The sequence below is a fragment of the Leifsonia lichenia genome (genome assembly GCF_054780215.1).
Map to the genome: position 1 here is coordinate 1 of NZ_BAAGWT010000001.1, position 227,521 is coordinate 227,521.

Genomic DNA, 227,521 nt, shown 5'->3' on the forward strand with positions numbered 1-227,521 from the left:
ATCGCTTGGGGGCGGGCGGGCGGGGGTGGGGTCAGGGGGTGGCGCGGAAGGCGTCGAGGGCCGCGCGAGTGGGGTAGGAGGACTGCGCGCCGTGGCCGGTGGCGGCGAAGGCGCCGACGGCGGCGGCGAAGGCCGCTGCCGCCGTGAGCGACTCGCCCGCAGCCAGGCGCAGCGCGAGCGCCCCCATGAACGCGTCGCCGCATCCCGTGGTGTCGACCGCCGTGACCGGGACGGCCGGAACCGTCGCGCGCTCCCCGTCGTCGAAGACGAGCGCGCCCTCCGACCCGCGCGTGACGACAGCGCGCCGGATGCCGCGACCGGCGAGCCGGGATGCGACCTCCGCCGCATCCACCGACTCCACGTCCACGCCGAGCAGCGTGGACGCCTCGTGCTCGTTGACGAGCAGCACGTCCGTCGCTGCCAGCAGTTCCTCCGGCACCTCCGCGTACGGCGACAGGTTGAGCAGCACGGTCGCGCCCTCCGCGGCGGCGCGCTGCGCGGCGGCCAGCACCACGGACGTGTCGATCTCCAGGCACAGCCCGAGCACGCCGCGTCCGGAGAACGCGCCGCTGGTGCTCACATCGTCGGCCGTCAGCCGGTCGTTCGCGCCCGGGCTGACGACGATCGTGTTCTCGCCGTCCGCGTTCACCGTGATCATCGCCGTGCCGGTGGCGACCCCGTCGAGCCGGCGCACGCCGTCGACGTCCGCGCCGGCGCGGCGCAGCGAGCCGGTCAGCAGCTCGCCGTGCGCGTCGGCGCCGACGGCCCCGAGCATCCGGACGTCGCCGCCGAGCAGCGCGGCCGCCGCGGCCTGGTTCGCCCCCTTGCCTCCCGGCAGGGTCACCAGCTCGGAGCCGCGCACGGTCTCCCCCGGTCCGGGGAAGCGGTCGGTGCGCACGACGAGATCGGCGTTCAGCGAGCCGACGATCAGGATGCCGGAGTCAGTCATGCCACAACCCTCTCATCTTCCTCTGGTCACGCCTCGGCCGTCACGGGCTTCGGGATGAGGAACGACACCGCGAGCGCGACGACCGTGATCGCGGCCCCCACGAGCATCCCGGCGCTGTAGCCGACCGTGGAGCTGCTCCCCGCTGGGCTCAGGACCACCTGCAGCACGGGCAGCAGCGCGAAGCTGAGCCCGGCGCCGAGGTTGAACGCCCCGGCGTTGAGGCCGGGCAGGAAGCCGGGGTTGTCTGCGGGCGACAGCACGATGCCGAGGCCGTTGAGCATGATGTTCGCGATGCCCGCGTAGCAGACGCCGATCAGCACGGTCGCGATGATCAGCACCGGCATCGAGTGCACGCCGACGAACGCCATGATGAGCGTCGCGACGATGCTGCCGACGAGGCCGACGCGCAGCACGGTGCGGTAGCCGAGTGTCGGAGCGAGGCGTCCGGCGAACGGCCCGACGATCCAGCCGACGATCGCGTACGGGGTGAGGAACGCCAGGGAGGCGAGGTCTGCCTGCATCCCGAACCCCGCGTCGCCGTTCTGAGCGAGCGACGTGACGAGTCCGTTGACGACGGCGAAGACGCCGGTCATCGTCAGCAGCGTGGTCACCAAGAGTGCCCAGGTGCTGCGCTGGCGCAGGTACTTCGGCGGCACCAGCGGCTCCCGGATGCGCTTCTCCACGAACCAGAACACCACGAACGCCACGAGCGACAGCACGATCCCGCCGATGACGAGCGCCCAGTTCGCCGCAGCGAGCTTGCCTGCCTCATTGAGGGCCATGAGCAGCGCGCCGATCGAGACGACCAGCGGGATGACGCCCCACCAGTCCATCCGCGTTCCTGCGGAGGGCTTCGACTCGACACCCCAGATCATGACCAGCGCGACGGCGATCACCGAGACGACCGCGATCACCCAGAAGACCGAGCGGAAACCGAGGGTGGTGGCGAGCCAGCCGCCCGCGATGGCGTCGATTCCGGCGATGCCGCCGTTCACCGCGGTGAGCAGGCCCATCGCAGCGCCGTACTTCTTCGGGTCGGAGATCTCGGCGCGCAGCATCAGCAGACACACCGGCACCACAGGACCGGACACGCCCTGGATGGCGCGGCCGACGTACAGCATCGGCAGGTTGACGGCGAGGGCGGCGACGATGCTTCCGAGCATCATCACCACGAGCATCCCGATCAGGATGCGCTTGCGGCCGACGATGTCGCTCAGTCGCGGCAGGAACAGCGAGAACAGCGCCGCGAGCGTGAAGAACATCGTCTGCGAGAGGCCGACCGATGCGTCGTCGGTCTTCAGCTCGTGCGCGATGGTGACGAGCACGGGGCTCAACATGCTCGCGTTGAGCTGGAAGGCGACGCAGGCGGCGAGCAGCGCCGCGGTGAGCGCGGCGAGGCTCTTGCCGCCGCTGGTGAGGCCGGTGCGGCCCGTGGATGCGCCTGGCCCGGTGGATGCGCCTGGCCCGGTGGATGCAGTCAGGTTGCTCATGCCTGCACCTCGCCGATGCGCTCGAGGGCGTCCACGACGAGCGCCCAGAAGCGCTCGTGGTCGAGTTCGGTCGCGGCCCAGGTGCTGCAGTCGTCCGGCGCAGGTGCGCGGAAGTCCGCCACGGTCATCCCGAGGGTGAGCGTGCCGGTCAGCTCGATGTCGATCGGCACCTTGACGGTGCGGACGACGCTGGGGTCGATCACGTACGCCACGGCGCACGGGTCGTGGACGGGCGGGGCGTCGAAGCCCTGCGACTCCTTGTACGTGTGGCCGAAGAACTCGAGCAGCTCGACGACGAACTGCGACGGTTTCGTGCCGACCGCTGCGATGGCCTCGACGACCTCGGGCGTCGCGAGCGCCTGGTGGGTGAGGTCGAGGCCGACCATGACCACCGGCCAGCTCTCGTTGAAGACGATGTGCGCGGCCTCGGGGTCGATCTTGATGTTGAACTCGGCGACGGCGCTCCAGTTGCCGATGTGGTAGCCGCCGCCCATGAGCACGACCTCCTTGACCCGCTCCGCGATGCGCGGCTCCTTGCGGACGGCGAGGGCGATGTTGGTGAGGCCGCCGGTCGGGACCAGGGTGACCGTGCCGGGCTCGTGCGCCATGACCGTGTCGATGATGAGGTCGACCGCGTGACGCGCATCCACCTGCATCGTCGGCTCGGGGAGGACGGGGCCGTCCATGCCGGAGTCGCCGTGGATCTCCGGCGCGTTCTCGATGGTGCGCACGAGCGGGCGGGTGGCGCCCGCGGCGATCGGGACACCGATCATGCCGGCGATCTCGGCGACGGCGAGCGCGTTGCGGGTGACTTTCGGCAGGGTCTGGTTGCCGACCACGGTCGTGACGGCGAGCAGGTCGATGTCGGGGTTGCCGTGCGCCAGCAGCATCGCGATGGCGTCGTCGTGCCCTGGGTCGCAGTCGAGGATGATTTTCTTGCCCGTATCGGTCACGGGGGCTCCACTTCGTCGGGGGATGAGTTAAGCGCTTAATGCTTATCACGTTAAGCGCTTGACGTTAAATCGGGCGCGGATACCATCGAGGTATGCCCCGACCATCCCGAGTCACAGCAGCGCAGGTGGCCGACCACGCCGGGCTGTCCATCGCGACCGTGTCGCTGGTGCTCAACGGCAAGACGGACGGGCGGGTCTCCCCCGCGAACATCGAGCGGGTTCGCGCGGCCGTGGCGGAGCTCGGCTACGTGGTCGACCAGGGCGCCAGCGCGCTCGCCCGCGGACGCTCCGACCTCGTCGTGCTGGTCGCGCCCGACCTCTCCAACCCGTTCTTCGGCTCCGTGATCCAGGGCATCGAGCAGGAGCTCGGCCCGCGCTTCCAGCTCGTGCTGTCTGTGACGGAGAGCGGAGTGCAGCCGTCGGCCTCCGATGTGCGCCGCTTCGCAGGACTGCGACCTGCTGGCTACCTGGTGGATGCGCCGTCCGACGAGTTCCTCGACGAACTGGGCGACGACGTGCCGCTCGTGGTGCTGGATGCGCCGGAGCTGCGCACCGACGTCGCCGCGGTCAACTACGACATGCGCGACGCGATCGACGAGCTGGCCGCACACCTCGCATCCCGTGGGCACCGTGCGCTCGGCTACCTGGACAGCATCACCGGCACCCGCACGTTCCAGCTCCGCAGGGAGCAGCTCACCGAGGCCGCCTCGCGCAACGGCATGACCGTGCGTGCGCCGGATGCGGCCCGCAGCATCATCGAGCTGGGTGCGGCGGCCGCGGCGTTCGCGTCGGCGTGGCCGCAGTGGCGCGCCGATGGCGTGACGGCGGTGGTGTGCGCGACCGACACGCACGCGTACGGAGTGCTGGAGGCGGCGCGCGAATCCGGGCTGTCGGTGCCGGGCGACGTGGCGGTGACGGGGTTCGACGACCTCCCGTACTCACGCGTGACGGCGCCGCCGCTGACGACGGTGCGCCTGCCGGGCGAGCCGCTCGGGCGTGCGGCGGCGCGCCGCCTCACCGCGCAGATCGACGCGCCGGTCGCCGCAGCGGCTCCCGCCGCCCCCGCCGCCTCCGCGGCTCCCGCCGCCGCCGCTCCCGCGGCTCCCGCCGACCTCGTCGCCACCTTCATCCCCCGAGGCTCCACCGCCGCCACATAATCGAGCCGGAGGTTGTGCACGCGACACGCCGAGTGGAGACGGCGTGTCGCGTGCACAAGTCCCGACTCGATGGCTACCCGAGCAGGCGTTCGAGGAGGTGCGCGTCGAGGGGGCGGTCGGTGTCGAGGACGACGCGGATGTGCGCGCCCGGCTGATCGACGGGGCCGAGGCGCTGGCCTCGGAGGTCGCAGATGGTCTGGCCGCGCGCGGGGCCGGGCGTCGCATCCACCACCACGTCGACCTGCGGCGCATTGGTCGGCAGGATCTGGCCGACCGCGATGGCGGCGGCGAGCGGGTCGTGCAGGGCGCTGGCGCGGCGGCCGTACAGGTCGACGTAGAAGTCGAAGTAGTAGCCGAGCATCGCGCCGACCGCGCGAGCCAGCGGCTTCTCGGCGGCGAGGAGGCCGGCGAGGTGCTCCTCTTCGAATGTGTTCTCCACGGTCACGTCCAGCGGCACCAGCGTGACCGGCCACGGAGCGGACAGCATGACGGCCGCCGCTTCCGGGTCGTTCCAGATGTTCGCCTCCGCAACCGGCGTGACGTTCCCGGACGCGAAGGCCGCTCCGCCCATCGCGGTCACGGCGGCGACGCGGCCTGGCAGCTCCTGGTCGAGCCGCAGCGCGAGGGCGATGTTGGTCACCGGCCCGATCGTGATGACCTCGAGGCGTCCGGCGTGCTCCTCGGCGAGCCGGATGAGGAACTCGGGAGCCGTCTCGGCGATCGGGGTCAGATCGGTGTCCGGCAGCTCGACGCCGCCGATCCCATTGCCGCCGTGCACGTGCACCGCTCCCCCGTCGAACGCGCGGGCGAGGGCGTCGTGCGAGCCGACCGCGACCGGGATGTCCCCTCGCCCTGCGAGCGCCAGGATCCGCAGCGTGTTGTCCGCGGCCTGGGCGGCGCTGACGTTGCCGCTGACCGTGCCGATCCCGACAAGCTCGATCTCGGGCGAGGCCAGCAGGTAGGCGATGGCGAGCGCGTCGTCGATGCCCGTGTCGCAGTCGAGGTAGACGGGACGGCGGCTGGTGGTGTCGGTCATGTGCACTCCGGGCTCAGTGGATGGGCGAACGTCGGCCGAACACGAGGCTACCGCGCACGCGCCCCGCGCTGGCGACGAGATGCCAGTAACTGTCGCGAAACGGCGCAGATCGACGCAGTTGCTGGCATCTCGTGGCCGAGCAGAGCTCGCCTGTGGAGAGCCGGGCGGCACGTCGGCGCACGTCAGTCGCGCGCCGCGCACGTCAGTCCCGCGTCTCGCCCCGGCGTTCCGCGGCACGGCGCGCCCGCCGTTCGCGCCACGTTAGCGTCACGTCTTCCGCCTCGCGACGTTCCCGCTCCGCCTGCGCCGCCTGGATGCGCGCGTCGCGCCGGTCCCGCCAGCGCGCGACGTCCGCATCCACGTCTCTGGTGGCTGTGACGACGGGCGGGCCGCCCTGCAACTGCCTGCGCGCCTCGACGACGCGCTTGTTGAAGTCGTGCAGGATCTCGCGGACGCGCGCCTCCGAGCCCGTCGCATCCAGTTTCGCTTCGAGCTGCTCGTTCTCGGTGCGGAGGGTGAGGGCGGGAGGGCCGAGGCCGGTGAGGCGTTCGCGCTCGATCTTGCGCCGGATCCACCAGTCGGGGTCGTGCGTGCCTGTCAGGTTCTCCAGCGGTTTTCCGGCGCCGGGGAGGTTGTCGAACTCTCCGCGGCGGATGGCCTGCTGGATGGCGTTCTCGACGACGTGGGCACGCTGATCCATCGTCGGCGCCCCCGCGTTGCTTGGCTCGGCCTCCCGTGGTTGCTCGCCCGCCTGCGCCCCCGCCCGCGCCCCCGCCCGCTCCCCCGCCTGCCGACGCTCCTCGTCGACCAGCCGGTCGACCAGATAGCGAGCGGCCTCCACGCGGGAGTCGCTGTGCTCCTCCCCTTTCGCCATGCTTCCAGCGTACGACGGAGCGGCCTCGCCGAGCTCAGCGGTCCACGATGTCGTACGTCAGGTGGGTCGCCCGAGGCGACACGACCACCTCCCGTTGCACCAGCGCAGCGGACCCGGCGACGGCGAACAGCCGCGTCCCCGACCCCACCAGCAGCGGAGACAGGTGGATGCGCAGCTCGTCGGCCAGCCCGGCCGCGATGCACTGGTCGACCACGTTCGCGCCGCCCATCACCACCACGTCCTTCTCCCCCGCCGCCTCTCTCGCCTGCCGGACGGCGTCCTCCACCCCGCCTGTCGCGAACCGGAACCGGGAGACCAGCCGCACGCGCTCAGGCACCGTGTGGGTGACGACGAAGCACGGCGGCGCGACCGCCTGGTCCTGGTCGTGGCCGTAGCCGATGTCGTCGCTCCAGCCGTCCGGTCCGTCCACGATGTCGAACAGCCGACGGCCGAGCACCACGGCGCCCGTCTCCGCGTAGCTGCGCGCCAGCACCTCCTCGTCGACCGTCGAGCGCGGCTCCTCCAGCACCCAGGCGTGGATGCCCTCCCCGCCGATGCCGAGGCCGTGCGCCAGGTCGACGTCCGGTCCGGTCACATACCCGTCGAGCGACATCGAGATGTCTGCGATCACTCTGCTCACGATGGTCCTCCGATCACTTTCCATTGGACAGGTACAGCACTGCCGGCCCGGACGGGAACGGCGAGGAGAACCCGACCGACCCCGGCGCATCGACGACCACCGGTTCGCCGGACGTCGTCTCCCTGTTGCTCACATCGAACCACTCCACGGCGTACACGCCAGCGGGAAGGTCGACCGTGAACGGGCCGTCCTCCGGTTGCAGCACCAGGTGCTCGACGCCGGGGTTCACCAGCGCGTATCCTGTGGATGCGGTCTCCCCGCCGGGCAGCGCGTCGATCAGCCCCATGCGTTCGGCGTACCGTCTGGTGTCCCCCATCGCCCACCTCGCCGCTTCGTACGCCTCGAACGGCGGCACGCCCGTGTCTGCGGGGTCGGCGTCCGTCGGCTCGAGGCCGCCGATCAGCCCGAAGTCCATCAGGATGGGGTGGCCTCCGCGCAGGAACGTCTTCCACGCCCACAGGGCGTCGCCCTGGCCGGGTGCGTAGTGGTCGGTGTCGCTGACGATCACTTTCGCGCCGTCTGCCGCGGGCGGGTCGGCGTACCAGTGCGACGGCGGCGCGCCTGGGGCCATCGGGTGGCCTCCGTCCGCGAAGATCTCGTCGTCGTAGCCGGGCGAGATCCATTCGGCGCGGCTGGCGAGCAGAGGGTCGTTGACCGCGGTCTGCGTCGCGACGGGGAACTGCATGGTCATCCCGATGGGATGCGGCGCATACCCCTGCGCCGCCTCGTGCGACTTGACCGTGTCGATCACCCGGTACTGCCACGCTGTCGAGTCTCCCCAGTGCGGTGCGGTGCTGAGGCCGATGAACCCGGCGAACTCGTCGGTGACGGAACCGCCGCCCGACGATTCGTTGGCGACCTCCCACAGCACGGTGGGGAGATCGTGGAGCGTGTCGACGACGCGGCGGATGTACGCATCCTGAATCGCCTGCACGCGAGGATCGAGCGGCAGCACCTGCAGGTCGTCGATGGATGCGGCGGAGATGCCGTTCACGTTGTTGGCGGCGTGGAACGGGTGACCTTCGATGTGGTCGGGGGCCGGGCTCAGGTGCAGCGCCCAGCCGTCGAACAGCATCACGCCCACGTAGATGCCCGCGCTCGCCGCCGCGACCACCCTGTCGCGGAGCCGCTGGAAGTACGCGTCGTCCTGCTGGTCGAGGTCGAAGCGCGGCTTGCCGTCCTTGGCTGTGCCGCCGCCCGTGCGCAGCCACGGCTGCGGGCTCATGTTCAGGTGGTAGTTGCCGCCCGCCGCCTGGGAACGGACCTGCTCCCAGCGCCACAGCCGGATGAAGTTGTGGCCGCGCTCGCTGAGGAAGCTCAGGTATGCGTCGAAGTCCATCCGCTCCGGCTCGGCCGGGCTGCCGGGGCTCTGGCTGTCGGGGCTCTGGCTGTCGGGGCTCTGGCTGTCGGGGCCTGGGCCCATCCCGTCGTGGAAGTTGTTCCAGATGTGCGACCCGGTGAGGTAGACCGCCCGCCCGGCGTCCGGGCCGGATGCGGGGGTGAAGTACCGCGGGTTCTTCGGCGAGACGATCAGCGGTCCCGTCGCCTCAGGTGTGGATGTCATACGCGCCTCTCCATTCGTGGTGGTCTCGCTGACTCCGAGTCTCCTGCGCTGTCCCGTCGGGAACATCGGCCAGGTGGCCGATACTCCGAGGGCGGCGTGGCCGACAGGGTCGACCGCCCCCGCCTGCCCGTGGTCACGCGGCGTGGCCCGTGGCAGGGTGGAGCCATGACCACGCGCGAGGGGCACGCGGAGCGCACGCCGACCTGGCGGGCGGACGGTCCGGCTGTCCCGTTGACCAGCTTCGTCGGGCGCGCAAGCGAGATCAGAACCGCCGACGAGCTCGTGAACGGCTCGCGCCTCGTGACGCTGACCGGCCCGGGCGGTGCAGGCAAGACCCGGCTCGCAGCGGAGGTGGCGCGCGGCCGTGCCGACCGGCATCCGGATGGCGTGCGCTGGGTCGACCTGTCCACGCTGACCGAGGGAGCAGAGGTCGCCGCCGCTGTGGCGACGGCTGTCGGCGCGGCCGTCGGCGCGCCCGTCGTCGGCGACCAGCTCAGGACGGTCTGCGCCCACCTGTCCGCGCGGCGTGTGCTGCTCTGCGTCGACAACGCCGAACATCTTCTCGACGGTGTCAGCGAGACCGTGACCGCGGTGCTGCAGAGCTGCCCCGGCGTCACGGTGCTCGTCACGAGCAGGGAACCGCTCGGGATCGCGGGAGAGGCCGTGCTCGGCGTGCCTCCCCTGTCCGACGACGACGCGGTCGCCCTGTTCGTGGATCGTGCGCGCCTGGCGCGGCACGGCTTCGCTCTGGACGATCAGTCGGAACCGGCGGTCCGCTCGATCGCCGCCCACCTCGACGGGATCCCGCTCGCCATCGAACTCGCCGCCGCGTGGATGCGCACACTCACCCCCCGCCAGGTGGAAGAGGGACTGGACGATCGCTTCGCCATGCTCGTCCGCGGCCCTCGCGGAGCTCAGCGCCGTCAGGCGACGCTCGCCGGGTCGATCCAGTGGAGCCACGACCTGCTGGACGAGGTGGACCGCGTGGTGTTCCGCCGCCTCTCCGTGTTCTCCGGGACCTTCGGGATGCGGGCGGCTCAAGCGCTCTGCGCCGGCGGGGCGGGGTCGGCGGTGCTGCCGGCCGACGTGCTGTCCTCCCTCGGCCGCCTCGTCGACAAGTCCCTCATCGTGGTGACCGAGCACGACGGCGACGCACGGTACCGGCTGCTGGAGACCATCCGCGCCTACGCCACGGCCCGCGCCGTCGACGCGAAGGAGCGCGACGACCTCCGCTCCCGTCACCTGGCGTGGTGCGTGGACCTCGCCGAATCCGCCGAGCGAGCCAGGGAGAACGACGACGACCGGTGGCGGGATGCTCTTCTGACCGACTACGACAACCTGGCCGCCGCACTGGACAGCGGCCTCGCCGCGGACGATCCGGACGCCGCCCGCAGGCTCGCCGCGTCCCTCGCCTGGTTCTGGCATTTCGACCGCAGGGGCAGGGATGGTCTGGACCTCCTGCGCAGGGCGGTCGAACGCTCCCCCGACGACCGCTCCCTGCTTCAGGCCCGGCTGCTGACCGGCTTCGCCCTCGTGGCCGACACGGCCGGACCGCTGGACGTGGAGTACGAGGCCGCCTCCCGCGCCGCGGAGCTCGCCGCGGAGGTCGGCGACGACGGGCTGCTCGCGCTGTGCCTGAACCTGCTCGCCGTCGGGGCGTTCTACACGGACTTCGACGAGGCGTGGGCGCTGTGCGATCGGGCCGCCGCAGCGGCCGAGTCGAGCGGCAGCGTCGTCGTCCGGGGCGGGGCGCGGGCGCTGCAGGCGATGATCCTGCACCTGCAAGACCGGCACGAGGAGGCGCGGACGCTCGCCGACGAGTCCGTGATGGATGCGCTGCAGCACCACCACGGCATCCTCTCCACCCTGCTCGTCTACCAGGCGGACGGCGCATACGCCTGCGGCGATCCCGCACGCGCACAACTGCTGGCGGAGGAGGCCCTGCGGATGGCTGAGCCGCTTGGCGACTACCTCCGCCTGGGCTTCGCCCGCTCGATGCTCGCGCAGCTCGTCGCGCTCCGAGGCGACCCGGCCGGAGCCGCGGAGGTGCTGGAGCCGATCATCCGGTTCGCCGGCAGGGCGGAGGTCTTCGTGCCCGGACTCGACCGCGCCGCCGCGGAAGTCTCGATGCTCTCCGGGGATGCGGTGTCGGCCATCGAGCGCCTGCGCCCGTCCGCGTCCTCCACCGAACGCGGAGCGCCCACCTGGATGACCGGCCGAGCGCTCCCGCGCCTCGGAGCCGCCCTCGCCGCCGCCGGCCGCACGGACGACGCTGCCGCCGTGCTCGACCGCGCGGTGGATGTCTGCCGCCGACTGGGCCTTCCCGGGGCGCTCGCGGAGGCGCTCTTCGCGCAGGCGGAGCTGGCCGCCGGGGGCGCCGGCGCTGGCGCTGGCCCTCGCCCTCGCCCTCGCCCTGGCCCTGGCCCTGGCCCTGATGCGGTCCGCGGCGCCCGCGCCCGCACCGGCCACGGCGGCCTTGAGCGCGCGGCCGAGCTCCACCACGCCGCACTGACGATCCGGGTCGAGCACGGTCTGAGGACGGCACAGCTCGATAGCCTGGACGCGCTGGCCAGGATCGACGCGGCGGCCAGGATCGACGCGGCGGCCAGGATCGACGCGGCGGAGAAGCCGCTGCCCGATGTCGTGCGCATCCTGTCCGCAGCATCGAGCGCGCGTTCGCGCCTCGGGCTTCCGCGCTCGGCGGCCCAGCACGCTGCGCACGACGCCGTCATCGCCGCCCTGCGCGACGCGCTCGGCGACGCTGTCGTCGACGCCGCCGAGGCGGAGGGCGCACGCCTCGCCCTCGATCAGGCCGTGAGTTCCGTCCGCCGCGCTCGCGGACCGCGCGGCAGACCGGCGAGCGGCTGGGCGAGCCTCACCCCCACCGAGCGCGAGGTCGCCTGCGTCGTCGCCGAAGGCCTCAGCAACCCCCAGATCGGCACCAGGCTCTTCATGAGCCGCGGCACCGTGAAGACCCACCTCTCGCACATCTACGCGAAGCTCGGCATCGCGGGCAGGACGGAGCTCGCTGCCGTGGCGGTCGCTCAGTCGGCGGGGGCGGACTCCGCGGACTCCGCGGGCTCCGAGGGCTCCGCGGGCTCGGCGGGCTCCGCGGGCTCTTCGGGCTCCGAGGGCTCGGCGGGCTCCGCGGGCTCCTCCAGCCGCCTCTGACGCAGGCTCGGGATGCGCGACCCGGCCCACCCCGCACCCACAGCCTGACGCGACCCGCCCATCGCGCCCGCCTCGGTCACGCGCCGATCGCGTCCAACTGCTGAACCGCATCCACCGGAAGCTCCAGCCCCGCCCCCGCGACGTTCTCCCGCAGGTGCGCCCGTGTCGACGTGCCAGGGATCAGCAGCATGTTCGGCGAGCGCTGCAGCAGCCACGCCAGCGCGACCGCCATCGGCGTCGCGCCGAGCTGCGCGGCCACGTCGGCGAGCGCGTCCGACTGCAGCGGGGTGAACCCGCCGAGCGGAAAGTACGGCACGTATGCGATGCCCTGGCGCGCCGTCTCCTCGACCATCGCGTCGTCGTCCCTGTGGGCGATGTTGTAGAAGTTCTGCACTTCCACGACGGGTGCGATCGTCTGCGCCTCCGCGAGCTGTTCGACGCTGACCGTGCTGAGCCCGATGTGCCGGATGTGCCCCTGCTGCCGCAGTTCGGCGAGCGCCTCCACCTGGGGAGCGATGCTGCCTGGCTCCGGCTCCCCGAAGCCGCCCATCCGCAGGTTGACGACGTCGAGCGCGTCCAACCCCAGCGAGCGCAGGTTGTCGTGGACCGCGGCGCGCAGCTCGTCCGGGGTGCGGGCGTCCGGCCAGCCGCCTTTCTCGTCCCGCCGGGCGCCGACCTTCGTGACGATGTGCAGATCGTGCGGGTACGGCGCGATCGCTTCCCTGATGATCTCGTTGGTGACGTGCGGCCCGTAGTACTCGGCCGTGTCGATGTGCGTGATGCCGAGCTCGACGGCCTCGCGGAGCACGGCGACGGCCTCTGCGCGGTCGGCGGGCGGACCGAAAACGCCCGGTCCAGCGAGCTGCATCGCGCCGTAGCCGACGCGGGTGAATTCGAGATCGCCGACGGTGTACGTGCCGCCGGGGAGGATCGAGGATGCCATGGTTCCTTCCCGCCGCGCGGCCTCGTGCCGGGCGACGGTTCCTACGATGCTCCTCTTTCGTGTGCGCTGGCAGTGCTGCGGCAATGAGCGTTTCGGATCGGTTGGATGCGGTCTCTGGCGCACATCCACCGATCGGTGCTATATTCACCCACATGGGTGAATATCAAGCGGCAACACTGGACCGGGTGTTCGGGGCGATCTCCGACCCGACCCGCAGGGAGATCCTGAACAGGCTCGCCGGCGGCGACGAACGCGTGACCGAGGTGGCGAGCAACTTCACCATCTCCCTCAACTCGGTCTCCAAACACGTCCGCGTGCTCGAACAGGCCGGGCTGGTGACCCGCACCATCCAGGGCCGCAACCACGTGCTATCCCTCAACGCCGACCCGATGTCGCAGGCCGCCGAATGGATCGACCACTACCGGGCGTTCTGGACCGACCGCCTGGCGGCGCTGGACCGCTTCGTGACCGGGGCCGGGTCCGTGACCGGGGCGGATGCGGCATCCATCGCGGATGCCGCGCCCACCTCACGCACCGCATCCACCGACTCCTCCCCCACGAAAGGCGACCGTTGACCTCCACCGTCCCCACCACCCCGCTGGTCGTCTCCCGACTGATCGCCGCCGCCCCTGAGCCCCTCTTCGACGCCTGGCTGAACCCCGACGCCCTCGCCGTCTGGATGCGCCCCGGCAACGCCACCCACACCGACGTCACCGCGGACCCGACTGTCGGCGGCGAGTTCCGCATCGTCATGCACAACCTGGATGCGCCCATCGTCCACCGCGGAACCTACCTGACGATCGACCGGGCCACCCGCCTCGCGTTCACCTGGCGCTCGCCGGTCACCGAGGACGAGGAGACGCTGGTCACCGTCGACTTCGAGCCCCGCGCATCCGGAACAGAGGTCATCGTCACCCACGAACGCCTGCCGCACCAGGCAGCAGTGGATGCGCACTCCGACGGCTGGACCGACTGCCTCACCGGCCTCGCCGTGTACACCACGACAACCGCAACGAAAGGACACTACTGAGATGGTCGACATCCTGCACCAAGTGGGCGTCAAGGACGCCTCCCCCGATGACGCCTACCGCGCCATCACCACCCTCGACGGGCTGTCGGGCTGGTGGACGGAGAACACGACGGGGGATCCCGCGATCGACGGCGTGATCCGGTTCCGGTTCGAGCCGGGCGACATCGACATGAAGGTGGTCGAGCTGCACCCCGGCTCTCGCGTGCGCTGGGAGGTCGTCGACGGCCCGGCCGAGTGGATCGGCACCCACGTGAATTTCGCGCTGGAACAGGACGGCGATTACACACTGATCCGGTTCATCCACGAGGGCTGGGCAGAGCCGGTTCCGTTCATGCACCACTGCTCCACGAAGTGGGGCGTCTTCATGCTGAGCCTGAAGTCGCTGCTGGAGACGGGCGAGGGCGCCCCGGCGCCGCGAGACCAGAAGATCGACGCGTGGAACTGACGCTCAGCAGACCGGAGCGATGATCGAGTCGGCTCGACGGCCCTAGGAGCGGGTGCGACGTTCAGTCTCGCCAGCGGTCGCGGGGGCGGTGTCCCGTCGATCGTCGGAGGACGGGACGCCGTCGATCGCCCTGTCCTCCGGCGGCGCGTCACCGGACGGCGCGTCACCTGGCGCCGCGTCACCGGAGGGCGCCTCATCGGGCCGCGTGTCACCGGACGGCGCGTCGTCTTGCAGAGCCTGTCTGATGATCTGACGAGGGTTGTACTGGCGGGGGTCGAGCTTCTTCCAGTCCACGTCGTCGAAGTCGGGACCGAGCTCCTCGCGCATCCGGTCTCGTGCACCGTCGGCCATGCGCCGCAGAGCGGTCACGAGCGCGGCGAGTTTGCTCGCGTAGGCCGGGAGCCGCGCCGGACCGACGAGCGCGATCGCGATGACAGCGATCACGATGAGCTTCTCGAACGAGAATCCGAACATGGGAACTCCGGTCGTCAGGTGCCGAGTGCGGCACTGAGGGCGGCGGCAGATCGCGCGACCCGCCGGTCGTGGAGCCACGCGACCCCGGCTGCGGCGAGATAGAGGACGACCATCGGGATCGCCAGCAGGAACATCGAAACGATGTCAGCCGACGGTGTTGCAATAGCGGTGAACAGCACGATGGAGATCAGCGCGACACGCCACGAACGTAGGATCGTCCGCGCGCTGAGCACCCCGACGACGTTGAGCAGCACGAGGAACACGGGCAGCACGAAGGCGATACCGATCGCGAGCACGAGCTTCAGAATGAAGTCGAAGTAGTCGGATGCCTGGATGAACGAACTGGATCCGTCGGGCGCGAAGCTCGTGAGCAACTGGACGATGTGAGGCACGACGAGTGCTCCCGAGGCGCATCCAGCCAGGAACAACGGCACAGCGGAGAGGAAGAAGCCCAGGCCGTAGCGCAGTTCCTTGCGGGTGAGAGCCGGCACCAGGAACGCCCAGACTTGATAGAGCCAGATCGGGCTCGACAGCACGACCCCGATCGTGACCGCGATCTGGATGCGCAGGTCGAACGCCCCGGTGATGTTGTCGTAGTTGAGTTCGGCGAGGCGATGCTGCTCCTCGGCCAACGCGACGATGGGTGCGCGCATCGCATCCAGGACGAGGCCGGAGAGGAACCATCCGGCAATGGATGCGAGGAGCACGGCGCCGGCAGCCCAGACGATGCGATGGCGGAACTCGCGCAGGTGCTGCGCCAACGTCATCCGGGACTGGCGGCGCGTGCGCGTCCGTGCGGTCGCAGATGACATGGCGGTCACGGCTGGCGCGGCACGTCGGTCGGCGGGAGCGGCCGCGGGGCGGCGGGAGCGGGTGCGGGTGCGGGCGTCGTCGCCGGGTCCACGCTGTCCGTCGTGTCCGCCTTGGCGACCGCGTCCGTATCCGGCTTCGCCACCTTCAACTCCGATTTCAGAATGCGCGCCGACTGGCCCATCGCCTTGGCGAGCCCGGGGAGTTTGGAGGCGCCGAAGACGAGGAGGACGACGGCGAGGATGATCAGCAGGTGCCATCCGGTGAGATTGCCCAACATGGGAAAGTTCCTTTCACTCATCGAGCGAAGAGCTCGTGCGGTGACGGTGACGGTGTCAATGACCGTGAAGAATTCGCGGACGCGCCCGCCCGCGCGCTGTATCGGGTCAGCGCGCGGGCGATCGTGCCACCCCGGCCAGCGCGCCACGGCGACCGGGGTGTGGAGGCGCGCACCATTGCGCGCATCCGGTCTCAGGCGCTGGTGTTGATCGAACCGTTCACGCCGGCGGGGAAGAATCCGCCGGAGCGTACCGCGCCGGGGTTGAGGTAGACGATGTTCAGCACCTGCCCGGTGGTGCGGCTGTATGCCAGCGAGTTGGCGTCGGTCGGCACCAGGTTCGCCATGGCGGGGGTGCCGATGCCCTGGTCGTCGTCGGTCGGTCCGTCGAGGCTGTCGCGGGCATCCGAGATCTTCTGCACATCCGTGTAGACGACGGGAGCGATGACCCCTTCGGCGTACAGCGTCGTGCGGATGATCCCGGCGTGGTACGCCTCGACGGCCAACAAGCCCGCCGCCGCATCCAGGTAGGTCTTGTTCTGGATGAACGGCGCAGCGCCCTTGTACGCCGTGACGCCGACATCCTCGAAGATGAACGCAGCGAACAGGAAGTTCAGTTCGTTCGCGTACGGGTCGAAGGTCTGCCCCTTCTTGATCAGGCCCGCCGCTGTCGCCGCCGCCGTGAAGCTCGCGTCAAGCGAGATGGCGGGCCGCGAGACCGCTGCCGCCCCGAGGGCGCTCCGCAGGAACGCGACGTGGTTCCTTTCATCCGCCGCGATCTCCTGCGCGTATTTGCGGATGATCCGCGTCTTGAAGGGCACTTGGCGGCCACCCTGCACCCGGCCACGGGTTCCCGTGCCGGTCGTCAGCTCACGTGGCAAGCCCTCCCCGGTGACAGCGCGCAGGTAGAACTCGGCCTCCAGGTACTCCAGGTTCAGCGCGAAATTCAGGATCGAACCGTCACTCGGCGTGCCTGGAGCGGGCGGCGGCGTGCTCGGCCCGGGTGTCGGCGTCGGTGCGGGCGTGCCGGTGGTGGCCAGCGCGGGGTCCGCGGCCACGAGGACGGATGCGGCGCTGACACCGGCGATACCGGCCATCGTGAGGAGCCGACGCCGGTCGAGCGCGGTCTCCCCACTGCGCTTGATGGCGTTGGTGATGAATTTGTCGTCGAACATGCTCGTGCTCCAGTCATTGTCATCCAATGACGGGGACGTTGCCTGCCCGACAATCCTCGTCGACGCGGACGTTCTCCGCGTACGAGGTGAGAATAGCTCACGATGTGCAGGTCTCGGTAGCCCCTTGACTTCATCGCGGGTCTGCGCGGTGCGCTGCCGTTGCCCGGATCTCCGCCCGTCGACGTGTGGCAGGACGCATCGAGCGGGCGGAGACGGGGAGGCTGAGGCCGAGAAAGGGCCAGCCGTAGTCGTGTTCGGACCGGCACGGCGAACGGATTGGATGGCGAGGATTGCCGTCTCGTTCGATCGGGCGTTACCATCGCTTCGCACCCCGAAACACCAGTGAAGGGGGATGCAATGACCGATACAGCGAACATCCCGGGCGACGACCCGCTTCCGGTCCCGCCCGTACCTCCCGACGCCACTCTGCGCGTCGACGATTCCGGCGACCTGCTGCCGCCGCTCGACGTGGACCGAACGCCCGCGCCTCCCGCCATCAGTTCGAGCTTCGGGGAGGAGGTCCCGCTCGATGCCTGAGCTGCTCCCCCGGGGCATGGAGGACATGCTCGCCGAGATGGGCGCCCCGGGAACCTGGGGTCGCACCTGGCCGAACCCGTGGTGGCCGAGCGGCAACAGCGCATACGACGACTGCGCCGCCTGCGTCAGCTTCTACCTGTTCGGGCTCAATTCGTTCCAGAATCCGTTCTTCACCTACGTTTCGCAGATCCAGAACTGGGGCCGGCAGGCGGGCGTCTACCACGACGGCTCTGCTGGTGTGCAGCGCGGCGATGTGCTCGGTTTCGACTGGAACGGCGACGGCGACTACGACCACACCGAGATCGTGGTGGCGGTTTCCCCCGGCGGTTCTGTGGTCACCTCGCGCGGCACCAACTCCAACCCCGGCGACGACATGCGCGACCGCACCCGCTCGGCGCGGTACATCCTGAGCTACATCCGGCCCCCGTACCAGGGTTCGCCGGGGCAAGGAGACGAGTTCGACATGGCTTCCCTCGACGACCTCCGACAGATCGTGGATGCCGCGGTCAGCGACGCCATCGGCGCGATCGGCCAGTCCAGGCAGAACGAGAAGACCGCGATCAGGAGGGAGGGTCGAGGGCGGCTCTACTACTGCCCGAACCCACCGGCCGGCCTCCCCCACTTCGTCGTGATCTTCTGGGATCGCACCAGCAACAACATCCTCTACGCCAACGCGGATGCGGACGGCGGTGTGACCCAGGCCCGCAACTGGAACGAGCTCTACTACCAGACGGCCGACACGGTCGAGCAGGCGATGAGCGCGGGCATCGACCCCGACCGCTTCCGCAAACTCATCGACTTCGCCCTCGGCAAAGATTCGGCCTTCACGAACCAACTGGCGGCGAACCCGTAGGAGCGCGGCAGCCGGGAGGTCGTGCGGCACTGGGCCAGCCAGTGTCCGCGGTCCATGCGACCATTCTCCCGACGCGCAACAGATCGGAGGACGGGATGCGGGGCGAGGCCACCGTGCTGCACGCGGACCTCGACGCGTTCTACGCCTCCGTCGAACAGCGCGACGCCCCGGCGCTGCGCGGCCGTCCGGTCATCGTGGGAGGCGGCGTCGTGCTTGCGGCGAGCTACGAGGCGAAGGCGCGCGGCGTGCGCACCGCGATGGGCGGCAGGCAGGCCCGCGACCTGTGCCCGGAAGCGATCGTCGTCCCACCCCGGATGGATGCGTACTCCGCGGCGAGCAAGGACGTCTTCGCGATCTTCCGCGACACCACCCCGCTCGTGGAGGGCCTGTCGATCGACGAAGCGTTCCTGGAGGTCGGCGGCCTCCGACGTATCGCCGGGACGCCGGAGCAGGTCGCGACGCGTTTGCGCGAGCGCGTCCGCACGGAGGTCGGTCTCGCGATCTCGGTCGGGATCGCGCGCACCAAGTTCCTCGCCAAAGTCGCCAGCGCCGTCAGCAAGCCCGACGGGCTTCTCCTGGTCGAGCCCGACCGCGAGCAGGAGTTCCTGCTCCCCCTTCCCGTGGAGCGCCTGTGGGGCGTCGGCGCTGTCACCGCCGAGAAGCTGCACCGCCTCGGCATCCGGACCGTCGGCCAACTCGCCGAGCTCGAGGAGGCGGCGGCGGAAAGACTGCTCGGCAAGGCGACCGGCGCGCACCTGCACGCCCTCGCCCGCCTCCGCGATCCGCGCCCGGTCGACACCACCCGGCGACGCGGCTCCATCGGCTCCCAGCGCGCTCTCGGACCCCGCCCCCGCACGCCAGACGAGCTCGACCTCATCCTGTCGCAGCTCGTCGACAGGCTCGCCCGCCGCCTCCGCGACGGCGACCGCACCTGCCGCACCGTCGTGCTGCGCCTCCGCTTCGGCGACTTCACCAAGGCAACGCGGTCCCGCACCTTCGCCTTCCCGACCGACCGGACCTCCACGCTGCTCGCCGTCGCCCGCTCCCTCCTCGCCGCCACGCAACCCGAGCTCACCGAGCGCGGCATCACCCTCATCGGCATCTCTCTGTCGCACCTGGGCCGCTCCGACACCTTCCAGCCCGAACTCCCCATCGACTGGAACGACGGAGCCCGCCTCGACTCCGTCCTCGACGCCGTCCGAGACCGCTTCGGCGCAACCTCTGTCGCGCGCGCCACCCACCTCGGCCGCGACCCCGGCTGGTCGGCCCCGCTGCTGCCGGAGCACGAGTGACGCGAGAGACGCGGCGCGCAGCGGAGCTGCGGGCTCGTCGGACCTACCGCCCCTGACGCTTCTTGTACGGCTTCGGCTGCCCCTTCACAGCCGGAGCGCGCCCCTTGCCCTTCGAGGCTTTCGCCTTCCCACCGGCCGGAACGACAGGCTTCTGGGCCGGTGCGGGCGCCGCAGCGATCTCCTCCCGAGCTGTTTCCAGAAAGAGTGTTCCGGCCTTGGTCAGCCGGGTTTCAGCAGAGCCCCGGACAAAGAGCGGAGCTCCCACTTCCTCTTCCAGCTTCGCAATCGACGAGTAGAGGGACGCAAGAGGGATGCCGAGCTCCCGCGCCACCCGCGGAAAATGCAGCCCCTCAGCCACGGCAACAAACCGAACAAGCAGGGTGATATTCACTCAAGACCCTTCATGGTTCCACGACCCGCGCGATTCGCGACCCCTCGCCCCACTCAACTGTACGGAGGCGCCTCCCCCTGCGCGACCGCCTACTGCGTGACGCGGACGCTGCGCCCCTCGAACGTGACGATGTCTCCAGCCTGCAACTGTCGCCCACGCCGCCGATCAACCTCGCCATTCACGCGCACGTACCCGTCGACGATGGCTTCCTTCACGTCCCCACCCGAGTCAAGAAGCCCGGCAAACTTCAAAAACTGCCCCAGCCGAATGCCCTCCCCACCAACCGCAACATCCTCGATCGGCCCCTGTTTCGTCATCCCCGAATGCTAGCCGATCGTGTGCCAGTCGCCGGTTGCCGGTCACTGGGTGTGTTCGTAGAAAGCCAATCAGCCGTTGAGTGCCGCTCAGCAACAGCAGCTTGATTACGGTGCGACCGTGCCTGATTAATCGGCTCGACCTCAATCCCGCAGACCTATGGCCGGTCGTCACCGCGCACCCGACCAACTAACTCGGAGCTACGACCTCAAAAGCGTCGTCCGATCGGACAACGAGCGTGATACCCAGGTTCGCGATGAGCTCCGCGAGATCCGGTTCGGGGGTGCCCGGCAGCAGGATCACCGGCCTGGCTTCAAGCCCGGCATTTCGAGCAATGTGGACGTAGTCCAACACTTGTCCGATGGCAGTCCGAACGTGTCCTCGCGCGATCGATCGTTTCGCTTCCACTATCCAGCGTCTGTCAGGCACATAGAGATCTGGTTCGATCGTGATGTTCCGCACTCGCAGAGGCAGCCGCTGGGGTGGTGTGCCCTCAGCGACCAGCCACGATCCGAAATCGGACTGCAGTTGGAATTCGACGCGGGATACCGTACGTTCACCGGCACCTGTTTGCTCGCCCAGTACCGCAACCACCACGTCCGAGTAGTCGGGCGGCGACCACACGCGCGGGAAGGCCACGTAGTCGATTGGTGATTCCTCTGAGTCCACCTCTCCACCGCCGTACGCCGGAAGCAGATCGACCCTCGCCTCCACTGGAATGAGGTTGAAGATAATCCCCTGACGAGGCGCGCCGTCTCGATCCGGGATCGTCTCGAATTGGTAAGCAGGACTGTCGAGCGCGAAGGAGCCAACGTAGGTGGCAAATACCCCGTTGGTCCTGAGCAGCCTGATGGTCTTGCCTGCGGCTGCGGAATCGCGCAGCGCTCGGTTACCTCTTACGAACTCTTGCGGGCCGGTCTGGCCCTCTCCGGTGTACGCATATGATCCGTCCTCGCGAAGACCTTCGAACTGGTCATAGCCGTAACGCGCTCCGGACGCGGGATCCGTGAAGATGATGATGTCGGGGACGCTCCGCGGAGTACATATGCCGCCCTGCTGCTGGCCGCCATACGCCGCGTGAATCGAACGCCGCCGAACGGTGTCCCCCGGTTCGAGCGTCCACACCTTTGCCTCGCGATGACGCCCCTCCAGCCGAGCTCGGACGGTGTCTGCTTGAGCGTCGTCAATCTCCCATCGCGACGTGCCGACCGGCAGCACCCCGTACAGGTCGCGAAGGACGGAGCGAACGCGTTTCTGCGACATGGAGAGCTCGAGCGAAAGGTCAGCTGGAGTGATCATTCCCATACCGCGAGGTTATGGCATGACGCGTGTTTGGCGACAAGGTGCCCCTGGAGGGACTCGAACCCCCAACCTTCTCCTTAGGACGGAGCAGCTCTTCCATTGAGCTACAGAGGCTGACCGCACGAGTCTACCGGGGGCTCCCAGCCAGCGCGAAACCGGGACACGCCCGAAAGGCTCACGCCGCGGGCGCCAGGTAGTCGCTCCAGTCGGGCTGCGTCACCTCGGTGCCGCGCACGACCCAGGAGGCGTCGTGGGGGACGCGGGGGGTGAAGGCGAGGGACCAGTTCATCTCGGCGGGCGTGTGGTTGCCCTTGATGTTGTTGCAGCGGAGGCAGCAGGCGACCAGGTTCTCCCAACTGTCGGCTCCGCCGCGGGAGCGTGGGAGGACGTGGTCGATGGTGGTGGCCGACTTGCCGCAGTATGCGCAGCGGTGCAGGTCGCGGCGGAGCACGCCTCGGCGGCTCACGGGGACGGCGCGACCACGGGGGATGCGGACGTAGCGGGTGAGAAGGATGACCGACGGGCGCTCGTAGCTGGCTGAGATGCCCCAGACCGGGTGGGCCTGGTCCACAGAGAGCACCGTGGCCTTCTGGTTCATGACGAGCACGATGGCGCGTTTGAAGGAGACGACCGCTAGGGGCTCGTAACCGGCGTTGAGGACCAGTGTCTTCATCGTGGACCTTCCTGCGAAACAGCGACGGGATGCGGTGCGCTGGGGCTGAGAAACGGGTCTGGGGAAATTGAGTCTGGGAAAAGAAAAAGGGCACTGTCCGTGCGGACAGCGCCCAGTGAAGCGGCGGCATGGTGGCGGCAGGCCACGAAGGGGCGGCGGCAGGCCACCACGTGGGTGCGACAGGCGAGGAAGTCGTGATGGCGGGCGACCAGTTGGCCGCGCTCTACCCCGGAAGTCACCCTGCGCGGCTCGGCCATCGCACTCCCCGGATCTCTCGCGGTGCGAACATCCAACGCGTGGACATTCACGGTTTCAGGGGATCAGAGTAACGCAGAAACGGCGCGCCACATATTCGGGGCGCGCCGTTCCTGGTCCGCGTAACGCGGAGTTCACGTTCTGTTCCGGTCCCGGAAGCCTCGGGACCGTGTCGAAATCAGCCCTCGATCGGGCGGATCGTCAGCCTCAGATGCCGAGACGGACGATGTAGTAGTCGCTGGTCCAGATCGGGCGGATCGAGATGCTGCGGCCGGTGTCCGGCGCATCCATGATGTTGCCGTTGCCGGCGTAGAAGCCGTCGTGGCCTGGCATGATGACCAGGTCGCCGGGCTGGGCGTCCGCGATCGAGATGCGCTTGCCCATGGCCGCCTGGCCGGAGACCGAGTGCGGCAGGGAGATGCCGAACTGGGCGTAGACGTACATGACGTAGCCGGAGCAGTCGAAACCGGCGGGCGTGGAGCCGCCGAAGACGTACGGGGTGCCGATGTACTGCTGCGCCACCGAGAACACCTGCGGGAGGCTGAAGCTGGGGTACGGCGGGTTGGCCAGGAAGTCGGTGACAGACGGGCCGGAGTAGCTGGCGTAGCTCGCGAACGAGACGGCGGCCTGCTGGCGGGCCAGCTCCGCGGCCTTCGCTGCCTTGGCGGCGGAGAGCTCCTGCTCGCTGGTCGCAGTGGCGGCGTCGCGGGCGACGGCGGCGGCTGCGACGGTCTGAGGCACCTCGACGCTCTGCGACTGGGCCTTCTTCATGCTGTCGACGGCGCTGCTCTTGAACTGCGCGGTGTCGGCGCCCTGAGGGTTGAAGGCGTAGGCCGGAAGCGCCATCGTGGCGATGAGGCCGGCGGCGAGGGTCATGACGGCGACGTTGATCACGCCGCCCTTGACCTTCTTGCTCGGCTTCTTCGCTGCGACCTTCTCCGCGGGCTTGCGGAACGCGGCCCCGGCGGAAGCGACAGAAGAGCCAGCGGACGAACCAGAGCCAGAACCGGATGCGGTGAGGGGCGCGGCCGCCTTCTGCTCCACCCGTGCGCCGCGCAGAGTGCGGCGGGACACGACGTCGGAGGTTGCGGGGGTCGAGCTATTCGGGTTTGTGGGGCTCTCTTCAGAGCCTGGTCTACCTAATAGGGCCAAGGGTTGAACCTCCTGCGCTCCAGCAGCACTAGGTAGCTGCCCCGTCCCGGATGCTTATAGCTTGGCTTCGCGAACCAGGAGACAGGGGTGGGGGGTGGAGCGTCCCGGTTCGGGTCCTGTGGCCGGCTTCTGGCCCGTCGGACTCGTTAGAGACTACGGGACGACCCCCGCTTTGTCACATCCTTTTTCCGATATTTTAACAAGTCGGTAACGGAAATCAGGCTTCGACGAAGATGTGCGCCGCCAGCTCGTTCGGCAGTTCCAGGCCGTTCTCGAAGCCGTCGATCTGCACGGCCACGTAGGAGCCCGCGGGAGTGAATGTGCCGGTCGAGCCGGGAAAAACGCCCGCCTGCTTGAGCTGAAGGAGAAGCTCGGGATCAACCTGAGCCGGCTCTCCGAGGCGCTTGATCCTGGCAGAAACCCCGGAATCCTTGCCGACGACCACATCCACGAGGTTGGTGAGGCCCTCTGTGGTGGGCGACACGATGTCGCCGAGTTCGTCGAGACCCGGGATGGGGTTGCCATACGGCGACTCCGTCGGGTGGCCGAGCATGGTCAGCAGCTTGCGCTCCACCTGCTCGCTCATGACGTGCTCCCAGCGGCACGCCTCCTCGTGCACGTACTCCCACTCGAGCTCGATCACGTCGCTCAGGAGGCGCTCGGCCAGGCGGTGCTTGCGCATGACGTGCACGGCCTTGCGGCGCCCGTCGTCGGTCAGTTCGAGGTGGCGGTCTCCGGACACGACCACGAGTCCGTCCCGCTCCATGCGGCCGACGGTCTGGGAGACGGTCGGGCCTGAGTGGCCGAGACGCTCCGAGATGCGCGCACGCAGAGGGACGATGTTGTCCTCTTCCAACTCCAGGATGGTGCGAAGGTACATCTCGGTCGTATCGATCAGGTCGGTCATCAACCCTCCAGCTTTGTCGCGCGCGTGTGTCCAGTAGAGACTACTGGGTGCCGGTGACAGCACGGAGTTGCCGCGGCGGAGTCGACCGACAGGGGTACTAACAGCCAATAGACTCTGGATATGCCGGATGTGACGATTCCCACTGATCTGCTGCCCGCCGACGGACGATTTGGATGCGGTCCATCCAAGGTCCGCGAAGAGCAAGTGGCCTACCTCGCAGGAGCGGGCGCGAAGCTGCTCGGCACCTCCCACCGCCAAGCTCCGATCAAGAACCTCGTCGGCAGCGTGCGCGACGGGCTCGCCGAGCTGTTCCGCATTCCGGAGGGCTACGAGGTCGTCCTGGGCAACGGCGGCTCCACCGCGTTCTGGGATGCGGCAGCCTTCTCGCTGATCGAGAAGCGCAGCCAGAACCTGGTCTTCGGCGAGTTCGGCGGCAAGTTCGCCGCAGCGGCGAAGACGCCGTGGCTGGAGGCGCCCCAGGTGATCGACGCGCCCGCAGGCTCGCGCAGCGAGGCACAGGCGGCGGAGGGCATCGACGTCTACGCCTGGCCGCACAACGAGACGTCCACCGGAGTCATGGCGCCGGTGAAGCGCGTGCACGGCGACGACGGGGCCCTCACGGTCATCGACGCGACCAGCGCGGCCGGTGGCGTCGACATCGACGCGGCCGAGTCGGACATCTACTACTTCGCCCCGCAGAAGAACTTCGCGTCGGACGGCGGCCTCTGGCTCGCACTGTTCTCCCCCGCGGCCATCGAGCGGGTCGAGCGCATCGCGGCGAGCGACCGCTACATCCCCGAGTTCCTCAGCATCAAGAACGCGATCGACAACTCGCGCCTCAACCAGACGCTGAACACCCCGGCCGTCGCCACCCTGGTGCTCCTCGAGAACCAGATCCAGTGGATGAACGGCAACGGCGGTCTCGCCTGGGCCGGTGCTCGCACGGCCGAGTCCTCGAACACCCTGTACGCCTGGGCGGAGAGCGTCGAATACGCGACACCGTTCGTCGCCGACCCCGCGCACCGCTCTCAGGTGGTCGTCACGATCGACTTCGACGACGCGATCGACGCCGCCGCGGTCGCGAAGGCGCTGCGGGCCAACGGCATCGTGGACACGGAGCCGTACCGCAAGCTCGGCCGCAACCAGCTCCGCGTCGCCACGTTCACGGCCATCGAGCCGAACGACGTGCGCGCGCTGATCGGCTGCATCGAGTACGTCGTCGGCAAGCTCGGCTGAGCGGAGCCACCGTGCGCCTCTGGCTCCGCGACGACGAGCGACGGCCCGATCCTGTGCCCGTGAAGACGGACGACAGGAAGGCCGTGCTCGTCGGGCTAGGCCTGTGGGTGGTCGCCCTCGTCGTGACGCTCGTCTTCTTCCGCCAGCTCAGCGCCTCCGGCGACGGCTGGTGGCTCTGGACCGTCGTCGTCGGACTCGCGCTCGGCCTCGTCGGACTCGGCTACCTCACCGTCAAGCGGCGCTGAGGCGTCGCCGGGCACGTCGAGATCGGCGTCGTCCTCGTCGAGGTCGTCCGCGTCGTCGTCGAGCTCAGCGTCGTAGGTGTCGTCTGCGCTCTCGATGTCGACGCCGTCGAGGTCTTCGGGGTGGAGGTCGTGCACGTCGTGCTCGCCGTCCTCGTCCTCGAAGTCGTCGTCGGTGTCGTCCTCGTCGTCGGACTCGTCGGTTTCGTCATCCTCGTCGTCGGAGAGGGCTTCCGCCTCCGCCGCCGCGATGGCCTCCTGCGACGCCTGGTAGTCGGCGAGCCGCTCGGACCACGGCACCCAGTCCGGCGCGAGCAGGGCGCGCTCGCCGGGCATCAGCTCCGCCTCCAGCACGCTCGGCGCTGCGTCGCCGTCGATGCGCGACAGCGTCACCGTCCAGTGCCAGCCCGGATAGCCAGACATGGTGCACTCGAACAGCAGGGAGAGCACGTGCTCCCCCTCCACGATGTGGCCGGCCGGCGCGCCGATGGTGGCCTCCGGAGTGATCTCCTTCAGCGCATCCCGTGCCTGGGCGATGGATGCGAGGAGCACGTCGTCGGGAACGGTCCAGACGGGCGCGGACGCCTCCGGAGACTCCGCAGGCGACTCGGCCTCAGCGTCAGCCCCGAACTCGGCCTCAGCCCCGAACTCGGCCTCAGCCCCGAACTCGGCCTCGAACTCGGTGTCAGGCATCCAGGTCGTCCGCAACCCGGCGCAGCACGGCGGCGATCTTCGCTCCGTGCGCCTTGTCCGGGTACTTGCCCCGCTTGAGGTTCGCCCCGATGCCGTCGAGCAGCTTAACGAGGTCTTCGACGATGATCGCCATGTCGTCCGCCGACTTGCGGCTGAGCTTCACGAGGCTCGGCGGAGCGTCGAGGACGCGCACCGACAGCGCCTGGGCGCCGCGCTTGCCGTCGGCGATGCCGAACTCGAGGCGGGTCCCCGCTTTCACGACGGCACCTGCCGGCAGGGCGGAGGCGTGCAGGAAGACTTCTTGGCCGTCATCGGAGCTGATGAAGCCGAAGCCTTTCTCGTCGTCGTAGAACTTGACCTTGCCGGTTGGCATGGGAACCTCATTTCACATGGGGGATCGTATGACCAACCTCAATTATCCTTGATTTCGTGACCCAGCAGACCCCACAGGCGGCAAGCCGCCTCCAACGCATCCTGTCGTACATCATTGCGGCACTCGTGATCATCTCCCTGGTCTGCATCGCAGCCGTCCTGATCGGCTCCGCTCTCGGCGGTATGCCGGAGCAGGGATCGGGTCAGGGCCTCTGGCCGGTGGTGTTCGTCCTGCCGATGATCGGCCTGTCCGTGGCGTTCATCCTGGTGATCGCGCTCATCGTCATCACCGGCAGGCAGCGCAGCAAGGCGGCGAAGGCTGCAGGGCCCTCCGGCTCCGGCGGAGCCGGGACGGGCAAGCGGTAGGCCGGCGGACGGGCTGGATCAGCGCCGATGACGAACACGCTCGCTCTGGCTGCGCGCCTGCGGGCGATGCCGGACGAGTCGATCGTCCACATCCTGCACGAGCGGACGATCCGCCGTGCGGGGATCTCCGATTTCTTCGACCTCGCGGACGCCCTGCTCGACCGCGACGCGGTTCAGCGCGCGCTCTCCGGGCTCGACCGCACCCGGCTGGCCGTGCTCGTGACGCTCGGTCGCGCATCCACCCCGCTGGATGCCGCTGAGGTCGCCGCGGCGCTCGCCGGCTCCCCTGCCACGCCGGGGATTACCTCCGCGGCTGCTCAGGAGGCCCTGGACGCCGTCTCCGGCCTCATCCTCGCCCACACCGACTCCGGCGCGTTCTCGGCGTACGAGGCCGTCACAGCGCAGCTCGCGGCGTGGCCGAGCATCCATCTGCCTGCCCCGGATGCGCTGCTCGCCGAACCTGCGCCCGCCGCCCTGGCCGCCGTGCCGGACACCGAGCGCCGCTTCACCGACCGCCTCGCCGCCGAGCGCGCCTTCGACGCCGTCACCGCCGTGTCGGAGCTGATCGCCGAGCTTTTCAGGGAGGGGGCGCGGGAACTGCAGAAGGGCGGCCTCGCCCTGCCCGCGAGCAAACGCATCGCCGGAGCCCTCGCCGTGGACGTCTCCGTGGTGCCGACGGTGTTCTCCGTCGCATCCCGTGCCGGACTCGTCGCCATGGAGGATGCGGCCTGGCTTCCGACCGACGCCGCCTCCGCCTGGCAGCACTCCCCCACCGCCGACCGCTGGCGCGCCCTGGCCGCGTCCTGGCAGGACGCCCTGCCAGACGACCTGCGCAGGATCCTCTCCTCGCGCAGCCGCGCCGCCTGGGGCGACAGCCTGCGCGAGTACGTCGCCTGGCTGTACCCGGCCGGTCGCGCGTTCGCAGAGGAGCGGGTGGATGCGTACACCAGGGATGCGGAATGGCTCGGCATCACCGCCCAGCAGGCTCCGAGCAGCGCCGGAAGCGCCCTGGTCGAGAACGGCCCGGACGCCGCAGCCGCCGTGGTGCGCGAGCTGTTCCCCGCCGAGGTGGACAAGGTCTACCTGCAGCACGACCTCACCATCGTGGCCCCCGGTCCGCTCGACCCGGCAATCGACGGGCGCCTGCGCGGCATGGCGGACGTGGAGAGCAGGGCGCTCGCATCCACGTTCCGGGTGTCTGCCGCGACCATCGACAGGGCGATCACGGGCGGGGAGACGGCGGAGAGCATCCACGCGTTCCTGGCCGAGATCTCGCTGACCGGCGTGCCGCAGCCGCTCGACTACCTGGTGCGGGATGCGGCGGAGCGTTACGGCCGCGTGCGCGTGCGGGCCATCGACGGCGACGGGCGGATGCGGTCGGCCGTCGTCTCCGCCGACCTCACGCTGCTGACGACCATCGAGGTCGACCAGTCGCTCAGCGCGCTCGGGCTCGTCCGGGCGGCGGAGGACCGGTTGGAGAGCCGGTTCGCACGGGATGTGGTGTTCTGGGCGATCAGCGACGCCCGCTACCCGGTGGCCGCGGAGGACGCGCACGGGGACGTGGAGGCGCTACGGAGACAGCGGGTCGCGCATCCCCGGGTCGCGGAGCGCGTCGACCAGGAAGCGGAACTCGTCGCCCGGCTGCGGGAGGCCGACGCCACCGCGGACGAGAGCACGGGAGAGCAGTGGCTCACCCGGCAGCTCGACCTGGCCATCCGGGGCAAGCAGCTCGTGGTGGTCGAGGTGGCGATGCCGGACGGCCGCGTCGTCGACTACCTGCTGGAGCCGACCGGCGTGGGCGGCGGACGCCTGCGCGGCCGGGACAGAGCGGCCGACATCGAGCGCACCCTCCCCCTCTCCAGCGTCCGGGGCCTCCGCCCTGCCGACTGACGCCCTCCCGCCGAAGCCATCGAGCCGGGACTTGTGCACGGGTCGGCTCGGCGTGTCGCGTGCACAAGTCCCGGCTCGATGGCTTCGGGGCGGCGGAGGGGGCGGGCTGAGACGGGCGCAGAGAAAGCGGGCGTAGACTCAGCGGTTATGTCAGATGGCCCCCTGATCGTCCAGAGCGACCGCACCGTCCTGCTGGAGGTCGCGCATCCGTCGGCCGAAGACGCACGGCATGACCTCGCCGTGTTCGCGGAGCTCGAGCGCGCGCCGGAGCACATCCACACCTACCGGATCACCCGGCTCGGACTGTGGAACGCCCGCGCGGCAGGGCACACCGCCGACGACATGCTCGGCACCTTGGAGCGATACTCGAAGTTCCCCATCCCGCAGACCGTTTCCGTCGACATGGCGGAGACCGTCGCCCGCTACGGGCGGCTCGTGATCGAGCGCGACGACGACGGCGTGCTGCTGCTGCGCTCGACCGACCTGCCGGTGCTCACCGAGGTCGCCGGAGCCAAGCGGATCGCTCCGCTGCTGCTCGAACGACGGGATGCGGACACCTTCGTCGTCGAGGCGTGGGCGCGCGGCCAGCTCAAGCAGGAGCTGGTCAAGCTCGGCTGGCCTGCAGAAGACCTCGCGGGCTACACGCCGGGCACGCCGCATCCCATCGACCTGGTGGAGGACGGCTGGAAGCTGCGCGACTACCAGAACAAGGCGGTCGACAACTTCTTCGACGGCGGCTCCGGTGTCGTCGTCCTGCCCTGCGGCGCGGGCAAGACCCTGGTCGGCGCCGGTGCGATGGCGACGGCGAAGACCACCACGCTGATCCTGGTGACCAACACGGTCTCTGCCCGGCAGTGGCGCGACGAACTGCTCAAGCGCACCACCCTCACCGCCGAGGAGATCGGCGAGTACTCCGGCCAGGTTAAAGAGGTGAAGCCGGTCACCATCGCCACCTACCAGATCCTCACTGCCAAGCGGAAGGGCGAGTACGCGCACCTCGCGCTGCTCGACGCGATGGACTGGGGTCTCGTGGTCTACGACGAGGTGCACCTGCTGCCCGCGCCGGTGTTCAAGCTCACCGCCGAGCTGCAGGCCCGCCGCCGCCTCGGCCTCACGGCCACCCTGGTGCGCGAGGACGGCCGCGAGGGCGACGTGTTCAGCCTCATCGGCCCGAAACGGTTCGACGCGCCATGGAAGGAGATCGAGGCGCAGGGCTTCATCTCCCCCGCTGCCTGCTACGAGGTGCGCATCGACCTGCCTGCCTCCGACCGGCTCAGCTACGCGGCCGCCGCCGACGACGAGCGCTACCGGCTGGCAGCCACCGCGCCCGCCAAGCTGGATGTGGTTCGCCGGCTCGTCGAGCGCCACAAGGGCGAGCGCATCCTCGTGATCGGGCAGTACCTCGACCAGATCGACGAACTCGCCGAGGCCCTGGATGCGCCGTCGCTCACGGGCGCGACCCCGGTGGACGAGCGCGAGCGCCTGTACCAGGAGTTCCGCGAGGGCCGGACGGAGGTGCTCGTGGTCAGCAAGGTCGCGAACTTCTCCGTCGACCTTCCGGAGGCGACGGTCGCCATCCAGGTGTCCGGGTCGTACGGGTCCCGCCAGGAGGAGGCCCAGCGCCTCGGCCGGCTGCTCCGCCCGAAGGAGTCCGGCCTGTCCGCGAACTTCTACACGCTCGTCTCGCGCGACACCGTCGACCAGGACTTCGCGCAGAACCGGCAGCGGTTCCTCGCGGAGCAGGGGTACTCGTACACGATCCTGGATGCGCACGCCCTGGCCGCGTAGGCAGCCTCGCCGGTGCTGTCCGCTCGTGCGGAAAGCGCGGTGGGGAGCTCGGCGGCTCGTGCGATAAGCGCGGTCCCGCGGCCTACGACCGCGCGTTTCGCACGACTCGTACGCACTCCGGGCTGGCGCCTCAGCGGCGGACGTACCGCAGCAGCAGCGTGTCGCCCGAGACGAGGGTGTGCGCGAGCCGCAGCCCCACCGGCACGATGGGCGACGCCCCGGACGAGATACGGGTCGCGACACCCGCCTCCAGCCGCGGGCTGAGCGTCAGGCACAGCTCGTCGAGCTCCCCCGACGCGATCAGGTCGCCGAACAGGTGCGGCCCTCCCTCGCAGTGGATGCGGCTCAGCCCTCGCTCGCGCAGCACCCGCACCAGCGCCTCCGCCTCCACGCGGTCGCGGCCGCAGACAACGACGTCCGCCACCTCGGCGAGGGCTTCGCGGGTGTCCTCGCGCGACCGTTCGGTGGTGAGCACGATCGGCCGCACCGGCGCATCCTGGAAGATCGGGCTGGCCGGGTCGAGGTCGAGGCTCGCGGAGACGATGGCGAACACCGGATGCGCGGCCCGGCCGTGCTCGGCCCGCCAGCGCTCGGAGGGCTCGTCGACCCGCATCGCCGCGTACCCCTCTGCGCGCACCGTGCCAGCTCCGACCACCACCACGTCGCAGAGACGGCGCAGGATGGCGAACACGCGCCTGTCCGCGTCGTCGGACAGCCCGCCGGAGAGCCCGCCGTGGGTGGCGGCTCCGTCGACGCTGCTGACGAAGTTCACGCGCAGCCACGGCAGCTCGGCGGCTCCGTCGCTGTAGAGGGCGGCCAGGTCGTCGTCGCCGAGTCCCTCTGCCGCCGGCAGCGGGTAGACCCTGGCGATGGCCGCGTCAGTCATTCACGTCTCCCATGTTGTGCTTGAGGTGTGCGGGCTCGCGCAGCCCCAGGATCGCCTCGGTCATCCTGGTCGCGGCGACGGAGGCGGCCACGTCGTGCATCCGGATGATGCGGGCGCCGTTCACGATCGAGACGACCGCGGCGGCGAGCGAGCCTTCGAGTCGTTCGGCGCGGGGCGCATCCAGGGTCTCGCCGATGAAGTCCTTGTTCGAGACGGCGGCGAGCGTCGGGTATCCGAGGTCGGCGATCTCGCGGAGCCGCCTGGTCAGCTCCAGCGACTGCAGCGTGTTCTTGTTGAGGTCGTGGCCGGGGTCGACGATGATCCGCTCCTCGGGGATGCCTGCGGCGAGCGCCACTTCCACCCTGCCGAGCAGGAAGGCGGCGATCTCCGCGGCGACGTCGTCGTAGTGCGGCCGCGGATAGAAGGTGCGCGGGGCGGCGAGGCTGTGCGTGATGACGAGGCTCGCGTCGCTGTCGGCCACCACCGACACCAGGTCGGGATCGCTGAGGCCGGTGGTGTCGTTGACGACCGTCGCACCTGCGGCGATGGCGCGGCGTGCGACCTCGGCGTGGAAGGTGTCCACCGAGATGACCACGTCCGACCCCGCCCGCAGTTGGGCCACCACCGGCACGACCCTGTCGGCCTCCGCCTCGACCGGGATGGGGTCGCCTGGCGCGAACGGGGCGCCGCCGATGTCTACCCAGTCCGCCCCGAGTTCCACGGCGCGGAAGCTCGCCTGCACGGCCTTGTCGAGCGCGAAGGTCCTGCCCTGGTCGAAGAACGAGTCCGGCGTGCGGTTGACGACGGCCATCACGGCGACGCGGCGGGAGAAGTCGAACGTGCGGGCGCCGATGGTGCGGACGGGGATGCGGAGCGGTGGCAGATACATGTCAGAGCGAGGCAAGATCCACGCTCTCGTCGGTGAGCCGGCCCTCGTCCACGCGCGCGCCGGAGCGGATGAGCCGCTGCACCTGGTCGTTCACATCCCAGACGTTGACGTTCATCCCGGCCACCACGCGCTCGTTGCGCAGCCAGAACGCCACGAATTCGCGCGCGTCGACATCGCCGCGGTAGACGACCCTGGCGTCTGCCGCCAGCGGTCCGTAACCCGAATACTCCATGCCCAGATCGTATTGGTCGGAGTAGAAGTACGGGATGTCGTCGTAGCTCGCGGCCTCGCCCAGGATGCTGCGCGCGGCGACGACGCCTCCCGCGATGGCGTTCGCCCAGTGCTCGTTGCGCAGGTGCCTGCCGATGACGGGCAGGAAGGGGTTGGCGAGGTCTCCCGCCGCGTACACGTCTTCGGCGACTGTGCGCATCCCCTGATCGGTCGGCACGCCGTTGTCGACGGAGAGGCCGGAGCGTTCGGCGATGGCCGTGTTCGGGATCGCCCCGACGCCGACCACCACCAGATCGGCGGGGATGCGCTCCCCGGTGCCGGTGACCACCTCGCGCGGCCCGTCGTCACCTCCGTCGATGGCCACCACCGACGCCGCGTTGCGGAACGAGACGCCGTTGTCAGTGTGCAGCCTCTCGAACACGCGGCCGAGCTCCGGCCCGATGGCGGAGCTGAGCGGCACGGCCGAGCTGCCGACCACGGTCACGTCGTCGCTGTAGCCGCGGGCGGCCGCCGCGACCTCCAGGCCGATCCAGCCGGAGCCGACCACCACGACGCGCCGTCCGCCCACCTCGAGAGCCGAACGCAGCCATTCGCTGTCCTCGACGGTCCGCAGCGTGAACACCGCTCCGTGCCCCGCGCCCGGCACCGTCAGCCGCCGCGGGCTCGCTCCCGTCGCGAGCACCAGGCTGTCGAAGGTGATGCGCGCGCCGCCGTCGAGAAACAGCTCGTGCGCGGCAGCGTCGAACGAACTCGCCACCGTGTCCGGAAGGAACTCCACGGCGTTCTCCGCGTACCAGTTCTCGGGATGCACGTCCCCCGCCCGGCGCTCCGCCTCGCCCTTCAGGAACTCCTTCGACAGCGGCGGCCGGATGTACGGGTGGTGCGACTCCGCGCCGAACAGCAGGATGCGGCCGTCGAATCCGCGCTCGCGCAGCTCGGTGGCGACCGTGGCTCCCGCCAGTCCTGCTCCGGCGATGACGACGGTGGGCTTCGACATGGTGTCCTCCTCGCGACGGCTCTTCCCAGCATCCACTGTTCCCACGGCGGCCGCCAGACCCTCACACCAATCCCACACCGTGCGCTCACAGGCAGGATTCAGCCAACGCGCAGATACTAGGTGCCATGAACGCCGGACCTCGCATCCTGATCGTCGACGACGAGCCCAACATCCGCGACCTGCTCACCACCAGCCTCCGCTTCGCCGGGTTCGCCGTGCGCGCGGTCGGCAATGGCGCCCAGGCCATCTCCGCGGTCCTCGAAGAGGAGCCAGACCTCATCATCCTCGATGTGATGCTCCCCGACATGAACGGCTTCGGTGTCACCAAGCGCCTCCGCGGCGCCGGGTACACGGCCCCGATCCTGTTCCTGACGGCCAAGGACGACACCGAGGACAAGATCACCGGTCTCACCGTCGGCGGAGACGACTACGTCACCAAGCCGTTCAGCCTCGACGAGATCGTCGCCCGCATCAAGGCCATCCTGCGCCGCACGATGCAGGCCGACGAAGACGCGGTCATCCGCGCCGGCGAGCTGACGATGGACCAGGACACCCACGAGGTGTTCGTCGGCGACACCGCCATCGAGCTGAGCCCCACCGAGTTCAAGCTGCTGCGCTACCTGATGCTCAACCCCAACCGCGTGCTGTCGAAGGCGCAGATCCTCGATCACGTCTGGGAGTACGACTTCAACGGCGACGCCGGCATCGTCGAGTCCTACATTTCGTACCTGCGCCGCAAGGTGGATGCGCACTCCAGCGAGCCGCTCATCCAGACCAAGCGCGGGTTCGGCTACATGCTGAAAGCCGCAAAGGTCTGACCAGGCTCCTGCACATGCCCGGCACAGCTTCGGCTGCGTAAACTGGCGGCCTCATGCACACACGCTTACTGGATCGATGGAACGCGATCTCGCTGCGCACCAAGATCACCGGCGTGACCGTCCTGATGCTGACCCTCGGGCTGCTGGTGACCGGCATCGGCACCATGTCGATGCTGAAACCGGTGCTGCTCGACCAGTTGGATGCGCAGCTCTCCGCCGCGTCGGGGGGAAGCTACCTCAACACCTACCTCAACGGCACGTCGTCCGACAGTGAGACGATTGCGACAGACGCGAGCCCTTCGGACTACTTCGCCGCTCTGTACGACGCTGACGGCAAGCTGGTGGCCTCCAACTGGAAGAACATTCCGGAGGCGCACCGGCCAGCCATTCCGGAATCGCTGACCGTGCCGCAGAGCAAGCTCCTTCCGCCCGGCGGGTATCCGCTGCTCAGCAATGACGGACACACCGCCTATCGGGCGCTGGCGACGACGGTCACGCTGACCAACCCGCCCGGCGCCCTCGGCACGGCGATCGTGGCCACGACCACCTCGCAGATCGACACGGTGATGGCGAGCTTCCTCGCGATCTTCCTCGGCTTCGGCGTCATCGTCATCATCGTCGGAGCGGGTCTCACCCGGATGCTGGTGACCACCACGTTCTCCCCGCTGCGCGAGGTGGAGCAGACGGCGGCGGCCATCGCGGACGGCGACTTCAGCCAGCGCCTCGGCGGCGCGACCCCCAACACCGAGGTCGGCCGCCTCAACCGCTCGCTCAACACGATGCTGAACCGCATCGACCGGGCCTTCAACGACCGCGCGAGAACCATCGACCAGATGCGCCGCTTCGTCGGCGACGCCAGCCACGAGCTGCGCACCCCGCTCGTCTCGGTGCGCGGCTACGCCGAGCTGTACCGGATGGGCGCCCTGCAGACCCCGGAGGACGTCGCGCAGGCGATGGACAGGATCGAGAAGGAGGCCATCCGGATGGGCGGCCTCGTGGAAGACCTGCTGGAGCTGGCGCGCCTCGACGAGACGAAGCCGCTGAATCTGCATCCGGTCGACCTGGTGCGGATCGCGCAGGACGCCGCGATGGATGCGATGGCCGGCTCCCCCGGCCGCGTCGTCACGGTGATCACCCCGCAGGCGATCGCCGCCCCCGAGTTGGGGCCGGAGGAGCCGGGCGTCGACACGGTGCCCATGCCCATCCAGGACCCGGCACGGGTCAGCAACGCCACCGGGCCGATCGCGTTCGCCGGGGCGACGCTCGCACGGCTGCGTCGCGGACGCGCCCGCCGCCCTGGCGGCACAGAGCAGGCGCTGGTGACCACCGCGGAGAAGGTGGTGCTGCACCAGCCGGTCGCCGCAGAGCCCGCGATCGTGCTCGCCGAGGAGAACAAGCTGCGCCAGGTCGTCACCAACCTGATGGGCAACGCCCTCCGCTACACCGCGGACGGCACCCCCATCGAGATCATGGTGCAGGTGAACCACCAGACCGGCCGGGCCATCCTCGAGGTGCGCGACCACGGCGATGGCATCCCGCCGCAGATCCGCGAGAAGATCTTCCAGCGCTTCTGGCGCGCAGACACCTCCCGCGCCCGCGAGACCGGCGGCAGCGGCCTCGGTCTGGCCATCGTGTCCTCCATCATCGCCGCCCACCACGGCACGGTCGAGGTCGTCGAGACGGAGGGCGGCGGCGCCACCTTCCGCGTCTCCCTGCCGCTGGCGGAGACCGCTCCCACGAGACACCAGTAACTGCGCCGCATCCCGGGCGTTTCGCGACAGTTACTGGCATTTCGCCACCGGATGCGCGGCCGGGCTGTGGGGTGACTGGGTTCAGGGCGATGTGAGAAGCTTCCGGGCGACCTCCGCCACGGGCTCGGTGCCCTGCCCGCCCCAGGCGGAAACCTGCACCCACTCACCGCGGGACAACACGTTCACTCCGGTCAGCCAGGCCTCCTCGCCCATGGCGGACCACCCGACAGTCTCTCCGTCGACGCCGGGGATGGCGAGCGGCGACCGCGCGACGCCCGGCGTCGCGTCGGCGTCAGCCAGGTAGACCGCATCGGCATTGCTCATCCTGGTGATATGAACGGCCCAATGCCGGGCCTCCGTGTCTTCGTAACGGCATTGGGAAGCGCTGCCGAGTCGCAACGCCGCGCTCTCTATCGCGAAAGACTCACCCCAGGTCGCGGCCTTCACGTTTCGGAGGCCGTACACGGACTGGATGGCGCCGATCGCTTCCTCGCAGTGCGGCCGAGCCGCGAGCGCGGGCGCAGCCGTCGGGACTGGTGCTGCCGCGACCGCGGTCACGATGCTCTGGACGTACTCGTGGAAGCTGTGCTCGGACAGCCCTTCGCTACCCGATTCTGCGCCCGCTGCTGAGAGATTGGCCGAGACGGCGAGCCAGATGTCGCCGACGAGAACGTCGGTGCGGCAGAAGATGGAGTGGCACTCGCCGCCGAGCGACTCGCCGCCTTCGTACGCGGCTCCCGCAGCAGGAGACTCCGTTGCTGCCAGCCGCTCCCAGGCCGAGCGCGCGTGCGGCAGCGTCGCCACAATCACCGTCGGGTCGTGTTGTCCCTCATGGCGCAGGCCTCCGAGCCCGCCCCACCCGCAGAACGAGCCGTTCGCGGCCAGGATCGGCCACGGGCCACGAAGCACGGCTCCCACCTGGAATTCCGTCAACGTCTGCGGTTCCCCAGTTCCTCCAACGAGTTCACGCACCGCGTCCGGAGTCGTCAGGCTCTCGCACGCCGTCGGAGCGACCACGGGCTCCGCGACCGGCGTCGCGGTCGGCGCCGGTGAAGGTGTCGCGGACGCGTGAGAGATCGGCTCTGCCGTCTCGGCGCATCCCGAGAGCAGGCCGACGAGGAGGGCGGTCGCCCCGACGAGCAGCGAACGTGACAACGCGGATGCGCGCATAGATCCCCCAAAGGAATGTGAAACGTTATCTATTCAATCTCACAGAGCCTTCCAAGCCAACTCGGCGCGGACACGAAAGAGGGCGCCTCCCGTGCGGGAGACGCCCTCTTCGTGGTGCTGGGTCGGACTTAGAAGTCCATGCCACCGGTCGGGTCGCCGACCGGAGCAGCGTTCTTCTCCGGCTTGTCGGCGACGACGGCCTCGGTGGTGAGGAACAGGCCGGCGATCGACGCTGCGTTCTGCAGGGCCGAGCGGGTGACCTTCACCGGGTCGTTGATGCCGGAGGCCAGCATGTCGACGTACTCGCCGGTCGCGGCGTTGAGGCCGTGGCCGACCGGGAGGTTGCGGACCTTCTCGACCACGACGCCTGCCTCGAGGCCGGCGTTGATCGCGATCTGCTTCAGCGGAGCCTCGATGGCGACGCGGACGATGTTGGCGCCAGTGGCCTCGTCACCCGTGAGCTCGAGCTTCTCGAAAGCGGTCTTGCCCGCCTGGATGAGGGCCACGCCACCACCGGCGACGATGCCCTCTTCGACGGCAGCCTTCGCGTTGCGGACGGCGTCCTCGATGCGGTGCTTGCGCTCCTTGAGCTCGACCTCGGTCGCGGCGCCTGCCTTGATGACCGCGACACCGCCGGCGAGCTTCGCCAGGCGCTCCTGCAGCTTCTCACGGTCGTAGTCGCTGTCGGTGTTGTCGATCTCGTTGCGGATCTGAGCGACGCGACCGGCGATGGCCTCGGGGTCGCCGGCGCCCTCGACGATGGTGGTCTCATCCTTGGTGATGACGACCTTGCGTGCCTGACCGAGCAGGTCGAGGGTGACGTTCTCGAGCTTGAGGCCGACCTCCTCGGAGATGACCTGGCCACCGGTGAGGATGGCGATGTCCTGGAGCTGCGCCTTGCGGCGGTCGCCGAAGCCGGGAGCCTTGACGGCGACCGACTTGAAGATGCCGCGGATCTTGTTGACGATCAGCGTGGCCAGAGCCTCGCCGTCGACGTCCTCGGCGATGATCAGGAGCTGCTTGTTGGCCTGGATCACCTTGTCGACGATCGGCAGCAGATCCTTGATGTTCGAGATCTTCTGGTTGGCGATGAGGATGTACGGGTCTTCGAACACCGCCTCCTGGCGGTCCTGGTCGGTGACGAAGTACTGCGACAGGTAGCCCTTGTCGAAGCGCATGCCCTCGGTCAGCTCGAGCTCGGTGCCGAAGGTGTTCGACTCCTCGACGGTGACGACGCCCTCCTTGCCGACCTTGTCGATCGCCTCGGCGATGATGTCGCCGATGGTGGTGTCTCCGGCGGAGATGGATGCGGTCGCAGCGATCTCCTCCTTGGTCTCGACCTCCTTGGCGCTCGCGATGAGCTCCTCGGTGACGGCCTTGACGGCCTTCTCGATTCCACGCTTCAGGGTGATGGGGTCTGCGCCGGCGGCCACGTTGCGGAGGCCCTCCTTGACGAGCGCCTGAGCGAGAACGGTCGCGGTGGTGGTTCCGTCACCCGCGACGTCGTCGGTCTTCTTGGCGACCTCCTTGACGAGCTCCGCGCCGATCTTCTCGAACGGGTCGTCGAGCTCGATCTCCTTCGCGATGGAGACGCCGTCGTTGGTGATCGTGGGGGCTCCCCACTTCTTCTCGAGAACGACGTTGCGGCCGCGCGGGCCAAGCGTCACCTTGACGGTGTCGGCCAGGATGTTGAGGCCGCGCTCAAGGCCGCGGCGGGCGTCCTCGTCGAAAGCAATGATCTTTGCCATGGTTGTTTCTCGTCCCTCCCGGACGTCTGCGAAAGATGCGAACGGTTAGCACTCGATCAGATGGAGTGCTAAAGCGATTCTGGCACTCGTGCCCGTCGAGTGCAAGATGAGCGGTCACGCTCGGGGCGGACGCACGAGAGCGCCGCCCCTTTCGGGACGGCGCTCCACCAGGTTGGTTGCTGCGTGCTACGCCGGACGCACCGACTCAGCCTGCGGGCCCTTCTGTCCGCTGCCGACTTCGAATACGACCTGCTGGCCCTCTTCGAGGACCTTGTAGCCGTTCATGTCGATGGCGGAGTAGTGGACGAACACGTCCTGTCCCCCGTCGTCGACGGTGATGAATCCGTAGCCCTTCTCAGCGTTGAACCACTTCACGGTTCCGTTCGCCATGCATTACTCCTATTGCTGTGTTTCGTAGCGACGGCCCATCACCGGCGCGTTGAATCCAGATACTAATGCTTTCAATGCAGGCAAACACCAGCTATTTCGCGAAAAAGACAGGAAATGACCGGAAACCGTTAGAAGTTAAACACGCCCGAAACAAAACGGGATGCACGGAAAACCTCAGCCCGTGAAGTTGCTTCCCAGCACCACTGTGATATCGGCGCCGGTCGCGGCGTAGTCCTGGGTCTCCGCTGTGGTGGCACCGGGGAGCACCTGGGCGACGCCGAGGGCGGCTCCGGCGTTCTTCGCGTCCGAGTAGTAGACGACGGTCTGCGTGAGGTCGGACTTGTCCGCGTTCGCGAGTGCGCCCACCTTGACGCCGGCGGCGGTCAGCTTGGTGCCCGCCGCGGAGGCGAGGTCGGGCGTCGTGGTGCCGTTCAGCACGTTCACCGTGAGCGCAGGGTCGATCGTCGGCACGATGGTCGGCGTCGGCGACGCGGTCGGGGTCTTCGAGGCGGAGCTGGTGCCGGGGGCACCGTGGAACGAGATGCTGCCGTTGACGAGCGAGAGCCCGAAGACGCCTGCTCCGATCAGCACGATGGTGGCGAGCGCCGCCCAGCCGAAGCCGATCCAGCCTCGTCCCTTCGCGCGGGGTGCGCGGTGCGCTCCGACGCGGTTCAGATCGTCCGGAATCGCGTCGAACCGGTCCTTGGGGTACTTCTCAGCCATCGTGTCGAGGGTCCTCAGTCGTCGGACGCGAGCGTCCGGGAGCTTCTGGCGGCCATTCTCGCCTCGCGCAGTCTGAGCAGGCGTTTGACGAGCATGGGGTCGTGCTGCAGAGCGGCCGGCTGGTCGATCAGTGCACCGAGTAGCTGATAGTACCGTGCCGCGGACAGACCGAACTCCTCACGGATGGCCTGCTCCTTGGCACCGGCGTGCCGCCACCACTGCCGCTCGAACGCGATGATCGCGACGTCGCGCTCGCTCAGGCCGTCTGGGCGCTGGATGGATGCCCGGTCGTCTGCCGCGTTCGCCACCCTGGTCCCTTCATTTCCTGTCGGTCGTGCGTCGCTGGTGCGTTCGCGGTTCATCCTATTTCCGGCTTTCTGTGTGTTGGCCTTCCGCCGCGCGGCGGTTCGCGGGACGAAACAGGGAACAGGCGCGGCCCCGCATCCGTTTAGTGTGGAGAACGACGAAAGGAACACGCATGGAGTACAACGTCGCCAAGAGCGAAGACGAGTGGCGCTCAGAGCTCAGCCCGGAGCAGTACGCCGTGCTGCGTGAGGCGGGCACGGAGCGGCCGTGGACGGGCGAACTGCTCGACGAGAGCCGCGCCGGCCTCTACACCTGTGCCGCCTGCGGAGCCGAGCTCTTCAAGTCGGGCACCAAGTTCGACTCGGGATGCGGCTGGCCGAGCTTCTACGAGTCCGTCCGACCGGACGCCGTGCAGCTCCTCGAGGACAACAGCCTCGGCATGGTCCGCACCGAGGTTCGCTGCGCGACCTGCGGGTCGCACCTCGGCCACGTCTTCGACGACGGCTTCGGCACTCCGACGGGCGACCGCTACTGCATGAACTCGCTCTCCCTCAACTTCACCGAGGGCGAGTAGCAGTGTCCAAGCTCGTCGACGCCGTCGCCTCCCGTCGCTCGTACTCGCGAGTGACGGAGGCGGCGCCGACACACGAGCAGCTCCTGCCGCTGATCGCGGCGGCGGGACGCGTGGCCGACCACAGCTCACTGCACCCGTGGCGCGTGATCGAGTTGCGTGGAAACGCTCGCTCCCGCTTGGGCGCCGCGTTCGCGAAGGACGCGCACGCCTCCGGCTCCGACGCGGAGAAGATCGCGGCCAAGCCGCTGCGCGCACCGCTGCTGCTGGCGATCGTCTCGGTTCGCACCAAGAGCGAGAAGGTGCCCGGCTGGGAGCAGGACGCCGTCGCCTCCGGTGTGGCGCACATCCTGAGCCTGCTGCTGCACGACGCCGGCTGGGGCGTGATCTGGCGCACGGGTCACCAGACCAGGGCCAAAGCCGTTCACAAGATGCACGGCCTGAAGAAGAACGAGCGGCTGCTCGGCTGGCTCTACGTCGGCGGCATCCCGGACGGCTCCAAGGAGAGCCACCGCAAGACCGTCGACCCTGAGCGCTACCTCACGACGCTTTCGTAGCCTGGCCGCTCCTGGCAGCGTTCCCCCACCGGATGCTCGCGACGGCCACCGCGACCAGCGCCAGCAGCGTGCCGGCGACCGTCGAGAACGCCACGGGATGCGCGGAGCTCGGTGCGAGCAGATCGAGCAGCAGCGCGGTGAGGAGCTGTCCGGCCACCGTCGCGAGCCCGAGCACCAGCACACCGAGCACACGGACGAGCAGGGCGGCCCCCGCGATGAAGATGCAGCCGATCGCCCCGCCGACGTAGAGCCACGGCTCGGCGGGCAGCGATGTCGGCCAGCCCACGATCGACGAGTGGATGACCATCAGCACCACGAGCACGGTGGTGCCGACCACGAAGTTGATGAAGGTCGCCGTCAGCGCGCTCTCCGCGACGACGCGCACCTGACCGTTGACGGCCTGCTGCCAGCCGACTCCGAGTCCGGCGATGAGCGGAAGCGCCATCATCCAGAGCGGCACGCTCCCGCCGAACTGCGAGGAGACGGCCCAGCTCACGGCCGCCAGCGCGAGAGCCGCGCCGACGACGCGCGCCGGAGTGAGCGGCCGCTTGCCTCCCGCACCGACGCCGATCATGTCGAGGACGAGTCCGCTGACGGTCTGACCCGCGACGATCGACACGGTGAACAGCGCGACGCCGAGCACCGCGGCGGTGAGTCCCTGCGACAGCACGAGGAACGAGCCTGCCGCGCCACCGCAGACGTACCACCAGCGCAGCTCTCCCCCGCGGAGGGCGCCGACGACCCTGCCGAGTCCGCGGCGCCCGGCTGGAGCGACGGCCAGCGCGACCAGCAGGATGAGCAGGCCGGAGCCGAAGGAGATGACGGCGGCGGTGAAGCCGTCTCCGATCCGCGCGCCGAGCTCGCCGTTGACCCTGGACTGCAGTGCGACGCCCGCCCCGCACAGAACGGCGAAGACGATGGCCAGCCACACGGGGAAGGCCCGTCTCCTGTCAGCACTCACCGAACAAGCCTAGATGCACGGGTGGTCCCGCAGCCGCGCGCGCCGGACAGGCGGCACGGCGGGCGGCACGGCGATGCGGGACCACCTGTGCAGAGCGGACGCCGCGGTCAGGGAGCTGGCGCGTCCCCGTCGGCAGGCGTGGGATGCGGCAGCCAGGGGATGTTCTCCTCCGGCGCCACTTCCTTCTCGATGGACAGGTCGTAGTCGTCGTCTTCCGGCTTCTTGTCGGTCATGTCCGACAGCGTACGCCCGGCCGGTCAGACTCCGTAGCGCGCGAGAACGGCTTTCTCGTAGGTGTGCGTGATGACGAGCTCACGGGTGAGATTCTCCCAGTCGCCGCTCTGCACGTATGGAGTCCACATCGTGGTGCCGATCGCGCTGACCGGCAGCCCGAGCAGCTCCCGGTACTGCTTCTCGAGGTGCCTCGTCGCGTATTCGGGCGACGCCAGGATCGACCGGGCGACGTCGAATCGCCCTGAGACCGCCGCGGCGGACACCCCGGCTGCGAGCGCGGCGGAGTCGCCGTCTCTGCCGAGGATTCCGCGGTGGAGGGAGGCGACCCACGCGGTGTCCGTGCCGCCCGCTCCGGCGTGCGCCTCGTCCGAGCTCCACAGCGTGGCCAGGAGGGTGCGCTGCGTCGTCCCCCGTTCCAGCGAAGCCAACTGCTGCGCGAGTTCGCCTCCGCTCGGCGTGCGGCCCAGCGCGGCGCGATAGCTGTCGACGATCACCCTGGTGCGATGCTCGGCCGAGTTGAGAAGGCTCGCGGCCACCGCATCCTGGCCGCGGTGGATGACGTCGTGCGTCCAGACGTCCAGCTCGGCGGCCGTCGGTGCTCGCCCGAGCAGGTCGCGGAAGTAGCCGGTGACGATGGACGGCGCGATGAGGGTCGGGTTGCTCAGGAATCGGAGACCGGCCAGGTCTCCTGTCCGGAGCGTGGTCGCCTCGTACGAGGCGAAGTGCATGAGCTGTGTCGCGCCCTGGTGCGTCTGGTCGTAGTGCGCGAGTCCGAGGGTGTGGCCGAGTTCGTGCGCGACGACGTGCTGCTTCTGGTCTGCGGTGTATCGCAGCACCTGCGGCGTGATCCAGGCCAGACCGGAGACGGCGTGGTATTCGCCTTCCATCCAGCGGACACCCGGGCTTGCGCATCCCGCCGAGGTCGGGCACTTCGTGTCGTCGATGGCCACCAGGATCTCTCCAGCGGAAGCCACTCGTGCGGCGGTGACACCGGGCGCGAGGGTGAGCCGGGCGGCATGCTGCGCGTTGACGTCGTCGACGGACGCCTTGACCGCCGCGCGCATCTCCTCGATGCCCGGAGTGTCGACGAGGCGAACGGTGTACGTTCCTGCGTTCTGCGTCAGCATTCCGCCCGAGAAGGCGAAGAAGGCGTAGCCGCTGCCGATCGACCGCGTCCGGCCAGCAATGGGCAGCAGCTCGGCGCCGGTGTCGACGTCGACCGCCACGACATCGCCCTGCAGAGCCGTCTCGGCTGCCGCCGGTACGGCGCCGCTCGTGACAGCGAGAGAGACGACGAGCGGGAGAGCGGTGGACAGCGACAGCCAACGGACAAGAGTTCTCAATCGGAGTGACATGTTCTATTTTTACATGTTACACGCGTGATATCTATGAATTTGGGGATTATTGCTCATGTCGGAGGCGCGTCCGCCAGAAGAGCGAGCGGCGACTCCAGAGCGTCGGCGATGTCGCGCAGCAGCCCGGCGGCGACGCCTCCGTCGGTCACCCGGTGGTCGAAGACGAGGGAGAGCTGGGCGATACGGCGAGGCACGACGACGCCGTCGACCACCCAGGCGCGCTCGATCATCCGGCCGATGCCGAGGATGGCGACCTCGGGGTGGTTGATGATCGCAGCGCTGCCGTCGACCCCGAGACTGCCGTAGTTGTTGATCGTGAACGTCGAGCCGGTGAGCTCGGCCGGTGCGAGACCGCCCGCACGGGCGTCGCGGGTGAGCCTGTCGAAGGCGCCGTCGAGTTCGCGGATGGTCATCCTGTCGGCGCGGCGCACCACCGGGACGACGAGTCCGCGCGGCGAGTCGACGGCGAAGCCGAGGTTGACGCCGTCGAAGGTGTCGATGCCCGCGCCGTCTCCGGTGACGCGACCGGCGAGCTCGGGTCGGCGCGCGAGCGCTGCCAGCGTGAAGCGGGCGACGAAGGACAGCAGCGACGGCGTACGGTCGCCGAAGCGCATACGGCGGCGAGCATCCCACAGCTCGGTGGCGTCCACGTCGACCCAGACGGTCGCCTCCGGGATCTCGGAGCGGCTGCGAGTCATGTTCGCCGCGACCGTGCGGCGGAAGAGCGAGAACGGGGTGGATGCGCGCAGCGCGAGACCGGTGCGGTGGTCGACCGAGGGGGCCGTCTCGGCTGGCGCCGGGGCAGCGGGCGCGAGGGCAGTGGGCGCGGGGGCAGCGGGCGCGGGGGCAGCGGGCGCGGGGGCAGCGGATGCGCCCGCTGCGAGCGCCGCCTCCACATCGCGTCGCGTGATGACGCCTCCCTCGCCCGTCGCGCGGACCGTGGACAGGTCGATGCCGTGGGTGCGGGCCAGCGTGCGGACGACGGGCGAGATCACGGGCACGGGACCGGAACGAGCCGGCGCAGCGGCGGGTGCCGCGGCTGCGGCGGCCGTCACCGTCGAGCGGCGCACGCGCCGACGACCGGAGTGGTGCAGCTCGGTCGTGCCGTAACCGACCAGGACATGGCCAGAGCCCCCCGTGCTCTCCGGGTCCGGCGCACTCTGGGACTCCGGCGCCGGAACCGCATCCCGAGCCGGCTCCTCCACCTCGATCAGCGGGGCGCCGACGGCCAGCGCCTCCCCCTCCTCGCCGTGCAGGGCGGAGACGGCTCCGGCGAACGGCGAGGGCACCTCCACCACCGACTTGGCCGTCTCCACCTCCGCGATCGGCTGGTCGACGACGATCACGTCGCCGACCGCGACCAGCCAGCGCACCAGCTCCGCCTCGGTGAGTCCCTCGCCGAGGTCGGGCAGCCGGAAGACCTGCGCGCTCACGCGTCCTCCCACTGGAGATCGTCCACCGCGTCCAGGATGCGGTCGACTCCCGGCAGGTAGAACCGCTCCAGCTTGGGCGGAGCGAACGGAGTGTCGAACCCTGTCACCCGGCGCACAGGCGCCTCCAGGACGTGGAAGCAGCGCTCGGAGACGCGCGCCGCGATCTCACTGGCCATGCTGGCGAAGCCAGGGGCCTCGGCGACCACCACGGCACGGCCCGTCGAGCGCACCGCTGCGCAGACCGTCTCGTCGTCGAACGGAACAAGACTGCGGAGGTCGACCACCTGCAGGCTGCGCCCCTCCTCCTCCGCGGCATCCGCCGCGGCGAGCGCGACCGGCACGCTCGGGCCGTACGCGATCAGGGTGGCGTCTGTACCCTCTCTGGCGATGCGGGCGCGGCCGAGCTGCGGGACGGGCGCTGCAAGGTCGACCTCTCCCGTCGACCAGTAGAGCTTCTTCGGCTCCAGGAACACGACCGGGTCCGGCGACGCGATGGATGCGCGCAGCAGCCCGTACGCGTCCTGCGGGGTGGCAGGCGACACGACCGTGAGGCCTGGCGTGTGCGCGTAGTAGGACTCGGACGAGTCGGAGTGGTGCTCGACGCCGCCGATGCCGCCCGCGTACGGGATGCGGATCACCATCGGCAGCCGCACGGCTCCCCTGGTGCGGTTGCCCATCTTGGCGACGTGGTCGACGATCTGCTCGAACGCCGGGTACGCGAACGCGTCGAACTGCATTTCGACCACCGGGCGCATCCCGTTCATGGCCATGCCGACGGCGGTTCCGACGATCCCGGCCTCCGCGAGCGGGGTGTCGAAGCAGCGGGACTCGCCGAACCGGGCGGCGAGACCGTCGGTGATGCGGAAGACGCCGCCGAGCACGCCGACGTCCTCGCCGAAGACGAGGACGGCCGGGTCGGCGTCGAGGGCGTCGGCCATGGCCCGATTGATGGCCTGGGCCATCGACATGGTCACGATGGCGGACCCGGGGACGGCCGGTGCGTCGTGCATGAGTGTCATCGGGCTGCCTCCTGGTCGTGTGCGTTCTCTGCCTGCCGCTGCCTGTCCAGCTCGTCGGCGAGCTGCGCCGCCTGCTCCCGCAACTGCGGCGTCTGCGTGGCGTAGACGTGTGCGAACAGGTCTTCCGGATGCGGTTCGGCCTCGGCGTTGACGGCGGCGCGCAGGTCGCTGGCGACCCGCTCCGCGTTGGCCTGGAGCTCGACCTCGTCTCCGTCGCTCAGCGCATTCATCGTCTTCAGCCAGGCGCGCACCCGCAGCAGCGGGTCGCGGGCGAGCCACGGCGTGACCTCGTCGTCGCTGCGGTAGCGGGAGGCGTCGTCCGCGTTGGTGTGCGACTGGATGCGGTAGGTCAGCGCCTCCACCAGGGTCGGGCCTCCTCCGTCGCGCGCCTCGTCGACCGCTTCGCCGAGGACGGCGAGCAGCGCGGCGAGGTCGTTCCCGTCGACCTGGCGGCCGCGCATCCCGTAGCCGATGCCCTTGTGCGCGATGCTGGGCGCCGCTGTCTGCCTGCTGAGCGGAACCGAGATGGCGTAGCCGTTGTTCTGCACGAGGAAGACGACGGGCAGGTGGAAGACGGCGGCGAAGTTCATGGCCTCGTGGAAGTCGCCCTCGCTGGTGGCGCCGTCGCCGCAGATGGCGAGCACGACCGTGTCCTCGCCCCGCATCCTGGCGGCGTGCGCGAAGCCGACGGCGTGCAGGAGCTGAGTGGCGAGCGGGGTGGCCTGCGGGGCGACGTTGTGCTCGTGCGGGTCGTAGCCGGAGTGCCAGTCGCCGCGCAGCAGCAGGAACGCGTCGAACGGGTCGACGCCGCGCGTGATGACGGCGACGGTGTCGCGGTAGGTCGGGAACAGCCAGTCCCGGTCGGCGAGCACCATGGCCGCTGCGACCTCGCAGGCCTCCTGGCCGTGCGACGACGGGTAGACGGCGAGCCTCCCCTGACGCACGAGCGCGTTGGCCTGGTCGTTGATGCGGCGGCCGAGCACGAGCTTGCGGTAGCCGTCGAGCATCCGCCCTACGGACGGGGTGGGGTATTGGTCGTCCTCGTGAGACGAACCGTCCTGTTCGATCAGCCGCACCGGGGTGGCGCGCGGCAGCAGGTCGTCGGCGTGCATCCGTTCTCCTTTGAAAGACGTCGCTGTCTTTCAGAATGACTTCGCTGGATCGCGCACGCTAGAGGCGAATCATTTTCGAGACGAACGGATGCACATCACCCGTTTCGGTGTCAAACTGTCTGACAGCTATGGACGACATCGACTCCCGCATCATCGACGCGCTCCGCGCCGACGGCCGCGCCTCCATCACGGCGGTCGCCGAGGCGGCGCACGTCTCCAGGGCGAACGCGTACACGCGGCTCTCCCGGCTGATCGAGGATGGCGTGATCACGGGCTTCACGGCGAAGGTCGACCCCCGGCTGTCCGGCCGTGCGTCGTCGGCGTATGTGACGCTGCGGGTGGACCAGGCGTCGTGGCACGAGCTCAGGGACACGCTGCGCGCCATCCCCGAGGTGGAGCACTTCGCACTGGTCGGCGGCGACTTCGATGTGATCCTGCTCGTCCGCGCCCGCGACAACGAGGACCTGCGCCGCGTGGTCCTGGAGGAACTGCCCGCGATCCCCTCCGTCCGCGACACCAAGACGTCGCTCGTCTTCGAGGACCACGACCTGCGCTAGTCCGGCGGCGGGCACGAGTCGTGCGAAAGGCGCGGTGGCGCGTGCGAGGACCGCGCCTTTCGCACGAGTCGTGCGTGAGGCGTGGTGGCGACGGGGCGGAGCGGAGGGGGGCGGGCGGAGCGGGCTCAGTCGGCCTTGTCGAGGATCAGATTGGTGATGCGCACGGTGCAGAGGCGGTTGCCGTCTTCGTCGGTCACGACGATCTCGTGCGACGCGATGGTGCGGCCGAGGCGGATGGCCGTGGCGACGCCGGTCACGAGTCCGCTGCGGGCCGAGCGGTGGTGCGTGGCGTTGATGTCGACGCCGACGGCCGTGCGGCCAGGACCGGCGTGGATCACGGCCGCCCAGGAGCCGAGCGCTTCCGCGAACGCGACAGACGCGCCGCCGTGCAGCAGCCCGAACGATTGCCGGTTGCCCTCGACCGGCATGGTGGCGACCACACGCTCCGCCGACTGCTCCAGGATGCGGACCCCCATCTTCTCGTCCAGTTCCCCGAGGTGGATGGTCCAGTCGCCGTCGCTCATGCGCCACAGCATAGCCGCGGAGTTGTGGTGAGCGGCTGCGTCTGAAAAGATTACTTCCTGAACGTTCGGTCGGTAATTCCGGACGTCGCTCGATGATGAACGAACAGGGGCAGCAATGACCGAGGCCTACCTCGTCGGCGGAGTGCGCACGGCGGTCGGACGCTACGGCGGAGCCCTGAGCGGAGTCCGACCAGACGACCTCGCGGCGCTCGTGATCGCGGAGGCCGTTCGCCGCGCCGGCATCGAGCAGCACACGATCGACGAGGTGATCGTCGGCGCCGCCAACCAGGCAGGCGAGGACAACCGCAACGTCGCCCGCATGGCCGCGCTGCTGGCCGGACTGCCGGACGCCGTGCCGGGCATCACGGTGAACCGGCTCTGCGCATCCGGGCTCTCCGCCGTCACAATGGCGGCGCAGGCGGTCAGGGCCGGGGATGCGGACATCGTCGTCGCTGGCGGCGTCGAGTCGATGACCAGGGCGCCCTGGGTGCAGGGCAAGCCGGAGCGCGCCTACGCCAAGCCGGGGCCGCAGTTCGACACGTCGATCGGCTGGCGCTTCACCAACCCCCGCTTCCTCGAGCGCGCCAAGGCCACGTACTCGATGCCGGAGACGGCCGAGGAGGTGGCCGGCATCGACGGCATCAGCCGCGACGACGCCGACGCGTTCGCCCTGCGCAGCCACCAGCGCGCAGCGGCGGCGACGGACGCGGGACGTTTCGCGGACGAGATCCTGCCGGTCGAGACCCCGCGCGGCCTGGTGACTGTCGACGAGAGCATCCGCCGCGACACGACCAGGGACGCGCTCGCCGCCCTGAGGCCGGTCGTCGCAGGCGGCAGCGTGGTCACCGCAGGCAACTCGTCCCCGCTCAACGACGGCGCCTCGGCGATCGTCGTGGCGAGCGCGGACGCCGTCAGCCGGTACGGTCTGACGCCGAGAGCCCGCGTCGTCGTCGGCACCAGCGTCGGCGTCGCCCCGGAGATCATGGGCCTCGGACCGGTGCCAGCAGTGCACAAGGCGCTGGAGCGCAGCGGGCTGGAGCTGGGGCAGCTCGGCAGCGTCGAGCTGAACGAGGCGTTCGCCAGCCAGGCCATCGCGTGCATCAGGAGACTCGGGCTGGACGACAAGCTCGTCAACACCGACGGCGGCGCCATCGCCCTCGGACACGCGCTCGGGTCGAGCGGCGCACGCCTGCTGGTCACACTGCTCGGCCGGATGGAGCGCGAGCGCTCGCGGTACGGGCTCGCCACGATGTGCGTCGGCGTCGGCCAAGGCGCCGCGATGATCGTCGAGGCAGCATGAGCGGCGGCGGCGGTGGCGGCGGTGGCGGCGGCGACATGAGCGGTGGCGGCATGAGCGGTGGCGGCGACATGAGCGGCAGAGCCGGGAACGGAGCCGGGATGAATGGGATGCGCACCCTCCTGGTCGAGGAGAGCGACGACCGCGTCGTGGCGCGCCTCAACCGTCCAGAGACCAGGAACGCCATCGACCAGCGGATGGTCGACGACCTGCACGCCTTGTGCGCCGCCCTTGAAGAGGAGCCGCGCATCCTGATCGTCACGGGCGGCGACGGGGTGTTCGCATCCGGTGCGGATATCGCCGAACTGCGCGATCGGACGGCGGCCGACGCTCGCCTCCTCATCAACGCCACGGTGTTCAGCAGGATCGCCGCCCTCCCGCTCCCTGTCATCGCCGCCATCGACGGCTACGCGCTCGGCGGAGGGGCCGAACTGGCGTACGCGGCCGACTTCCGCCTCGGCACCCCACGGCTGCGCATCGGCAACCCGGAGACGGGGCTCGGCATCATCGCGGCGGCCGGTGCGCTCTGGCGGCTAGCGGAGCTGGTCGGCGAACCGCTCGCCAAAGAGATCGTCCTCGCCGGACGCATCCTGGACGGCGGAGAGGCCCTGACGGCGCGGCTCGTCACCGAGCTGCACGAACCGGATGCGCTGCTGCCGGCCGCGCACGCGCTGGCCGACCGCATCGCCGCCAACGACCGGCTGGCCACGCGATACACGAAAGCGGTGTTCCACGCGCCGCGTTCCGCGCATCCCGCTGCGGAGGCGGACGCGCAGGCTGTGCTGTTCGAATCGCCCGAGAAGCACAGGCGGATGACCGAGTTCCTGGAGCGGAGGCGGAAGCGATGAACGGTGTCGACGAGCGGATGGGGGCTCCTGACTCCGGCGGCGTCCCCGAGCGCGGTGGCATTCCCGAGCGCGCTGGCGTTCCCGAGCGCGTGGGGGTGCTCGGCGGCGGACGGATGGGCGCGGGCATCGCGCACGCGTTCCTGCTGGCCGGGGCGGCGGTGACCGTGGTGGAGCGCGACGGCGAGGCGGCCGACGCCGCCCGCGCCCGCATCCGGAGCGCTCTCGACGCGTCGGTGCAACGTGGCGCGACCGAGCGCAGCGCCGACGAGCTGGTGGCCGGCCTCACGACCGCCACGGCCACGAATGCCTTCGCCGAGTGCGGACTGGTCGTGGAGGCCGTGCCGGAGGACCGCGACCTCAAAGTGGATGCGCTGCGCCGTGCCGAGAGCGCCATGTCCGTCGACGCCGTGCTGGCGAGCAACACCTCGTCCATCTCGATCGGCGAGCTCGCAGGCGCCCTCCGCTCCCCCGGCCGTTTCCTCGGGATGCACTTCTTCAACCCGGTGCCGGCCTCAGCGCTGGTCGAGGTGGTCACCGGCCCTGCCACCCGGCCGGAGGTGGTCGCTGCCGCGCAGGGCTGGGTCGCCGCGATCGGCAAGACGCCCATCACCGTGTCCGACGCCCCCGGCTTCGCTTCCTCGCGGCTCGGCGTCGCGCTCGGGCTGGAGGCGATCCGGATGCTCGAGGATGGCGTCGCGAGCGCGGACGACATCGACGCGGCGATGGTGCTCGGCTACAAGCATCCGGTGGGACCGCTGCGGCTCACCGATCTCGTAGGCCTGGATGTGCGGCTCGGCATCGCCGAGTACCTGCACGAACACCTCGGCGCGCGCTTCGAGCCGCCCGCCCTGCTGCGATCGATGGTCGCCGACGGGCGCCTCGGACGGAAGTCGGGGCGCGGCTTCTACGACTGGCCGGATGCGTCCGCCCCGACGACGCCGTCCCCTGATTCCCGCACTGTTACCCACCCCGCGACACCGGAGGTTCACCGATGAGCCAGCACGACATTCTGCCCAGCTACGTGAAGGGCGGATGGTGGACACCAGATGCAGCAGACGCGCCAGATGCCACGGAGGTGCGCGACACCACGGAGGTGCGCGACACCACGGAGGTGCGCGACGCATCCACCGGCGAACTCGTCGCGAGGGTGAGCACCGCCGGCCTCGACCTGGCGGGCGCGCTCGACTACGCTCGCACGGTCGGGCAGGCGTCGCTCGGCGCGCTCACCTTCCACCAGCGTGCCGTGCTGCTGAAGCAGTTCGCGCAGGCGCTCACCGCGCGCAAAGACGAGCTGTATGCGCTGTCGAGTCGCGCCGGTGCCACGAAGACCGACTCGTGGATCGACATCGACGGCGGCATCGGCGTGCTGTTCACGTACTCGTCGAAGGGGCGACGCGAGCTGCCGAACGGCCAGGTCTACCTCGACGGACCCGTCGAGTCGCTGTCGGCGGACGGCTCGTTCATCGCCCGCCACATCTACACCAGGCTGACCGGCGTCGCCGTGCAGATCAACGCGTTCAACTTCCCGGTGTGGGGCGCGCTGGAGAAGTTCGCCCCTGCGTTCCTCGCCGGAGTTCCGACGCTGGTGAAGCCCGCGACGCCCACCGGCTACGTCGCCGAGGCGATGGTGCGCATCCTGGACGAGACGGGGCTGCTGCCCGCCGGGTCCCTGCAACTGGTGTCCGGCGCAGTCCCCGACCTGTTCGAGCACCTGCGGCTCGGCGACATCGTCGCGTTCACCGGTTCGGCGTCGACCGCGGAGAAGCTGCGCGCGCACGACGCCGTGCAAACCGGCGGCGTGCGGTTCACCAGCGAGACCGACTCCATCAACGCCTCCGTGCTCGGCGCGGACGCCGTGTCGGGGACGCCCGAGTTCGACGCGTACGTGAAGCAGCTCGTCACCGAGCTGACGGCGAAGTCCGGGCAGAAGTGCACCGCGATCCGCCGCGCCATCGTGCCCGCCGCCGCGGTGGACGACCTCGTGGCCGCGGTGCGCGAGCGCATCCAGCAGCGGGTGGTCGTCGGAGACCCGCGAGCGGAGGGCGTGACCATGGGACCGCTCGCGTCGCTCGCTCAGCGCGACGAGGTGCTGCGCCAGGTCGGCCGCCTGGTCGACGCGGGCGGCGAGATCGTCGTCGGCGACCTGGCGGCGCCGGAGGTGCTGCGCGCGGACGGCTCGACCGGCCAGGCCACGGACGGCGCGTTCGTCTCCCCCATCGTGCTCCGCTTCGCCGACGCCGACGTGGATGCGGTCCACACGATCGAGGCCTTCGGTCCCGTCGCGAGCATCCTGAGCTACGACACCACGGCGGATGCGGTGCGCCTGGTGGCACGCGGCGGCGGCTCGCTCGTGACCAGCGTCGCGACCCACGACCCCGCTCTCGCGCGGGATCTCGTCACCGGGATCGCCGCATCCAATGGCCGCGTGCTGCTTCTCGACCGCGATGACGCCCGAACGTCGACCGGGCACGGCTCTCCGATGCCGCACCTCGTGCACGGCGGGCCGGGCCGGGCCGGCGGCGGAGAGGAGCTGGGCGGCATCCGTGCCGTGCTGCACCACATGCAGCGCACGGCGATCCAGGGCACGCCGGAGCTGCTGACGGCGGTGACCGGGGTGTGGCACCAGGGAGCGACGGCGAGCGCGGACGGCGTGCATCCGTTCCGCAAGGCGCTGTCGACGCTGACGATCGGCGACCAGGTGCTCTCGAAGAGCCGCCGCGTCACCCTCGACGACATCGAGACGTTCGCGACGTTCACCGGCGACACGTTCTATGCGCACATGGACGAGGAGGCGGCGGCGGCCAACCCGTTCTTCCCCGGCCGCGTCGCGCACGGCTACCTGCTCGTCTCCTGGGCGGCAGGGCTGTTCGTCGACCCTGCGCCAGGGCCGGTGCTCGCGAACTACGGGCTGGAGAATCTGCGGTTCCTCACGCCGGTGGTGCCGGGCGACAGCATCCGGGTGACCCTGACGGCCAAGCAGATCACGCCGCGCGAGACGGACGAGTACGGCGAGGTGCGCTGGGATGCGGTCATCCACAACCAGCACGACGAGACCGTCGCCACCTACGACGTGCTGACGCTGGTGGCGAAGGAGTAGCGGCGCGACCGTCCGGCAGGACGTCGCGGCCGCCACGCCGGGCGAATCTCCGTTCGAACGGAGACCGAGGCCGCCGCGCCGCGGTTCTCCTTCCGAACGGAGTCGCGCAGCGTGGGGCAGCGTCTCCGTTCGGAAGGAGAATCGGGCCGGACGAGGGCTGGGCTCCGTTCGGACGGAGAATTGCGCGGCGTGTCGGCCGAGGACTCCGTCCGGACGGAAAGGATGAGCGCGGGGCTACTTCACCCGGAGGCCGTCGAGGGCGACGGTGAGGACGTCGGCGGCGAGCTGGTCGGCGTCCTCCTGGCCGCCGGGGCGGTACCACTCGGCGATCGAGTTGATCATGCCGAAGAGCAGCCGGGAGACGATGCCGGGGTCGAGGTCGGCGCGCAAAGAGCCTGCGTCCCGCGCCTCCACCACGAGGGAGGCGACGGCACGGTCGAAGGCCCGGCGTCTGGACAGGGCGGCGCGCTCCACCTCGGTGTTGCCGCGCACGCGCAGCAGGAGGGTCACGTACGGCAGCTTGTCCACGAGCACGCGCACCGCACCGCGCAGCACGTGGGCGAGGCGGTCCGCTGCGTCTCCCGTCGTCGCGCCGCGCTCCGTGAGGACACCCTCCAGGCTGTCGAGGGCTTCGCCGAGCGCGAGCTCCAGCAGTTCGTCCTTGGACGAGACGTGGTGGTAGATGGCCGACTTGGAGAGGCCGAGGCGTTCGGCGAGCATCCCGATGGAGGTGGCGTCGTAGCCGTGCTCGTTGAAGGCCGCGACCGAGACTTCGAGGATGCCGCGCTGGTCGTAGCCGGGGCGCCCCCGTCGGATCTCGGTCTCAGTCATAGCCCCTCAAGTCTGGCATGGCGCCCGGGCGCCGCGCCTACCGCAGGTCGAACAGCCGCTGCTGCTTGCCTGCGCTCGGCTCCAGGCTGCCCGGCTCCTCGCGCGCGACGTTCACCGTCACGCCGATGCGTTCCTTCACCCGCTGCACCAGCAGCGCGCACGCCCTGTTCGCCGCATCCACGCCGGCCCCCGGACGGGACTCGATGCGCACGGTCAGCACATCCAGGGTCGCCGGGCGGGTCAGTTCGAGGACGAAGTGCGGCGAGAGGTCGTCGATGCCGAGCACCAGCTCTTCGATCTGCGTCGGGAACAGGTTCACGCCGCGCAGGATGATCATGTCGTCGTCACGGCCCGTCACCTTCTCGATGCGGCGCATCCCCGGCCTGGCTGTTCCCGGCAGCAGCCGGGTGAGGTCGCGGGTGCGGTAGCGCAGCACGGGGAAGCCCTCCTTGGTGAGGCTCGTGAACACCAGCTCGCCCGGGCTGCCGTCCGGGAGGACGGCACCGGACTCCGGGTCGACCACCTCGGGCAGGAAGTGGTCCTCCCAGATGTGCGGGCCGTCCTTCGACTCCAGGCACTCGCTGCCCACGCCCGGCCCCATCACTTCGCTGAGCCCGTAGATGTCGAGGGCGTCGATGCCGAGCCTGTCCTCCAGTTCCAGGCGCATCGCGTTCGTCCACGGCTCCGCGCCGAGCACGGCGGCGCGCAGGCTGGTGGAGCGCGGGTCGATGCCCGCCTCCACCATCGCGTCGGCGATCGTGAGCAGATAGCTCGGCGTGCACAGGATCACGTCCGGCTCGAAGTCCTGGATGAGCTGCACCTGCTTGGCGGTCTGCCCTCCGGACATCGGGATGACCGTCGCACCGAGCTTCTCGATGCCCGCGTGGGCGCCCAGACCGCCCGTGAACAGGCCGTAACCGTATGCGTTGTGCACGCGCATCCCCGGCCGCACCCCCGCCGCGCGCAGTGAGCGGGCGACGAGCGACGCCCAGCGGTCGAGGTCGCCTGCGGTGTAGCCGACGACGGTCGGGCGCCCGGTGGTGCCGGAGGAGCAGTGGATGCGCGCGATGCGCTCCATCGGCACGGCGAACATCCCGAACGGGTACGTCTGCCGCAGGTCCTCCTTGGTGGTGAACGGCAGCAGGGCCACGTCGTCGAGCGTGCGGATGTCGTCCGGCCGCACGCCGGCCGCATCCAGTTTGGCCGTGTAGAGCGGCACGTTGTCGTATGCGTGGCGCACGGTCCACTGCAGGCGTTCGAGCTGCAGGGCGCGGAGCGCGTCCGGGTCGAGGCGTTCCTCCTCATCGAGCTCTTCCGCCGCCGGCGGGTGGAATCCTGGCTTGCTCGGTGTCGTCGTCGACATCGGGACCTCCGTTGGTGCTGTGGTGCTGGTGGAGAACGGTCTGGGTGAGGCTAGACGGTGCGTGCGGTGGTGTGGCTGCGTCCCCGGAACTCGGCGACGGGTTCGCCGTCGTCGTCTGTCACGCTCACGTCGTAGAGGCCGGTTCGGCCGCTGCGCGCTCGCACGCGCGCCGTCGCGGTGAGGGTCTGCCCCGCCGTGGTCGGCTTGAGGAAGACGATGTCGGCTCCGGAGGCGAGGGTCACCCGCTCATCCTCGTTGCAGGCGATTGCGAACGCCGTGTCGGCGAGGGAGAACACGAAGCCGCCGTGGGTGACGTCGAAGCCGTTCAGCATGTCGTCGCGGATGAGCATCCGCACGGTGGCGCTGCCGGGTTCCGACTGCTCGACCACCATGCCGAGGGCGCGGGATGCGCGGTCGCGTTCCATCATCGCCTTGGCGGGCGCGTGCGTCATTCCGACCTCCTCGTCCCCGGCCCAGCCGCGTTTGCCGGACCGTGTTCCAGACTATATACTAACCGAACGATCAGTTAGTAATTCGGAAGGGTCGACGATGACCATCACGGCAGAGCCGCTCCCCCAGGAGCGCACACCGGAAGAGCTTCGCTTCGCCGAACTCCTCGACACCGACTCCCGCGTCGAGCCTCGCGACTGGATGCCGGACGACTACCGCAAGACCCTCATCCGGCAGATGTCGCAGCACGCGCACTCGGAGATCATCGGGATGCAGCCGGAGGCCAACTGGATCACCAGGGCCCCGAGCCTCAAGCGCAAGGCCATCCTGATGGCGAAGGTGCAGGACGAGGCCGGTCACGGCCTCTACCTCTACTCCGCCACGCAGACCCTCGGCATAACCCGCGACGAGATGACGGAGCAGTTGATCGCCGGCAAGGCGCGGTACTCCTCGATCTTCAACTACCCCACCCTGAGCTGGGCGGACATGGGCGCTATCGGCTGGCTGGTCGACGGCGCGGCGATCTGCAACCAGGTGCCGCTGTGCCGCGCGTCGTACGCGCCGTACGGCCGCGCGATGGTGCGCATCTGCAAAGAGGAGTCGTTCCACCAGAGGCAGGGCTTCGAGATCCTGCTCACGCTGATGCGCGGCACGGCGGAGCAGCGCGAGATGGCCCAGGATGCGGTGAACCGCTGGTACTGGCCGTCGCTGATGATGTTCGGCCCGCCGGACGACGACTCCCCCAACTCCGCCCGTTCGATGGCGTGGAAGATCAAGCGCTTCTCCAACGACGACCTGCGCCAGCGGTTCGTCGGGATGCTCGTGCCGCAGGCCGAGGTGCTGGGCGCCACACTCCCCGACCCCGACCTGCGCTGGAACGAGGAACGCCAGGCGTACGACCTCGGCCCGATCGACTGGACGGAGTTCCAGGAGGTTCTCGCCGGTCGCGGGCCGTGCAACGCGCAGCGGATGGCGCGCCGTCGCGAAGCCCACGAGGACGGACGCTGGGTGCGCGAGGCCGCCGCCGCGTACGCCGCAAAACAGACCGGCGCAGCGCCGACCGACGCCGCGCATCCCGGACAGGTGGGCGCCTGATGGCCGCCCCCGGCACCCCTGACGCAGGGCACGCAGAGGTCTGGCCGCTCTGGGAGGTCTTCGTGCGCTCCAGCCGCGGGCTCAGCCATGTGCACGTCGGCTCCCTGCACGCGCCGGACGAGACGATGGCCGTGCGCAACGCCCGCGATCTCTACACCCGCCGAAGCGAAGGCGTCTCGATCTGGGTGGTCCCGTCCGACGCGATCACCGCTAGCGACCCGGATGCGAAGGGCGCGTTCTTCGAGTCGCCGGCGGGGAAGAACTACCGGCACGCCACCTATTACACCGAGAGCGAGGGGGTGAAGCACCTGTGACGGAGCCGACCACCCCGCCGACCGCCGAGCTGCCCATCGAGCCGGAGCACGGCCACATCGAGCTCTCCGCCGTCACCCTCGACAGCGAATTCATCGCGGGTGACGAACTCGCCGACCCTGACACCGCCGAATACGCCATGCGGCTTGGCGACGACGACCTCGTGCTCTCTCAGCGCCTCGGCTCCTGGATCTCCCGCGCACCGGAACTGGAGGAGGACGTCGCGCTCGGCAACATCGCGCTCGACCTGCTCGGGCACGCGCGCTCCCTCCTGCGCTACGCGGGAACCGCATCCGGCCGGTCGGAGGACGACCTCGCGTACTGGCGCGACGAGCACGAGTTCCGCTCCGCGCACCTGATGGAGCAGCCGAACGGCGACTTCGCGCACACCATCGTGCGGCAGTTCGCCGTCTCGCACTACCTCTTCGAACTGTATGAGCGGCTGCGCGCCTCCGCCGACCCGACGCTCGCCGCCATCGCGGCGAAGGCGGTCAAGGAGGTCGACTACCACCGCGACCACGCCGACCAGTGGATGCTCCGCCTCGCGCTCGGCACAGACGAGTCGCGCCGCCGCACCGTCACCGCCCTGTCCGACCTGTGGCCGTACGTCGACGAGCTGTTCACCGACGACGAGCTGTTCGACCGGCTCGAAGACGTCGCGCCGCGTCCGTCGTCGCTGCGTCCGGCCTTCGACGCGAGCATCCGCCCGGTGCTCGCCGAGACCGGACTGGAACTGCCGGCCGTGTTCACCGCCTCGGGCGGCGGGAGGCACGGACGGCACTCGGAGCACCTGGGTCCGATGCTCGCCGAGATGCAGGTGCTCGCCAGGCAGTTCCCCGGAGCCACCTGGTGAGCGGCCACTTCGCCGAGGCGGACACCGCCTGGAACGTGGCGGCCGCCGTCGTGGACCCCGAGGTGCCCGTGCTCACAATCGACGACCTCGGTGTGCTGCGCGAGGTCACCGTCACCGACGACGGCGTGCACGTCGTCGTCACCCCGACGTACAGCGGATGCCCCGCGATGGAGACGATCCGCGCCGACGTGGTGCAGGCGCTCACGGCAGCAGGGTTCGGGCCGGTCACGGTGCGCCTCGCCCTCTCCCCCGCCTGGACCACCGACTGGATCAGCGACAAGGGCAAGGCTGCACTCGCGGCGTTCGGGATCGCGCCACCGACGGGAGCCGCCGCGGCCGGATCGGCGCGGGCGACCGGGCCGGTGCGCATCCAGATGGCCGTGAAGTGCCCGAACTGCCAGTCGCTCGACACCCGCGAGCTCTCGCACTTCGGCTCGACGTCGTGCAAGGCCCTCTACGAGTGCAGCGCGTGCGGGGAGCCGTTCGACTACTTCAAGGTGCTGTGATGGCGCGCGCACGATTCCACACGCTCGCGGTCGCGGAGGTGCGGCCGCTCACCGCGGCCAGTGTCGAGGTGACGTTCGCGGTGCCGGAGGCGCTGCGCGGCGAGTACGACTACCAGCCGGGGCAGCACGTCGCTCTCCGCGCGACCGTGTCCGGGCGCGAGCTGCGCCGCAGCTACTCGATCTGCAGGCCACCGCAGCGCCCGGCGGAGGGTCGAGCAGGCAGCATCAGCGTCGCGATCAAGCGCGACCTCGGCGGCGCGTTCTCCACGTGGGCGACCAGCGAGCTCAAGCCGGGCGACCTGATCGACGTGATGAGCCCGCAGGGCACGTTCACCACCGACCTCGGCAGCCTCGACGGCAAACACATCGTCGGGATCGCCGCGGGCTCCGGCATCACACCGCTGATGTCGCTCGCGCACAGCATCCTGTCGGCGTCCGACACCTCGCAGTTCACCCTCGTCTACACGAACAGGACGGCGATCGACGTCATGTTCCTGGAAGAACTGGCCGACCTGAAAGACCGCTACCCGTCTCGGCTGGCACTCCACCACGTGCTCTCCCGGGAGCAGCGCTCGGCACCGCTGCTGTCCGGCCGGATCGACGAGGAGCGGTTCCGCCGGATGCTCGACGTGCTCATCCCCCCTGCCACAGTGGACGAGTGGTTCCTCTGCGGGCCGTTCGAGCTGGTGCAGCTCTGCCGGGATGTGCTGGAGTCGGTCGGCGTCGACCGCTCGCACCTCCGATTCGAACTGTTCACCACCGGCGAGCCAGGGCAGGTCACCGGCGACGCCGGCCACCCCGTCGTCGCTCGCGAGGGCGACAAGACCGTGCAGATCGAGTTCACGCTCGACGGTCAGACCTCGACGGTGGACACCCGCGTGGATGCGAACGAGTCGGTGTTGAACGCCGCCCTCCGAGTGCGGCCCGACGTGCCGTTCGCCTGCGCAGGCGGTGTCTGCGGCACCTGCAGAGCACGGCTCGTCACCGGCGACGTGCGCATGACGGAGAACTACGCCCTCGAACCGGAGGAACTGGAGCGCGGCTACGTGCTCACCTGCCAATCGCATCCACTGACAGACCGCGTCGTCGTGAACTACGACGTGTGAGGGGGAACAGATGATCGACCTCGCCATCGCAGACGGGATCGCCAGGGTCACCCTGGACGCGCCCGCCACGCTGAACGCGCTCGACGAGACCGGCCTGCGCGAGCTGGCGTCCGCGTACGAGGCGGCCGAGGCCGCGGGAGTGCGCGCTCTCGTCCTCACCGGCGTCGGGCGGGCGTTCTGCGCCGGGCGCGACATCGCGGGCGTCGACCCGGCGACCGACGACGTCAGCGGCTACCTCGACGGGCTGGTCACCCCGCTGCTGCGCCGGATGAGCGCCTTCCCCGCGCCGACCTTCGCTGCGGCGCAGGGCGCATCGCTGGGCGTCGGGCTCGGGCTGCTGCTGGCGACGGACGTGGTCTACGTGGCGGAGGACGCGAAGATCGGCTCGCCGTTCGCGGCCCTCGGGGCGCTGCTCGACTCGGGAGGGCACTCGCTGTTCGTGTCGCGGCTCGGTGCGCACAAGGCGCTCGAGCTGATCTACACCGGGCGGCTGATGAGCGGTACGGAAGCGGTCGCCTCCGGGCTGTTCAGCCGGGCGCTGCCCGCGGACGAGCTGCAGCAGGCGGTGGATGCGGCCGCCGCGACCGCCGCGACCGGCGCCACCGCGGCGCTGCTGGCGAGCAAACGGATCGTGGCGGCCATCCGCGACGGAGAGCTCGCCCTGTGGGATGCGGTGGCCGCCGAGAACCGCGCGCAGGCCGAACTGCGCGACACGGCGGACTACCGCGAAGGGTTCGCGGCGTTCCAGCAGAAGCGGAAGCCGGAGTTCCGCGGCGAGTGAGGCGGGTGATGTGCGGGTGACGTGCCGGTGATACCGCCGTCCATGTTTCTTTACGCCAGGTTTCGGCCGGTGTGCGGTCGGGGACGGTCGTCCCGCATCCTGGCTTCATGACCCGTCAGATCCGATTCAACGCCTTCGATATGAATTGCGTCGCCCACCAGTCCTCCGGCATGTGGCGACACCCGGACGACCAGGCCTGGCGCTACAAGGACCTCACATACTGGACCGAGCTGGCCAAGCTGCTCGAGCGCGGCGCGTTCGATGGCATCTTCATCGCGGATGTGCTGGGCACCTACGACGTGTACGGCGGGTCGAACGAGGCCGCCATCCGCCACGGCGCCCAGGTGCCCGTGAATGACCCCGTGCTGCTGGTGTCCGCGATGGCGCTCGTCACCGAGCACCTCGGGTTCGGGATCACGGCAGGGACGGCGTACGAGCATCCATACCCGTTCGCGCGCCGCATGTCGACGCTCGACCACCTGACCAACGGCCGGATCGGCTGGAACGTTGTCACCGGGTACCTGCCGTCCGCCGCGCGCAACATGGGCCACGAGGACCAGCTCCAGCACGACGACCGCTACGACCAGGCCGACGAATACCTCGAAGTGCTCTACAAGCTCTGGGAGGGGTCGTGGGAGGACGACGCCGTCGTCCGCGACCGCGAGACGGGCGTGTTCACCGACCCGTCGAAGGTGCACGAGATCGGGCACCACGGCAAGCACTACACGGTGCCGGGCATCCACCTGTCGGAGCCGAGCACCCAGCGCACGCCGGTGATCTACCAGGCGGGCGCATCCAGTCGCGGCATCGGCTTCGCGGCGGAGAACGCGGAGGCCATCTTCGTCGCCGCCTCCACCAAGGAGGGGCTGAAGGCGACAGTCGCCAAGCTGCGGGATGCGCTCGAAGCGGCCGGGCGCGACCGGTACGCCGCGCGCATCTACACGCTGCTCACGATCATCACCGACGAGACCAGCGAGAAGGCGCAGGCGAAGTACGAGGACTACCTGACGTACGCATCGCCGGAGGGTGCGCTGGTGTTCATGTCCGGGTGGATGGGCGTCGACCTGTCGACCTACGACCTCGACGAGCCGATCGGGAACGTGCAGAGCAACGCCATCCAGTCGGCGGTCGCCAACTACCAGCGCGCCAACGAGGACGGCAGCGAGTGGACGGTGCGCGACATCGGCCGTCTCGGCGCGATCGGCGGCCTCGGCCCGTTCATCGTCGGCTCAGGTTCGGAGATCGCCTACCAGTTGCAGGAGTGGGTGGAGGACACCGACGTCGACGGCTTCAACCTGGCGTACGCGATCACTCCGGGGACCTTCGAGGACGTGGTGGAGTTCGTCATCCCCGAGCTGCGCAAGCGCGGCGCATACCCGGAGGAGTACGTGGAGGGCAGCCTGCGCCACAAGCTGCACGGGGCAGGCGACCGGCTGCCGGAGAACCACCGCGGCGCCGGCTACCGCATCGTTGCTCAGGCTACGACTCAGCAGTAGAATCCCCAGTCTGTCTACCGCCAGGAGCCCGGCAGCAGGACAATCGCCGCAAGGCGGCACAGGGCTTCGATGCGCCGACCCCACGTGGCGCCGGACGCGCGGGTAACGCTCCGGCGCCGCGGTGTGGGCGCGCGGCCCGGCAGGAGTCCCAGCACGACACGCCGCTGGGGGCTCCGTCCGGAAGGAGAACCCGGCTGGATGCGCGGAGAACTCCTGCGCAGCGGGAGCGGGGTTGCCGGGGGCGCGGTGGTGGGGGCGGTGTGGGCGGCTCGATTGGTCCGCAGGAGAAACCCTGTGGATGCGGCGCGAACTCCGTTCGGACGGAGGGTTCGGCGGCGTGTCGCTCGAAATCTCCGTCGCGACGGAGAACGGCGTCAGCCGATGGCGGGCGTCGGGGAAGTCGGCGTAGGGGCAGTTGGCGTCGGGGCAGTTGGAGTTGGGGCGGTCGGCGTCGGGGCCTGCGGGTGCAGGTGCTTCGTGTACGACGCGAGCAGCAGCACCGCGGACAGGGCCGCGAGCACGACGAGGGCGATGAAGAGGCCGATCGTGCTGAGCGGGGGCGTCAGGGCCGCCATGATCGTCGGGACCAGGAACCCGGCGTACGCGACCGCGTAGAACATCCCGGTCAGCCCGGCGAGGTCGCGCGGACTCGCGATGCGCTGCACCTCCAGCAGGCCGGACACCAGGGCGACTCCCATCCCCGCCCCGAGGACGACGCTGGCAGCACCGCCCAGCCACAGCGACCCCCAGGCGACTGCTCCGGTGAGCACGACCAGCCCCACCGCGATCACCACGAGCGCCGCAACGAGACCGCGTGCGCTCGAGACCGAGTGCAGGCGCTTCGCGAGCGGCTGGACCAGAGACGCGACACCGAGCGCCACCACCGTGAGCAGCGTCGCGTAGCCGAGCCCCCAGTCGCCGGTCTGCTTCGCCAGCAGCACGGGGAGGTAGCCGTACGCGAGCGCCGCCGCGGCGAAGATCCACGGCGCGGCGACGACCACCACCCTGGTGAAGCGTTTGTGCCCGGCGCCCGGGATGCGAAGCCGAGCGAGCAGAGGACCGCGCTCCCCTCCGGCTGTCGCCGTCTCCGGCGCGCGCAGCACCAGCCACGCGAACGGCAGGGTCAGCAGGATGTGCACGGCGAACGGCAGCTCCTCGCCGAGCGCGGTGAACTGGGCGATCCCGCCCGCGACCAGCGCGCCGGTGGCCGAGCCGAGCGTGAACGCGAGCGAGGAGCGCCGCGCTCCGGCAGCAGCATCCACACCGGGTTCGTAGCGCGGGGAGGAGAGCTCCTTCATCCAGCTCGTTCCCACGGCCATCGCGATGCCGACCGTGATGCCCGACAGCAGCCTGCCGACGTAGATCGGCACCGGCCCGAACGTGCCGAGAGCGAGACTCGCACTCGCCAGCACGGCGGTGAGCACCCCGGCGAGCATCAGCGGACGCCGCCCGTGCCGGTCGGACAGCGGACCGGCGACGAGGAGCGCGGGAGCGAGACCGAGCACGTAGACGCCGAGGAACATGTTGACGGTCAGCTCGGAGTAGTGCTGCACGTCCTTGTACATCAGCAGCAACGGGCTGAACTGATTGCCGCACCAGGAGCAGAAGAACATCAGCGCGAAGACGATACGCCACGGCGGGCGCGTGGTGGGTCGGCTCACAGGGCGCCCTGGTTCCTGGCGATGTGCGCACGCAGGCGCTCCTCGAACGCCGTCCCGCCCCTGCGCTGCGCCGCGCCGCCGTCGTTGTCGCCGTCGTTCTCGGCATCGTTCTCCACGTCGTTCCGCACATCGCTGCCGTCCCGGAGCGCGGCGAACAGGGCCTCGTGATCCGCGAGCGAGTCGCCGAGGGTGCCGGGCCGCACCCGGAACAACTGGTGCCGGATGCGCTGCTGCCTGTCTCTGAGCATCCCGAAGAAGTGCACGGCGAGGTCGTTCCCCGACGCCTCGACGATCGCCGCGTGGAACCACTGGTCGGCCTCCACGAAGCGTTCGACGTCGTCTGCCGCGATGGCAGCGCGCTGCTCGGCGAGCGCGTCGTCGAGGGCGGTGATGAGCGCGTCGTCCGGGCCGCCCGCATCCAGCACCCGGCGGGCGGCGCTCGCCTCGATGGCCTCGCGCAGGTCGAGGACGTTCTGCGCCTCCCTGGGCGACATCGGCGTCACGATCGCGCCGCGGCGCGTCTCCAGCGTGAGCAGCCCTTCGGCGGCGAGACGCAGGAACGCCTCGTGCACCGGGGTGCGGCTCACGCCGAGTTCCGCGCCGACCTGCGCCTCGCTGAGCAGGGCGCCGCCGGGGGCCGTTCCACTCAGGATGAGACGTTTGGTGGTGGCGTACGCAAGCTCTGCCGCGGGGATCATGCGGCCAGTCTACGCTCTTGTATGCAAGCTTGCGTGCAAGACGGAGAATCGTGCGTCTGTGGCCAGGCGTTCCCCGCCGCCGGACCTCAGCCGACGCGGGTCGAGAGCAGCCTGCGCACCGCGGCGAGCGGGATCGGCACCCACGACGGCCGGTGCCGTGCCTCATAGGTGACCTCGTACACGGCCTTGTCGAGCTCGAAGGCGTCGAGCAGCCGCTGATGGTCGGCCACCGCGGCTCCCGCCACGGACGCATACCCCTCGAGGTACGCCTGCCTGGCCCTCGCCGCCCACGCACTCACGTCGATCGGCGGCTCCCGACGCGCGAGAGACCCTGCGACGTAGTCGAACGAGCGCAGCATCCCCGCCACATCCCGCATCGTCGCATCCGGGATCGCGCGCTCGGACAGCGGCCGCAGCGGCTCCCCCTCGAAGTCGATGAACTGCCAGCCGCGCTCCGGCGAGTACAGCACCTGCCCGAGGTGCAGGTCGCCGTGGATGCGCTGCAACAGGGGATGCGGTTCCTCCGCCGCCACCTCGTAGACCGCCGCGATCCCCGCCCGCAGCTCGGCCACCTCCGGCACCTCGCTGGAGGTGATCGTGAGGCGCTGGAACATCCCGTCGAGGGCCAGGGCGACATCGTCGCGCGTCGCCTGCTTGGTCGGCAGCGCCTCCGCCAACGACAGGTGCAGCTCGGCCGTTCCCGCGCCGAGCTCCCTGGCACGGTCGGCGAAGTCCTCCCCGCGCTCCGCCGCGCTCACCGCGAGCTCCCAGCCGTCCTCCGCGCCGCTCAGGAAGTCCTGCACCAACGCCAGCTCGCCGGATGCGCGGCCTCCGCCAGCGGGCGCCGGCCAGCTTCCGGTGAGCCAGCCGAGCAGCGCCGGGGTGCGCAGCGACCCGCCCGCGGTGAGCGCCGCGAGGGTGGACACGTCCGGGTTCTCGCCGTCCTGTACCACCCGGAAGACTTTGATCAGCGCGAGCCTGCCCCCGACGAGCTCGCCGACGATCGACGTGTTCGACTGCTCGCCGGTGAGCTTGCGCGACGACTGCACGGCGATGGGTGCGCCGAGCGTGTGCCCCTGCGCGGCCGCATCCCTGCCGTCGACGCCGAGCGCGCCGTCCATCAGGCCGACGAGTGCCGTGACGTACGCCTCGTCGTCCGGGCCGTCGTACAGATAGCGGCCACCGGCCTCGCAGATGAGCGCCGCAGGGTCGCCGTCCGCGTTGGGCCTGGCGACGACGGGCACCTGGTACACCCGAGGGGTGCGCGGCGCGTCGTCGGCGAAGAAGTGCGTGACGATACGGACGTCGTCGTCCGCCCGTCCGGTCTCGAAGGACGCGAGCAGCCGCAGCCGCGGTTCGACGCTCTTGGTCGAGTACCAGCGCTGGCGCCGCATCCATGACCCGACGAGCTCGGTGAGTTCGGTCATGTGTGCACCGTACGCCCGCGAGACGGAAATCGGCCAGAGCACCCTGGGAACACAGAGGAACGCGCGTCGCGCTGCCAGGGTCGGCGCGTCCGGCGCGTTCGGGCCGGTGGGTCCGGCGCGTTCGGGCCGGTGCGTCCGGCGCGTTCGGGCCGGTGCGTCTGTCAGCGCGTTCCGAGCGTCACGCCTCGCGCTGCCATGAACGGCAGCGGGTCGATCTGCACGCCGTTCACGCGCACCTCGAAGTGCAGGTGGCACCCGGTGGATGCGCCCGTGCTGCCGACCAGCGCGATCGGCTGCCCGGCCTGCACCGTCTCGCCGACGGTCACGCCGATCCCGCCGTCGACGATGTGGCCGTACGCCGTCGCGACGCCGCCGCCGTGGTCGATCATCACGAAGTTGCCGTACGACCCGTTCGGTCCCGCCGCCACGACGGTCCCCGCAGCCGCGGCGACGATGGTGGAGCGGCATCCTGCGCCGATGTCGTCACCGGGGTGGAAGAGCGCGGTGCCAGCCGGGCGCGAGGGACGCGGACCGAACAGGTCGGTGAGCGGCCCGTGCACGGGAAGCACCCAGCCGGACACGCCGGCCGGCACGTCCGCGAGCGCCTGCCAGCCGATGCCGGCCGCCTGCAGCGTCGGCAGCGACGCGAGCGCCGACTCCGCGGTGTCGACCGCCGTCTGCGCGTCGGCGACAGCCTGCTCGCTGCTATCGAGGTCGACGCCGTCCGCGGTCTGCTGTGCCTCCTCGGCCCTCCTGTGCAGCGCTGCCGCCTGCTCCGCGTCGCGCTTCGCGGCTGTCATCGCCGCTTCTCGGGATGCGGTCACCGAGCGGAACCGGTCGACGGCGCCGAGCTTGTCGAGCAGGTTGCCAGGGCTTTCGAGCGCGGCGGCCAGCGGATCCATCGTCAGCGACCTGGAGCCCTGCGACCGGATGAGGGCGGTCGCGAACGCTGCCGACTGCTGCGCCTGCTTCTTCGCGGACTTCGCCTGCGCTGCGAGCGTGTCGGCGGCGGCGACGGCCTGGTCCTTCTCGCGCTGCACGCCGATCGACTGCTGCGTGGCGTCGGCGAGGGTCTGCTGGGCGGCGGCGAGGTCGCTGGCGAGTTGCGCAGCCTGCTGCAGCTGCGACTGCGACTGGTCGAGCGTGACGCCGTTGTCGAAGACAGGTGAGGGTTCGAGCGGGATCTGGTCGGTGGGCGGCGGGGTGGTCGGTGGCGTGGCTGTGGGGGTCGGGGTCGGGGTGGGAGTGGGGGTCGGCGTTGGCGTAGGTGTGGGGGTCGGAGTGGGCGTGGGCGTCGGAGTGGGCGTGGGCGTTGGTGTCGGGGTCGGCGTCGGGGTCTCGGTCGGGCTCGGCGTCGGGGTCGGCGTCGCGTCGCCGTCTCCGGTGCCGCCCGGATCGGTCGACGGCGCATCCGTGGGGGTCGGTGTGGGAGTCGACACCGTGCATCCACTGTCGCCCTCTGCGCATCCAGCTCCGAAGGCCGCCTGCTGGGTTCCGAAGACCAGCGCGACGGCGACCACGGCGACGGCACAGGCTCTCCCAGCGCGGCGCGGGCGTTCGCGTCGTGACCACTGCTCGGAGCGTTCCAGCGCGTTTCGCATCGTCACGCGGGCGGCCGGTGGGACAGGCGCGCCCGTGCTCTGATGGTCTCACCCCGGCACCCACCGCACAAGGGTCCCCAAGCGGGGGCACGGGGAGTCGGATGCAGCTCACAGGGTCGGCACGCTACGGTGAAAGATTGTGACCGAAAGCACCACAGCCACCACGCGCCGCGGCGCTAGGAAGTCGACCTGGAAGACGCTCCTCAGGGATGTCGTCGTCATCTTCCTGGTCGCCGTTCTGGTGTCTTTCCTGGTCAAGACGTTCGTGGTCCGGTCGTTCTACATCCCGTCTGGCTCGATGGAGAACACGCTCCAGATCAACGACAGGATCATCGTCAACGAGTTCCAGCCCAAACTGTTCGGTCTGCAACGCGGAGACGTCGTGGTGTTCAAAGACCCGGGCGGCTGGCTCCCCGCTCCGGCGCCCAGCACCGCGAACCCGCTGCAGAAGGCGGTCGGGGCCGTCCTCGACTTCGTCGGCCTCGGCGCATCCGACAGTGATCAGCACCTGGTGAAGCGCGTCATCGGCCTGCCGGGCGACAGGATCACCTGCTGCAACGCCCTCGGCCAGATGAGCGTCAACGGCGTCCCGCTGAAGGAGCCGTACGTGCTGCTGCCCGCCGGTGTGCAGGCGGTGTCCGGCAAGCCGTTCGACGTGACCGTGCCCGCAGGCAAGATCTGGGTCATGGGAGACAACCGCTACTCCTCCGCAGACTCCCGCTACCACATGGACGACCCAGGAAAGGGCTTCGTGCCCCTGGACGACGTGGTCGGCCGCGCCTTCGTGGTGAGCTGGCCGCTCAGCCACTGGTCGTGGCTCAGCAACTACCCCGAGACGTTCGCAGGAACGGACAGGCAGAGCAGCGGGGGCTGAGGCTCCGGCCTACGACTCGGCTCTTCCCAGCCGCCAGTACCCCATGAAGGCGACGTGGCTGCGGTCGATTCCGCTGCCGGTCACGAGCATCCTGCGCAGTGTCTTGACGGTGGAGGACTCGCCCGCGATCCAGGCGTAGAAGCCGGTTCCCGCCTGCTCCGGGCTCTCCCACAGCGTCTCGACGTCGATGTCGACGTCGTCGAGTTCCTGCACCCTGGTGCTGGATGCGGCCGCTACGGTCTCCGGATGGGCGGCCAGCCACTGCTCGACGGCGGGGATCAGGCGGCTGCCGTTGTCCCCGCCAGCGCGGTCGAGCCAGGTGACCGTGCATCCGGCCGGGTGGTCGAGTGGGAGGCCGTCCCGCGCGTCAGGGACCTCGATGTACGCGTGGGCGCGGCGCCCGGCCGGGAGCGACTCGAGGATCGCGGAGATGGCGGGCGCGGCGGTCTCGTCGCCGACCAGCAGCAGATCGCTCGCCTCGCCGGGACGCCAATCGATGCCCGTTCCGCAGTGGATGCTTCTGGCGTCGGGGCCGACGACGACCACCTCCGCGCCGGGCGCGGCGGCCGCGAGCCACTGTGCGGCCGGCCCGCCGTCGCCGTGGGACACGAAGTCGACGTCGAGGAGGCGCGCATCCTGGTCGATCGCGCGAACCGTGTATGTGCGGAACGGGTTGCGCTGTTCGTCGGGGAGTGCACGCCAGCGGTCGTACCAGTCGCCGGCGAGCATGGCCTCTTCGCTGTCCATCCCGAGATCGGAGATGCTGCCGTCCGGCAGGGGGAAGACGATCTTGATGCGCTGGTCGAGGCAGTCGGTGCCGAACGTGTCGAAGGCGTCGGATGCGAAGGTGACCCTGACGAAGCTCGGGCTCAGCGGTCGCACGGCGACGACGGTCGCGCGGTACGGGCGGTAGCCGGGGCGGTCGGTCTTCTCGCGTTCGAGCAGCGGCACTGGTCGCCTTCCTGATCGGGTCGTTGGGCTGGTCGGTGACTAAGGTAAGGCTACACTAAGTACCTTTCGGAACGGCTGGGACGAGCGCGGGCAGGCGAGCCACGGCGGACGACCGCATACGCTGGTCACCGTGGAGACCAACGGCAGCAGCAGGGCACCGGGCGTCCGCGACGTGGCCAGGGTCGCCGGGGTGTCCCGGCAGACCGTGTCGCGCGTGATGAACGAGCATCCGAGCATCCGCGACGAGACCAGGATGCGCGTGCTCGCCGCCATGGAAGAGCTGCACTTCCGCCCCAACAGGGCCGCCAGGATGCTCAGCACGGCGCGCTCGACCACCATCGGCATCCTCGCGTCGTCCGCCTCCACACTGTTCGGCCCGGCGAGCAGCATCGACGCCGTCGAGAACGCCGCCCGCGCGTCCGGCTACTTCGTGACGATCGCGCACGTCGCAGACACCTCGGCGGAGGAGGTCGCGGCGGCGCTCGACCATCTGGCAGCGCAGGCGGTGGACGGGATCGTGGTGGTCGCACCCGAGCGCCCGGTGGTGGATGCACTCCGCTCCGCCTCCGTCGGCGTCCCGTTCGTCACGCTGCACGGCTCGCAGGAGCCGGGCGGGGACGGCGTGTTCGTCGACCAGATCGCCGGCGCTCGGCTCGCCGTGCGGCACCTGCTCGACCTCGGCCACCGGCGCATCGCGCACCTCGCCGGACCGCCGGAGTGGGCGGAGGCCGCGGCCAGGCAGCGTGGATTCACCGCTGAGCTGGCCGCTGTCGGGCTGGACGGGATCGTGACAGCGCCAGGCGACTGGACGAGCGCATCCGGAGCCAGGATCGGCGCCGCCCTGCTGGCCGGGGAGGGCGGACGGGACGTGACCGCCGTGTTCTCCTCGAACGACCAGATGGCTCTCGGACTGCTGCACGCGCTGCGCACGGTGGGACGAAGGGTGCCGGAGGACGTGAGCGTCGTCGGCTTCGACGACATCCCGGAGGCGGCGTACTTCGCGCCGCCGCTGACCACGGTGCGCCAAGACTTCGCCGAGCTCGGCCGTCGCTGCGTCGCGCGGCTCCTCGCCGAGATCGACGCGCCCGCCGCCGCGCCCGCCCCCGCGGCCGCGGCCCCCGCCCCGATCGCGCCCACCCTCGTCCTCCGCGCCTCCACCTCCCCTCGCGCCTAGCCCGAAGCAATCGAGCCCAGGCTTTTTCACGCTATTCGGCCCGCATACAGTGAAAAACCCTGGGCTCGATTGCTTCGGGGTGGGGCGAGTTGACAGGGGAAGAAGCGGCGGCGGATACTGGATTCGATGTGACCGGTCACATGGGCATGAGGGAGACCAATGGCGGACGACGTGAACGAGACTGTGACGGCCGACGACAGCGCGGCGCACGACGCCATCGCGAGCGGGCGCACGGCGCTCGGCATCGAGCTGGGCTCGACGCGCATCAAGGCCTGCCTGGTCGACGCCGACGACCCGTCCGTGGTGCTCGCCGTCGGCTCGCACGCCTGGGAGAACGAGTTCGTCGACCGCACCTGGACGTACTCGCTCGATGCGGTCCGCACCGGTCTGCAGGCCGCGTACGCCGACCTCGTCTCCGACGCGGAGCGCCGCCACGGCGTGCGTCCAACGACGTACGGCGCCATCGGCGTCTCCGCCATGATGCACGGCTACCTCGCCCTCGACGCCGCTGGCGCGGCCATCGCGCCGTTCCGCACCTGGCGCAACACCTCCACCGGTCCGGCCGCCGCCGAGCTCACCGAGTTGTTCGGCGTGAACATCCCGCTGCGCTGGTCGATCGCGCACCTGCACCAGGCCGTGCTCGACGCCGAACCGCACCTGCCGCAGCTCGCTGCGCTGACCACGCTCGCCGGATACGTGCATCGGCAACTCACCGGACGTCACGTGCTGGGCGTCGGGGACGCATCCGGGATGTTCCCCATCGACCCCGCCACGAAGTCCTACGACTCCGGCCTCATCGCCCGATACGACGCTCTCGCCTCTGAGCGTCTCCCCGTCGCGAGCATCGCCGAGCTGCTGCCGGAGGTCCTGGTCGCCGGTCAGTCCGCGGGGGCGCTCACGGCAGACGGCGCGGCGTTCCTCGACCCGACGGGCGCCCTGCGGCCAGGGGCCGTGTTCGCCCCGCCTGAGGGCGACGCAGGCACCGGGATGGTCGCCACCGACTCGGTGGCGCCACGCACGGGGAACGTCAGCGCGGGCACCAGCATCTTCGCGATGGTCGTGCTCGAACACCCCATCGCGGGCCTGCACCGCGAGCTCGACCTCGTCACCACCCCCGCCGGCGATCAGGTCGCGATGGTGCACTGCAACAACGGGGCGAGCGAACTGGCGGCGTGGGCCGGACTCTTCGCCCGATTCTCCGCCGCGTCAGGAGGCACAGCGGCCGACGCGGACGCCGTCTACGACGTCCTGTTCCGGGAGGCGCTCGACGGCGACAGCGACGCCGGCGGCGTGCTCGCTTACAACACGCTCGCCGGCGAGCCCATCGCAGGACTCGCCGAGGGCCGCCCGCTCGTCGTCCGCACCCCGGACGGCCGCCTCACCCTCGCCAACTTCATGCGCGCCCAGCTCTACGGCGTGTTCGGCACCCTCGCACTCGGGATGCGGGTGCTCGCCGAGGAGGGCGTCGCGCTCGACCGGATGTTCGCCCACGGCGGCATGTTCCGCACCGAGGGGGTCGCGCAGCGATTCCTGGCGGCGGCTCTGGATGCGCCGGTCTCCGTCTCCGAGACGGCCTCCGAGGGCGGCGCCTGGGGGATCGCCGTGCTGGCGGCGTTCACCGGCACGGCAACGGGAACCGCGGCAGGCAGCGCAGCCGCGGAATCGGCCGCGACCTCCCCCGACGACCTCGACACCTACCTGCGCACGCGCGTCTTCCACGCCTTCACGTTCGACACCGCCAGGCCGCACCCGGACGACGTCGCCGGGTTCGCCGCCTACCTCGACCGCTTCGACGCCGGACTCGCCATCGAGCGTGCCGCCGTCGACGCCCTCCCCCTGGAAGGACCAGCAGCGTGACAGACACCACCGGCCAGAACAGCGCCGGCCAGAACAGCGCCGACCAGAACAGCACCGACCAGAACAGCACCGACACCCCCGCCGTCCGTGCCGTCCGCGAGCAGGTCGCCGCCCTGCACTCCGAGCTGACCCGCAACGGCCTTGTCGTTTGGACGGGAGGCAACATCTCCGCTCGCGTCCCCGGCGCCGATCTGTTCGTCATCAAGCCGAGCGGCGTCGACTACGACGACCTCGCGCCGGAGAACATGATCCTCTGCGCGCTCGACGGGCAGGTGGTTCCCGGCTCCGCCGGAGGCGACCGCTCGCCGTCCAGCGACACCGCCGCCCACGCGTACGTGTACCGGAACATGCCGGAGGTGGGCGGCGTCGTCCACACGCATTCGACGTACGCCACCGCCTGGGCGGCGCGCGCGGAGCCGATCCCCTGCGTCATCACCGCGATGGCCGACGAGTTCGGCGGCGACATCCCGGTCGGGCCGTTCGCGATCATCGGCGACGACTCGATCGGCCGCGGCATCGTCGCCACGCTGACCGGGCATCGCTCGCGCGCCGTGCTCATGCAGAACCACGGCGTGTTCACCATCGGCCGGGATGCGCGCGACGCCGTCAAGGCGGCCGTCATGACCGAAGACGTCGCCCGCACCATCCACATCGCCCGGCAGGGCGGCGACCTCGTGCCGATCCCCGCCGCGAGCATCGACGCGCTCTATCACCGCTACCAGAACGTCTACGGACAGAACCCGGAAGGATCTCTCGCCTGATGCCCGGCACACCTCGCACCCCGCTCGCTACCACCCTCGACCACTACGAAGTCTGGTTCCTCACCGGCAGCCAGCACCTCTACGGGCCGGAGACGCTCGCGCAGGTCGCCGAGCAGTCGCGCGCCATCGCCGACCAGCTCGCCGCATCCACTGCTGTTCCCGTGCGCGTGGTGTGGAAGCCCGTGCTCACCGACGCCGACGCGATCCGCCGCATCGCGCTCGAGGCGAACGCCGACGACGCCGTCATCGGCCTCATCGCCTGGATGCACACCTTCAGTCCCGCGAAGATGTGGATTGCCGGACTCGACGCCCTGCGCACGCCGCTGCTGCACTTCCACACGCAGGCGAACGTCGAACTGCCGTGGGGCGAGATCGATTTCGACTTCATGAACCTCAACCAGGCGGCGCACGGCGACCGCGAGTTCGGCTACATCCAGTCGCGGCTGGGCGTCGCGCGCACGACCGTGGTCGGCCACGTGTCGAGCCCGGCCGTCACCGAGCGCATCGGCACCTGGGTGCGCGCCGCCGCCGGCTGGGCGGCCACCCGTTCGCTGAAGCTCGCCCGCTTCGGTGACAACATGCGCTACGTCGCCGTCACCGAGGGCGACAAGACGGAGGCGGAGCTGCGCTTCGGCGTGCAGGTGAACACCTGGGGCGTCAACGAACTGGCGGAGGCGGTCTCGGCCGCGTCCGATGCCGACGTGGATGCGCTGGTCGCCGAGTACGAGGACCTGTACGACGTCGCCCCCGAACTCCGTCGCGGCGGAGACAGGCACGCCTCCCTGCGCGACGGAGCCGCCATCGAGCTCGGTCTGCGGTCATTCCTCGAGTCGGGCGGCTTCGGCGCGTTCACGACGAGCTTCGAAGACCTGGGCGCGTTGAAGCAGCTCCCCGGTCTCGCCGTGCAGCGGCTCATGGCGGACGGCTACGGCTTCGGCGCGGAGGGTGACTGGAAGACCGCGATCCTGGTTCGCGCCGCGAACGTGATGGGCGCGGGTCTGCCGGGCGGCGCATCCCTGATGGAGGACTACACCTACGACCTCACGCCGGGCGACGAGCGCATCCTCGGCGCGCACATGCTGGAGGTGAGCCCGGCGCTCAGCTCCTCTCGGCCGACGCTGGAGGTGCATCCGCTGGGCATCGGTGGCAAGGACGACCCCGTGCGCCTGGTGTTCACGGCCGACCCCGGGCCCGCGGTCGTGGTGGCGCTGTCGGATATGCGCGACCGGTTCCGGTTGGTGGCGAACGTCGTCGAGGTGGTCGAGCCGACCGCGCCGCTCCCCCGCCTGCCCGTCGGTCGCGCCGTCTGGAAGCCCGCACCGGACTTCACCACGTCGGCGACCGCGTGGCTGGAGGCCGGCGCCGCCCACCACACGGTGATGTCGACGGCGGTCGGCCTACAGGCGTTCGAGGACTTCGCGCAGATGGCCGAGACCGAGCTCGTCGTGATCGACGAGCACACCACGCTGCGCGCCTTCACCGACGCGCTCCGCTGGAACTCCGCGTACTACCGTCTCGCCCGCGGCCTCTAGCCAGGCCGCCCCATACCCCTGGCCGCCGTACCTGTCATCGGCGGCGGCGGCCAGGCCCCCTCGCTCCCAAGCAATCGAGCCCAGGGTTTTTCACCTTAAGAAGCGTTCTCAAGGTGAAAAACCCTGGGCTCGATTGCTTGGGGATGGGGGGCGGGGGCGCGGGTTTAGAGGTCGAGGGGACCGAGGGACGGGCGTGCGACGAAGCGCACGGCCGGGTCGGTGGCGACTTCGAGCTCGAGGAGCAGGATGCGGTTCCGGCCGGCCGCGAGGATCGGCGCCGGGACGTAGAGCGTGTACTGCGGGCCGCGCGACCAGTAGCGGCCGAGGCAGAAGCCGTTGATCCAGACGACGCCCTTGCCCCAGTCGCTGGTGTCGAGGAACAGATCGGCCGGTTCGTCGATGTCGAAGGCGCCCGAGGCGAACACCGGGCCGGAGAGCACCCCGGCGCCGTCGCCGCGCACAGACGTCAGGGCGCGCTCGACAGCGTCGATCGCCTCGGGAGACGACACGTCGATCGTCTCGACCGTCCAGTCCGTCACAGCGCGCCCGTCCACCGCGACCGGCCCGATCAGCCCTTTCGCCTCCCCGATGCGCGCGCCGTAGTCGACGCGTCCCTGGTTCTCGATCAGGATGCTCAGCTCGCCGCCGCCCGGGAGCACGAGCGCGCGCTCCTTGTTCTCTCTCGCCAGCTTGCCGACGGCCACACCGTCGAGCGTCACCCACGCGCGATCGCGCACCTCCCCGACCGTCAGCACGGCACCGGCTGCCGCGTCGACAGACGCGCGGTAGATCGCGAACGGCCCGAAGTGACCGAGCGCATCCATCGTCGGAGGCTCCTCGGAGCGAACCGGCGCCGCGACGATCGCGTCGACGGCGCGTAGCGGGAGCACGGCGTCCAACGCGCCGGACACGACAGGGGCGGCCCCGGAGGGAGTGGGCACCTCGTCGGGGACAGGCGCGTGCCGCGCGATCGTCTCCCTGAACGCCCAGTACTTGGCCGTCGGGTTTCCGGCCTCGTCGAGAGGGGCGTCGTAGTCGTAGCTCGTCACGATCGGCGTGTAGTGGCCCTTGTGGTTGGCGCCGTTGGTGAAGCCGAAGTTGGTGCCGCCGTGCACCATGTAGAGGTTGACCGACGCACCGGCGGCGAGCACCGCATCCAGTTCCGCAGCAGAGTCTGCGGGCGACGTGATGTGGTGGTATTCGCCCCAGTGGTCGAACCAGCCGTTCCAGAACTCGGAGCACATCAGCGGTCCGGTCGGCTGATACTCCCGCAGAGTGGCCAGGCGCTCGACGGCGCGAGACCCGAACGACGCCGTGCGGTGCAGGTCCGGCAGGGAGCCGTTCTCGAGCATCGAGGGCTGCGGCTGGTCGACCGTGGTCAGCGGAACGACGATCCCGGATGCGCGGGTCACGTCGACGAGCGCGCGCAGGTAGTCCTTGTCGTCGCCGTATGCGCCGTACTCGTTCTCGATCTGCACGAGCACGACGGGGCCGCCGTTGTCGAGCTGGCGCGGGGCGACGACGGCGTACACCTCGCGCAGGTAGCGGCTGACGGCGGCGAGGTAGCGCGGCTCGCTGCGCCGGATGCCGACGCCGGGCTCGGCGGTCAGCCAGGCCGGCAGACCGCCGTTGACCCACTCGGCGCAGATGTACGGGCCGGGGCGCACGATGGCGCGCATCCCCTCGGCGGCGACCGCGTCGAGGAACGCGCCGAGGTCGAGGCCGTCCTCCGCCGTCCACGTGCCCTCTACGGGTTCGTGCAGGTTCCACGGCACGTACGTCTCGATGGTGTTGAGGCCCATCAGCCTGGCCTTGTGGATGCGGTCCGCCCACTGTCCAGGATGCACGCGGAAGTAGTGCAGGGCGCCGGAGATCACCTGGAACGGCCGGCCGTCGAGCAGGAAGTCGCGCTCGCCGATCTCGAACCGGCCTGGCCGTCCCTGCGATGCGTCCGCCGCCCCGCTCGCCGCCTCGCTCGCGGCCGGCGCATCCAGGATTCCGGTGTCTGCTGTCCCCGTTGTCATCGGTGCTGTCGTCTCCATCGTGTCCCGTGTCCCTGCTGTGTCGTGGCTGCGGCCGGTCGCGCGGGGCGACCGGCCGCGGCCACTGGTCGTGCGGTGCTACTTCGCCGTGACGGTGAAGCCCTGCTGGTTGCCGTAGTCGACCAGCGACTTCTGCCAGGCTTGGAGGCCGGCGTTGAGGTCGCTGTTGTTGGAGTACGCCTGGCCGACGGTGTCGCCGTAGATGCTGTTCGCGTACACCTGGAACGGCAGGTACTGCCAGCCGGTCGAGACGTTCTTGGCGCCGTCCACGAGCACCTCGTTGATCTTCTGGCCGCCGAAGTACTCGGGGGCGGAGGCGAGGAAGTCGCTCGCTTCGAGGTCCTTCGTGGTCGACGGGAAGCCGCCGGACTGGAGGAAGACCTTGATCGACTCGTCGCTGTTGTTCAGCCACTTGAGGAACCCGGCGGCGAGCGCCGGGTTCTTGCTCTGCTTGAGCACGACCTGGCCGCCTCCGCCGTTCTCGGCGTTGGCCGGGGTGCCGTCGTAGGTCGGGATCGGAGCGACGCGCCACTGGCCTGCGCCGTCCTTGACGGACGACTCGAGCACGCCCGGCATCCACGCGCCGGTCACCAGGGTGGCGATGGAGCCGTTGCCGAGCGCCTTGAACCAGTCGTCACTCCAGCCGGGCACCGAGGAGAGCAGCTTGTTCTCGACGAGTTTGTTCCAGGTGCTCGTCCACTTCTTGGTGCCGTCGTCCTGCAGGTTGATCGACACCTTCGTGCCATCGACCTGGAACGGGCGTCCGCCCGCCTGCCAGATCATGCTGGTGGTGAAGCCGGAGTCGCCGGAGTCGCTGGTGATGTATGCGTTCGGGTCGGCGGCGTGCAGCTTGGTGGCCGCATCCACGTACTCGTCCCAGGTCTTCGGCACGGCGATGCCGTACTTGTCGAAGACCGTCTTGTTGTAGAACATCGCCATGGGGCCGGAGTCCTGCGGCAGGCCGACGAGCTGACCGCCGACGTTGACCGAGCCCCAGGGGCCGGGGGTGTAGTCGCTCTTGAGCTTGTCGAAGCCGAACTGCTTGAGGTCGACGAGCGCCTTGCCGAGGGCGAACTGCGGGATGGCGTAGTACTCGACCTGGGCCACGTCCGGCGCGCCGGAGCCCGCCTTGATGGCGTTCTGCAGCTTGGTGTACTCGGTGGTGTTGGTGCCGGCGTTCACCAGCTTGACCTTCACCTTCGGGTACTGCTTCTCGAACGCGGCGACCTGTGCCTCCGCCGACGGCGTCCACGACCAGTATGTGATCGTGCCGCCCTCCTTCAGGGCGGACTCGATGTCGGAGGAACCGCCTCCGGATGCTGCGGTGCCTCCTGAGCAGGCGGCGAGCGACGCGCCGATCACGGCGCTGGCGGCGATGGCCGTCACGACGCGTCGAAGCACCGACGAACGCGAGATGCGCTTCATGGTGTTTCCTTTCACTTCATTCACTTCATCGGGATGAGGGTGTGTGCTGGGCAGGACGCCCGTGGGAGGGGTGTTGCGGGTGCAAGCAGCGGTCTCCCGTCACTGCTTGACGCTTCCGGCGCTCAACCCCGACTGCCAGAACCGCTGCAGGAAGAGGAAGGCGATGACGATGGGCACGATGGTGAGCAGCGAGCCCGTGATGACGAGGTTGTAGATCGGCTGCGCTCCGACGCCGATGGCCTGGGCGCTCCACTGACCGAGGCCGACCGTGAGCGGATACCACTGCGGGTCGCTCAGCATGATCAGCGGGAGGAAGTAGTTGTTCCACGTGGCGACGATGGCGAACAGCAGCACCGTGACGATTCCGGGGGCGAGGAGCCGCAGCGAGATCGTGAAGAAGGTGCGGAACTCGCCGGCCCCGTCCATCCTGGCGGCTTCGAGCAGCTCGGTCGGGATGGCCTCCGACGCGTACGTCCAGACCAGGTAGAGGCCGAACGGGCTCACCAGCGACGGCAGGATGACCGCCCAGGGCGTGTTGGTCAGGCCCACCTGGCTGAACATCAGGAAGGTCGGGACGGCGAGCGCCGTTCCCGGCACGGCGATGGCGCCGAGAACGATGGCGAACACCGCGCGCTTGCCGGGGAACTTGTACTTCGCGAGCCCGTACCCCGCGACGGTCGCGAGCAGGGTCGCGCCTCCCGCCCCGACGACCACGTAGAGGAGGGTGTTGCCGAACCACTGCAGGAAGATCCCGTTGCGGTAGCCGAGGGTGTCCGCGATGTTCTGGAACAGCGAGAAGCCGTTGCCGAACCAGAGGCCGAACGACGAGAACAGCTCCGGCTGGGTCTTGGTGGCGTTCACGATCAGCCAGACCAGAGGGACGATCGAGTAGATCGTGAAGATCACCATGACGATCGTGAGCACGATCGATCTGCGCTGGCGCGGGTTGCGGCGGGCTGAGCCTGCTCTCGCGGGACGGCGGGAGGCACCGGATGCGCGACGCGCCGGGGTGCGGCCCTCGCGCTCGGGGGCGATGACGGCCATCAGGCGTTCTCCTTCCTCGAGCCGCGCAACTGCACGACGTAGGCGATCACCGCGGTGAGGACGCCCATGACGATCGCGACGGTGGCCGCGTAGTTGAATTGCTGACCGGCGAACGAGAGGTTGTATGCGTACATGTTCGGGGTGAAGTAGCTGGAGATCGCGTTAGGTGCGAGGGGCTTCAGCAGGTTGGGCTCGTTGAACAACTGGAAGCTGCCGATGATCGAGAAGATCGTGGCGATCACGATGGCGCCGCGCACGGCGGGGATCTTGATGCTGAACACCGTGCGGAACGCGCCGGCTCCGTCGATCTCTGCCGCCTCGTACAGCTCGCCGGGGATGACCTTGAGCGCCGCGTAGAAGATGAGCATGTTGTAGCCCATGAACTCCCAGGTGACGATGTTGCCGATGGAGCCGAGGATCCAGGAGCCGCTGAGCGGGGCGAAGCTGGTGCCGAGCAGGTCGTTGATGCTCGCCGTGAGACCGAACTGGTCGCCGTAGATGAAGCCCCAGATCAGGGCGGCGACGACGCCGGGGACCGCATACGGCAGGAAGATCGCGATGCGGAAGAATCCGGCCCCGTGCAGCCGCGCGCTGTCGAGGGCGAGCGCCGCGGTGAGCGAGAGCACGAGCATGATCGGCACCTGCACCACGAGGAAGACGGTGACGCGGCCGAGGGACTCCCAGAACTTCGCGTCGGTGAAGACGGCGATGTAGTTCTCGAGCCCTGCGAACACGGTGCCGCCGACGAGCTGCTCGCGGAACAGGCTGAGGTAGATCGCGTAGAGGACCGGGGCGATGATCATCGCCGCGAACACGACCATGAAGGGAGCCACGAACGCCCAGCCGCGCCAGTCGCGACGGTGGCGTCGGCGCGGCGCGCTCAGGGCGGCGCTACGGGGTGCGGACGTCGTTGTCAAAATGGCCTTCCTTGTCGTTGCACCGATGTTTACGTCAACATCGGCGGGGCTACACTAACATGTTGACGTCAACATGGCGCAAGTCCTTCTTTCGGATCTGCCAGAGTTGACCCAGACGGACAGCACAGCCGAACAACGCAGACGCTTCGAGAAAGGGCAGCGCGATGACCGAGCAGAACACCGCGCGCAGCCGCGCCAGACGCGGGCCGTCGCTCGCCGACGTCGCCGGGCACGCCGGGGTGTCGACGCAGACTGTCTCCCGCGTCGCCAACGGGCTCACCAACGTGGAGCCGGCCACGCGCGACCGCGTGCTCCACTCGATGCAGGCACTCGGCTACCGGCCCAACCGCGCCGCCCGTGCGCTGCGCTCCGGCCGCTTCCGCAGCATCGGCGTCGTCATGTTCACGCTGTCGTCGTACGGCAACATGCGCACCCTCGACGCCATCGCCGTCTCGGCAGCGCGAGCCGGATACTCGATCAACCTCGTCCCCGTCGAGCATCCCACCCAGCAGGATGTGTCCGTCGCGTTCTCGCGCCTTCTCGAGCAGGCGGTCGACGGCATCATCATCGTCATCGAGGCGCACATCGTCGACAGGGCGGACGTCGAACTGCCTCCCGGCCTGTCCGTCGTGGTCATCGACTCGACGGCGCGCGCCGACTACCCGCAGGTCGACACAGACCAAGCGCAGGGCGCGCGGCTCGCCACGGAGCACCTGCTCGCCCTCGGCCACGAGACGGTGTGGCACATCTCCGGCCCCGCCGACTCGTACTCCGCCACCCGGCGCGCCCAGTCCTGGCGTTCTGTGCTGGAGGAGGCGGGCCGCCCTGTGCCTGAGCCGATGCTCGGCGACTGGTCGACCGCTGCCGGATACGAGCACGGCAAGACGATCGCCGCGCATCCGGAGATCACGGCCGTGTTCGCCGCGAACGACCAGATGGCGCTCGGCGTGCTGCGCGCTCTGCACGAGCACGGCCGCCGTGTGCCGGAGGACGTCAGCGTGGTCGGCTTCGACGACATGGCGGAGTCCGACTCGTTCTGGCCGCCGCTCACCACGGTTCATCAGGAGTTCGAGGCGACAGGCCACCGCGCGGTCGAACTGCTCATCGCGGAGATCGAGTCCCGCCCCGAGCCCGCCGCGGCCACCGTGCTGCCGACGCGGCTCGTCGTCCGCGCATCCACGGGGCAGGCGCCGGCGCGCTGAAACCCAGCTCGCATCCTGGCCAGTGGATTAATTTCGCTGCAGAATGTCGATGGTGTGCGTCCTCGTTCGACGTGGGGGTGAACCGTTCGCAATCGAAAGGATGAACGATGAAGTACATGATGTTCGTTGTCACCGACTCCGACCGAGACACCGAGTCGGACGAATCGGATGTGAACCTCTGGGTCGACGAGCTCGATGCCAGCGGCAAGCGCATCATCGGAGAGGTCCTCGAGCCACCGGCGAAGTCAACGATCGTGCGCGTGCGCGATGGGAAGCGCCACGTCACAGACGGCCCGTTCGCGGAGACCAAGGAGTGGATCTGCGGCTTCGACATCCTCGAGTGCGAGAGCCTGGACGAGGCGATCGAGATCGCGTCCCGGCACCCCATGGCGCGCAACGGCCAGTTGGAGATCCGCCCGTTCATGACCTGGGAGTGATCCGGCTGCGCCACGCCGACTGCCGCGCCGGTCCTGCTCAGGCGCGGCGGTAGCGGTGCTCCGGACGGCCGGTGCTGCCGTAGCGCAGGGCGACCTCGACCAGACCGCGGGCGGCGAGCGCCGCGAGGTAGCGCTGCGCCGTCGCCCGCGAGACGCCCGTGACGGCGGCGACGTCCGCCGCCGTCACCTCTCCGCCGTCGAGCTGGGCGAGCACGAGCTGCTCCGTCGCCGACCGCGACGACGAGGCGGCGGCGGTGTCGCCGGAGTGCAGGATGCGCAGCGCACGTTCCACCGCCTCCTGGTCTGCTCCCCTGTCGTCGCGCAGCACGTTGCGGTAGCGCAGGTACGCGTCGAGTCTGTCGCCGAGCAGCCGCGCGTCGAACGGCTTGATGAGGTAGGTCAGCGCGCCGGAGCGCAGCGCGCGGCGGATGGTCGCCCCGTCGGTCGCGGCGCTGATCACGAACGCGTCCGTGTCGAGCTCCGCGAGCAGCGCGAGCCCATCTCCGTCCGGCAGGTAGACGTCGACCAGCACGAGGTCGGGCGCCTGGTCGCGCACGACGGCGCGCGCCTCCCGGGCGGTGTGCACCGCCTCCAGCGCTGTGAAGCCGGGGCGGGAGGCGACCACGTCGCGGTGCAGACCGGCGACGTGGAAGTCGTCGTCGACGACGAGAGCGCGGATGTCGTCGCTCACGGGCGACCCCTTTCGATCGGTGGCTGCGCGGAGCCCGGCTGCGCGGAGCCCGGATGCGCGGAGCCCGGCTGGACCGCATCCGCCCTCATCGTGCCAGGCAGTCGCGCGCACAGCACGGCGCCGCCTCCCGACCCTTCCGGCCCCGCCGCCCCACCTGCGTCCACCAGCCACACCTCTCCCCCGCGCCGTCTGGCGATGTCGCGGCACAGCGGAAGTCCGAACCCGTGCCCGTGGACCGCGTCCACCCCCGCCTGCTCCCTGTCGTCGCCGCGCAGGAACAGTGCGGAAGGGTCTGCGACCCCTCGACCGGAGTCGCCGACCGTCAGGAACAGGTCGTCCCCGGCGTCCAGCAGCTCCACCTCGACCCAGCGCGGCTCCTCGCCGTCGACGGCCGCGTTGATCGCGTTGTCGATCAGGTTGCCGAGCACGGTCGCCACGTCCTCCGGCTCGGCGACAGCGCCCGTCACCAGTGTCTCCGCGCCGAGCGTCAGCAGCACACCCCGCTCCGCCGCCTCGATGCCCTTGGCCCCGAGCAACGCCTGCAGGTATGGCTCCTGGATGCGGTCGGCGTGCTCCACCGGGAACTTCAGCGGCCCGCGGGCGACCACGTCCGCGAGGTAGCCGCGCGCATCCCGCACCCGGTCGGCGTCGATCAGCCCGGCCACGACGTGCAGCTTGTTCGCGAACTCGTGCCGCTGCGCCCGCAGTGCGTTGGTCATGGTCGCGACGGCGTCCAGGCGTCTGGCCAGCGCATCCAGGTCCGTCCTGTCGCGCAACACAGCGACGGTGCCGAGGTCCCGTCCGCCGCGCTCGACTCTGCGCACGTCGAGGTAGACGACGCGGCCGCCTGTGACGACCACGTCCTGCACGGCCGCGTCTCCCGGCACGGACTGCAGCAGCCGTTCGAGCGGCGCAGGCAGCCCGAGGTCCCGCACAGGCGAGCCGACGGGATGCGGCAACCCGAGCATCCGCGCCGCCCGCTCGTTGCAGACGCTCACCTCCCCGGAGGGGGTGACGGCGAGCACGCCCTCTCCGACGCCGTCGAGCACGGCCGCCTGGTCCTGCACCAGCGCGCTCAGCTCCTCCGGCTGGAGTCCGATGGTCAGGCGGGTGAGCCTGCGCCGGATGAGCACGGACGCGACCACCCCGATCGCGAGCGCGACCACGGCAGCGACGGCGATCCCGCCGAGCAGAGCGGGAAGCTCGGTGAACACACTGGCGGCGGCGAAGCCGACGCTCACCTCCCCCACCGGCACACGGCTGTCGGCGCCCGGCGCGTACACCGGCACCTTCGCCCGCGCGGACTCGCCCAGCGTCCCCGTCTCCCACGCCACGGTCTCCCGCCCGGCCACCGCGTCCTCGAAGCTCGTGCTCACCCGCTCGCCGAGGCGGCTCTCGTCCGGATGCGCGAGCCGGATGCCGTGGTCGTCCGTGATCACGACGAACAGCGCACCCGTGCGGGTCCGCACGGCTTCGGCGAGCGGCTGCAGCGGCCCTGCGGCGACGGCGGCGTGCGTCGGCGTGCCAGGGTCGTCGCTGAACTCGGCCACCGAGGCGCGCACCTCCACGTCCTCCGCGACCGTGCGGGCGATGGCGAGCGCCGACGACTCCGCCTCCCGCTGCAACTGCTGCACTCCGAGCACGGCGAACACACCGGCGCTCACCGCGACCACCGCGGAGACGGTCGCCAGCTGGAGGAGCAGCACGTGGCTGGCGAACCGCATCCGAAACTCCTTCGTGTCGCATCCAGGCTAGGCGTCCACACCGCGAGACACCGAATGAGCAGAATGCGCAGAACCCGGAGAATGCGCAGATCGTGCGGGAACGCGCGATACCCGGCCGCGCACCGCATCCCCTCGTAGCGTGTGACCGTCGCATCCGCTCGACAGCTCCATCCACTACGACAAAGGAGTCGGCGTGCTCGTCATCCTCGGATTCGCCATGATCCTCACCTTCATGGCGCTCATCATGACCAAACGGCTGACGCCGATGGTCGCCCTCATTCTCGTGCCGACCATCTTCGGACTGTTCGCCGGGGCGGGACTCGGGCTCGGCGACATGATCATGAAGGCGATCGGCGGTCTCGCGCCGACCGCCGCCCTGCTGATGTTCGCCATCATGTTCTTCGGCATCATGATCAACGTCGGCCTGTTCGACCCGCTCATCCGGTTCATCGTGCGCTTCCTCGGCGACGATCCGGCGAAGGTCGTGCTCGGCACGGCGGTGCTCGCCGGCGCCGTCTCCCTCGACGGCGACGGCTCGACCACCTTCATCATCACCACGTCGGCCATGCTGCCGATCTACCTCCGGCTCGGGATGAGCCCCGTCGTCCTCACCTGCGTCGCCGGGCTCGTCAACGGCACCCTGAACATCGTGCCGTGGGGCGGCCCGACCGCACGAGCGGCCTCCGCGCTGAACGTCTCGCCGACCGACATCTTCGTGCCCATGCTGCCGTCGCTCGGCATCGGCCTCGTCGTGGCGTTCGCCCTGGTGTGGATGCTCGGACTCGGCGAGCGCCGCCGCCTCGGCACGCTGGCCGTCGCCACCCCGATGCTGCGCGAGCCGGTCGCGGCCGGTTCCGGCGCCGGTGCCGGCGCTGGTGCCGGCGCCGCATCCACCCGTTTCTCGCTGTTCCAGGGCGGACGGCTGGTGCGCGGCTCGCAGGCGGCTCCCGGCGCCCGCGGCGCGGTGGACACCACCGGAATCGTCACCGTCTCCGGCGCGCGGCCGAACCAGGGCGACACGGCGATGGCCGACACGATGCTCGACCCGAACCGCCCGTCGCTGCGCCCGAAGCTCATCTGGGTCAACTTCGCCCTCACCGTGGCCGTGATGGTGCTGCTCGTGCTCGACGTGCTCCCGCTGGCGTACATCTTCATGGTCGGCACGGCGCTCGCCCTGGTGATCAACTTCCCGAAGCTGCGCAGCCAGGCCGACGAGATCGTCGCGCACGCCCCGAGCATCGTCGGCGTGGTGTCGATGGTCCTCGCGGCCGGCGTGCTCGTCGGCGTGCTCAACGGCACCGGCATGGTCACCGCGATGGCCAACTGGGTCGTGCACATCGTGCCGGCGTCGATGGGACCGTTCCTCGCGGTGATCACCGGGCTGCTGTCCATCCCGATGACGTTCTTCATGTCGAACGACGCCTTCTACTTCGGCATCCTCCCGATCCTCTCGGAGACGGCAGCCACCTACGGCATCAGCCCGGTCGAGATGGCCAGGGCGTCGATCATCGGCCAGCCGATCCACCTGCAGAGCCCGCTCGTTCCCGCGATCCTGCTGCTGGTCTCCCTCGCGAACGTGAACCTCGGCGACCACCACAAGAAGGTGCTGTGGCGCGCGCTCCTGGTCTCGCTGGTGATGCTCACCGTCGGCGTGGTGCTGGGCGCCATCCCCTTCGGCTGACGCCCCACCCACCCCACCCACCCATCCACCCCACCCCATCCCGTCCACCCATCCACCCCACCCCATCGAGTGGTCCCGAATTGCCGTGCGGCCCGGGCGCTCGCGGCAATTCGGGACCACTCGATGACGGGCGCACACGGAGCATGGGCTCAGACACAGCGTTCCCATAGGATCGGGCCATGCTGCTCGTCCCGCTGCTCGCGCTCACGCTGTTCGTCTTCGCCCTGGTGGACATCATCCTGCGTCCGTCCGACCAGGTGCGGCACCTGCCGAAGCTGGTCTGGGTGTTCATCGTGATCCTGCTCCCGCTCATCGGCAGCATCCTGTGGTTCGCGCTCGGCAGGGAGTACGGCCAGCGCGAGCCCCGGCAGAAGCGCACCGTGGTGGTGCGGGAGGCGGCGCCGCAGCGCGTTCAGCACACTCGGACGCTGAGCACGGAGGAGCAGCTCGCCGCGGTCGAGAAGGAGATCGCATACCACGAGCGCCAGGAGCGCATCCGGCAACTCGAGGATGAAGTGCGGCGGCGCAAGGACGCCACGGGAGACGCCGCCGTCTAGAGCACCAGTTCGCGGCGTACGATCTGCTGCGCCACCATGGTGAGCTGCATCCCGTTGCTGCGCGCATACGACCGGATGCGCGTGAACGCCTCGTCAACGGGAATGCGGTGGGAGTACGACACGACGCCCTTCGCCTGCTCGATGACCACCCGGCTGTCGAGCGCGTGCTGCAACTGATCGCGCACCACATCGCTCTCCGCGAGCGCCCTCTGCTGCATGATGCCGATGGTCGCCACATCGGCCATCGCCTGCGCAGCCACCGCGTCGATCTCCGTCATCGAGCCCGTCTCGTCGCCGAACAGGTTGAGCGAGCCGATCGTCGCGCGCCGCAGCCGCAGCGGGAACGCGTGCACCGCGTGGAAGCCCTGGTCGGTCGCCTGGGCGCAGAACTGCGTCCAGGTGCGCTCGACGAGCGCAAGATCGGGCACAGCGACCGCCGAACCGCTGCGGTAGCACTCGACGCACGGCCCGCCGTCCGGCCCGAGCTGCATCAGCTCGATCAGGCCGCTGCGCTCGTCGGTGGAGGCGACAACGTGCAGCTCACCCGTGCCGTCTGCCAGCAGGATTCCTGCCTGGCTGATGCTCAGCAGCTCCTGGCAGCGCTCGACCAGTGTCTGCAGCAGATCGACGATGTCGTAGTCGGCCACAAGCGAGTCGGCGAGCACGGCGAACGTCTCCAGGATGCGTCCCTCGCGCGTTGTCTCCTGCATCGTCCCTCACCTCTCGCCGTCTGCGGCGAAGTCCAGCCGCCACGCGAGGATGTCCTCCGACACCTCGCGCATCGTCATGTCGTGCGCGAACGCGTGCGCGCGGATCACGAGCTCGGCGTCCTCCGGCGTCACCCCGAGCTGTGCGATGACGGCGCCCGTCGCCTGGTGGATGCGCCTGCGCGAGAACTCCCCGCCGTCCGCGTCCTCCCCCGGCTTCCTGTCCAGCCTGCCGAGCAGGTCGCGCAGCAGGCGCCGCCCTGCGTCTTCTGCGAGCTCCGTCGCGCGCCGGGTGTCCGCATCCCGAAGCTGGACAGGCTGGGCGCTGTAGAGGTCGATCACCCCGAGGTTGAGCGTCCCGATGGCGAGCGGGAACGCGAACAGGGACGCCACCGGCAGCCCGGCGGCCGCGTGGGCGAAGGACGGCCATGGCGCGCCGGGCATCCGGCGCAGGTCGGGCGCGAGCACAGGGCGCCTGGTGGCGAGCGCCTCCCAGCACGGGCCCTCGCGCAGGTCGAACTGCAGTTCGTCGAGGCGCGCGGCGACATCGTCGGTCGCGCACACCGTCTCCGGGGCGACCAGGTCGCCGATGGTCGACACGGCGGCGCCGGTCACGGGCAGAGCGCGGAGGAACGGCGCGCAGTATCCGGCCTCGCCCGCGATGGCTCCTCGATCGTCGCTCACGTCGCCGCACCACCTTCCGTGTCCTTCTGCCATTGTCGCGCATCTCCCGGTGCGCGCATCCAGCCAGTGCCACGGCGGTTTTGTTTCAGTTTTCGACAGCGCGTTGGCGCTCCGGACGATACCCGAGGACAGTTATCGCATGAGTGGCATTCACGCGCGACCTCTCGCCGACCTGCGCGAACGCAGGACCAGCATCAAGTGGCACCGGTTCCCCGCCGACGTCCTTCCGATGTCGGTGGCCGAGATGGACTTCGAGATCGCGCCCGCCGTCGCTCAGACCGCGATCGACCACCTGCTGCGCTCCGACACGGGCTACCTCGACTCCCCCGGTCCGCTGGCCGCGGCGTTCGCCGGGTTCGCCTCCGGCGCGTGGGGCTGGCACGTCGACGAGACCAGGGTGCACCTGGCCACGGATGTGACCGTCGGCGTCCTGGAGACCCTGCGGCTCGCCGTCCCCGGCGTGGGCGGTCGCGTCGTGCTCACCCCGCCGGTGTATGCGCCCTTCTACGAGATGGTCGGAGAGGCCCGCGCAGAGGCCGTCGAGGTGCCGCTGCGCGAGGACGACGGCTGGTCGCTCGACCTTCCCGCCATCGAGCGCGCCTTCGCCTCCGGGGTGGATGCGTTCCTCCTCTGCAACCCGCACAACCCCACCGGCCGCTCGCACAGCAGGGACAGCCTCGCGGAGCTCGCGCGGCTCGCCGCCCGGTACGACGTGCTCGTGGTGAGCGACGAGGTGCACGCTCCGCTCGCGCATCCTGGGTCTCCGTTCACGCCGTTCGCCGTTGCGTGTACCGGGGCGGGGGTCCGCTCCGTCACCGTGACCTCCGCCAGCAAGGGCTGGAACCTCGCAGCACTCAAGTGCGCCGTCGCCGTCGCGAACGACGCAGACTCCGCCGCCATGCTCACCCGTTTCCCGGAAGAGCTCGCCGCACGCACCAGCATCATCGGCCTTCACGCCAACATCGCCGCATTCGAGGCGCAGACCTGGCTGCACCAGACCATCGACCGCATCACCGACAACTACCGCCTGCTCGTCGGCGAGCTGCGCATCCACCTGCCGGAGGTGCGCGTGGTCGAGCCGGACGCCGGCTACCTGGTCTGGCTCGACCTCCGCGCCCTCGGCCTCGGAGACGACCCGGCCGCGACCCTGCTGGCAGACGCCAGGGTCGCCCTCAACTCCGGCCCCGCCTTCGGCCGGGGCGGCCGCGGTTTCGCCCGCATGAACATCGCCTGCGACCCCGCCACGATCACCGAGGCGGTCCGCCGCATCGCCGCCCTCGTCCAGCAGCGCACCCCCGCGCACGCCATCCCCACCCCCGCCTAGCTCCCCTACCTCCCCCCAACCGCTCCGCTCCCCCCAACCGCTCCGCTCCCCCCAACCGCTCCGCTCCGCTCCGCTCCGCTCCGCAGGAGAAATCGCCCGACCGCCCCCATTTCTCCGTCCGAACGGAGAAAATCGCGGCGTGTCGCCCGAAACCTCCTTCGCTAGCCCGCAGCCACCAGCCCGCGCTCGAGGTCTTCGATCACGTCGCGCACGCTCTCCAGCCCGATCGACAACCGCACGAGCCCCGGCGTGATGCCCGCGTCGGCCCGCTCCTGCTCGGTGAGCTTGGCGTGGATCGTGCTGCCCAGGTGGATCGCGAGCGTGCGGACGTCGCCGATGTGCGTCATGGGGCTGACCAGCTCCAGAGCATCGATGAACCGACGCGCCGCCGGCCGTCCGCCCGCGAGGTCGATGCTGACGATCGACCCCGGCCCGAGCGGCAGGTACTTCTGCGCCCGCTCGTGAAACGGGCTGGATGCGAGGCCAGGGTAGTGCACGGCCGCCAACTCGGGCCGTTCCTCCAGCCATTCCGCGATGGCCTGCGCGTTCTGCACGTGCCTGTCCATCCGCAGCGACAGGGTCTCGACGCCGTGCAGCAGAAGGAACGTGCTCGTCGGCGGCACCGTCGGCCCGTACTCCAGCACCGTCACCGTGCGCAGATAGCCGAGGTACGCCGCAGCACCGAAGCGCTCCACGAACGACGGGACGCCCGGCCTCGGCGCATCCACGAGGTGCGGGAAGCGTTCGGCGTTGGCCGCCCAGTCGAACGTGCCGGCGTCGATCACCGCTCCGCCGATCACGGCTCCGTGCCCTGCCAGCCACTTCGAGGTGGAGTGCACCACGATGTCGGCTCCCCACTGGATGGGGCGACAGAGATAGGGCGTCGCGACCGTGCTGTCCACCACGAGTGGAACTCCCGCGCCGTGCGCGATCCCGGCGAGCCGCTGCAGATCCACCACCTGGTTGAGCGGGTTCGGGATGGTCTCGGTGTAGATCGCGCGCGTGCGATCGGTGACCCGCGCCGCCCACTCCGCCTCGTCGGCGTCGTCGGGCACGTACTCCACGTCGAGCCCCTGCCGCTTGAGCGCTCCGCGGAACATCTCCCGCGTCCCCTCGTACAGCGACGAGGTGGCCAGGATGTGGTCGCCTGCGCGCGCGAGCGAGAACAGCGCGGCCGCGATGGCGGCCTGCCCGCTGGCGACGACGATGCCGTCGACGCCGCCCTCCAGGTCGGCGAGCCTGCGTCCGGCGACCGCGTTCGTCGGGTTCTCGTTGCGGGAGTACGCCCGCATCGCGCTGCGCCCGGCGAAGCGCTCCTCGCCGTCGTCGAAGTCCGAGAAGACGTACCCGGCGGTCTGGTAGATCGGCGTCACGCGCGCGCTGGTCTGCGCATCCACGATGGCGCCGGCGTGGATCTGCCTGGTCTCGAAGTCAGCCATGGAGCAACTGTACGAACCGCCGAGGGGATGCGCGTAGCCTCGCGCAACATTCGGTCGTACGGAGCAAGCTCGGGCGCCCGCGGCTCAGTCCGGGTCGCTCGGGTCCACCGGCGCGTGGTGGTCGAGGGCGACGACCCCGCGCTTCCAGTACCCGCTCGCCACGACCTGCTCCGCCGGAAGCCCCAGCTCGCGCCGCAGGTAGTGCCGCAACGGGATGAGCGCGCCCGCTTCTCCGGCGAGGAACACGAACGTGTCGCCGCCGATCGGTCCCAGCGCGCGCAGTGCAGCTTCGACACGGGATGCGCCGCCCGCCTCGCTCAGCCCGCCCGCCTCGCTCTCACCGCCCGCCTCGCTCTCACCGCCCGCCTCGCTCTGCCCGCCCGCCTCGCTCTGCCCGCCGGCCTCGGTCGCCCGGCTCAGCCACCGCGCATCCACTCGGCCGGCGACGGCGGCGGGCAGGTAGGCGGGCACGCTGTCGTCGGCCACGTCGAACAGCGCCGTGACCGGCACGGACGGGTCGACAGCGTCCAGCCACTTGGTCGCGGCAGGCAGCGCGGTCTCGTCGGCGACCAGGATCAACCACCCGATGCCTTCGGGGGCGAGCTGCGATCCGCGCGGCCCTCCGATGGCGACGACGTCGCCTGGTGTGGCGCGGGCCGCCCAGGCGGACGCTGGCCCTTCGTCGCCGTGCAGCACGAAGTCGATGTCGAGCTCTGCCGGGTTTCCGTCCACCGCGGGGCGGAAGGCGAGCGGCGTGTAGTCGCGGGCGATCGGCGTGCCGCTCTCCGGCGGACGGATGCCCTCCGGCGTGACAGAGGGCACCACGAGCATCCCGGACTGCTGATCGGGGAAGAACACCTTGACGTGGTCCGCCGGTCCTGCGCTCGTGAAGCCGTCGAGATCCTTCCCGCCGAACGTCACGCGGACGATGGACGGGACGATTCTGCTCACACGGCGGACGGTGACGTGGCGGACGGCGAACTCGTGCCGAAGGCGCTGACGAGCGAAGGGCATCTCCTGAGACTCCAGTCGACGGGGGGCGAACTGTTGATGAGGCCAACCTAACGCAGCCGACCTTCGCCTCGTTTCAGGCCACGCAGCGCAGCGCTCGACGGAGACCGATTCCCTCGAAAATCCCACAGGGCGCGCTGCGCGGTCCAGAATGTCTCCATGACCAGCTTGACCGTCATCGAGCGGTCGCCCGACCCCGACCTTCCCGAGTCAGGTGCCCGCCGCCCCACCATCGCCGACCGCATCCGCGCTCTGGGCCAGAACCGGATCGGCGCCCTTCTGCTGCTCCTGGCGACGGTCGTCGCGATCGTCTGGGTGAACGTGTCGTCCAGTTCGTACGACGCGCTGTGGGAGACGCACTTCACGGTCGGCGTGCAGGACATCCATCTGGACTTCACACTGCACGCGCTCGTCAACGACGCGCTCATGGCGATCTTCTTCTTCACGGTCGGGTTGGAGGTGCGGCGCGAGTTCGCGATCGGCGAGCTGACGAGCTGGTCGCGGGCCGTGATCCCTGTCGTGGCCGCTGTGGCGGGGCTCGTGATGCCCGCGCTCCTGTTCGTGCTGATCAGCGCAGGGTCCGGTCAGGAGCACGCCTGGGGCGTCGTCATCTCCACCGACACCGCATTCCTGGTCGGTGCACTCGCGCTGGTCGGCCCGCACGCGCCCGGCAGGCTCCGCGTCTTCCTGCTCGCCCTCGCGGTCGTCGACGACATCGGGGCGCTCAGCATCATCGCCCTCGTCTACACCGAGAACTTCAACCCGCTGCCGCTGATCGTCGCGGCGGTCTGCCTCGTCGGCGTCTTCTTCACGCGCTACCTGCGCGGCGGACGAGGGCCGGTGTATGCGGCGCTCGCCATCGTCGTCTGGTTCTCGTTCCTGGCGTCGGGCGTGCACCCCACCCTCGCCGGTGTCGCGATCGCCCTGCTCGTGCCTGTGTACCGCCCGAACCGCCGGGATGTGGAGCACGCCCTCGACCTCGCAAGGACGTTCCGGCAGTCGCCGAACACCGAGTACGCCAGGGCGGCGGCGAACAGCCTCCGCGAGTCGATCTCGATCAACGAGCGACTGCAGTCCGCGTACGCGCCCTATGTCGCCTACGTGATCCTGCCCTTGTTCGCCCTCGCGAACGCCGGTGTGCAGCTCAGCGGGGAGATCCTTGCCGCCGCCGTCACCTCACCGGTGAGCTGGGGCATCCTGATCGGCCTGGTCGGCGGCAAGTTCATCGGCGTCTTCGGGTCGAGCGCGCTCCTGCGCGCCTTCCGGATCGGCGACTTCGGCGCCGGTCTCTCGCTCGATCGGGTCGCCGGAGGGGCGGCGCTGTGCGGCATCGGGTTCACGATCTCGCTGTTCATCATCGACCTGGCGATCGACGACCCCGGCGTGCAGAACGAGGCCCGCGTGGCCGTGCTGACCGCATCCGTCGTCGCCTTCCTGCTCTCCACGCTCATCTTCCGGGTCTCGGATGCTCGCCACCCCGGCAAGGAGAGCGGCCGCGTCCTCGCGCGGCCCGTCGACCCGCGCAGGGACCACATCTACGGCAGGGCGGATGCTCCGTACACGCTGGTGGAGTACGGCGACTTCCAGTGCGGCTTCTGCTTGAAGGCCACCGGCTCGGTCGAGGAGGTGCGGCGGGAGATCGGCGACCAGCTCCGCTACGTCTGGCGTCACGCTCCGCTCACCCGCTACCACCCGAACGCGCAGGCCGCGGCGGAGGCGTCCGAGGCCGCCTCCCTCCAGGGCCGTTTCTTCGACTTCGAGCGCAGCCTGTTCGCCGACCAGGAGCACCAGCTCCCCTCCGACATCATGAAACGCGCAGCAGACCTCGGCCTCGACGTTGAACGCTTCGAGTCCGACCTCAACTCCGCCGAGGTCGCCGCCCGCGTGCGCGACGACATGCTGGATGCGGAGGCGATGGACATCACCGCGGTGCCGACGTTCTTCGTCAACGGCCGCCGCCACGTCGGCCCGTACGACGCCCAGTCGCTGATCCGCGCCCTGGAAGCGACGGCACCAGGAGCGGCGACGGCACCAGGAGCGACGGCGTCAGAAGCGACGGCGCCGGGCACGACGGCACCCATTCCGAAACCCCACTGAGAGAGCCGGCCACGGGACTCGAACCCGTAACCCCCGCTTTACAAGAGCGGTGCGCTACCAATTGCGCCAGGCCGGCAGTCGACGGTCGCCCGTCGTCGGCACCATCCTAAGGGATCGTGCACGTCTGGTTCGTCAGCCTGCGCTGGGGCTCGGCGTCGGCGTCGCGGTCGACGAGTACTGGTCGCCCTGGGCCTGCAGCACGAACGCCTTGAAGTCGGCGGCGCTGGTGAGCGAGCCCGTGTACTGCTTGCCGTTGACGAGCACCAGCAGTGCGTTCGTCATCTTCTTGACCGTCGAGTTCGGGATGGGGCCGCTCAGCGCGCGGTCGCTCGCTGTCGTCGCCCAGGTCTTGAAGCGGCCGTCGTCGATGCAGGACGAGATCTCGCTCGTCTTGCCGGCGCCGGCGTCGCTCACGCGCTTCTTGATCTGCGCGTCCGTCAGGCCGGGGCCGCCCTCCTTGGGCTGGCTCATGAACATCGTCGCGTTGAACTTCCAGAACGCGTTCGGGGAGTAGTTCGCCACGCACGCGGCGGCGTTGGCCGCTCGCAGCGAGTACTTCGTGCCCGCCGAATGGCTGGTGTAGATGGCGACCGGGTGCACTTCCATCGTCACAGCGCCGTTCTTGACGAGCGGTTCGAGCTGCTTGAGGTTGGTGCGCTGGAAGTCGCCGCAGAGCGAGCAGAGGTAGTCCGCATACACGCGGATGTCGACCACGCTGCCGCTCGGGTCAGGGGTGGATGGGATCGGCTTGGCGTCGGCCGCGAGAGCCGGAGTGGGCGTCACCTTGAGGCCGGAGCCGATGAGCACGCCGTCGCTCGCCATGTTCTTCGGGCCGGGGACGGTGGGCCGGATCGCACTCACGATGATGAGCGCCACGACCGTGACGACCGCGAGCACGCCGATCACGATTCCGCCGGTCAGGAGCGTCTTGTTCCTGCGATCCTTCCGCTGCTGCGTCGTGCGCAACTGGCGGGCCTTCTCCCTGGCTGCCTCGCGCCGCTCGTTGGCAGGGCGGCTGTCGTCGGGACCGTCGGTCATGGATGTCACTTTCAAGGGATCGCTAGGGGGTACTGCGCTTCGGGTGCAGTGTTCGGCTTCGCGTGCGCTGCACGCAACCGGACGATCGTAATTCGGCAGTCTGGGAATCGCCCAGACGCCTGCTGAACGCGCGCGGAACCCGGAGGTTCGCGTGTGGTCACGACGCCGTCGCCGATGTCATACTATGGGGTCGTGGCACCGTCGCCTCAGGATGACAGTTCCACCTACCCATTCACAACGGATCGTCCGGCACGTACCTGCCGGTGAAGGAGTAAGAAAGAAATGGCGTCAGTCACCTATGACAAGGCAACCCGTCTGTACCCGGGTTCCAACCGCCCTGCAGTGGATGCACTCGACCTCGAGATCGCCGATGGCGAGTTCCTCGTTCTGGTCGGCCCCTCCGGCTGCGGCAAGTCCACCTCGCTGCGAATGCTCGCCGGCCTCGAAGAGGTCAACGACGGCAACATCTTCATCGGCGAGCGCAACGTCACCGACGTTCCGCCGAAGGACCGCGACATCGCGATGGTGTTCCAGAACTACGCTCTCTACCCACACATGACCGTCGCGGAGAACATGGGCTTCGCGCTCAAGATCGCCGGCGTCAACAAGGACGAGCGCGCATCCCGTGTGCTCGAGGCCGCCAAGCTGCTCGACCTGGAGCCCTACCTCGGCCGCAAGCCGAAGGCGCTCTCCGGTGGTCAGCGTCAGCGCGTCGCGATGGGCCGCGCGATCGTCCGCAGCCCTCAGGTGTTCCTCATGGACGAGCCGCTGTCGAACCTCGACGCCAAGCTCCGCGTCCAGACCCGCACGCAGATCGCGTCGCTCACCCGCCGCCTCGGCGTCACCACGGTCTACGTCACGCACGACCAGACCGAGGCGCTGACCATGGGTGACCGCATCGCGGTCCTCAAGGACGGCGTCCTGCAGCAGGTCGGCACCCCGCGCGACCTTTACGCCCAGCCGAACAACGTGTTCGTCGCCGGCTTCATCGGAAGCCCGGCCATGAACCTGTTCTCGGCCGACGTCACCGACGGCGGTGTCAAGTTCGGCACCTCGGTCGTCCCGATCGAGCGCGAGGTTCTCGCGAACGCCGGTTCGGCCGTCACCATCGGTGTCCGCCCCGAGGACGTCGTGGTCTCCACCGCCGAGAACACCGGCCTCAAGGTCACGGTCGACCTGGTCGAGGAGCTCGGCGCAGACGGCTACCTCTACGGTCACTCGGAGATCGACGGCAAGCGCACCGACATCGTCGGTCGTGTCGACGGTCGTATGCACCCCAACGCGGGCGACACCGTCTACATCACCCCGAAGCCCGGCCACGTCCACGCCTTCCACGCGGAGAGCGGCGAGCGCCTCGGCGGTGCGGTCGTCGACTGAGGTCGCAACGCAACCTGACAGTGCCGCAGTCCTTCACGGACTGCGGCACTGTCTTTTTCCCGCTCTTCTCCCCCGCTGCTCGTTCCCCGCCTCCAGCGCTTCCACCCGCATCCGATAGGTTTTCATCATGGCAGGCTCCCTCAACATCACCGCGGCGACCGTCGATCCCGCCCTCCTCGACCTCCCCTGGAACCTTCCACTCGATGAGTGGACGAGCGAGCACATCGCCGTCCTTCCGAAGGGCATCTCGCGCCACCTCGTCCGCTTCGCGAACCTGTCCGGTTACGTCATCGCCATCAAGGAGACGACGGCGGAGATGGCCACGCGCGAGTACGAGATGCTGCGCACGCTGCAGCGCGTGGACATCCCGTGCGTCGACCCCGTCGCGGTGATCAAGAACCGCACGGACGACGAAGGCGATCCGCTGAAGGCCGTGCTGGTCACCCGTCACCTCAAGTTCTCGCTCCCCTACCGTGCGCTGTTCTCGCAGACCCTGCGCCCCGACACCGCGACCAGGCTGGTGGATGCGCTGGCCGTGCTGCTCGTGCGCCTGCACATCGTCGGCTTCTTCTGGGGCGACGTGTCGCTGTCAAACACGCTGTTCCGCCGCGACGCCGGTGCGTTCGCCGCCTATCTGGTGGATGCGGAGACCGGCCAGCTCTACGACGGCGGCCTCTCCAACGGCCAGCGCGAGAACGACCTGGAGATCGCCCGCGTCAACATCGCCGGTGAACTGATGGATCTCGAAGCCGGCGGCCGCGTCGACGAGGAGCTCGACCCGATCAAGGTCTCCAACGGCATCGTCGCCGCGTACCGGTCGCTCTGGAAGGAGCTCACCGGCAGCGAGTCGTTCAAGTCGTCGGAGCGGTGGCGCATCAACCAGCGGGTCGACCGCCTCAACGATCTCGGTTTCGACATCGAGGAGCTCGCGATCAAGACCTCCGACCAGGGAACCACCGTGCGCATCCAGCCGAAGGTGGTGGATGCGGGCCACCACCAGCGCAGGCTGCTGCGCCTCACCGGCCTCGACACCGGCGAGAACCAGGCCCGCCGCCTTCTGAACGACCTGGATTCGTACTCGGCGACCCTCGGCAAGCAGGGCCTCGACGAGGAGGCGATGGCGCACGAGTGGCTGATGCGCGTCTTCGAGCCTGTCGTGCGCGCGATCCCCGCCGACCTCAAGGGCAAGCTGGAACCCGCGGAGGTCTTCCACCAGCTCTTGGAGCACCGCTGGTTCATGTCTCAGGCCGAGGGCCGGGATGTGCCGCTCGCCGAGGCGCTGACGTCGTACATCAACGACATCCTCCGCCACCGCCGCGACGAGGCCACAGTGATCGCCCCACCCACCGAGACGATCAGCATCCCGATCCTTGCCTCGGAGACGGGCACCGGCGACACCGACGACGACGCGGACGACTGGCGCAGCAAGGTCTGACCCCGCTCCACGCACGAGATGCCAGTAACGGCGCCGATTCCGGTTGAATTCGGCGCCGTTCCTGGCATCTCGCCCGTTCGCGGGCTACTTCGTGCCGGCCTCGGCGCGCAGCTTCGCGATCTCGTAGAGGGTGACGCTGGTGGCGATGCCCGCGTTCAGCGACTCGGTGGTCGCCGTGATCGGGATGGACACGATCGCATCACAGGTCTCGGTGACGAGACGCGACAGGCCCTTGCCCTCGCTGCCGACGACGATCACCACGGGCCGGTCGGCGAACGACAGGCCGGGCAGGGACACGTCGCCGCCGCCGTCGAGCCCGAGCACGAAGACGCCGGCCTCCTTGAACGCCTTGAGCGTCTGGGTGAGGTTGGCCGCCATCGCGACGGGCGTGCGCGCCGCGGCGCCGGCGGATGTCTTCCACGCGGATGCGGTCATGCCGACCGATCGACGCTGCGGGACGATGACGCCCTGCCCGCCGAACGCCGCGGTCGAGCGGATGATCGCCCCGAGGTTGCGCGGATCGGTGATGCCGTCGAGAGCGACGAAAAGCGGCGTCTGCCCCTTGCGGATGGTGAGGTCGAGCAGGTCGGACGGGTGCGCGTACTCGTACGGCGGGACCTTGAGGGCGACACCCTGGTGCACGGAGTCGCGACCGGCCAGCCGATCGAGCTCCGGACGCATGACCTCGAGGATCGGGAGTCCGCGGCCGGTGGCGATCGACAGGATCTCCTTCACCCGCTCGTCCATCTCGACGCGTGCCGCGATGTAGAGGGTGCTGGCCGGGATGTGCGCGCGCAGCGCTTCGACGACCGAGTTGCGGCCGGTGACGATCTCGCTCTCGTCTCCGGACTTGGCACGGCGAGCAGCGCCGGACGCACCGCGGGGAGCTGTGTCCCCGCGCCCGCGGCCCTGGCCCGAGCCCTGCCCGCGGCTCTCGCCCGGCTTGCCGCGACCGCCGGCGGCGACGTAGCGCTCGCGCGCCGCCTTCGCCTTTCCGGCGGGGTGGTACGGCCGGTCCTCCGCCTTCGGCGTCGGCTTCTTGCCTTCGAGAGCCTGACGACCCTGGCCGCCAGAGCCCACCTGGGGACCCTTGCGGCTCTTCCTCACAGCCCCGGCGCGGGGCTTTCCACCCGAGTTCTTCATGATTCGATGCTCCAATGCGACCCCGTCTGGGTGTCTTCGATGGTGATTCCCGCGCTCGTCAGTTCGTCGCGGATGCGGTCTGCTGCCGCAAAGTCTTTCGCCTGCCTGGCCGCCTGCCTGTCGGCGAGCAACCGCTCGACCAACTGAGCGAGCGCGGCGTCCGCCGCAGACGACCCTGCCGTGTTCCAGTGCGGGGACAACGGATTGATGCCCAGCACCTCCGCCATCGCGAGCGCGTGCCCGCGTGCGGCGGCGGCGGCTTCCAAGTCTTCCGCATCCAGCGCCGCGTTTCCTGAACGCACCGTGTCGTGCAGCACGGCGATGGCCTGAGGGACGGCGAGATCGTCGTCCATCGCCTCAGCGAAGGCGTCGGGGACGGTCTCGACGCCGCTGCCGGCGAACCGCGTTCCCGCGAGGCGCCGGTCGACGCGCTCGAAGAAGCCGGAGATGCGCTCGAGCGCCGCCTCCGCCTCTTCCAGCGATCCGTCGTGGAAATCGATGGTGGACCGGTAGTGAGCAGCCCCGAGGTAGTACCGGACCACCAGAGGGCGCGCGGCTCCCAGCAGGTCGGCCGCGTAGACCGAGTTGCCGAGCGACTTGCTCATCTTCTGGCCGTTCACGTTCACCAGGCCGTTGTGCACCCAGTAGTTGGCGAACGCATCCCCCGCCGCCGTGGACTGGGCGATCTCGTTCTCGTGGTGCGGGAAGCGCAGGTCGAGACCTCCGCCGTGGATGTCGAACTGCGGCCCGAGGTAGCGACGCGACATGGCGGAGCACTCGATGTGCCAGCCGGGGCGGCCGTCTCCCCAGGGAGACGGGAAGGCAGCGGACTCCGGCTCATCGGCCTTGCGCCCCTTCCACAGCGCGAAGTCTCGCGGATCGCGTTTGTCGCGGGGGTCGGCGTCTGCCGCCGCCTCCATGTTGTCGATGCTCTGCCGGGTGAGCTCCCCGTATGCAGGCCAGCTCTTCACGTCGAAGTAGACGTCGCCGGAGCCGTCCGCCGCAGCGTACGCGTGGCCGCGCTCGATCAGCCGGGCGATGATCTCCTGCATCTGCGGGATGCTCGCGGTCGCCCGCGGCTCGTACGTGGGCGCCTGCACGCCCAGCGCCGTATACCCCGCGGTGAATTCGAGCTCGAACCGGTACGCGAGCGCCCACCACTCCTCCGCGCTCCCCGACTCGCGGGCGGCAGCGGCGTTGATGAGGATCTTGTCGTCGATGTCGGTGACGTTGCGCACCAGTGTCACGGTGTAGCCGCGGTAGGTCAGCCAGCGTCGCAACTGGTCGTAGACGAGAGCGGAGCGCAGGTGGCCGATGTGCGGCGACGACTGCACAGTGGGTCCGCAGACGTAGATCCCCACTTCGCCGTCGCGGAGGGGGATGAAGTCGCGAAGGGCACCGGCCTTCGTGTCGTAGAGTCGCACAGTCACGGCATACAGCCTACGGGCCGTGCCGCGCGGCTGCCGCGCGAGCGATCGAACATGTCGACAACTCGTCAGAACTGCGGGCTGTGGAGAACCAGGGCGGTCGCGAACGCAGCGATGCCATCACCGCGCCCGGTGAAGCCCAGGCCGTCCGTCGTCGTGGCCGACACGGACACCGGCGCGCCGAGGATGCCGCCGAGCACGGCCTCCGCCTCCTCGCGCCGCGGGGCGAACTTCGGCCGGTTGCCGACGAGCTGCACCGACACGTTCCCGATCCGGAATCCCGCCTGCTCGACGAGCCGCCTGGTCTCGGTCAGGAACACCGCGCCGTGCGTGCCGACGAACCGCGGGTCGCTCGTGCCGAACACCCCGCCGATGTCGCCGAGCCCTGCGGCGGCGAGCAGGGCGTCCGTGATCGCGTGCGCGACCGCATCCCCGTCGCTGTGTCCTGCCAGCCCTGCCTCGCCCGGCCAGTGCAGTCCGGCAAGCCAGAGTTCTGCGTCCTGGTCGAAGGCGTGCGTGTCCGTGCCGAAGCCGACGCGTGGCACGGCCTGCGAGACGCCGGAGACAAGCTCCTCCGCGCGGCGGAGGTCCCAGGGCGTCGTGATCTTGAACGCCCGCGCATCCCCCGGAATGACGGAGACGGCACGACCGGATGCGGCAACCAGTCCTGCGTCGTCCGTCTCGTCCGACTCGGCGGCGGCGTATGCGGCCTCCAGGTCGGCGCGGGGAAATCCCTGCGGCGTCTGGACGGCGGAGAGCACAGAGCGATCGACCGTCTCGTGGATCTCGCCGTCCGCGCCGACGCGTTTGATCGTGTCGCTGACCGGCAGGCCGGGCACGACACCGTGGCCACGGGCATCCACCGCTGCGGCGACAGCGTCGAAGAGCGACGACGGTGTGAGCGCGCGCGCGGCGTCGTGCACGAGCACCACCGCGACGGCGTCGTCGAGCGCTGCGATCCCGGATGCGACGGACTGCTGACGCGTTGCACCACCCGACACGACGGTCACGGGCGCGCCGAACGCACCGGAGGCGAGCTCTGCAGCCTCGGAGACGAGTTCTTCGGGCGCGACGACGACGACCTGCGCCTGCTCTCGCATACCCGCGACGGCATGAACCGACCGCTCGAGAAGAGTCGAGCCCCCGAGAGCCACGAAGGCTTTCGGGAGCTCTGCACCCAGACGCGTGCCAGTGCCGGCGGCGACGATCACCACCGCGAGGCGCGGCGACACTTAGGAGGCCAGGACCTCGTCGAGCAGGCTCGATGCCTTCTCGTCGTCGGTCTTCTCGGCGAGCGCGAGCTCGGAGATCAGGATCTGACGAGCCTTCGCGAGCATCCGCTTCTCACCGGCGGACAGGCCGCGGTCCTGGTCGCGGCGCCACAGGTCGCGGACGACCTCGGAAACCTTGATGACGTCGCCGGAGGCGAGCTTCTCAAGGTTCGCCTTGTAGCGGCGGGACCAGTTGGTGGGCTCCTCGGTGAACGGAGCGCGCAGCACCTCGAACACGCGGTCGAGGCCCTCTTTACCGATGACGTCGCGGACGCCGACCAGGTCGACGTTCTCAGCGGGCACCTCGATCGTGAGGTCGCCCTGAGTCACATTGAGCTTGAGGTACAGCTTCTCTTCACCCTTGATGATTCTCTTCTTGACTTCGGTGATAGTCGCAGCACCGTGGTGGGGGTAAACGACGGTTTCGCCAACCTCGAAAAGCATAGATTGATGTCCCTTCAGCAACTACTAGGATACCACATGAGGCACATGCTAAGGTTCGCCTTCGCGCGCCTGAGCGCCCGTGCGCATACGCTAAACTCGAACAGCATTCCGCTTTCTCACACGGCGCATTCGCAGGCCGAGCGGAACGATCTGGAGGGTCATTCAGTGAAAGCTCGTGTCGCAGCGTCCATCGCCCTTGCTCTGGCGGTCGCGTTCGGAACGGCGGGTTGCGGCTTCATCGCACCGCAGGCCACCACGAAGCACTACGACGCCAGTGACGGGGTGAGCGGCAACGTCGGCGAGATCGACGTTCGCAACGCCATCATCATCACGGACGCGAAAGACGGCACCGTCGGCAACCTGGTCGTCACCCTCGTCAACAACGACTCCAAGAGCATCGACCTCTCCATCCAGGGCGGCGACCAGGGCGCGGCGACCGCGCAGGTCACGGTCAAGCCCGGTCAGGTCAAGCAGCTCGGCAGCCACCCGCAGTCCAGCTCCAGCAGCAACGTCTTCTTCGCCAACTTCGACGGCAAGCCGGGCTCGCTCTACAACGTCTTCTTCCAGTACGGAGACGAGACCGGCGTCAACCTCAAGGTTCCCGTGCTCGACGGCGCCCTGCCCGAGTACCGCGACCTGGTGCCGCCGACCATCCTGCCGGCCGCCAAGTAGCCCCACACGAACAATCGACTCCGAACTTCTTCACGCGACGCGCAGAGCGAAGTGTGAACAGGTTCGGAGTCGATTGCGTTTCTACGCGTTGAAGCGGTAGCCGAGCCCGCGCACGGTGACCAGCATCGACGGTTCCGACGGGCTCTCCTCGATCCGCGACCGGATGCGCTTGATGTGCACATCCAGCGTCTTGGTGTCCCCGAAGTAGTCGCTCCCCCACACCCGGTCGATCAACTGGCCACGCGTCAGCACCCGTCCCGCGTTGCGCAGCAGCAGCTCCAGCAGCTCGAATTCCTTCAGCGGCATGGAGATCTCCGAGCCGTTCACCTGCACGGTGTGCCTGTCCACATCCATCCGCACGGAACCGGCTTCGAGGATGGCGTCGTCGATCGCCTCCTCCGCCTCCACCCTGCGCCGCAGCACGGCCCGGATGCGCGCGAGCAGCTCACGGGAGGAGTACGGCTTGGTCACGTAGTCGTCCGCGCCGAGCTCGAGCCCCACGACGATATCGACCTCGGAGTCCTTCGCCGTGAGCATGATGATCGGCACCGACGAGCGGGTGCGGATCTCCCTGCACACCTCGGTTCCCGGGATGCCGGGAAGCATCAGGTCGAGGAGGACGAGGTCCGCCCCTCCCTTGTCGAACTCGGCGAGCGCTGTCGGCCCGTCCTCTGCGACCGTCACGTCGTAGCCTTCGCGCTTCAGAAGGTAGGCGAGCGGCTCGCTCAGAGCGGCTTCATCCTCGACGAGCAGGATGGATGTCACGTTGGTTCTCCTATCGGGGGACGAACAGTGGATGCTTCCGGCAGCCGGATGGTGAACGTCGAGCCGCGACCGGGCTGCGACCAGACGCGCACCTCGCCACCGTGGTTCTGCACGGCGTGCTTGACGATCGCGAGGCCGAGGCCGGTTCCTCCCGTGTTGCGGGAGCGGGCCTGGTCGACGCGGAAGAAGCGTTCGAACACGCGGTCGAGGTCGTCCTCCGGGATTCCCTCGCCCTGGTCGGTGACCGCGATCTCGACGACGCCGTCGACCACGCGCACGCCGACGCCGATGCGCGAGTCGTCCGGCGAGTACTGGATCGCGTTGGAGATGAGGTTGTGCACGGCCGTCACCAGGAGGGGTTCGTTGCCGATCACTTCGGCCGCCTTGTCCCCGCGCACCGCGAGCTCGATGCCGCGGGTCTCGGCGGCGACCCTGTTCTGATCCACGGCGGCGCCGACCACGGAGCGCGCGCTGATCCGCTCGGCGTTGCCGATCGCATCCGTCGCCTGCAGCCTGCTCAGCTCGATGATGTCCTGGGTGATCCTGGCGAGCCGGTGCGCCTCCTGGGTGAGCCTGTGGGCGAAGCGGCGCACCTGATCCGGGTCGTCCGACGCCCCGTCCAGCGCCTCTGCCAGCAGGCCGACGGCGCCGATCGGCGTCTTGAGCTCGTGGCTGATGTTTGCGACGAAGTCGCGCCTCACCGTCTCCAGCCGGAACGACTCCGTCCGGTCCTCGGCGAGCAGCAGCACGTAGCGTGCGCCGAGCCTGGCGACGCGCACGCTCAGGTGGATGTTCGCATCGCCGAACGGGCCGCGAGCGAGTTCGCAGTCCTCGGTGATCGGATCGCCGGTGCGGCGCACCCTGTCGACCAGCTCCACCAGGTGGGGGTGCACGAGGGCGCCGTTCCAGACCAGCCCGATCGCGTGCGCGCCCGGGGACGCCTTGATGACGTTGTTCGACGGGTCGAGCACGACACCGGCCGATTCCAGCGCATCCAGCACCTGATCGACACCGTCGGGAACGCTCGGGCTCACCACCTGCACGGCGTGATCGCCCCGTCTCGCGGCGATGTGCAGGATCCACACGAATCCGGCGCCGACCACGAGGCCGAGTGCCAGAGACAGCAGCACCAACCAGGCGGAGTCCATGAGGCAAGCGTATGGGATGCGCAAACCGGGCAATGCACTCAATGCGTCTCGACCCGCGTGTTTTCGCGGGTACTTTAGACAGTGTTCAGGCTGGCGGCACCAACCGTTAACCTGACGAAGGGAACATGCTCACGAGGTCAGAAGACCTCGCATCCCGCGTGCGTGCGCACGCCAGGAAGGACCACACCCCATGCGCGAAGTATTCCAGCAGGAGCTGGCGGAAGTTCAGGACCGTCTCGTCGAGATCGCGGAACTCGTCGTCGTCTCCATCCAGAATGCGACGCAGGCGTTCAACAACTCCGATGTCAGCCTCGCAGAGGATGTCATCGCCAACGACAACAAGATCGACGAGCTCACCGTGCTCCTCGACGAGCTGTCCATCCAGATCCTCGCCCGCCAGCAGCCGGTCGCCCGCGACCTCCGCATCGTCGTGAGCGCGCTGCGCATCAGCGCGTCGCTGGAGCGGATGGGCGACATGGCGGAGCACATCGCGCAGCTTGCGCGCTACCGCTTCCCGGACAAGGTCGTTCCGAAGAGCCTGCGCTCGACCTTCGCCGAGATGGGCAGGCTCGACGTGCTGATCGCGCAGAAGCTCGCCGAGCTGCTGCGCACGCAGGACCTCGCGCTGGCCGATGAGATCCGCAACGAGGACGACCAGATCGACGAGCTGCACGTCAGCGTCTTCGACAAGGTGCTCGGCGAGACCTGGAAGGGCCAGGCCGTCGACACAGTGGATGCGACCCTCGCCTCGCGCTACCACGAGCGCTTCGCAGACCACGCCGTCTCCATCGCCAAGAAGGTCCAGTACCTCGGCACCGGCGACTGGGCCCCCGAGCTCGCCTCCTAGCCGACTCCCCCGGCCCCAACGCCATCGAGCCCAGGGTTCTTCACCTCAAGACCGCGTCTTAAGGTGAAGAATCCTGGGCTCGATTGCTTACTTCTTGCCCTGGGCGGCCACGGCGGCGGCGCCTGCTGCGGCGGCCTCCGGGTCGAGGTACGCGGCGGGGGCGATCGGACGGAAGTCGTCGTCGAGCTGGTACACGAGCGGGATGCCGGTCGGGATGTTCAGCTCGGCGATGTCGTCGTCCGAGATGCCGTCGAGGTGCTTGACCAGGGCGCGCAGCGAGTTGCCGTGCGCGGTCACGAGCACCGTCTTGCCCGCGGCGAGATCCTTCGTGATGTCGGACTCCCAGTACGGGAGCATCCTGTCGATGACGTCCTTCAGGCATTCGGTGCGCGGCAGGTCGGCGCCGAGGCCCGCATAGCGCGGGTCGTGAGCCTGCGACCACTCGCTGTCGTCGTCGAGCGGCGGCGGCGGCACGTCGAACGAGCGACGCCAGAGCTGGAACTGCTCCGGACCGTACTTCTCCAGCGTCTCCGCCTTGTCGAGGCCCTGCAGCGCACCGTAGTGGCGCTCGTTGAGGCGCCACGACCGCTTGACGTCGATCCAGAGCCTGTCGGCGACCTCGAGGGCGAGGTTCGCGGTCTGGATCGCGCGGGTGAGCACGGAGGTGTAGAGGACGTCGGGGTGCAGACCGGATTCGGACAGCAGCGCTCCAGCTCGCTTGGCTTCTGCGACGCCCTGCTCGCTGAGGCGGACATCCACCCAGCCGGTGAACAGGTTCTTCTGGTTCCACTCGCTGTTGCCGTGGCGGAGGAGGATCAAAGTGTGAGGCGCGGACATGCTTCCTAATCTATCGCCTCGCGTTTGGCAGACTGGACGCATGGCATCCGGCGCGATCGGCACGGTCACCCGTGGCACGACCAACACGAACAGGCTGCGCCGCGTCGACCGCTGGATCGCGACGCTTCCCGTCCTGCGCCGCACCGCCGACCCGCTGGTGGTCGACCTCGGCTACGGGGCGAGCGGCGTCACAGCGTTGGAGCTGCACCAGCGGCTGGCCAAGGCGCGACGGGATGTGGAGGTCATCGGCCTCGAGATCGAGCCAGGCCGCGTCGCCACAGCGCGTTCGCAGCTCGAGGCCGTCCGGGCCGGAGGCACGGCCTTCGCACCGGATGCGCGGATCGGCTTCGCGCTCGGCGGCTTCGAGGTTCCGCTTCCCGACGGCAGGCTGGCCGCGGTGATCCGCGCATCCAATGTGCTGCGCCAGTACGACGAGGCGGAGGTCGTGCCCGCCTGGCGGCGGCTGGTCGCCCGGCTGCAGCCGCACGGCGTGGTCATCGACGGCACCTGCGACGAGATCGGCCGTGTCTCGGCGTGGGTCGACGTCACCGCGGACGGGCCGCAGCACCTCAGCATCTCGCTGCGGCTCGCCGGACTGGACGCCCCGTCGATCGTGGCGGAGCGCCTGCCGAAGGTCCTCATCCATCGCAACGTGCCAGGCGAGCCGGTGCACCGGCTCATGCTCGACCTCGATCGGCTGTGGCGCATCCACTCGCCGCTGGCGGCGTACGGGCCGACGCAGCGCTGGATCGCCGTGGCACAGGGGATGCGCGACGCCGGCTGGCCGGTGCGCGGCGGCCGCACCCGCTGGCGGCTCGGCGAGCTCACCATCGACTGGGCGGCCGTCGAGCCGCGCGGCTTCTCCTGGTAGCGGCTAGGAACGCGGCTGGCGCGTGACGGCTCCGAGCCGGGGCAGCCGAGGCACATTGGCCTCGGCGCCTGCCTCGGGCGGGACCACGATCTCCTGCGCGGCCGCCACGGCGGTGCCGTCCGCATCCACCACCAGGGTCGCGTCGGCGGGCGTCGACCGCTTCACGACGGCGAGCGCGATCGGCCCCAGCTCGTAGTGCAGCGCGGACGACGTCACCGCCCCCACATCCTTGCCGTCGAACGAGACGGCAGCACCCCGCTCGGGATGCACGCCCTCCGATCCGTCGAGGTGCAGCATCACGAGCCGGCGAGGCGGGTGACCGAGGTTGTGCACCTTCGCCACCGTCTCCTGACCGCGATAGCAGCCCTTGGTGAGATGCACCGCGGTGCGCAGCCAGTCGAGCTCGTGCGGAATGGTCTTCTCGTCCACCTCGGTGGAGAACCGCGGACGCCAGGCGGCGATGCGGAGCGCGTCTGCCGCCAGAGTGCCGGCGGCGGGGAACTCGCCCGCCGACACCCGGGAGACGATGGAGGGAAGCGCATCGCGGGGCACCAGGCGCTCGCTCCACGTCCAGGAAGCCCCGGGATGCTCGCCATGCGCGTACTGGTGGCCGCCAGGCGTGACGGCGTGCCACGGGTCGTGCCAGATCAGCGGGACGCCGTTCGGGGCGGCGATCGGCAGCGCTGGATCCCCCAGCGTGCCGATGGTCGCGAGGTCGGCGGTGCGGTCGGCGAGTTCGACGCGGAGCATGAAGCGCATCCTGTCGAGCCAGGCGAGAAGACCGTCTGCCTCTGCGCGGTCGACGAGAAGCCAGAGCGTCTCGCCGTCCTCGATCAGGCGGACGGCGTGCTCCAGCCTGCCGGTGACGTCGAGCAGCAGGGTCTCCGACGATTCGCCCGGCGCGAGCCCGAGCAGGCTCTGGCTGGTCAGCGAGTTGAGCCAGCTCAGCCGGTCCGGGCCGGTGATCGTCAGCACGGCGCGATCGGACAGGTCGACGATCGCGCGACCCTCCGCGAGGGCGCGCTGCTCGACGAGCGGGTTGCCGTAGTGCGATGGGACGCCGGACTCCGACGTGTCGACGGCGCCGGGAAGCGACAGGAACGGCGAGGAGGACATCACTCCGCCTTCGCGAGGCGGGCGGATGCGTGCGTGCGCAGCTCCTGACCGAGCGCGGCGATGTCCCACGCCCACAGCAGGTGGGCGTCGACGAGGCCGTAGAGGCGTGTGGCCGCCGTGTAGTCCTTGGCGCCCGCTGTGCGGACGACCGCATCCGTCGCCAGGTCGATGCGCGGGCCGTTGACCTGACCGAGGTAGAGCTCGCTCACGCCGTCCGGGTGGATGATCGACACGTCGATGTCGAAGCCGCCGTGCGAGTTGCGGAGCGTCTCGACCGACTGGGCGGTGGAGAACGGCTGTGCGCCCTGGCCGGGCAGCATCGCCGGCCCGGAGTCGCCCTCGACGAGCGTGCGGCTGAGCCGCCAGTATCCGGTCTCCGCAGCGAGCGGCGTGCTGTCCTCGTCGAGCACCCACGAGGTGGACGAGTAGTTGAGGTACGGCTGACCGTCGTGGCTGAAGCTCACGCGCTGGCCGAATTCGAGCTGGGTGTGGTCGTCTCCGACCGCGTAGTCGAGCACACCGGTGCCCTCCCACACTCCGATCAACCAGGAGAGCGGAACCAGTTCGGCGGGCAGATCGGTCGGGATCTCGATCATGGGAGTCGCGAAGCGCTTAGCGCTGGCCCCGGAACAGGTTGTAGACGACGACGACCGAGACTCCGGCGATGGCGAGCGATGCCAGACCGAGGAGTCCGACGAAGAAGAGTTCGAGGGCAACCAGCATGGTCTCAGTCTAGTCAGTGTGCGTGGGCTGTCGCGACGGCCGGGCGCGCGCGACCGCCTACTGCGTGGCCGCGACGATGCCGAGGACGACCCCGAAGATCCCCAGGATGACGAACGACCCGGTCACGGTGGCGGCGAGCCTGTTCACGAAGCCCTCCTTCTGCTGCGTGGCGAGCTGGGCGATCAGCCCGAGCAGCACGCAGGCGGCGAGCGCCAGAGACAGCCAGGAGGCGTAGCGGTCGACGGGCGAAATCGCGGCGATCAGCACGGCGAAGACGAGGGCGAGCAGCCAGACGGCGCCGATGCTCCCGTAGCGGACGCCGGGAGAGAGCGTCGCATCGCCGTCGAAGGCTGCGGCCGGACCCCTGTTGCTGTCGCTCACCCCACCATTGTGCCCTGAACCGCCGGGAAAGGGTTCACACGCATTTCCGGTAGCATTGCCGCACAGCACGTTCAGGAGGCTTGAGTGGCGCAGTTGTTGATACTCACCTCTGCGCCAGACGCGGAGGTGCTCCCCTCCCTCGCGCTCCTCAGCCATCGCACCAGGCAGATCCCCGCTGAGCCGGCGTCGCTCGTCAACGCGCCCAGTTGCGACCTGATCTTCGTGGATGCGCGGCGTGACCTCGCCAGCGCCAAGTCGCTCTGCAAGATCCTCACCACCACCGGCATCACCGTGCCGCTGCTGCTGGTCCTGACAGAGGGCGGCCTCACCGCGGTCAGCGCGGATTGGGGCGTCAACGACGTCGTGCTGGAGACCGCGGGCCCGGCGGAGGTGGATGCGCGCATCCGGCTGGCGATCGGCCGGCAGACCCAGGAGCACGCGCAGACCAAGATCCAGGCGTCCGGCGTCACCATCGACGAGGCGAGCTACTCCGCCAAGGCGCACGGCCGTCAGCTCGACCTGACCTTCAAGGAGTTCGAGCTGCTGCGGTTCTTCGCGACCCATCCGTCTCGCGTGTTCACCCGAGAGCAGTTGCTCAGCGAGGTCTGGGGCTACGACTACTTCGGCGGCACGCGCACGGTGGACGTGCACGTGCGGAGGCTGCGCGCCAAGCTCGGCGACCTGGAGTCGCTGATCGGCACGGTGCGCAACGTCGGCTATCGCTTCAACGTGTACGAAGAGGACAACGACCGGCTTCCGTCGTCGGTCCGGTCCTGACCTCATCCGCTCCCTGCACAGGGTCCGTTTATCCACAGTTAACCTGCTGCGGTGCCGCCGCTGTGCACACGGTGCAATGATGTTGGGATGGACGGCGAGCGCACCACACTGGAGAACGGCCTTTTGGACAGCGGGCTGAGCGGCAGCTTCGGCAGCGACTTCGACGACGACTTCACCCCGTTCGTCTACGAGCCGGATCCCGACCTGCCGGAGGACCGGTATCTCGACAGGGAACTGAGCTGGCTGGCGTTCAACCAGCGCGTGCTCGAACTGGCGGAAGACCCGACGCTGCCCGTTCTGGAGCGCGCGAACTTCCTCGCCATCTTCGCCACGAACCTCGACGAGTTCTTCATGGTGCGCGTGGCCGGCCTGAAGCGCCGCATCGCGACCGGGCTCGCCGTGCCGACCAACGTCGGCCGGGCGCCGGTGGACGTACTCGCCGACATCTCGGAGAAGGCGCACGAACTGCAGTCGCGGCACGCCGCCGTCTACCGCGACCAGGTCCTCCCCGCGCTCGAAGAGGCCGGGATCACCGTCGCCAAGTGGGACGAGCTCGACGACGCCGACAAGGCGCAGATGCGCGAGATCTTCTCGCAGCAGATCTTCCCCGTGCTGATGCCGCTGGCCGTCGACCCCGCCCACCCGTTCCCGTACATCTCCGGGCTGTCGCTCAACCTTTCGGTTCGGGTACGCAACTCCCGCACCGGCAAGGAGCAGTTCGCCCGCCTCAAGGTGCCGCAGATGCTGCCGCGTTTCGTACGCATCGACCAGCGCGAGACGGTCGACCAGATGCGCTTCATCGCGCTCGAAGACCTCATCGCCAACCACCTGGGCGACCTCTTCCCCGGCATGGAGATCCTCGACCACCACGTCTTCCGCGTCACCCGCAACGAAGACGTCGAGGTCGACGAAGACGAGACGGAGAACCTCATCCAGGCGCTGGAGCGCGAACTGCTCCGCCGCCGTTTCGGTCCGCCGATCCGGCTCGAGGTGACCGAGGACATGGACCAGGTCACGCTGGGCCTGCTCGTGCGCGAACTCGACGTGACAGAGCAGGAGGTCTACCGCCTCCCGTCGCCGCTCGATCTCGGTGGCCTGTTCGTGCTCGCCAAGATCGACAGGCCGGATCTGCACTACCCCAACCACGTACCGACCACCGCGGCTCAGCTCATGCCGAGCGAGCCGAACGCGAAGCCGGACATCTTCTCCGCCATCGCCAGGCAGGACATCCTGCTGCACCACCCATACGAATCCTTCGCCACGAGCGTGCAGGCGTTCCTCGAGCAGGCCGCTGCCGACCCGCACGTGCTCGCGATCAAGCAGACGCTGTACCGCACCTCGGGTGACAGCCCCATCGTCGAGGCCCTGATCGACGCGGCGGAGTCCGGCAAGCAGGTGCTCGCCCTGGTCGAGATCAAAGCGCGCTTCGACGAGCAGAACAACATCTCCTGGGCCCGCAAGCTCGAGAAGGCCGGCGTCCACGTCGTCTACGGTCTCGTCGGGCTCAAGACGCACTGCAAGCTCGCGCTCGTCATCCGCGAGGAGAAGGGCATCCTCAAGCACTACAGCCACATCGGCACGGGCAACTACAACCCCAAGACCTCGCGCATCTACGAAGACCTGGGACTGCTGACCGCCGACGACCAGGTGGGCAAAGACCTCACCAGGCTGTTCAACGAGCTGTCCGGCTACGCGATCGAGAAGAAGTTCAAGCGCCTGCTGGTCGCCCCGCTTCACCTGCGGAAGGGGCTGCTCAAGCGCATCCAGATCGAGACGGCGAACGCTGCGGCCGGAAAGCCGTCCGGGATCCGGATCAAGCTGAACTCCATCGTGGACGAGGCGATCATCGACGCGCTGTACCGCGCGAGCGAGGCCGGCGTTCCCGTCGACCTGTGGGTTCGAGGCATCTGCGGGCTCCGGCCCGGCCAGGAGGGTCTGTCGTCGAACATCCGGGTGCGCTCGATCCTCGGCCGCTACCTGGAGCACTCGCGCATCTTCTCCTTCGTGAACGATGGCGACCCGCAGGTCTACATCGGCAGCGCCGACATGATGCACCGCAACCTCGACCGTCGTGTCGAAGCGCTGGTGCGTCTCACCGACCCTGCGCACCTCTCCGAACTGGATGCGTTGTTCAACCGTGCGTTCGACGACCGCACCTCGGCGTGGGCGCTCGACGAGAGCGGCACCTGGACCCGCCACAACCTCGACGACGCAGGCCAGCCCCTCGACGACCTGCAGAATAAGCTCATGCAGCAGATCAGCCATCGTCCACGTTCCACCCGCACGGGCTCGAGGCGGTGAGCGCGGCCATTTTCGCCGCGGGCGCCCTCTGCTGGCGCGTCGTGGACGAGAAGATCGTGATGCTCGTCGTCCACCGAGCCAAGTACGGCGACGTCACCATCCCCAAGGGCAAGGTGGATCCCGGCGAGACCCTGCCGCAGACCGCGGTGCGGGAGATCGAGGAGGAGACGGGGCTGCGCGTCGCGCTCGGCGTGCCGCTCGGCGTCTCGACATACCCGATCGCCAGCGGCCGCGAGAAGATCGTGCACTACTGGGCGGCCGAGGTCAGAGACAAGGCCATCGCGCAGTCCACCTTCGTCCCCAATTCGGAGATCGCCGCCATCGAGTGGGTCACACTCAAGAAGGCGCGCGGGTACCTCACCTACGAGCGCGACGTCGAGATCCTCGACGAGTTCGAGAAGCTGGTGCGGCAGGGAGTCACGTCGACATTCGCTCTGATCGCCCTCCGGCACGGCAAGGCGGCGCCGCGAGGCGACTGGGACGGCTCTGACGCCTCGCGTCCGCTCACCGATCGCGGGGTCAAGCAGGCCTGCTCCGACGTCCCGACCATCTCGGCCTGGCGTCCGAAGCGCATCGTGACGAGCGACGCCGTCCGCTGCGTCGCGACGGTCGCGCCGCTCGCCGCCTCCACCGGCATCAAGCCGCGCCGCGAGCCCGGCATCAGCCAGGACGCCTACGAGGACGGCCGGGCAGAGGTGCGCGACGTCATCGGCAAACGGGTGCGCTCCCGCAAGACCGCCGTGCTGTGCAGCCACGGCCCCGTGCTCCCGGAGATCATGCGCGAAATCGCCCTCGCAACCGGCACGATGCCCGGCGCCTACCTCAACGATGCCGCCGACCTCGACACCGGCGGTTTCTCGATCGTGCATCTGTCCGCCAGCAACCCCGCATCCGGAATCATCTCCATCGAGACGTACGCGCCCGTCGCGTGACGGGCGCGTACGTCTGACGGCGCGAAGCGGTCATCGGCTGGCGCTCAGCGGCTGGCGCTCAGCGGCTGGCGCTCAGCGGGTGGCGCTCAGTGACTGGCGCTCAGTGGTTGGCGACCCACTCGTTCAGGGTGTCGTCGCGGAGCGCATCCCGGATCGACGGCAGGGCGCCCTCGTCGATGTAGACGACGGACTGGTCGCCTTCCATCCCGGTCCCGACCGTCGGCAGCGTGAAGAAGTGGATGTTCGCCGGGCGGATATCGCGCAGGCTCGCGCCGAGTTCGAACATCGCCTGCGGAGTGAACGACTCGTCCACCGCTAGGTGCTTGCTGACCGCCGTCGTGAATGCGAAGATCCGCTCCGGGTTCGTGAGCGTGTTGGAACTGATCGCCTGGTTCGAGATCGAGCGCAGGAACTCCTGCTGATTGCGCGCACGCTGATAGTCGCCGTCGGTGAACGAGTACCGCTCGCGCACGAACCCGAGGGCTTGCGATCCGTTGAGGTGATTCGGGCCGGCGACATAATCGAAGCCCTCCCTGGTGAATGGCACGGCGTTGTTCACCGTGATCCCGCCGAGCGCGTTCGTCATGTCGGAGAAGCCGTCGAAACCGATCAGCGCCACATGGTCGATGCGAACGCCGAACAGGTTCTCGACCGTCGCGACCGCCAGCGGCGCGCCGCCCCATGAGTACGCGGCATTGGCCTTGGCCCTGCCGTGGCCGGGGATCTCGATCCAACTGTCGCGGAGCACGGACATGACCTCGACGTTCTTCCTGTCCCCGTCGATGCGGACGACCATCATCACGTCGGAGCGCTGGTTGTCCGGATCGTCGTCGGCGACGGCGGAGACCGAACCCCTGGCGTCAGAACCGAGGAACAGGATCGTGCGGCTCCCATCCTCCGTCGCGGCCGGCCTGGTCGACTCCTTCGGGAACGCCTCAGCCGACGAGAGCGTGGTGATGTTGGAGCTGATGGCGTTGGAGAGACTCATCACGAAGATGAGGACCGCGATGGCGAGCGCACCGAGGAGCCCGGCGAATCCGCCGCCGATCCACAGTGCGATGCGCGCGCCTCGCGAGAGCTTGCGCCGTCGCCGAGTGGCTGAGCGTCTGCCCATGAGGTGTTTCCTTTCGAGAGTGCGGTCGCGGCTCAGCCGCGGACCAGATCGTTGGCGAGGTGGGCGCCGTATCTGCCCAGCTCGAGCGCCTTGCGTGCGCGGGTGGAGGTGGTGGCGAGATACGGGCCGATGGCGTCGATCCGCGACGGCGTCGTCTGGACGTGCGCGGCGCGGGCGGCGATCGCGCGCCTGTGGCGCTCGTTGTCCCACCAGTAGCCCCAGCGCGGGAACCGGCTGCGCACGGCGCAGTCCAGGACGAACTCCGGATGCGGCACGAAGGCCCCGGCCGACCATCCGCGGGCGAAGAGGTCGAAGTCCTCGGCCACCCTGATCGTGGGGTCGTAGCCGCCCGCAGCCAGGAACCAGTCGACACGGAACGCGCTCGCGCCGTGCGCCACGCCCATCCGCCCGCGGTCGAACGCCGTGTCGACGTCGTCGGTCTTCCCCGGCATCACCGGCCAGTGCCTCCCGTCGCCCGACGGACTGAGTGCCCAGATGTTCCCGAAGTGGGCAGCAGCGCCGGGCGTCCGGGCGATGGAGGCCGCGTGGGCGAACAGCCGCCCCTGCCGGGATCGATCGTCGGCGTCACAGGGGACGATGTAGTCGCCCCTGGCACGCGCGACAGCCTCGTTTCGCGCGGCCGCCCGCCCGCGATTGGCGTCGAGCGTGATCACGGTGAGCCGCGCATCCTTGATCTCGGACAGTCGCTCCGACGTGCGGTCGGTCGAGCCGTCGTCGACGACGATCACCTCGAACCAGCCCTCGAACTCCTGGTCGAGATTCGACGCCACGGACTCTGCGATCGTCTCCTCCGCGTTGAACGCGGCGGTGATCACGGTGAATCGCGGAGTGGTCATGCCGAGGCCAGCTCCCGCACGCCGAGCTCGCCGTCGATCCAGGTCTGCAGTTCGGCGATGCCCTCGGTCAGGGAGAACGCGGGAGACCAGCCGAGCGTGCGACGGGTCTCGTCGATCGTGCATCCCGCAAAGCGGACATCGCCGTCGCGATACGCGCCGCAGATGTGGGGTGCCGGCGCGTCATGGTACGCGGCGATCTCCGAGGCGAGCTCCTGGATCGTCGCCCCGTGACCCGTACCCACGTCGAGCGTGCGCCGCCCCACCGCGCCGCCCGCTGCGACGGCGGCCTCGAACGCCGTCGCGACGTCCTCGATGAAGACGAAGTCGCGGGTGATCAGTCCGTCCTCGTAGATCGGGATGCTCTTGCCGTCCCTGGCGAGCTGGGAGAAGAGGGAGACGATGCCCGTGTACGAGTTGATCAGCGACTGGCCTGGGCCGTAGACGTTCTGCAGGCGGAGCACGGTGAGCGCTGTGTCACGCGAGCCGCACCAGGCGCCGAGCACGTTCTCCTGCGCCAGCTTCGTCGCGCCGTAGACGCTGGTGGGATGCGGGACCGTCGACGCCGCCGAAGACGGCACGGCCGCCGCGCCTGCGAAGTCCCACTCCCCCGATTCGAGCTGCGCGTGCGTGCGCTGGCCGGGGTATGACGCGACACCCGAGGCCGTTTCGACCCACCGGCCCTCGCCGTAGACCGCTCTGCTGCTGCTCAGCACGATGTGCGACGGCACGATGCCGTGGCGGGTGAACGCGTCGAGCATCCTGGTGGTGCCGACGACGTTCGCCTCGGCGTGCCTGCTCGCCTCGTCGAGCGACTGCGCCGTGCCGGTCTCCGCGGCGAGGTGGATGACGACGTCCGGCTGTACATCGGCCAGCACGGCGTCCCAGACACTCGCGTCGGTGACGTCGCCGACGATGAGCTCCGCGGCGGCGGCCAGCTCTGCGGGGCGCTGGCCTGACGCGTGCACCTGCGGGTGGAGCGAGTCCACCACCACCCAGCGGGCAGCGGTCTCGGAGAAGCGGCGGGCGAGTGCGACGCCGATGAAGCCGGCACCGCCGGTGACGAGCACGGTACGAGGCGCGTTCATAGTTGATCCTTCGGGAAGAGTGCGGATTTCGATGGGCCGTACGCCACATCTCACCACAGACCATAAAGGTCTAAGGTGTGAAATTCCTCACTTATTTCTGCGTATGCGCTCGCGCTCCGTCGCCGGGAGCCCCAGGGAGAGCCCGATGAGGGCGGCCAGCGGAACCATGACGAACGGGTACAGGAAGACGTTGTCCGTCGCAGCGGCGGCGAGCGCCGCGAGCACACCGAACAGGGCTGCCCAGTGGATGGGGTGATCGGTGCGCGCCGCGCGGACCGAGATGCGCACGATGAGCACAGTGCAGCCGAGCGCGAAAAGCGCGAGGCCGACGATGCCGAAGTCGTGGAACAGCCGGAGATACTCGTTGTGCGGAAGCAGGATCGGGTAGAAGCGCGACTTCACCAGTGCAGCGGCGCTACCCGGACCCTGGCCGAACCCGGGGCTCGTGATGGCGCTGTCCCACAGCGCGTCCCAGAGGGCGGACCGGCCGGACGTGTTGATCGACAGCCCGCCGAACTCCGCCGCGTTGTCCCCGCCGAGGAAGCGATCGCGGAGCGGAGGGAACGTGGTGATCAACACCCAGGCGCCCGCCGCGGACGCCGCGAGACCGCAGAGAGCGAGCACGAGCCTCCTCCCTCGCGGCAAGCGCACCACCAGCCCGGCGAGAAGGAGGACGCCGATGATGGACGCTGTTCTGGAGAGGCTCGCGACGATGGCGCCGACGATCAGCAGCGGTGCGATGCGCGCGAGGATGCGGCCTGACGGAACGGCGATCGCCGCGGCGACGGCGACGAGCGCTGCAAGGGCGAAGGACCGCGTCCCGAAGACGACGATCCCCGTCCCCGCTTGGAACAGGGCGACCAGGCTGATGACGATGCCACAGGTCGCCAGGATGCTCACCCCCAGTCCCGCGCTCTCGACCGTGGAACGACGCGCAGCGAACGAGGCTCCGAGCCCGAACATGAGCAGTACGGCGACGTTCTGCACACCGTCGATCGAGGGCGACATCGCAACACGGACGACGCAGTACGCGAAGAACAGCACGAGCGGCAGAGGCATGACCCGAGGGTCGCCCGTGCGCAGGATCAGCGGCGACAGGGCGAGGAGCACGCCGGCGACCACGATGGTGAGAGCCGCGCCCAGGCTGAACGCCCCGAACCGGATTGTGATGGGCACGTCGACCACGAGCAAGAAGCCAGCCGCCACGACGACGATCGCCTGCGCCCGCTGTCTGCTGCCACGCGTTTCGCGCCGGAACAGCCGACGATCTACGAACGACGGCGACCAGTCCCCTCCACGGCTGCTCAGCGCGCTCCCCCTGCGAGACACGCTTCCCACGCCGTCGCGAATGCCAGTGCGGAATACCGTTCGAGGAACGACGCTCGGGCGGCTTCCGCCATCCGCTGTCGCGTGGCCGGATCGGAACAGAGCGTCGCTACACGCTCCGCGAAGGCCCCGATATCGCCCGGCTCGACTAGGAAGCCGTTCTCTCCGTCGACGATCAGGTCACGCATCCCGCCCGCCCGGAATGCCACGATGGGAACGCCGCAAGCGAGCGCTTCGATGATCGTCAGGGGCTGAGCCTCCCACAGCTCCGACGTGAACGCGAGGCACGTTGCCGAGCCGATGGCTCCCCACTTGGCAGCACCGGAGACGGAGCCGAGTAACTCGACCCTCGACCGCGCATCCTGGGCGTCGAGTTCGGCGGTCACCGTCGCCGCCATGGCGGGATCGCCCGCATTTCCCGCCATGAGGAACGCCGTGGACGGCAGCTCGCGGTGCAGCATCCCGACGATGCGAGCGAACACGTCGGCGCCCTTGCCCGCGATGAAGTTGGACAGATAGAGCACGCTGGTCTCGGGCGGCAGCTCTGCGGACCCCGTCCGGTTCGTCGCTTCCCGAGCGCCGCTCTCGCCGGGAAGCGCGGTGGGAAGGTCGACCGGCGTGTTCGGGATGAGGACGATGCGGTCCCGCGGGACGCGCGCGGGCACGTCCGAGGTGAGGGATGCTCCGAGGCAGACCACCTCGATGCGCGGAGAGGAGAACAGGCGCGCCACCATCCAGCGCCACGCCCCGCCGCGCGCTTCGAGATCGGCGAAACCGACGGAGTGCAAGTAGAGGATCACACGCCCGCGGGAGAGGCGCAGCACCTCGGAGAGCGCCCAGTCGACGACGAAGGAACCCGGCCTCGTGGTCGCGAAGAACACGGTGGCGTGCGGGCGCCAGCAGAGCACGGTGCGGACGGTGCGCAGCACGAGGCCGATGACCGCGAACAGCTTGCGCGCCGACCGGGCTCCGATCTCCGCGACCGAACGGCTGAATCGCCTATCGATCAGTCTGACGGGATGTCCCATCTCAGCGAGCGAGACCAGGAGTCGCTCGGTCATCAGGGTGGCGCCGTGCACGGGAGGCGGCACCTGACTGATGACGGCCACGCGCACGGGTGCGCGATCGGTGACGCGCTGTCGATCGCTCATGCCGCGCTCACCGGCTCGGCTGCGTCGCGCGATAGCGGCGAGAACCGAGGGCCGCCCAGCAGAACACCGCGTTGCCGATCAGGTAACGCTTCCAGAGCCTCCGCGGCTCGGACGCGAGACGGAACAGCCACTCGATGCCGAGCGTGCTCATGATGTGCGGCGCGACCGGCTTCGTTCCCGCGACGAAGTCGAACGCGATCCCGACGCCGATCGCGACCTTGCCGAGGTCGCGGGCGATCCGTCGCATCTCCGCGTTCTGCAGAGGGGTGCCGAGCCCGACCCAGACGATGTCCGGCGCCGTGGCGAGGATGTCAGCATCCTGCGCCGCCAGCTCTTCGGGGCTGGGCGGACGGAAGTACGACTTGTGGCTCCCGACGATCTGCACGCCGGGATAGCGGCGCTCCAGCTCGGCGGTGAGCGTGGCGAGCACCTCATCCGTGTTGCCGAGCAGATAGTGGCGGAGGCCGATGGTGCGCCCGGTGTCCATCATCTCCGGGAAGAGCGACGGACCGCGCACCTGGGACAGGTTCTTGCCGGGCAGGACCTTCGAGACCCAGGTCAGCGGCTTGCCGTCGGGGAAGATCGCCGCTCCGGAGCTCAGCAGCCGGTGGTACTCGGGATCCTGGTGTGCGAGCGCCACGACGTAGGAGTTGACCAGGTGTACGTCGCCGCCCTGGCCGGATTGCGCCACCGCGGCGATGATTCGTCCCGCCTCCGCCCTGGTGGCGACGCAGATGGGCAGGCCGGCGATCGTGGTGCGCGGCAACGTTTCGAAGGACATCGGTTTCCTCGGGTTGAGCAGTTTCGGGGCAGGCTGTCATAATATGCCAATAAATATGACTACTCAACCACAATTCATCAACCCGAGAAAGATACATCCATGCGCGCGCTGAAGCGGGCGGCGCTCCCGCTCGCAGCGCAGATCCTGTTCACGTTGGCACAGCTCAGCGTCACCGTCGCAGGAAGTGCGACCCTGCATCCGGACGACTGGGGCCGGTTCGCGCTCCTCCTGTCGGTGTTCTTCATCGCAATGGCACTGGTGCGTGGATTCAGCTCTATGCCCGTCCTGGTGTTCCTCTCCGGGGACGAGGAACAGGCCAGGGGCGCGAAGCGCGCCTCGACGATCGTCGGCGTGATCGTCGCCCTCCCCGCGATGCTCGTCATCGCCGCGACCGGGGTGATGATCGACAGCGTCGTCACGGGAGCGATCCTCGGTGTCTCGATCGTGTCGTACACGCTCTACGACTGCGCCCGCGCGGTCGAACTGGCAGCGGGCCGATTCGGGCGAATCGTGGCGAGCGACGCCGTTGTGCTCGCAGCCCTCGCCACGGGATGCGCTGTGAGCTTCCTTCCCGGCATCGCTCCCTCTGCGGCCCTCCCAGCGGCCATGGTCGCGTCATACGCGCTCGGCGCGGTCACACTCTCTCTCGGCCGACGGCCCGCCAGCAGGTGGACCGTCAGGACGTTCACGACCGAGTACCGAAAGGACATGCCATTCCTGGCCATCGACGGCGTGCTTCTCGCATCCATTCTCGGCTCATTCGTGATCGTCATCGGCGCGGCATCGTCACTTGCCCAGGCCGGAGCGTTCCGCACGTGTCTCGCCCTCCTGGTCGGTCCGCTCCAGGCCGTGCAGAACAGCCTCTCGCCACTAGCCATCCGCAGCCTGCGACAGGCGGCGAAGGCGCGCGGCGAATCGCCCGAGGAGGACACCAAGCTCGCAACGCTCGGTCAGCCAGGGCTCTTCGTCGCTGTCGGGCTCGGGTCGGGCGCCGCGTACGGCCTCGTCGCCAGCATCCTGGCGTCGATCCTCGTCACAATTGTCGAGCTGCCGGTCGTCGAGACCGCGCTGCCGTACGCGTTCGCCGGAAGCGTCCTCGTCTCGGCCCTGTGGTCATCGTCGATCTTCTCGTCGTTCATGCGCTACCGCCGACCGAACTCGGAGCTGACCATCGTCCGGTTGTTCACACTGACGCTGTCGCTCGCTGCGTTCGCAACCCTGACCATCGCGGCCAGGGCCGAACTGTCTACCGCTCTCCTGATCGGGTCACTCCCCCTCGTGCTGATCCCGGCTGCGCACACGGTGCTCCGCTGGCGACCGGTCGCACGCAGCTTCGTCGCTCCGACAGGCTCGCCGAACAGCACCAGCACACCCCAGAGACAAGCCTTCCAATCATGAATATCAATGTGATATGGTCCATGTTCACCAACCCCGACCCGAAACCCCACTGATGGAATTCGCCGACTACATACGACTTCTGCGCAAGAACTGGACGATCATCGTCGCCGCGATGCTGCTCGGCGTCATCGGCGGTGGCGTCATGGCGGCCACTGCCACCCCGAAGTACACCGCCTCCACCCGTCTCTTCGTCTCAGTGCGGGCAGGCGAGGGGGCCGCGAGCATCGACCTGAATCAGGGCACGACGTTCGCGAGGCAGGCCGTCACGACCTACGCCGATGTGGTGGTCAGCGCGATCGTGCTCGAACCGGTCATCGCGAAGCTCGGCCTCACGCAGTCGGTCGGAGACCTCGCGGCTCAAGTGAGCACCTCATCCCCTGCCGGCACGGTGCTCATCGACATCGCCGTCACAGACCCGTCGCCGGCGCGAGCGGCGAAGCTGGCGAATGCGGTCGGCACGAGCTTTGCCGAGGTCGTGGCCGAGCAGTTGGAGAAGCCGAGCGGCAGCGGGGTCTCGCTCGTCAACATCCGGACCATCCAGCCTGCGTCTGCGCCGACCAAGCCCAGCTCCCCCAACATCGCGTTACTGCTCGGGGTCGGGCTGCTCGCCGGGCTCGGTCTGGGAGGGGGTGTCGCGGTCGCTCGCACCCTGCTCGACACCAAGGTGCGGACCATCCAGGATCTAGAGACGATCACGCGCAAGCCGTTCCTCGGCGGGATCGCATTCGACCCCGACACGAAGAAGCTGCCCGTCGTGATGCACGCCGAGCCGAACAGTATTCGCGCTGAGGGCTATCGGCGACTGCGCACGAGCTTTCAGTTCGTCAACGTCGCCGCGGGACAGCGCACGGTGGTCATCACGAGCGCAGGCCCCGGCGAAGGCAAGAGCAACGTCGCGACCAATCTCTCGGTCGCGCTCGCCGACACAGGGGCCAGCGTCGTCCTCGTCGACGGCGACCTGCGCAAGCCCCGCGTGGCCGACTACCTCGGCATCGAAGGCGGAGCCGGGCTGACCGACCTTCTGATCGGACGGGCGGAGATCAGCGACGTACTCCAGCCGTGGGGGGATTCACCGCTCTCCGTGCTGGCGGCCGGGCGCATTCCGCCCAACCCGAGCGAGTTGCTCGGCTCGCAGGCGATGCGCACGATGCTCGAACACCTCAGCGAGGATTTCGACTACGTGATCATCGATGCCCCTCCGCTCCTCCCTGTCGCCGACGCCGCCGTGCTCAGCTCCATCGCCGCCGGCGTGCTGCTCATCACGGGCATCGGGCAGACCACCAAGGCCAATGTGGTCTCCTCCCTGCGGATGCTCGACGGAGTCAAGGCGAACCTGCTCGGCGTCGTGGCGACCATGCTCCCCACTTCCGGCCCGGATTCCTCGGCATACGGCGAGTACCTGTACTACGGAGGCAACGCCGAGGCCGAGGCCGAGGCCGAGAGGCAGCACAGCAGGCCGCGGCGATCGCGGGTCAAGCGTGCCGGGTCTGACGGATGACGGACGGAGCGCACCTGCCCATCTCGACCCTCCTCCGCCAGCGATTCACCCAGGAGCAATGACACGATGACCACTCTCGTCACCGGCGGAGCCGGCTACATCGGCTCGCACGTCTGCCGCCTGCTGGAGGAGCGCGGCGACCGCGTCGTCGTCGTCGACGACTTGTCCTCCGGGATCGCCTCCCGAACCCGCGCACCCCTCCGCATCCTCGACCTCGCCGCCCCCGACGCCACCGAGCGGCTCGGAGACATCGTCCGGTCGGAGGGCGTGACCCGCGCCATCCACCTCGCCGCGCTCAAGGACGTCGGCGAGTCGATGGACGACCCCGAGCGCTATTACCGCGTCAACGTCGCCGGGCTCGGCAACCTCCTCGCGGCGCTGCGCGCGACCGAGGTCGACGAACTCGTGTTCTCCTCCTCCGCGGCCGTATACGGCGATGCCCCGCACCAGGTGGTCGACGAAGGCACCGCGTGCGCGCCCGCCAACCCGTACGGCGAGACCAAGCTCATCGGAGAATGGATGCTCGCCGCCGCCCGGCGCGCCTGGGGGCTGCGCGCGATCAGCCTCCGCTACTTCAACGTCGCCGGGGCCGGATGGCCGGACCTCCGCGACACGGTGGCGAAGAACCTCATCCCGATCGTGATCGACCGAGTGCGGAACGGCGACCGGCCCGTGGTCTTCGGCGCGGAGCACGACACGGAGGACGGCACCTGCGTCCGCGACTACGTCCACGTGCTCGACCTCGCGCAGGCGCACCTCAGCGCGCTGGATGCGCTCGGCACCGGACGGCTGGATGTGCAGACCGTGAACATCGGCACCGGCTCCGGCGCCTCGGTCCTCGAGGTCATCGACGCCGTGCGCCGCGTGTCGGCGCAGCCCATCGTCGCCGAGATCGCCCCTCCGCGCGCGGGGGACCCCGCCGCCATCGTCGCAGACACCAGCCTGGCAGGCGACCGCCTCGGCTGGACGGCCCGCTTCACGCTGGACGACATTGTCCGGTCGGCCTGGTCGAAGCCAGCCGAACGCGTGTAGCGCCGGATCAGCGGGCGTTGGCGGCGGCGACCAGCTCGGCCGTGGAGACCGCTCCGTCCTGCCAGCCCCGGATGAGGTCCGCCGCGCGGCTCAGGTGAGCGCAGAGTGCGGAGACCCGGGAGGCGACAGCCCGCTGCTCGATGGAGTCGAGCGCCGCTTCCGCCGCGGCCAGAAGCTCCGCGGCGTCCGCGGACGCCGAGACGAGCGGCCGGTCGGTGACGCTGCTCCAGAAGTCGACGGACTTCGAGGCGTATGCCAGCGGTACCGTCGGCACACCGAGGGCGACCCCGGCGACCACGCCGTGCAGCCGCTCGGAGAAGAACAGCCGCGTGCCCGCAATCGCTCGCATCGTGTCGTGCACATCACCACGGAACTCGACGAGCGCGCTCGGCGATCGGAGAAGCGCACGCAGGCGCGCACACACGGCAGCATCCTCTTCAGCCAGTTGGAAGATGAGCACGCGCTCGGCGGCCACCCGCTCCCTGCACGCGTCGACGGCGGCGGCGACGGCGTCCAGGTCGAACGAACTGCGCCCGCCCGCCCCGATCGAGACGCCGAGCGACGACGGGCCACCCGCGACCGCGACCGGTCGCACCACCGGGTACAGGAGGGCAGGGTCACCGACCATCGGCGCATCCCGCCAGTGCGAGGCGGACTCCGCCGAACTGATCGGTCCACGCACACCGAAGTACGCCACGCTCGGCAGCGCGGCCCACACATCCCAGTCCTGGGTCTGTGTGGACAGAGCGCGCTCGTCCGTGGCTGCGGCGATGCCGGCCCCCGCCACGATCAGGCTCGACGCTCCGTATGCGGTCAGCGCGCGGCTCGCGTGCCGTCCCCAGTTGGCGAAACCGACGGTCGTGCCGCCGCCGAGAAGGACCAGACGCTCGGAGCCGACGGCGCGCAGCCGGGTGCCGATGACCTGCGGAGCACGACGGAGGTAGTCCCTGCCGAGCGGAGCGCAGGCGGCGAAGCGGTCACCGAGCGCGGCACGCCACGTGTCGTAGAGGAGGTCGTCGCCGAAGTTCTCGAAGCCCTGCCAGCCCAGGTAGATGAGAGCACGGCGCGACGTAGCCTCAGTCATCGGCGTTGCGGCGCTCGTGGACCTGGTCGGCCCGCCTGCGCTGGTAGTAGTCGTCTGCATCCGTGATCACGCGCGCCGGATTCCCCGCGACGATCGACCGCGGCGGGACGTCTCGTGTGACGACCGACCCTGCCCCGACGACCGAGCCTGCTCCGACGGTGACGCCAGGGAGGATCGTCGCCGCCATCCCGATGAACGAGTTCCGTTCCAAGCGGATGCGGCGACGGAAGTGCAGGGACTCGCCCTCGCCGATGTGACCGAGCTCCCGCGCGACGTTGGCGAGGCTGTAGTCGTGGGTGAGGAGACGCACGTCGTTGCTCACGACGACACCGTCTTCGATGTCGAGGAGTACGTCTGGCCCCGGGTCATAGTATGCGCGGCTGCTGAGCCACTGGGCGTCGCCGACGGTCGCACCGGATGCGCGGAGCACCGAGGCCATGTACGCCTGGTACTTCGGAAGACCGAATCGCCGGATCAGAGGGGCGAGGGAGAGTTTGAAGCGCAACGGGATCATACGCAACCTTTCAGATTTCAAATTTATACGTTATCACCGAGTCCGGCCCCACACCCATCCGTTGCTGGTCATTTGATATACGAAATCTAGACCCGGTATGTTTGACGACGGCCGTTACTCGGCCACGAAACACAAGGGGAAATATGCTTTCAACTGCACGAGTGCGCTTCGGTGCCGTGGCGACCGCCGTCGCGGTGGTTGCCGCCGGTCTTCTCGCCGCGACGCCGGCCAACGCAGCCGGACCGGAGATCACGGTCGCGAACACGACCTTCACCGAGGGCGACTGGGGCACTGGCCTCGACGTGAAGGGCACAGGATTCGCGGTAGACGCCCCGGTCGTCATCGCCGTCGCCAACGGCCTCGCCGTGCTCGCCGCGGAAAGGGTCACGGCGGACGCGGACGGTTCGTTCGCATCCACTTTCGTCCCGGAGAACGCGCTGGAGCTTCCGAGCGACTCGGACGAGGTCATCGTCTTCGCCTTCGACGCCGACAACGAGGCGGAGCACGTCGTGCTGACGGTGCTGCGCACCGCGGGCATCGAGGTCGACTCCGCCACCATTTCGGCCGCCGACCTCGCCGACCGCGAGGCGGGCGTCTCGCTCATCGCCGGCGGATTCGTTCCGGGCGAGACGGTCACCGTCGCGGTGACCCTCGACGGCGAGAACGTCCAGATCAATAACACTCTCACCGCGGACCGCAGCGGCAGCGTCATGGGTTCGCTGTGGATCATCGGGGCCAGCGCCGGAGAGCTCGTCATCACCCTCACGGGTGCCGCTGGACACGTCGAGACCACCACCGTCACCGTGACCGGTGAGCCCGCATCCACCCCCGGCGAGAACACTCCGCCGACGGCAGAGGTCGACAACGCCCCGGCGGCTGTGACGCCCGCAGTGAAGCTGCCCGTCGTCAGCGGCTGAGCATCGAACTCCGGACGTCGTCCGGAACCAGAGGGTGAGCTCGGATTCCGGGCTCACCCTCGCTGCATTCCCACACGCACCACAGAGGTTCCCACCGTGAAACGCACACCGCCCGCCATCGCCGCACTCACCGCCCTCCTTCTCGCGGTCGGCCTGACCGCCTGCGCGCCGGACCAACCGAAGCAGGCCAAGACGCCGACACCGGCGCCGAGCACCTCCGCGACCGCCGCAGGACCTGCGCTCGCCCCCGAGCTGTCGCGCCGCGAGGTCGCCGCGCTGCCCGCTGCGGTGTACGACGCCGTCATCCCGGGGCTCGTCGCCGGCCCCGAGCATCCACAGTTCGGCGCAGCGCACACCGTCGGATTCGATGCCGCCGTCTACGGCGACGACTTCGCGACGCCGGTGGCCCGCATCCCCGCGAAGAACTTCCTCGGTACGCCCAGCGTCATCGTCCCCGTCGCGACCCGCGGCGCGTGGAGCCTCGTGCTGACGCCGAGCCGCCAGGTGCTCCCGTCTGCTGTGCCGGAGGGAACCACGGCGCCTGCACAGACCGCCGGGTGGATGCCCACCCACCTTCTGCGGCCGCTGAACGACCTCCCGAAGCGCGTCGTCGTCTCGGTGTCCGAGCAGACGCTGACCGTCACAGACGCGGACGGAACGATCGTCGAGACGTTCCCCGTCGGCGTCGGCACGGACGAAACCCCGACACCGACCGGCGTCACCGGCTACCTCCAGGCGCGCTATCTCGACCCTGCGCAGGGGCAGAGCACCCACCGCATCCAGTTGACGTCGCTGCACGCCACCGGCGACGACGAGCCGTTCGCGGGATCCGACGGCGGACTGATCGGGATGCACTACCAAGACGCCGCGAGCGGCGCCGTCTCCCACGGGTGCATCCGCCTCGGCACCGCGGCGATCACGGCCGTGGACGCTCTGCCGCTCGGCACGCCCATCCAGATCGCGGGCTGAGAAGACAGCCGAGGCGCCCGTCTCCGCACAGGCCTCGCACCGCTCCACGTCCCCAAGAGCACACTCCGCGTTAACCTCCCGTTTACCGCTGCGGGGGACTCTGGACAGACACCGGGAATAGCGTCGCAGGCGGGTCGCACCGGCCCCGTCCTGTTGTTACTGATTCCCCGGAAGGGACAACTGTGAAACTCAAGCGTGTTGGCGCTCCTCTGGCCATCCTGGCCGCCGTCGCCATCTCACTGACCGCCTGCGCGTCGAACGAGGGCAGCACCCCGGCGACGACGACGGCGAAGCCGTCGAACCTCTCCGGCACCCTCAACGGCATCGGCTCCTCCGCTCAGGGCGCAGCCCAGACCGTGTGGGCGGCCGGCTTCCAGACCGCCAACCCCAAGGTCACCGTCAACTACGACCCGCAGGGTTCCGGCGCCGGCCGCACCAGCTTCATCTCGGGAGCAGCCGACTTCGCCGGTTCGGACGCCGCCCTCAAGGACGCTGAGCTCGCGAGCACCTTCGCCGGTTGCGCAGCGGGTGCCAAGGGCATCGACCTCCCCGTCTACATCTCCCCGATCGCCATCGCGTACAACGTCGACGGCGTCAAGGACCTGAAGCTCGACGCCGCGACCATCGCCGGCATCTTCTCCGGCGCGATCACCACCTGGGACGACGCCAAGATCAAGGCGCTGAACTCCGACGCGTCGCTGCCGTCCGCACCGATCACCGTCGTGCACCGCTCCGACGACTCCGGCACCACGCAGAACTTCACCGACTACCTCGCGGCGAACGCTCCGGACGTGTGGACCAAGCCTGCAGGACAGACCTTCCCGTTCCAGGTCGGCGACGCAGCCAAGGGCACCTCCGGTGTCGCTGACGCCACCAAGAACGCGAAGAACTCGATCACCTACATCGACGAGTCCGGCTCGGCCGGCCTCAGCATCGCGCAGCTCAAGGTCGGCGACAACTTCGAGAAGCTCAGCGCTGACGGCGCAGCAGCAGTCGTCGCGGCGTCGCCGATCGCGTCCGGCCGTGGAACCAACGACCTGGCCATCCAGATCAACCGCAAGGACACCACCAAGGGCGCATGGCCGCTGGTGCTCGTCTCCTACGTGATCGCCTGCCAGGAGTACAAGGACTCGGCCAAGGCCGACCTCGTCAAGGGCTACGTCGACTACATCATCAGCGGCGACGCCCAGAAGGCAGCCGCTGAGCAGGCCGGATCCGCACCGCTGTCCTCCGACCTCGCCTCCAAGGTGAGCAAGGCTGTCGCATCCATCAAGTAATGACAACTGCATCACTCGGCCTGGGCTCCGCGCCCAGGCCGAGTGGTGCATCCTCACCACCCGAAAGTGAGAGCCAGATGAGAAGCTGGGCCGTGACGAAAGAATGGCAGGAATGACCGCCGGAACCGCAGGCGCCATCAGACCGAGGGCGAAGACCCGCCTCGGAGATCGCGTTTTCTCCACGAGCACCATCGTCGCCGGCTCGCTCATCCTCGCGGTGCTCGCCGCCGTCGCCCTCTTCCTCGTCGTGCAGAGCATCCCGGCTCTGTTCGCCGGCGCAGGCGAGCTCCCCAACAACGCCACCAATTTCTGGTCGTGGGTGTGGCCGCTCGTCTTCGGCACGATCTGGGCCGCGATCATCGCGCTGCTCATCGCGACGCCGCTCTCCATCGGAATCGCGCTCTTCATCTCGCACTACGCGCCACGCCGCGTCGCTCAGACGCTCGGCTACGTCATCGACCTCCTCGCTGCCGTCCCGTCCGTCGTGTTCGGTCTCTGGGGCATCGCGACGCTGGCGCCGTTCGTCCAGCCGTTCTACGCCTGGCTCGGCGACAACCTCGGCTGGTTCCCGCTCTTCGCGCCGCCCGTCTCCGGCACGGGCCGCACCATCCTCACCGCCGCGATCGTCCTGGCCGTCATGGTCATCCCGATCATGACCGCGATCTGCCGCGAGATCTTCCTCCAGACGCCTCGCCTGCACGAAGAGGCGGCCCTCGCCCTGGGCGCGACCCGTTGGGAGATGGTCAAGATGGCCGTGCTCCCGTTCGCCAGGTCCGGCATCATCTCGGCGATCATGCTCGGTCTCGGCCGCGCACTCGGCGAGACGCTCGCCATCGCGATGGTCCTCTCCCCCGCCCTGATCGTGAAGTTCGCCGTGCTGCAAGCGCAGAGCCCCAACACGATCGCGGCCAACATCGCCCTGCAGTTCCCCGAGGCGACCGGGCTCTCCACCAACGCGCTGATCGCATCCGGTCTCGTGCTGTTCGTGGTGACCCTGCTCATCAACATGCTCGCCCGCTACATCGTCAGCCGCCGCAAGGCCTTCTCTGGAGCGAACTGATGACCGCCACCACCTCCGCTCCCCTGACCAGGCCGATGACCAACTCGCTGACCGCCGGCAAACTGCCGCGCGGCTCGGCGTGGATGATGCTCGTCGGGTCCTGGATCGTCTTCATCGCGATCTTCGCGATCCTCGCCATGAGCGGCGCGACCAAGGGCTTCAACGCCGTCGGCGCGATCTTCTTCGGCACCGTGCTGTTCGACGTGGTGATCTTCAGCACGTCGCTGCTCGTCGAGGGCGGACGCAAGGCGAGGGACAGGCTCGTCACCTCGCTGGTGGCGACCGCGTTCATCATCGCTCTGCTCCCGCTCGTGTCGCTGATGTGGACCGTGATCAGCTCCGGTCTGGCCCGCTTCGACATCCAGTTCTTCTCCGAATCGATGCGCAACGTGATCGGCGCGGGCGGCGGCGCGCTGCACGCCATCATCGGCACGCTGCTCGTCACGCTGATGGCGGCGATCATCTCGGTGCCGATCGGCCTGCTCACGTCGATCTACCTCGTCGAGTACGGGCGCGGGATGCTCGCTCGCGGCATCACCTTCTTCGTCGACGTGATGACGGGCATCCCGTCGATCGTCGCCGGTCTGTTCGCGTACGCTCTGTTCGCCCTGTTCTTCGGGCCGGGCATCCGGAGCGGCTTCATGGGATCCGTCGCCCTGTCCGTGCTGATGATCCCCGTGGTCGTGCGGTCGAGCGAAGAGATCCTGCGGCTGGTTCCGAACGAGCTCCGCGAGGCCTCGCTGGCGCTCGGCGTTCCGAAATGGCTGACGGTGCTGAAGATCGTGCTCCCGACGTCGCTCGCCGGGCTCACCACCGGCGTCATGCTCGCCATCGCCCGCGTCATCGGCGAGACGGCGCCGCTGCTCATCGTCGCCGGCTTCACCACGAGCATGAACTACGACCTCTTCTCCGAGCGGATGATGACCCTCCCGGTGTTCGTGTACACGTCGTACACGCAGGCGGCCGGGCTGCACGCACAGGACTCGATCGACCGGGCGTGGACGGGCGCCCTCACCCTCATCATCATCGTGATGCTGCTCAACCTGGTCGGCCGCATCATCGCCAAAGCCTTCGCCCCCAAGTACGGCCGCTGAACGCGTCCACCCGAACCCAAGGAATCCACGTGTCCAAGCGCATCGAAGTCAACGACCTCAACGTCTTCTACGGCAACTTCAAGGCCGTCGAGGGTGTCTCGCTCACCATCGAACCCCGCACCGTCACCGCCTTCATCGGCCCGTCCGGCTGCGGCAAGTCGACGTTCCTCCGCACCCTCAACCGGATGCACGAAGTCATCCCCGGCGCCTACGTCGATGGTGAGGTGTCCATCGACGGCAACAACCTCTACGGCCCTGGCGTCGACCCCGTGCTCGTCCGCCGCCAGGTCGGCATGGTGTTCCAGCGCCCGAACCCGTTCCCGACGATGTCCATCCGGGAGAACGTGCTCGCCGGCGTGAAGCTCAACAACCGCCGCATGGCGAAGCCGGAAGCCGACGAGCTCGTGGAGAGCTCGCTGCGCGGCGCCAACCTCTGGAACGAGGTCAAGGACCGCCTCAACCTCCCCGGCTCCGGCCTGTCCGGTGGTCAGCAGCAGCGCCTGTGCATCGCGCGCGCGATCGCCGTCTCCCCCGACGTGCTCCTGATGGACGAGCCGTGCTCCGCGCTCGACCCGATCTCGACCCTCGCCATCGAGGACCTGATCGAAGAGCTCAAGAACGACTACACGATCGTGATCGTCACCCACAACATGCAGCAGGCGTCGCGCGTCTCCGACCGCACCGCGTTCTTCAACATCGCGGGCACGGGCAAGCCGGGCAAGCTCATCGAGTACAACGACACCAACATGATCTTCTCGAACCCGAGCGTTCAGGCGACGGAAGACTACGTGTCCGGTCGCTTCGGCTGATTCGGGCGTTCGCCCCGTGATGCTGCGCGTCCTCGAGTGCGCTGCGTGACCGACGCGGCGCGACCGGCCACCACTCGTGCGTAAACCGCGCTCCGCGCCGCGCTGACCGCGCTCTTCGCACGAGCTGACGGCGCGTGCGCTGCGATGCGGGCGTCTGGCCTCGTCTCGGTGACCCTGGCGCTCAGCACGTGCGGTCGACGGACAGCGCCAACACGGTCGCGGCGATGCCGTCCGCGTGCCCGATGGCTGCGCTTCGGCGGGCAGGGCGTAGGCGGGTTTTCTCGCTTCGCGGGTCAGGAGTTGATCGCGACGATCGGCTGCGTGGTCGGCTGATCCGAGCCGCCGCGCGGTTCGACCGTGACGCCGACCGTGTCGCCCGCCTTCATGGTGCCGGTGAGCACACGCCAGGTGGACCCGGAGTCGGCGGCCGTCATCGTGCCGGCGGGCGTCGCCTCTCCACCACGGATGTACCAGAGCTCGTAGGTCTTGTCGTTCGGGAGGGGCGGGAGGTCGTTGGCGACCAGCGCCGACTTGCCGAGGTCGCCAGACCAGACGAGGGTGGCCGTTCCTCCGCCTGCGATCGCCGCGGTCGCGCGCTGCGCATCCGGTGCCGCGTTGATCTGCGCGAGCGACGACGCCTGCTGCTGCTGGAACGAGTTGTTGCCCGCGAGTGAGCTGCCGAGGAAGGTGCCGCCGAGGAAGAGCACGACGGCTGCGGCTGCGGCCGCCGCGATGGTCATAGGGCGGGTGAACCAGCGGGTGCGCGCCTTGGTCTCCGCGGGGGTCTCGGCCGGCGTCTCGGCTGGTGTCTCCGGGATGCGCGGTGCGTCCGCGGAGGGTGCATCCACCGGGGCAGGCGCGATCGCGGGGGCAGCAGCGGGGGCAGGCGCAGCAACCGAGGCGCCCTCATCCACCGGCACAGCCGCATCCACCGGGGGCAACTGCGGGGTGGAGGCGAGTTTCGCGAACAGGTCGGCCTTCAACGACGGCGACGGGGCGACAGGGTCTGCGGCGAGGCCGAGTTCTGCGGCGACGGCCTCGAACTGGCGGGCCTCGTCGGGGGTCTCTGCCCCAAGTTCGTAGCCGAGGCGCTCCGAGGAGCGTCGTGGTTCGTCGGTCATCAGGTCACCCCCAGTTCGTTTCGTAGCCGTATCATCGCATCGCGCAGCCGAGTTTTCGCTGTGCCGAGCGGGATGCCGAGCGTGGCAGCGACCTCGCTCTGACTGAGACCGCCGTAGTACGCGAGAGTGACGGCTTCGCGCTGGGTTTCGGACAGCTTCGACATCGCCACCTCCACCCTTTCGTGCTCCACGCGCACCTCCACCGTCTCCGACACCTCGTCGAACGCTGTCGGCAGATCACGGATCCCGACGGCGACATCCCGGTCCCGCGACGCCTGAGCGGCACGGACACGGTCGATCGCGCGTCGGTGGGCCATCGTCATGATCCACGTCAACGCTCGACCCTTATTCGGATCGAAGCGGGAAGCGGATTGCCACACCTCGAGGAACACCTCCTGGGTGACCTCTTCCGACTGGGCGGGGTCGACGAGCACGCGTCTGACCAGTCCGAGAACACGGGATGCGATGTGGTCGTAGAGGACGGAGAACGCAGCCTGGTCACCGGCGGCCGTGCGCGACAGGAGGTCGTCGAAAGAGACGGTCACCTCGTCGTCCACGTCGTCTCCTGTCTCTCGGCGCAAATGCAAGCATTGCAGGTCGGGGCCGCATCCGCTTCCAGCACCTCCGTAGGGCGCGAAAAACCGGGCCGCAGAACGCCTCTCGGCGCGAGGCCGCTCGGAGCGGCTAATTTTGGAGCCCGGGGTTACTGCGGCCCGGCTGAAGAAGTTTACCCGAGGCTGAGGCCGGGTGCGGCGGCGTGGCGTTCGCGGGCCGAGAACGCCGGATGCGCGGGGCGGAGTTGACTAATCGCGGTCGCCGCGGTTGCTGCGGTCGCCGCGGTCACGCCCGGCCTCGCGGCGGCGGCGGTCCCGGCGCAGGTGGTACACGATGCTCGCGATCCCCAGGCCGACGCCCAGGATCGACAACCCTGCACCGCCCCAGGTGAGCAGGGGGCTGGCGTCGGGAAGGTCCGTGCGCAGAAGTCGGGTGATCGCCAGGGCGAACGAACCGGCGAAGAACACAGTGATCAGGGCAGCCGCGGTCACCGACCGTCCGATGATCCACCACGATTGCTTGGGGGTGCCGTCGTCCATAGGGCCGAGAGTACCGCGGACTACTCGAGCGACTCGCTCCGCCAGAGCTTCGCGCACGACGTCAGCTCCTCGGCGGTGCGCGAGAACCGCAGTGCCCGGGTGGTCAACTCGCTCGCGCGTTCGGCGTTCGTCGTCTCCTGGTCGTCGGCGACCGACACGCATCCGGCTGCCGTCACCCGGCAGAACGCGGCCGCCCGATCGAGAGCGACCGCGAAGTCGCCCTCGAAGACCCCGCGCAGGATGGCGTCGGCCAGCTCGGTGACCTCCGCTGGGCCCGCGGGCGACGGCGCCCCGGCCACCACAGGATCGATGGAGGGGACCACCTCGGTGCCGCGCTGATACAGCAGGGCGGTGCCAGCCGCATCCTGTCGGATCAGCAGCCGCAGCAGATAGATCCGCCACAGCGCACCGGGCAGACTCTTCGCACTCGACCGCGACCACAGCTCGGCGACCGCGTCGATGCCGTGCGCATCGGTGAACGCGACCAGCCGATCCACCACCTCCGGGTCAGGATCGGAACGCACCCGCGCGAGCAGGGCGTTCGCGGTCTCATGCGCGACCCTGCTGATCTGGGCAGGATCCTCCCCGCCCATGAACGCCTCGAACATCCCGGTCGGAAACGTGGTCGGCTTGTGGAAACGCTCGGTCATGCACCCATTCTCCGCCCGACACGAGCACTCGTGAAACCACGCTAGATTAGATGCGTAGGGCCTGTAGCTCAGTTGGCAGAGCATCGGACTTTTAATCCGCGGGTCGTGGGTTCGAGCCCCACCGGGCCCACCCAATTCTCGGCCGGAGAGTGGGCGATCTGCCCCTCGGCGACTCTTCGGGCGGCGAGCACTCAACGGAGCAGCCGTCGAAGCACACCTGCGAGCTCAGACCCGATCCATCCAGCGTGGCGGCCCGTCGACGTGATTCTCTCGCACCCACGTTCGGAGCTCCTTCAGGCACGCTGCGTTGTGACGCGTAAGGAACGGGGCCGGATTCGGGTTCGACCAGAACGGCAGGAGCGGCGTCACGACGCGCATCCCGTGCCTGGTGCGCCAATGGATGGCCGCGTATCCACCGTTCACGGCGTCGATCTGCCGCAGCGGAATGCTCCGAGACCAGAGCAGCCCGGTGACGACCACGCGCTCGCCCGCTCGACGCATCCCGGAGAAGAACATCCACCGTACGTCGATGTACAGCGCGATCGCAGCCACAGTGACGGCGATCGTCGCAGCCGCCTCGCTGGGGCGCTCCACCCACGTCACAGTCGACGCGAAGACGAGTGCTCCAGTGGGAACCAGCAGACCGAAGCGCGCCAGCCAGTGAGGATGTATCCGCGTGCGTCTCGGCCGGAGTGGGCGCGGAACCGCGTCGACCACTCCTGAGTGGCCGGTCACGCCACGCCCGTCACGCGGCCGCGCTCGAAGAGGTAGCCGACGGCAACCGCGCCCGCGACGCACAGCATCACGGGGGCGAACATGTCGGGGCCCTGGTTGGTGAACTCCATCACCAGGAGCAGCGCCGTCAGCGGGGCGCGCATGGAGACCGCGAGGAACGCCGCCGCGCCGATCAGGGCGAAGACTGCGACGGGGGCGCCCGGCCAGACCAGATTCCAGGCGGCGCCGATGGTGAGGCCGAAGCCCGCGCCGACCGCCAGGGAGGGGGTGAGGGTGCCGCCGGCCGCGCCGGAGCCGATCGTGCCCGCCGTCGCGAAGACCTTGAGGAGGGTCAGGACCAGGATCAGCAGCACGGGGAGGGATGCGGTCAGTGCGAGCTGGCCGAGGGAGCGGCCGTTGCCGAGGATGGCGGGGAACCACAGGGAGACCACGCCCACCGCGGTGAAGACCACGGGCATCACGATCAGGATGCCCCACGACTTCGGGCGGATGCCCTGCGCGAACTGCATCAGGCGCACGAAACCGATCGCCGCGAAACCGATCACCGGCCCGGCGACGATGGCCCAGACGACGATGGACGGCGACAGCGGGAACTGCTCGATCGGGTAGAGGGGGTTGGCGGGGACGACGAGACGCGCGACCAGGGTCGCGATGGCCGACGAGGCCAGCGCCGGCAGCACGGTGGCGAAGCTGATCTCCGCCAGCAGGATCTCGACGGCGAACACAGCACCGCCGAACGGCACGTTGTAGACCGCGGCCAGTCCGGCCCCGGCACCGCACGCGACCAGGATGCGCCGCTCGCGGGCGTTCACGCCCGCCCTGTCGGTCAGCCAGTCGGCGACCAGCGCGCCCAGCTCACGCGGGGCGACCTCGCGGCCGATGGATGCGCCGAGCCCCACGATCACGACCTGCAGGCCCGCGTTGGCGATGGTGACGAACCACGGCATCCTGCGGCCGTTGACGGCGGACTCGACCGAGACGATCGCGTGCTTCGGGCGGAGCCTGCCCCAGCGGCGCAGCGCCCACCAGCCGACGCCGCCGATCACGCCGGCGATGGCGAGGGCCACCACTCTGCTCACGGGAGGCGCATCCAACAGCCCCTCGATGAAGGTGCCCTCCGAATAGCCGAACGCGAGGTGCTGGATGGAGTGCAGCGCCAGGTAGACGAGGCCGCCGCCGATCCCCGACCCGATGCCGACGAGGGCGGTCACGACCACCAGTCGGAGGATCCAGTTCGGGGTGCTGGGCAGGGCGATGGGCACGATCCAACGCTACTGGGTCAGCCGACTTCCCCGATCAGCGCACGCAGGTATCCGGCGTACCCGCCGTCCACGCGGCCGACCAGCCTGGCGGAGGTGGTCACCGGGTGCTGCTCCGTCTCCGCGATGCGCGCATCCCGGGCCCGCAGGCGATGGACGAGCGCAGCGTCCTCGTCCATCGCCACGGGGGCGAAACCGCCGACGGCCAGGTAGAGGTCGGCGCGCAGGCCGAGGTTCGCGCCGTGCACGTGGCCGAGCGTCGCTCCCGGGTGGTGCTTGGACAGCCAGACATGCCTGCGCAGCGGGTCGAGGTCGTCCAGCGGTGGGACGACAGCGCCGACGAACGCGTCGGCTCCCGCATTCGCGTGCGCGAGCTGCTGAGTAAGCCACTCCTCCGGCACGGAGCCGTCCGCATCCGTGGTGGCGATCCACACCGACGCCGGGTCCGTTCCGGCGAGGCTCAGGCCGACCGCCGCACCGAGGGCGCGACTGCGTCCGACGCTCGCCGCGTCCGTCTCGACGACGGTCACCTGCGGGAACGCGCCGGCCACCTCCGCCGAGCGGTCCGTGCAGGCGTCGAGGACGAGCACGATCACGGGGGCGCGCATCCCGTGCCTGTGGAGCACGTCGCCCGCGCGGACGATCGACGCCAGGCAGGCCGCGAGCGTCTCCTCCTCGTTCCGGGCAGGGACGACGACGATCACGCGCTCGATTGCGACCGTCACGAGAACACCTCCAGCAGGAACTCCGCGTCACGGTGCGCGATTGACGCGGTGAGCCCGGAGGCGCTCCGGAACGTCCCATGGGCCTGCTCGCCGCTCTGGGCGAAGTCGTCGGCGGCGCCGAGCCAGTGGCACAGCAGTACCTCGCCCCCGGGGGCGAGGGCGCCGACACAGCGCTGGATGAGCGTGCGCCACTCGTCGTCGGCGAGGTAATACGCGAGTTCGGAGACGACGACGAGGTCGAACGCGCCCGACGGCCACCCGCCAGGCACGCGCATCCTGGTCACCGTGACGCCTGCACGATCGGCGAGGCGCGCGCGAGCCGTGTCGACGGCAGCGGCGGAACCGTCGACGGCCAACACCGTGTCCGCACGCTCGGCCAGCTCGGCCGTCAGCTCTCCGACCGACGCGCCGAGCTCCAGGATGCTCGCGTAGTGCTCCCTGGGGAGGGTCGCCACCGTCACCGCGCGCTTCCGCCGCTCGTACCAGCGCGAGCGCACCGCCCACGGGTCGTCGCTGTCGCGGTGCAGAGCCTCGAAGTGCTCGGCGAGCCGGTCGGGGGCGCGGCGTTCCGGCCGGATGAGCACTTCGCGGCCGTCGCGGGCACGGTCGAGGAACTGCGGGGTGAGGACGCCGTCGCGATTGTCGTCCGACCAGTGCTGCGAGCCGAACGCGTCGAGCGCGTGCGCCTTGCGCGAGCGCTGCGCGTCGGCGAGCGGGAGGTCGATGGTGCGCTCCCACGGCATGTCCGCCGGTTCGCCCCACTGCCAGAGCCACACCGGATAGAAGAGCACGGCGTCGCCGGTCTCGGCCGCGGCTGCTTCCACCTCCCTTCCGAGGGTGCGGTGGTCGCCGTGCCGGTCGCCCGGCCACGGCGCCAGCACCCAGCGACGGCCAGTGGATGCGCCGAGCACCGCATCCACTTCGGCACGCAGCCGCTCGGCGTCGTGCTTGAGCGCGCCGTCCGGCAGGCCGAGGAAGCGCGGGCTCGCGGCCGCCCCCAGTCGCGTGAGGGCGTCGCGGAGTTCATCGGCTCTGCCGTCGTCGTCGCCCGTCGCGACGACGACGCGGACGGGGATCCCCCTGGCTGCGGCGAGGGCGAGGAGGCCGCCGAGCGCGATCGTCTCGTCGTCCGGATGCGCGGAGAACACGACCAGCTCGTCGAGGCCGTCGAGGTCGCTCTGGTCGAGCGAATCCACGGTCTGCCACCCGTCCTGCGCCTCCCACTCCGCCGCCGTCGTGACCGTGCGGAGGGCGTCGAACGCTACCATCGCGCTCCCCCGTCCGGCAGGTGCCCGACGAGCGAGACGTCGTCCGGCCCGCGGTGGTACTGCGACACGTAGAGGTCGAGGTCGGCATAGCGGCGCGCACGCGACTCGTCGAAGGCGAGCGCGGAGGGGCCGAGCACGTCGCGCGCGGCGGCGAGCGTTTCGACCACGGCGTCGGCGACCGTGCCGCGCACCGCGTGAGCGAGGACCGCCGCCTCATCGTCGGCCACGGCGGCGGGAGCGGCGGCGGCATCGCCAACGGAAGTGCGCCCATCGATGACGGCGGCGGCCGCGGCCAGGTGGGCGCGGGCAGCGGCGAGCATCCGGTGCACCCGCCCAGCACGGGATGCGGTGAGCTGGTTCGCGCCCTGACGCGTGGCCTTCGCGAGCAGCGCGTCCGCCAGCGGCAGGCAACCTCCCCACCACGCGGCGGCCACGCCGATCGCTCCCCAGCGGAAGCCTGGACGATCCAGGTACCAGCCAGGACCGCCGACCGGGCGGGCCGGGACGCTCGCGAACTCGAGCGGTCCGCTCGCGACCTCCGCGAGGCCGCGCGCCACCCAGACGGCCTGCTGCGCGGTCACGCCCTGCTGCCGGAGGGAGACGCGGAACATGCGCCTGCCACCGTCCTCTGTCGCGGCGGTCACCAGCGCGTCCGTGAGGCGGGCTCCGAGCGAGCACCACGGCTTGACGCCGTCGAGCACCCAGGCGTTGCCGTCGGTCGTCGCCCGCAACTCCGCGCCGGGCGCCTCCGCCGCGAACACGCCCCAGGTCGTGCCTGCCGCGGCTGGTTCGTCGCCTGCTTCGTGCAGGATCGTCAGCGCATCGAGGTGCGGTTCGAGCACGCGCGCCGCGGTCACGTCTGCCGCGGCCGCACGCGCCAGGAACCGGAACCGATCGGCCGTTCCGCCCTCGCCGGGGAACGGCGCGAGGTCGTCACCGCGCACGGCGGCGAGCGCATCCAGCAGCGGACCAACCCGGCCGTCGCAGGTCGCGGCGGCGTCGAGATAGCCCTGGTGCGCCGGTCTCACTTGGTGGCGGGGGTACGGTTCTCGGCGCTCACCATCCAGGCGTACTGCTCCAGCGACGCGATGATCGCGTGCAGCAGGTCGGCGGAGGTCGGGTCTTCCTCGTCCACCTCGTCGTGCACCTCGCGCATGGTCGCGACGGTCGCCTCCAGGCGCTCGGTGATCAGGTCGACGGTCTCGGCCGTGTCGACCTCGCCGTTCGGGAACTCCGGCAGGCTGGTCGACTTCGCGACGACCGAGCTGCGGCCGTCCGGGGTGGCGTGCAGGGCGCGCAGGCGCTCGGCGACCTCGTCGCTGAACTCCCGGACGGCCTCGATGATCTCGTCGAGCTGCAGGTGCAGGTCGCGGAAGTTCTTGCCGACCACGTTCCAGTGCGCCTGCTTGCCCTGCAGGTGCAGCTCGATCAGGTCGACATGCACGCGCTGCAGGTCGGCGACGAGCTCCGGCGACGCGACGAAGCCGTGCTCCGCGTGCTCCCTGCGGGTGGCGTGCGCCCCGGCGCGGGCGCCTCCCGTCGACTTCGCGGCAGCGCTCGTCGTGGTCTTCTTCGCAGTGGTCGTGGTCGCAGTCGTCGCCATGAGCATCCCGTTCTGTTGTGTCCGGTAGTGGAACACGAACGGTAGACGCACCTCGCGCATCCGGTAACCGGGTTGACGGGACACGGATGCTCTGCTCAGTGTTCCCCGCGGGGGTGCCCCGCTCAGGCGGCGTCGCGGTGCTCGGCCAGCAGCAGCTCGGCGACGATGGCGCGGTACTGCTCGGGGTTCAGGCCGAAGGTGCGGCGGATCGCCTCGTCTTTCGCGGCGCGATCCGCCGACTCGGGGTGCTCGGCTTCGAACAGCAGCAGGAGTCTCTCGCGCGGCGTCGGCATGTCCCCAGTGTGCACGGGACCACCGACATCGCGGCCAGCCGGAGACCCGGCCAGCCGGCCAGTCCGGCTCAGCCCTGGACGAGCGCCCCCACGGTCAGGAGCGAGATCGACTCGGACGTGCAAGCCGTCACATCGGCGTCCTTCACGAACAGCGACTCCTTCGATCCTGGCGGGTAGACCCGGAAACCGTCGGCCGGCTTCGGCTGGCAGTCGGACGTGGAGTAGTTGAGCGCCTGAGCGATCTTCAGCGGCGCCGTCGCCGTACCGCCCGGCGCCAGGTTCACCGTGGGGTGCGGCGTCGACCTGTCGAACTCGGCCGCCTTGCCGAGCTGCGTGCCGTTGCCGTCGCCGACGAACGACACCCCTGGCCAGCCCTGCAGCGCGCAGGCCGTCGTGCCGTTGTTCGTCAGCACCAGCGTCACCTCGACGCTTCCGGCCGCTCCCCCGCCGCCCGCGCCGATCGTGCCCGTCAGTTTGGCGGTGTCGCACTGCCCGTCCACCGGAACGGAGGTGGTGGTCCCTGTCGGCCGCGGCGTCGAAGACGACGTGGATGACGACGAGACCGGGGTCGAGCTCGGCGACCCGCTCGGCGTGGAGGCCGAACACGCGGTCAGCGCGAGCGCGAACCCGACGGTGATCAGGGAGGCTGTGACGATCCTCAAAGAAGTCATGCCCCTATCTGACCATCATCCGAAGGTGAACGAGTATGCCGAAACACCTTTCGGGATGGTCACGATCACATTTCCGGTCTTCGACGCCGCCGATTTCAGCAGCTCGTAGGAGTCAGGGGTTCCCGTGACGTCGATGGTCTTGGTCACGCCGTCCGCGGTGTAGCTCACCGTCCCACTGCCGGAGAGAACCATGCGCACCTCGGCGGCCTTGTAGTCCAGGCGGATGCGCGCATCCTGTGCCGTCGGTTCGACGAACTGGGTGTTGAGGGTCCAGGCGCCGTCGAGGGCGAACGAGTTGGCCGGCTGCTTCGCCGGGAAGGCGAAGGTCGGAGTGGACGCCGAGTACTTCTCCGAACCGCCGAAGTTCACGACCTTGGTGGTGCCGAGATAGGTCTCGCGCGTCGTGCTGCCCGCTGTCGGGGTGGTGTCCTTGACCTCGGTGGCTGCGGGGAGGCTCACGCCGGGCTTCGCATCCTGCAGCAACTGGCGGATGAGCTTCTCGGTCGAGGCGTAGTTGCCCTCCCCGAACTGCACGTTCCGCACGACGCCCTTCGCGTCGATCAGGTAGTGCGCCGGCCAGTAGCGGTTGCGGTAGTTGGTCCAGGTGCTCAGTGTGTTGTCGATCGCCACCGGGTACGTGATGCCGAAGCCCTTGGCGCCCGCCTCGACGTTGGCTGGGACCTTCTCGAACGCGTACTCGGGCGAGTGGACGCCGATCACGTCGAGGCCGGCGGCCTTGTACGCCTTGTCCCACGCCACGACGTGCGGGATGCTGCGCTGACAGTTGATGCAGGAATACGCCCAGAAGTCGACCAGCACGACCTTGCCCTTGAGCTGATCGAGTGCGATCGGCTTGTCGCCAGGGGTGTTGAACCACTGCTGGATGCCCGTGATGTCCGGCGCGGTGCCGCAGCTCTGCAACTGGTCGGCGTTGTTCGTGCACTTGGACAGGTTCTTGTTCTGCGCGTTGACGATGCCACCGAGGTTCAGCGCATCCGACACCTGGCTCGAATTGGAGAACTGGTCCTGCAGCGCGCTGGTGTAGTCGGGGATGAGCCGCTGCAACGCCTGCGGGAGGTTGAACAGCAGCCCGACGGCGAGCGCCAGCATCAGGACGCCTCCGGTGAGGCGGATGCCCTTCTGGTGCTTGCGGAACGACTTCACCCGCTCGGCCACGCGTCGACCGGCGAGGGCGAAGATGAGCAGAGGGATGGCAGCGCCGATGGCGAAGGTGACGGTCAGCACGATCGTCTCCGGGCCGATCCTGCCGGTCGAGCCTGCGACGGTGATCGCGGCCAGCACCGGGCCTGCGCACGGCACGTAGACGGCGCCGAGTGCGATGCCGAGCACGAAGCCGCCGCGCTCCGTTCCCACGTTGCGCTGCGGGATCCAGGAGAACGGCTTCTCCAGGTACTCCTCGAACTTCGGCACGATCAGGCCGACGCCGATCAGCACCAGCACGACGATGCCCGCGTAGCGCAGCACGTCCTGCGGGAGGTGCAGCAGCGCCAGGATGAGCGAACCGGCCAGTGTGAAGACGCTGAAGCTGACGACGAGGCCGAGGATGACCTGGTACGGGCGCCAGCGGGAGACCGTCGGCTCGGGCGGCGCTTCCTTCTGCGTCTGCGTGCGGGTCGCGGTGGCAACGGACCCGCCGTCAGTGGCGGTGGCGGTGCCGCCCGCATCCCTGGCCGCCGCATCCCGGGCGTCGTCCTTCTTCTGCTGCTTCGCCGTCCGCGCGCTCTGCGCCCCACCGGAGAAGAAGATGACCGGCAGGACCGGCAGGATGCACGGCGAGATGCCGGTGATGAGGCCGCCGAGGAAGCCGATGATCGCAAGGGTGAGGTACATGCCAGGCGTTCGGAACGGAACGCCGCATGGATTGATCCGGGGATTCTGCAATCCGATTCCCACCCCGCCCCGAATGCCCTTCTGAAGCCGCTGCTGCGGCCGAGTACAAATGCACCGCACACAAAGGAGTAGTTCCCATGCGAGTTCAGAAGCGCCACGTCATCGCCGCCCTCGGACTCGCCGCAGTGGCCGCCCTCGGTCTCTCGGCGTGTTCCTCCGGAAGCTCAGGCTCCGGCTCATCCAGCTCATCGTCGTCGATGACCTCCAGCTCCCCCAGCGCATCGGCCATGGACCCGGCGGCCGACCTCGTCGGCAGTGGATGCGCGGCATACGCCAAGGCCGTGCCGTCCGGCGCAGGCTCGGTCACGGGCATGGCCCAGGACCCGGTGGCTGTCGCAGCGAGCAACAACCCGCTGCTGACCACCCTCGTCGCCTCGGTCTCCGGCAAGCTCAATCCGGATGTGAACCTGGTTGACACGCTCAACGGCAGCGAGTTCACCGTGTTCGCACCGGTCGACGACGCGTTCAAGAAGATCGACGCCGCCACCATCGACACCCTGAAGACCCCCGCGGGCGCCGACACGCTCAAGAAGATCCTCACCTACCACGTGGTTCCCGGCCAGATCGCCCCTGACGCGATCGACGGCACCCACAAGACCGTCGAGGGCGGCGACGTCACCGTCACCGGCAGCGGCGACAACATCATGGTGAACGGCGCCAAGGTGATCTGCGGTGGCGTCCACACCGCCAATGCCACGGTGTACCTCATCGACACCGTGCTGATGCCGCCGGCCAACTGATCCCCTCCGTCACCGGCTGCATCGAAGAGCGGCCCACCGGTTCGTCCGGTGGGCCGCTCTTTTTCGTCGCGCGCGTCGGCCGTGCGGACCGCCTGCTGCCATGATGGGAGGCATGAAGGGCATCACCACGTGGATCACCCGGTTCTGGCCGGTCGTCGTACCGATCCTCGGGGTGATCCTGCTCATCGCCTGCTGGAACGCCGAACTGGGGCCGTTCCTGGTGGGACTGGTCGCTGTGGTCCTCGCCGGCACGGTCCTGGCCGCCGTTCAGCACGCCGAGGTGGTCGCGCACAAGGTCGGTGAGCCGTTCGGCTCCCTCGTGCTCGCTGTCGCGGTGACGGTGATCGAGGTGGCGCTGATCGTGACCCTGATGACCAGCGGCAAGGACGCATCCACCCTCGCCAGGGACACCGTGTTCTCGGCGGTGATGATCACGATGAACGGCATCGTCGGCCTGTCGCTGCTGCTCAGTTCGTCCCGGAGCACGAGCAGCAAGTTCAACGCGCAGGGCAGCGGAGCCGCACTCGCGACGGTGGCCGCCATGGCGACGCTGACGATGGTGCTGCCGACCTTCACGGAGACGCCAGGCCCGCAGTTCTCGCCGAGCCAGCTCGTGTTCGCCGCCGTCGCATCCGTGGCCCTCTACGCGATGTTCGTCTTCACGCAGACCATCGCGCACCGCGACTACTTCCTGCCGGTCACGTCGAAGGGCAAACCGCTCGACGAGGACAGCCACGCCGACAAGCCGTCGACGCGGACGGCGCTGATCAGCCTCGGACTGCTTCTCGTCGCCCTGGTCGCGGTGGTGGGCCTGGCCAAGCTGGAGTCGCCGTCGATCGAGCGCGGTGTCGCGGCGATCGGGTTCCCGCAGTCGTTCGTCGGCGTGGTCATCGCGCTCCTGGTGCTCCTGCCGGAGGGCATCGCAGCCGCGAAGGCCGCCGTGCGCAACCGGATGCAGACCAGCCTGAACCTGGCGCTCGGCTCCGCCATCGCCAGCATCGGCCTGACCATCCCGTCGATCGCCATCGCATCCATCTGGCTCACCGGGCCGTTGCACCTGGGGCTCGGTGCGAGCCAGATCGTGCTGCTCGCGCTCACGGTGGGAGTGAGCATCCTGACTCTGATGCCGGGGCGCGCGGTGCGGCTGCAGGGCGGCATCCACTTGGTGCTGTTCGCGGCGTTCGTGTTCCTGTCGATCGCGCCCTGACGCGTCCGACCGGCGGCCGATCTCACGGGAGGCTGGCGCGGCATCCCGTGCGGGAGCAAGCTGGGTCGTGAGCCGACGCTTCCCGCGCGGCTGCGACCGAGACGAGGTGGATGCGATGACCGCTGAACGCGAACCGATCGAGTACCCGGACGAGGCAGGCTACCCAGACGGCACCGGTTTCCTGGACGAGGGGACGGCCGCGAGGGATGCGGGGGCCGACCAGGATGCCGGGGCCGACCGGGATGCGGCCGCTGCCGACCAGGACGCCGCCGACCAGGACCCCGCGCCGTCTGTGGACGGCATCGCCGCCTTCGCCGACAGCGACGAGGAGGACGCGGAACCCGCCGACGGCCCCGACGTGTGACCGCGCGCCCTCACCCGCGAACTCCGTTCGGACGGAGAATCGGCGCCATCCGGTCGGGAACTCCGTTCGAACGGAGATCCGTGCGGCGTGGCGCGCGCAGGCTCCTGCGGAACGGTTCGGCAGGACATCTGCGCGACACGCCGGGCACGATCTCCGTTCGGAAGGAGATATCGGGGTGGCCTGGCCGGAACTCCGTTCGGACGGAGAATGTCGGGGGCCGGGGAGGCTGGGCGTCGGGGGCTGGGCGTCAGGGGGCGGGCGCGGGGGCGGGGGCCGCGTGGCGGCCTCTGGGACGCGGCGGCGGCAGGGTGCGGCCGTCGTGGAGTTCGATGACGCGGTCGGCGCGGGCCATCAGGAGCGGGTCGTGCGTGGTGACGACGGCGGCCACGCCGCTGCTGTGGACGAGGCCGACCAGCAGGTCCATCATCGCGGCGCCGGTGACGCTGTCGAGCTGACCGGTCGGCTCGTCCGCGAACAGGATGCGCGGGCGCGCCGCGAGAGCCCTGGCGATGCCGACACGCTGCTGCTGGCCTCCGGACAGCTCGGTGGGGCGCTGCCTGGCATGCCCGGCGAGCCCGACCAGGTCGAGCAGTTCGGCGACGCGCGCATCCCGTTCCGCCGGAGGTGTGCCGCGCAGCCGCAGCGGCACCTCGACGTTCTCGGCGGCCGAGAGCACAGGAACCAGCCCGAACGCCTGGAACACGAAGCCGATGCGGGAGCGACGCAGCTCGACCAGTTCCGCCTCCGTCGCCTCTGTCAGGTCGGTGTCGTCGAGCTGCACCCGGCCGGCGGTGGGCTTGTCGAGGCCGCCGAGGATGTTGAGCAGGGTCGTCTTGCCCGAGCCGGAGCGGCCGCGGATCACCAGCAGCTCGCCGGGATGCACGTCGAGCGACACCGCGTCGAGCGCGGACACAGAGCCGGCCTCCGTCTCGAACACCCGGCTCACACCTTCAGCGCGCAGGATCGGCTTCGGCGCACTCCCCGGAGCGTCCGCCACGGCGGCCTGCGTCGCCTCTTCGTCAGCGAGCGTCATCGCGTTCTCCTTCCCTGACCGGCTCCGTGACCGGCGCCGCGACCGACTCGCCGGCCCGCTCCGCGCCGGGTTCCCGCTCAGCGCCATCCGCCTGCTCGTCGTCGTGCGGCCAGACGCCCACGTGGTCGCTCTCCAGTGCGAGTCGCACGCGGTCGCGCATCCGGAGACTGGTGAGGTATTCGGGCGGGAGCTGCAGCCGTCCCACCCTGTCGAGCACGGCGAACTCCTCCGCCACCATGTGCTCGTCGCCGCTCGCGGTGATCCCGGTGCGGCGCAGCACCTCGGTGGATGTGCGCCCATCCCGGATCTGCACGGTGCGGGCGACATGCTCCGACACAGCGGGATCGTGGGTGACGATGAGGGTCGTGACGCCGAGTTCCCTGTTGACGCCGCGCATCGCCTCGAGCACCTCGGCGGACGTCGCCTCGTCCAGCTCACCCGTCGGCTCGTCGGCGAGGAGCACGCGCGGATCGTTGGCGAGGCCGACCGCGATGGCCACCCGCTGCTGCTCGCCGCCCGACATCTCGGTCGGCCGCCGGTCTGCGCAGTGCGACACCTCCAGCAGGTCGAGCAGCTCCTGCGAGCGCTCCCTCCGGCCAGGCGTCTTCGCCAGCGACATCGTGAGCGCGATGTTCTCGCGGGCTGTCAGGTACGGAAGGAGGTTGCGCGAGGTCTGCTGCCAGACGAACCCGACCGTGCGCCTGCGGTAGTCGACGCGCTGCGCTGCGGTGAGCGCGAGCAGGTCGCGGCCCGCCACGGAGGCGCTGCCCGCTGTCGGCTTGTCGAGCCCGGAGAGAATTCCGAGCAGGGTCGACTTGCCGGAACCGGACGCCCCGACGATGGCGACGAGCTCTCCGCTGCCGACCCGCAGGTTGAGGCCTTGGAGCGCCTGCACCTCGACGCCGTCCGCGGTGAAGATGCGGACGAGGTCGGAACAGGCGATGCTCGCGTCAGCTCGCGCATCCGTGGTCTGCGCTGTCGTGGTCTGCGCTGTCGTGGCCTGCGCTGTCATGTCGGTCATTCTTCCCCTCCTGCCCGGAGCACGGTCGCCGGGGAACGGCGCCGGGCACCGGCGAGTGCGATGAGTGTCGCCGCGGCCGTGACGACGGCGAAGCCGACAGCCGCTGCGGCGATGAGGACCGGGTCGATCACCACGTCCGGACGCACGGGTCCCCCGGTGAACCCGGTCAGGTCGATGGGGGCGAGCACGACGGCGGGCAGTGCGAGCCCGACGAGGATGCCCGCGATCAGCCCGACCGCCAGCACCGGGCCGAGCTCCCAGCCGAGCAGCCCGGCGGTCTGCCTGCCGGTGAACCCGATGGTGCGCAGGGTGGCGACCAGCCTGGTGCGGGATGCGGTGTTCATGACCAGGGTCAGCAAGAGTGCTCCGATGCACATCAGGGCGGAGAGCGCGATCGAGACCAGGGCGACGGTCTCCAGCCCGGAGACCAGCGGCGCCTTCCGCAGCGTCGTCTGCTGCTGGACCGCATCCCCCACGATGGCCCTGGCGCCCGCGATGGCGGCGAGGTCGGCGTGCACGGTCGCGGCGCTCGCACCGGGTCGCAGGGCGACGAGGACCGTCGACGGCCGCTGGGTCAGCTCGATGCCGGACGGCAGCCCTGTCTTGTCGATGATCGTCCACTCGGCGTCGCGGATGTATACGCCGGGGGCGAACGAGAACTCGGTGACGCCCAGGTGAACGGTGGTGTCGGCGTAGAGGATGGCGCTCGTGACCGGGATCTTCGAGCTCCAGCCGCCGACCACCGCGGCCGTCCGGCCCGGGACGCTCGACCTCAGCGCCGACGAGACCCTCGCACCCTCCGGCACGTTGCCTTCGACCGTCGCGAGCTGCTTCGGGTCGACGAGGTACGCACTCAGGTCGCCGCCCTGGGTCCCGGCGCGAACGGTCTGCCCGCCCGCCGAGTACACGATGGCGGAGTGGGCGACGCCCGGCACCGCGCGGATCCTGGCGAGCTGGTCATCGCTGAACGCGACGGGCGTGGAGACGCTGAGGTCGGCGCCGACCGCGGCGTGCGCTCCCCCTTCGATTCCGGCCCGCTCCGTGCTGAGCACAGCGGCCGAGAACACGGTGATGCTCACTCCGGTCACCAGTGCGAACACCGGCCACAGCCCGCCAGCGCGCGAGCGGACGGCCGTCGTCGCACCGATCGCGGCGACGGCCCCGCGCCTCCTGCGCAGCGCGGCCGCAAGCCAGCCCAGCGGCAGCGGGTACAGACGCAGCACGAGCACGCAGGCCGCGAGGGCGATCAGGATCGGCGTGACGGCGAGCAGCGGATCGATGCCGAGACCGGCATCCGGCGTCGGCGCCGCCGTTCCACGCTGGAAGAGCGTGACCACGCCGGCGACGGCCAGCCCGACGGCGAGCACTTCGAGCACCCAGCCCCAGCGCCGCCGAGCGGACGACTCGCCGCGGAGGTCGTCACGAGGGCCGAGCGCCCCCGCCGCCACGGCCAGGATCAGCGGAGGAGCGACGGCGCAGCACGCGGCGAGCGCGATCGACAGCCCGGCAGGGCCGCCGGTCGGCGTCAGCAGCAACGCCGCCACGAAACCGAGCGCGGCAGCAGGGATGGCGACCGCGGCGCCCTCGAGCGCCAGTCCCCAGCGCAGACGGCCAGGGGATGCGCCCCGCGCCGCCATCAACGCCAGCGCGTCTCTGCGGCGTCCGAGCACCAGGCGCACGCCGAGCACAAGCACAGCGAGCGCGACGCCGAGCGGCCCGGCCGCGAGAATCGCGAACAGGGTCGAGGCCGGTTGCGCCCTGGTCGTGAAGTCGGTGAGCGCCCTGTCGAGCTGGGTGGAGAAGCGGAGAGCGGTCGGCACGCCGCCGATGTCGGCCGTCGGCGTCGTGGCGAGGAAGCGGCCGAGGGAGCCGCTGACCGCATCCAGGTTGTCGACGCCGAACGCGGCAGGGGCGACGGGGAACCAGCCCTCCGTGAGCGTGCTGGTGAGCGAGCGCGCGACGACCGGCCACGATGCCGCGTCCACCCAGGCCACACCGGTGAGCTTCTTGCCGGAGTCGCCGAGGTCGGCGAAGCTGCCGGTCGCCCTGAGGGTGTCCAGGTTCCAGAAGTCGGCGTCGGTGTCGCGCGGGCTCACCGTGCCGACCAGGGTGAGGCTGACGCCCACTCCCGCGACACGCGTCTGCCCGACCTTCCACCCGATCACGTCCGCCGCCTCGGTCGTCATGACGACCTGCGCGCTCACCGGAGGAGGGGGCGGCGGAACGAAGAAGCCGTACTGGTCCGTCACCGGTGGCGCGGCGGGAGCAGTGGATGCGGGCGACGGCGTCGCCCGGCCGGGCCACGCACCGGCGTCCAGCGTCGCGACCCCGCGCAGGTCGCTGAACGCCTCGACGGTCGCGAAGTAGTGCCGGTCCGAGGTGGCACCGGGCGGTGAGCTCGTCGGAAGCTCGTCCGACGACGCCGAGTACTGTGCGTCCGCCGTCACCCCTCGCAGCGGCGCCGTCATGGTCGCGCGCACGTCGCGGAGCGCGCCTGGCATCGCCGTCCACGCCGCGCCAGGGTCGTCGAGGGTGACAGCGCCCGGCTGTCCCATCCCGGATCGAAGCACTGTCACGAGGTCGCGGTTGACGGGTGCAGCCTGCTCGAGCCCGTAGCGCAGGTCGCTGGTGAGGAGGGTGTTCGCGAACCGCGGCCAAGCGGCGAGCGCGGTCGTCGCCACGAGCACGACGACGCCGAGCATGATGAGGCCGCCGCGGAAGGCTGCGGCTGCGCGGGCGGCGAGGCCGAAGCCGCCGAGAACGGAGCTGCGGGAACGGGATGCTCTGCTCATCGCGTCTCCTCCCTGTACGACGTGTCCAGCACCTGCCTGCGCACCGCGCGACCGTACGCCCAGAGCACCGCCCCGACGGCAGCGGCGAGCAGCACCAGCGCGGCGAGCAGGGAGGGCAGGTCGACAGCCCCGCGCACGGAGAGGGTCGGCGGAGCCGTGACGACGGAGAGCCTGGCGAGGGTGTTCCCCGCGAGCAGGAACACGGCGACGCCGCCCACCAGTCCGAACACCGCCGCCGCGACGACGATGCCCGCCAGTTCCACCCGACGGCTGCGCGCTTGCTGGCGTGAGCTCATCCCGACCGCACGCAGCACGGCGACTTCGGCCCTGCGACCGCGCAGCAGCGCCGCGATGGTGGCACCGATGGCCACCAGGGCGAGCAGCGCGCATCCCGCCGTCCCCAGCCACAGGCTCACGACGGCACTGGCCATGAAGCGGGAGACGAAAGCTCCGGAGGAGTCGGCCACCACGGCGTCCGACCCCGCTGTGCGCTGGGCGGCCGCTGCGACCCGGTCCGGCTGGTCTGTGGCGAGCCACACCATCCCGAGCCTCGGCGGCGCCGGCTGAGCACGAAGGGCGGCGTCGCCGAGCGCGCGCTGGTCGACGAGCACGGCGGTCGGGTCGCTGGTTCCCGGCACTGCGGCGACGACGGCCGCGATCGTGCCGCGCGCGGACACCCAGGCGGCGTCGAGGTCGACGGCGTCGCCGACCGCGAGCGCGTCCTGCTGGGCGGCGCTGGTCGTGATGACCACCGGGAGCGGCGCGCCGGCCGGGGGCATCAGGCGCACGAGGCCGTCCGCGGTGGTCACGCCGGTCGCCGCCGTCCAGGAGGCGATGTCGAGCGTGGCCGTGCCCGCCGCGACCGAGCGGATGCTCGGTGCGGGAGCACCGTCGGCCGCAGGTCGCGCATCCACGGCGGCGAGCGTCCAGCGGCTCCCCGCTGGGACCTCCGCGCTGAACCGGCCGGAGGAGCCGCCGACGGGATGCGCGGCGAACGGAGCGAGCGCACCCCGCGCATCCACCAGCCAGAAGGTGACGGAGGCCGCCGACGCGGCGGTCGCGGTGAGCGTCGTCGTTCCGGACGGGATCTCCTGGCCACCCAGGCGGGAGGCGTGTGTGAGCTTCCCTGCCACGTATTCCGTGTCGAGCATGTAGCCCCCGACCCGCGTGAGCCTGGGCAGGCGTCCGGCGTCGAGCGCCACCAGCGTGACCGTCCGCTGCCCCAGGCCTGCCTCGGTGATGAGCCCAGGGGATGCGGCGCTCACCGAGGGGATGCCGGCCAGCGCATCCACGTCCGGCAGGTCTTCCGAACCGCGGACGACTCCGGCGAGACCGGTGTCGACCCGCACGTCGGAACCGGTCACGAGCCGCGACGAGTCACGCAGGAATCCGGACCAGGTGCCCACATAGCCCGCCGAGAAGGTCGCGGCGCCCACCGTCAGCACGACGAGCGCGACCGGCGCGGCGAACAGGGTGAGCCCCCGGCCGACCTGGCGCGCCGGCAACACGCCCGACAGTCCCGAGCCGCGCGACGCGACGCCCTCGACGGCGGCAGCGGACGGCCCGAAGAGCAGCAGTCCGAGCACGGCGATCGCACAGAGGACGGCGGCGGGAGCGATGACGCCGATCGGGTCCACCTTCCCGTCCGCCGACACCGGAGAGCCGAACGCGACGAACCGCCACAGCGTCAGCCCTGCCGCTGCGAACGCGAGCACACCGACGCCGATGGATGCGGTCGCCCTGGCCCTCCCCGCCTCCACTGCTCCCGGCGCCCCGCTGGCCGCCCGGGCGGAGAAGGCGGTCACCACGGCGCAGCACGCGACGGCGACCGCGAGCACGACGAGCGGAGGGAGCACCAGGTCGAGCACCCCCGCGACGCCTCCTGCCGGTGCGCCGACCATCGCCAGCAGCACGGACTGCGCAGCGACGAACCCCACGGCGACGCCGACGAGCCCCACCACTGCGGCCTCGACCGACCCGGCCGCCACGAGTTCGCCCACCGTCGCTCCGCGCGCCCGCAGCACCCGGGACTCGGCCAGCCGCGAACGGGCGAGCAACTGTGCGAGCAGGATGAGCGCCACCACGGAGCACACCGCCAGCACGGAGAGCGGAACGGGAATGACGGCCGCGAGCGCGCCCACGGACTGCTGCATCGCCGTCACGGTCGCGAGCGCGTCGCCCTGAACCGAGAACGGAGACGACGAGGCTGTCGGGCTCTCGGTGAGCGCGTCGGTCACGGTGCGGAAACCGGACTGCAGGCGAGGGAGCTGGGAGGCGGTGCTGCTGCGCGCATCCGGGGCGACCACCCACTGGACGGACGCGGAGGTGCTGAGCGCCGCGAGCCCGTCCGCGGTGAGGATGGCTCTGCCGTCCGTCCCGCCCGCGCCGGGTGTGAGGCCGAGCCACGCGGGGGCGGAGGGGGCGGTGGCGTGCCAGACGCCGGTGACGGTGAAGGCGACACGGTCGGCGGCGGCGTCTTCGCTGTCGCTGGTACTTGCGCTGCCGCTGGCACTGCTGGTCGTGATCGTGGACCCGGTGCGGACGCCCAGCGTCTTCGCCAGCTCGGCGTCGACGGCGAGCTGCTTCGCACCGGTCGGCCAGGCGCCCGCATCCAATCGGGCGCGCTGCAGAAGCGTGTCGTCGGCGGCGAGCGCCAGCATCGACCTGCTCCCGGCCAGCGGCACGGACGGCACGAAGGCCGAGCGGTCGACCGTGACGGCCGCTCCGGTGAAGTGCTTCCGGATGATCGACCGCACCGTCGCATCCTGGGCGGCCGCATCGGCGGCGTCGGCTGCGTCGCCGGCGAGCGCACCCTGCTCCGACTGCGCGATCGAGACGGCTGGGCCCGCCTGGATGCTCTGCCGCACCGCGACGGTCGGCGAGCGCAGCGCGAGCCCCACCATCGTGCTCGCCAGCAGCGTGACCACCAGCACCGTCAGCGCGGTAGCGGACAGCACCCCCGCCTGGGCACGCGAACGCTGCAGCCAGAACGCACGAATGCGTCCCTCACTCCCCCGGGATGCACGCACCGGACTACGCTATCGCGCCCGCACGCAAAAAATCAGCGTCTTCACGCCTCAGAAGCCGTCGTGTCGAATGCCCCACAAAACCGACCAGGTCTCCCCCGGTTCCAGCCAGCGCACGCCGCGCCCGGTGTTGAGTGCGTTCGCCGGGGCCGTCATCGGTTCGACCGCGAGCGCGACGTCTCCCTTCTCCTTCGTCGCGAGCGTGCGCGACGTGTAGAGCTGGAGGTAGGCGAACGCCGGATCGGCCCAGAGGGCGACGATCCGGCCGTCCGGCGCCGTGAGCGTGTGCACCACCTCTCCGTCTGTGACAGGCAGGTCGGCGAAGCCGTCGTCGAGTTCCAGCTCGCCCACCGAGCCTCCGGCGCTCAGGTCGAAGCGCGTTCCGTCAACAGCGGACTCCCCGATCACGTTGAGCCTGTCGTCCACGTCGAGGTGCGTGCGCGCCCCGACCGTGAGCGTCGCCTCGGCGGTCGGCACGTCGCCGACGCGGAGGTACGGATGCGCGCCGACCGCGACCGGAGCCGTTCTGCTCCCCGTGTTCTCGATGGTGTGGGTGACCGTCAGGCCGCCTTCTGCCACCTCGTGCCGCACCGTGGTGGCCAACTGGAACGGATAGCCGAGCTCGGGGAAGATCGCCGCGCTCTGCGTCACCGACGACGCCGTGTGCTCCACCAGCTCGTACGGCCGGTAGCGCAGCAGCCCGTGGATGGCGTTCCCGCGCGCCGGCTCCGTCACCGCGAGCCGCTGGGTCACCCCGTCGAGCTCCCACGCCGCATCCTTCACCCGGTTGGGCCACGGAACCAGCACGATGCCGCACCCGGACGGCGGCGGCGCGTCGACCGGGAACGGCTCTGTCAGGTCGGCGTCACCGAGGCGCAGCGAGCGCAGCCCGGCCGCCACCTGCGTGACGGTCGCGGTGAGGTCGCCTGCGGCGATGTCGTACTGGGCTCCTGTCGGCGGGTGCATACGGCCAGCGTATTGTCAGGCGACGACCACCGCGAGCCCCGCCGCCCGCAGCGCGGCCACCTCGCCGTCCGGCGCGCTCTCCCCCGTGATCAGCTCGCCCACCTCGCCGAGGTCGGCGATGCGGCCGAGGTGCGTCCGGCCGAGCTTCGATCCGTCCGCGACCACGACGGCACGGCCCGCCGCGCCGACCATCACCCGCTTCAGGTCGGCTTCCGGCAGGTTCACGTTGGTGATGCCGCCCTGTGGATGCACGCCCGTGCACCCGATGAACGCCAGGTCGGCGTGCATCCGGTCGAGCAGGGTGGAGGCCAGGGGCTCGACCAGCGAGTGCTGCAGCGGGCGCAGCGTTCCTCCCGTGACGATCACCTGGAAGCGCGGGATGGCGCGCTCCAGCGAGAGCGCGATGGTGAGGCCGTTGGTGATGACGGTGACGTCGTCCAGGTCGTCGCGGTCGGCGAGGGCGCGCGCGATGGCGGCGGTGGTCGTTCCCACGTCGAGGAGCACGCTGCTGCCGGAGACCACCATCGCCGCCGCCGCCGAGGCGATGCGGCGCTTCTCGTCCGCGGAGGTTTCGAGCGCTTCTTCGAAGCTGGCCTCGCGCATCCCAGGGGTGCGGAGGACGGCGCCGCCGTGGACGCGGCGGATGCTCTGCTGCTCGTCGAGCTGGTCGAGATCGCTGCGGACGGTGACGTCGGAGACCTGGAACGCTTCGCTGAGGTCGCCGACGCGCACGAAGCCGTTCTGCCCGATCAGTTCGAGCATCCGTTCGCGGCGGAGGGCGGCGGGGAGCGGTTCGGCCATGCAGCCATCGTGCGGCTGTTGCGTTTACTTGTCAATACGAAAGCGAATGGCTAGATTTGCTTTCGAAACCGAAAGGGACGCTTCGTGCCAGCAATCACCAAACAGGTCCACCGTCTCGCCGACGGTCGCGAACTCATCTACTTCGACGACGCGGACACCACGCTCTCCCCCGAGCGCGGCCCCGACCTGCGCGAGCCCACCGTGCGCCCCGCGACCGCCACCATGCGCCAGGACCCGCTGACCGGCGAGTGGATCTCCATCGCCGCCGCCAGACAGAACCGGGTGTTCCTGCCGCCCGCCGAGCTCGACCCGCTCGCGCCCGCCACGCCCACCAACCTCTCCGAAGTGCCGAGCGACTACGACGTGGCGGTGTTCGAGAACAAGTCGCCGTCGTTCGGCCCGCTGCTCGCCGACGCGAACGCGCCAGAGGGCATCGACGACCTCACCGCAGTCGGGCTCGGGCGCACCCGCACCTCTGTCGGCCGCTGCGAGGTGGTCTGCTTCAGCCCGGACTCCACGGGCTCGTTCGGCAGCCTCACCCCATCGCGCGCCCGCACGGTCATCGAAGCGTGGGCCGACCGCACCGCCGCACTGTCCGCGATGCCGGGCGTCCGCCAGGTCTTCCCGTTCGAGAACCGCGGCGAGGCGATCGGCGTCACCCTGCACCACCCGCACGGACAGATCTACTCGTACCCGTACATCACCCCGCGCACCACCGCGCTGATCCGGTCGCTCGACGCGTACGGCCCCACCCTGTTCGCCGACATCCTGGAGCGCGAGCGGAACTCCGAGCGCGTCATCCTCTCCGGGGAGCACTGGACGGCGTTCGTGCCGTTCGCAGCCCGCTGGCCCATCGAGATCCACGTGCTGCCGCACCGCCATGTCGCCGACTTCACCGAGACCTCCGCCGCAGAGCGCGACGAGCTCGCCACGCTCTACCTCCGCGTGCTGCGCGGGGTGGATGCGCTCTACGACAGCCCGACGCCGTACATCGCCGCCTGGCACCAGGCGCCCGTCGGCGTCCGACGCGACGAGATCCGGCTGATGCTGCAGATCACATCGCCGCGCAGGGCCGCGGATAAGCTGAAGTTCCTCGCCGGATCCGAGTCGGCGATGGGCGCCTGGATCGGCGACATCCCGCCAGAGCAGGCTGCAGAACGACTCCGGGACGCTGTCGCCCGCGCAGACAGGGACAATCCGGCCGGCGCGCTGCCGCAGGGAATCACCGGCCTGGCGACGGACGTTGTCCCTTCCGCGGGCGAGGCATCGACCGCATCCACTGTCACGCCAACATCACCACGAAAGGCCGACCGATGACCGACCTCCGCCAGGACACCCGCGACAGCTTCGCCGAGATCTTCGGACGGGAAGCGGACGGCGTCTGGTCCGCCCCCGGCCGCGTCAACCTGATCGGCGAGCACACCGACTACAACGAGGGCTTCGTGCTCCCGCTCGCGATCAACCGCCGCACCGTCGCCGCCCTCGGCCTGCGCGACGACCGCACCGTGCGGGTCGGCAGCTCGTTCGCCGACGAACTGGTCGAGATCGACCTCGGCGACCTCCGCCCCGAGGTGCTCTCCGGCTGGTCGGCATACCCGCTCGGCGTCGCCTGGGCGCTCGGAGAGTTCGGCGCCGATCTGGATGCCGTCCCCGGCTTCGACGTGCTCATCGACTCGAACGTGCCTGTCGGCGCGGGCCTCTCGTCGTCCGCCGCGATCGAGAGCGCCGTGGCCATCGCGCTCAACGACGTCTGGCAGCTTGGGCTCGACCGGAAGACGCTCGCGAAGGTCGGGCAACGGTCGGAGAACGTGGTCGTCGGCGCTCCGACCGGCATCATGGACCAGTCGGCGTCGCTGCTCGGCGAGCGCGACTCCGTCGTCTTCCTCGACTGCCGTTCGCTCGACGCGCAGGTCGTGCCGCTCGGACTCGAGGCTGCGGGGCTCGAGCTGCTCATCATCGACACCAACGTCGAGCACGCCCACGCGACAGGCGGGTACGCAGAGCGGCGCGCATCCTGCGAGGCGGGTGCGGCAGCGCTCGGCGTCGAGTCGCTGCGCGATGTGAGCCTGGCCGACCTCGATCGTGCCCGCGAGCTTCTCGACGACGTGACCTTCCGCCGCGTCCGCCACGTGGTCACCGAAGACCAGCGCGTCCTCGACACCGTGCGCACCCTTCGCGAGCACGGGCCCGCCGCGATCGGCGAGCTCCTCGACGCCTCCCACCGGTCGATGCGCGACGACTTCGAGATCTCGGTTCCAGAGCTCGACCTCGCCGTGGAGACAGCGCAGGCGAACGGGGCCATCGGCGCACGGATGACCGGGGGCGGCTTCGGCGGCTCGGCCATCGCACTCGTGCCGTCTGACGCGCTCAGCCGCGTGCTCGTCGCCCTCGACGGCGCGTTCGCCGAGCACGGCTTCGGTCAGCCGGATCTTTTCACCGTCAGTGCATCGGAGGGTGCGAAGCGCGAGAATTGACGGTATGACCGCAGCCGACGTCACCTGGCTCGACCCCGACACCGTCCAGCTCCGCCAGCCCAAGTCATCGCACTGGGAGGCCCCGTTCCTGTTCCTCCTCTTCGGACGCGACAGGGCGATCCTATTCGACACTGGAGCGACCGGCGACGAGCGGGTGTTCCCGCTGCGCGGCACGGTCGACCACCTCATCGAAACCTGGCTGCGCAAGCATCCCGCCCGGGTCGCCCGGCCATACGAGCTGGTGGTGGCGCACACGCACGCCCACGGCGACCACATCGCCGGGGACGCGCTGCTCGCCGCGCGACCGGGAGCGGTCGTCGTCGGCACCACCCCCGCCGAGGTGATCGCGTTCTTCGGGTTCCCGTCCTGGCCGGATGCGGTCGTGCCGTTCGATCTGGGCGGCCGCGTCATCGACGTGATCGGTGCCCCGGGCCACGAGCCGTCCGCTGTGGTGTTCTACGACGCCGCCACGCGCATCCTGTTCACGGGCGACACGGTGTGCCCCGGCAATCTGTATGTGCGCGACCGCGCCCCGTTCGCCCAGACCATCGACAGGCTCATCCGGTTCCGGGATGCGACGAAGCCGCGGATCAAGCACATCCTCGGCGCGCACGTGGAGATGTCGACGAAGGCTGGCGTCGACTACCCGCCCGGCACCGTCGACCAGCCGGACGAGGCGCCGCTGGCCCTTCCGCCGAGCATCCTGGACGAGGTGCGCGAAGCCGTCGCTGTCGTCGACAAGCACGGCAGGCCGAAGCGCAGGGTCGTGCGCGACCGCTTCATCGTGGTCGACGATCCGCGCTGATCGCGCCTGGCTAGGCTGACGGCATGACACGCATCACCATCGCTGATGGCTCCACGCCTGAGGTCCACGAAACCGCATTCGTCGCTCACGGCGCCGTGCTCGCCGGACGCGTGCACCTCGCCGCGGACTCCAGCGTCTGGTACAACGCCGTCCTGCGGGCCGAGGCGGAGGACATCCGGATCGGCGAGCGCAGCAACCTGCAGGACAACGTGTCCTGTCACGTCGACTCCGGCTACCCACTCACGCTGGGCACCGACGTCTCCGTCGGTCACAATGCCGTGCTGCACGGCTGCACCATCGAAGACGGCGTGCTGGTCGGGATGCACGCCACCGTGCTCAACGGAGCCGTCGTCGGCGCCGGCTCGCTCCTCGCCGCCGGAACGCTGGTCCTGGAAGGCGCCGTCATCCCGCCCGGCTCACTCGTCGCCGGTCTGCCGGGGAAGGTCCGGCGCGCGCTCACGGACGAGGAGCGCGCCGGAATCCTCCGCAACGCCGACGCCTACCTCCGGCACGTCGCCGAGCATCGTTCCGCTTCCACCGACGCCCCCTTCTGACCGGGTCCGGGGACGACTACTCCGTCACGCGACCCGGCGTCCCCCCTGTGATGCGCACCAGTTCCTCGAACGTGGTCGGGAACACGGTGTGCGCGTGGCCTGCGGCCGCCCACACCTCCGGGTAGCCGGCGAGCGCCACATCCACCACCGTGCGCAGCGGCGCCGGATGCCCGACGGGGGCGACACCGCCGATGGTCTGGCCGGTCGCCGCCTTCACGGTGTCCGCATCCGCCCTCCGGATGCGCCCGCCGAGCCGTGCGCCGAGGAACGCCGTGTCGACACGGTGCGCGCCGGACGTCATGACGAGCAGCGGCTCGCCGTCGATGGTGAACACCAGCGAGTTCGCGATCGCGCCGACCTCGACGCCCAGCTCTTCCGCCGCGGACACGGCCGTCGGGGTGGCCGACTCGAACCAGCGGACGCGCGGCTCCACACCGGCCGCGATCAGCGCGGCTTCGACCCGCTCGACGGCCGGATGCGTCCGGTCGCTCACCACAGTGCACGCTCCGCGGACTCCACCACGTTCTGCAGCAGCAGTGCGCGGGTCATCGGCCCGACACCGCCCGGATTCGGGGACACCCACGCGGCGACCTCCGCCACCTCGGGTGCAACGTCTCCCGCGACGCGGCTCGCACCGGTCGCCGGGTCCTCGATGCGGCTGACGCCGACGTCGAGGACGATCGCGCCCGGCTTCACGCCGTCGGCGGTGATCAGCCCGGCCACGCCGGCGGCGGCGACGATGACGTCCGCCCGCTTGAGGTGCGCATCCAGGTCGACGGTGCCGGTGTGGGTGAGCGTGACGGTCGCGTTGATCTCCCGGCGAGTCAGCAGCGAGCCGATGGCACGGCCGACCGTGACGCCGCGGCCGACGACGACCACATCATTGCCGGCGAGCTCGATGCCGTGACGCAGCATCAACTCGATGATGCCGCGGGGCGTGCACGGCAGCGGCGTGGTGATCGGACGGTTGACGTTGAGCATGAGCCGGCCGAGGTTGGTCGGGTGCAGGCCGTCAGCGTCCTTCGCCGGGTCGACGAGTTCGAGGATCGCGTCGGTGTCGATGTGCGGAGGCAGCGGGAGCTGCACGATGAAACCGGTGCAGTCGGGGTCGGCGTTGAGATCCTCGACCACGGCCTCGAGCTCGGTCTGCGAGACGTCGGCGGGCAGGTCGCGTCGGATGGACGAGATGCCCACCTCGGCGCAGTCGCGGTGCTTGCCGGCCACGTACCACTGCGATCCAGGGTCGTCTCCGACCAGGATCGTGCCGAGACCGGGCACGACTCCGCGCTCGCGCAGCGCGCTGACGCGCTCCTTCAGCTCGGCCTTGATCTCCGCGGCGGTCCGCTTCCCATCCAGAATCCGTGCGCTCATCCGGCGCTCCTAACGTCGTGAAGCCATCGAGCCGGGACTTATGTACGCCCACGACCGGCGTGTCGCGTACAGAAGTCCCGGCTCGATTGCGGAGGGGGCGGGAAGGCTAGATGGAGGACGGGAGCTCGACCGGGAAGGCGTCCTGGCCGGACGGGGTCAGGCCAGGGTAGAGCGGGAACGCCGCGGTCAGTGCGTCGACACGACTGCGGAGCGCCGCCGTGTCCGCGCCAGGCTGCAGCGCCGCCGCGATGATCTCCGCCACCTCGGTGAACTGCACGTCGCCGAAGCCGCGGGTCGCGAGCGCCGGGGTGCCGATGCGCAGACCGGAGGTCACCATCGGCGGACGCGGGTCGAACGGCACAGCGTTGCGGTTGACGGTGATGCCGACCTCGTGCAGCACATCCTCCGCCTGCTGGCCGTCGAGCTGCGAGTGGCGCAGGTCGGCGAGCACCAGGTGAACGTCGGTTCCTCCGGTGAGCACGTCGACGCCACCGGCGCGCGAGTCCTCCGCTGTCAGCCGGTCGGCCAGGATCTGCGCACCACGGATGGTGCGCGCCTGGCGGTCGCGGAACTCGTCGGTCGCCGCGAGCTTGAACGCGGTCGCCTTCGCGGCGATCACGTGCATCAGCGGGCCGCCCTGCTGGCCGGGGAACACGTTCGAGTTGAGCTTCTTGGCCAGCTCGGTGTCGCGGGCGACGATGAAGCCGGAGCGCGGGCCGCCGATGGTCTTGTGCACCGTCGACGAGACCACATCCGCGAACGGAACGGGCGACGGGTGCAGGCCGGCGGCCACGAGACCGGCGAAGTGCGCCATGTCCACCCAGAGCTTGGCGCCGACCTCGTCCGCGATGGCGCGGAACGCCGCGAAGTCGAGGTGGCGCGGGTATGCGGACCAGCCGGCGATGATGACCTGCGGCTTGTGCTCCAGCGCCTTGTCGCGCACGACGTTCATGTCGACGAGGAAGGTCTCCGGGTCCACGCCGTACGAGACGGCGTTGTAGAGCTTGCCGGAGAAGTTGAGCTTCATGCCGTGGGTCAGGTGGCCGCCGTGCGCGAGCTCCAGGCCGAGGATGGTGTCTCCCGGCGTCGCGATGGCGGAGAGCACCGCCGCGTTCGCGCTGGCGCCGGAGTGCGGCTGGACGTTGGCGTACTCGGCCTTGAACAGGCTCTTGGCGCGGTCGATCGCGAGCTGCTCGGCGATGTCGACGTACTCGCATCCACCGTAGTAGCGGCGTCCGGGGTAGCCCTCTGCGTACTTGTTGGTCAGCACGGAGCCGACGGACTCGAGCACGGCGCGCGGAACGAAGTTCTCCGACGCGATCATCTCGAGGTAGTCACGCTGGCGGCCGAGCTCCAACTGGAGCACCTCGGCGATCTCAGGGTCGACCTCGGCCAGCGGCGCAGTGAAGGTCGAAGGGAGTGTGTCAGTCAAAACCGGCTCCTTTGTAGGTGAACGCTTCCGTGGATGAACACGGACGGGTGGGATGCTTCCCGTATCGACCCAGGCGCGCGGCCGATCCGCCCGTTCCTACCAGGGCATTCGTCGCTCCCCAATGGTGACCATTTGAGCGCCAGTCGCGACGCGAGCAAGCATAGCAAAGGGCGGCCTCGACACGTACCCTTGCCGTTTGTTAGGACGCCTGCAATACTCGCAGGTGGCCGACCGGCGGGGAGGGCGGTGTCGGCCGTCACACACACCAGCACCCCAGGTCGTCACCCACCTGAAGGAGAACGCGTGGTCATCCCCCGCCCTGCGGCGCTCGAGTCCGTCGACTCCGCGCCGTTCACCCTCGCACCGGATGCACGGATCAGCGTCGCGGGACCCGGCGCCTCCGCGGTCGCCGAGCTGTTGCGCGCGGAGCTCGCCTCCGACTGCAGCCGCACCCTGACCGTCGTCCACGAACCTCCGTCGTTCGGGGACATCGCCATCGTCATCGCAGACGACGAGGCGCCCGCCGGCCACGAGGCGGAGGGCTACACGCTCGAGGTGGCCGCCGAGGGCGTCAGGGTCGGAGCGGCGACCGCTGCCGGTGCGTTCTGGGGCGTGCAGACGCTGCGCCAGCTCGTGCCCGCCGAGTGCTCGTCCGACCCGCTCACCATCGCCGCCGTGCGCGTCGTCGACCACCCCCGCTACGCCTACCGCGGCGCGATGCTGGACGTGGCCAGGCACTTCTTCGCCCCGGATGCGGTCAAGCGCTTCATCGACGCCATCGTGCTCCTCAAGCTCAACCACCTGCACCTGCATCTCACGGACGACCAGGGCTGGCGCATCCACATCGAGAGCTGGCCGAACCTCACGGCGCACGGCGGGTCGACGGGAAGCGACGGCAGCGCCGGCGGCTTCTACACCCAGGAGCAGTTCAGCGATCTGGTCGCGTACGCAGCGGAGCGGCACGTCACGATCGTCCCCGAGCTCGACATGCCCGGCCACACGAACGCCGCGCTCGCGTCGTATCCGGAGCTGAACGCGGACGGGGTCGCCCCTGCGCTCTACACCGGCGCGAAGGTCGGCTTCAGCACGCTGCTGACCGGCGACGAGACCACCGCCCGCTTCGTCGACGACGTGGTGCGGGAGGTCGCGGCCATCACCCCCGGCCCGTACCTGCACATCGGCGGCGACGAGTGCCAGAGCACCGACCCTGCCGACTTCCTCCGCTTCATCGCTGATGCGGCGACGACGGTCGCCCGCCACGGCAAGATCCCGGCAGGCTGGCACGAGATGGGGAAGAGCGATCAGCTTCCCGACGGGACGGTCGGCCAGTACTGGGACTTCCTCACCCCGCGCGGAACGGCAGCCGACGAGACGCTGTCCTTCGTGCGCCAGGGCGGCTCGGTCATCCTGTCCCCCGCCGACGTCGCCTACCTCGACATCGTCTACGAGGACGGCGACCGCCTCGGCCAGGACTGGGCGGACGGACCGACCACACTGCGCCAGTCGTACGAGTGGGATCCCGCCCGCATCGTGCCGGGGCTCGCGGAGGCGCACATCCTGGGCGTCGAGGCGCCGCTCTGGACGGAGACGGTCGAGACGGTCTCCGACATCGAGGAGATGGTGTTCCCCCGGCTTGCCGCCGTCGCCGAGATCGCCTGGTCACCGGCGCCGGCCGACACGGATGCGGTCGAGACCGTCCGCGATTTCGACGAGTTCGCCGAGCGTGTGGCCGACCTGGCCGAGCACTGGGAGGCGGCTGGAACGAACTTCCGGCGCGTCCCTGAGGTGCGCTGGCGCGAGCGCGTCAGCTCCTGAGCCGACCCCGGTCTCGCTCAGGGGTAGCCGAGGAACCACAGCAGCACGAGCGCGACCGGCTGTAACGCGATCCCGCAGATCAGCACGATCATCCTGGCTTTCCGGTTGCTCGCGAGCGCCGGCGCTCCCGCGAGCGGCGCCAACGGCATCAGCAGCCGGAACAGGCTCTGCTGCGGCAGGAACACCGCGAACAGGTAGAGCCCGTAGCTCGCCGCGAACGCGACCACTTCCGTGCCGAGGGCGCGCACGCTCGGGCGGCTGAGCAACCACGCGAATCCGGCGATGGCCGCGACGACCAGCAGTGCGCCGATCACACTGGCGTACTTCCAGGTGAACAGGAACCACGGCGTCAGCGGCACGAACGCCACCCGGCCGATGAAGCCCGTCCACCAGGACAGCTCCGTCTCCACGTACGCGTCCGGGAACCCGGTGACGATGGATGCGATCAGCGGCCACGCCAGCCCGGCCACCGCCGTCACACCCCCGGCCACGATCACCGCGGCACGCTCCCGCCACGCGAACCGCTCCCGGCCGTGCCGCGCGGCGAGCAGCCGCGCGATGAAGACGATGCCGAGCGCCAGCGGCAGCGCCAGCTCGCCCGGTTTGGTGAAGGCGGCCGCCACCCCGAACGGGATGATCAGCCAGTATCTTCGCGCCATCATCGCCCACAGCCCGGCGAACATCAGGAAGAAGAACAGGCTCTCCGCGTATGCGATCTGCAGCACGAACGAGAGCGGCCCGAAGCAGAAGAAGACAGCGGCCCAGAGCGCGTTCGACGCTCCGACCCTGGATGCGACCAACCGGTAGAGCACGAGCGTCGCCGCGGCGCCGAACAGGGTCGCGACGATGACGGCGGCCGGGTAGAACCCCAGCCCGGTGACGACCATGAGCCCGCGCGCGATGACGGGGAACAGGGGAAGGAACGCCCACGAGTTCTGCTGGACGTTGCCGTCGCCGTCTGTCGGGATGGTGGTCGGGTATCCGCCCTCGGCGATCTTCCGGTAGTACGACGCATCCCACGAACCTGAGAAGGTCCAGAAGTTCGGTTCCGTCCGCGAACTGGCGAAGTGCCAGTCGCCGACCGTCGCCGCAACGAACAGCGACACCATCAGCGTCGTCGTGAACACGCGCGACGCGAGGTAGACCGCCAGGATGACGACCCACCAGCGGTACTCCCGCCCGGCAACGCGGATGCGCGCGGGCGACGCGATTCCCCCCTCGACGAGCACGCCGAGCCGCTCTTTCACGCTCATAGTCCCAGTCTGCCGACCCCGGTCTGTACGTTCGCCGCGATCGTACTCTCCGGGCGGGCCGGATGCACGCGGTTCCGGCAGGGAGCGCCCGCATCGCGCCACACGCGCGGACGCTCCCTACCCGCTTTACTTGACGCTGCCCTGCGTGAGGCCGCCGACGAGGCGCTTCTCGATGAGCATGAACAGCACCACGACCGGGATGATCGCCACGATCGACACCGCGAAGACGTACTGCCAGGCGGCGTCGTACTGGCCGACGAACTTGGTGAGGGCGACCGACAGCGGCTGGTTCGCATCCGTCGACAGGATCACCAGGCTCGCCGCGAACTCGTTCCAGGAGGCGACGAAGGTGTAGATGATCGCCGTGACGATGCCCGGCCAGACCAGCGGGAGCTGCACCCGGAAGAGCACGGTCCACTTGCCCGCGCCGTCGAGCTGAGCCGCCTCGTCCACCTCCTTCGGCACACCGGCGAAGAAGTTGTGCATGATCCAGATCGCGAACGCGAGGTTGAACGCCGCGTTGATGAGGATCATCGCGAGCCAGGTGTCGTTGATCCCGAGCGCCACCATCTCTTTGAAGAGACCGGTGGCGAGCACGGTCGGCTGCAGCATCTGCGTCACGATCACGAGGAACAGGAACACGCCGCGACCGGGGAACCGGAAGCGCGCCGTGTAGTACGCCGCCGGCACGCAGACCAGGAGCACGAGCGCCGTGGCGAACACCGAGATGACGATGGTCGAGATCAGGTTCTCGGGCAGCGGGGTCTCCGGCGTCGACCACATCGTGAGGTAGTTCTCCGGATGCCAACTGGTCGGGAAGTACGTCGGCGGCACCGTGAGGATGTTGTTGCGGCTCTTGAACGAGCCGAACAGCATGATCAGGTACGGCAGCACGAAGATCAGCGCGATGACGAGACCGGCGACCATGCGGCCGACGACTCTGCCCGTGATGCGGGACGCGCTCGGGCGGCGCGTGCGTGGCGGCCGCGGCGGGCGCGCCGGGGCGTCGATGGTGGCCTGCGCGGTCACGAGACCTCCTTCATCGGCTTGACGATCCACAGATAGAGCGCGACGACCACGAGCACGATGAGGAAGTTGATCACGCTGAGCGCGCTCGACAGGTCGATCCTCTGCTCGTTCTGCAACAGCTTGAACACGTAGGTCGTCGTGGTGTCCGCCTTGTATCCGGGTATCGCCCCGGTCATGAGTTTCAGGATCGGCAGCGAGTTGAAGACGTTGATGATGTTGATGAGGCTGGCCAGCGCGATGGCGCTGCGCAGGTTGGGGAGGGTCACACCGAAGTACGTGCGGGCGGCGCCGGCCCCATCCACCTTGGCGGCCTCGAGCATGTCGCCGGGGATTCCGGCCAGGCCGGCGAGCAGCGTGTATGTGGTGAACGGCAGCGAGACGAACACCGCGATGGCGATCGACGACAGGAACGCGGGGATCGGCTCCTTGGTGAAGCCGTACGGCTCCGCCAGGAGGTGGATGTCCACCAGGAACTTGTTGATGATGCCGTAGAACGGGTCGAGGCCGTAGACGAACACGGTCGTGGTCATCACGACGCTGGCTGCCCACGGGATGAGGATGGCCATCCTGACCCACTGCCGTCCCGGGAAGTTCTTGTTCAGGAACTGCGCCAGTGCCAGTGAGATGACGACCGTCAGGACGACGACCGACGCCACCCAGAGCAGCGTGTTGAACAGGATGCCGGGCAGCTCGGGGCGGGAGAGCACGGTGATGTAGTTCTGGAAGCCGACCGAGCCGTGGTCGACTCCGGCCACCGAGATTTTGCGGGTGGAGTTGAAGATCATGTATCCGGCGGGGAACAGCACGACGCCGAAGATCAGGATGAGGGCGGGCAGCGTCCACGGGACGGCGTGCCACAGATCGGTGGCGCCTGTCCCTGGCCGCTTCTGCGACGCCCCGCGACGGGGACGGCCGGTGGCCGTCCCCGTCGGGGTCGTGTCGATGGTCTGACTCATTACGTGCGGTCTACTGTCCGTCGGCCTTCGCCTGGATCGACTTGAGCAGGTCGGCCGGGTTCGCTCCCTGGCCGAGCTGACCGATCTGGCTCTGGATCGCACCCTGGGCCGCTGCCCAGTTCGGGTTGGTGGACGGGTAGAACTTGGCGTTCGGCAGCAGGTCGAGGAACGGCTTGATGGTCTCGTCGGAGGCCATCGCGTCCGCGCCGGACTTCGTGGTGGGCAGGAAGCCCTCCGCGCCGACCCACTTGGTGTAGACGTCTGCGCTGTAGAAGTAGTCGAGGAACTTCTTGATCGACGCCGTCTTGTCCGTCTTGTTCTTGAACGCCATCAGGTGGTCTGCGACGCCGAGCGTGAAGGCCGAGCCGTCCTTGGTGGGGATGGGCGCGATGCCGTAGTTGAGGCTCGGGTTGCTCTTCTTGATCTGGCCGACGATCGGCGGGAGGCCGATCTGCATCCCGATCTGACCCTGGATGAAGACGTTCATCAGCGGGGTGCGGTTGGTCGAACCGGGGTTCGCCTCCGTCAGGCCGTCGTTGATGATCTTCTGCATCTCGGTGGCGCCGGTGACGTTCTCCTGGCTGTCGATGGTCAGCTTCTTCGCGTCGCCGTATCCGCCGCCTGCTCCGTAGAACCAGATCGCGGTCTCCGCCTGGGCTTCCTCGCTGCCGAGGGGCATACCGTACGCGGTCGCGCCCGATGCCTTGAGCTTCGCGGCGTCCGCCTCGAACTCCGCCCAGGTCTTAGGCGGGTCGGTGATGCCGGCCTTGGAGAACAGGTCCTTGTTGTAGAACAGGGCGCGGGCCGATGCGATGAACGGCAGGCCGTACTGGGTGCCGTCGATGGATGCGTTCTTGGAGAACGCCGGCTGGAAGTCGTCGAGCGTCTTCGACGAGACGATGTCCTTCGCCGGGTAGAGCAGGTCGTCGGCCGCGAAGCCGGCGAACGCGTCGATGTTCAGGATGTCCGGCTGCTTGCCGGCCTGGATGCGGGTCTTGATGACGTTGTTGATGTCCGTCCACGACTCGACGTCGAGGTTGACCGTGATGCCGCTGTTCTTGGCCTCGAAGTCCTTGATGATCTGCTGCCACTCGGCCTTGGTGTTGTCCGAGTAGCTCGCCACCATGAGGTCGAGGCTTTGCGCGCCGTTCGACGATCCTCCGCCGGATCCGCTGCTGAACCCGCAGGACGCGAGTGTCATGGTCGCAGCCGTCGCCATGGCGACAGCGGCACCCCACCGCAGTGACTTCTTCATTGACTTCCTCACTCTCGAAGGGAACGAACCGTCAGGTGCAATGGTGCAATCTCCTGCGCGACGGTGCGTCAGTATTGATCCTTTGTGACTTGTTTCTGCTCGAAACAATCACATGTATTCAATGGATGCTCGAATCATTGCGCGTAGACGCCCGATCGTCAAGGAATTCGCCCCAGATCGTTACACGCCGTTTACACGCTCGCCCGAGATCCCGCTCACAACGAGCCAGAGCGATTGAAGATGCTCACTAGACAGAGATATCGCTCATAAGCAATCATTGGCATGGAACAACCCTTGATAGACAGGAGACGAAGCAGTGACGCAAGCATCCACGCTCGGTGCCGACATGGAGGCCGAACTCCGTTCGCAGCCGCAGACCTGGGCTCGCGCGGTCGACCTGCGCACAGAGCAGGGGCTCCTGCCGTCTGCAGGTCAGCGCATCGCCGTCGTCGGCTGCGGGACCTCCTGGTTCATGGCGCAGTCGTACGCAGCCCTCCGCGAGACCGCCGGCCTGGGCGTCACCGACGCGTTCGCCGCCTCCGAGGCGTTCGTCGACCGCGACTACGACGCCATCGTCGCCCTCACCCGCTCCGGCACGACGACCGAGGTGCTGGAACTGCTCGAGCAGCTCCGCGCATCCGGAAGCAGCGCCAAGACGGTCGGCGTTGTCGGCGACCCGGACTCGCCCCTGGTCGACCTCGTCGACGACGTGATCACGCTTCCGTTCGCCGACGAGAAGTCGGTCGTGCAGACCCGCTTCGCCACCACCTCCCTCGCTCTCATCCGCTCCTCGCTCGGCGAGAACCTGGATGCGGCGATCCGGGATGCGCAGACCGCGGTCGACGAGGAGCTCGACGACGCTCTCGTCTCGGCCGACCAGTACTCCTTCCTCGGCGCCAACTGGACCGTGGGTCTCGCGCACGAGGCCGCGCTCAAGATGCGCGAGGCGTCGCAGTCCTGGACGGAGTCGTACCCTGCCAAGGAGTACCGCCACGGCCCGATCGCCATCGCCGCCCCCGGCCGTGTGACCTGGATGTTCGGGGACGCCCCTGCCGGTCTAGCCGACGACGTCGCCGCCACGGGAGCGCACTTCGAGAACGGGACGCTGGACGGCATGGCCGACCTCATCCGCGCGCAGCGCGTCGCGCTCGCCAGGGCCCGCCGGTTCGAGCTCGACCCCGACCACCCGCGCAACCTGACCCGTTCCGTCATCCTGGCGCCGTGACAACGCCGTCCACCTCCTCGACCAGGTCGGCGCCTCTCGGCGCCGGCCGGGCCGTGCTCGCCTTCGACGTCGGCGGCACGGACATGAAGGCGGCGCTGATCGACGGGGACGGCAGGATCGTCGCCCTCGAACGGCGGGCGACCCCGCACGACGGAGACAGGACGGCGGAGGCCGTGGTCGCCGCCGTGGCCGAGCTGTCGTCGCGCTTCCGGGCGGAGCATCCGGAGGTGCGTCCGCTCGCGCTCGGGCTGCTCGTGCCGGGGCACGTCGACGACGAGGCGGGCATCGGGGTCTTCTCGGAGAACCTGCGCTGGCACGACTTCCCGTTCCGCTCCCGCGTGGAGGAGACGGTCGGCCTCCCCGTCACGTTCAGCCACGATGTGCGCGGCGCCGGAGAGGCCGAGCACAGAATCGGCGCTGCCGCCCCGTTCCGCGACGTGGTCGTGATGGCCATCGGCACCGGCATCGCCGGGGCGATCTTCGTCGACGGCCGGCTGCACGCCGGAGGCGGCATGGCGGGCGAGATGGGTCACTCCCGCGTCGCCGACGGTCCGGAGTGCGCCTGCGGCGGCCGCGGCTGCCTGGAGGCGATCGCCTCCGCCGCCGCCATCGCGCGCCGGTACAGCGCCCTGTCCGGAGTCGCAGTCCCGGGAGCCAAGGAAGTGCTCGAACTCGCCGCCGCCGGCGACGCCGATGCGCTGTCCGTGTGGAACTCGGCGCTGGACGCGCTCGCCCTCGACCTCTCGCACACCGTCGCCCTGCTCGCGCCGGAGGCCATCGTGATCGGCGGAGGGCTCGCCCAGGCCGGTCCTGCCCTGTTCGAGCCGCTGGCCGCCAGACTGGATGAGATCCTCACCTTCCAGCGCCGCCCCGTGCTGCTCCCGGCCAGCATCGGAGAGAACGCGGGCGTGATCGGCGCCGCGCTGCGCGCCAGGGATCTGCTCGACGCGGCCTCCCCCGCCCAGGAGCAGACCGCGTGATCCTGACCGTCACCCCCAACCCCGCCGTCGACCTCACATACACGGTCGACGAACTGGACGTCGGCGAGAGCCATCGCGTCGCCGCACCCGCCGCCCGCGCCGGCGGCAAGGGCATCAACGTCGCGCGCGTCATCGCCCAGACAGGCGGACGCGCCTTCGCGCTGACGACGGCCGGTGGCCATGCGGGGCTGCGCCTCGCCGACGACCTCATGGCGAGCGGCCTCCCGCACGAGGTGGTCCCCGTCGCCGCGCAGACCCGCGGCAGCGTCGCCATCGTCGACAGGGCGAGCGGGCTCACCACGATCTTCAACGAGATGGGCGAACCGCTCAGCTCCGCCGAGTGGACGACACTCAGAGACGCGATCACCAGGCTGGCCGTGCCTGCCACCTGCATCGTCGGCTCCGGCAGCCTCCCTCCCGGCGCTCCCGACGGCTTCTACGCCGAGCTGGTCGTTCTCGCGACGGCCAGGGACATCCCGAGCATCGTGGATGCGATCGGTCCCGGCCTCCTGCACGCTGCGGAGGCCGGAGCCTCCGTCCTCAAGCCCAATCGGCGCGAGCTCGCGGAGAGCACGGGCGTCACCGACCCCGTCGCCGGTGCGCGCATCCTGCTCGACCGGGGCGCCGGCCTCGTCATCGTCTCGCTCGGCTCCGACGGGATGCTCGCCGTCGGCCCGTCCGCCGAGCCGGTCCAGGCACGCCTCCCCGAGCCGCTGCACGGCAACGCCACCGGCGCGGGAGACGCCGCCGTCGCCGCGGTCGCCAGCCTCCTCGCGGCCGGGGTCACGCATCCGGAGACCATCCTGCGCCGCGCCACCGCCTGGTCGGCCGCCGCCGTGCTCGCTCCGCTCGCCGGAGAGCTCGACGCATCGTATCCGCAGCTCGAAGACCACGTCATCGTCACCCGCTGACCGCCAGCCACGACAGAAGGAAGCCATGCCGCTCGTCCCCACCGCCGACCTGATGCACTCCGCCGCCGCCAGGCAGACCGGGATCGGCGCGTTCAACGTCATCCACCTGGAGACGGCGGAAGCCCTCGTCGCCGCCGCTGAGGAGACGCAGCTTCCCGTGATCCTGCAGATCTCGCAGAACTGCGTCACCTATCACGGCGGCCTCGAGCCGATCGCGCGCGCGACCATCGCGGTGGCCGCGGCATCGCAGGCGCACGTCGCCGTCCACCTCGACCACGCGGAGGACGAGGACCTGACCAGGCAGGCCATCGATCTCGGCTTCGGCTCCGTGATGTTCGACGGCGCGAAGCTCGACTACGACAGGAACGTGGAGGCGACCATCCGCGTCGTCGACTACGCCCACGCCAACGACGTGTTCGTCGAGGCGGAGCTGGGCGAGATCGGCGGCAAGGACGGCGCGCACGCCCCCGGAGTGCGCACCGATCCTGACGAAGCGCACCGGTTCGTCTCCGAGACCGGCGTCGACGCCCTCGCCGTGGCCGTCGGAAGCTCGCACGCGATGACGGAGCGGACAGCGTCCCTCGACCTGGATCTGATCGGTCGGCTGCACGCCGCTGTGCCCGTTCCCCTCGTGTTGCACGGCTCTTCGGGCGTGTCGGATGAGACGATCGTCTCGGCGATCCGCTCCGGCATCACCAAGGTCAACGTCTCCACCCACCTCAACCGCTTCTTCACCGAGGCGGTCCGCGGCTACCTGTCCGCGCATCCGGAGGTCGTGGACTCGCGCAGATACCTGCGCGAGGGACGCACCGCGGTGGCCGGTGAAGCGGCCCGCCTCCTCGCACTGTTCGCTGTCGAGCAGTCGCCCACCCGAACGGAGACAGAACGCCGATGAACAGAGCTGAGCGGCTGAACGCAGTGCTCGACCTGCTCGCCGAGACGGGACAGCTCGAGGTCGACGACCTCGTGTCGAAGCTCGACGTCTCCGCGGCGACCGCCCGCCGCGACCTCGACGCGCTCGCCTCCCAGCAGCTCCTCACACGCACCAGGGGCGGCGCGGTGGGGCAGTCCGTCGCCTACGACCTCCCGATCAGGTACAAGCGGGAGCAGCACGCGCCGGAGAAGCTGCGGATCGCGCAGGCGGCGAGCGCACTCGTCCCGCGCGGCGCGGTCGTCGGGCTGTGCGGCGGCACGACGAGCACCGCCGTCGCCACAGTGCTCGGCTCGCGCCCCGACCTGATGGAGCCGTCGCCGCACCCGAACCTCACGGTGGTGACCAACGCCATCAACATCGCGGCCCAGCTCGTGATGCGCCCCCAGATCAAGACCGTCGTCACCGGAGGCGTCGTGCACGCGCGGTCATACGAGCTCGTCGGTCCGTACAGCGACGTCGTGCTGGAGAAGATCACCATGGACATCGCGTTCATCGGCGTCAACGGCATCGACCCGCTCATCGGCGCGACCGTGCACGACGAGGGTGAGGCGAGCGTGAACTCGCTGATGGCCAGACGCGCCACCCGCGCCGTCGTCGTCGCCGACTCGAGCAAGATCGGCCGCACGGCGTTCGCGACGCTCGGCGGCCCGAAGGTGCTGAACACGCTCATCACCGACGCAGGAATCACGGCAGAGCAGCGTGCCGCTTTCGCGGACGCAGGCTTCGAGGTGATCGTCGCCTAGGCGACGATCACGGAGACCGCCACCCGATTCGGTATCGTCGACACAATGCCTGCGCACGTCATCCACTCCGCCCGCCTCGTCAGCGAGGGCCGCATCCTGCACAACGGCTGGGTCCGTTTCGAGGACGACACGATCGCCGAGGTCGGCACAGGGGACGACTGGCGCATCTCCGTCGCCGGCGATCAGCCGGATGCGGTGACGGACGCGGACGGCGCGTGGCTCACCCCCGGTTTCGTCGACATCCACAATCACGGCGGGGGTGGAGCAGCCTTCGACGACGGTGACGACAGCATCCGGACAGCGCTCGCGATGCACCAGCGGCACGGCACGACGCGGTTCGTGCTCTCCCTCGTCACGGCGCCTGTCGAAGACCTCGCCGTACGCCTGGCCGGAATCGCCGCGCTGATGGCCGACGATCGGCGCATCCTGGGCTCGCACCTGGAAGGGCCGTTCCTCGACGTCGGCCACAAGGGCGCCCACGATCCGCGCCTGCTCCGGCCATCCACCAGCGCCGACATCGACATCCTGCTCGGCGCGGCGGGCGGCACGCTCCGGCAGATCACCATCGCCCCCGAGCTTCCTGGCGGGCTGGATGCGGTGCGCGCCTTCGCGGCGGCAGGCGTCGCCGTCGCCGTCGGACACACCGCTGCCGACTACGGGCAGACGCTCGCTGCGTTCGACGCCGGAGCGAGCATCCTGACCCACGCATTCAACGGGATGGACGGCATCCATCACCGCGCGCCGGGTCCCGTCGCTGCGGCGACGCGCACGCCGGGGGTCACGCTGGAGATCATCAACGACGGCACCCACGTGCATCCGGAGGTCGTGCGGATGGTGTTCGCCTCCGCGCCCGGCCGGGTCGCCCTGATCACCGACGCGATGGCCGCGGCCGGATCGAGCGACGGCGACTACATCCTCGGTCCGCTCGCCGTCGAGGTGCGCGACGGCGTCGCCCGTCTCGCCGATGGTGGATCGATCGCCGGTTCGACGCTCACCCTCGACGACGCGCTGCGACGCGCCGTCACAGAGGTGGGCGTCTCCGTCGAAGCCGCTGTGCTCGCGCTCACCGAGGTCCCGGCATCCGCCGTGGGCAGAGGGCACGACCTCGGCAGGCTCGCCGCCGGATACGCGGCAGACGCTGTGCTCCTGGACGACGACTTCCGCGTGCTGCAGGTCTTCGCGGCGGGCGCTCCTCTCCCGCACTGACACTTCTGCACCGGACGAGGTCCGGATGCGAAGGTCCGGCTGCGAAGTTCCGGAGGGGAAGGGGCGGCGGGCCGGGCTAGGGTTCCCGGCCCACCGACGTTTCCGCAACGCGGACCCCCTCGTCTGACGGAAGTTCGGGCCGTCCATCAGACGCGGCGGAGCGGGCCGAATAAAACGCACTCCGCGCGGTGTCGGCCATCACTCGTCGACGGCCTCAGTGAAAGAGACGCACGACCCGTTCGGCTATGACGCCGGTTTTCGAACCATTTCACGAAGTTCTTCCGATGCCGCCAGACCATCGAAATATCAGACTTCTATCAGCCGATCTCCGTCACAATAGGGGGATGCCCCCGGTCACCGAGCAGTCGGACGCTGCCCTCGTCGAACTGACGCGCGCGGGCGACACGGAGGCGTTCGCCGAACTGTGGAGGCGGCACGCCCGAGCCGCGCACACCGTCGCACGCTCGCACACCTCGACCTTCGACGCCGACGACCTCATCTCGGAGGCGTACGCCAAGATCTACCAGGCCATCGCAGCGGGCGGCGGTCCTACCACCGCGTTCCGGGCGTATCTCTTCACCACCATCCGCAACATCGCAGCCTCCTGGGGGCGAGCGAAGCAGGAGACCGCCATCGACGAGATGGAGGCGGTCGAGGATCCCGCGTTCAGCGAGAGCGCGACCATGGAGGCCCTCGACCGGTCGCTGACCGCACGGGCGTTCCACTCGCTGCCCACCCGCTGGCAGGAGGTGCTCTGGTACTGCGAGGTCGAGGGCATGACGCCGCAGGAGGTCGCGCCGCTGTTCGCGATGACGCCCAACGCCGTCGCGGCACTCGCGTACCGCGCTCGCGAAGGACTCCGCCAGGCCTGGGTGCAAGCGCATATCGCCACTCTGCCGGAGGACTCGGAGTGCCGCTGGACCACGGAGCGCCTCGGCTCGTACGCCCGCAACGGGCTCGGCAAGCGTGAGAAGTCCAGGGCGGAGGCGCACCTCGCCGACTGCGCGAGGTGCACGATCGTCGCCTCGGAGGCGCACGAGGTCGGTTCGCGCCTGGCGCTGGTTCTCCTCCCCCTCACGCTCGGCATCGGAGGGGCGGCGGCGTACTCCGCGTGGTTGCACTCCGGCACGGATTCCGCCTCGTACGCCATCGGGGAGTCGGGAGCGGTCGCGCCCGGTTCCGCCGCGCCGTCGTCGAGCAGCGCGGGCGGCCAGGGCGGCGCCGGCGGGACGGGCGTCGCATCCATCGCGTCGAGCACCGGCTCCGGCGGCGTGCTGGGCGTCGGTCTGGCCGTCACCGGCGTGCTCGTCGCCGCCGCCGTCGTCGCCGGATTCGTCTTCGGACCTCACCTCTTCGCTCCCGTGTCCGACACCGTCGCCGCGAGCGGGGCAGGCGCAGCGGGCGTGGACCAGACCGCTCCGCCCCAGACCGCTCCGACCCGGACCGCTCCGGCCCCGGCTCCGGCCCCGGCCCCGGCTCCGCCCGACGCGACCACGGCCCCCGTCCCCGGCGCTCCCGCTTCGCCGACGCCGGTTCCTGCCACACCCACCCCGGGTGTCACCCCGGCTCCGGTCGATTCCGCTCAGCCCGTCGATCATCCAACGCCCCCGTCCCCCGGGCAGCAGACGCCCTCCCCCGGTGTGCCATCCTCACCGTCGCCGACGACTCCCCCGAAACCGCCCGTCACTCCTCCTGCAGCGCCCACGATCTTGTCCCCCGCCGGCGCCACCGAGACGGCGAGCGCCACTCTCGCAGCGTCCGGCACGGCAGCTCCGGATGCACAGCTCGCCGTCTCAGCGCACCGCACGCAGGGCACCTCCGCCGCGGCGCTCGCTGTCGCTGCCGTCACCGGCCCCGTCGCCGTCGGAACGACCACGGCGGATGCGGCGGGGGCGTGGGCGCTGACCCTCGACCTCTCCGCTCTCGGCGACGGCGAGTGGACGCTCGACTTCGTCCAGACCACCGCGGCAGGAGCGTCCCCGGCGCAGTCCGCGGCGGTGCTCATCGACCGGACCGCCGAGGTGCCCGTGCTGAACGCGCCGGACACCGGAGCCGGAGCATCGGCCGGTCTTCTCGCGCCCATCCTGACCGGCACGGCCGAGCCGGGGGCGACGGTCGACATCTACGACGGCGACGCGCTGCAGGCAACGGTCACCGCGTCCGACGACGGCACCTGGACCTCCGGGCAGCTCACCGGCGTGCGACAGGACTTCGCCCTGACCGCCAGGCAGATCGACCGGCTCGGCAACGCATCGGAGCCGGCCGCGCCCCGCACCGGCTCGGTCGGCGTTCCTGACATCACGCTGTCAGGGGGCACGGGGATGACGTTCCAGATGACCGTCGACGGCGCACCTGGCGCCACAGTCCAGCTCTTCGCCGATGGCCGTGCGATGCACAATATCCTTCAGCTCGACGCGTACGGACGACTTTCCACCCGGTTCGAATGGTTGCTCGACTCCAGCGTCGACCACCGGTTCGGGATGGTCTACATCGTCGGCGACCGCCGCGGCCTGCTCGCCGACCAGCCCCTCACCCTGCGCTGACGGGCTCCAGCTCTGGAACCGCATCCACCTGTCGTGCAGAACGGGTCATCCGGCCGATCACGATGACGAGCACGAGCGACACCACGAGCAGCCCGATGTAGACGACGGGGAGCACCATCAGGCCGCCGAGGTCGAAGATGACCGCGCCGATCAGGGCGCCGCCGCCGATGCCGACGTTGAACGAGGTGGTGTAGAGCGCGCTCGCGGTGTCGCGGAACGCGGCAGACGAGGTGTGCAGCAGGCGCGTCTGCAGCAGAGGAGGAAGCGCCCCGAAGGCGAGCCCCCAGACGATGAACGCGATGAGCGCGATGACCGGCTGGCCGGAGAAGGCGGCGAGCGCCGCCACGGCCACCCCCGTGACGATCAGAGCGACGATCAGGCCGAACTGCGGGCGACGCCCGAGCACGGTGCCCGCGAGCACCAGGCCTGCCGCTCCCGCGATGCCGTAGAAGAACAGCAGCCCGCCGACATCACCGGGCGCGACCCCCATCGGGCCTGTCAGGAAGGGGACGACGAAGGTGTAGAAGGTGTAATGGCCGACCATCGTGACCGCGGCGACCAGACACACCATGACCACGGCGAGGATGGTGGCGTCCGCGACGCGCGCCGGTTTGGCCGGGCGCTGGGAGCGCGGCACGCCGCGCACACGCTGGGGGCGCGCATCCGATTCCCGTTCCACCTTCGGCAGCAGCTTCCAGACGAGGAGCGCGCCGACCAGCATGAGGCCCGCGAGGAACGCGAACGACAGCCGCCAGCCGAAGAGGTGCCCGGCGAACGTGCCGAGCGGCACGCCGAACACGAACGCGAGCGTTCCGCCGCCGAGCGTGATCGACACGGCCCGGCCGATCTGCTCCTTCGGCACCAGGTGACCGGCGTATGCGCCGACGATCGACCAGAACAGGCCGTGCGCGACACCGCCCAGAACGCGCGAGGCCACAACGAACCCGTAGTCGGGCGCTACGGCCGTGAGCGCGTTCGAGAGCCCGAGCGCGATCAGGATGCCGACGATCATCGCGTGCCGGGGCCAGCGCTTGGTCAGCGCGGTCAACGGCGTGCTGGTGATGACGACGGTGAAGGCGAAGACGGTGACGAGCAGCCCGATCTGGGCCTCGCTGACGCCGAGCGATGAGCTCATGTCCGGCAGCAGGCCGGTCGGGATCATTTCGCTTGTGACGGACAGGAAGACGGCCCCTGCGAGCGCGAGCAGTCCGGCCCAGGGGAATTTCTGTGAGGTTTTCATTGGCGACGTTGAAGTGGCAGACATGACGAACTGTCCAACGAACGGCGTTCCCCGCCCATTCCGGTCGCCGTTGCGGCTAGACCTCGGATGGCGGGTCGACTACGCGCCGATGTGCGCGCCCAGGGCCGGTGTTCGAACCACCGACCACGCACGAGTCTACCCGATGGATGCGCGCGAAGCCCTGGTCAGCGTCCTTCCTGGCGGCGGATCGCGCCGCGCGAGAACAGCACGGTGCCGAGGTAGCCGATCACCAGAGCGACGAGCACCCCGAGGTTCGCGTACGCCCAGTCGCCCCGTGTGCCTCCGAGCCCGAACGGCCCGAGCAGGTAGCCCTGCCAGGTGAGCCAGTTCGCCGAGGCGTTTGTGACAAGCCCCCAGCCGATCGCCGTGCCGACGACGATGAGCGCGATGGGCAGCCAGCGGACGCTGCCGTACCGTCCCCGCCTGTCGTAGAGGTCGGCTTCGGCGTAGTCGCGCTTGCGCAGGCTGATGTCGGCGATGAAGATCCCGCACCACGCCGCGATGGGCACGCCCAGGGTGATGAGGAAGCCCTGGAACGGTCCGAGGAAGTCGTTGGCGAAGAACACCACATAGACGGCGCCCGCCGTCATGATCACGCCGTCGATCCCGGCCGCGACATACCGCGGCGCCCGAAGGCCGACGCTCAGGAGGGCCAGCCCGGACGAGTAGATGTCGAGCACGGCGCCGCCGACCAGCCCCAGCACGGCGACGATCACGAACGGCACGAGGAACCAGGTGGGCAGGAGTGACGCCAGCGCGCCGATCGGGTCGGCGGCGATCGCGGTGCTGAGCTTCTCCGACGATCCGGCAAGCAGGATCCCGAACACCAGCAGGATGACCGGCGCGAGCGACGAGCCGAACGTTGTCCAGCCGACCACGCCGGAGCTGCGCGCCGACCGCGGCAGGTAGCGCGAGTAGTCGGCAGCCGCGTTCACCCAGCCCAGCCCGAACCCGGTGAGCATGAAGACGAACCCGCCGACGACGTGCGGGATGTCGCCCGCCGGCAGGGCGGAGACGGCGCCGAGGTCGATGTGCCCGAGCACCAGCACGATGTAGACGACGGTGAGCACACCGGTCACGATCGTGATGACCATCTGCATCCGCATGATGAGGTGGAATCCGATGACGCCGCCCGCGATGATCAGCGCGGCCACGACGATGAGCGCGACCACCTTCGTGGCGACGCCGCCCTCCCAGCCGAGCTGGGTGAACACGGTGGCGGTGGCGAGCACGGCGAGCGCCGTGAGCACGGTCTCCCAGCCGACGGTGAGCAGCCAGGACAGCACGGACGGCACCCGGTTGCCCTCGACCCCGAACATCGCCCGGCTGAGCACCATCGTGGGAGCAGAGCCGCGCTTGCCCGCGAGCGCGATGAAACCGCAGAACAGGAACGAGATGACGATGCCGACGATTCCGACGATGGTCGCCTGCCAGAACGAGATGCCGAACCCGAGCAGGAACGACCCGTAGCTCAGCCCGAACACCGAGACGTTCGCGCCGAACCACGGCCAGAACAGGTCGCGCGGGCGCCCCTTCCGCTCGCTCTCGTGGATGGTGTTGAGCCCGTTCAGCTCGACGCCCAGCCCCGCGGCCGGAGTCGTCGGAGCGTCCGGGGTGTCCTCGCCGGTTGTGGTCATGCACCGATCCAACTTCACTGCGGCGCGCGACGTCAATGGCCGCGCGCGACGCACCTGCGCCTGCGAGGTGACGGCGGCGGCGTGTCGCCAGCGTCCCCACAATCGGTACCCTGATGATGTGACTCCCTCCGCGACCCCAGCCACAGCCCCGCAGCCCAACCACTGGGTCCTCACCTTCAGTTGCGCGGACAAGCCAGGCATTGTGCACGCCGTCAGCGGCGCGATCGTGGCCGCCAGGGGCAACATCACCGAGAGCCAGCAGTTCGCGAGCACCGACACCGGGCGCTTCTTCATGCGACTCCAGGTCGAGTCCGCCGCCGACCGTGCCGAGTTCGAGCGCGCGCTCGCCCCCGTCGTGCACCAGTTCGGGATGCAGCACCGGGTCGACAACGTCGGCCGGCCTCTGCGCACGCTCGTTCTCGCATCCACGGCTGCGCACTGCCTCAACGACCTGCTATTCCGGCAGCGCGCCGGCCAGCTTCCGATCGAGATCCCGCTCGTCCTCTCCAACCACGGCACGCTGCGCGACCTGGCCGGGTTCTACGGCGTCCCGTTCGAGTCCCGCCCTGTGACGGATGCGGCGAGCAAGGCCGCCTTCGAAGCGCGCGTGATCGAGGCCGTCGAGGAGCACGACATCGAGCTGGTGGTCCTCGCCCGCTACATGCAGATCATCTCCCCCGAGCTCTGCGAACGGCTGGCGGGCCGCGCCATCAACATCCACCACTCGTTCCTCCCCGGCTTCAAGGGTGCGAATCCGTACCGTCAGGCACACGCCCGCGGCGTGAAGCTGATCGGGGCGACGGCGCACTTCGTCACGAGCGACCTCGACGAGGGCCCGATCATCGAGCAGAACGTCGTCCGCGTCGACCACTCGCGCACCGTGCAGGAGCTGGTGGCCATCGGTCAGGACGAGGAGAGCCGCACCCTCACCCAGGCGGTCAAGTGGTTCGCGGAGGACCGCGTGCTCCTCGACGGGGCGCGCACCATCATCTTCCGGTAGCTGGATCGCTCCCCTGACCCGCGCAATAGAATGGCTCCCGTGACTTCCACGCAGCACCCGCAGAGCGACATCACGATCGGGCCGAACGACGTCCTCCGATTCGTGCTTGAGCTGTTCGCCATCTTCTCGCTCGGCTTCTGGGGCTTCGTGGCGTGGCCGCTGCCCTGGAACATCGTCGTCGGCATCCTCGCGCCGGCGATCGCCATCGTGCTGTGGGCGCTGTTCCGCTCGCCGAAGGCCGTGCTGCACGTCGACCCGTTCGTCAAGGCGCTCGTCGAGATCGTCGTCTTCGCGTCCGCTGCTCTCGCCTGGTGGAATCTCGGCCAGCCGATCGTCGCCGCCGTGTTCGCCGTGATCGCGACCGTGAGCGGCATCGTCAACGGGCGCAAAGAGTTCTCGTGACCGGCCTCGTCGTCCACAACGCCCGCAAAGTGGATGCGGACGGGCTGGTCGACGGGTTCTGGCTGGTCGTCGACGGTGACACCATCACCGCCACCGGGTCAGGGACGGGGTGGCACGCTGCGGCGCAGGGCAGTGGCCGTGAGGTGGTCGACGCCGGAGGGCACTGGCTGACGCCCGGCTTCATCGACCTGCACTGCCACGGCGGAGGCGGTCATCCATTCGACGACGGCCCGGAGCAGATGCTCGCGGGGCTGGCGACCCACCGCGCCCACGGCACGACCCGCTCCCTCGTCTCGCACGTCGCGAACCCGCTCGCCTCTCTCCGCGAGAGCCTGTCGATCGTCGCCGACCTGGTCGCCGACGACCCGCTGGTGCTCGGCTCGCACCTGGAGGGCCCGTTCCTCGCCCCCGAACGGCGGGGCGCTCACGATGCGGCCTTCCTGCGGGAGCCTGGGCCCGAGATGGTCGAGGAGCTGATCGGCGCGGCACGCGGCACGATGCGCGTCGCGACCATCGCGCCCGAGCTGCCGAACGCCCTCGAATCCATCGGCGTGCTCATCGAGGCGGGCGTCGTGGTCGGCGTCGGGCACACGGCGGCCGACTACGCGGAGGCCACGCGCGCGTTCGAGGTGGGAGCGCGACTGCTGACCCACGCGTTCAACGCGATGAATGGAATCCACCACCGGGCGCCAGGACCGGTCGTCGCGGCGTTCGAGAACCCGGAGGTCACCCTCGAGCTGATCCTCGACGGCCTGCACGTGCATCCGTCGGTCGCACGACTCGCGTTCACCGAAGCGCGCGGCAGGGTCGCGCTCGTCACCGACGCGATGGCAGCGGCCGGCGCGAGCGACGGCGACTACCGACTCGGCAGCCTCAACGTCTCGGTGCATGACGGCCTGGCCGTGTTGTCCGGAACGCAGACGATCGCCGGCTCGACCCTCACCCAGGATGTGGCGGTCAAGAACGCCGTCACTCTTGCGGGCCTTGAACCTGCGCGAGCGGTCGAAGCGGTCACTCTCGCGCCCGCACGTGTGCTGGGTGAAGACCACCGCTTCGGTCGTGTGCGCCCGGGGTACGCCGCTGACGTTGTGCTCCTCGATCACGAGTGGCAGGTTCGCCGCGTCATCGCGGCCGGTCGCACGATTGCCGGCGTCTGACCCCGGTGACCGATGGCACAAAGACGTGTGGCCCGACCCCAGGGGCCGGACCACACGGATGGGCGTGCCTGGTGACTACTTGATCAGGTAGTCCATGGCGACGGTCCCGAGCTTCGTGCCGTCGTACGACTGAACGGCAGTGCCCGTGTAGCGTCCTGCACCGAGGTCGAAGTCGGCGGTGGCCGACCAGACGCCGTAAGAGTCGACGACCGCCGATGCAATCGTGCGGCCGGAGCTGCCCTTGATCTCGATCGTGGCACCGGGGTGCGCGGTTCCGGAGTAGACGGGACGCGGTCCGGCGATGCTCTCACCTGCGCCCGGGCTGGTCACCGTGAGCGCCTGCGCAATCGTGTAGTCGAGGTTCGCTGCGCTGCTGCCCGTGCTGTGCGCCTGGGTCGCGTATCCGACGTACCGGCCACTGCTGAGCTGCACCTGCGACGTAGCGGACCAGTTGCCGTCGGCGTCGATCGTGGTGGATGCGAGCACGCGACCGCTGCTGCCACGGATCTCGACGGTCGCACCAGGTGTGCCGACACCCGCGAACACGGGGGTGTCGGTGGCGAGGACTGCCCCGATGGCCGGAGACGTCACCTCGAAGCCCTTCGCGGCGACGACCTTCACGGTGTACGACAGGGCGACGGAGGTGGTGTCCCCACCAGGGACGACCTGACTCACCGTGCCGACGTAGTGGTCATTGCCCAGTTCGATCTCCGAGGTGACGGACCAGTTGCCCGCTGCGTCGACCGTAGCCGAAGCCAGGACACGGCCGCTGCTTCCCTTGACCCGGATCGTCGCACCCGGCTCACCCGTACCGGAGAACTCCGGCTTGCTGACAGCGACCACGTCGCCGATCGCGGGCGATGTCAGAGTGAGCGGCTGAGCGACGTGAGCGGCTGCCGCGACGGTGAACGATACGGACGCCGTGGTGGCCCCCGTAGCGCCCGCGACGGTCTGGGTGGCGGTGGCCGTGACTGCGCCATTGGCAAGCGCGACCTCTGAGGTGACAGCCCATGCGCCGTCGGTTCCGACGGTGGTCGACGCGAGCTCGACACCGTTCGCGTCGGACACGACGACGGCCGCGCCAGGCTCACCGGAACCGGTGAACACCGGATTCGAGTCAGCGACAGTCTCGCCGTCGACGGGGCCCGAGAAGGCGACCGAAGCGGCGGGTGCCACGGTGTTCACGTAGATGAAGTGCTTCAGCGACGATACGACGGTGGTGCCGCGCATGAAATCGACTCGGATCACGTGCGGGCCATCGGCGAAGTCGGCGAACGACTCTGCAGACCACGTGCCGTCCGGCTTGATCATCGTCGACACGGCCACCCCCGTGTCGCCGTTGAACACGAACACGCCCAGGCCGGGCAGGCCCGTTCCGGTGAACACGGGACGACTGGTATCCGCCGTCGCCCCGAAGCCGGGAGTTGTGACAGCGTATGGGGCCTTCGCCGGGTCGGCGATCGCGAAGTTGCTCGTGGCACCCTTGTGATAGACGGTCACATCGACCATGTAGGCGGTGTAGTCGAGCGGCAGCTTCGGGTTCGAGCAGGACCAATTGCCGTTGGCGTCCGATTTGAACGTGCAGTACGTGAACTTGGCGCCGAGCGCCGACGTCAGGTAGAGCGTGCCCGAATAGTTGCTCTTCGAGGTTCCCGCGAACGTCGGGTACCGGTCGAAGATCGTCGACGATGTTGCGGGCGACGTGACGACCGGGATCGTGTCGTGATCCGTGTCCGCAGACGCGGGAGCCGCGAAGGCGAGGCCCGCGGCCGTGACGACGACGACAGACGCGGCGGCAACGCCGGCCCGAGCGGCGCGGACCGCAGATGCGCTCGACGCATCGACGAGCAGTGTGTTCTTTCGCATGGAGATGCGGATTTCCTTTCGTAGTCCGCGCGACACGAGCGCGCGGTCCAGTTCTCTCTGATGGGGGTAGACCCGCCAGTAGTCTTCCATGCAACATGTGATGTTGACAGATTCACGTTAAGAAATCCAATATTTACTTTGTTATGGCAAAAAGTGCATCAACCAGGAGGGGCGTGGCACATCCCTTGCGGGATGGGCCACGCCCCTCGGTTCGAGTCGAACTAGTTGATCGAATAGTCGATCGTCAAGGAGTCCATGAGGACGTCGTTGACGTAGTGGTGCGCGGTGCCGATGTAGTACCCAGCGGGGAGGGCAAGGTCGGACACTGCGGTCCAGGAGCCGTCCTCATCGACGACCGTCGAGGCGACGGTACGACCCGAGTTGCCCTTGATCACGACAGTGGCGCCCGGGTTACCGGTTCCCGTGTACGTGATGAGCTCGGCGGAGGTCGGGTTGCTCGCGGTCGGGCTCGTCATCGTCAGACCCGGGATGACCTGGTAGTCGAAGACGGCCTTCAGCGTCTCCCCGTCCGAGACGTGGGCGACGTGACCGATATAGCGCCCGAGACCGAGTTTCACCGTCGACGTCGCCGACCACTTTCCATCCTTGTCGACCGTCGCAGAGGCGATCACTCGTCCGCTGTTTCCACGAACCTCGATCAGCGCATCCGGCGTGCCGGTCCCGGCGAAGACCGGGTTCGCCAAGGTGGTGACACCGTCGATCGCGGGCGAGACGAGCGAGAACGAGGTCTCAGGGTTCGCCACGGGAACCACGATCGAGTAGCTGAACGTGGTGCTCGTCGTCACGCCGGCCGCATTCTGGACAACGGTGCCGATGTATCGACCGTCGAGCAGTGCGATGGTGGACGCGGCCGACCAGTCGCCATTGTCGTCAACGATTGCTTCCGCGACGACACGGCCGGAGCTTCCCTTGATCTGGACTGTCGCGCCCGGCTCGCCCTTTCCAGTGAACACCGGATAGGAGGTGGTGACGACCTCATCGAGTGCGGGCGACTGCAGCGAGATGATCCCGTCGACCTCACCCTTTCCACCGTTCTCGTCGCCGGTGCCGTTCTCGTCGCCGGTGCCGTTCTCATCGCCGGTGGCATTCTCGTCGCCGGTGCCGTTCTCATCGCCGGCGCCGTTCTCGTCGCCCTCACCTGGGACGACGACGCCACTGTTGACGTTGACGAAGAAGGTCGCGGAGGCCGTGCTGACCCGTGTGCCGAACTCCTGGACGACCCACACGGTGTGGCTGCCGTCTTCCAGTTCGGTCTCGGACTGGACAGACCAGGTGCCATCCTCGCCCACGATCGTGGTGACGAGCGTGCGCTCGTCCCTGATCGTGATGGTCGCTCCCGGCTCCCCGACACCGGCGAAGACCGGCTTGGAGTCCGTCAGGATCTGGTTGTTCGTCGGGGTCGTGACCGCCACGGGGAACGCCTCGGCGGTATCCGAGACGTTCGGCAGCTTCCAGAAGACCCCACCGATCTGGGTGCCCTCGGAAGCAACCGCGGGGTTCCACGAAACCGCACGGCAGTCCTGGGTGGCCGATCCGCTGGAGCTGGTGGCCTGCGGCCATGCCATCAGCTTGTAGTAGCCTGCCTCGTCGAGTTCGAACTCGCCAAGTTCCGTGAGGAGAACGCCACTGATGCCGCTGGCGTGGCTGGGGATGTTGATGTGCACCGGTTCGGGGGTGACCGATGCGGGAGCGCCATTGTCGCCACGGACAAACTGGTAGTAGAGCGAAGCCGTCACGTTGCAGCCAGTAGTCGACGAGCGGCCCGAGGTGAGCGCGTCAACGTGGAACTTCGCACCATTCAGCTTCTGGGAGCTGCCAGCCTCGACGACGTTGCCCCATCCGGTGACCGAGTTCGGACCGACGTATCCTGACAGGTACCTCGTGGTCGTGCCCGTCGCCTGCGCGACGACCGGACGGCCGCTGGTGGTGTTGCGGGTGATGCCCTCGACGACGTGACGGTACACGGTCACGCCGCCGGCCGCGGTAACGCGAATGCCGATGTTGTAGTTCACGGTCGCGTTCAGGCTGCTCATGGACATCGTGCCACGCGCGCTGATGAAGTGGATGTCGTAGTCGCCATCGTGCTGCGTCTTCACGATCGAGTAGTTGGCGCCGGTCTCCAGCTGGACATCGGAGACGGCGGCGAGCCCAGTCCACCGGTTCTCATCCGACGCCGTGGCGTTGAACTCGATATTCGACGGGATTTGGCCCTTCGGAACGCGCACGGTGAAGTCGGCGCGGAACTCGTCGTTGTACGCGTTCATACGGTCAGCGAAGCCCAGAATCCCGATCGTCGGGGACTCGAGGATCGTGATCTCGGCAGCCGCAGGGCTGGCGACAGCGGCCGAGGCAAGCACGATGGCGCCGAGGGCGACGGCTGCGCAAATCTTGCCGCGTGATGCACTGAAACCGGACGCGCCGGCGTGGTTGTTCTTTTTCGTTTGCACGTGAATGTCGATTCCTTTCGGGGTGCTCCAGCCGGACCAGGGAACCGGCGGGAACTCGCTGGAATGAGGTGTCATACCTCGGGATGTACCTTCACTTCGTCCGAGCGACGCAGCCGCGCGGTCAAGGTGCCTGAGGGCAAAGCCCCTAAGAAATCTTCGCATAAAATACGCTGAGCGTAAAATGCGCTACGCACTAAATTCTAAGTCTCAAAATCCAACATATGATTTGCATGTCATGCAAAAATGCCAGTAGCCCGACTCTTTACAGAGCCGGGCTACTGGTCAGTCGTGCTATGACTACTTGACGAAGTACTCCATCGCGACGGTGTGAAGGGTCACGCCGCCTGCCGAGTGGACCGCCGTGCCGACGTAGCGGCCCGCCATGAGGTCGAAGTCAGCCGTGGCCGACCAGCGGCCATCGGCGTCGACGACAGCGGAAGCGACCGTGCGACCCGTGCTGCCCTTGATCACGACCGTGGCGCCAGGCTGACCGAGACCGGAGTAGACCGGTCGCGGACCAACGGCGTCCCCACCAACCGCGGGGGTCACGGTGAGACCCTTCGTGATGGTGTACTCGAGGGAAGCCACGGTGACCTCGCCCTTACCGAACTGCTTCGCGGAGCCGAGGTAGCTGCCAGCCGCGAGCTCGATCTCGGAGGTCGCGGACCAGTTGCCGTCCGCATCGACCGTGGTCGACGCAAGGAGGCGACCGCTGTTGCCGCGGATCTCAACTGTCGCACCCGGGGTGCCGACGCCAGCGAAGACCGGGTTGCTGGACGTGGTGTTGCCACCAGTCAACGGGGAGGTCACAGTGAACGGCTTCACGTCGACGACCTTCACGGTGTAGGAGATCGCAGCCGAGTTGGTTGCCCCGCCCACGAGGCTCTGAGTGACCGTGCCGACGTAGTAGCCGTTGCCCAGCTCGATCGCGGACGTGGCCGACCACGTACCGGACGCGTCGACCGTGGCCGACGCGAGAACGCGGCCGGTGCTGCCCTTGACGTAGATGGTCGCACCCGGCTCACCCGTTCCCGAGTACACGGGCTTGTTGACATCGACGACGGCGTTGGTCGCCGGGGATGCGACGACCAGAGGAGCGACGACCGCTGCCGGGACGACGACGACGAAGGACGTCGAGGAGGTGCTCGTCTGACCCGTTGCACCGATCGTCTGCGTGACCGTCGCGGTCACTGCGCCGTCCGCCAGGGCGACCTTCGACGCCACGCTCCAGGTTCCATCCGCAGCAACCGTCGTCGAGGCCAGCTCGACACCGTTCGCATCCTTCACGACGATCGAAGCGCCGGCCTCACCAGCGCCGGAGAATACCGGCTTCGCCTCGGACACCGTCGAGCCAGCAGCCGGACCGGCCACCGTCACCTCCGCAACAGGTGCAACCGTGTTCACCGTGATGAAGTGATTCACGGACGACACAACCTGCTCAGCCCGAAGGAAGTCCACGCGAACTGCGTGCGAACCGTTCGGCACGTCGGCGAAAGACTCAGCGGTCCAGTTGCCGTCCGAGTCAACGTACCCGATTGCCACGACCTGATTGCCCACATACACGAATGCACCCTGGCTTTCGAAGGGACGGGCAGTTCCCGCGAACACCGGACGGTTCGTGTCCACCGTCGCGCCGAACCCGGGCGACGTCACCGAGTACTGATACTTGGCGGGGTCCATGACGTTGAGGCTGGTGCTCGCGCCCTTGTTATAGACGGTCACATCAACCGTGTAGGAGGTGTAGTCAAGCGGCTTGCTCGGGTTCGAGCAGGACCACGTGCCCTCCGCCGTCGACTTGAACGTGCAATAGGTGAACTTCGCACCATTGGACGGCGTCAGGTACAGCGTTCCGCTGTAGTTCATCTTCGACGTTCCCGAGAAGGTCGGGAACTTGTCGAAGATCGTCGACTTGGCCGCCGGCGATGTCACGACCGGAATCGTCAGGTCGTCGGGTGCAGCCGATGCGGGGGCTGCGAAGGCCATGCCCGTCGCGGTCACGATCAGGGCAGAGGCGGCAGCGACACCCGTCCTGGCAGCGCGGAGCGCGAGCCCCTTCGAGGCACCAGACGGCTGGGTGGTTTTACGCATGGAAGTGCATTTTCCTTTCGGCGCCCGCAGACGTCCTAGGGAGACGGCGCGGGCAATCGGGCTGGGGATCATTCCCCGTTTGGTTCAAGCGATGTCAGATCGGGTCTGATCTTCGCTGCCGAGAAGCAATTCGGAATGCTTTGTTCGACATATTTATTCTTACACCTACACCTGTTGCGTGCAACATTTCACTATCCTTTTCAGGAATCTCTAAGCAAATAGGTCGGTCCCGTTCGGAATGCCGCCAAACGGCGTCCGAACGGGACCGACCTATTTCGAGAGTGTGTGCCCTACAGCTTCTGCCAGGCAGGCTTGTTCGCGTACGCGTAACGGTAGTAGTCGATGTTCTTCAGGCGAGACGCCGCCGCCTCGTCCACGAGGACGGTGACGTGCGGGTGGAGCTGGATCGCCGAACCGGGGTTGCTGGCTGAGACAGGACCTTCGACGGCGCCCGCGACCGCATCCGCCTTGCCCTCCCCGAACGCGAGCAGCAACAGGTGGCGCGCCCGCAGGATCGTCGACAACCCCTGCGTGATGCAGTGCATCGGCACGTCGGCCTCGGAGTCGAAGAAGCGCGCGTTGTCCTTGCGCGTCTGCTCGGTCAACGTCTTCACGCGCGTCACGGAGGCGAACGACGATCCTGGCTCGTTGAACCCGATGTGGCCGTCCGTGCCGATGCCGAGGATCTGCACGTCCACCCCGCCGGACTCAGCGATCGCCTTCTCGTAGTCGGCTCCGGCGTGCTCGATGGTCTCGATGGCTCCGTTCGGCACGTGGATGAGAGACGGCGTGAGTCCGAGCGGCTCGACGACCTCGCGGCTGATCACCGCCCGGTAGCTCTCCGGATGGCCGGCTGGCAGCCCGACGTACTCGTCGAGGGCATATCCGCGGACGTGGGAGACGTCGACGCCCGCCGTCTGCACCTTCGACGCCAGCGCGCGGTACAGTGCGAGCGGCGTCGATCCTGTCGCCAGGCCGAGCACGGCATCCGGCTTGCTGGAGATCAGATCCAGGATGCTCTGCGCAGCGAGCTCTCCCGCTGCTGCCTGATCGGGGACGACGACGATTTCAGCCACTTAGTTCTCTCCTACGAGTGCGGCGCCGAGCGCTGCGACGGGTGAATCTTCCGGGACGAGGCGCACGCGATCCTGCAGCGACAGCGACGCCAGGAACGGCGAGCTCGTCGACCAGGATTCGAGCACTTCGTGGACGTCGCAGAGCAGGCGGTCCCCGAGATGACTGAGTCCGCCGCCGATCACGACGGAGTCGGCGTCGACGGTCAGCACGAGAACACGCACCGCGGAAGCGATGCCCTCTGCAAGCCTAGCCTTGATCGCCCGCGCGGTCCGGTCGCCGTCCGCCGCTGCGGCGAACACCGCGCGCACGGGGAGCGGGTCGTCCGTGATCCACTGCCTGGCGACTCCCGACCCGCTGGCGACGGTTTCGAGGCACCCTCGCTGACCGCAGGCGCAGAGCACGCCGTTCGGGTCGACAGGAATGTGCCCGATCTCTCCCGCGATCCCTCCGCTCCCCCGCCAGAGTCTGCCGTCGACCACGATGCCCGCGGCCATCCCCGTGCCGAGGTTGAGGTAGGCCATCGTGCCGCCGAGGCCGAGCACGTGGTACGCGCCGAGCGCCGCGGCCTTCACGTCGTTCTCGATGCGCACCCCGACGCCGAGCCGCCCGGCCAGCTCGCCGCCGAGTTCGAGCTTCTCCAGCCCGAGGTTGACCGCGTGCGCGACATGCCCGGATGAGCTGTCGACCAGCCCGGGGATGCCGATGCCGATCGAGTCGAAGGCGGTCGCGGACAGGCCGGTCAGCTCGCCGATCCTGGAAACCGCTGCGACGGCCGTCTCGACCACCGCGGTCGATCCGAAGCCGGTGGAGAGCCGGATGCGCTGGGCGAGAGAGCCGAACTCGTCGACCGCGACCGCGTCCGTCTTGGTCCCGCCGATGTCGATGCCCAGTCTCACGATTCCGGGCCGAGCAGGTCGAGGAGGGCGCGCCCGACGAGCCTGGATGCGCCGAACGTGGCGATGTCGGCATAGGCGCGGTCGTCGCTCGGCCAGCCCATGTCCACCACGAGCACGCTGTCGCGTTCGGCCCGCAGCCGGTCGATCGCATCCCTGGCGAACGCGTGCCTGTGATTGTCCTTACCGATGACGAGCACGGGAGACTGCGCGGCGAGCACGAGCTCCGGATGGTCGCCCTCCGTGAACACGACGGTCGGGTTCGCGGCGAACGCGACGGCGAACTCCGCCCCGGGGTCGGCGGCCATCTCGGCGAACGGCCCCCAGGGGGCGACGCCGACCGCGATGTTCGCGACGGTGTCGATGCGCACGACGGAGCACGGGCCGCGGTGGTCGCGCATCCACTGTGCTGCGTGCTCAGAGATGTCGAACGTGCTGATCGCGACGACGACGTCGGACGGGTCTAGACGCCCTTCCGGAGCGTCCACCGGCACGGGGAGGGCCGCCTGCTCCGCGCGGAGCCCGGCGGTGAGGGCGAGAACGCGCTCTGCCGCCTGCTCCACCCTGGATGCGGCGAGTCGGCCGTTCTCGATGGCCGCGACGATCGCATCCTCGATCTCGGTGAGCTGGTCGTCTGTGTTCTCCGTGCCGATGCAGAGCAGGTCGCAGCCCGCGGCGAGCGCCAGCACCGCGGCCTCCGGAATCCCACGCTCTCCGCTCGCGCCCTGCATGTCGAGCGCGTCGCTGACGACGACGCCGCGGAAGCCGAGCTCACCGCGCAGCAGTCCCTCGATGATCGTCGGGCTGAACGTCGCAGGGCGTTCGGCGTCGAGCTGCGGGAGCAGGATGTGCGACGTCATGATGGTACGGGCGCCCGCCTCGATCACCGCGCGGAACGGACGGAGTTCGCGCTCGCGCAATTGCTCGACGCTCAGGTCGACCTCCGGGAGCACGAGGTGCGAGTCCTGCGCCGTGTCCCCGTGACCGGGGAAGTGTTTGGCGCAGACGGCGACGCCCGCCGATTGCAGGCCGCGCGTCCACGCGGCGCTCTGCTCGGCCACCAGTTCGGGCGACGAGCCGAAGCTGCGCACGCCGATGACCGGGTTGTCCGGGTTGGAGTTGATGTCCACATCCGGTGCGAAGTCCAGGTTGCAGCCTGCCCGACGCAGTTCCCAGCCGACGCGGCGCGCGACCTGCTCGGTGTATCCGGGGTTGCCGAGGCGCCCGAGGACGGCGTTGCCGGGGTACGGCGAACCGGTCTCGTAGTAGAGCCTCGTGACGTCTCCGCCCTCCTCGTCGATCGCGACCACCGCATCCGGGTTGGCGGCGTAGATCGCGTCGGTGAGCTCGCGCAGCTGCGCGACGGAGACCACGTTCGGTCCGAAGACGCACACCCCGCCGAGGCCGGCGCGCAGGCGCTCCGCGAGCCAGTCGGGCAGCGTGGTCCCCACAAAACCGGGAACAAGGGTCGCCGCGATGCGTCGACGGAGGTCGGCGTTCGCGTTTCCCGGTTCTGTGGTGTCCTTCTGGTCGGCGATGCTGGGGCCGCTCACCCCTTCACCGCCCCGCTCACCAGGCCGCTCGTCATCCGGCCCTGCACGAAGAGGAAGAAGATGATGACGGGAACGGCGACGAGGGTGGATGCGGCCATCACCTGGCCCCAGTCCGTCGCTCGGGATGCGGACTGTTGGATGAAGCCGCGCAGCCACAGCGGGAGCGTCTGGCTGGAGTTCTCCTGCAGGATCACGAGCGCGACCGTGAACTCGTTCCACGCCTGGAGGAACGCGTACACGCCGGATGCGACGAGGCCGGGAGCCAGCAGCGGGAACGTGATGCGCATGAACGCCTGCGTGCGGCTGAGGCCGTCCACCATCGCGGCCTCTTCGAGGTCCGCCGGGATTCCGGCGACGAAGCCGCGGAGCATCCAGATCGTGAACGGCACGACCGCTGCGATGTAGATGATGCTCACGCCGACGACCGTGTTCAGCAGGTTCAGGCTGCCCATCAGCTTGTACTGCGCGATGAAGAGGCCTTCGGCCGGGAGCATCTGGATGAGCAGCACGGCCAGCACGAACGACTTGCGTCCGCGGAACTTGAACCGGCTGATCGCGAGAGCCGCGAGGAACGCGAACAGGATGCAGAACACGACGGTGACGACGGCGATGATGACGCTCATCCCGAGTGCGGGGAAGAACGTGCCGCCGTTGATGACCTCGGTGAAGTTGTCGAACGATCCGCCGAACGGCAGCCAGGTGGGCTTGGTGTTCTGCAGGACCACGTTCGGCAGCAGCGACGAGTTGACCATCCAGTAGACGGGGAACACCCAGATCAGCGAGATGACGACGCCGACGATCCCGAGGATCACGCGCGACGGCTTGATCTTCTGGCGGAGCTTGCGCGGCGGCTGCGGCTTCGCGTCGATGCCGGCGATGGACGTGGCCGGGGGAAGCGTACTGGTCACGATTCGTCCTCCTTGAGCAGGTTGCGCACGTAGAACCAACTGATCGCGATGGTCAGGATGAGCACGAAGACGCTGACGGCGCTGGCCATCGCGAAGTCGCTCGATCCGACGCCGAGCTGGTAGATGTACGTGCCGAGCAGGTTGGTCTCGCTTGCGATCGAGCCCTTGTCCTGCAGCAGCCGGATCTGGGTGAAGACCCGGAGGTCCCAGATGATCTGCAGCAGCAGCACGATGCCGAGCACCGGGCGGATCATCGGCAGGATGATGAAGCGGAGGCGCTGGAAGCCCTTCGCGCCGTCCATCTGGGCGGCCTCGAGCACTTCGCCAGAGACCTGGGTGAGACCGGCGAAGACGGAGAAGGCCACGAACGGCACGCTCATCCAGACCACGATGATCATCGCGACGAAGAAGAAGGAGAGCGGGTTCTGCAGCCAGTTGTGGTTCTGGAAGTCGAGGCCCCACGACGTGAGCGTGTAGTTCACGATGCCGCGGCGCCAGTCGAACAGCCAGTTCCAGACCGTCATCGCCGCGACGACGGGCATGGCCCAGGCGAGCAGCATCGAGATCTGGATGATGATGCGCACCGCTTTGTTGACCGCGTTCATCAGCAGCGCCATCCCCACGCCGACGACGACGGTGACGGCGGCGGTGACCAGGCAGAAGGCGATGGAGCGTGCGACGACGACCCACATGTACGGGTCGGAGAAGAGGGTGATGTAGTTCTCGAACCACACGAACGGCGCGGGCTGGCCGAACTGCTGGGCGAGTCCGAAGCTCTGCATCGACGTGACGAGCTGCCACACGATCGGGTAGCCGAGCGCGAGGATGAGGATCGCGACGGAGGGGATGAGCAGAGCGTACGGGGTGAACTGGAATTTGCGTTTGCGCGGCGTCTGAGCGCCTGGACGCTCGGGCCGGGATGTGGCCGTCACAGCATCCTGTGTCGTCGTCACGTCTGGCCTCCTTCCTGAGAGAGAGTCTGGCGGCAGGACCGGGGGCGCGGAAGGTCTTTCCGCGCCCCCGGCCTGCTCGGTGGTGCTACTTGCCGGTCTTGACGTTCATCAGAGCGTCGAGCTTGGTGTTGTACTCCTGCGCGAGGCTCTTGAGATCGGTGGAGTCCTTGATCTTGCTGAAGAACTCCTCCATCACGTTGCCCGCCTCGACGGACGCCCAGCCGGGTGCCGCCGGGGTCAGCTTCGAGTTCGACGCTGACTCGATGAGAGCCTTCGCGAACTGGTCGTCGCCGAGCGAGGAGGTGTAGTTGCTGTTGGCAGGGCCGAGGCCGTTCTTGCCGAGCATCTCCTGGTAGTCCTTCGAGAAGATGATCTTCAGGAGCGTCTTGGACAGGCCGGGGTTCTTGGTCTTGGCCGAGATCCCGATGTTGGAGCCACCCGCGAAGACCGGGGCGGGCTTGCCGTCGTTGCCGGGGAGGACGAACGTTCCGAAGGTGTCGTCGTTCCAGGTGCGGACGACCTTGCCATCCTTGGTGGATGCGTCGCCGATCGACCAGTGCGCCCATCCGGGAGCCATGATCGTCGCGGCGGCGAGCGAGGTGTCAGCCGTCTTGTTGCCGTCGGCGTCCACGGTCTGGTCGCTGTCGTTCAGGTAGATGTACTGGTTCGAGTCCTTGGCGTCGTTCGGAGCCTTGGATGCGTTCTTGTACAGGTCCTGGAGCTGCTGGAGACCCTTGAGCGAGCCCTCGGAGTCCAGCGTGGCGACCCACTTGCCGTCCTTCTTCTTCGCGATGTCCCCGCCGTTGGCGAAGATCCACGAGATGCCGTTGCGCCAGTCCTGGCCGCCGAGGTAGAAGCCGGAGAAGTCCGCGATCCCCTTCGGGTTCTTGGACGTGATGGTCGCGACGTCGGTGTTGAACTGGTCGAGCGTGGTCGGCACGGAGACGCCGGCAGCGGACCAGACGTCCTTGCGGTAGAACGCGTAGCGCGAACCGAAGTAGTACGGGAGCGTGTACTTCTTGCCGTCGACCTCACCGGCTGCCACGAAGGACTGCAGCAGGTCGTCGCCGCCGAGGTCCTTGTACATGTCGGAGATGTCGAGGAACGCGCCGACGTTGGTGAAGGTCGGCGACTGGGTGTTGCCGATCTCGGTGACGTCCGGCGTGTTGTTCGCGTCGGGGAGCGACGTCGTCAGCTTGGTGACGATGTCTCCCCAGTCCTGCTGCTGGATGTTGAGGGTGGCGCCGGTCTCCTTCTTGAACTCGTCCTTGAGGTAGGTACGGAGTGCGTCAGGAGTGTCGGCGCCGACGAGCCACAGGGTGACCGTCTTGCCCTTGCCGTCTGTGCTCGGGGCGGTTCCTCCGCCGGAGGCGCATCCCGCGAGCACGAGAGCGGAAGCCGTAGCCACTGCGGCGAGGCCGACGAGCTTTCTCTTCATTGCTTTGTCCTTTCGTAGTGAATGGGGCTTTTCTTGGGTGGTCAGTGTGTGCGATTGCCACACCGTGGTGCCGGGGCCGTGGTTGGTTCGTGATCGGGCGGTGCTGTGTTACGAGACCCCGAGTTGTCCGGAGAGGACGAGTACGGCCGCGCCGCGCAGGACGATGTCCTGCCCGAGCGTGGTCATCCGGAGCGTGAGCGTGGCGTGGTTCTCTGCCATCGTCCTGTTCCGGAGCGTGTTGATGGTCGCCTCGGCGAGGGGGCCATCGAGCAGGGTGGTCGGGCCGCTGAGCACGATCTCCGACAGGTTGAGTGCGCCGACGACCGGCGCGAGGGCGATGCCGAGCCGCTGCCCGGCTTCTCGCAGGATGGGCGTCGCGTCCTCGCCGGCAGCTTCCGACTCCCGGATGCGCGCCTGCAGCCGCGGCACGCTGAGCCAGTGCTCGAGCACCTGGTCGCGGTTGTACGTCGTCTCGAGCCCGAGGTCGGTACCGACCATGACCTGGCCGATCTCGCCCGCGGCGAAACGGCTGCCGTAGACGAGGGCGCCGGCGACGATGAGTCCTGCGCCGATGCCGTGCCCGACCGTGATGAGCATGAGGTCGCCGGCAGCATCCCCGTACCCGTGTTCGGCGAGGACGGCGACGTTGGCGTCGTTGGCGACGACGACGGGCAGCCCGGACCGCTCCTGCAGTCGCTGCTGCACGCGCTCGTCCACCCAGCCGAGGTTCGGCGCGGTGAGCACCGTCCCGCTGAGGTCGACGACACCGGGCGATCCAACGCCGATGCCCAGGATGGGAGCGGTCGCGGCGGCCATGAGGGTGTCGGCCAGCTCGGCCACCTTGGCGTATGCGGCTTCGCCGGTCGCGCCGTCGAGCGGGACGTCGGCCCTGCTGAGGATGCCGCCGTCGATGTCGAGCACCGCGCCGCGGAACATGGCGTGGTCGCTGAGGTCGATGCCGACGATCTGGTACGCGGTCCTGTTGATGTCCAGCAGCACAGCGGGCTTGCCCGGCCGGGCGGTCGCACGGTGGCCGAGTTCGACGACGAGCCCCTCCGCCAGCAGCTCCGCAACGAGGTCGGAGATGGTGACGCGGGTCAGTCCGGTCTCGCGGGCGATGTCGGCCCTGCTGCGCTCCCCCGCGCGGTACAGCGTCTGGAGCACGAGCGAACGGTTGTGGCTGCGAGCGTGCTCAGGGAGCACCTTCGCACGCGGCCGAAGGGCCCGGCCAAGCGCGAAGTCGCGACCCGGCTGCGACGGCTGCACATGCGCATCCACGGCCCCTGCCGCGGTGCTGCGTTGCACGTCCGTCGCATTCATGTTTGTTAGTAAAGCTTACGAACAAAAGACGCGCAAGTCTTCAGTCGCATTTCCCGCGTTGTTTACCGAGTCGTAACACAATCGAGCCCAGGCTTTTTCACCGCTAGACGCGTTCTAGCGGTGAAAAAGCCTGGGCTCGATTGCTCCTACGAGCAGGAGTGCAGGGTGTCGAGCGCGTCGGAGAGGACGGCGATTCCGCCGACGAGCGTGAAGCTCGTCACAGATCCGCTTCCGAACTGCGCGTCGAGGGGCGCCGGCACGCACCCGGACGTCATCGCGTAGACGGGTGCATGCGTCGTCGCGGCGAGCACCGCCCCGCTCATGGCGTCCGGGAAGTTGTCGCCCGACGCGAAGAACGCCGCCTTCGCACCAGGGAACGCCGCCTTCGCGAGCGCGACGGACGTCGCGAAACGGTCGGCACCGGCTACCCGGCTCGTCGGCGCCAACCGGCCGAGGGCCGCGACGACCGCGTCCGGAACGGCGCTCGGCCCGCCGACGACGACTATGCGTGCAGGGTGCAGCCGCGTGATCGCAGCAGCAGTGGATGCTGCAACACCCGGCGACGACGGATCGACGAGCAGGAGCGGATCGCCGGCCGAACCTGCGGCTGCGCCGGCCCCGAGCGCGTCGGGGAACGTGGCCCCCGACGCGACATACACCGTGCTCGCCGAGTGGAAGACACTTCCGACGACCTGGTTGGCGGTCTCGTAGCGGTTCGCCCCCGATCGGCGCTGCACTGTCGCCGACGGCAGCAGCCTGCGCACCGAGCTCTCAACCGCCGATCCGATGGACGACGTCCCGCCGACTATGACAACGCGCCCGGGAGCGAGCGCTTTCAGTTCAGTCGCCGTCGCAGCGGGAATGCCGCTGGAGGTGGTCAGGAGGAGTGCCGCACGATCTGCCGCGGCGGCGGGACCCGCGGCGAGCGCATCCGGGAAGTTGCCGCCGGCGGCGAGATAGACCACGGCGGCGTGCGTCGGATAGGCGCGCTTGGCCACGGCGACCGCTGTCTCGTAGCGATCGTCTCCCGCCAGGCGGGTGACGGCAGCCGGGGACCGCAGAGCAATCATGGAATGCGCCCCGCTCGTCAGGTACACCATCCACGGCCCGTCGGCGCTCACGCCCCCCCATAGGGCGCTGCGCTGAGCGTACGTCTCCCAAACGAGGCTTCTCTCGGAGATCACCGACCCATCCGCATTGAGGTGCCACGATCCGTCGTTGCTCCACACGGAACCGTCCGGCCCCAAGGAGAAGCCGGAGGAGCCCGCGATCCTCGTTGTTCGACCGTCCTCTCCGATCGCGTACTCGACGTCGATACCCGCTTTCTGGTCGTACAGCGGCAGCCAAAGCGAGTGGGCTGCCGGCACCCACAGGATCTGCGAGGGAAGTGCCCCTGTCATCGGAATCACCGGCTGCCACCCCGGCGTACCGAGCCGGTGCAGCTTCCGGTGTGCTGAGTCGACCGGCGTCGTGTAGAACGCCTGGTCGCCGGACTGCGTGATGTCGGTCACCCCTGACGCGACGGCGGTCGTCGAGCCGTCGGGGTTGACGCGGTTGATGTTGTTCTGGAGGTCGACCAGATACTCAGCGCCCGCCGCCTGGAACTGCCACAGGGCAACAGCGTTAGGGCGCACAACATGCCCATCTGGGTAAATCCCGACTGGTTTGTTGTAGAGCGCAGTCCCCCACACGCTTCCGTCCGGTCCGGCGTTAGCGTAGCCGCCTTGATACTGCTCGAAGTCCGGCCAGTCGCCGGATTCCGGGAACGATTTCTGGGTGCCGTCCGGCGCGATGCGCACAGCAGCCCAGCCCGTGCTGGACGGGTAAGTCATCCAGGCAGCTCCGTCGACCGCCACTTTAATTCCCGAGGTCGGGCGGGCGCCCGATACGGGAATGACCGCGAAGGATCCATCCGGACCCACGCGCACGACCGTGGAAAGCTGCGTCGACTCAAGCCACAGCGACTGATCAGGCCCCGTGGTCACGGACTCGCGGGTCCAGTCGGTACCGGAGGGAAGCTGATGCGTCACTAGCGCACCGTGCGCAACTGTCTTGAGCACACCGGATTCCAGCCACCACGGCTGGCCTCCCGGCCCGTCATAGAATTCGGCGTGCCCTTGCTGGGTTGCGCCTGGCACCGGAACGGGGAAGTCGATCTCCGTGGTCGTAGCCCGATCCACTGCGTGCGCCGCGGGCGCCGCTGACCCCGTTGCGACTGGCAGCACCCCGGCCACGACTGCGGCCGCGAGTAGGACCCCCAGCCAATTGCGCCGTCGACCGACCATCACGCCCCCTCACCCGGCCCGTCGGGCCCCGGAACAATCTAGCCTGTGGTGGGCCAGCGCATCCGCCCGCGAACAGGGGCCACCGAGGCGCCACCCGCTACGCGCACTCCTTCTGCGCCGCCGTGAACTTCGTGGCCAGCGCCTGTGCCTTCGACGTGATCTCGTTCACGTCCAGGCTGGCCGGGTTCTGCATGACGCCTTTGAGGTATTTCGAGTACGCGTGGATCGACGCGGCCGCATCCCTGGTGAGCGCTTTGACCTTCTCGTTGGTGACCTTCGCGTCGATGGCCGCGACCTTCGTGTCGACCTCGCCGAGGATTTCGATCGACTTGGCCGGGTTGTCCGCAGACACCTCGCCCTGCAGGGAGGCGACGTCCTCCAGTCCGGCCGTGACGATGGCGCAGGCCTCTTCGTGTGTCTGCGCAGACGCCTGTGCGGTCTTCGTCGGTGAGGCCGCCGGGGTGGCGCTCGGCGCCGGACCCGACGTGCATCCGGTCAGTGCTGCGACGGCGACAACGGCCGAGACGACCAGCGCCGACCTGAGTCCATTCGTTCCCACGGTTCCCCCTCGATGTTCCGCTCCCTCACACTGACGGAGCGCGACACCACGATACAGAAAGGCCCGGTGGATGCACGCATCCACCGGGCCTCCGCCGCGTGTTCGAACCCTATGCCAGGCGCGCCTTCAGGTTCTCGCCGAGGGTCGCGAGGAACTCCTCAGTGGTCTGGTACGGCTGCTCAGGGCCGACGAGGAGCGCGAGGTCCTTCGTCATCTTGCCGGACTCGACCGTCTTGATGACGACGTCCTCGAGGGTGTGCGTGAAGTCGATCAGCTCCTGGTTGCCGTCGAGCTTGCCGCGGTGCGCGAGGCCGCGCGTCCAGGCGTAGATCGAGGCGATCGGGTTGGTCGACGTCGGCTTGCCCTGCTGGTGCTGACGGTAGTGGCGCGTGACCGTGCCGTGCGCCGCCTCCGCCTCGACGACCTTGCCGTCCGGCGTGGTGAGCACGCTGGTCATCAAGCCGAGCGAGCCGAAGCCCTGCGCGACGGTGTCGGACTGCACATCGCCGTCGTAGTTCTTGCAGGCCCAGACGTATCCGCCCTCCCACTTGAGGCTGGATGCGACCATGTCGTCGATCAGGCGGTGCTCGTAGGTGAGCCCTGCCGCGTCGAACTTCTCCTTGTACTCGGCGTCGAAGACCTCCTGGAAGAGGTCCTTGAAGCGGCCGTCGTACGCCTTGAGGATGGTGTTCTTGGTCGACAGGTACACCGGGTACTGACGGTCGAGGCCGTAGTTGAACGACGCGCGTGCGAAGTCGCGGATCGACGCATCCTGGTTGTACATCGCGAGCGCGACACCGGCGCCGGGCGCCTGGTACACCTCGAACGACTTGGCCTCTCCGCCGTCGCTCGGCTGGAAGCTCAGCGTGAGCGTGCCGGGGCCGTCGAAGGTGAAGTCGGTTGCGCGGTACTGGTCGCCGAAGGCGTGACGACCGATGACGATCGGCTTGTTCCAGCCCGGCACGAGGCGGGGGATGTTCGAGATGATGATCGGCTCGCGGAAGACGACGCCGCCGAGGATGTTTCGGATGGTGCCGTTCGGGCTCCGCCACATCTTCTTCAGGCCGAACTCCTCGACGCGGGCCTCGTCGGGCGTGATGGTCGCGCACTTGACGCCGACACCGTGCTTCAGGATGGCGTTCGCCGCATCCACGGTGATCTGGTCGTCGGTCTCGTCGCGCTTCTCGATGCCGAGGTCGTAGTACTCGAGGTTCACGTCGAGGTACGGGTGGATGAGGGAGTCTTTGATCGCCTGCCAGATGATGCGAGTCATCTCGTCGCCGTCGAGTTCGACGACGGTGCCTTCAACCTTGATCTTGTCCAATGGATCTCCTGTGGTCTGTGCCGTTTTTCAGCCGTCGACAGCTTACCGGAGGCAGGCAACTATCTTGACATCGAGACAAATTCGCTCAGCGGATCGGCAGGCAGCGCGACTATGCCAGTATCCCCCGCGCACGTTACCCTTTCGTTATGGCTGAGTTGAGACTTGAAGAGTTGAGCGCGTCGAACGTTGTAGCGGCGAACGCTCTCACGCTGAAGCCGGGCCAGGAGCAGTTCGTCGCTCCCGTCTCGTACTCGGCTGCCGCTGCGGTGACCAACCCGCAGACCTCGTGGCAGCGCGTCGTCACCGACGGCGAAGAGGTCGTCGGCTTCATCATGGGCAACTTCGACCCCGACGCCGAGCACGAGGAGTTCCGCGCCATCCTCTGGCGCATCAACGTGGATGCGGACGACCAGGGCCGCGGCATCGGCACCTTCGCCGTCCGTTCGCTTGCCGACGAGGCGCGCACCCGCGGGCTCTCCCGGCTCTACGTGATCTGGGAGTCCGGCGAGCTCGGCCCCGAGCAGTTCTTCCTGCGCAGCGGCTTCCAGCCCATCGGCGAGACCCAGTACGGCGAGACGATCGGTGCCCTCGAGCTCTGACGGGAGCGGCGACGAGCCGTTCGTCGAGCGCGTCCTGTCCGTCGTCGAGTCCATCCCGCCCGGCCGCGTCATGACATACGGCGACGTCGCGGCCACCCTCGGGTCCCGCGCTGCGCGCATGGTCGGCCAGATCATGGCGTACTACGGCGGCGATTACCCGTGGTGGCGAGTCGTGCGGGCGAGCGGGCATCCACCGGTGGATCACGAGCACATCGCGCTGCAGCACTACCGTGCGGAGGGCACTCCCCTGCTCGGCGGAGGCACGGTCGCGTACCGGGTCGACCTGCGGGCCGCCCGATACACTCCGTAGCAGGATCATCCCAACGACCGATGAACGTCACAGCTTGATCGTGTTGACTAAGGGGGTCTGTCTACCGCACCTTCAGGAGTTTCTGTGCCCCGTATGCGTCTCGTCGGTCTCGCCGCGTCTGCTGCCGCAATCGCCGTGACCCTCTCCGGATGCTCCGTCGTCTCCGCGTTCGTCCCTCACGTCGACGCGGCCATCTACGACTCCGCCAAGGAGTTCAAGGCGGCGTCGACGGCGGCGTTCGGCTCGCCGACGTTCGTCCCGGACGACGCCACGATCATCCGTGTCGACTACGACACCAAGGGCGGCGGCGCGATCCTCACATACACGTCGAAGACGCACTTCGTCGCCGGAACCTGCGAGAAGGCCGCCGCCATCCCGAAGCCCACCGTGCAGGACAGCTGGTGGCCGGTCGACGGCATCCCCGCTCAGGGCGTGAGCTGCCCAGGCGGCTGGTCGGCGTTCCTGATCGGCGACCAGGTGTTCGCGGCGACCCCGACGAACTAGGGCGCCAGACTCCGCTACTCCCCCGCCGTCCCCGCCGCCGCGTGCTGCACGGGGATGGTCAGCTCGATGATCGTCCCGAGGCCGGCGACCGACTGCACCACGGCGTGGCCGTCGACGGCTTCGACCCTGTCGCGGATGCCGCCGAGGCCGCCACCCGGCTCGACGCGGGCTCCGCCCTGGCCGTCGTCTTTCACGATGACCGTCACCGTGCCGTCCGACCGGCTGACGCTCACCGAGCAGTTGCGCGCCTGCGAGTGCTTCGCCGCATTGGCGAGCCCTTCCGACACGCAGAAGTAGATCGTCTCCTCGATCACGTCGGACAGGCGCTCCGGCATGTCCACGTGCACCTCCACCGGCAGGTGGCTGCGGTTGGCGAGCTCTTCGATCGCCGACGTCAGGTCGCCGTCGGTGAGCACGGTCGGGTGGATGCCTCTCGCCAGCTCCCGCAGTTCGCGCAGCGCGTCCGCCAACTGCGTGGATGCACGCTCCAGGTCGCCGGCGAGCTCCCCGCTCCCCGCAGCCTCGGCTTTGGCCGTCGCGATCCGCAGACTGATCGCCAGCGACACGAGCTGCTGCTGCGACCCGTCGTGCAGGTCGCGTTCGAGCCTCCGCCTGGCGAGGTACCCCTCCTCCACAATGCGGAGACGCGACTCGCGCACCTCCTGCAGAGTGCGCTCCAGCTTCTGCCGCAGCCGGTCGTTGTCGACGGAGAGCAGCAGAGCCGAGGAGACCGCATCCAGGAGCCTGTCGTCCTGACTCAGAGCGACATCGTGCTCGATGAGCGCGATCGGGCCCTGGTCCGAGTCGATCGTGAGCGTCGAACGGCCGGGCCGTTGCGGCCCTCCCCCGTCGGCGATGCGTTCCCCGTCGCTCGTCTCGTAGCCTTCGAGGTGATCGTCCCACCAGTAGACGCGCAGCGAGCTGTCGTGCAGCGTGCGGGCGAGGCTCGACTCCCAGAGTGCCCTGTCGACCTTGTCGCGGGCGACGATCACGAGGTCGGCGACGCGCGAGCGGAGGCCGCGCGCATAGAGCACGCCGCCCACATAGGACGGCGGGATGAGGGCGATCGCGATGGGCGGGACGAACTGCAGCCAGCCGCTGTCCCAGCCGAGCGTGAAGCTGACCGAGTCCTGCACGGTGCCGTAGCACCAGAGCAGCAGGGCGAGCGGCATCACGAACGCCACGCGACGCGCAGGCAGCGTCGACTGGAACCAGCGCATCGCGAGCCGCACGGCGACCGTCAGCAGCAGAGCGAGACCGGCCAGCCGCCAGCCGACGCCGAGCCAGAAGTCGGCACCGTCGCTCGCGACGACCGCGTATGCATTGGCGACGCAGCCGCACTCGCTTGGCTCCGGGGACGAGAACAGCAGGATGCCGCCGAACCGGATGACGAAGGCGACGGACACCGCGAGCACCAACCAGCGGTCGAACCGGGAGACGATGCGCCCTGTCGGATACGAGAGCACCAGGATGCCGACCAGGACCGCCCAGAGATCCGTCACGCCCTCCAGCAGAGGCCACAACCAGCCGATGTCCCGCACGAGCGGATACCAGGCGCCCGCCGCCCAGAACAGGGATGCACCGACCATCAGCCATCCGGCGATCGGGCTGCGGACGACCTTCCAGGCGACGATCGCGCATCCCGCGTAGACCAGCGCGACCAGGACGAACACGATCGCCCAGCCGAGTCCCTGCGGCCGAGGTCCGTAGTCGCCCGTGACGGCGCTCGCCACCTGGGCGATGACGTTCGCCGCCACAGCGGCCACGACCGCCAGTGAGCGGAGCCAGATCCGCGCGGCCCTCATCCCCGCTCCGGTCTCCGCCTAGACGTCCCTGCCGAGGAAGCGCAGCACGGCGAGCACACGACGGTGGCCCTCCGCCGAGTCCTCGACGTCGAGCTTGGACATGATATGGCCGATGTGCGATTCCACCGTCCGCAGGCTCAGGTGCAGGTCGGCCGCGATCCCCGCGTTCGACTTGCCCTCCGCCATCAGCCGGATGACGTCGCGCTCCCTGGCGGACAGCGTGTCGAGCGAGACGCGGGCCGAGCGGGCGGAGACGAGAAGCTGCACGACCTCCGGGTCGACGACCGAGCCGCCCGCCGCGACGGTCCGCACGGCGTTCACGAGCGTGTCCGCGTCCGCGACGCGATCCTTCAGCAGGTATCCGGTGCCGCTGCCGGCGCTCATCGCACGAATCGCATACGAGGCCGTGGTGTACATCGACAGGAGCAGCACGCCCACCGACGATCCGGATGCGCGCAACTGCTCCAGAGCGCGCAACCCCTCGTCCGTGTGCGTCGGCGGCATCTTGATGTCGAGCACGACGGCGTCGATGGCGGGGTCGGCCTCGACCACGGCCAGAAGCTCCTCCGCCGTGTCGACGGAGGCGACGATGTCCAGCCCGCCCGCGCGCAGAATCTGCCCGATCCCTTCGCGGAGCAGTACCGCGTCATCGGCGACGGCGACGCGCAGAGAGCGCGGCTCTGTGCTGGTTCCCGCGATCACGCGCTTACCTTAGCAGGCTGCGAATCGCCTCGCCGGTCAGTTCCGCCTTGCTGATGAATCCCTCTGCCCCGCTGTCCGCGACCCGGTGTCCGTAGTCGCGCACGGAGCGGCTCGAGGTGAGCACGACGGCGGCTCCCGTCGCGTGCATGGCGGACACGAGCTCGAACCCGCTGGTGTCCGGCAGCGCGATGTCGAGCAGCACCAGGTCGGGTGTGAGGCGGCGGCTCAACTCGACACCGCGCGCTCCCGTGTCGGCGTCTCCGACCACGGTGAACTTCTCGAGCTTCAGCAGCTCGGCCGCCTGTGCACGGAAACGCGCGTGGTCGTCGACGATCACAACACGGAGGCACATGTCCACCATCATCGCCGAACCACGGCGACCCGGGCATCCGTGCCCCCACGCAAACGAATGGGGTGGACCCCCGGATGTGGGCCATGGCGGCCAGGGCCAGCATGTGAGTACGCCGACCAGAACCCGAGGGATGCCGAACGGCCCGACGAGCGGCATCCCATGGCCGGCAGAACAGAGCGAGGAGAAAGGCCATGTTCACCGCAACCCGACCCGCACGGCCGAACGGCGCGCAACCCGAAGGCGCGCCGCCGGCTGCGGGGGTGGACATGAACACCGGGGTGGACGAGGCCGTCGCGCTCGAGTTCGATCTCGACATCGAGGAGCTCGTGGCGCGGCACAGCCTGCCGCTCGTCGTCATCGACGTCGCTCGCGCAGCGCGGCAGTACCGGTCGCTGCGGGATGCGTTCCCCAGCGTCGAGGTGCACTACGACGTGAGCGCGCTCGCGCATCCTGCGCTGATCGCGGCGGTCGCGGAGGCAGGCGGCTCGTTCGTGGCAGCGCACGATGGCGCCCTTGCCGCGTTGACGGCGTCGCAGACCGATCTGCGGCGTGTGTTGCACGCGACGGCGGCGACGCATCCGCACGAGGTGCTCGCCGCGTACAACGCGGGCGTCCGCCGGTTCGTCGTCGACGGACCGGCGGACGTCGAGAAGTTCGCCTCCGCGCCGCACGATCTCGATCTCGTCGTGCGACTGCAGCCGCACACTCCCCCTCGGGCGGCGCACGTCGCGCCCCGCGGCGTTCCGGCCCGGGATGCGCACCGCATCGTCCGCGACGCCGCCGCCCTCGGCGTGCGCATCGCCGGTTTCTCGCTGGCCACACGGCCGGGTGCCACCTGCCAGGACTACGTGGCCGCGATCGCCAGGACAGCCGCTGTGATGGCCGATGTCCGCGCTGCGACCGGCGCGCGGCTCGACGTTATCGACCTGGGGGACGGCTTCCCCGGCCGGGCGGCCCGTCGTCCCGGCGAGCGCGCGGAGCTGGCGCGGGCGATCCGCGCGATCGTCGCGCCCGGCAGCTCGCGTGTCGCCGTCACGGCATCGGCCGGCCAGGCGGTGACCGCTGGCTGCATCACGATCATCGGCGGGACGGTCGAGCACGATGTCGACCCGTTCACCGCCAGCGAGTGCATCGACGCAGGAGCGGAGGTCGCGATCCTGGTCGAGGGCGACCAGCCGCATCCACTGCTCCGATTCCCCTTCTTCCGCGCGGTCGCCACCGGTGGGCACCGCATCCTGCGCGGCGCACAGCGCGGAAACTCGACCGGGTCGACGGCGGGCTGAACTTCAACCCCTCTCCCGCCTCACACGGCGGTGGGGGAAGCGGCAGTCGCCGCCTCCCCCACCGGAACCCTCGCCGCAGCGGCGGCTACTTGACGTTGACCTCGTTGGCCTTGCCCTGGTCGTCCACCTGAGGCTGATTGCCCGACTCGACGATGTTGCCGCTGGCGGTGAAGACCACCGACTCGATCGACGTGGCGGTGACCTTGTTGATGGACCCGTTGATCGTGAGCGACTGCACAGCGCCCACGGTCACGAGGGTGTTGGATGCGTCGACGATCACGGTCGCGCAGTCTCCGGGGATGGTGACGTCCAGGTTGTTCTCGGTGATCGTGGCGGTGCCGTCTGCGCACTCGGCGTCGGACTTGGGGAGCTCTGGCAGCGCGTCGGCCGGGACGTCGGTGGAGGTCGGTGCCGAGGACGTCGGCGTGGACGTGGAGGTCGAGGCCGGCTTTCCCGCCTCCGCGCATCCGGTGAGTGCGGCGACCGCGATGGCGACGGATGCGATCACGGCGGTTCGTCGACGTGCCTGCGTGTTCGTCGGCGTGAGGTTCATGGTGTTCCTATCTGGTGATTCAGGTTGATGCTGCGGGGTCGCAGCGCGGTCAGTACGCACCCCGCGAGCGGAGGACCGCCGACGCGGTGCGGACGAGGATGACGAGGTCGCGGAACAGGGTCCAGTTCTCGACGTAGTCGAGGTCGAGTCCGACACCCTTCTCCCAAGACAGGTCGGAGCGGCCACTCACCTGCCAGAGGCCGGTGATGCCGGGCCGGACGAGGAGTCGGCGGTCTTCGTGGCGGTCGTATTCGCTGGTCTCGTCGGGCAGCGCCGGGCGCGGGCCGACCAGGCTCATGTCGCCCACGAGGACGTTCCAGAGCTGAGGCAGCTCGTCGAGAGAGAAGCGACGCAGGAAACGCCCGATCGGCGTGACGCGCGGATCGTCCTTGAGCTTGAAGAGCGGCCCCGATCCTTCGTTCTGCTCGAACAGGTCGGCCTTCATGGACTCGGCTCGCACATCCATGGTGCGGAACTTGACGATCGAGAATCGCGCGCCGTTCTGGCCGACGCGGACCTGACGGAAGAACACAGGCCCGCCGTCCTCCGCCTTGATCATGACCGCGATCGCGGCGAAGACCGGCAGCAGCACAATGAGCCCAGCGGCCGCGGCCGCGGTGTCGAGCAGTCGCTTGAGCGACCGACGAGCGCCGAAGTACTCCGGAAGCTCGACGTGCATGAGCGGAAGGGTGCCGACAGGGCGATGACGCACGCGAAGCTGGTCGACTCCGATGAGCGGCGACGACACGACGAGCTCCACCCCGACGCGCTCGAGGTCCCAACCCAGGCTGCGCACCGCGGTCCGGCCGCCCGGAAGTTCGCCGGCGATGACGACCGCGTCGACTCCGAGACGAGCTGCGGCGGCCGCCGTCCCGCCGATATCCGAAACTCGCGGGAGGGCCTCCGCATCGAGCGGGCGTTCCGACACCGGCGCGTCTGACGCTACGGCGACGACGGCGAAGCCTGCACTCGGGGTCGAGCGCAGCGCGGCCACCGTGAACGCGACGTCGGCTGCGCAGCCGACGATCAGCACGCGAGCGAGATAGTCGCCCTGCTCACGCCGACGGGCAAGCCAGGCACGCCACAACTTGCGATTGGCACACAGTGCCAACGCACCGAGCGGAAGAGCGACCACGAGATACCCGCGCGCGATGTCGATCTGGAACATGAACGCGACGATGGCGATCATCCCGAACGCTGAAATGCTCGCGAGGAGGACTCTGCGGTACTCGTCGTCGCCCACACCCATGATGCGCGGGTCGTACGAGTGGAACCAGGCGAGGGCGGCGGACCAGATGATCACCAGAGCGGCGGAGACCACCACGTAGTCGAAGGCGACGCCACCGACGCTGAGGACGCTGGCATCCGAGGTGAATCGAAAGAGCTGGGCGGTGTGAACCGCGATCGCAACGATCAGGGTATCGGTGAGCCACAGTCCCCTTCGGGGGGCGACCATCCGGGCGGCAGGGGAATCGGTGGACGACGAAGACGTCCGTCGCTGTGCAAGCGCGGTCATGTGCGGGAGTACTTCCAGTCGGGATCGAAGTGTGCGATGTCTTCGGATAACGTCGCGACACATCGATTATACGACCACTCACGTTTGAAATACCATGGTTCAAACCTCAGATTTTCCTGAATTGCGATCCCGGGCAGTGGTCTCTACACTCATTACATGTGAAATATGAAAAGCGAATTGCACTAGCCCTGACCACCGCCACGGCCGTGGTCATCCCGACCACCGGCTTCGCTCCCGCCACCATCCCGTCCCCGTCCATTTACACCGTCGCCGGCACCGTCTTCGCAGACACCAACGGCGACGGCGCCCTGACTTTCGGAGAGCCACTCCTCTCGGGCGTCAGCGTGTCCCTCTACGCCTCCGCCGAAGATGCGCAGGCTCGCCTCAACCCCGTGACGACGACCGCGACCAGCGCGCTCGGCCTCTACCGCGCGAGCTCGCTCCCCGCCGGCACGTACTTCGCATCGGCCGATGCTCCGGGCACGACCGTGCACTCTGTCACCGTCGGAGGCTTCAACCTGATCGAAACGGCCGACATCGCTGCGACGCCGAAGGGCGCGCTCACGGCGACCGTCTTCTCCGACGCGAACGGCAACGGAGCGAAGGACTCGTCAGAGGCGAATCTCGACGGTCAGACGATCGTCTTCATCGATGTCGCAAAGACCATCGAGCTGATCGACAGCGGCGACTTCGGCGATCTCGACGTCGCCTCGGCCGTCGCAGGAGCCATCAGCGGCAACCTCGACATCGGCGACGCGATCCACTTCCGCACCACCGCCAAGGGCGAACCCATCGCGTACTCCGACCTCGATGCCGGCGCGTACGTCATGATGCGGTCGCCGTTCAACCTGACGCTCGGCGACGCGCTCAAGAACACCGCGCGCATCAGCGCCCTGATCGAGGTCATCGCCTCGGGAGACGCGTCCGCCATCCTCGACGACCCGTCGCTGCTGTCGTCGGCGGACATCAGCACGACCCCGGACAACGAGTACATCAAGAAGGTGGCGACGGCGCTCGCCTCCCTCGCCGACAGCATCGACTCCGCCGACATCGCACAGTACGTCGGTCAGGACCTCGGCGCGGGCGCCGGCGTGGTCAGCGGCGGCGTCCGGCTCGTCGCCGAGCTGGTCGACGCCGTGCCCGCTATGCACTTCGCGTTCATCGACCGCCGAGGTCAGGGCTGGTCGATCACCGGCCTGAAGCTCGCCAAGACGAACTACTTCCTGTTCGGCATCCGCAAGCCGGTGAGCATCACCGGCACCGTGTTCAACGACAGCAATGCGAACGGCAAGAAGGACACGTTCGACCTCACTGAGGCCGTGACGCTCACGGTGTACACCGAAGACGGAACGGCGGTCGCCACGGTCAAGACGCCGTCGCTGCTCGGAACGTACAAGATCGACAAGCTGCCGTACGAAACCGATCTCTACGTCGTGCTCTCCGGAACCACCAAGCGGCCGACCAACGGTTACAGCGGGGCGACTCCCGCCGCCCTGTCCGGCATGACGGTGGTCGGCACGACCAGGGTGAGCTGGGACAGCGCCGCAAGCGCGGTTCCGCTGACGTTCGGCGTCACCTCGAAGAAGTAGCCGCAGAACGCTCGAAGGGCGGCCGGGTCGAATCGACCCGGCCGCCCTTCTGTTCGTTCAGAACCCTGCGATCACACCAGCGAGTCACGCCATGCGGCGTGCAACTGCGCGAAGCGGCCCGTTCCGGCGATGAGGTCGGCAGGGGTGCCGTCCTCGACGATCGCGCCGTGCTCCATCACCAGCACCCTGTCGGCGATGGCGACCGTCGACAGGCGGTGGGCGATGATCACGGCCGTGCGATCCGCGAGCAGCGTCTGCAGTGCATCCTGAACCAGGCGCTCGCTCGGGATGTCGAGCGAGCTGGTCGCCTCGTCCAGGATGAGGACCGCCGGGTTCGCCAGGAACGCCCGCGCGAACGAGATCAACTGACGCTGACCTGCTGACACGCGACCGCCGCGCTTGTTCACGTCGGTGTCATAGCCGTTCGGCAGGCCCTGGATGAACTCGTCGGCGCCGACAGCACGCGCCGCGGAGACGATCTCGTCCCTCGACGCGTCCGGTTTCCCGAGCGCGATGTTGTCGGCGACGGACCCGCTGAACAGGTAGGCCTCCTGGGTCACCATCACGATCGCCCTGCGCAGGTCCTTCGGGTGAAGGTCGCGCAGGTCGACGCCGTCGAGCGTGACGGAGCCGTCGCTCGGGTCGTAGAACCGGGAGATGAGCTTCGCCAGCGTCGACTTGCCCGCACCGGTCGACCCGACGAGGGCGATCGTCTGCCCGGCCGGGATGTCCAGGCTGAAATTGGGCAGGATCACCCGGTCACGCTTGTACGCGAACGTCACCTCGTCGAAGCGCACATCGCCGCGCGCATCCCACAGGTCGACCGCCTTGACGGGATCCGGAACCGACGGCTCCTCCTCGAGGACACCGGAGATCTTCTCCAGCGCTGCCGCTGCCGACTGGTAGGAGTTGTAGAACATCGCCATCTCCTCCATCGGGTCGAAGAAGCGGCGTGTGTAGAGCAGCGCGGCCAGGAGCACACCGATGGCGAGCTGACCGTCCGCCACCCGGAATCCGCCGACCAGCAGCACGACACCGACCGTGACGTTTCCGATCATCACGAGGCCGGGGTCGAAGATCCCGAACAACTGGATGACGCGGGCGTTGACGTCACGGTAGTCCTCGACGAGACCGCCGAACTCCTTTTCGTTGCGCTTCTCCTTGCGGAACGCCTTGACGGCGCGGATGCCCGTCATCGTCTCGACGAACTGCACGATCAATTTCGCCGACGCCACCCGCGAGATGCGGAACAGCGACTGCGAGCGCTTCTGGAACCAGCGGGTGAGGAAATACAGCGGCACCAGCGAGCACACCAGCACCACACCGCTCACCCAGTCGAGGGAGAACAGCGCGATGGCGATGAACAGCATGTACAGGAAGCCCTGCACGAGCTGGTTGATGCCAGAGTCGAGCAGCTCGCGGATAGAGTCGAGATCGCTCGTCTGGCGCGAGATGATCCGGCCGGACGTGTACGACTCGTGGAACTCCAGCGAGAGCTTCTGCGTGTGCAGGAACACCCGCTTGCGGAGGTCGATCAGGATCGCCTGGCTGATCCGAGCGCTCAGCACGGTGTACCAGGCGATCAGCACGGCACCGATGATCCCGGTGAACAGGTACGCGATACCGGCGGCCGCCAACGGGAACCAGTCCTGCTTGAGCAGGGCGGGCAGGCCGTTGTCGATGCCGAACGCGATGATCGCCGGGCCGGCCACCTGGCCGGCGGTGCTGACCACGACGACGGCTGCCGTCAGGATCAGGCGCAGACGCAGCGGACGCATCAGCGAACCGAGCAGGCGCAGCGACCGCTTGCGGATCTGCTTGCTCTCCTCCTTGGTGAAGTCGTTGCGCTCTTCGCCCTCGACTCCCAATACGGTTGCGGTGCTCACAGGTTCACCTCCTGAAGGATCTCTTCGTTCTCATCGTCTTCGAGACTCGAGATGACGAACTTGTAGTGCTCGTTCGTCTCCAAGAGCTCGTGGTGGGTGCCGACCGCCGTGATGCGGCCGTTCTCCAGCAGGGCGACCCGGTCGGCCAGCATCACCGTCGACGGACGGTGGGCGACGACGAGGGCCGTCGTGGCGGCGAGCACGCGGCGCAGCGCTGCCTCGACGAGCGCCTCCGTGTCGACGTCGAGCGCCGACAGCGGGTCGTCGAGCACCAGGATGGACGGGTTCGCCGCGACGGCGCGTGCCAGCGCGAGGCGCTGACGCTGACCGCCCGAGAGGCTGAGCCCTTCCTCGCCGACCTTCGTCTCCAGTCCCTCAGGGAGCTCGTAGACGAACCCTGCCTGAGCGATCTCGACCGCCTCGGCGAGCACGCGCTCCGCCTCGGCGGAGTCCGGGTCGAGGTCGTCGCGACCGAGCAGCACGTTGTCCCGCACGGATGCGGAGAACAGCGTGGCGTCCTCGAACGCCATCGCGATGCTCTTGCGCAGGTCGTACCTGGTGAGGTCGCGCACATCCACGCCGTCGACGCGCACCGAACCGCCGGTGACGTCGTACAGGCGCGTGGTGAGGGCCGTGAGCGTCGACTTTCCGCATCCGGTCAGGCCGACGAGCGCCATCGTCTCCCCCGGCTCGACCGTGAGGTCGATGCCGTCGAGGAGGTCGGGGAAGCGCTCAGGCGAGTCCTGATAGCGGAAGTGCACGTTGTCGAAGACGAGCTCTCCGCGCGGGTTCTCGATCTTCTTCGGCTCGGCAGGGTCCTGGATCGTGTTGACCTCGTCCATCACCTCGAAGAAACGGTCGGCTGCGGTGCGGGTGTCGAAGGTCATCGACAGCAGGAAGCCGATCGACTCGACCGGGAAGCGGAGCACCGTCGCTGTGGCGAAGAACGCCACCAGCTCGCCGACGGAGAGCTGCCCTTGGGAGGACAGCCAGACGCCGACGACCAGGCAGATGCCGAACGCGACATCCGGGACCAGCAGCAGCCAGAGCCAGATGCCGGCGATCGCCTTCGCCTTCTCGATCTCCGTGCCGCGCAGCTCCTCCGCCTGCGACTCGAAGCGCTTGAGCGCGTGCTTGCCGCGACCGAACGCCTTGAGGACGCGGATGCCGTGCACCGACTCCTCGACGGCCGTCGCCAGGTCGCCAGCCTGGTCCTGGCTGCGCCGAGCGATCACCGAGTACTTGCCCTCGAAGATGAACCCGTAGATCCACAGCGGGATCGAGCAGACCAGGAAGATCAGGCCGAGGATCCAGTTCCAGCTGATCAGGATGGCGAAGCCGACGACGATCGTCACGACGTTGACCACGAGCAGCACGATGCCGAACGAGAGCCACCGGCGGATGAGGCCGAGGTCGCTGACGGCGCGCGACAGCAACTGGCCGCTCGGCCAGCGGTCGTGGAACGCGACAGGAAGGTCCTGCAGCTTCTCGTACAGGCCATTGCGCATCTTCGCCTCGACGTGCGTGCCGGGGGTGAGCACGAACCAGCGGCGCAGCGAGATGAACACGGCCTCCGCAGCGCCGAGGCCGACCACGAGCAGGGCGGCGGGCCACACCGAGGCGGAGTCACCCGTCGACAGCGGGCCGTCGACCAGCCAGCGAAGCACCTGCGGGATGCTCAGTGCGACCAGGCTGGCGAGCAGCGCGGCGACCATGCCGAGCAGGATGCGCGGCGCAGCCGACTTGGCGAACGGCAGGATGCGAAGCAGAGTCCGCACGGTGCCCGGCCGTGCCTTGTTTTCTTTTTGTGGGGGGTGCTGATGAGTTTCAGCGACAGACATTATCGATCCGTTTTCTTGTAGTGATTGCTTCGTGGGCCACTCGTGGACCCGATTCTGAGCGTGCTGAGAGGTCGTGCGGGGTCGTCAAAGACGTAAGTTCCACCGGGGGTGGACTCCGCGAACCATGGATGGTCCGCGCGACGTGCCGACGACGGTCAGCCGGGAAGCATCTCCTGCCTGGGACCTACCAGGCGGGGGCTGGCTCCGGGGACGCATAAGCGACGGCGGCGACGAGTCCGAACCCGGTCATGGTTCGTGTGTTCTCTGTCGTTGTCATGGCGTCCTCCCTAGCCCGAATGCGTTCACGTAATGCCGCCTAGGCAGCCCTACAGCCTATGACGACGCACAGCAAATACACAAGAGGGAAAGAAAAGTCGTTATCTCCGCGCTACCGGATGCGGATGGAGAGGCAGGTCACGCATCCCTCGAGCTTCTCGAACTCGCTGATGTCGACCTGCACGACCGTGTAGCCGAGGTCCTCGATGAGGGCGACGGACGCCGGTGCGGACGAAGACATCAGCACGGTGTCGTCGGACAGCACGACGACGGCGGTGCCGTGCGCCTCCGGCACGGGCAGGAAGCGCTCGAAGACGCTGGTGTTGTCGACCAGGGACTCGTAGCCGATCACGGTGCCATCCGGAAGGGCGGTCACCGCGGTCTTGAGATGGAGCGCCTTGGTCACCGGCACGGCGACGACGGTGTAGCCGAGCGGCGCGACGAGCGCGCGGAGCTGGCGGATGCCTTCGGCGTTGGTGCGGCCGCCGCGGCCGACGTACACGGTCGAGCCGACCTTGAGGACGTCGCCGCCGTCGAGCGTGCCCGGCTCCTCGATGCGCTCGATGCGCAGGCCCTGGGCGCGCAGCGCCGCCTCGGTGCCCGGCGTCTCCGCACGGCGGGAGTCCGCGCCGGGGAGGCTGATGACGGCGGTGTCGCCGAAGACGATGGCGGTGTCCTCGACGAAGACCGAGTCGGCCAGGTTGTCCGCGCTCGTGACCTCGACGGTCTGCCAGCCGGCCTGCGACAGGGCGGCGACGTACGCATCCCACTGCTTGTCTGCGAGCTCGGCGTCGACCTCTTCGCGGTCGATGTGGGTGACGAGGCCGTCTGCCAGGTTGGTGGCCGGGATGCGCACGAGTGCGATCTTCAGACCGGTGCCGAACGCGGACCCCTCGTCGATGGCCTGGTACACGGCATAGCCCGCGGTCGGGATGGCGATGGCGACGGCCAGCCAGAACGGCAGGTTCAGTCCGATGAGCGACTGGAAGATCTGCCCCCAGACCGCTCCGGACAGCCCGACGTTCAGGGTGGTGAAGAGCACGAGCGTGCCGATCAGGGCGCTCACCAGCGCCACGACGACACCCGTGATGACGGAGACCCAGCGGCGGATCAGGCCACCGAGGAGTGCCGCGGCGAAGGTGAGCACCAGCGCGACCAGCGCGTTGTACATCACGTACGGCGTGATGCTTCCGAGCGCCGCTGCGTTGAGCTGGTTTGCCGCCAGCAGAACGAAGGTCGCCGCGATGAACGCGATAGCGCCCACCGCGACGGCAGCGGACACGGATGCGATGAGCCGGCGGCCCCACGAAGTCGTCATGAGACCCAACCCTATCCGAGCGTTGCTATGCGTTAGCTGGCTCGCGGAGCCGCGCCAGCGCGATCTCCTCGGCCGCCTCCAGCGTGGTGATCCCGCGCTCCTCCGCGACGGCGAAGATCTCGGTGACCGTGTCCCCGATCCGATCGACCCTCTCCTGGGTCGCCTCCGCAGAGGCGTCCTCCTCGTTCATCATCGACAGGAAGATCACGCCGCCGGCGTTGACCACGAAGTCGGGCGCCCACAGGATGCCACGCGCGGCAAGGCGCTCCGCTCCCGAGCGGTGCGCGAGCTGGTTGTTGGCGGGGCCGACGACGGCCTTCACCCGCAGCTCGTCGATCACGCTGTCGGTGAGGACCCCTCCGACGCCGGCGGGGACGAACAGGTCGCCCTCGACCGCGTGCGCCTCCGACGGCTCCACCCAGCGGGCGCCGATCGCATCCGCCAGTGCCCGCTTCGCCGGGTTGACGTCGGTGACCGTGAGCTCGGCGCCCTCGCTCGCCAGGCGCATCGCGATGATCGAGCCGACGTGACCGAGCCCCAGCACAGTGACCCGGCGACCCGCGACGGAACGCGTGCCGAACGCGCGCTCCAGGGTCGAGAGCAGCCCGGCGTACACACCGGCAGCGGTCGCATCGCTCGGCTCACCGACGCCGCCCTCGGCGGACGGCAGGCCGCACACGTGCGCCGTGCGGGTGGACACGATCGACATGTCCTCTGCGGAGGTGCCGACGTCCTCCGCGGTCATGTACGCGCCGCCGAGACTCTCCACCGCGTCGCCGAGGTCGAGCATCAGCTCGTAGCGCTCCTCGTTCGTGAGCACCGTGCCGCGCGGGAGGTACACGACCGTCTTGCCTCCACCGCGGTTGAGCCCCGCTGCGGCGTTCTTCAGCGTCATGCCCTCGGCGAGGCGCAGCGAGTCCGCCACCGCCTCCGCCCACGAGTCGTACGTCCAGACACGGCATCCGCCGAGAGCAGGACCGAGGATCGTGGAGTGCACCGCGACGCTGATCGTCAGGCCGCTCCGCCTCCCCTTCACCACGTGCAGCGTTTCGTGCGGCAGGTTCACTCCGGTCGTTTCGACCAGGTCAGCGGGCAGGACGGACATCGGTGTCTCCTTGTGGGATCGCGTTGAGTTGTTCAGCGGCCTTATGAGCCGCCGACAATTCTCCCACGAGTCCCGCCCGCGCGCCTCCCTCTAGTGGAAGAAGTGACGCTCCCCGGTGAAGTACATCGTGACGCCGGCCGCCGTTGCCGCCGCGATGACGTCCTCGTCGCGGATCGAGCCGCCCGGCTGTACGATCACGCGCACCCCGGCAGCGATCAGGATCTCCGGACCGTCCGCGAACGGGAAGAACGCGTCGGATGCGGCGACCGAACCGGATGCGCGCTCGCCTGCGCGGGTCACGGCCAGGTTGCACGAGTCGACCCTGTTCACCTGTCCCATGCCGACACCGACGGATGCGCCGTCGTGCGCCAGCAGGATCGCATTCGACTTCACGGCGCGGCACGCCCTCCAGGCGAACTCGAGGTCGGCGCGCGTCGCGGCGTCCGCCTCCTCGCCGGAGACGAGGGTCCAGCCGGCCGAGCTGCCGAACGACGTCGACTCGGCATCGAAGCGGTCGGCGTCCTGGACGAGCACACCGCCCGAGACCTGCCGGAACTCCGTCGTCTTCCTCGCGTAGCCTTCCGGGAGCTGCAGGATGCGCAGATTCTTCTTGGTCTGCAGCAACTCCAGGGCATCCGGCTCGAAGCCGGGAGCGATCAGCACCTCGGTGAAGATGCCCTTCACGGCCTCGGCCATGGCCAGCGTGACGATGCCATTGGCGGCGATCACGCCCCCGTACGCCGACACGGGGTCGCACTCGTGCGCCTTGCGATGCGCCTCGGCGATGTCGTCAGCGACGGCGATGCCGCACGGGTTGGCGTGCTTGACGATCGCGACGGCGGGCTGGTCGAAGTCGTACGCGCTGCGGAGCGCCGCGTCCGCATCCACGTAGTTGTTGTACGACATCTCCTTGCCGCCGAGCTGCGTCGCCTGGGCGATGCCCCTGCGCGCCGGGTCGGCGTAGAGCGCTGCCGCCTGATGCGAGTTCTCGCCGTAGCGCAGCGTCTGCTTCAGCTCGGCCTGCACCTCGAAGCGCTCAGGGAAGTCGTCGGTGCTCGGCGCATCCCCGGCGAACCAGGCTGCGACGGCGCCGTCGTACGCCGCCGTGTGCGCGAACGCCTGCGCGGCGAACGCACGACGCTGCTCGAACGTGGTGCCGCCTGCCGCGATGGCGTCCCCGATGGCGCCGTAGTGCTCCGGCGAGACGACGATGGCCACGTTGGCGTGGTTCTTCGCCGACGCCCTGACCATCGCGGGACCGCCGATGTCGATCTGCTCGACGACGTCGTTGCCGACAGCACCGGATGCGACGGTCTCGACGAACGGGTACAGGTTCACCACGACGAGCTCGAACGGCTTGATCTCCAGCTCCTTGAGCTGATCCTCATGGGATGCGAGCCGCAGGTCGGCGAGGAGACCGGAGTGGATGGCGGGGTGCAGGGTCTTCACGCGGCCGTCGAGCGACTCGGGGAAACCGGTGACGCTCGCGACGTCGGTGACCTCGTGGCCCGCATCCCGGATCGTCGACGCGGTGCTGCCCGTCGACACGATTTCCACGCCCGCGTCCGCGAGCGTCGTGGCGAGCTCGAGGAGCCCTGTCTTGTCGCTGACCGAGATCAGCGCGCGGCGGATCGGGACGACGTCCCTTTCGCGGTAGAGGCTGGCATCGTGGCGGGGTCCGCTCATGCTCTGGCAAGCTCCTTGAGATCGATATGTCCGTTGGCGATGTCGAGGACGGCGTCGATGAGCAGCCGTCGCTCCACAGGTTTGATGCGTTCGTGCAGGGCGGCCTCTGTGTCGTCCGGGTGTACCGGCACGCGCTCCTGGCTGATGATCGGCCCTGCGTCGACGCCGTTGTCGACCACGATGAGGCTCGCGCCGGTCTGGGTGACCCCGGCCGCCAGCGCATCCCGGACCCCGTGCGCCCCCGGGAACTCGGGCAGATAGGCGGGATGCGTGTTGATCAGGTTGGGCGAGAACGCCGCGACGACGCGCGGCGGCACCAGCCGCATGAAGCCGGAGAGGATCACGAGGTCCGGCTGCCACTGCTCGATCTGCGCGAGCAGCTCGTCGCCCCACTCGTCCCTGTCGTCGAACGACGAGAACGGGACGGTGAACGACGGGATGCCGAACTCCTCAGCGTGGGACAGACCGTCTGCGTCGCGGTCGGCACCGACGGCGACGACCCGTGCGGGGAACTCCGCATCCTGCGACGCTTCGAGGAGAGCGCGCAGGTTGGACCCGCCGCCAGAGATCAGCACCACAATCGAGAGCACGCCACCAGCCTAGCGGCGCGCCGCAGAAGGTTCAGACCAGCCGCAGGCCCCACCGTGCCGGGGCGACACTGAAGATCTGCCGGTACAGCGCGGTGCCGACGAGGACGCCGAGCGCGATCGCGACGATCGAGCCGACGATGGTCGGAAAACTGTTCGCGTCGAAGTTGACGCCGGATGCGCTCTGCGTCAGCCCGATCAAACCGGTCGCCCCCGGCACCAGCAGCCAGAACGCGGGCAGGAAGCACACCACGGCCGGAGGAGCACCCCGGATCGACTGGATGAGATAGGCGACAACCGTGAGCGCGAACGCCCCGAAGAACCCGCTGAACACACTGCCCATGAGCACGGCGCCGATGAGCTGCGCTCCATACGCGACGAGAAGCACGAGCGTGAGGAAGTAGATGGACCGCCGCGGACCGCAGTAATAGAGAAAGATCCCGAGCGAGAACAGCAGCACCCCCACCCACGGCTGGAACGCCCCGAGCGCCGGGTGGGTGGTGAGCAGGGCGGTGGATGCGGGGACGCCCGTGATCGTCAGCGCCGCCAGGATCCCGAAGGACAGGAAGAGCAGTTGCGCGATGCCGGAGACCAGCCTGCTCGCGCCAGCCACCATGTCGCCCGCCGCCAGCTCCTGGATGCCCGTGGTCAGCACCGCGCCGGGCAGCAGTGTGACGAGCGGCGGCACCAGCACCTGCAGCGGCTCGGCGACCACGACCGTCCGCGCCGCGGCGAAGACGATGAGCGCGAGCGCGAACGCCGTGATCACGGGCAGGAGGATCGCCGCGTACGTGCCGGGACGGACGAGCAGCTTGGCGACTCCCACCAGCACACCGAGGACGAAGGCGTACAGCATACTGAGCGGCTCCGCGCCGAGCAGCACGAGCCCGACTCCGGCTGCCGCCAGACCGTGACCCAGCACCCGGACGAGCGTGTTGAAGCGCGGTTTGGCCGCCGTGATCGCCTCGATCGCGTCGATGCCCTGCGTCGCTGTGATCGTTCCGGCGAGCGCGTGATCGACCACCGTGTAGATGCGCGCCGCCCTGTCGAATCGGACCTCGCCGCCCGGCGACTCCGCGATGTCGAACCGGGTCTCCTTCTCGTCCGGCATCCCGACGAAGATCAGGGTGGGGAAGACGATGAGTGCCGCGTTCGGCGAACCGAGCGCTATGGCGACGCGTTTCAGGGTGCGCTGGATGTCCGTCGCCGCCGTTCCGACCGAGAGAAGGGCGCTGCCGAGTTTGACGAGGAATTCCTGCAGTTGCGCCGATGGGCTCTCCACGAGCTGCTTCGCCTCCACCGAACGCCGGTGGAGCTCCAGCTTCGGGAAGCGGAACGGCGGCTGCCAGGGACTCATCTTCTCGCCCGACCTCCCGCCAGCAGTCCGATGACCGCCGCGACAGCGACCTCCGCCGCCGCGATCGAACCGACCAGCCACGGATTCGGGCCGACGTCGTGCAGCCGCCCAGGGCCGAGTGCCCCGGACGACCACCAGGCCAGAAGGCCAAGTTCGATGCCCGCAACGATACCGATGCCGAGCGCGGCGACCAAGAGTCCGGATGTCCCATGCAGGTCGCGCAGCCTGGCCGCGCGCGAACGAAGCAGCGCAGCGGCGAGGAACCCGGCCACGAGAGGCACCAGGACCCCGATGAGGCCGAACGAGAATCCCCCGGCCGGGATCACCCCGAACAGCGGCAGTCCCGGCAGCGGCCCGAGCTCGGTGCCGATCGGGCTGACGGACGAACCGGTGCCGATCGAGAAGCCGGGCCCGATCATCCAGGAGGCGAGCCAGATCACCAGATTGGGCAGGAACGCGAGCTGCCCGATCGTGAGTGCAGCGCCGCCGAGTGCACCGGCCTGAAGCTGCTCGTAGAGGCTGATGATGCCCCCGTAGTTGCCGAAGATCAGGATGGTGAGCACCAGCGCCGCCCCGGCGATCACCATGGCGGCAGCGCCGGAGCCCGCACGGAAAGCAGTGGCGGCCGCATCCCTGACCATCGGCGGGATGCGGGTGAACCAGCCGGTGAGCGCGTCCAGCCGTTCGCTGCTCGCCGTGCGTCCTCCGCGGTCCTGGCCGTCCGCCCGTTCAGCGCGCAGCGCCGCGAAACCGAATCCGCACGCCACGCCGACGGCGTAGACGAACGGCGGGAGCACAATCCCCTGCCAGACCGATGGATGCACGGGGGCGCTCCCCGCGGTGAACGTCACGACGGTCGCGAGCACAGCGAAAGCGACGATTGCGCTGACAGCGCCCGTGACCCGGTACGGCGTCTCCGACGCGCGGAGTCCCGTGCGCATTCCGAGACCGGCGGTGAGCACGGCGAACCCGAGGGCGGCGATCGTCACCTGGAACGGAACGGCGGCTCCGGGGAGTCCGAGGGTCGCGGCGGTCTGGGCATCGAGCGACACCGTGAGGTTCACGCCGTGACCGACGAGCCAGATGTCCGCCGACGCGCGCCAGAAGCTGAACCAGTCGGCAGCGAGGTGATACTGGGCGGCCCACAGGACCGTGAGAGGTACGAGGGAGATCGCGAGACCGATCGCGACGACGATGGCCGCCTCCAGCGCGGCGAGCAGGGCGACGGTTGTGCGATTCATGACCGAATGGAGCCTACCGGTCGGGCACGGCGGCGCCCCGCCGACACTTCGGCGGTCAGGAGACGGTCACGATCGGGGTCTCGTCGTCCGCCGTCTCCGGCACGGTGATGACCGGCCGCTGCACCAGTTCGAGGATGGCGACCACCAGCGCGGCGATCACCAGAGTCCAGATGATCAGCCCAGGAGTCAGCGGCCGGACGAAGAGGACGATGGCGGCCGCGATCACCGCCACCGCCGCCCGGAGCAGGGCGCGCTGAGCGTAGATCCACTCCCCCGTGCGGCCCGTCGTGATGCCGTGTCGTTCCGCAGCGTCTCGCACCCACGCGACCCCCGAGCCGAAGAAGCCGCGCAGCTTTCTCGGCACGCCGAACGGCCCCGAATACCAGGCGACGACGGCGACCACGATCGCCAGCACCAGCACTGCGACCCCTGTGTCTTTCATCGCCGTCGTGAGCGTGTCGAACACCGTGCGTGCCACGCCGGCGGGGATCAGCGACGGCGACACCGAGCCGATGAACACCAGACGACCGATGGCGATTCCGGCCACGATAATCACCATGGAGAGGGCAAGCGCCACGGCGGCCCACACCAGAGCGAGCGCGCGCCGACGGGCGACGACGACACCGGCAGCGAGGAACAGCAGCGCCACCCACGGCAGCCAGGCACCGGCAGCGACGGCGACTCCGTAGAACAACTGGATGGTGGGGAGCGACGAGTTCTGCGCGATCGTGATCGTGCGGTCCACGGACGGGATCTGCGACGCGAACGTGAGCCCCTGCTTCACCAGGATCTCTTTCACCCTGTCGATGATCGGGCCGAGCTGGACTCCGACCGAGCCGTCCGAGCCGACAGCGATGGCTGCCTTCGGGTCGTTCTGCATCGTCGCCACGAGCTGGGCGTGGCTGGTCCGCAACGCCTCCTGCCAGACCTGCGCGAACGCGTCAGAGCGGACGAACCCGTCCACGGTCGACCGCATCAGCGAGATGATGCCCTGAGCGGCCGGTCCTTTCAGCGCTTCGAGCGCCCTGGTCGCCGCTGGACCGGTGCCGAGGGACGTGATGCCGTCGACCACCTCGGACGTAATGGCGGGCACATCGACGTTCTGCTGGATCACATCCATCGTCTCGCTGGTGATGAACGACTGCACACCAGGGTCTTTCGCCAGTGGAGCGTATGCGGCGACGAACGCATCGGTATCCGTGAGCTGCACCTTCGCCCAGGAGGCGATGACCGAAACGGGTGCGAGCAGTGCGCCGATCAGGATGAGCACCGTGGCGAGCAACGTCCACGCCCAGCTTCGCGTGTGCTTTCGCGACGCTGTCGTGGTTACCGCTGTGGTGTCGTCGAGCGGCGGCAGCGGCTGCGTCGGCCCGTTCTCGATCGCCTCCCGCAGCGTGGCATTCTCGCTCTCGAGCTGCGCGATGCGCTGGAGCAGCTCGCTGTTGGTGATGCGCGCCATGTCGCTCCCCCTTTTCCCGATGCTGCTCACTGTAGCGCTCGGGGTGCGCGGCGAGGCCAAAGAGAAAGGGCCCCGTGGACAAGTCCACGGGGCCCTTTCCTGTGGAGGGATGTCGTCCCTCCTGCGTCTTACAGCGCTGCGTAGACCTCGCGGAGCAGGGCGGCCGTCTCGGACGGCGTCTTGCCGACCTTGACGCCGGCGGCCTCCAGGGCCTCCTTCTTCGCCTGAGCCGTGCCCGCAGAGCCGGACACGATGGCGCCGGCGTGGCCCATCGTCTTGCCCTCGGGAGCGGTGAAGCCGGCGACGTAGCCGACGACCGGCTTGGTCACGTTCGCCTTGATGAAGTCGGCGGCGCGCTCTTCGGCGTCGCCGCCGATCTCGCCGATCATGACGATCGCCTTCGTCTCCGGGTCAGCCTCGAATGCGGCGAGCGCGTCGATGTGCGTGGTGCCGATGATGGGGTCGCCGCCGATGCCGATGGCCGTCGAGAAGCCGAGGTCGCGGAGCTCGTACATCATCTGGTAGGTGAGCGTTCCCGACTTCGAGACGAGTCCGATCGGTCCCTTGCCGGTGATGTTCGCCGGCGTGATGCCGACGAGCGACTCACCGGGGGTGATGATGCCGGGGCAGTTCGGGCCGATGATGCGGGTCTTGTTGCCCTTCTCCTGCGCGTACGCCCAGAACTCGGCCGAGTCCTGCACGGGCACACCCTCGGTGATGATGACGAGCAGCGGGATCTCGGCGTCGATGGCCTCGATGACCGCGTCCTTGGTGAACGCCGGGGGTACGAACGCGATGGACACGTCGGCACCGGTCTTCTCGATGGCCTCTGCGACCGTTCCGAAAACGGGGAGCTCGACGTCGCCGTGCGTGACGGTCGTGCCTGCCTTGCGGGCGTTCACGCCGCCGACCACCTGGGTGCCGGCCTTCAGCATGAGGGCGGTGTGCTTGGTGCCCTCACCGCCGGTGATGCCCTGCACGATGACCTTGGAATCCTTGTTGAGGAAGATAGACATTGTTCGTCGCGCCCTTACTTCGCAGCCAGTTCGGCGGCCTTGTCGGCGCCTTCGTCCATGGTGAGAGCCAGCGTCACCAGCGGGTGCGCGGCTTCGGTGAGGATGCGGCGACCCTCGTCCACGTTGTTGCCGTCGAGGCGCACGACGAGCGGCTTGTTCGCCTCGTCGCCGAGGATCTCCAGCGCCTTGACGATGCCGTTCGCAACCGCGTCGCACGCGGTGATGCCGCCGAACACGTTCACGAACACGCTCTTGACCTGCGGGTCGTTCAGGATGACGTCCAGACCGGCGGCCATGACGGCAGCGGATGCTCCGCCGCCGATGTCGAGGAAGTTCGCGGGCTTGACGCCCTTGTGCTTCTCGCCCGCGTACGCCACGACGTCGAGGGTGCTCATGACGAGTCCCGCGCCGTTGCCGATGATGCCGACCTCTCCGTCGAGCTTCACGTAGTTGAGGTCGCTCGCCTTCGCCTTCGCCTCCAGCGGGTCTGCTGCTGCCTTGTCCTCGAGGGCCTCGTGGTTCGGGTGGCGGAACCCAGCGTTCTCGTCGAGCGTGACCTTGCCGTCGAGGGCGATGATGTCGCCCTCCTCGGTGAGCACGAGCGGGTTGACCTCGACGAGTGTCGCGTCCTCGCCCGTGTAGACCTCGTACAGCTTCACGAAGACGTCCGCGACCTTGCCTGCCAGCTCGTCGGGGAAGCCTGCGGCCTTCGCGATCTCGGCGGCCTTCGCTGCGTCGATGCCCGCGATCGGGTCGACCTCGATGCGTGCGAGCGCCTCCGGCTTCTCGACCGCGAGCTGCTCGATCTCCATTCCGCCCTCGACGCTGGTCAGCGACAGGTAGGAGCGGTTGGCGCGGTCGAGCAGCACCGAGAAGTAGAACTCCTTCGCGATGCGGGCGCCACCGGCGACCATCACGCGACGGACGATGTGGCCCTTGATGTCGAGCCCGAGGATGGCCTTGGCCGCTTCCTCTGCCTCGTCGGGGTTCTTGGCGACCTTGACGCCGCCGGCCTTGCCACGACCACCGACCTTGACCTGCGCCTTGACGACGACCACTCCGCCGAGCTTCTCCGCCGCTGCGCGCACCTCCTCCGGTGTGTCCGCGACGATGCCCGGAAGGACCGGGACACCGTACTGCTCAAACAGGTCTCTGGCCTGATACTCGTATAGATCCACGGTTATCCAATCCGCTGGTTCCGGCGCGCTCGTGGCGCTGCCGGCCGATTTCTCCTAGGCAGTTCGGCGGGAGAATAGCTCGACGCCGAGATAAATTTCGCCAGAAAGAACTCTAGCGCGTCCTGCTGAACGCCCGCGAAACGAGCTGCGAAATCCACAGCCATCGTGGATGCTCCCTCCACACCTGGACAGTCGTGAGCACTTCTCCACAGCTTTCCGTTCCGGTCCCATCGCCGCGTCACGACCAACGACGGTGGATGCCATGACACATCGAATAACCACTCTCATCACGTCCTTCGCCGTGGCCGGCCTGCTGTTCTTCTTCTCGGCGATCCACTTCGCGACGGGAGCGAACGCCCTCTCCGCCGATGGCCACGGTCCCGGCTATCTCTCCGGTGACGGGTGGTGGCTGGGCTCATACTCGCTCGATGACGGATCGAGGGGCTTCTGCCTCCAGCCAGGCAAGAAGAGTCCCACCGGTCATGAGGTCGATCTGGTCGCGGGTTCGGCGCTCGAGTGGTACACGCCGGAGCAAGCGGCGAAACTCGCGTTCATCTCCCGCTCCTGGGCGGGCACCGCCGACAGGGGAACCGCTGCAGCCGGACAGTTGGCCACCTGGATGGTCGCCGGCCTCGACGGAGCGACGGCCTCGTCGTATGCGGCCAGAGCGGGGGCGGATGCGGCGACCGTGCTGGGGTGGGCGCACTCGATGGTCGCCGATGCTGGAACGCTCGGATCGCGATCGGTGAAAGCGTCCGCCGTCACCGAGCTCGGCGACGAGGGCGCCGGACGATTCAGGGTCGAGCTGACGGTCGACCGCCTCACCGGAGCCGAGGTCCTTCCACCGAGGAAGCACTGGGGAAAGGCGACGCTGGTCGGCGCCACGTTCGAGGACGGGTCGACGAGGGCGGACATCCAGAACGGTGTCGACATCCCCATCGTGCCGAACGGCACGGACGCGAGTGTCGCTGTCACCGTCGATGCGCGTTTCACCGGACTTCCGTACGGCGATCGGCTGACCGTCGCGATCCCGCGCGGCGATGCGCAGGCGCTTCTCGTGGCTGTTCCCGCCGACGCCGAGGCACGGGCGGAGGCTCGATCCACAGGCGTCTCGCCTCTCCCGTTCCAGCCGATGGTCTCCACCGTGACCAGCGCCGCCGTCGCCGAGCCTGGCGCGAGGATCGCCGACCACCTCACGGTGGCGGTGCGCCAGGACGACGGGCTCCTGCCCACCTGGGGCGTGTGGCTGTCGTCCGACGGACTCGAGCCCGTCCGCGCGACGATCAGAAGCCGCCTCCTCGGCCCTTTCACCGACCCGATCACCGAAGCCCCGGACGCGCCGACCGACGCGCCAGTGGCGTGCGAGGTCGAGCTGGTGGTCGCAGGGACCGGCGAGTACGAGACTCCGGAGTGCGAGCTGAACGCCCCTGGTCACTACGTCTGGGTCGAGACGATCGCGTCGGAGGACACCCCTGCCGCGCAGGGCGGCAGCCGCTTACGGCCATGGCGGTCGGCGTTCGGAGTCGCGTCGGAGATCACCCGTGTCGACACTCCCGAGGCACCGGAAGTACCCGAAGTGCCCGAAGTACCCGAAGTGCCGGAAGTGCCGGAAGCACCCGAAGTGCCGGAAGCACCGGAAGCACCGGAATCGCCGGAGGCGCCAGAGGCGCCAGAAGCGCCCGAGACACCGGAGCTCCCCGGCTCTCCCGAATCACCCGAAGAACCGACGACCCCGGACGTTCCCGCCGAGCCGGAGGCGCCTGCTCCTGTGCAGCCGAACATCGAGCCTGCCGCTGTGCGCCAGCCGGAACTGGCGGACACGGGATCCGAGACCACCGCGCTGATTCCGCTCGTCTGCGCCGGCGGCGCCGCGCTCTCTCTCGGCACAGGGGTCT

At 69.2% G+C, this 227,521-nt stretch carries 209 protein-coding genes, 3 tRNA genes, 1 pseudogene and 1 riboswitch (1 of these 214 cut by a window edge); of the genes and pseudogenes, 82 read left to right on the top strand and 131 right to left on the bottom strand.

Annotated elements, in window-relative coordinates:
- Positions 1–31: 31 nt before the first annotated feature.
- From ACYVGI_RS00005 to uriH, 3 genes are read right to left on the bottom strand one after another with little or no spacing between them, the layout of a single operon-like run.
- Positions 32–949 (bottom strand): ribokinase, encoded by a 918-nt coding sequence (locus ACYVGI_RS00005; RefSeq protein ID WP_460630645.1) that lies wholly within the window; start codon positions 947–949, stop codon positions 32–34.
- A 26-nt stretch (positions 950–975) separates the two neighbouring features.
- Positions 976–2,439, bottom strand: coding sequence for a uridine transporter UriT (uriT, locus tag ACYVGI_RS00010; RefSeq protein ID WP_460630646.1), 1,464 nt, complete (start codon positions 2,437–2,439; stop codon positions 976–978).
- Positions 2,436–3,392, bottom strand: coding sequence for a uridine-preferring nucleoside hydrolase UriH (uriH, locus tag ACYVGI_RS00015; RefSeq protein ID WP_460630647.1), 957 nt, complete (start codon positions 3,390–3,392; stop codon positions 2,436–2,438). The genes uriT and uriH overlap by 4 nt, the downstream gene beginning before the upstream one ends.
- Before the next feature lie 92 nt (positions 3,393–3,484).
- Between uriH and ACYVGI_RS00020 the strand changes: the two genes are divergently transcribed.
- Positions 3,485–4,549 carry a LacI family DNA-binding transcriptional regulator gene (locus tag ACYVGI_RS00020; protein WP_460630648.1) on the top strand — a complete coding sequence of 355 codons (1,065 nt, stop codon included), beginning with the start codon at positions 3,485–3,487 and terminating at the stop codon, positions 4,547–4,549.
- A gap of 73 nt (positions 4,550–4,622) precedes the next feature.
- Here ACYVGI_RS00020 and ACYVGI_RS00025 read toward each other — a convergent pair whose 3' ends face one another.
- The 4 genes from ACYVGI_RS00025 to ACYVGI_RS00040 all read right to left on the bottom strand — a co-directional run bounded on the left by ACYVGI_RS00025 (position 4,623) and on the right by ACYVGI_RS00040 (position 8,663).
- Complete coding sequence (locus tag ACYVGI_RS00025) at positions 4,623–5,585, bottom strand: nucleoside hydrolase (protein WP_460630649.1); 963 nt, start codon at positions 5,583–5,585, stop codon at positions 4,623–4,625.
- Positions 5,586–5,787: 202 nt separating this feature from the next.
- Entirely contained in the window at positions 5,788–6,459 is a 672-nt protein-coding gene (locus tag ACYVGI_RS00030; protein ID WP_460630650.1) for a DnaJ family domain-containing protein, read from the bottom strand.
- Positions 6,460–6,493: 34 nt separating this feature from the next.
- Positions 6,494–7,099 (bottom strand): dihydrofolate reductase family protein, encoded by a 606-nt coding sequence (locus tag ACYVGI_RS00035; RefSeq protein WP_460630651.1) that lies wholly within the window; start codon positions 7,097–7,099, stop codon positions 6,494–6,496.
- 13 nt (positions 7,100–7,112) lie between these two features.
- Positions 7,113–8,663: a hypothetical protein gene (locus ACYVGI_RS00040; protein WP_460630652.1), complete on the bottom strand. Its 1,551-nt coding sequence runs from the start codon at positions 8,661–8,663 to the stop codon at positions 7,113–7,115.
- A gap of 165 nt (positions 8,664–8,828) precedes the next feature.
- Between ACYVGI_RS00040 and ACYVGI_RS00045 the strand changes: the two genes are divergently transcribed.
- Positions 8,829–11,834, top strand: a complete 3,006-nt coding sequence (locus tag ACYVGI_RS00045) for a LuxR C-terminal-related transcriptional regulator (protein WP_460630653.1) — start codon at positions 8,829–8,831, stop codon at positions 11,832–11,834.
- A gap of 76 nt (positions 11,835–11,910) precedes the next feature.
- Here ACYVGI_RS00045 and ACYVGI_RS00050 read toward each other — a convergent pair whose 3' ends face one another.
- Entirely contained in the window at positions 11,911–12,777 is an 867-nt protein-coding gene (locus ACYVGI_RS00050) for an oxidoreductase (protein ID WP_460630654.1), read from the bottom strand.
- 152 nt (positions 12,778–12,929) lie between these two features.
- On the opposite strand from ACYVGI_RS00050, the gene ACYVGI_RS00055 reads away from it, so the two are divergent.
- Genes ACYVGI_RS00055 through ACYVGI_RS00065 form a run of 3 tightly spaced genes read left to right on the top strand, consistent with a single transcriptional unit; the run spans position 12,930 to position 14,252 of the window.
- Positions 12,930–13,352 (top strand): ArsR/SmtB family transcription factor, encoded by a 423-nt coding sequence (locus ACYVGI_RS00055; protein ID WP_460630655.1) that lies wholly within the window; start codon positions 12,930–12,932, stop codon positions 13,350–13,352.
- Positions 13,349–13,807, top strand: a complete 459-nt coding sequence (locus tag ACYVGI_RS00060; RefSeq protein ID WP_460630656.1) for an SRPBCC family protein — start codon at positions 13,349–13,351, stop codon at positions 13,805–13,807. Before ACYVGI_RS00055 ends, ACYVGI_RS00060 begins: the two co-directional genes overlap by 4 nt.
- 1 nt (position 13,808) lies before the next feature.
- Positions 13,809–14,252 (top strand): SRPBCC family protein, encoded by a 444-nt coding sequence (locus tag ACYVGI_RS00065; protein ID WP_460630657.1) that lies wholly within the window; start codon positions 13,809–13,811, stop codon positions 14,250–14,252.
- A 42-nt stretch (positions 14,253–14,294) separates the two neighbouring features.
- Here the strand turns inward: ACYVGI_RS00065 and ACYVGI_RS00070 are convergent, their stop codons facing one another.
- The 4 genes from ACYVGI_RS00070 to ACYVGI_RS00085 form a co-directional block, all read right to left on the bottom strand.
- The gene (locus ACYVGI_RS00070) at positions 14,295–14,726 is read right to left on the bottom strand and encodes a Sec-independent protein translocase family protein (protein ID WP_460630658.1); all 432 of its coding nucleotides are present in this window, start codon (positions 14,724–14,726) and stop codon (positions 14,295–14,297) included.
- 14 nt (positions 14,727–14,740) lie between these two features.
- Positions 14,741–15,493 (bottom strand): twin-arginine translocase subunit TatC, encoded by a 753-nt coding sequence (gene tatC, locus ACYVGI_RS00075; protein ID WP_460630659.1) that lies wholly within the window; start codon positions 15,491–15,493, stop codon positions 14,741–14,743.
- Positions 15,494–15,543: 50 nt separating this feature from the next.
- A complete protein-coding gene (locus tag ACYVGI_RS00080) occupies positions 15,544–15,816 on the bottom strand; it encodes a twin-arginine translocase TatA/TatE family subunit (protein ID WP_460630660.1) in 273 nt (90 codons plus the stop codon).
- Positions 15,817–16,007: 191 nt separating this feature from the next.
- Positions 16,008–16,988, bottom strand: coding sequence for a ferritin-like domain-containing protein (locus ACYVGI_RS00085; RefSeq protein ID WP_460630661.1), 981 nt, complete (start codon positions 16,986–16,988; stop codon positions 16,008–16,010).
- A gap of 357 nt (positions 16,989–17,345) precedes the next feature.
- On the opposite strand from ACYVGI_RS00085, the gene ACYVGI_RS00090 reads away from it, so the two are divergent.
- From ACYVGI_RS00090 to dinB, 3 genes are all read left to right on the top strand, one after another.
- Positions 17,346–17,525 carry a hypothetical protein gene (locus ACYVGI_RS00090; RefSeq protein ID WP_460630662.1) on the top strand — a complete coding sequence of 60 codons (180 nt, stop codon included), beginning with the start codon at positions 17,346–17,348 and terminating at the stop codon, positions 17,523–17,525.
- Entirely contained in the window at positions 17,518–18,378 is an 861-nt protein-coding gene (locus ACYVGI_RS00095) for a CHAP domain-containing protein (protein WP_460630663.1), read from the top strand. The genes ACYVGI_RS00090 and ACYVGI_RS00095 overlap by 8 nt, the downstream gene beginning before the upstream one ends.
- Before the next feature lie 95 nt (positions 18,379–18,473).
- The gene (gene dinB / locus ACYVGI_RS00100) at positions 18,474–19,670 is read left to right on the top strand and encodes a DNA polymerase IV (protein ID WP_460630664.1); all 1,197 of its coding nucleotides are present in this window, start codon (positions 18,474–18,476) and stop codon (positions 19,668–19,670) included.
- 43 nt (positions 19,671–19,713) lie between these two features.
- Here dinB and ACYVGI_RS00105 read toward each other — a convergent pair whose 3' ends face one another.
- The 7 genes from ACYVGI_RS00105 to ACYVGI_RS00135 all read right to left on the bottom strand — a co-directional run bounded on the left by ACYVGI_RS00105 (position 19,714) and on the right by ACYVGI_RS00135 (position 24,665).
- Positions 19,714–20,061: a LysR family transcriptional regulator gene (locus ACYVGI_RS00105; protein ID WP_460630665.1), complete on the bottom strand. Its 348-nt coding sequence runs from the start codon at positions 20,059–20,061 to the stop codon at positions 19,714–19,716.
- Positions 20,062–20,150: 89 nt separating this feature from the next.
- A complete protein-coding gene (locus ACYVGI_RS00110) occupies positions 20,151–20,378 on the bottom strand; it encodes an RNA-binding S4 domain-containing protein (RefSeq protein WP_460630666.1) in 228 nt (75 codons plus the stop codon).
- 187 nt (positions 20,379–20,565) lie between these two features.
- Complete coding sequence (locus ACYVGI_RS00115; protein WP_460630667.1) at positions 20,566–21,681, bottom strand: hypothetical protein; 1,116 nt, start codon at positions 21,679–21,681, stop codon at positions 20,566–20,568.
- A gap of 39 nt (positions 21,682–21,720) precedes the next feature.
- A tRNA-Arg gene (locus tag ACYVGI_RS00120) sits at positions 21,721–21,792 on the bottom strand.
- 61 nt (positions 21,793–21,853) lie between these two features.
- Positions 21,854–22,351 carry an HNH endonuclease gene (locus tag ACYVGI_RS00125; RefSeq protein ID WP_460630668.1) on the bottom strand — a complete coding sequence of 166 codons (498 nt, stop codon included), beginning with the start codon at positions 22,349–22,351 and terminating at the stop codon, positions 21,854–21,856.
- A 462-nt stretch (positions 22,352–22,813) separates the two neighbouring features.
- Entirely contained in the window at positions 22,814–23,680 is an 867-nt protein-coding gene (locus ACYVGI_RS00130; protein ID WP_460630669.1) for a C40 family peptidase, read from the bottom strand.
- 295 nt (positions 23,681–23,975) lie between these two features.
- The gene (locus ACYVGI_RS00135) at positions 23,976–24,665 is read right to left on the bottom strand and encodes a metal-dependent transcriptional regulator (RefSeq protein WP_055895233.1); all 690 of its coding nucleotides are present in this window, start codon (positions 24,663–24,665) and stop codon (positions 23,976–23,978) included.
- A gap of 120 nt (positions 24,666–24,785) precedes the next feature.
- Between ACYVGI_RS00135 and serC the strand changes: the two genes are divergently transcribed.
- Both serC and ACYVGI_RS00145 read left to right on the top strand, forming a co-directional pair.
- Positions 24,786–25,901, top strand: coding sequence for a phosphoserine transaminase (gene serC, locus ACYVGI_RS00140; protein ID WP_460630670.1), 1,116 nt, complete (start codon positions 24,786–24,788; stop codon positions 25,899–25,901).
- Positions 25,898–26,083: pseudogene (locus tag ACYVGI_RS00145) on the top strand (DUF2530 domain-containing protein); the annotation flags it as partial. The gene serC and the pseudogene ACYVGI_RS00145, both read left to right, overlap by 4 nt.
- Here ACYVGI_RS00145 and ACYVGI_RS00150 read toward each other — a convergent pair.
- Entirely contained in the window at positions 25,997–26,836 is an 840-nt protein-coding gene (locus ACYVGI_RS00150; RefSeq protein WP_460630671.1) for a DUF3027 domain-containing protein, read from the bottom strand. The pseudogene ACYVGI_RS00145 and the gene ACYVGI_RS00150 sit on opposite strands and share 87 nt — an antisense overlap.
- On the bottom strand, positions 26,829–27,209 hold the full coding sequence (locus ACYVGI_RS00155; RefSeq protein ID WP_055895229.1) for a cold-shock protein: 381 nt from the start codon (positions 27,207–27,209) through the stop codon (positions 26,829–26,831). The genes ACYVGI_RS00150 and ACYVGI_RS00155 overlap by 8 nt, the downstream gene beginning before the upstream one ends.
- Before the next feature lie 56 nt (positions 27,210–27,265).
- On the opposite strand from ACYVGI_RS00155, the gene ACYVGI_RS00160 reads away from it, so the two are divergent.
- The 3 genes from ACYVGI_RS00160 to ACYVGI_RS00170 all read left to right on the top strand — a co-directional run bounded on the left by ACYVGI_RS00160 (position 27,266) and on the right by ACYVGI_RS00170 (position 31,252).
- Positions 27,266–27,574, top strand: a complete 309-nt coding sequence (locus ACYVGI_RS00160) for a hypothetical protein (protein WP_460630672.1) — start codon at positions 27,266–27,268, stop codon at positions 27,572–27,574.
- Between the two features lie 27 nt (positions 27,575–27,601).
- Positions 27,602–29,464, top strand: coding sequence for a helicase-associated domain-containing protein (locus ACYVGI_RS00165; RefSeq protein ID WP_460630673.1), 1,863 nt, complete (start codon positions 27,602–27,604; stop codon positions 29,462–29,464).
- Positions 29,465–29,611: 147 nt separating this feature from the next.
- Positions 29,612–31,252, top strand: coding sequence for a DNA repair helicase XPB (locus ACYVGI_RS00170; protein ID WP_460630674.1), 1,641 nt, complete (start codon positions 29,612–29,614; stop codon positions 31,250–31,252).
- Between the two features lie 130 nt (positions 31,253–31,382).
- Here ACYVGI_RS00170 and ACYVGI_RS00175 read toward each other — a convergent pair whose 3' ends face one another.
- The 3 genes from ACYVGI_RS00175 to ACYVGI_RS00185 are packed head-to-tail and all read right to left on the bottom strand — an operon-like array spanning position 31,383 to position 34,255.
- Complete coding sequence (locus ACYVGI_RS00175; RefSeq protein WP_460630675.1) at positions 31,383–32,138, bottom strand: pyrimidine reductase family protein; 756 nt, start codon at positions 32,136–32,138, stop codon at positions 31,383–31,385.
- Complete coding sequence (folP, locus tag ACYVGI_RS00180; RefSeq protein ID WP_460630676.1) at positions 32,131–33,027, bottom strand: dihydropteroate synthase; 897 nt, start codon at positions 33,025–33,027, stop codon at positions 32,131–32,133. The genes ACYVGI_RS00175 and folP overlap by 8 nt, the downstream gene beginning before the upstream one ends.
- A gap of 1 nt (position 33,028) precedes the next feature.
- Positions 33,029–34,255, bottom strand: a complete 1,227-nt coding sequence (locus ACYVGI_RS00185) for an NAD(P)/FAD-dependent oxidoreductase (RefSeq protein WP_460630677.1) — start codon at positions 34,253–34,255, stop codon at positions 33,029–33,031.
- A gap of 125 nt (positions 34,256–34,380) precedes the next feature.
- Here ACYVGI_RS00185 and ACYVGI_RS00190 point away from each other — a divergent pair, with 125 nt between their 5' ends.
- Entirely contained in the window at positions 34,381–35,073 is a 693-nt protein-coding gene (locus ACYVGI_RS00190) for a response regulator transcription factor (RefSeq protein WP_055895214.1), read from the top strand.
- 53 nt (positions 35,074–35,126) lie between these two features.
- Positions 35,127–36,824 (top strand): sensor histidine kinase, encoded by a 1,698-nt coding sequence (locus ACYVGI_RS00195; RefSeq protein ID WP_460630678.1) that lies wholly within the window; start codon positions 35,127–35,129, stop codon positions 36,822–36,824.
- Between the two features lie 81 nt (positions 36,825–36,905).
- Here the strand turns inward: ACYVGI_RS00195 and ACYVGI_RS00200 are convergent, their stop codons facing one another.
- From ACYVGI_RS00200 to ACYVGI_RS00220, 5 genes are all read right to left on the bottom strand, one after another.
- Positions 36,906–37,742, bottom strand: coding sequence for a hypothetical protein (locus ACYVGI_RS00200; RefSeq protein WP_460630679.1), 837 nt, complete (start codon positions 37,740–37,742; stop codon positions 36,906–36,908).
- A 380-nt stretch (positions 37,743–38,122) separates the two neighbouring features.
- Positions 38,123–39,742 (bottom strand): chaperonin GroEL, encoded by a 1,620-nt coding sequence (gene groL, locus ACYVGI_RS00205; RefSeq protein ID WP_055895208.1) that lies wholly within the window; start codon positions 39,740–39,742, stop codon positions 38,123–38,125.
- Between the two features lie 186 nt (positions 39,743–39,928).
- Entirely contained in the window at positions 39,929–40,132 is a 204-nt protein-coding gene (locus tag ACYVGI_RS00210) for a cold-shock protein (RefSeq protein WP_055895205.1), read from the bottom strand.
- A 174-nt stretch (positions 40,133–40,306) separates the two neighbouring features.
- Positions 40,307–40,855: a LytR C-terminal domain-containing protein gene (locus ACYVGI_RS00215; RefSeq protein ID WP_460630680.1), complete on the bottom strand. Its 549-nt coding sequence runs from the start codon at positions 40,853–40,855 to the stop codon at positions 40,307–40,309.
- A 14-nt stretch (positions 40,856–40,869) separates the two neighbouring features.
- Positions 40,870–41,217 carry a DUF3263 domain-containing protein gene (locus ACYVGI_RS00220; RefSeq protein WP_460630681.1) on the bottom strand — a complete coding sequence of 116 codons (348 nt, stop codon included), beginning with the start codon at positions 41,215–41,217 and terminating at the stop codon, positions 40,870–40,872.
- Positions 41,218–41,333: 116 nt separating this feature from the next.
- On the opposite strand from ACYVGI_RS00220, the gene msrB reads away from it, so the two are divergent.
- Together msrB and ACYVGI_RS00230 are read left to right on the top strand one after the other, a co-directional pair.
- Complete coding sequence (msrB, locus tag ACYVGI_RS00225) at positions 41,334–41,735, top strand: peptide-methionine (R)-S-oxide reductase MsrB (protein WP_460630682.1); 402 nt, start codon at positions 41,334–41,336, stop codon at positions 41,733–41,735.
- A 2-nt stretch (positions 41,736–41,737) separates the two neighbouring features.
- On the top strand, positions 41,738–42,289 hold the full coding sequence (locus ACYVGI_RS00230) for a nitroreductase family protein (RefSeq protein WP_460630683.1): 552 nt from the start codon (positions 41,738–41,740) through the stop codon (positions 42,287–42,289).
- On the opposite strand, the gene ACYVGI_RS00235 is transcribed toward ACYVGI_RS00230, so the two are convergent.
- The 6 genes from ACYVGI_RS00235 to pdhA form a co-directional block, all read right to left on the bottom strand.
- Complete coding sequence (locus tag ACYVGI_RS00235; RefSeq protein WP_460630684.1) at positions 42,273–43,250, bottom strand: DMT family transporter; 978 nt, start codon at positions 43,248–43,250, stop codon at positions 42,273–42,275. The genes ACYVGI_RS00230 and ACYVGI_RS00235 overlap by 17 nt on opposite strands.
- A gap of 107 nt (positions 43,251–43,357) precedes the next feature.
- Positions 43,358–43,483: a hypothetical protein gene (locus ACYVGI_RS00240; RefSeq protein WP_281727766.1), complete on the bottom strand. Its 126-nt coding sequence runs from the start codon at positions 43,481–43,483 to the stop codon at positions 43,358–43,360.
- 24 nt (positions 43,484–43,507) lie between these two features.
- Entirely contained in the window at positions 43,508–44,839 is a 1,332-nt protein-coding gene (locus tag ACYVGI_RS00245; RefSeq protein ID WP_460630685.1) for a M57 family metalloprotease, read from the bottom strand.
- A gap of 53 nt (positions 44,840–44,892) precedes the next feature.
- Positions 44,893–46,272, bottom strand: a complete 1,380-nt coding sequence (locus ACYVGI_RS00250; RefSeq protein WP_460630686.1) for a dihydrolipoamide acetyltransferase family protein — start codon at positions 46,270–46,272, stop codon at positions 44,893–44,895.
- Positions 46,269–47,291 carry an alpha-ketoacid dehydrogenase subunit beta gene (locus ACYVGI_RS00255; RefSeq protein WP_460630687.1) on the bottom strand — a complete coding sequence of 341 codons (1,023 nt, stop codon included), beginning with the start codon at positions 47,289–47,291 and terminating at the stop codon, positions 46,269–46,271. Before ACYVGI_RS00255 ends, ACYVGI_RS00250 begins: the two co-directional genes overlap by 4 nt.
- Positions 47,288–48,403: a pyruvate dehydrogenase (acetyl-transferring) E1 component subunit alpha gene (gene pdhA / locus ACYVGI_RS00260; RefSeq protein WP_460630688.1), complete on the bottom strand. Its 1,116-nt coding sequence runs from the start codon at positions 48,401–48,403 to the stop codon at positions 47,288–47,290. The genes ACYVGI_RS00255 and pdhA overlap by 4 nt, the downstream gene beginning before the upstream one ends.
- A 128-nt stretch (positions 48,404–48,531) precedes the next feature.
- Here pdhA and ACYVGI_RS00265 point away from each other — a divergent pair, with 128 nt between their 5' ends.
- Positions 48,532–48,960: an Lrp/AsnC family transcriptional regulator gene (locus ACYVGI_RS00265; protein ID WP_460630689.1), complete on the top strand. Its 429-nt coding sequence runs from the start codon at positions 48,532–48,534 to the stop codon at positions 48,958–48,960.
- Positions 48,961–49,085: 125 nt separating this feature from the next.
- Here ACYVGI_RS00265 and ACYVGI_RS00270 read toward each other — a convergent pair whose 3' ends face one another.
- Positions 49,086–49,484 carry a PaaI family thioesterase gene (locus tag ACYVGI_RS00270; protein WP_460630690.1) on the bottom strand — a complete coding sequence of 133 codons (399 nt, stop codon included), beginning with the start codon at positions 49,482–49,484 and terminating at the stop codon, positions 49,086–49,088.
- 115 nt (positions 49,485–49,599) lie between these two features.
- Here ACYVGI_RS00270 and ACYVGI_RS00275 point away from each other — a divergent pair, with 115 nt between their 5' ends.
- From ACYVGI_RS00275 to paaZ, 4 genes are all read left to right on the top strand, one after another.
- Positions 49,600–50,784 carry a thiolase family protein gene (locus ACYVGI_RS00275; RefSeq protein WP_460630691.1) on the top strand — a complete coding sequence of 395 codons (1,185 nt, stop codon included), beginning with the start codon at positions 49,600–49,602 and terminating at the stop codon, positions 50,782–50,784.
- Positions 50,785–50,882: 98 nt separating this feature from the next.
- Positions 50,883–51,629, top strand: coding sequence for an enoyl-CoA hydratase/isomerase family protein (locus ACYVGI_RS00280; RefSeq protein WP_460631460.1), 747 nt, complete (start codon positions 50,883–50,885; stop codon positions 51,627–51,629).
- Positions 51,630–51,646: 17 nt separating this feature from the next.
- Positions 51,647–52,624, top strand: coding sequence for a 3-hydroxyacyl-CoA dehydrogenase family protein (locus ACYVGI_RS00285; RefSeq protein ID WP_460631461.1), 978 nt, complete (start codon positions 51,647–51,649; stop codon positions 52,622–52,624).
- Positions 52,621–54,726 (top strand): phenylacetic acid degradation bifunctional protein PaaZ, encoded by a 2,106-nt coding sequence (gene paaZ / locus ACYVGI_RS00290; RefSeq protein ID WP_460630692.1) that lies wholly within the window; start codon positions 52,621–52,623, stop codon positions 54,724–54,726. Before ACYVGI_RS00285 ends, paaZ begins: the two co-directional genes overlap by 4 nt.
- Positions 54,727–54,960: 234 nt before the next feature.
- Here paaZ and ACYVGI_RS00295 read toward each other — a convergent pair whose 3' ends face one another.
- Genes ACYVGI_RS00295 through paaI form a run of 3 tightly spaced genes read right to left on the bottom strand, consistent with a single transcriptional unit; the run spans position 54,961 to position 57,372 of the window.
- On the bottom strand, positions 54,961–55,557 hold the full coding sequence (locus tag ACYVGI_RS00295) for a TetR/AcrR family transcriptional regulator (RefSeq protein WP_460630693.1): 597 nt from the start codon (positions 55,555–55,557) through the stop codon (positions 54,961–54,963).
- Positions 55,558–55,594: 37 nt separating this feature from the next.
- The gene (paaK, locus tag ACYVGI_RS00300) at positions 55,595–56,920 is read right to left on the bottom strand and encodes a phenylacetate--CoA ligase PaaK (protein ID WP_460630694.1); all 1,326 of its coding nucleotides are present in this window, start codon (positions 56,918–56,920) and stop codon (positions 55,595–55,597) included.
- Positions 56,921–56,970: 50 nt separating this feature from the next.
- Positions 56,971–57,372, bottom strand: a complete 402-nt coding sequence (gene paaI, locus ACYVGI_RS00305) for a hydroxyphenylacetyl-CoA thioesterase PaaI (RefSeq protein ID WP_460630695.1) — start codon at positions 57,370–57,372, stop codon at positions 56,971–56,973.
- Positions 57,373–57,469: 97 nt separating this feature from the next.
- Here paaI and paaA point away from each other — a divergent pair, with 97 nt between their 5' ends.
- The 7 genes from paaA (at position 57,470) to ACYVGI_RS00340 (ending at position 63,519) form a co-directional block, all read left to right on the top strand.
- On the top strand, positions 57,470–58,465 hold the full coding sequence (gene paaA / locus ACYVGI_RS00310) for a 1,2-phenylacetyl-CoA epoxidase subunit PaaA (RefSeq protein WP_460630696.1): 996 nt from the start codon (positions 57,470–57,472) through the stop codon (positions 58,463–58,465).
- On the top strand, positions 58,465–58,779 hold the full coding sequence (paaB, locus tag ACYVGI_RS00315) for a 1,2-phenylacetyl-CoA epoxidase subunit PaaB (RefSeq protein ID WP_460630697.1): 315 nt from the start codon (positions 58,465–58,467) through the stop codon (positions 58,777–58,779). Before paaA ends, paaB begins: the two co-directional genes overlap by 1 nt.
- Entirely contained in the window at positions 58,776–59,630 is an 855-nt protein-coding gene (gene paaC / locus ACYVGI_RS00320) for a 1,2-phenylacetyl-CoA epoxidase subunit PaaC (protein WP_460630698.1), read from the top strand. Before paaB ends, paaC begins: the two co-directional genes overlap by 4 nt.
- Positions 59,627–60,136, top strand: coding sequence for a 1,2-phenylacetyl-CoA epoxidase subunit PaaD (paaD, locus tag ACYVGI_RS00325; RefSeq protein ID WP_460630699.1), 510 nt, complete (start codon positions 59,627–59,629; stop codon positions 60,134–60,136). Before paaC ends, paaD begins: the two co-directional genes overlap by 4 nt.
- A complete protein-coding gene (gene paaE / locus ACYVGI_RS00330; RefSeq protein WP_460630700.1) occupies positions 60,136–61,242 on the top strand; it encodes a 1,2-phenylacetyl-CoA epoxidase subunit PaaE in 1,107 nt (368 codons plus the stop codon). Before paaD ends, paaE begins: the two co-directional genes overlap by 1 nt.
- A 10-nt stretch (positions 61,243–61,252) precedes the next feature.
- The gene (locus ACYVGI_RS00335) at positions 61,253–62,023 is read left to right on the top strand and encodes an enoyl-CoA hydratase/isomerase family protein (protein ID WP_460630701.1); all 771 of its coding nucleotides are present in this window, start codon (positions 61,253–61,255) and stop codon (positions 62,021–62,023) included.
- A 107-nt stretch (positions 62,024–62,130) separates the two neighbouring features.
- Positions 62,131–63,519, top strand: a complete 1,389-nt coding sequence (locus tag ACYVGI_RS00340) for an LLM class flavin-dependent oxidoreductase (RefSeq protein ID WP_460630702.1) — start codon at positions 62,131–62,133, stop codon at positions 63,517–63,519.
- Positions 63,520–63,893: 374 nt separating this feature from the next.
- On the opposite strand, the gene ACYVGI_RS00345 is transcribed toward ACYVGI_RS00340, so the two are convergent.
- The 4 genes from ACYVGI_RS00345 to ACYVGI_RS00360 form a co-directional block, all read right to left on the bottom strand.
- Positions 63,894–65,180, bottom strand: coding sequence for an MFS transporter (locus ACYVGI_RS00345; protein WP_460630703.1), 1,287 nt, complete (start codon positions 65,178–65,180; stop codon positions 63,894–63,896).
- The gene (locus ACYVGI_RS00350; RefSeq protein WP_460630704.1) at positions 65,177–65,878 is read right to left on the bottom strand and encodes a GntR family transcriptional regulator; all 702 of its coding nucleotides are present in this window, start codon (positions 65,876–65,878) and stop codon (positions 65,177–65,179) included. Before ACYVGI_RS00350 ends, ACYVGI_RS00345 begins: the two co-directional genes overlap by 4 nt.
- A gap of 86 nt (positions 65,879–65,964) precedes the next feature.
- Positions 65,965–67,305, bottom strand: a complete 1,341-nt coding sequence (locus ACYVGI_RS00355; protein WP_460630705.1) for a maltokinase N-terminal cap-like domain-containing protein — start codon at positions 67,303–67,305, stop codon at positions 65,965–65,967.
- 161 nt (positions 67,306–67,466) lie between these two features.
- Positions 67,467–68,906: a M23 family metallopeptidase gene (locus tag ACYVGI_RS00360; RefSeq protein WP_460631462.1), complete on the bottom strand. Its 1,440-nt coding sequence runs from the start codon at positions 68,904–68,906 to the stop codon at positions 67,467–67,469.
- 139 nt (positions 68,907–69,045) lie between these two features.
- Here ACYVGI_RS00360 and lepB point away from each other — a divergent pair, with 139 nt between their 5' ends.
- The gene (lepB, locus tag ACYVGI_RS00365; RefSeq protein WP_460630706.1) at positions 69,046–69,780 is read left to right on the top strand and encodes a signal peptidase I; all 735 of its coding nucleotides are present in this window, start codon (positions 69,046–69,048) and stop codon (positions 69,778–69,780) included.
- Between the two features lie 9 nt (positions 69,781–69,789).
- On the opposite strand, the gene ACYVGI_RS00370 is transcribed toward lepB, so the two are convergent.
- Positions 69,790–70,731: a siderophore-interacting protein gene (locus ACYVGI_RS00370; protein WP_460630707.1), complete on the bottom strand. Its 942-nt coding sequence runs from the start codon at positions 70,729–70,731 to the stop codon at positions 69,790–69,792.
- Between the two features lie 130 nt (positions 70,732–70,861).
- Between ACYVGI_RS00370 and ACYVGI_RS00375 the strand changes: the two genes are divergently transcribed.
- The 4 genes from ACYVGI_RS00375 to araA all read left to right on the top strand — a co-directional run bounded on the left by ACYVGI_RS00375 (position 70,862) and on the right by araA (position 76,055).
- Positions 70,862–71,905 carry a LacI family DNA-binding transcriptional regulator gene (locus ACYVGI_RS00375; RefSeq protein WP_460630708.1) on the top strand — a complete coding sequence of 348 codons (1,044 nt, stop codon included), beginning with the start codon at positions 70,862–70,864 and terminating at the stop codon, positions 71,903–71,905.
- Between the two features lie 159 nt (positions 71,906–72,064).
- Positions 72,065–73,762, top strand: coding sequence for a xylulokinase (locus ACYVGI_RS00380; protein WP_460630709.1), 1,698 nt, complete (start codon positions 72,065–72,067; stop codon positions 73,760–73,762).
- Positions 73,759–74,523 carry an L-ribulose-5-phosphate 4-epimerase gene (locus tag ACYVGI_RS00385; RefSeq protein WP_460630710.1) on the top strand — a complete coding sequence of 255 codons (765 nt, stop codon included), beginning with the start codon at positions 73,759–73,761 and terminating at the stop codon, positions 74,521–74,523. The genes ACYVGI_RS00380 and ACYVGI_RS00385 overlap by 4 nt, the downstream gene beginning before the upstream one ends.
- Entirely contained in the window at positions 74,523–76,055 is a 1,533-nt protein-coding gene (araA, locus tag ACYVGI_RS00390; RefSeq protein ID WP_460630711.1) for an L-arabinose isomerase, read from the top strand. The genes ACYVGI_RS00385 and araA overlap by 1 nt, the downstream gene beginning before the upstream one ends.
- Positions 76,056–76,219: 164 nt before the next feature.
- On the opposite strand, the gene ACYVGI_RS00395 is transcribed toward araA, so the two are convergent.
- From ACYVGI_RS00395 to ACYVGI_RS00410, 4 genes are all read right to left on the bottom strand, one after another.
- Entirely contained in the window at positions 76,220–78,079 is a 1,860-nt protein-coding gene (locus ACYVGI_RS00395; protein WP_460630712.1) for a glycoside hydrolase family 35 protein, read from the bottom strand.
- 96 nt (positions 78,080–78,175) lie between these two features.
- Positions 78,176–79,522 carry an ABC transporter substrate-binding protein gene (locus ACYVGI_RS00400; protein WP_460630713.1) on the bottom strand — a complete coding sequence of 449 codons (1,347 nt, stop codon included), beginning with the start codon at positions 79,520–79,522 and terminating at the stop codon, positions 78,176–78,178.
- 99 nt (positions 79,523–79,621) lie between these two features.
- Positions 79,622–80,566: a carbohydrate ABC transporter permease gene (locus tag ACYVGI_RS00405; protein WP_460630714.1), complete on the bottom strand. Its 945-nt coding sequence runs from the start codon at positions 80,564–80,566 to the stop codon at positions 79,622–79,624.
- The gene (locus tag ACYVGI_RS00410; RefSeq protein WP_402851470.1) at positions 80,566–81,483 is read right to left on the bottom strand and encodes a carbohydrate ABC transporter permease; all 918 of its coding nucleotides are present in this window, start codon (positions 81,481–81,483) and stop codon (positions 80,566–80,568) included. The genes ACYVGI_RS00405 and ACYVGI_RS00410 overlap by 1 nt, the downstream gene beginning before the upstream one ends.
- A 164-nt stretch (positions 81,484–81,647) precedes the next feature.
- On the opposite strand from ACYVGI_RS00410, the gene ACYVGI_RS00415 reads away from it, so the two are divergent.
- Entirely contained in the window at positions 81,648–82,685 is a 1,038-nt protein-coding gene (locus tag ACYVGI_RS00415; RefSeq protein ID WP_460630715.1) for a LacI family DNA-binding transcriptional regulator, read from the top strand.
- A gap of 107 nt (positions 82,686–82,792) precedes the next feature.
- On the top strand, positions 82,793–83,122 hold the full coding sequence (locus ACYVGI_RS00420; protein WP_460630716.1) for a YciI family protein: 330 nt from the start codon (positions 82,793–82,795) through the stop codon (positions 83,120–83,122).
- Positions 83,123–83,159: 37 nt separating this feature from the next.
- Here the strand turns inward: ACYVGI_RS00420 and ACYVGI_RS00425 are convergent, their stop codons facing one another.
- Positions 83,160–83,813, bottom strand: coding sequence for a response regulator (locus ACYVGI_RS00425; protein ID WP_460630717.1), 654 nt, complete (start codon positions 83,811–83,813; stop codon positions 83,160–83,162).
- Entirely contained in the window at positions 83,810–85,537 is a 1,728-nt protein-coding gene (locus ACYVGI_RS00430; protein WP_460630718.1) for a sensor histidine kinase, read from the bottom strand. The genes ACYVGI_RS00425 and ACYVGI_RS00430 overlap by 4 nt, the downstream gene beginning before the upstream one ends.
- A gap of 217 nt (positions 85,538–85,754) precedes the next feature.
- On the opposite strand from ACYVGI_RS00430, the gene ACYVGI_RS00435 reads away from it, so the two are divergent.
- Together ACYVGI_RS00435 and ACYVGI_RS00440 are read left to right on the top strand one after the other, a co-directional pair.
- Complete coding sequence (locus tag ACYVGI_RS00435; RefSeq protein ID WP_460631463.1) at positions 85,755–87,218, top strand: CitMHS family transporter; 1,464 nt, start codon at positions 85,755–85,757, stop codon at positions 87,216–87,218.
- A gap of 179 nt (positions 87,219–87,397) precedes the next feature.
- Positions 87,398–87,775 (top strand): PLD nuclease N-terminal domain-containing protein, encoded by a 378-nt coding sequence (locus ACYVGI_RS00440; RefSeq protein WP_460630719.1) that lies wholly within the window; start codon positions 87,398–87,400, stop codon positions 87,773–87,775.
- On the opposite strand, the gene ACYVGI_RS00445 is transcribed toward ACYVGI_RS00440, so the two are convergent.
- Together ACYVGI_RS00445 and ACYVGI_RS00450 are read right to left on the bottom strand one after the other, a co-directional pair.
- Entirely contained in the window at positions 87,772–88,485 is a 714-nt protein-coding gene (locus ACYVGI_RS00445) for a GAF and ANTAR domain-containing protein (protein WP_460630720.1), read from the bottom strand. The two genes, ACYVGI_RS00440 and ACYVGI_RS00445, sit on opposite strands and share 4 nt — an antisense overlap.
- Positions 88,486–88,491: 6 nt before the next feature.
- A complete protein-coding gene (locus ACYVGI_RS00450; protein ID WP_460630721.1) occupies positions 88,492–89,166 on the bottom strand; it encodes a GAF and ANTAR domain-containing protein in 675 nt (224 codons plus the stop codon).
- Positions 89,167–89,305: 139 nt separating this feature from the next.
- On the opposite strand from ACYVGI_RS00450, the gene ACYVGI_RS00455 reads away from it, so the two are divergent.
- On the top strand, positions 89,306–90,490 hold the full coding sequence (locus ACYVGI_RS00455) for a MalY/PatB family protein (RefSeq protein ID WP_460630722.1): 1,185 nt from the start codon (positions 89,306–89,308) through the stop codon (positions 90,488–90,490).
- Between the two features lie 161 nt (positions 90,491–90,651).
- Here the strand turns inward: ACYVGI_RS00455 and ACYVGI_RS00460 are convergent, their stop codons facing one another.
- Both ACYVGI_RS00460 and ACYVGI_RS00465 read right to left on the bottom strand, forming a co-directional pair.
- Positions 90,652–91,929: an O-acetylhomoserine aminocarboxypropyltransferase/cysteine synthase family protein gene (locus ACYVGI_RS00460; RefSeq protein WP_460630723.1), complete on the bottom strand. Its 1,278-nt coding sequence runs from the start codon at positions 91,927–91,929 to the stop codon at positions 90,652–90,654.
- A gap of 84 nt (positions 91,930–92,013) precedes the next feature.
- The gene (locus ACYVGI_RS00465; RefSeq protein ID WP_460630724.1) at positions 92,014–92,880 is read right to left on the bottom strand and encodes a siderophore-interacting protein; all 867 of its coding nucleotides are present in this window, start codon (positions 92,878–92,880) and stop codon (positions 92,014–92,016) included.
- A gap of 219 nt (positions 92,881–93,099) precedes the next feature.
- On the opposite strand from ACYVGI_RS00465, the gene nhaA reads away from it, so the two are divergent.
- The gene (gene nhaA, locus ACYVGI_RS00470) at positions 93,100–95,037 is read left to right on the top strand and encodes a Na+/H+ antiporter NhaA (RefSeq protein WP_460630725.1); all 1,938 of its coding nucleotides are present in this window, start codon (positions 93,100–93,102) and stop codon (positions 95,035–95,037) included.
- 3 nt (positions 95,038–95,040) lie between these two features.
- Here the strand turns inward: nhaA and ACYVGI_RS00475 are convergent.
- Both ACYVGI_RS00475 and ACYVGI_RS00480 read right to left on the bottom strand, forming a co-directional pair.
- Positions 95,041–95,113 (bottom strand) — tRNA-Thr (locus tag ACYVGI_RS00475).
- A gap of 56 nt (positions 95,114–95,169) precedes the next feature.
- A complete protein-coding gene (locus tag ACYVGI_RS00480) occupies positions 95,170–96,075 on the bottom strand; it encodes a DsbA family protein (protein ID WP_460630726.1) in 906 nt (301 codons plus the stop codon).
- 282 nt (positions 96,076–96,357) lie between these two features.
- On the opposite strand from ACYVGI_RS00480, the gene ACYVGI_RS00485 reads away from it, so the two are divergent.
- Both ACYVGI_RS00485 and ACYVGI_RS00490 read left to right on the top strand, forming a co-directional pair.
- Positions 96,358–97,452 (top strand): ABC transporter ATP-binding protein, encoded by a 1,095-nt coding sequence (locus ACYVGI_RS00485; RefSeq protein WP_055895106.1) that lies wholly within the window; start codon positions 96,358–96,360, stop codon positions 97,450–97,452.
- 127 nt (positions 97,453–97,579) lie between these two features.
- Complete coding sequence (locus tag ACYVGI_RS00490; protein WP_460630727.1) at positions 97,580–98,887, top strand: DUF4032 domain-containing protein; 1,308 nt, start codon at positions 97,580–97,582, stop codon at positions 98,885–98,887.
- An 84-nt stretch (positions 98,888–98,971) separates the two neighbouring features.
- Here the strand turns inward: ACYVGI_RS00490 and rlmB are convergent, their stop codons facing one another.
- The 4 genes from rlmB to ACYVGI_RS00510 all read right to left on the bottom strand — a co-directional run bounded on the left by rlmB (position 98,972) and on the right by ACYVGI_RS00510 (position 103,172).
- A complete protein-coding gene (rlmB, locus tag ACYVGI_RS00495; RefSeq protein WP_460630728.1) occupies positions 98,972–100,030 on the bottom strand; it encodes a 23S rRNA (guanosine(2251)-2'-O)-methyltransferase RlmB in 1,059 nt (352 codons plus the stop codon).
- Positions 100,027–101,460 (bottom strand): cysteine--tRNA ligase, encoded by a 1,434-nt coding sequence (gene cysS, locus ACYVGI_RS00500; protein WP_460630729.1) that lies wholly within the window; start codon positions 101,458–101,460, stop codon positions 100,027–100,029. The genes rlmB and cysS overlap by 4 nt, the downstream gene beginning before the upstream one ends.
- 65 nt (positions 101,461–101,525) lie before the next feature.
- Entirely contained in the window at positions 101,526–102,689 is a 1,164-nt protein-coding gene (ispD, locus tag ACYVGI_RS00505; RefSeq protein ID WP_460630730.1) for a 2-C-methyl-D-erythritol 4-phosphate cytidylyltransferase, read from the bottom strand.
- Positions 102,690–103,172, bottom strand: a complete 483-nt coding sequence (locus tag ACYVGI_RS00510; protein WP_021763858.1) for a CarD family transcriptional regulator — start codon at positions 103,170–103,172, stop codon at positions 102,690–102,692.
- A 165-nt stretch (positions 103,173–103,337) separates the two neighbouring features.
- On the opposite strand from ACYVGI_RS00510, the gene ACYVGI_RS00515 reads away from it, so the two are divergent.
- Positions 103,338–103,844 (top strand): hypothetical protein, encoded by a 507-nt coding sequence (locus ACYVGI_RS00515; RefSeq protein ID WP_460630731.1) that lies wholly within the window; start codon positions 103,338–103,340, stop codon positions 103,842–103,844.
- Between the two features lie 81 nt (positions 103,845–103,925).
- On the opposite strand, the gene ACYVGI_RS00520 is transcribed toward ACYVGI_RS00515, so the two are convergent.
- A complete protein-coding gene (locus ACYVGI_RS00520) occupies positions 103,926–104,609 on the bottom strand; it encodes a response regulator (protein WP_460630732.1) in 684 nt (227 codons plus the stop codon).
- Positions 104,606–105,757, bottom strand: coding sequence for a sensor histidine kinase (locus ACYVGI_RS00525; RefSeq protein ID WP_460630733.1), 1,152 nt, complete (start codon positions 105,755–105,757; stop codon positions 104,606–104,608). The genes ACYVGI_RS00520 and ACYVGI_RS00525 overlap by 4 nt, the downstream gene beginning before the upstream one ends.
- Before the next feature lie 190 nt (positions 105,758–105,947).
- Between ACYVGI_RS00525 and phoU the strand changes: the two genes are divergently transcribed.
- Entirely contained in the window at positions 105,948–106,604 is a 657-nt protein-coding gene (gene phoU / locus ACYVGI_RS00530; RefSeq protein WP_460630734.1) for a phosphate signaling complex protein PhoU, read from the top strand.
- A gap of 87 nt (positions 106,605–106,691) precedes the next feature.
- Here phoU and ACYVGI_RS00535 read toward each other — a convergent pair whose 3' ends face one another.
- Positions 106,692–107,441, bottom strand: a complete 750-nt coding sequence (locus ACYVGI_RS00535; protein ID WP_460630735.1) for a phosphoglyceromutase — start codon at positions 107,439–107,441, stop codon at positions 106,692–106,694.
- 40 nt (positions 107,442–107,481) lie between these two features.
- Here ACYVGI_RS00535 and ACYVGI_RS00540 point away from each other — a divergent pair, with 40 nt between their 5' ends.
- On the top strand, positions 107,482–108,312 hold the full coding sequence (locus tag ACYVGI_RS00540; RefSeq protein WP_460630736.1) for a class I SAM-dependent methyltransferase: 831 nt from the start codon (positions 107,482–107,484) through the stop codon (positions 108,310–108,312).
- 3 nt (positions 108,313–108,315) lie between these two features.
- Here the strand turns inward: ACYVGI_RS00540 and ygfZ are convergent, their stop codons facing one another.
- The 3 genes from ygfZ to ACYVGI_RS00555 form a co-directional block, all read right to left on the bottom strand.
- Positions 108,316–109,428 carry a CAF17-like 4Fe-4S cluster assembly/insertion protein YgfZ gene (ygfZ, locus tag ACYVGI_RS00545; RefSeq protein ID WP_460630737.1) on the bottom strand — a complete coding sequence of 371 codons (1,113 nt, stop codon included), beginning with the start codon at positions 109,426–109,428 and terminating at the stop codon, positions 108,316–108,318.
- Positions 109,428–110,024 (bottom strand): nitrobindin family protein, encoded by a 597-nt coding sequence (locus ACYVGI_RS00550; protein ID WP_460630738.1) that lies wholly within the window; start codon positions 110,022–110,024, stop codon positions 109,428–109,430. The genes ygfZ and ACYVGI_RS00550 overlap by 1 nt, the downstream gene beginning before the upstream one ends.
- Before the next feature lie 184 nt (positions 110,025–110,208).
- Positions 110,209–110,532, bottom strand: a complete 324-nt coding sequence (locus ACYVGI_RS00555) for a hypothetical protein (RefSeq protein ID WP_460630739.1) — start codon at positions 110,530–110,532, stop codon at positions 110,209–110,211.
- Between the two features lie 84 nt (positions 110,533–110,616).
- Between ACYVGI_RS00555 and ACYVGI_RS00560 the strand changes: the two genes are divergently transcribed.
- The 3 genes from ACYVGI_RS00560 (at position 110,617) to ACYVGI_RS00570 (ending at position 114,542) form a co-directional block, all read left to right on the top strand.
- Positions 110,617–111,309: a response regulator transcription factor gene (locus ACYVGI_RS00560; RefSeq protein ID WP_460630740.1), complete on the top strand. Its 693-nt coding sequence runs from the start codon at positions 110,617–110,619 to the stop codon at positions 111,307–111,309.
- Positions 111,310–111,396: 87 nt separating this feature from the next.
- A complete protein-coding gene (locus ACYVGI_RS00565) occupies positions 111,397–113,610 on the top strand; it encodes an RNA degradosome polyphosphate kinase (RefSeq protein ID WP_460630741.1) in 2,214 nt (737 codons plus the stop codon).
- Positions 113,607–114,542 carry an NUDIX hydrolase gene (locus tag ACYVGI_RS00570; protein WP_460630742.1) on the top strand — a complete coding sequence of 312 codons (936 nt, stop codon included), beginning with the start codon at positions 113,607–113,609 and terminating at the stop codon, positions 114,540–114,542. Before ACYVGI_RS00565 ends, ACYVGI_RS00570 begins: the two co-directional genes overlap by 4 nt.
- Before the next feature lie 100 nt (positions 114,543–114,642).
- Here the strand turns inward: ACYVGI_RS00570 and ACYVGI_RS00575 are convergent, their stop codons facing one another.
- The 6 genes from ACYVGI_RS00575 to ACYVGI_RS00600 all read right to left on the bottom strand — a co-directional run bounded on the left by ACYVGI_RS00575 (position 114,643) and on the right by ACYVGI_RS00600 (position 120,856).
- A complete protein-coding gene (locus tag ACYVGI_RS00575; RefSeq protein WP_460630743.1) occupies positions 114,643–115,656 on the bottom strand; it encodes an LCP family protein in 1,014 nt (337 codons plus the stop codon).
- A gap of 32 nt (positions 115,657–115,688) precedes the next feature.
- Positions 115,689–116,513 (bottom strand): glycosyltransferase family 2 protein, encoded by an 825-nt coding sequence (locus tag ACYVGI_RS00580; protein WP_460630744.1) that lies wholly within the window; start codon positions 116,511–116,513, stop codon positions 115,689–115,691.
- Positions 116,510–117,598, bottom strand: a complete 1,089-nt coding sequence (locus tag ACYVGI_RS00585; protein WP_460630745.1) for an NAD-dependent epimerase/dehydratase family protein — start codon at positions 117,596–117,598, stop codon at positions 116,510–116,512. Before ACYVGI_RS00585 ends, ACYVGI_RS00580 begins: the two co-directional genes overlap by 4 nt.
- Before the next feature lie 87 nt (positions 117,599–117,685).
- Positions 117,686–118,774 carry an O-antigen ligase family protein gene (locus ACYVGI_RS00590; protein ID WP_460630746.1) on the bottom strand — a complete coding sequence of 363 codons (1,089 nt, stop codon included), beginning with the start codon at positions 118,772–118,774 and terminating at the stop codon, positions 117,686–117,688.
- 128 nt (positions 118,775–118,902) lie between these two features.
- On the bottom strand, positions 118,903–120,075 hold the full coding sequence (locus ACYVGI_RS00595) for a glycosyltransferase family 4 protein (protein ID WP_460630747.1): 1,173 nt from the start codon (positions 120,073–120,075) through the stop codon (positions 118,903–118,905).
- A gap of 7 nt (positions 120,076–120,082) precedes the next feature.
- Complete coding sequence (locus ACYVGI_RS00600; protein WP_460630748.1) at positions 120,083–120,856, bottom strand: WecB/TagA/CpsF family glycosyltransferase; 774 nt, start codon at positions 120,854–120,856, stop codon at positions 120,083–120,085.
- Between the two features lie 99 nt (positions 120,857–120,955).
- Between ACYVGI_RS00600 and ACYVGI_RS00605 the strand changes: the two genes are divergently transcribed.
- The 3 genes from ACYVGI_RS00605 (at position 120,956) to galE (ending at position 124,784) form a co-directional block, all read left to right on the top strand.
- Entirely contained in the window at positions 120,956–122,254 is a 1,299-nt protein-coding gene (locus ACYVGI_RS00605; protein WP_460630749.1) for an MATE family efflux transporter, read from the top strand.
- Positions 122,255–122,306: 52 nt separating this feature from the next.
- On the top strand, positions 122,307–123,752 hold the full coding sequence (locus ACYVGI_RS00610; protein ID WP_460630750.1) for a tyrosine-protein kinase domain-containing protein: 1,446 nt from the start codon (positions 122,307–122,309) through the stop codon (positions 123,750–123,752).
- Between the two features lie 66 nt (positions 123,753–123,818).
- A complete protein-coding gene (gene galE, locus ACYVGI_RS00615) occupies positions 123,819–124,784 on the top strand; it encodes a UDP-glucose 4-epimerase GalE (RefSeq protein WP_460630751.1) in 966 nt (321 codons plus the stop codon).
- Positions 124,785–124,791: 7 nt separating this feature from the next.
- Here galE and ACYVGI_RS00620 read toward each other — a convergent pair whose 3' ends face one another.
- Positions 124,792–125,868, bottom strand: coding sequence for a polysaccharide pyruvyl transferase family protein (locus ACYVGI_RS00620; RefSeq protein WP_460630752.1), 1,077 nt, complete (start codon positions 125,866–125,868; stop codon positions 124,792–124,794).
- On the bottom strand, positions 125,861–126,382 hold the full coding sequence (locus ACYVGI_RS00625) for an acyltransferase (protein WP_460630753.1): 522 nt from the start codon (positions 126,380–126,382) through the stop codon (positions 125,861–125,863). Before ACYVGI_RS00625 ends, ACYVGI_RS00620 begins: the two co-directional genes overlap by 8 nt.
- A 161-nt stretch (positions 126,383–126,543) precedes the next feature.
- On the opposite strand from ACYVGI_RS00625, the gene ACYVGI_RS00630 reads away from it, so the two are divergent.
- From ACYVGI_RS00630 to pstB, 6 genes are all read left to right on the top strand, one after another.
- Complete coding sequence (locus tag ACYVGI_RS00630) at positions 126,544–127,299, top strand: hypothetical protein (RefSeq protein ID WP_460630754.1); 756 nt, start codon at positions 126,544–126,546, stop codon at positions 127,297–127,299.
- Between the two features lie 96 nt (positions 127,300–127,395).
- Entirely contained in the window at positions 127,396–128,268 is an 873-nt protein-coding gene (locus ACYVGI_RS00635) for a L,D-transpeptidase (RefSeq protein WP_460630755.1), read from the top strand.
- Between the two features lie 182 nt (positions 128,269–128,450).
- Positions 128,451–129,545 (top strand): phosphate ABC transporter substrate-binding protein PstS, encoded by a 1,095-nt coding sequence (gene pstS, locus ACYVGI_RS00640; RefSeq protein WP_460630756.1) that lies wholly within the window; start codon positions 128,451–128,453, stop codon positions 129,543–129,545.
- A 112-nt stretch (positions 129,546–129,657) separates the two neighbouring features.
- Positions 129,658–130,605 (top strand): phosphate ABC transporter permease subunit PstC, encoded by a 948-nt coding sequence (gene pstC / locus ACYVGI_RS00645; RefSeq protein WP_460630757.1) that lies wholly within the window; start codon positions 129,658–129,660, stop codon positions 130,603–130,605.
- Complete coding sequence (gene pstA / locus ACYVGI_RS00650; RefSeq protein ID WP_460630758.1) at positions 130,605–131,699, top strand: phosphate ABC transporter permease PstA; 1,095 nt, start codon at positions 130,605–130,607, stop codon at positions 131,697–131,699. Before pstC ends, pstA begins: the two co-directional genes overlap by 1 nt.
- Before the next feature lie 29 nt (positions 131,700–131,728).
- On the top strand, positions 131,729–132,508 hold the full coding sequence (pstB, locus tag ACYVGI_RS00655; RefSeq protein ID WP_460630759.1) for a phosphate ABC transporter ATP-binding protein PstB: 780 nt from the start codon (positions 131,729–131,731) through the stop codon (positions 132,506–132,508).
- A gap of 293 nt (positions 132,509–132,801) precedes the next feature.
- Here the strand turns inward: pstB and ACYVGI_RS00660 are convergent, their stop codons facing one another.
- From ACYVGI_RS00660 to ACYVGI_RS00675, 4 genes are all read right to left on the bottom strand, one after another.
- Positions 132,802–133,629, bottom strand: coding sequence for an anti-sigma factor (locus tag ACYVGI_RS00660; protein WP_460630760.1), 828 nt, complete (start codon positions 133,627–133,629; stop codon positions 132,802–132,804).
- A complete protein-coding gene (gene sigK / locus ACYVGI_RS00665; RefSeq protein WP_460630761.1) occupies positions 133,629–134,186 on the bottom strand; it encodes an ECF RNA polymerase sigma factor SigK in 558 nt (185 codons plus the stop codon). Before sigK ends, ACYVGI_RS00660 begins: the two co-directional genes overlap by 1 nt.
- A 246-nt stretch (positions 134,187–134,432) precedes the next feature.
- Entirely contained in the window at positions 134,433–134,723 is a 291-nt protein-coding gene (locus ACYVGI_RS00670; protein WP_460630762.1) for a hypothetical protein, read from the bottom strand.
- A 20-nt stretch (positions 134,724–134,743) separates the two neighbouring features.
- Complete coding sequence (locus ACYVGI_RS00675; protein ID WP_460630763.1) at positions 134,744–135,373, bottom strand: DNA-directed RNA polymerase subunit beta; 630 nt, start codon at positions 135,371–135,373, stop codon at positions 134,744–134,746.
- Between the two features lie 57 nt (positions 135,374–135,430).
- Between ACYVGI_RS00675 and ACYVGI_RS00680 the strand changes: the two genes are divergently transcribed.
- A tRNA-Lys gene (locus ACYVGI_RS00680) sits at positions 135,431–135,503 on the top strand.
- Positions 135,504–135,598: 95 nt separating this feature from the next.
- On the opposite strand, the gene ACYVGI_RS00685 is transcribed toward ACYVGI_RS00680, so the two are convergent.
- From ACYVGI_RS00685 to ACYVGI_RS00725, 9 genes are all read right to left on the bottom strand, one after another.
- Positions 135,599–135,967: a hypothetical protein gene (locus ACYVGI_RS00685; RefSeq protein WP_460630764.1), complete on the bottom strand. Its 369-nt coding sequence runs from the start codon at positions 135,965–135,967 to the stop codon at positions 135,599–135,601.
- A 137-nt stretch (positions 135,968–136,104) separates the two neighbouring features.
- Complete coding sequence (locus tag ACYVGI_RS00690) at positions 136,105–137,370, bottom strand: chloride channel protein (protein WP_460630765.1); 1,266 nt, start codon at positions 137,368–137,370, stop codon at positions 136,105–136,107.
- 17 nt (positions 137,371–137,387) lie between these two features.
- Entirely contained in the window at positions 137,388–138,092 is a 705-nt protein-coding gene (locus ACYVGI_RS00695; RefSeq protein WP_460630766.1) for a glycosyltransferase family 2 protein, read from the bottom strand.
- Complete coding sequence (locus ACYVGI_RS00700) at positions 138,089–139,360, bottom strand: PIG-L family deacetylase (protein WP_460630767.1); 1,272 nt, start codon at positions 139,358–139,360, stop codon at positions 138,089–138,091. Before ACYVGI_RS00700 ends, ACYVGI_RS00695 begins: the two co-directional genes overlap by 4 nt.
- Positions 139,354–140,388: a hypothetical protein gene (locus ACYVGI_RS00705; protein WP_460630768.1), complete on the bottom strand. Its 1,035-nt coding sequence runs from the start codon at positions 140,386–140,388 to the stop codon at positions 139,354–139,356. Before ACYVGI_RS00705 ends, ACYVGI_RS00700 begins: the two co-directional genes overlap by 7 nt.
- Positions 140,385–140,963, bottom strand: coding sequence for a Dps family protein (locus ACYVGI_RS00710; RefSeq protein WP_460631464.1), 579 nt, complete (start codon positions 140,961–140,963; stop codon positions 140,385–140,387). Before ACYVGI_RS00710 ends, ACYVGI_RS00705 begins: the two co-directional genes overlap by 4 nt.
- A gap of 122 nt (positions 140,964–141,085) precedes the next feature.
- Positions 141,086–141,256: a DUF3263 domain-containing protein gene (locus ACYVGI_RS00715; protein WP_460630769.1), complete on the bottom strand. Its 171-nt coding sequence runs from the start codon at positions 141,254–141,256 to the stop codon at positions 141,086–141,088.
- A gap of 68 nt (positions 141,257–141,324) precedes the next feature.
- Positions 141,325–141,927: a DUF4232 domain-containing protein gene (locus tag ACYVGI_RS00720; RefSeq protein WP_460630770.1), complete on the bottom strand. Its 603-nt coding sequence runs from the start codon at positions 141,925–141,927 to the stop codon at positions 141,325–141,327.
- Between the two features lie 15 nt (positions 141,928–141,942).
- Complete coding sequence (locus ACYVGI_RS00725; protein WP_460630771.1) at positions 141,943–143,778, bottom strand: cytochrome c biogenesis protein DipZ; 1,836 nt, start codon at positions 143,776–143,778, stop codon at positions 141,943–141,945.
- Between the two features lie 137 nt (positions 143,779–143,915).
- Between ACYVGI_RS00725 and ACYVGI_RS00730 the strand changes: the two genes are divergently transcribed.
- The 3 genes from ACYVGI_RS00730 to ACYVGI_RS00740 all read left to right on the top strand — a co-directional run bounded on the left by ACYVGI_RS00730 (position 143,916) and on the right by ACYVGI_RS00740 (position 146,149).
- Positions 143,916–144,578, top strand: a complete 663-nt coding sequence (locus ACYVGI_RS00730; protein WP_460630772.1) for a fasciclin domain-containing protein — start codon at positions 143,916–143,918, stop codon at positions 144,576–144,578.
- Between the two features lie 112 nt (positions 144,579–144,690).
- Positions 144,691–145,785: a calcium:cation antiporter gene (locus ACYVGI_RS00735; protein ID WP_460630773.1), complete on the top strand. Its 1,095-nt coding sequence runs from the start codon at positions 144,691–144,693 to the stop codon at positions 145,783–145,785.
- Between the two features lie 115 nt (positions 145,786–145,900).
- Complete coding sequence (locus ACYVGI_RS00740) at positions 145,901–146,149, top strand: hypothetical protein (RefSeq protein WP_460630774.1); 249 nt, start codon at positions 145,901–145,903, stop codon at positions 146,147–146,149.
- Between the two features lie 247 nt (positions 146,150–146,396).
- Here the strand turns inward: ACYVGI_RS00740 and ACYVGI_RS00745 are convergent, their stop codons facing one another.
- Genes ACYVGI_RS00745 through ACYVGI_RS00770 form a run of 6 tightly spaced genes read right to left on the bottom strand, consistent with a single transcriptional unit; the run spans position 146,397 to position 155,788 of the window.
- Positions 146,397–147,182, bottom strand: a complete 786-nt coding sequence (locus ACYVGI_RS00745) for an ABC transporter ATP-binding protein (protein WP_460630775.1) — start codon at positions 147,180–147,182, stop codon at positions 146,397–146,399.
- Positions 147,169–148,203: an ABC transporter ATP-binding protein gene (locus tag ACYVGI_RS00750; protein ID WP_460630776.1), complete on the bottom strand. Its 1,035-nt coding sequence runs from the start codon at positions 148,201–148,203 to the stop codon at positions 147,169–147,171. Before ACYVGI_RS00750 ends, ACYVGI_RS00745 begins: the two co-directional genes overlap by 14 nt.
- Entirely contained in the window at positions 148,200–150,995 is a 2,796-nt protein-coding gene (locus ACYVGI_RS00755; RefSeq protein ID WP_460630777.1) for an FtsX-like permease family protein, read from the bottom strand. The genes ACYVGI_RS00750 and ACYVGI_RS00755 overlap by 4 nt, the downstream gene beginning before the upstream one ends.
- Complete coding sequence (locus ACYVGI_RS00760; RefSeq protein ID WP_460630778.1) at positions 150,992–154,024, bottom strand: FtsX-like permease family protein; 3,033 nt, start codon at positions 154,022–154,024, stop codon at positions 150,992–150,994. The genes ACYVGI_RS00755 and ACYVGI_RS00760 overlap by 4 nt, the downstream gene beginning before the upstream one ends.
- Positions 154,025–154,072: 48 nt before the next feature.
- Positions 154,073–154,987 carry an aldose 1-epimerase family protein gene (locus ACYVGI_RS00765; protein ID WP_460630779.1) on the bottom strand — a complete coding sequence of 305 codons (915 nt, stop codon included), beginning with the start codon at positions 154,985–154,987 and terminating at the stop codon, positions 154,073–154,075.
- Positions 154,988–155,002: 15 nt separating this feature from the next.
- Positions 155,003–155,788 (bottom strand): DeoR/GlpR family DNA-binding transcription regulator, encoded by a 786-nt coding sequence (locus ACYVGI_RS00770; protein WP_460630780.1) that lies wholly within the window; start codon positions 155,786–155,788, stop codon positions 155,003–155,005.
- Positions 155,789–155,872: 84 nt separating this feature from the next.
- On the opposite strand from ACYVGI_RS00770, the gene galT reads away from it, so the two are divergent.
- From galT to ACYVGI_RS00790, 4 genes are read left to right on the top strand one after another with little or no spacing between them, the layout of a single operon-like run.
- Complete coding sequence (galT, locus tag ACYVGI_RS00775) at positions 155,873–157,105, top strand: galactose-1-phosphate uridylyltransferase (RefSeq protein ID WP_460630781.1); 1,233 nt, start codon at positions 155,873–155,875, stop codon at positions 157,103–157,105.
- A complete protein-coding gene (gene galK, locus ACYVGI_RS00780) occupies positions 157,102–158,262 on the top strand; it encodes a galactokinase (RefSeq protein ID WP_460630782.1) in 1,161 nt (386 codons plus the stop codon). The genes galT and galK overlap by 4 nt, the downstream gene beginning before the upstream one ends.
- Before the next feature lie 4 nt (positions 158,263–158,266).
- Complete coding sequence (locus ACYVGI_RS00785) at positions 158,267–159,067, top strand: MBL fold metallo-hydrolase (protein ID WP_460630783.1); 801 nt, start codon at positions 158,267–158,269, stop codon at positions 159,065–159,067.
- A 23-nt stretch (positions 159,068–159,090) separates the two neighbouring features.
- A complete protein-coding gene (locus ACYVGI_RS00790) occupies positions 159,091–159,621 on the top strand; it encodes a gamma carbonic anhydrase family protein (protein WP_460630784.1) in 531 nt (176 codons plus the stop codon).
- A 16-nt stretch (positions 159,622–159,637) separates the two neighbouring features.
- Here ACYVGI_RS00790 and ACYVGI_RS00795 read toward each other — a convergent pair whose 3' ends face one another.
- From ACYVGI_RS00795 to glyA, 3 genes are all read right to left on the bottom strand, one after another.
- Positions 159,638–160,114: a YbaK/EbsC family protein gene (locus ACYVGI_RS00795; RefSeq protein ID WP_460630785.1), complete on the bottom strand. Its 477-nt coding sequence runs from the start codon at positions 160,112–160,114 to the stop codon at positions 159,638–159,640.
- Positions 160,111–160,992, bottom strand: a complete 882-nt coding sequence (locus ACYVGI_RS00800) for a bifunctional methylenetetrahydrofolate dehydrogenase/methenyltetrahydrofolate cyclohydrolase (RefSeq protein ID WP_460630786.1) — start codon at positions 160,990–160,992, stop codon at positions 160,111–160,113. The genes ACYVGI_RS00795 and ACYVGI_RS00800 overlap by 4 nt, the downstream gene beginning before the upstream one ends.
- 106 nt (positions 160,993–161,098) lie before the next feature.
- The gene (gene glyA / locus ACYVGI_RS00805) at positions 161,099–162,424 is read right to left on the bottom strand and encodes a serine hydroxymethyltransferase (RefSeq protein ID WP_055895003.1); all 1,326 of its coding nucleotides are present in this window, start codon (positions 162,422–162,424) and stop codon (positions 161,099–161,101) included.
- 60 nt (positions 162,425–162,484) lie between these two features.
- Positions 162,485–162,581: riboswitch (ZMP/ZTP riboswitch) on the bottom strand.
- A 146-nt stretch (positions 162,582–162,727) separates the two neighbouring features.
- Here glyA and ACYVGI_RS00810 point away from each other — a divergent pair.
- Positions 162,728–164,239, top strand: coding sequence for a beta-N-acetylhexosaminidase (locus ACYVGI_RS00810; RefSeq protein ID WP_460630787.1), 1,512 nt, complete (start codon positions 162,728–162,730; stop codon positions 164,237–164,239).
- Between the two features lie 17 nt (positions 164,240–164,256).
- Here the strand turns inward: ACYVGI_RS00810 and ACYVGI_RS00815 are convergent, their stop codons facing one another.
- The 4 genes from ACYVGI_RS00815 to ACYVGI_RS00830 form a co-directional block, all read right to left on the bottom strand.
- Positions 164,257–165,492: a mannosyltransferase family protein gene (locus tag ACYVGI_RS00815; protein WP_460630788.1), complete on the bottom strand. Its 1,236-nt coding sequence runs from the start codon at positions 165,490–165,492 to the stop codon at positions 164,257–164,259.
- 126 nt (positions 165,493–165,618) lie between these two features.
- Positions 165,619–166,521 carry a carbohydrate ABC transporter permease gene (locus ACYVGI_RS00820; protein ID WP_460630789.1) on the bottom strand — a complete coding sequence of 301 codons (903 nt, stop codon included), beginning with the start codon at positions 166,519–166,521 and terminating at the stop codon, positions 165,619–165,621.
- Complete coding sequence (locus ACYVGI_RS00825) at positions 166,518–167,477, bottom strand: carbohydrate ABC transporter permease (protein ID WP_460630790.1); 960 nt, start codon at positions 167,475–167,477, stop codon at positions 166,518–166,520. The genes ACYVGI_RS00820 and ACYVGI_RS00825 overlap by 4 nt, the downstream gene beginning before the upstream one ends.
- Positions 167,478–167,487: 10 nt before the next feature.
- Entirely contained in the window at positions 167,488–168,732 is a 1,245-nt protein-coding gene (locus ACYVGI_RS00830) for an extracellular solute-binding protein (RefSeq protein WP_460630791.1), read from the bottom strand.
- 346 nt (positions 168,733–169,078) lie between these two features.
- Between ACYVGI_RS00830 and ACYVGI_RS00835 the strand changes: the two genes are divergently transcribed.
- The 7 genes from ACYVGI_RS00835 (at position 169,079) to ACYVGI_RS00865 (ending at position 177,274) form a co-directional block, all read left to right on the top strand.
- The gene (locus ACYVGI_RS00835; protein ID WP_460631465.1) at positions 169,079–169,957 is read left to right on the top strand and encodes an SIS domain-containing protein; all 879 of its coding nucleotides are present in this window, start codon (positions 169,079–169,081) and stop codon (positions 169,955–169,957) included.
- Positions 169,954–170,937 (top strand): ROK family protein, encoded by a 984-nt coding sequence (locus ACYVGI_RS00840; protein ID WP_460630792.1) that lies wholly within the window; start codon positions 169,954–169,956, stop codon positions 170,935–170,937. Before ACYVGI_RS00835 ends, ACYVGI_RS00840 begins: the two co-directional genes overlap by 4 nt.
- Entirely contained in the window at positions 170,934–171,848 is a 915-nt protein-coding gene (locus ACYVGI_RS00845; RefSeq protein WP_460630793.1) for a 1-phosphofructokinase family hexose kinase, read from the top strand. Before ACYVGI_RS00840 ends, ACYVGI_RS00845 begins: the two co-directional genes overlap by 4 nt.
- 25 nt (positions 171,849–171,873) lie before the next feature.
- On the top strand, positions 171,874–172,743 hold the full coding sequence (locus tag ACYVGI_RS00850) for a class II fructose-bisphosphate aldolase (RefSeq protein ID WP_460630794.1): 870 nt from the start codon (positions 171,874–171,876) through the stop codon (positions 172,741–172,743).
- Complete coding sequence (locus ACYVGI_RS00855; protein WP_460630795.1) at positions 172,740–173,525, top strand: DeoR/GlpR family DNA-binding transcription regulator; 786 nt, start codon at positions 172,740–172,742, stop codon at positions 173,523–173,525. Before ACYVGI_RS00850 ends, ACYVGI_RS00855 begins: the two co-directional genes overlap by 4 nt.
- 45 nt (positions 173,526–173,570) lie before the next feature.
- On the top strand, positions 173,571–174,731 hold the full coding sequence (gene nagA, locus ACYVGI_RS00860) for an N-acetylglucosamine-6-phosphate deacetylase (RefSeq protein WP_460630796.1): 1,161 nt from the start codon (positions 173,571–173,573) through the stop codon (positions 174,729–174,731).
- 344 nt (positions 174,732–175,075) lie between these two features.
- Positions 175,076–177,274: a sigma-70 family RNA polymerase sigma factor gene (locus tag ACYVGI_RS00865; protein ID WP_460630797.1), complete on the top strand. Its 2,199-nt coding sequence runs from the start codon at positions 175,076–175,078 to the stop codon at positions 177,272–177,274.
- Here the strand turns inward: ACYVGI_RS00865 and ACYVGI_RS00870 are convergent.
- On the bottom strand, positions 177,261–178,514 hold the full coding sequence (locus ACYVGI_RS00870; protein ID WP_460630798.1) for an MFS transporter: 1,254 nt from the start codon (positions 178,512–178,514) through the stop codon (positions 177,261–177,263). The two genes, ACYVGI_RS00865 and ACYVGI_RS00870, sit on opposite strands and share 14 nt — an antisense overlap.
- A 185-nt stretch (positions 178,515–178,699) precedes the next feature.
- Positions 178,700–180,172 carry a purine-cytosine permease family protein gene (locus ACYVGI_RS00875; protein WP_460630799.1) on the bottom strand — a complete coding sequence of 491 codons (1,473 nt, stop codon included), beginning with the start codon at positions 180,170–180,172 and terminating at the stop codon, positions 178,700–178,702.
- A gap of 118 nt (positions 180,173–180,290) precedes the next feature.
- On the opposite strand from ACYVGI_RS00875, the gene purU reads away from it, so the two are divergent.
- Genes purU through nagA (ACYVGI_RS00890) form a run of 3 tightly spaced genes read left to right on the top strand, consistent with a single transcriptional unit; the run spans position 180,291 to position 182,731 of the window.
- The gene (gene purU, locus ACYVGI_RS00880) at positions 180,291–181,172 is read left to right on the top strand and encodes a formyltetrahydrofolate deformylase (RefSeq protein WP_460630800.1); all 882 of its coding nucleotides are present in this window, start codon (positions 180,291–180,293) and stop codon (positions 181,170–181,172) included.
- Between the two features lie 30 nt (positions 181,173–181,202).
- Positions 181,203–181,574: a YrdB family protein gene (locus ACYVGI_RS00885; RefSeq protein ID WP_460630801.1), complete on the top strand. Its 372-nt coding sequence runs from the start codon at positions 181,203–181,205 to the stop codon at positions 181,572–181,574.
- Positions 181,571–182,731 (top strand): N-acetylglucosamine-6-phosphate deacetylase, encoded by a 1,161-nt coding sequence (gene nagA, locus ACYVGI_RS00890; protein ID WP_460630802.1) that lies wholly within the window; start codon positions 181,571–181,573, stop codon positions 182,729–182,731. The genes ACYVGI_RS00885 and nagA (ACYVGI_RS00890) overlap by 4 nt, the downstream gene beginning before the upstream one ends.
- A 75-nt stretch (positions 182,732–182,806) precedes the next feature.
- Here nagA (ACYVGI_RS00890) and ACYVGI_RS00895 read toward each other — a convergent pair whose 3' ends face one another.
- The 13 genes from ACYVGI_RS00895 to ACYVGI_RS00955 form a co-directional block, all read right to left on the bottom strand.
- The gene (locus ACYVGI_RS00895) at positions 182,807–184,597 is read right to left on the bottom strand and encodes an Ig-like domain-containing protein (RefSeq protein WP_460630803.1); all 1,791 of its coding nucleotides are present in this window, start codon (positions 184,595–184,597) and stop codon (positions 182,807–182,809) included.
- Between the two features lie 221 nt (positions 184,598–184,818).
- Positions 184,819–187,065: an Ig-like domain-containing protein gene (locus ACYVGI_RS00900; RefSeq protein ID WP_460630804.1), complete on the bottom strand. Its 2,247-nt coding sequence runs from the start codon at positions 187,063–187,065 to the stop codon at positions 184,819–184,821.
- A gap of 297 nt (positions 187,066–187,362) precedes the next feature.
- The gene (locus ACYVGI_RS00905; protein WP_460630805.1) at positions 187,363–189,153 is read right to left on the bottom strand and encodes an Ig-like domain-containing protein; all 1,791 of its coding nucleotides are present in this window, start codon (positions 189,151–189,153) and stop codon (positions 187,363–187,365) included.
- A gap of 290 nt (positions 189,154–189,443) precedes the next feature.
- Complete coding sequence (gene nagB, locus ACYVGI_RS00910) at positions 189,444–190,229, bottom strand: glucosamine-6-phosphate deaminase (RefSeq protein ID WP_460630806.1); 786 nt, start codon at positions 190,227–190,229, stop codon at positions 189,444–189,446.
- Entirely contained in the window at positions 190,230–191,126 is an 897-nt protein-coding gene (locus tag ACYVGI_RS00915) for an ROK family protein (protein WP_460630807.1), read from the bottom strand.
- Entirely contained in the window at positions 191,123–192,676 is a 1,554-nt protein-coding gene (locus ACYVGI_RS00920; protein WP_460630808.1) for a glycoside hydrolase family 3 protein, read from the bottom strand. The genes ACYVGI_RS00915 and ACYVGI_RS00920 overlap by 4 nt, the downstream gene beginning before the upstream one ends.
- On the bottom strand, positions 192,673–193,545 hold the full coding sequence (locus ACYVGI_RS00925; protein WP_460631466.1) for a carbohydrate ABC transporter permease: 873 nt from the start codon (positions 193,543–193,545) through the stop codon (positions 192,673–192,675). The genes ACYVGI_RS00920 and ACYVGI_RS00925 overlap by 4 nt, the downstream gene beginning before the upstream one ends.
- A gap of 35 nt (positions 193,546–193,580) precedes the next feature.
- Positions 193,581–194,537 (bottom strand): carbohydrate ABC transporter permease, encoded by a 957-nt coding sequence (locus ACYVGI_RS00930; RefSeq protein WP_460630809.1) that lies wholly within the window; start codon positions 194,535–194,537, stop codon positions 193,581–193,583.
- 85 nt (positions 194,538–194,622) lie between these two features.
- Positions 194,623–195,975: an extracellular solute-binding protein gene (locus ACYVGI_RS00935; RefSeq protein ID WP_460630810.1), complete on the bottom strand. Its 1,353-nt coding sequence runs from the start codon at positions 195,973–195,975 to the stop codon at positions 194,623–194,625.
- Positions 195,976–196,083: 108 nt separating this feature from the next.
- Positions 196,084–197,295, bottom strand: a complete 1,212-nt coding sequence (locus ACYVGI_RS00940; RefSeq protein WP_460630811.1) for an ROK family transcriptional regulator — start codon at positions 197,293–197,295, stop codon at positions 196,084–196,086.
- Between the two features lie 146 nt (positions 197,296–197,441).
- Complete coding sequence (locus tag ACYVGI_RS00945; RefSeq protein WP_460630812.1) at positions 197,442–199,433, bottom strand: cell wall-binding repeat-containing protein; 1,992 nt, start codon at positions 199,431–199,433, stop codon at positions 197,442–197,444.
- Positions 199,434–199,677: 244 nt separating this feature from the next.
- Positions 199,678–200,139, bottom strand: coding sequence for a hypothetical protein (locus ACYVGI_RS00950; RefSeq protein ID WP_460630813.1), 462 nt, complete (start codon positions 200,137–200,139; stop codon positions 199,678–199,680).
- A 109-nt stretch (positions 200,140–200,248) separates the two neighbouring features.
- On the bottom strand, positions 200,249–201,463 hold the full coding sequence (locus tag ACYVGI_RS00955) for an NADP-dependent isocitrate dehydrogenase (RefSeq protein WP_460630814.1): 1,215 nt from the start codon (positions 201,461–201,463) through the stop codon (positions 200,249–200,251).
- Between the two features lie 146 nt (positions 201,464–201,609).
- Here ACYVGI_RS00955 and ACYVGI_RS00960 point away from each other — a divergent pair, with 146 nt between their 5' ends.
- The 3 genes from ACYVGI_RS00960 (at position 201,610) to ACYVGI_RS00970 (ending at position 202,876) form a co-directional block, all read left to right on the top strand.
- A complete protein-coding gene (locus ACYVGI_RS00960; RefSeq protein ID WP_460630815.1) occupies positions 201,610–202,062 on the top strand; it encodes a GNAT family N-acetyltransferase in 453 nt (150 codons plus the stop codon).
- Positions 202,046–202,372 (top strand): MGMT family protein, encoded by a 327-nt coding sequence (locus ACYVGI_RS00965; protein ID WP_460630816.1) that lies wholly within the window; start codon positions 202,046–202,048, stop codon positions 202,370–202,372. Before ACYVGI_RS00960 ends, ACYVGI_RS00965 begins: the two co-directional genes overlap by 17 nt.
- A gap of 93 nt (positions 202,373–202,465) precedes the next feature.
- Entirely contained in the window at positions 202,466–202,876 is a 411-nt protein-coding gene (locus ACYVGI_RS00970; RefSeq protein WP_460631467.1) for a hypothetical protein, read from the top strand.
- Between the two features lie 14 nt (positions 202,877–202,890).
- Here ACYVGI_RS00970 and ACYVGI_RS00975 read toward each other — a convergent pair whose 3' ends face one another.
- The 3 genes from ACYVGI_RS00975 to ACYVGI_RS00985 are packed head-to-tail and all read right to left on the bottom strand — an operon-like array spanning position 202,891 to position 205,735.
- The gene (locus ACYVGI_RS00975) at positions 202,891–204,681 is read right to left on the bottom strand and encodes a sensor histidine kinase (protein ID WP_460630817.1); all 1,791 of its coding nucleotides are present in this window, start codon (positions 204,679–204,681) and stop codon (positions 202,891–202,893) included.
- An 18-nt stretch (positions 204,682–204,699) separates the two neighbouring features.
- A complete protein-coding gene (locus ACYVGI_RS00980) occupies positions 204,700–205,383 on the bottom strand; it encodes a LuxR C-terminal-related transcriptional regulator (protein WP_460630818.1) in 684 nt (227 codons plus the stop codon).
- 4 nt (positions 205,384–205,387) lie between these two features.
- Positions 205,388–205,735 carry a response regulator transcription factor gene (locus ACYVGI_RS00985; RefSeq protein ID WP_055896366.1) on the bottom strand — a complete coding sequence of 116 codons (348 nt, stop codon included), beginning with the start codon at positions 205,733–205,735 and terminating at the stop codon, positions 205,388–205,390.
- Between the two features lie 191 nt (positions 205,736–205,926).
- Between ACYVGI_RS00985 and ACYVGI_RS00990 the strand changes: the two genes are divergently transcribed.
- Positions 205,927–207,018, top strand: coding sequence for a type III PLP-dependent enzyme domain-containing protein (locus tag ACYVGI_RS00990; RefSeq protein ID WP_460630819.1), 1,092 nt, complete (start codon positions 205,927–205,929; stop codon positions 207,016–207,018).
- An 85-nt stretch (positions 207,019–207,103) separates the two neighbouring features.
- Here the strand turns inward: ACYVGI_RS00990 and ACYVGI_RS00995 are convergent, their stop codons facing one another.
- Positions 207,104–207,571, bottom strand: coding sequence for a DUF3060 domain-containing protein (locus ACYVGI_RS00995; protein WP_460630820.1), 468 nt, complete (start codon positions 207,569–207,571; stop codon positions 207,104–207,106).
- Positions 207,572–207,620: 49 nt separating this feature from the next.
- Positions 207,621–209,027 (bottom strand): sugar transferase, encoded by a 1,407-nt coding sequence (locus tag ACYVGI_RS01000; protein WP_460630821.1) that lies wholly within the window; start codon positions 209,025–209,027, stop codon positions 207,621–207,623.
- Between the two features lie 218 nt (positions 209,028–209,245).
- Here ACYVGI_RS01000 and ACYVGI_RS01005 point away from each other — a divergent pair, with 218 nt between their 5' ends.
- On the top strand, positions 209,246–210,676 hold the full coding sequence (locus ACYVGI_RS01005; protein WP_460630822.1) for an SdrD B-like domain-containing protein: 1,431 nt from the start codon (positions 209,246–209,248) through the stop codon (positions 210,674–210,676).
- A gap of 71 nt (positions 210,677–210,747) precedes the next feature.
- On the opposite strand, the gene ACYVGI_RS01010 is transcribed toward ACYVGI_RS01005, so the two are convergent.
- The 11 genes from ACYVGI_RS01010 to sucC all read right to left on the bottom strand — a co-directional run bounded on the left by ACYVGI_RS01010 (position 210,748) and on the right by sucC (position 225,626).
- The gene (locus tag ACYVGI_RS01010; RefSeq protein ID WP_460630823.1) at positions 210,748–212,562 is read right to left on the bottom strand and encodes an ABC transporter ATP-binding protein; all 1,815 of its coding nucleotides are present in this window, start codon (positions 212,560–212,562) and stop codon (positions 210,748–210,750) included.
- On the bottom strand, positions 212,559–214,403 hold the full coding sequence (locus ACYVGI_RS01015) for an ABC transporter ATP-binding protein (RefSeq protein ID WP_460630824.1): 1,845 nt from the start codon (positions 214,401–214,403) through the stop codon (positions 212,559–212,561). Before ACYVGI_RS01015 ends, ACYVGI_RS01010 begins: the two co-directional genes overlap by 4 nt.
- A gap of 388 nt (positions 214,404–214,791) precedes the next feature.
- Entirely contained in the window at positions 214,792–215,997 is a 1,206-nt protein-coding gene (ddaH, locus tag ACYVGI_RS01020; RefSeq protein ID WP_460630825.1) for a dimethylargininase, read from the bottom strand.
- A 25-nt stretch (positions 215,998–216,022) separates the two neighbouring features.
- Positions 216,023–217,102, bottom strand: a complete 1,080-nt coding sequence (locus tag ACYVGI_RS01025) for a Glu/Leu/Phe/Val dehydrogenase family protein (RefSeq protein ID WP_460630826.1) — start codon at positions 217,100–217,102, stop codon at positions 216,023–216,025.
- 90 nt (positions 217,103–217,192) lie between these two features.
- Positions 217,193–218,788: a bifunctional phosphoribosylaminoimidazolecarboxamide formyltransferase/IMP cyclohydrolase gene (purH, locus tag ACYVGI_RS01030; RefSeq protein ID WP_460630827.1), complete on the bottom strand. Its 1,596-nt coding sequence runs from the start codon at positions 218,786–218,788 to the stop codon at positions 217,193–217,195.
- A complete protein-coding gene (gene purN / locus ACYVGI_RS01035; protein ID WP_460630828.1) occupies positions 218,785–219,378 on the bottom strand; it encodes a phosphoribosylglycinamide formyltransferase in 594 nt (197 codons plus the stop codon). Before purN ends, purH begins: the two co-directional genes overlap by 4 nt.
- Before the next feature lie 31 nt (positions 219,379–219,409).
- Positions 219,410–220,732, bottom strand: coding sequence for a threonine/serine exporter family protein (locus tag ACYVGI_RS01040; protein ID WP_460630829.1), 1,323 nt, complete (start codon positions 220,730–220,732; stop codon positions 219,410–219,412).
- The gene (locus tag ACYVGI_RS01045; RefSeq protein WP_460630830.1) at positions 220,729–221,973 is read right to left on the bottom strand and encodes a cell division protein PerM; all 1,245 of its coding nucleotides are present in this window, start codon (positions 221,971–221,973) and stop codon (positions 220,729–220,731) included. The genes ACYVGI_RS01040 and ACYVGI_RS01045 overlap by 4 nt, the downstream gene beginning before the upstream one ends.
- Before the next feature lie 55 nt (positions 221,974–222,028).
- On the bottom strand, positions 222,029–223,432 hold the full coding sequence (locus ACYVGI_RS01050) for a hypothetical protein (protein WP_460630831.1): 1,404 nt from the start codon (positions 223,430–223,432) through the stop codon (positions 222,029–222,031).
- A 128-nt stretch (positions 223,433–223,560) separates the two neighbouring features.
- A complete protein-coding gene (gene sucD, locus ACYVGI_RS01055; RefSeq protein WP_085370209.1) occupies positions 223,561–224,448 on the bottom strand; it encodes a succinate--CoA ligase subunit alpha in 888 nt (295 codons plus the stop codon).
- Positions 224,449–224,462: 14 nt separating this feature from the next.
- Positions 224,463–225,626 (bottom strand): ADP-forming succinate--CoA ligase subunit beta, encoded by a 1,164-nt coding sequence (gene sucC, locus ACYVGI_RS01060; RefSeq protein ID WP_460630832.1) that lies wholly within the window; start codon positions 225,624–225,626, stop codon positions 224,463–224,465.
- A 262-nt stretch (positions 225,627–225,888) separates the two neighbouring features.
- On the opposite strand from sucC, the gene ACYVGI_RS01065 reads away from it, so the two are divergent.
- Positions 225,889–227,521, top strand: partial view of a hypothetical protein gene (locus ACYVGI_RS01065; protein ID WP_460630833.1) — the 5' portion only. It continues 53 nt past the right edge of the window; only the first 1,633 of its 1,686 coding nucleotides appear in the window; the start codon lies at positions 225,889–225,891; the stop codon falls past the right edge of the window.

Excerpts from the sequence above, each read along its gene's own strand:
- ACYVGI_RS00005 (WP_460630645.1), bottom strand. The coding sequence starts at position 949 with ATGACTGACTCCGGCATCCTGATCGTCGGCTCGCTGAACGCCGATCTC.
- uriT (WP_460630646.1), bottom strand. The coding sequence starts at position 2,439 with ATGAGCAACCTGACTGCATCCACCGGGCCAGGCGCATCCACCGGGCCA.
- ACYVGI_RS00020 (WP_460630648.1), top strand. The coding sequence starts at position 3,485 with ATGCCCCGACCATCCCGAGTCACAGCAGCGCAGGTGGCCGACCACGCC.
- ACYVGI_RS00025 (WP_460630649.1), bottom strand. The coding sequence starts at position 5,585 with ATGACCGACACCACCAGCCGCCGTCCCGTCTACCTCGACTGCGACACG.
- ACYVGI_RS00030 (WP_460630650.1), bottom strand. The coding sequence starts at position 6,459 with ATGGCGAAAGGGGAGGAGCACAGCGACTCCCGCGTGGAGGCCGCTCGC.
- ACYVGI_RS00040 (WP_460630652.1), bottom strand. The coding sequence starts at position 8,663 with ATGACATCCACACCTGAGGCGACGGGACCGCTGATCGTCTCGCCGAAG.
- ACYVGI_RS00045 (WP_460630653.1), top strand. The coding sequence starts at position 8,829 with ATGACCACGCGCGAGGGGCACGCGGAGCGCACGCCGACCTGGCGGGCG.
- ACYVGI_RS00050 (WP_460630654.1), bottom strand. The coding sequence starts at position 12,777 with ATGGCATCCTCGATCCTCCCCGGCGGCACGTACACCGTCGGCGATCTC.
- ACYVGI_RS00055 (WP_460630655.1), top strand. The coding sequence starts at position 12,930 with ATGGGTGAATATCAAGCGGCAACACTGGACCGGGTGTTCGGGGCGATC.
- ACYVGI_RS00065 (WP_460630657.1), top strand. The coding sequence starts at position 13,809 with ATGGTCGACATCCTGCACCAAGTGGGCGTCAAGGACGCCTCCCCCGAT.
- ACYVGI_RS00070 (WP_460630658.1), bottom strand. The coding sequence starts at position 14,726 with ATGTTCGGATTCTCGTTCGAGAAGCTCATCGTGATCGCTGTCATCGCG.
- tatC (WP_460630659.1), bottom strand. The coding sequence starts at position 15,493 with ATGACGTTGGCGCAGCACCTGCGCGAGTTCCGCCATCGCATCGTCTGG.
- ACYVGI_RS00080 (WP_460630660.1), bottom strand. The coding sequence starts at position 15,816 with ATGTTGGGCAATCTCACCGGATGGCACCTGCTGATCATCCTCGCCGTC.
- ACYVGI_RS00085 (WP_460630661.1), bottom strand. The coding sequence starts at position 16,988 with ATGTTCGACGACAAATTCATCACCAACGCCATCAAGCGCAGTGGGGAG.
- ACYVGI_RS00090 (WP_460630662.1), top strand. The coding sequence starts at position 17,346 with ATGACCGATACAGCGAACATCCCGGGCGACGACCCGCTTCCGGTCCCG.
- ACYVGI_RS00095 (WP_460630663.1), top strand. The coding sequence starts at position 17,518 with ATGCCTGAGCTGCTCCCCCGGGGCATGGAGGACATGCTCGCCGAGATG.
- dinB (WP_460630664.1), top strand. The coding sequence starts at position 18,474 with ATGCGGGGCGAGGCCACCGTGCTGCACGCGGACCTCGACGCGTTCTAC.
- ACYVGI_RS00110 (WP_460630666.1), bottom strand. The coding sequence starts at position 20,378 with ATGACGAAACAGGGGCCGATCGAGGATGTTGCGGTTGGTGGGGAGGGC.
- ACYVGI_RS00115 (WP_460630667.1), bottom strand. The coding sequence starts at position 21,681 with ATGGGAATGATCACTCCAGCTGACCTTTCGCTCGAGCTCTCCATGTCG.
- ACYVGI_RS00125 (WP_460630668.1), bottom strand. The coding sequence starts at position 22,351 with ATGAAGACACTGGTCCTCAACGCCGGTTACGAGCCCCTAGCGGTCGTC.
- ACYVGI_RS00135 (WP_055895233.1), bottom strand. The coding sequence starts at position 24,665 with ATGACCGACCTGATCGATACGACCGAGATGTACCTTCGCACCATCCTG.
- serC (WP_460630670.1), top strand. The coding sequence starts at position 24,786 with ATGCCGGATGTGACGATTCCCACTGATCTGCTGCCCGCCGACGGACGA.
- ACYVGI_RS00150 (WP_460630671.1), bottom strand. The coding sequence starts at position 26,836 with ATGCCTGACACCGAGTTCGAGGCCGAGTTCGGGGCTGAGGCCGAGTTC.
- ACYVGI_RS00155 (WP_055895229.1), bottom strand. The coding sequence starts at position 27,209 with ATGCCAACCGGCAAGGTCAAGTTCTACGACGACGAGAAAGGCTTCGGC.
- ACYVGI_RS00165 (WP_460630673.1), top strand. The coding sequence starts at position 27,602 with ATGACGAACACGCTCGCTCTGGCTGCGCGCCTGCGGGCGATGCCGGAC.
- ACYVGI_RS00170 (WP_460630674.1), top strand. The coding sequence starts at position 29,612 with ATGTCAGATGGCCCCCTGATCGTCCAGAGCGACCGCACCGTCCTGCTG.
- ACYVGI_RS00175 (WP_460630675.1), bottom strand. The coding sequence starts at position 32,138 with ATGACTGACGCGGCCATCGCCAGGGTCTACCCGCTGCCGGCGGCAGAG.
- folP (WP_460630676.1), bottom strand. The coding sequence starts at position 33,027 with ATGTATCTGCCACCGCTCCGCATCCCCGTCCGCACCATCGGCGCCCGC.
- ACYVGI_RS00185 (WP_460630677.1), bottom strand. The coding sequence starts at position 34,255 with ATGTCGAAGCCCACCGTCGTCATCGCCGGAGCAGGACTGGCGGGAGCC.
- ACYVGI_RS00190 (WP_055895214.1), top strand. The coding sequence starts at position 34,381 with ATGAACGCCGGACCTCGCATCCTGATCGTCGACGACGAGCCCAACATC.
- ACYVGI_RS00195 (WP_460630678.1), top strand. The coding sequence starts at position 35,127 with ATGCACACACGCTTACTGGATCGATGGAACGCGATCTCGCTGCGCACC.
- groL (WP_055895208.1), bottom strand. The coding sequence starts at position 39,742 with ATGGCAAAGATCATTGCTTTCGACGAGGACGCCCGCCGCGGCCTTGAG.
- ACYVGI_RS00210 (WP_055895205.1), bottom strand. The coding sequence starts at position 40,132 with ATGGCGAACGGAACCGTGAAGTGGTTCAACGCTGAGAAGGGCTACGGA.
- ACYVGI_RS00215 (WP_460630680.1), bottom strand. The coding sequence starts at position 40,855 with ATGGCTGAGAAGTACCCCAAGGACCGGTTCGACGCGATTCCGGACGAT.
- ACYVGI_RS00220 (WP_460630681.1), bottom strand. The coding sequence starts at position 41,217 with ATGAACCGCGAACGCACCAGCGACGCACGACCGACAGGAAATGAAGGG.
- msrB (WP_460630682.1), top strand. The coding sequence starts at position 41,334 with ATGGAGTACAACGTCGCCAAGAGCGAAGACGAGTGGCGCTCAGAGCTC.
- ACYVGI_RS00240 (WP_281727766.1), bottom strand. The coding sequence starts at position 43,483 with ATGACCGACAAGAAGCCGGAAGACGACGACTACGACCTGTCCATCGAG.
- ACYVGI_RS00245 (WP_460630685.1), bottom strand. The coding sequence starts at position 44,839 with ATGTCACTCCGATTGAGAACTCTTGTCCGTTGGCTGTCGCTGTCCACC.
- ACYVGI_RS00255 (WP_460630687.1), bottom strand. The coding sequence starts at position 47,291 with ATGACACTCATGCACGACGCACCGGCCGTCCCCGGGTCCGCCATCGTG.
- pdhA (WP_460630688.1), bottom strand. The coding sequence starts at position 48,403 with ATGCACGCCGACGACCTGCTGCCGCGCGCCACCCCGGTGCGGCTGATC.
- ACYVGI_RS00265 (WP_460630689.1), top strand. The coding sequence starts at position 48,532 with ATGGACGACATCGACTCCCGCATCATCGACGCGCTCCGCGCCGACGGC.
- ACYVGI_RS00270 (WP_460630690.1), bottom strand. The coding sequence starts at position 49,484 with ATGAGCGACGGCGACTGGACCATCCACCTCGGGGAACTGGACGAGAAG.
- ACYVGI_RS00275 (WP_460630691.1), top strand. The coding sequence starts at position 49,600 with ATGACCGAGGCCTACCTCGTCGGCGGAGTGCGCACGGCGGTCGGACGC.
- ACYVGI_RS00280 (WP_460631460.1), top strand. The coding sequence starts at position 50,883 with ATGAATGGGATGCGCACCCTCCTGGTCGAGGAGAGCGACGACCGCGTC.
- ACYVGI_RS00285 (WP_460631461.1), top strand. The coding sequence starts at position 51,647 with ATGGGGGCTCCTGACTCCGGCGGCGTCCCCGAGCGCGGTGGCATTCCC.
- paaZ (WP_460630692.1), top strand. The coding sequence starts at position 52,621 with ATGAGCCAGCACGACATTCTGCCCAGCTACGTGAAGGGCGGATGGTGG.
- ACYVGI_RS00295 (WP_460630693.1), bottom strand. The coding sequence starts at position 55,557 with ATGACTGAGACCGAGATCCGACGGGGGCGCCCCGGCTACGACCAGCGC.
- paaK (WP_460630694.1), bottom strand. The coding sequence starts at position 56,920 with ATGTCGACGACGACACCGAGCAAGCCAGGATTCCACCCGCCGGCGGCG.
- paaI (WP_460630695.1), bottom strand. The coding sequence starts at position 57,372 with ATGACGCACGCGCCCGCCAAGGCGATGATGGAACGCGACCGCGCATCC.
- paaA (WP_460630696.1), top strand. The coding sequence starts at position 57,470 with ATGACCATCACGGCAGAGCCGCTCCCCCAGGAGCGCACACCGGAAGAG.
- paaB (WP_460630697.1), top strand. The coding sequence starts at position 58,465 with ATGGCCGCCCCCGGCACCCCTGACGCAGGGCACGCAGAGGTCTGGCCG.
- paaE (WP_460630700.1), top strand. The coding sequence starts at position 60,136 with ATGGCGCGCGCACGATTCCACACGCTCGCGGTCGCGGAGGTGCGGCCG.
- ACYVGI_RS00335 (WP_460630701.1), top strand. The coding sequence starts at position 61,253 with ATGATCGACCTCGCCATCGCAGACGGGATCGCCAGGGTCACCCTGGAC.
- ACYVGI_RS00340 (WP_460630702.1), top strand. The coding sequence starts at position 62,131 with ATGACCCGTCAGATCCGATTCAACGCCTTCGATATGAATTGCGTCGCC.
- ACYVGI_RS00350 (WP_460630704.1), bottom strand. The coding sequence starts at position 65,878 with ATGATCCCCGCGGCAGAGCTTGCGTACGCCACCACCAAACGTCTCATC.
- ACYVGI_RS00355 (WP_460630705.1), bottom strand. The coding sequence starts at position 67,305 with ATGACCGAACTCACCGAGCTCGTCGGGTCATGGATGCGGCGCCAGCGC.
- ACYVGI_RS00360 (WP_460631462.1), bottom strand. The coding sequence starts at position 68,906 with ATGCGAAACGCGCTGGAACGCTCCGAGCAGTGGTCACGACGCGAACGC.
- ACYVGI_RS00380 (WP_460630709.1), top strand. The coding sequence starts at position 72,065 with ATGGCGGACGACGTGAACGAGACTGTGACGGCCGACGACAGCGCGGCG.
- araA (WP_460630711.1), top strand. The coding sequence starts at position 74,523 with ATGCCCGGCACACCTCGCACCCCGCTCGCTACCACCCTCGACCACTAC.
- ACYVGI_RS00395 (WP_460630712.1), bottom strand. The coding sequence starts at position 78,079 with ATGACAACGGGGACAGCAGACACCGGAATCCTGGATGCGCCGGCCGCG.
- ACYVGI_RS00400 (WP_460630713.1), bottom strand. The coding sequence starts at position 79,522 with ATGAAGCGCATCTCGCGTTCGTCGGTGCTTCGACGCGTCGTGACGGCC.
- ACYVGI_RS00405 (WP_460630714.1), bottom strand. The coding sequence starts at position 80,566 with ATGGCCGTCATCGCCCCCGAGCGCGAGGGCCGCACCCCGGCGCGTCGC.
- ACYVGI_RS00415 (WP_460630715.1), top strand. The coding sequence starts at position 81,648 with ATGACCGAGCAGAACACCGCGCGCAGCCGCGCCAGACGCGGGCCGTCG.
- ACYVGI_RS00420 (WP_460630716.1), top strand. The coding sequence starts at position 82,793 with ATGAAGTACATGATGTTCGTTGTCACCGACTCCGACCGAGACACCGAG.
- ACYVGI_RS00430 (WP_460630718.1), bottom strand. The coding sequence starts at position 85,537 with ATGCGGTTCGCCAGCCACGTGCTGCTCCTCCAGCTGGCGACCGTCTCC.
- ACYVGI_RS00435 (WP_460631463.1), top strand. The coding sequence starts at position 85,755 with ATGATCCTCACCTTCATGGCGCTCATCATGACCAAACGGCTGACGCCG.
- ACYVGI_RS00440 (WP_460630719.1), top strand. The coding sequence starts at position 87,398 with ATGCTGCTCGTCCCGCTGCTCGCGCTCACGCTGTTCGTCTTCGCCCTG.
- ACYVGI_RS00445 (WP_460630720.1), bottom strand. The coding sequence starts at position 88,485 with ATGCAGGAGACAACGCGCGAGGGACGCATCCTGGAGACGTTCGCCGTG.
- ACYVGI_RS00455 (WP_460630722.1), top strand. The coding sequence starts at position 89,306 with ATGAGTGGCATTCACGCGCGACCTCTCGCCGACCTGCGCGAACGCAGG.
- ACYVGI_RS00460 (WP_460630723.1), bottom strand. The coding sequence starts at position 91,929 with ATGGCTGACTTCGAGACCAGGCAGATCCACGCCGGCGCCATCGTGGAT.
- nhaA (WP_460630725.1), top strand. The coding sequence starts at position 93,100 with ATGACCAGCTTGACCGTCATCGAGCGGTCGCCCGACCCCGACCTTCCC.
- ACYVGI_RS00480 (WP_460630726.1), bottom strand. The coding sequence starts at position 96,075 with ATGACCGACGGTCCCGACGACAGCCGCCCTGCCAACGAGCGGCGCGAG.
- ACYVGI_RS00485 (WP_055895106.1), top strand. The coding sequence starts at position 96,358 with ATGGCGTCAGTCACCTATGACAAGGCAACCCGTCTGTACCCGGGTTCC.
- ACYVGI_RS00490 (WP_460630727.1), top strand. The coding sequence starts at position 97,580 with ATGGCAGGCTCCCTCAACATCACCGCGGCGACCGTCGATCCCGCCCTC.
- rlmB (WP_460630728.1), bottom strand. The coding sequence starts at position 100,030 with ATGAAGAACTCGGGTGGAAAGCCCCGCGCCGGGGCTGTGAGGAAGAGC.
- ACYVGI_RS00510 (WP_021763858.1), bottom strand. The coding sequence starts at position 103,172 with ATGCTTTTCGAGGTTGGCGAAACCGTCGTTTACCCCCACCACGGTGCT.
- ACYVGI_RS00525 (WP_460630733.1), bottom strand. The coding sequence starts at position 105,757 with ATGGACTCCGCCTGGTTGGTGCTGCTGTCTCTGGCACTCGGCCTCGTG.
- phoU (WP_460630734.1), top strand. The coding sequence starts at position 105,948 with ATGCGCGAAGTATTCCAGCAGGAGCTGGCGGAAGTTCAGGACCGTCTC.
- ACYVGI_RS00535 (WP_460630735.1), bottom strand. The coding sequence starts at position 107,441 with ATGTCCGCGCCTCACACTTTGATCCTCCTCCGCCACGGCAACAGCGAG.
- ACYVGI_RS00540 (WP_460630736.1), top strand. The coding sequence starts at position 107,482 with ATGGCATCCGGCGCGATCGGCACGGTCACCCGTGGCACGACCAACACG.
- ygfZ (WP_460630737.1), bottom strand. The coding sequence starts at position 109,428 with ATGTCCTCCTCGCCGTTCCTGTCGCTTCCCGGCGCCGTCGACACGTCG.
- ACYVGI_RS00550 (WP_460630738.1), bottom strand. The coding sequence starts at position 110,024 with ATGATCGAGATCCCGACCGATCTGCCCGCCGAACTGGTTCCGCTCTCC.
- ACYVGI_RS00565 (WP_460630741.1), top strand. The coding sequence starts at position 111,397 with ATGGACGGCGAGCGCACCACACTGGAGAACGGCCTTTTGGACAGCGGG.
- ACYVGI_RS00575 (WP_460630743.1), bottom strand. The coding sequence starts at position 115,656 with ATGGGCAGACGCTCAGCCACTCGGCGACGGCGCAAGCTCTCGCGAGGC.
- ACYVGI_RS00580 (WP_460630744.1), bottom strand. The coding sequence starts at position 116,513 with ATGACCACTCCGCGATTCACCGTGATCACCGCCGCGTTCAACGCGGAG.
- ACYVGI_RS00585 (WP_460630745.1), bottom strand. The coding sequence starts at position 117,598 with ATGAACGCGCCTCGTACCGTGCTCGTCACCGGCGGTGCCGGCTTCATC.
- ACYVGI_RS00595 (WP_460630747.1), bottom strand. The coding sequence starts at position 120,075 with ATGAGCGATCGACAGCGCGTCACCGATCGCGCACCCGTGCGCGTGGCC.
- ACYVGI_RS00600 (WP_460630748.1), bottom strand. The coding sequence starts at position 120,856 with ATGTCCTTCGAAACGTTGCCGCGCACCACGATCGCCGGCCTGCCCATC.
- ACYVGI_RS00605 (WP_460630749.1), top strand. The coding sequence starts at position 120,956 with ATGCGCGCGCTGAAGCGGGCGGCGCTCCCGCTCGCAGCGCAGATCCTG.
- ACYVGI_RS00610 (WP_460630750.1), top strand. The coding sequence starts at position 122,307 with ATGGAATTCGCCGACTACATACGACTTCTGCGCAAGAACTGGACGATC.
- galE (WP_460630751.1), top strand. The coding sequence starts at position 123,819 with ATGACCACTCTCGTCACCGGCGGAGCCGGCTACATCGGCTCGCACGTC.
- ACYVGI_RS00620 (WP_460630752.1), bottom strand. The coding sequence starts at position 125,868 with ATGACTGAGGCTACGTCGCGCCGTGCTCTCATCTACCTGGGCTGGCAG.
- ACYVGI_RS00625 (WP_460630753.1), bottom strand. The coding sequence starts at position 126,382 with ATGATCCCGTTGCGCTTCAAACTCTCCCTCGCCCCTCTGATCCGGCGA.
- pstC (WP_460630757.1), top strand. The coding sequence starts at position 129,658 with ATGACCGCCGGAACCGCAGGCGCCATCAGACCGAGGGCGAAGACCCGC.
- pstA (WP_460630758.1), top strand. The coding sequence starts at position 130,605 with ATGACCGCCACCACCTCCGCTCCCCTGACCAGGCCGATGACCAACTCG.
- ACYVGI_RS00660 (WP_460630760.1), bottom strand. The coding sequence starts at position 133,629 with ATGACCGACGAACCACGACGCTCCTCGGAGCGCCTCGGCTACGAACTT.
- ACYVGI_RS00670 (WP_460630762.1), bottom strand. The coding sequence starts at position 134,723 with ATGGACGACGGCACCCCCAAGCAATCGTGGTGGATCATCGGACGGTCG.
- ACYVGI_RS00675 (WP_460630763.1), bottom strand. The coding sequence starts at position 135,373 with ATGACCGAGCGTTTCCACAAGCCGACCACGTTTCCGACCGGGATGTTC.
- ACYVGI_RS00700 (WP_460630767.1), bottom strand. The coding sequence starts at position 139,360 with ATGGTAGCGTTCGACGCCCTCCGCACGGTCACGACGGCGGCGGAGTGG.
- ACYVGI_RS00710 (WP_460631464.1), bottom strand. The coding sequence starts at position 140,963 with ATGGCGACGACTGCGACCACGACCACTGCGAAGAAGACCACGACGAGC.
- ACYVGI_RS00715 (WP_460630769.1), bottom strand. The coding sequence starts at position 141,256 with ATGCCGACGCCGCGCGAGAGACTCCTGCTGCTGTTCGAAGCCGAGCAC.
- ACYVGI_RS00720 (WP_460630770.1), bottom strand. The coding sequence starts at position 141,927 with ATGACTTCTTTGAGGATCGTCACAGCCTCCCTGATCACCGTCGGGTTC.
- ACYVGI_RS00725 (WP_460630771.1), bottom strand. The coding sequence starts at position 143,778 with ATGTACCTCACCCTTGCGATCATCGGCTTCCTCGGCGGCCTCATCACC.
- ACYVGI_RS00730 (WP_460630772.1), top strand. The coding sequence starts at position 143,916 with ATGCGAGTTCAGAAGCGCCACGTCATCGCCGCCCTCGGACTCGCCGCA.
- ACYVGI_RS00735 (WP_460630773.1), top strand. The coding sequence starts at position 144,691 with ATGAAGGGCATCACCACGTGGATCACCCGGTTCTGGCCGGTCGTCGTA.
- ACYVGI_RS00740 (WP_460630774.1), top strand. The coding sequence starts at position 145,901 with ATGACCGCTGAACGCGAACCGATCGAGTACCCGGACGAGGCAGGCTAC.
- ACYVGI_RS00745 (WP_460630775.1), bottom strand. The coding sequence starts at position 147,182 with ATGACGCTCGCTGACGAAGAGGCGACGCAGGCCGCCGTGGCGGACGCT.
- ACYVGI_RS00750 (WP_460630776.1), bottom strand. The coding sequence starts at position 148,203 with ATGACCGACATGACAGCGCAGGCCACGACAGCGCAGACCACGACAGCG.
- ACYVGI_RS00755 (WP_460630777.1), bottom strand. The coding sequence starts at position 150,995 with ATGAGCAGAGCATCCCGTTCCCGCAGCTCCGTTCTCGGCGGCTTCGGC.
- ACYVGI_RS00765 (WP_460630779.1), bottom strand. The coding sequence starts at position 154,987 with ATGCACCCGCCGACAGGAGCCCAGTACGACATCGCCGCAGGCGACCTC.
- ACYVGI_RS00770 (WP_460630780.1), bottom strand. The coding sequence starts at position 155,788 with ATGGCCGAACCGCTCCCCGCCGCCCTCCGCCGCGAACGGATGCTCGAA.
- galK (WP_460630782.1), top strand. The coding sequence starts at position 157,102 with ATGACCGACCTCCGCCAGGACACCCGCGACAGCTTCGCCGAGATCTTC.
- ACYVGI_RS00785 (WP_460630783.1), top strand. The coding sequence starts at position 158,267 with ATGACCGCAGCCGACGTCACCTGGCTCGACCCCGACACCGTCCAGCTC.
- ACYVGI_RS00790 (WP_460630784.1), top strand. The coding sequence starts at position 159,091 with ATGACACGCATCACCATCGCTGATGGCTCCACGCCTGAGGTCCACGAA.
- ACYVGI_RS00800 (WP_460630786.1), bottom strand. The coding sequence starts at position 160,992 with ATGAGCGCACGGATTCTGGATGGGAAGCGGACCGCCGCGGAGATCAAG.
- ACYVGI_RS00815 (WP_460630788.1), bottom strand. The coding sequence starts at position 165,492 with ATGAGCGTGAAAGAGCGGCTCGGCGTGCTCGTCGAGGGGGGAATCGCG.
- ACYVGI_RS00825 (WP_460630790.1), bottom strand. The coding sequence starts at position 167,477 with ATGAGTCAGACCATCGACACGACCCCGACGGGGACGGCCACCGGCCGT.
- ACYVGI_RS00830 (WP_460630791.1), bottom strand. The coding sequence starts at position 168,732 with ATGAAGAAGTCACTGCGGTGGGGTGCCGCTGTCGCCATGGCGACGGCT.
- ACYVGI_RS00835 (WP_460631465.1), top strand. The coding sequence starts at position 169,079 with ATGGAGGCCGAACTCCGTTCGCAGCCGCAGACCTGGGCTCGCGCGGTC.
- ACYVGI_RS00850 (WP_460630794.1), top strand. The coding sequence starts at position 171,874 with ATGCCGCTCGTCCCCACCGCCGACCTGATGCACTCCGCCGCCGCCAGG.
- ACYVGI_RS00855 (WP_460630795.1), top strand. The coding sequence starts at position 172,740 with ATGAACAGAGCTGAGCGGCTGAACGCAGTGCTCGACCTGCTCGCCGAG.
- nagA (WP_460630796.1), top strand. The coding sequence starts at position 173,571 with ATGCCTGCGCACGTCATCCACTCCGCCCGCCTCGTCAGCGAGGGCCGC.
- ACYVGI_RS00865 (WP_460630797.1), top strand. The coding sequence starts at position 175,076 with ATGCCCCCGGTCACCGAGCAGTCGGACGCTGCCCTCGTCGAACTGACG.
- ACYVGI_RS00870 (WP_460630798.1), bottom strand. The coding sequence starts at position 178,514 with ATGAAAACCTCACAGAAATTCCCCTGGGCCGGACTGCTCGCGCTCGCA.
- ACYVGI_RS00875 (WP_460630799.1), bottom strand. The coding sequence starts at position 180,172 with ATGACCACAACCGGCGAGGACACCCCGGACGCTCCGACGACTCCGGCC.
- ACYVGI_RS00885 (WP_460630801.1), top strand. The coding sequence starts at position 181,203 with ATGGCTCCCGTGACTTCCACGCAGCACCCGCAGAGCGACATCACGATC.
- ACYVGI_RS00895 (WP_460630803.1), bottom strand. The coding sequence starts at position 184,597 with ATGCGAAAGAACACACTGCTCGTCGATGCGTCGAGCGCATCTGCGGTC.
- ACYVGI_RS00905 (WP_460630805.1), bottom strand. The coding sequence starts at position 189,153 with ATGCGTAAAACCACCCAGCCGTCTGGTGCCTCGAAGGGGCTCGCGCTC.
- ACYVGI_RS00935 (WP_460630810.1), bottom strand. The coding sequence starts at position 195,975 with ATGAAGAGAAAGCTCGTCGGCCTCGCCGCAGTGGCTACGGCTTCCGCT.
- ACYVGI_RS00940 (WP_460630811.1), bottom strand. The coding sequence starts at position 197,295 with ATGAATGCGACGGACGTGCAACGCAGCACCGCGGCAGGGGCCGTGGAT.
- ACYVGI_RS00960 (WP_460630815.1), top strand. The coding sequence starts at position 201,610 with ATGGCTGAGTTGAGACTTGAAGAGTTGAGCGCGTCGAACGTTGTAGCG.
- ACYVGI_RS00970 (WP_460631467.1), top strand. The coding sequence starts at position 202,466 with ATGCGTCTCGTCGGTCTCGCCGCGTCTGCTGCCGCAATCGCCGTGACC.
- ACYVGI_RS00975 (WP_460630817.1), bottom strand. The coding sequence starts at position 204,681 with ATGAGGGCCGCGCGGATCTGGCTCCGCTCACTGGCGGTCGTGGCCGCT.
- ACYVGI_RS00985 (WP_055896366.1), bottom strand. The coding sequence starts at position 205,735 with ATGTGCCTCCGTGTTGTGATCGTCGACGACCACGCGCGTTTCCGTGCA.
- ACYVGI_RS00990 (WP_460630819.1), top strand. The coding sequence starts at position 205,927 with ATGTTCACCGCAACCCGACCCGCACGGCCGAACGGCGCGCAACCCGAA.
- ACYVGI_RS00995 (WP_460630820.1), bottom strand. The coding sequence starts at position 207,571 with ATGAACCTCACGCCGACGAACACGCAGGCACGTCGACGAACCGCCGTG.
- ACYVGI_RS01000 (WP_460630821.1), bottom strand. The coding sequence starts at position 209,027 with ATGGTCGCCCCCCGAAGGGGACTGTGGCTCACCGATACCCTGATCGTT.
- ACYVGI_RS01015 (WP_460630824.1), bottom strand. The coding sequence starts at position 214,403 with ATGTCTGTCGCTGAAACTCATCAGCACCCCCCACAAAAAGAAAACAAG.
- ddaH (WP_460630825.1), bottom strand. The coding sequence starts at position 215,997 with ATGACGACTTCGTGGGGCCGCCGGCTCATCGCATCCGTGTCCGCTGCC.
- ACYVGI_RS01025 (WP_460630826.1), bottom strand. The coding sequence starts at position 217,102 with ATGTCCGTCCTGCCCGCTGACCTGGTCGAAACGACCGGAGTGAACCTG.
- purH (WP_460630827.1), bottom strand. The coding sequence starts at position 218,788 with ATGAGCGGACCCCGCCACGATGCCAGCCTCTACCGCGAAAGGGACGTC.
- ACYVGI_RS01040 (WP_460630829.1), bottom strand. The coding sequence starts at position 220,732 with ATGAGTCCCTGGCAGCCGCCGTTCCGCTTCCCGAAGCTGGAGCTCCAC.
- ACYVGI_RS01045 (WP_460630830.1), bottom strand. The coding sequence starts at position 221,973 with ATGAATCGCACAACCGTCGCCCTGCTCGCCGCGCTGGAGGCGGCCATC.
- ACYVGI_RS01050 (WP_460630831.1), bottom strand. The coding sequence starts at position 223,432 with ATGGCGCGCATCACCAACAGCGAGCTGCTCCAGCGCATCGCGCAGCTC.
- sucD (WP_085370209.1), bottom strand. The coding sequence starts at position 224,448 with ATGTCTATCTTCCTCAACAAGGATTCCAAGGTCATCGTGCAGGGCATC.